The sequence below is a fragment of the Fusibacter sp. A1 genome (assembly GCF_004125825.1).
Taxonomy (GTDB): Bacteria; Bacillota; Clostridia; order Peptostreptococcales; family Acidaminobacteraceae; genus QQWI01.
Genome location: NZ_QQWI01000007.1, coordinates 57,672 through 254,105, shown reverse-complemented (window position 1 = coordinate 254,105; position 196,434 = coordinate 57,672). Strand labels below are relative to the sequence as shown.

Genomic DNA, 196,434 nt, shown 5'->3' with positions numbered 1-196,434 from the left:
GCCGGTAGCCAAATTCTCAATTGTTCTATTACAGATAATCTGCTTAGAAAAGCAGGTTATTTATTCTTCTCAGATTACTTGAAAACTGTAAAGGCGTAAACTTAGGAACCGCCGTATACCGGACGGTACGTACGGTGGTGTGAGAGGTCGGGGAAATTATTTAATTTCCCCTCCTACTCTATTGTATGTTTCTTGCGCTTTCTGTATGAAGAGTCTTGCGAAGAAGTTTAAAAGGGTCCAGTTCTGCAACGAGCATTCCGGTGACCACCATACATGCGCCTAGCAACCCTTTTAGGCTGAGCAACTCGCCAACCATGAAGTAGGCGAAAATAGCTGCGAATACAGGCTCACCCGTATAGATAAGCGCTGTATGTGTGGCGCTTGTGTACTGCTGTGCCACAGATTGTACTATGAAGGCTCCCGCAGTGCATAGTACTGCAAGTACGGCCAAGTTGGTCCATACGCCGAGTTGAGTCGGAATAATCGGAGCTTCGAAGAGAAATGTGGCGATGGTACTTAAAAATCCGACGATGCCTATTTGAATGATTCCCAGTAAGATGGAATCTACTTTACTTGTAAGGTGCCCTACAGTAATGATATGCATGGCAAATGCGAATGTGCATATAAAAGTAAGCATGTCACCGATACCGAGCGCGAGTTTTCCGTTGAGCGTCAGAAGGGATAGTCCCAGCAGTGCCAATACCGTACCCAGAATCGCATTCGGTGGAATCTTGTTTTTAAAGAGCAGTGCACTGATGAGGGGCACCAGAATGACAGAAAAGCCAGTAATGAAGGCTGAATTTGAAACAGAGGTATAGTTAAGACCGACTGTCTGAAAAGCGTAACCCGTAAAAAGAATAGCGCCAACCAGTACTCCTGACAGTAGGGTTTGCTTGTTAAGCGACTTGAATCGTTTATAGAAAACAAGTGCGGCAAGCACAAATGCAAGTGAAAATCGAAGTGCTAAAAAGTTAAATGCACTTAGGTCACCAAGGGCATTTTTGGTGAGGATAAATGACGAGCCCCAACCGACGGTGACCAGTAATAGTGCTATATCCGCTTTGATTTGATTTGACATAATTCACCTCGTTATTTAGTGTCACGAAAAGTATAATCTTTATTATGTCACTAGTCAATGGAGAGAGCCTATATTTTGTCAGTACAGTCTATGAAGAATATGAACAATTTGATACATTGTTAGAAATGTAACATACATCCTTGACACGAGAGTGATTTGCATTTACAATAAGGTGAAATGATTGATATCAGTTCTCAACAAATAAAATATCTCAAGGAGTAGTTTGAAATGAAAAAAATTGTATTGATTATATCTGTAGTTATGATGTTCGCGCTTGTAATGACCGGATGCGCACAGCCTGTTGAAGAAACAGAAGTAAAAGAAGTTGAAGTAAAAGATGCTGCCGCATCAACTGTAGTGAATTTGTACACTGACAGACATTATGACACCGACCAGGCACTTTTTGACCTCTTTACTGAAAAATCGGGAATCACCGTCAATGTGGTTAAAGCAGGCAGCGATGAGCTTATCGAAAGACTGACTCGTGAAGGCGCCGACACAGAAGCTGACGTGTTGATGACTGCGGATGCTGGTCGTCTTCACCGTGCAAAAGCACTTGACCTTTTACAGCCTGTTACAAGTGAAGTGTTGGAAGCGAATGTTCCTGCAAACTTAAAGGACGCTGAGAATTTCTGGACTGCACTTACAATAAGAGCTAGAGTGCTTGTCTATTCACTTGACAGAGTTTCACCATCTGAACTTTCAACGTATGAAGATCTGGGATCGGAAAAATGGAATGGTAAAGTTTTAGTAAGATCATCGTCCAATATTTATAATCAATCTTTGCTTGCTTCACTCATCGCTGTGGAAGGCGAGGAAAAGGCTGAGCAAGTGGTTACTGTAATTCTGAACAATATGGCACGTACTCCACAGGGGAACGATAGGGACCAAGCCAAGGCCGTTGTTGCAGGCGAAGGTGATGTTGCAATCATGAATACTTATTATATTGGTAAAATGATTAATTCAGAAGACCCTGCTGAAGTTGAAGTGGCGAGCAAGGTCGGAGTGTTCTTTCCAGACCAGGAAACCAATGGAACGCACATCAACATAAGTGGTGCTGGTATTACAAAGTATGCCAAGCATTCGGATGCAGCTCTTCTACTGATCGAGTTTCTTTCATCTGATGAGGCGCAGGAGTCTTTTGCTCAAGCAAACTACGAATACCCTGTCAATCCAAATGTAGAAGCGTCTGATCTGCTTAAGTCATGGGGTGACTTTAAAGCTCAAGATATCAACTTAAGTCTTTTGGGTGAGTACAACAATAAGGCTGTTGAGATTTTCAATAGGATTGGATGGGAATAATAACTTGTTTAGAGCCGTCGATATCATCTTCGGCTCTGTTTTTTAAAATGGAGTGGACTGGATGCTTAAAAGGTTATTTCAGCAACATAAGATGGGGCCGTCGTTCGGAGTGACTCTTGGAGTTGTCCTGATGATCTGTGGGCCGATAAGTTTTTTACTGATCAGAGTCTTCAGTGAGAAAAGTGAATATTGGGACCATGTGGCAACCTATCTACTACCTAAGTATATGCAAAATACAGGGATTATTGCGCTAGGTGTTGCGGTCGCAGCAGCATGTATCGGAGTATTTACTGCTTATTTTATGACTTTTTTTGATTTTCCGTTAAAACGGATATTTAGGTGGTTGGTTCTCCTGCCTCTTGCGATTCCTCCATATATTGGTGCTGTCGTCTATTTCGGCATGCTTAGCTATACTGGAGTTGTTCAACAGTTTCTTCGAGGTCCGCTGGGACTGGAAGGTCCTTTCAAAAGTTTGAATATCATGAATATTGGTGGAGTCATCTTCATCTTTTCGATTTTTCTGTATCCCTATGTCTATGCGATCACCTATACTTTTATGCAGCGACAGGCAAATCAGTTTATCGAAAGTGCGAGAACCCTTGGCTATAGCATGAAGGAAATCTTCTTCAAATTACTGATCCCTTTAATGAGAGTACCTCTGATCAGCAGTGTGACACTGGTAGTACTAGAAGTCTTAAGCGATTATGGTGTGGTTAATTACTACGGCGTTCCAACCTTTAGCACTGCAATCTTCAAAACCTGGTTTTCAATGGGCGATGTCACCACAGCGATAAGGCTTGCGCTACTGCTCATAAGTATTGTATTGACTGTGTTGACGACAGAACGGTTGCTTGTAAGACGCAAGCGGTTCGGGCTTGCGCAAGCCAAAAGGACACCGATTAAAGTCAGGGCACTCAAGGGATGGCGCGCCATTGGTGTTACAAGTGGATTTGCAGTGATCACCTCGCTCGGATTCATCATTCCTACCTTGCAGTTGATACAGTGGGCACTTATGGCACTGGATAGTGTCCAGCTAAGGGGGCTATCTAAAATCCTCTTGCACACGATTTCTCTGGCCGCATGTGTCGCAGCTGTAGTTGTTGTGGTTGGGCTTGTTATCGCGCACAATACAAGAAAACGACAACGTACCTTCGACCATGTGATGGCCAAGCTTACGATATCGGGATATGCGCTTCCGGGGGCAGTCATCGCCATTGGGGTGACGATGAGTTTTATCGCCCTGGATAGATTTATCAGTGGCTTTGGTATCTATGAAGTATTAGGTTTTGGGACCAAAACGCTAGTAATCAGTTCATCTATTGTGATGCTGGGCTTTGCTCTGATCATGAGGTTTATGGCAATAGGTTACAACAATATCGAATCGGGCATGACCCAACTTGGCGATGGTTATTATTACGCGGCGAGACTCATGGGGTTAAAGTCTTATCAGGCTGTGCTACAGGTGGATGTGCCTATGCTAAAAACGGCGCTGCTCTCCTCATTTGCGCTAGTCTTTGTAGATGTGCTAAAGGAGCTGCCGCTCACACTTGTGTTACGACCCTTTAATTTTACAACGCTTGCGACCCGCGTTTATGAGTATGCCAATGACGAGATGATTCATGAGGCTTCAGTCGCTTCACTGCTGATTATCGGTATCAGTATGATGTCGGTATGGTTGTTGTATCGCATGCTCAACAAGGAGGATTAGGATGTATTTGACGATAAGGGAGTTGGGCTTTTCTTACCCCAAGGCGAAAGAAAATGTGATCAAGGCTTTGGATCTTGATGTGAATGAAGGTGAGATCGTTGCGCTTTTAGGCGAAAGCGGAAGTGGTAAAAGTACGTTATTAAGACTCATCGCAGGACTTGACCATCCACAAAAAGGCAGCATTCATTTAGATGGAACTGTACTATATAGTAAGAGTACCATCGCCCCATGCGAAACACGGGGAATAGGAATGGTCTTTCAGGACTACGCGCTTTTTCCGCACATAACCGTTGCTAAGAATATCGCCTTTGGAATGAAACAAGCCAGGGCTTCGCACAAAAAACAGAAGGTGGATCAGCTGCTTGAAATGATTCATATGACAGCGTTTAAAAATCGTTATCCCCATGAATTGAGCGGTGGCCAGCAGCAACGTGTAGCACTTTCGAGAGCGCTTGCCATCAGTCCGCGATTACTGCTCCTTGATGAACCTTTCAGTAATTTGGATGCGCATTTAAAAGATGACTTAAGAAGAGAAATGGCAAAGCTTTTAAAGCAAAGCCAGATCACGACGGTCTTTGTCACACATGATCCCGCTGACTGCGATGCGATAGCCGACAGAGTGATCAAGATCGATCAGGGCAAAATCGTTGAAAACTATGTGGTTAATAAAGATAACTGATAAAATCATGTACTAGATAGGAGCAGGTCGCTGACATGCTCTTTTTGTTTGTTTAAATGCTGTGTTTTCTATATAATGAAAACATAAGACAACTGATGTTAGGATAAGAAGATGTTTTGCACTTTAAGGAGAGATACGATGAAAATCAGGATGAAAACGATGTCGATCGATGGAAAACAGCTTAGTGTGAAACTATCACATAAGACGATCGTGGATGTTGCCAGAGACAATGGCATCGGTATACCGGCACCATGCTATCTACAAGGGCGGGTTAATGGATGCTGCAACGGATGTGTCGTGGAAATCGATGGTGAAGAAAAATACGCATGTACTATTCGTCCAAGAGAGGGCATGGAAATCAAAGTGAATACGCCTGAACTGATACGATTAAGGAAGGAAAGGTTGCTGACCTATAAAAAAGCGATCGAATCCGGTGAAAAACTTGAATGTAATTGCGGAGATGGCTGCGGTGACGACGATTGCGGCTGTGGAGACGGCTGCTGCTAGTTTTGTGAATGTAAAAGAGATGGAATTGTCTATGCTTACAGACAATTCTATCTCTTTATTTTTTACTATTAGAACACATGTTATGGTTTTCGGTTTAGTGCTTTCATCTGGTTACTGTGATACTTACGCTGCATGAGAGCGATTTCTTTTTCTCTTCTTCTCTTTGTGAGATAGCCGGTTTCTGACTGCAACATCAAATAGTTATGATAACGGTCGGGGTCCAAGGTGCCGTCTTCTATGCTGCTGTTGATGGCACAGCCGGGCTCGGTATTATGTGTACAGTTTCTGAACTTGCACCTTGTCATCAGCTCTTCGATGTCTGAAAACTGATGGGACAGGGCGTCTTCGTCGATCCATAGCTGGAGTTCTCGCATGCCTGGGGTGTCAATCAAGATACCGCCGTTTTCAAGCAAGACGAGTTCGCGCCAAGTGGTAGTATGTCTTCCTTTGCTGTCTACTTCTCTAACGCTTTTAGTCAGTAGACGGTCGTAACCCAACAGCTGATTGATGATGGTCGATTTGCCTACGCCGGATGAGCCGAATAGCCCGACGGTCCTTCCTATGGATAAGTACTGGTTGAGCAGGTCGAGATTCGTATTTTCAAGCGCGCTGATGGCGTGTATGTCTGCACCTAGGGCTACCGATTCTATTTTCTTGACAAATGACTCCGCATCATCGATAAGGTCGATCTTGTTGAGCAGTATGACAGGTGTTGCACCGCTATTGTAAGTGAGAAGCAAATATCTTTCGAGCCTGTGAAGGTTGAAGTCGTTGTCACAAGCGAGAACGATGAAAACCGTGTCGATATTTGCAGCGATCACCTGTTCTTCTGTCGCACCACCGAGGACGGTCTTCTGATTGTTTACTTCGCGTACTGTCCGACCGCCTGATATGGGCGCTTTGCGGGTGAAACAGCTTTTTCTGTTTAACACGTGATAGATGATGCTGTGGGTGTTTTCGCAAGTGGGTTTCATTGCCACCCAGTCACCTACGCTGGGATATTCCTTGAGGCAGGTGATATGATACCTGAGCTTGCCGCAAATTTCTGCTGCGATCTCTCCGTCTGTATACGCTAAAAGGTAATGTCCCTTTTCTTCACGGATTACGCGCGCAGGCAGGTAGTCCTTGTCGCTGAACTTATCGAATTCGAGTTTAAAGAAACTGTTCCATCCAAGTGTTGTTATATCCATCGGTATTACCTCCTTGACTTTCTATATCAATACTACCCCAAATCACGACTGATATTTAGTAACAAAGAGTTATAGAAAAACTTGGTGATTCATACGACATGTATGTTGAGAATTTTGGCATAAAAAAACCAGTGGGCGATTGACCCACTGGTTCATTTGGTTATAGATAAGGTTTGAAACATTCCGGTATTTCACCGTTGTAGCTTAAGCTGATTTCGAATCTGACTTCATGTTTTTCTGAAAGTAGTTTGATTTTTTCCAACCAGACGCAAATCTCTTCTGGAGTCATGATGTAGATGTTGAGTATGCCATCTAGATAAATAGATTCGATATCGTAGTTACTGCTCATCAGACCGTATAAGAAGGCGATGAATTCAGTAGAAGAGTTGACGGGATAATCAGAAATATTGATGTATCTGATTTCATGATTTATTTCAAGAATACTTTCGTTGGATTCGTCAATAAAGAGTATATTGCCTTTTGCAGTAGTAATCGCTGAATTGGCATGTTCGATCATTTCTTTTGTTTTACCGATACCTGTTTGTCCAATGAGTAATTTAATCATATAGTCTCCCTTTTAGGTTAGTATGGTTTAGTTACCTCGTACCTTATTGTAACCCGATATAGGGATCATTTCCACTTGTTTTCAGAAAATAAAGTCAACTATTCATTAGTTTTTTAGTTGACATCATCATGGCAGGTAAGATGAGGTTTAATTGCCGGCGAGTTGGCTATAAATCAAGTATGGATAGGAGTGCTGGTATGGTTCAGCACATCCCCATAGAAGAATCCTATTTGAAAGAGGCTTCGTTATGAATAAGGGAAATGTACTTAAAAGTACGATCGCATTGCTTGTTTTAAGCATGCTCATTTTAGGGGGAATAGTCCTGAATAGGCAAGGGGTCTTCTTATCTGGTATGCTTCAAGACCAACCGGACTTTAGCGGTAGGTTAGAGGAAGCTTCAGATTTGAAGGCTGATGAGGTGCTTGAAGAGGTGAGCAAACGGATCGATCTTTTGGTCTATGGGGATGAATTGACTGAGCCCATCTACTACGATATAAGAAACTCACTTAGGTGGATTGAGGACTTAATCGTGCTTGAAGACATCTCTGAAGAGATAGTGGATGAATACAGACGGCTGATGGTTGAGAGGCTACCTAGTTATCTAAAAAAGGAAATGGAAATTCATAAGGGGACGCTAGGCGAAGCATTTAGACTGAATTCGCCTAGGTTTTATCTTTTAAGGATGTTAACAGAAAACGAATTGAGCAGTAATGTCATGACAGGTATGCTAATTGACTATTTTGTCGGTGAATTTGCCTTGTCACGGTCAAAAGCTGATTTCGATCGGATCTATTCGTATGTTGAGGACGAATTTGTCAATTTTAAGCCGATGCTTGGCAGTATGAATGTACTCAATAAGATTCTTTATGAAAAACCGAGTGGCGACTATCAGGTAGTGGACAAACGACTGACAACTTATGGAGATGGCAATGCCTTTTTATTGTCCACTGATGAGATGCGTCAGCTTGATGAAGAGTATCTCGCTCGCTACCTGAGCGAGGATAATCGGGTTGAAAGTGCTGTGATAAGTGAGGATGAAGTATACTATTTGCTTGAGGCGAACCGATACTTCTACCTTGATATGGACTGGGAGGTCGCGATTATTTTTGATAGCTTGGATTACAGCAGATTTGTGTCCTCGCAGCTAATCGAAGATGAAGATTATGAAATGATACCGCTAAAAAATGCTCAAAGCTATATCGATGCCGCAGCTGAGGTGCTAAGTAGCTATCAGGGCATCATAGAACCCCTGATTTTTTGCAGGAAGTATGAGACGCCAAACGGCTATCACATGACAAGGACACTTGCTGAACTTTTAGAGTGGAACATCAGTGGGGAAACGGATCCCTATGGTTTTAAAATCATTGTCGTGGATGAGATACGTTCTGACGAGTATGGATTTAGTCTAAGGGCGTTTGCGAGGGATGCGAGTTATATTGTAATTGAAGACCGCGAACTGAGTACTTTTCAAAGCGCCTTGCACCATGAGATGATGCATGTCATCGATGACTATTACAGCGATGTTCTTTATAGCGCATCAGGACTGCTAAAATTAAAAGATATGGAGTACCTGAGGGACCAGTATGCCAGTGATGAAGCCTTTGAAAGACAAAGGGCTCAGGGAAATTACTACAGTGGATTTACTGAGGATTTTATCAAACTTGGAGTCATTACAAAGTACAGCCTTGTTGCAAATACGGAAGATTTGGCGGAGCTTTGGGAGTTTTCGATTATGAAAAATGACAAGGTGAAACCGTTTTACAAATCGGAAGCACTGCTGCACTACAAGATCAGTTTGATTTTAAATTACATCAATTCCATCTATGAACTGAATCATTTCAATAGAAAAATCGAATTTGATGACTTGACTGGGTTTAAAAATTGAGTCGGGGATGCTGCGAAACACGGATTTTAGTGTATAATCAAGTCTATACGACGATGCAGGATAGGTGTTTATGATGAACCGTGATGAACTGATAAGAAAACTGAGACAGCTTAAAAAGCAGGAAGTTGCTATTCGGTTCTGCCACAGGCCGATGCGTGAAGGGGATCATTTGATTTGGAGCGAGTTTTTTTCTACAAATGAACATGCTTCCGATGTCGCATATCCTTTGCCTGTGCTCTTAACGATGGATCATCTGATGCGCAAGGAAGTGTTCGACTGTCTTTTCTTTGCGATCTATCACCAGTATTACAAGGAAAATGGTCTACCGCTTACGGATCTGTTTGAGCGTGAGAGTCTCGAAGCCTTGGGATTGTCATCTGCTGCGACTGCGGAGGATGTGAAAAAACGATTTAAGGAACTTGCCAAGTTGCACCATCCGGACAAAGGTGGCGAATCAACGGTCTTTATTGAGATTCTGGAAGCATATGAGAAATTAAAAAGAAATTTCACATCATGAATTAAGTCGATAGTTAGCATAATTAAATTAGATTAAGAAAAGGGTGCTGGATGAAAAACAATAAAAATCAGAATAAGAAATCAAAACCTCAAGAAGAGTCAAATGAAGAACCGGAAATGAAAAAGTTAGAAATAAAAGCGTACGATTCTTCAAAAAAAGCGCATGAGGGTCAACTTAGGGATGAGGGAACTCCTTACTTCGAGCATGTGGAGAGAGTTGCAAAACAAGTTCTGGAAAACTGTGACTCACAAGCCTATATCACAGCGCTTTTACATGATGTGCTAGAAGATACCGATTATACCTATGACAACCTGAAAAAGGAGTATTCAGAAGAGATCGCAAAGGATGTGCTCCTGCTTACTAAAAAAGAAGGGGAGTCCTTTGAAGACTATATGAAAAAGCTGGTCGTCAAATACGCGCCATTCTATATCAAGCTTGTAGACCGTCTGGACAATATCAAGTCGCTCCCTGCTTGCGGTTCTGATGAAAAGATAAGCAAGTATCTTAAGGAAACAGAAAATGAGTTCCTGCCTATTGCAAAGAGTTCTCGATATAGCAAGCTGGACGAGTTCGATGTCTTAATCAAGGAAATAGAAGCTGGATGCAAAGCTTTAAAATAGTAACCCAAAACAAAATAGAAACCGCATATGCGGTTTCTATTTTGTTTTTTATTTTGCTTTTACAGAGACAATGGATTCGCTGTGTTGATGGACTTCATCCTTTGCTATCGCAAGCATCAATTTGATTCGGTTCTTTTGATTCACATCGGAAGCGCCAGGATCGTAATCGATAGGAACGATATTGCTGAATGGATGACGTTTTTTTATCGCGTTCACGACACCTTTACCCGAGATATGGTTGGGTAGGCATCCGAAGGGCTGAGTACAGATGATATTTGGGGCTCCGATATGGATGAGTTCGAACATTTCAGCGGTTAAAAGCCAGCCTTCACCCATTCGGTTTCCGTAGCCTATGATGTCTTTTACAAATCCTTTTAGTTCCTTGTAGCTTGTCGCCTGCCTGAAGTGATGCTTTTTAAGCTGGATGTTTATTTTGCTTCGGTAGTTTTCAACAATGGAGATTGCGAACTCAACAAGCCTCTTTTTTATTTTTTTACCACCGTAGAGGTCTACTTCGAGACCGCGGTAATCCAATTTGAATAATACAAAATCAAGTAGAGGCGGAATGACGACTTCAACATTCTCGCTCCTTAAAAAATCTTCTAGGTTGTTGTTGCCTAGCGAGGAGTATTTGACATAGATCTCTCCTACGATACCCACTTTGATCAGAGAAGACTCATTTCGTGGTATCGTCGAAAAATCAGCGATCAGTTCTTTTAAGTTGTTCAGCACTTTTTTAAACGTATAGATACGCTCGGTCTTGAAGGTCTGTACAATCCGCTCTGTCCAATCTGATGCCATGCGGTCGACTGATCCCGTGTTGATTTCGTAGGGTTTGATTTCGTTGTAAAGCTGCTGCAGGATGTCGCCATAAAACACGCTCCACAAGGCTTTGATCCAAAAGCGAAGCGGCAACATGAAGCCTGGGTTGCTTTCGATTTTTGAGGGGCTTAACGAAACTACCGGAATATAACCGTAACCGGATTTTTCGAGCGCGCTGCGAAGGAGATGGATATAATTGCTCGCCCTGCATCCGCCACCGGTCTGTGTCATGATGACAGCAATTTTTTTAGGGTCGTGGTCCCCGTTTATAATCGCGTCCAGCAGCTGCCCGATCACAAGTATTGCTGGATAGCATGTGTCATTATGCACGTACTTGACCCCGAGCTGCTTGATCTGGTCATTGAAATTGGATAGCAGGGTGGCTTTGTATCCCTCCTGATGAAGCGCTTCGACTAAAAACTCAAAATGAAAAGGTGCCATCTGAGGCACTAGGATGGTATATTCGTTTTTCATTTCTTCTGTAAATAGCAATCGACCTTGTTCGTTGTAGATTAGTTCTGCCATTTTGATTACCTTTCCATCGTTGCAAGCAGTGAGCGAAGTCTGATTTTAATTGCGCCCAAATTGCTCATTTCATCGATTTTGATTTGTGTATATACTTTGCCTGAAGATTCCAGTATTTTTTTTGTTTCGTCCACGGTGATGGCATCAAGCCCGCATCCGAATGAAACCAGTTGCACGAGTGACAGATTGATACCCTCTGATTCACTCACAAATTTCGCAGCGTCATATAACCTTGTGTGGTAGGTCCACTGGTTGAGTACGGTGGGATCTTTGTGGTTTTTCAGATGGGATATGCTGTCTTCAGTTAGTGTTACGACACCCATCATGCTTAACAGCTGAGATAGACCATGGTTGACCTCTGGATCGATATGATAGGGTCTTCCCGCTAAAACGATGGCTTTTTTTCCTGACTGCCTGGCGTGGTCGAGCGTCTCAGAACCTCGATCGATTATTTTACCCTTGAATTCGAAATAGGCTTTCATTCCAAGCTGATATGCCTTTTCGACCTCGCGCCTGCTTCCGCTGTAGTTCATCTTTTTCAAGGTGGCGGACATTTGCCTTACAAAGCTCTTCTTATCATGTAACCCGATATAATCGGTGATATAGGTAGAGCGACAAATCGAATCGACGTTGTTGGCGATTACTTCAGGATAGTAAGCGACCACAGGGCAGTTGTAGTGGTTTTTAGGGTGTTCTTTTTCTTTGAAATTATAGGTCATGCACGGATAATAGATGTAATCGGTCTTCTGTTTTAAAAGTGTTTCCATATGCCCATGGATCAGCTTGCCTGGATAACACACCGTGTCGCTGGGGATCGTATATTGTCCCATCTCGTAAACAGCCTTTGTGGACGGCTCGGAAGCCACCACGCCGTAACCGAGTGTATGGAAGAACGTCGACCAGAAGGGAAGGTTCTCGTACATGTTGAGCACAAGGGGTATGCCGATGGTTTCACGATGGCCATTTCTTTTACGGTAGGTCTGTATAAGATTCAATTTATAGTCGAACATATTGAAGGTATCGCCGACCTCTGTGATGCCTATCCCGCGCTCGCACCGGTGGCCGTGGACTTCTTTGTCTCCGTTGTTGAAGGTGCTGATGGAGAGCAAGCAGTTGTTCTCGCACTTGTTGCAGTGGACGGTAGTCGATTTGAACGACAAGGCTTCGATTTCTATTCTGGACTTGATTGACGAAGGTCGTTTGCTTGCTTTTAGCGCTAAAAGTGCGATGCCGAAAGCACCCATCAATCCGGATATTTTTGGTCGGACTACATTTGTGCCAGTCTCCAACTCAAATGCCCTTAGTACTGAATCGTTGTAAAAGGTACCCCCTTGAACAACGATATTTTCACCGAGTTTCTCCCTTTGATCGAGCCTGATGACCTTGTAAAGGGCGTTCTTAATCACACTCATGGAAAGTCCGGCGGATAAGTCCTCGATGCTTGCGCCTTCCTTTTGAGCCTGTTTGACATTGGAGTTCATAAATATGGTGCATCTTGTGCCAAGGTCGACAGGTGATGTACCGTAAAGTCCTCTTTGCGCGAAAGAGCTTACATCATAGCCAAGTCCGTTTGCAAAGGTGGAGATGAAAGAGCCACATCCGCTTGAGCAGGCTTCGTTCAGTAAAATGGATTCGATAACGCCGTTTCTGATTTTAAAGGATTTCATGTCTTGTCCACCGATATCGAGAACAAAATCCACATCCTTATTGAAAAACTTGGCTGCTTCGTAATGCGCGAGTGTTTCCACTTCGCCAAGATCGATATTGAAAGCCTTTTTTATAAGCGATTCGCCATACCCTGTAACGCCAGAACTTATGACCCTGCATCGGTCGCCCATCATTGAATAGACTTCGAGTAGGGCGGATTTAATAAGTGTGATTACCTTACCTTCGTTGTAGATGTACTTTTGGTATAACAAGGTACCTTCCGGTGAAATAACCACTAACTTGGTGGTGGTGGAGCCGGCGTCTATTCCGATGACGACATCGCCTGTAAAATCACTCAGCGAAGCATAGGTAAGTGAATCCTCAGAATGCCTCTTGTTAAAGGCTATCCGTTCCTCTTCTGTTTCAAAGAGTGCGTTCAGGCGATTGTTTTGCCCTGTACGATGACCTTTGGATTCGATTTTTTCTATGATCGACCTTACATCGAATGCCCAATCCGGCTTAATAAGCATTGCGGCACCGATGGCTACATAAAACTCTGAATCTGCAGGAAGCACGCCGTTTTTTAAGTTTAATGTCGCGATAAAGCGTTCACGTAACTCGCTCAAAAATGTAAGCGGTCCGCCTAAAAAGCAAATGTTACCTGCGATAACCCGTCCCTGAGCAAGGCCTGCTATGGTTTGATTGACGACAGCTTGAAAGATGCTTGCAGCAAGATCCTCTAGGGCGATGCCTTGATTGAGTAGGGCTTGTAGGTCTGTTTTAGCAAAAACCCCGCAGCGTGACGCGATAGGGTATATTTTTGTGTGTTTTTTTGCCAGTTCATTTAGTTCTGTGGCATTCAAATTAAGCAGTTGAGCCATCTGATCGATAAACGCCCCTGTTCCTCCGGCGCATGCGCCGTTCATCCTCTGTTCGACGGAATCGCCTAAGAAAATGATTTTCTGATCTTCTCCACCTAGTTCGATGACGACATCGGTTTCAGGATTTCTTGCAAGAACCACTTTGGTACCTGCGATCACTTCTTGAACAAATGGGATGGACAGTGCTTCTGATAATCCTAAACCTGCCGATCCTGTGACGGAGAGCGTCACATCTTGTGTATGACCTTTTGAGAGATAATCTTTGATGAGATAGATGACCGTTTCATCTACTTGGGACTTATGCCGTATGTAATTCTTATAAATCACTTTGTCTTCAAAGTCGAGAGCTACAAGCTTTATGGTTGTGCTTCCGATGTCTATACCAATTTTCATGTTATACCTCACTTTTTTACCCAATAACACAAAGATATTCCCAATTTCATAACTTGTCAATAACTGCTATTTAAATTATTGACAAAATATTATGTCAATGGTTTTCAAGGCATGCTCCTCTGCTTTTAAGAAGAAGCGAAATCGGCTAATTAAAGGCATAAGGAAAGCATTTAAGTGATTTTTAGCTTATAATAGGATTAAGGCAGAAGGGACATGGAAAGGGGATCGACGATGACAGATAAAAAGCTGATAAGATGTGACTGGGCGGGTACCGATCCGCTCTACTGTGAGTATCACGACAAGGAATGGGGAGTTCCCTTATACGATGATCAGAAGCTTTTTGAGATGTTGTGCCTTGAAGGTGCCCAGGCAGGACTTTCTTGGATAACCATTTTGAGAAGACGCGAAGGGTATAGATCCATTTTTGACGGGTTCGACCATAAGCTTTGTGCACGCTATACCGATGAGCAGCTAGATGATAAACTGCAGGATCCACGAATTATCAGAAATCGCTTAAAGGTCTATTCAGTGAGAAATAACGCGATCGCATTTGAGAAGGTGATAGATGAGTTTGGAACTTTCAGCGAATACTTATGGAGCTTTGTAGGCGGATCGCCGATACTGAATACCTTCGTATCGATCGATGAAGTTCCTGCAACCACGGCGTTAAGCGATGCGCTTAGCAAAGACCTTAAACGGCGTGGATTCAAATTTATGGGATCGACGATATGTTATGCCTATATGCAAGCGGTAGGGATTGTAAACGACCATCTGCTGGGGTGTATCGCAAGATAGGATGAACAGCACTATTTTATTGTTGATGGCATTTTCTGACTGGAAGTCTTATTAAGTCGGGAGGTGCTTTTTATTTTTTGAAAAGAAGCAATCCAATTTGTCGTCCGTACAAAGACGGGTGTCTTTGAAATGAGGAAACGTTTTCTTTTGCAAATTCTGAAAACTGTGTTGACAGGATAATCTGTTAGGCCTATACTCAGAACAATACAAAATTTAAAAAGTGTTGACGGAGAAAAAAATAAGTTGATTTGGCCCTAGAGAATCAGTGGTTGGTGAAAACTGATGCGGTTGACTTATAGATAACTCACTCCAGAACTGCGCATTGAAATCACAGTAGATGTTGCCGGCTGCTCCCGTTATCGAAGCTAAGATTTCATCAAGAGATCTGAAGAGGCGATTTTATCGCGAATTAGGGTGGTACCGTGAAAGTTAATCTTTTGCCCCTATAAATGCTAGTAGTGTTTATAGGCGCAAAGGATTTTTTTATTGCCAAAATTAAAACTAAAAAAGGAGAATGACCATGAGAAACCAACAGGTAAACACAATGTCAAATCAAACGAACGAGAGTGCAAGAACCATTGAAAGACAACCGGAAAAGCTAAGAGAAACACTAAAAGAACTGGAGTACGAATATATGCATGGTCATAAATGTAATTTTATGGGCGAAGCATTCGAAGACGAAAATATCAGATTTGAGGAATAACATTTTCTAATTAGACTAGAGGCAAAAGGAGTGTAGGTAATGATAGTACTAAAAGTACACGCTACAAGCGGACTTTCGGCGATAGTAAGAATAGTAAACACTCTTAAGCGTAAGCAGTTCAAAGTGCATCAGCTGATTATGGAGGAATGTTCATCGGATGAGTACAAGCTGCTGATTACGATGAATGAAAATGAAGGTAGGGTAAAAAAGGCGATTCAACATGTGAGAAAACTAGAAGACGTATATAACATTGAATCTTTGGGAGGGGTATGTTATGAAAAAAATGTATTATGATGCGGATGTGGCTGAAGGTCTGTTAGTAGGAAAAAAAGTAGCGGTCATTGGATATGGATCGCAGGGGCATGCCCATTCACTCAATTTGAAAGAAAGCGGAGTAGACGTTGTTGTCGGTCTTTATGAAGGAAGTGCATCCTTTGAGAAGGCAAGGGCTGACGGTCTAAAGGCTGAGCTTGTCTCTGATGCGGTCAAAGATGCTGATATCGTCATGATTCTAGTACCGGACACAAAGCAGAGTCATGTCTATAACAGTCATATCAAACCCAACCTAAAAAAGGATGCAGCACTTGCTTTTGCGCACGGATTCAATATCCAGTACCATCAGATCGAAGCTCCTAAAGGAAACGACGTGTTCATGGTCGCACCTAAGAGTCCTGGTCACCTTGTGAGAAGGCAGTATCAGGAAGGTCGAGGTGTTCCGGCACTGATCGCTGTGCATCAGGATGCGTCTGGTAGGGCCAAGGATATGGCCCTCGCGTATGCGCAGGGGATCGGATCGACTAGAGCAGGTGTAATTGAGACAACGTTTAAAGAAGAAACCGAAACGGACCTATTTGGTGAACAGGCGGTCTTATGCGGTGGTGTGACTGAACTTGTAAAAGCGGGGTTCGACACGCTGACTGGTGCGGGGTATCAGCCCGAAGTAGCATATTTTGAATGTTTACATGAGTTAAAGCTGATTGTAGATCTGTTTTATGAAGGTGGATTTGAAGCGATGAGAAGCAGTGTTAGCGATACTGCCGAATATGGCGATTACATGATCGGTAAGCGCATCATCACCGAGGATACACGCGAAGAAATGAAAAAGGTACTCAAGGAAATTCAGGAAGGAACATTTGCAAGAAACTGGCTGATGGAGAACAAACTGAATCGCCCGATGTTCAACACAATCAGACATCAAGAGACAACTCATCCGATCATCAGTGTCGGAAAAGAGTTAAGAGGTATGATGTCTTGGATTAAAAAAGATTAGGAAAAGACTTTTAAGGGAGGGCATATGACTAAAATCGGATCAAAAGTGGTACTGGATTGTTTAGTTGAAAATGGTGTAAGTGATGTATTCGGCTATCCAGGTGGAGCGATTATGCCCTTGTACGACGAACTATTCACAGATGGCAGGATCACCCATTACAGAACCGCGCACGAGCAGGGAGCTGTACATGCGGCTGACGGGTACGCAAGGTCTACAGGAAAACTCGGTGTGGTATTTGTCACATCGGGTCCTGGTGCGACAAACACCATCACAGGGCTTGCGACTGCGAACCTTGATTCGGTGCCCATGCTCATCATTACAGGCCAGGTTCCTAGAGCGCTTCTTGGTAGAGATTCTTTTCAAGAAGTGGACATAGTCGGAATCAGTGAAGCAGTCACAAAGGCAAGTTTTTTAGTAGAAGATGCTGAAAAACTTGCCTTTACCTTAACAAGGGCAATTGAAATTGCCATTAGCGGCAGACCGGGACCCGTTCTTGTAGATATTCCAAAGGATATCTTTACAGAAAAAATAAGCGGCAAGCAGCAGTTTAAGGTAGCAAAACGAAAGATCGATCCTCCAGCTCTTGAAAACCTAGAGGAGTTACTCGCCCTAATAACAAAGGCAAAGAGGCCGCTTATCTATACCGGTGGTGGAGTGAAACAGGCCGGGGTGTCGGATAAGATTAAAATGCTTTCAGAAAAATTGAACATACCTGTGGTGAATACGCTGATGGGCCTCGGTACGATCGATAGGGAACACGACCACTCGCTGGGTATGGTAGGAATGCATGGAACGGTAGTGGCCAATAAGGCTGTAATGTTAAGCGACCTGCTGATTGTAGTGGGTGTGAGGTTTAGTGACCGGTCCATCGGTAAACTGGGTTCGTTCGCACCACAGGCGACGATACTTCATCTTGATATTGACGAAACCGAATTTGATAAGAATGTGGAACATGTGCTTAGTGTCTTGGGGGATGTGAATATCACGCTAGACCATCTCATCACCCATTCGACACCAATAAAGCACGGCGAATGGTTTGAAGAACTAAGAGCGCTTCAGTCGGAATCTGAATCGGCAATTGACAAGGATGACCATCCAAAGCAGCTGATTAAAATGATCAGCCAACTGGTGCCTGAAGATACGATCGTTGTTACGGATGTGGGTCAACATCAGATGTGGACCGCACAGGCATATTCCTTTAAACAGGATAAGGGCTTTTTAACTTCTGGAGGTCTTGGAACGATGGGATATGGTCTAGGTGCTGCGATTGGTGCCAAGGTAGGCAACCCCGAAAAACCCGTGCTGCTGATCACAGGCGATGGATCTTTTGGTATGAACCATCAGGAACTGATGACCGTAAGACGCTACGGTCTTTCCATCATGATCGTCCTGATGAACAATGAGGCGCTTGGCATGGTAAGGCAGTGGCAGAAACTCTTTTATGACAAACGGTACACGCAAACCTGCAACGAGTCGCCTGTAGATTATCAAATTCTGGCGAGCGCCTACGGGATCAGATCAGGTGCCATTAAAAGTGTAGAAGACCTAAAACTCATCGAAGGTAGATTCAAGAAGACAAATGAAGCGATGTTTATCGAGTGCAAAATCAACAGGGAGCATGATGTGTATCCGATTGTCCCGCCCGGTAAAGCGATTGACGAGTATATGGATGTGAATAGGTAAGCGGTCAAGTTTGACTGAGTAAGGGGGAAATCATGAACGGACGTGTCATTATCTTTGATACAACATTAAGGGACGGCGAGCAGTCGCCTGGCAACACGATGGATCTGAACGAGAAGGTATTGATGGCAAAACAGTTGGAATCCCTTGGTGTTGATGTGATCGAAGCGGGATTTCCCGCTGCGTCTGAGGGGGATTTCAATGCAGTCGAAACCATTGCGAAGACCTTGAAGAAAACAATTGTGTGCGGTCTTTGCAGAGCTCTTGAGTCGGATATATCGAGGACTTGGGAAGCTGTGAAACATGCTGAAAAGCCACGTATCCATACGTTTATAGCGACTTCTGAGATACATATGAGAGACAAGCTGAAAATGACCAAAGAAGAGGTGAAGCACAGGGCTGTTGCGATGGTCAGGTATGCGAAAAGCCTATGCGAGGATATTGAGTTTTCGGCAGAAGACGCATCCAGATCCGATCTGTCCTTTTTAGCAGAGGTGATTGAAGGCGTCATCGGCGCTGGTGCGACAACGGTCAATATACCCGATACGGTGGGGTATTCGACTCCTGGTGAGATCGCTAAGATATTCACCTATCTGAAAAAACATGTCAAAAGCATCGATCAAGCCGTCTTGAGCACGCACTGTCACAATGATCTGGGAATGGCTGTTTCGAATACACTTTCTGCTATCGAAAATGGGGCGAGACAAATAGAATGTACCATCAATGGAATCGGAGAACGAGCCGGGAACGCAGCGCTTGAAGAAGTGGTGATGGCGCTTGAAACAAGAAGGGATCTATTGGGACTGGACACGTCGATTGTGACTCAGATGCTTTTAAAGACCAGCAAACTCTTAAGTAGTATCACCGGCAATCCTGTCGCTACGAATAAGGCGATTGTAGGAAAAAACGCTTTTGCTCATGAGTCTGGAATCCATCAGCACGGCATGCTCTCAAACAGCGAGACCTATGAGATCATGACGCCTGAATCGGTGGGACACAGGTCGAATCAGCTGGTCCTTGGAAAACACTCCGGAAAACACAGTTTTGTAAAGTTTATCAAAGAACTTGGCTATGAGCTGTCTGATGAAAAAATCACTGAAGCTTTTACTACATTCAAGTCGCTTGCCGACAGGAAAAAAGACATCGATCAGCGGGACATTTTGGCAATCATTACCGATGAAGCAGTAAAGGAAAAACAGTTGTACAAGTTAAAATCCTTCTCCATTCATACAGGAACGCATAACGGTTCGATGGCGACGATAAGGCTAGAAGGCGACAGCGGAGATTATGAAGAAGCGGCAATCGGTGACGGACCAATAGACGCCTCTTATAACGCGATCAAAAAGATTGTGGATATAGACGCGACCTTGATTTCTTATCAGATAAAAGCTGTGACAGAAGGGATGGACGCCCAAGGGGAATCCACTGTTGAGCTTAAATTCGATAATAAATGCTACCGCGGGCATGGTCTTAGTACCGATGTGATCAAGTCGAGCATAGAAGCTTATATCCATGCGATAAACCGCATCGTTGTCAGGCAGGTGTAGTATGAAAATTAAAATATTCGACTCGACCTTAAGGGATGGCGCACAGGGCGAAGGAATCAGTTTTTCTGTGGAGGATAAGTTAAGGATCGTGTCGCTCCTTGATGAGCTGAAAGTCGATTATATCGAGTCAGGGAATCCCGGATCTAACGAGAAGGACAGGGTCTTCTTTGACATTATGAAGGAAAGGCCGCTAAAATACGCTAAACTGTGCGCTTTTGGCAGTACCAGAAGAAAAGATATCCCTGTTGAAACCGATGAAAATGTCAAAGCCCTTTTAGATGCGCAGACTGAGGTGGTTGCGATTTTCGGTAAGTCCTGGAACCTTCATGTCACCGATATCTTAAAGACCTCACTTAAAGAAAATTTGAGCATGATTTTTGATACCGTGGCCTATTTCAAGGCCAAGGGTAAAGAGGTCATCTTTGATGCGGAGCATTTCTTTGATGGATATAAAGCGGATCCCTACTATGCCCTTAACTGCATTAAAGCCGCCGAAAAGGCAGGTGCGGATACCATCGTGCTCTGTGATACGAACGGTGGAACCTTTCCTGACGAAGTCGCAAGCATATGCGACCAGGTCAAGAAGACGATTAAGACTTCCATAGGAATACATGCGCACAATGATATAGGAATGGCTGTAGCGAACAGTGTGTTTGCAGTATCGCATGGCGTCGACCATATCCAGGGCACGCTCACAGGCATCGGTGAACGATGCGGTAATGCGAATCTTTCGAGCATCATACCGGCACTTCAGGTGAAGCGGAGCTTTGAATGCATACCGGCCGATTCACTGGAACTGCTGACATCGATCACAAGACAGGTGGCGGATACGTCCAATATGGAGCTTCAAGGTAATCTGCCTTTTGTGGGCACTTCGGCATTTTCACATAAGGGAGGCATGCATATCGATGGCGTGTCCAAACTTCCTGAGAGTTTTGAACATATCGATCCAGAGATTGTAGGAAACGAAAGACGATTTCTGATGAGCGAGATTTCGGGTAAGAGCGCCATCCTATCCATGATTGCGAAAATCGATCCGAGTGTTGAGCGCAGTTCGGCCAAAGCCAATGAAATTCTCGAAAAGTTGAAGTCATTGGAATATGCCGGATATCAGTACGAGGGCGCAGAAAGCTCCTTTGAACTTGTGATCAGGAAGCTGCTTGGCAAGTATGATCCAAAGTTTAGAATCGAGTACTTCAAGACCATAGCAGAGAGCGCCAAGACCGCTCTCAATTCAACCGGCATGATCAAGATACATGTAGACGGTAAGGAGTCGTTCTCGGCTGCCGAAGGCAACGGTCCTGTGCATGCGCTCGACATTGCCCTAAGAAAAGCAATCGGTGATTTTTACCCAAACTTCAACAGGGTCTATCTGAAGGATTACAAAGTCAGGGTGCTTGACAATCAAAGTTCTACAGCGGCCAAGGTGCGCGTTCTGATCGAATCGAGCAATGGTAAGGAAAGCTGGCATACAGTCGGCGTATCGACAGATATTGTTGAAGCGAGCCTGATGGCGCTTGTCGATTCGATTGAATACATTTTACACAAGGAGGAAGCACATGGGAATGACCATGACTCAAAAAATATTAGCTAAGGCGGCGGGCCTTGACACGGTGAAAGAGGGACAACTCATCTGGGCTGATCTTAGTCTGGTGCTCGGCAATGATGTGACGACCCCAGTAGCGATCGAGGAATTTGAAAAAATCGGTGAACCGTCGGTTTTTCATAAGGATAAGATCGCTCTTGTTCCGGACCACTTCACACCCAATAAAGACATAAAGGCCGCTGAAAACTGCAAGCGCATGAGGACGTTCGCATATGATCAGGGCGTGACAAACTACTTTGAAATCGGCGAGATGGGGATTGAACATGCGCTTTTACCTGAAAAGGGACTTGTTGTTCCCGGTGAGGTGATCATCGGTGCCGATTCGCATACATGCACCTATGGAGCGCTAGGGGCGTTTTCGACAGGGATAGGAAGTACCGACATGGCTGCTGGAATGGCGACAGGCAAGTGCTGGTTCAAAGTGCCGGCTGCAATCCGTGTCCATCTGAAAGGAAAGTTAAATCGATTTGTGAGCGGCAAGGACATTGTTCTACATCTCATTCGGATGATCGGTGTGGACGGCGCGCTTTATCAGTCGCTTGAGTTTACAGGAGAGGGCATTGCCGATTTGTCGATGGACGACCGTTTCACAATCGCAAACATGGCGATCGAGGCAGGAGCTAAGAACGGAATCTTCCCTGTCGACGCCACCACGCTTGATTACGTGCATGAGCATTCGAATAAGGCTTATGAATGTTTTGAGGCGGATGAGGATGCGGTTTACGAAAAAGAGTTGATGATCGATCTATCAGCGCTTGAGCCCATTGTCGCTTTCCCTCACTTGCCGGAAAACGGAAAGGTTTTTAGTGAGTTTGATATGATTTCGATCGATCAGGTTGTCATCGGCTCATGCACCAACGGCAGGATCGGAGATTTAAGAGCGGCTGCTGAAATCCTAAAAGACAGAAAAGTCAAGAAGGGAGTACGCGTGATTGTTTTCCCTGCGACTCAAAAAATATACCTGCAAGCGATGAAGGAAGGCTTGCTGGAGACATTCATACAAGCAGGAGCGATTGTAAGCACACCGACTTGCGGACCTTGCCTTGGAGGTCATATGGGGATTCTTGCCAAAGGAGAACGGGCGCTTGCTACGACAAATAGAAATTTTGTGGGTCGCATGGGTCATCCTGAATCCGAAGTGTATCTTGCCAGCCCGGCAGTCGCTGCGGCAAGTGCTGTAAGTGGCGTCATTACTGATCCTAGAAAACTGATGGGGGTGATCTGATGGGACGCGTTTTTAAGTACGGAAACAATGTGGATACGGATGTGATCATACCTGCGAGGTATCTGAACACAACAGACCCTAAGGAGCTCGCGAGACACTGCATGGAAGATATTGATAAGTCCTTTATCAAGAAGGTGAATCGTGGGGATATCATGCTGGCTCAAAACAACTTCGGTTGTGGATCGTCTAGGGAGCATGCTCCGATCGCCATTAAGGAATCGGGCATCGTATGTGTGATCGCCAACAATTTCGCTAGAATCTTCTACAGGAACGCCATCAATATCGGCTTACCGATTTTGGAGTGCCAGGAGGCCGTTGAGCGCACTGAAGATGGTGACGAACTGACCGTGGATTTTGCAACCGGGGTCATCACAAACCACACAAAGAGTGAGCATTATGCGACACAACCTTTTCCTAAGTTCATGCAGGAAATCATCATTAAAGGCGGCCTGGTCCCATTTATCAGCAGCGAAAGGTAGGTATGGAATGAAGAAGACTTTTTCAGTGATAAAAGGTGATGGAATCGGACCTGAGATTGTGGACAGCGCTATTGAGGTTCTCAATGCTGTAGCGGGCATTTTCGGGCATGAGTTCGAGTACAGTTATTTACTTGCAGGAGGTGCGGCGATCAATAAGTACGGACACCCGCTTCCTGAGGAGACGATCGAGACATGCAAAAAGACCGACGCGGTTTTACTTGGAGCGGTCGGCGGTCCGCAGTGGGAGCATCTTCCTGGAGACCTAAGACCCGAAAAAGGACTTTTGATGTTGAGAAAGGCCTTGGGACTTTACGGCAACTTAAGACCAGCAAAAGTTTTTGACGCGCTGAAGGACGCGAGTCCGCTAAAACCCGAAATCATCGGCGACAATTTTGACATGCTGGTGGTGAGAGAGCTGACAGGTGGCATTTACTTTGGTGAAAGGGGCAGGGACGGAGATAGCGCCTATGATACAGAACGCTATAGCAAGTACGAAGTGCAAAGAATCGCGAGGATCGCTTTTGAAACCGCTAGAAAACGTAAGGGCAAGGTGACCAATGTCGATAAGATGAACGTGCTTGAGAGCTCGAGACTGTGGAGGGAGACCGTGCTTGAAGTAGCTGCTGACTATCCTGAGATCACCCTTGACCATCAGCTGGTGGATAATGCGGCCATGCAGCTTGTAAGAAATCCGAGTCAGTTCGATGTGCTGTTGACATCGAACATGTTCGGTGACATTCTTTCTGATGAAGCGAGTATGATCACTGGCTCTATTGGAATGCTACCTTCGGCAAGTATAGGAATAGGCACTCTTGGATTATACGAACCGATCCATGGGTCCGCTCCTGATATCGCAGGAACCGGTACTGCAAATCCTTTAGCGACCATCTTATCGGCGGCGATGATGCTTAGGCACTCGTGCGACATGCATAAAGAGGCATCGAGCATTGAGCGTGCGATTGAGGATACGCTCAACTGTGGGTACAGAACATCTGACATCGCAGCCAATAAGGAATTTATAGGGCTTCATGAGATGACACAGCAGATTATCAGTCGATTGAAAATAGGTTGAAGTAAACTAAACTTAGCCAAATTTAGCAAAAGAAACGCTAATCAATCAGCGTTTCTTTTGCTTTTTATTGAGTCGTAGGAGGTCACCCATTCATCAACTGTGATTTTTTCGACCAGTTCACCAATCAGATCATATGGAATATCATCCATTCTTTTTAGGCGTATGCAACTCTTCCCCATATCTAGCTTGTACTTGCAGCGCTTAGCGTATTCGGTAACAAACCAATCATGGAGCTGCTGATCGGCATAGATGCCCATATGATAGATGGCTATATAGTTTTTTTGCGATCCCAAGTTGATAAAGGGTAAGGGTAATGTAGGGTCGGTGTGATACCCCTTTGGATAGATGCTGTGAGGCACCACATAACCGATCATGTTATAGCTTAAAGTCTCTTTAAATCCTTCGGGAAGATGTTCCAATATGACGGTTCGAAGATTTTCCAGTACGACGCGTCGATCTTCTGGCAGTTGTGAAAGATACTCTTTTATGTTTGATGCGTGAATGTTCATGGGATACTCCTTTCCATGATTTATTGATATCCTTTCTCATTCAAGTCAATCAGGAATCAATAAAAAAACCTTCAAGTATTTTTACTCGAAGGTTTTTTGCTTAAATCAGGTATGCGTTCTCACCATGAAGCGATTCGTCAAGACCGGTTTCCTGATCGTGCGCGTCGACTCTGACTGGCGTGAACTTATTGATGACATGTAGCAAGGCGTATGAGATGAAGAAGGCATACGCGCTTGCAAAGATGACTGCGCCGATTTCCACTAAGAAGAAGTGTGTTCCTCCGTAGAATAAACCGTTTGCGCCAGATGAGTTGACTGCCTGGTTTGCAAATAGTGCAAGCATGACTACTCCGATAATGCCTCCGACGCCGTGCACGCCCCAAACATCTAGTGCGTCATCCCATTGTAGTTTGTTCTTAAGCTTTACTGCCAAGTAACAGACAAGACCAGCCACGATACCGATTAGTGCTGCTACTTGAGGTGTAACAAAGCCTGCTGCGGGAGTGATTGTGGCAAGACCTGCTACAGCACCTGTAAGCAAGCCTACAAATTTCGGCTTTTTAGTCTCGGTCCATTCGATGATCAGCCATACGATTGCTGCAAACGATGCTGCAATATCCGTATTTAAGAATGCGACTGCTGTGACGCTATCGACTCTTAATTCACTACCTGCGTTAAATCCGTACCATCCAAACCAAAGTAGCGCGGTACCGATTGCGATAAGCGGGATACTATGTGGTTCGTGTGACTTGACAGTCCTTTTGCCTACAAAGAAAACAGAGGCAAGTGCAGCCATACCAGCAGTAGCGTGAACGACGATACCGCCAGCGAAGTCAAGAACACCCCACTGAGCTAAAATTCCACCGCCCCAGACCATATGTGTGAAAGGGAAGTAGACGAGGAACAACCAGGCTATCTGGAATACAAGATAAGCACCGAATTTCACACGCTCGGCAAACGCACCTGTGATCAGTGCCGGCGTGATTACTGCGAACATCATTTGATATGCTACAAATACAAGTAAGGGAATATTGTTTGTTGGGGATAAGGCATCGGTCATCGAAATTCCTTTTAGGAACATCATGTCGAAGTTGCCGATGACGCCACCTACATCGCCACTAAAGCATAGTGAATATCCGACAGTGAACCAAATGATTGTAGTGATACCAAGTGAAACAAAACTTTGCATCATGATTGCCAAGACGCTTTTTCTACCAACTAGTCCACCATAGAAAAATGCAAGTCCTGGTGTCATCAGCATAACTAAACTAGTTGATAAGAGCATAAATGCGGTACTGCCTGTGTCGAAACCCATAAGGTCTCCTCCTTTTGATTAGTATTTAACGTAGAATTACACAGTAGGTTATTGCAATTGACATGCCAATAATGCTCTTGCCTTAAACAATAAAGGAAAACGTTCTCATTGCTTGTTTATTAATTGTCAAATTGATAATGAAGGTAATCCTCTTGTGAGGATAGAATAAATAAAGTGAGACACAAATGCCCTATTGCGACATTTGTGTCTCACTTTATTCTTGATTAAGTTCATATTTGTTTAGTTTTCGATGTAGTGAGCGCCTGCTGATGCCTAAAAGACTTGCTGCTTTTGTGATATTGCCGTTTGTCTGATTGAGCGCGTTTTTAATGGTATGCTCTTCAATTGAATCTTTAGCATCGAGTAGGATGGTCGGCTGTACAGGCGTGGTTGATTGAGTGATCTTATCCGGTAGGTCCGTAATGCCAATTACTTGCCCTTCGCTGATGACGACTAGTCTCTCGATGATGTTTTCTAGCTCTCGGACATTTCCAGGCCAGTTGTAGCTTTTAAGTAGTTCCATCGCCTTAGGTTGAATACTTTTTATGGGTGTTCCATAGAAATTTGAAATATGGACTAAAAAGGTTTGAACCAGTGTTTCAAAATCATCCTGTCGTTCACGTAGCGATGGCATATGAAGTGGGATGACGTTTAATCTGTAATAGAGGTCTTCTCTAAATGAACCTTCTTTCACCATGACTTCTAAATCCTTATTGGTCGCTGTGATGATTCTGACATCCAGCGCGATTGTTTCAGTGCCGCCTAAGCGTTCAAATTCTTTTTGCTGAATGATTCTTAAAAGCTTAAGCTGAATGAGTGGAGAGATATCACCGATCTCATCCAAAAAGATAGTACCTGTGTTGGCAAGCTCAAAGCGACCTAGTTTTCTCGCAAAAGCTCCTGTAAAGGCACCTTTTTCATAACCGAACAACTCACTCTCTAAAAGCGTTTCAGGGAAAGCGGAACAATTTACCTTAATGAAGGGTTTATCATATCGATTTGAGGAGGCGTGTATGGCATTTGCCACAAGTTCCTTGCCGACACCTGTTTCGCCGTTGATATAGACAGTAGCCATACTTGCCGCAACTTTTTTTATCAGACCGATTACTTCTTTCATAGGCTCGCTATGTGAGACCAGAATGTTGGGGATGTCTTCGGAGTAGATCATACTCGGTGAGGAGGCTTCGAGCAGAAGCTTTGCCTTATAGACTGCCGCTGTGAGTTCGTTAATGTCAAAGGGCTTTCTGATATAGTCAAATGCGCCCATTCTGATAGCACCGATAGCCGTCTCAACAGTCGCAAAGGCGGTCATCAGAATCACAACAATATCCTTATCGACCTGTTTAATCTTCTTAAGAAGCTCAATGCCTGATATTCCAGGCAGGCGCAGATCTGTGATGACAATATCAAAGGAGGTGTCTTCAAGAAGCTGTAGGGCGTCTTCGGCATCCTTTGAAGATTCGACATGATAGTCTTCGTTTTTTAGGACTTTAACCACCAGGTCACGTAAGTGGAGTTCGTCTTCTACCACTAAAATTCTTATCTTGCTCATGATATCTCCTTCTTTTGTTGTATTGGTAATCGGATGGTTGCTACTGTACCACGATCAATCCTGCTCTGGATATCGAATTCCCCATGATGGTTTTCAATGATTCTTGCTGAGATGGATAACCCCAGCCCCGATCCGGAATTTCTGGTTGTGAAAAAAGGAGTGAATACTTTTTCAAGGTTGTCAGGTGAAATCCCTTCTCCGGTGTCGGAAAGTCTGATGATGACACGCTGCGACTTAAAGTCAAGGCTTGTACTGAAGTTAAGCTGGCCCCCGGAAGGCATAGATTGCACACTATTTATAATAAGGTTGATCAAGACCTGCTTGAGCTGCTCATGATCGATTTCGATCGTAGTTTGCTCACCAAAATCGGTGTTGACAGCGATATTTCTTGATTCAAAATCAAAGCCGATCAGATGGATGGTGTCTTCGATCAGTTTATTGATGGAATACTTTGAAAAAGTGGGCTTATGTGGTTCTGAAAAGTTGATGAAGCGTTCGATAATCCTGTCTAGACGGTCTGATTCGGACATGATGATTTCGATTTCAGAGTAAAAGGGATTCTCTTTATCCATTTGCATCAGCACAAACTGTGCGTACCCTTTGATAGAAGCCAATGGGTTCCTGATTTCATGTGCGACACCTGCGGTCAACTCACCGAGTTCCGATAATTTTTTCGCTTTTTCGATGTTCTTCTCAAATTTCATTTTTTCATCGTATAGCTCGATGATGACGGTGAGTCCGATGAGTGTATCGTGCAAGTCAGTCTGTCTCATGGTACTGATAACAACAGGAATCAGTTGATGGTTGGCCTTTTCGAGATAGACGATCTGATCATTGATGGAGTAGTCGCTTTTTACGGCTTCTTGCAAAATGGATTTGAAGTTTTGATGAATCAGCGAATCGGTTTTTGATAGCAGGTTGCCGATCAGAAGATCCGCTTTGATACCCAAAATCTCAGAGGCGATTGCATTTACAGAGAGTACTTCACCTTTGTTGTCGAGTGTGATTATTCCCCGTGGAAGCTGTTCGACTAGGGAGGACATGCTGTTCTTGATGCCCTCTATAAATGCGACTTCACCAGACTTTTCAAGTACCTTTTGAAGCATGAAATTCATTTCTTCAAAGAGAATGTCAAAGGAATGGGTCAGATGTTTGATCTCATCACTGGATTTGATGTAGTTTGTATACTTTTTATTGTCGGTTAGCAACATATTCAGTTTGACCTGCAAAGACCTGATGGGTGCTGTGATGCGCCTGGAAACGATAAAGGATAATAGCGATAAGCCTAACAGGGAGATGACGACAACCAATAGGAAGTAAATTTCTATATCGTCGATGATCTTGTTGGCTTCACTTGCTGGCAGATGCAGGACCAAGTACCAGGTGTCAGCTTGCGTATCGTACTTTTTCAGTTCGGCGGTATAGGTGAGTGACTCGCCAGTTATGTCACCGCCTGTCATACGGACTTTGTTTTGACTCGATGAGATCAGCTGGGCATAGCCCTTGTCTCCGAATCGTACATTGGACACAATGTCAGAAATTGAGGTGTCGTTCATCTGTGCGATGACCGATCCGACATGATTGTTATTCGTGTCATAGAGCGGGGCGCTGAAAAACATGACATGCTGATCTGAATCCGCTAGGGAGATCAGATCGGATATGTAGGGCTTTTCTAGGCTGGAATCGGGTACGAGTGAGGAATATGCGGCCGTATCGATTGAATCACCGACTGTAACGAGCACCTTACCAGAAGTATCGAGAGCGAATATGCCGTCATAGGTCTTGTATGCCTTCACCACACTTTTAATGTAATCCTCGGTGGTTGTCGGATCGATACCTGACATTGTAATCAATTTTGAATCGGCGATTACCTGGATGTCTGCTGTTCTTTCAAAGATGAAGCGATCGATTTTGTTGGTAGTTTCCTCTGCGAGGGTGCGCATTTCGGAATTTTTTGAGACGAGTACGGTAGTCGCTATATTCCTGTGGAATACATAACCAAGTGTCACAGAAAGCAATAATGACGTTGTAATGAAAAACAAGACGATCTTAACTTGTAATGAGTAATGGCTTAATTTTTTTATCATAAGAACCCCCAATTGGCACTAATATTATAACATGTTAGCCGTAATACGTCTTAGTGGGAGCGACATTATCGGTCATTTACATGCGTTTGAGCCATGAAAAAAGCTTTTTCAGGTATGAGTGTCTACTCCTGAAAAAGCTTTGTCTGTTTAGAAGGGAATCTCTACATCAAGCAGATCTTTGATTGCCTGCATATCCTTTTCGAGCGCCTCATTGATAGGAACACCGCTGACGTCCCTTTCTACAAATGCAAGGTATTCCTGTTCTCCCGCCGTGTAGATACGGTCATGACCAGGAGCTACCTTAGAAGCCCTCAAGGCTCTTAGTATCTCTCCAGTCGTTTTTTTGAAATCGTCGAGTTCTGTGAAGGCGTTCACATCGATTGCGATAAAGAAATGCCCTAAACGGTAGGGTACCTTTTTACCATTATCATGACCGGATAGGGCTTTCAGGAAAGCTCCACCTTGCAGTGCTGCAGATAGGATTTCGACTACGGTCGAGTAGCCATATCCTTTGTGACCGCCAAGTTCGTCTCCTATACCGCCAAGAGGGGCAAGGGCCGCTCCGCCTGTCACCAGATCAAGTAGTACCTGATCAGTATCGGTGCGTGGCTCACCGTCTTCACCGATCACCCAACCTTTTGGTAAGTCTTTTCCAAGTCGCTGATACACTTCTATCTTACCGCGCTGTGTGATTGAGGTCGCGCAGTCGAGTACAAAGGGAAACGCCTCGTCTGTAGGGATACCGAAGGTAAGCGGATTGGTTCCGAGCATGTTTTCGATACCGAAGGTGGGAGCGATGGATGGGCGGGCGTTGGTGCCTGTGATTCCTATGAGCCCCTCGTCTGTCGCCATGGTGGCATAATAACCTGCAATTCCATAATGATTTGAGTTTCTGACAGCCACCATGCCCATTCCATATTTTTTTGCCTTGTCGATCGCCATCTTCATGGCCTTTTTAGACACGACTTGTCCCATACCGTTGTTGCCGTCGAGTACCGCGGTTGTCGGACCATCTCTTATGATGTCGATCTCAGTCAAGGGATTGATGATTCCCCCCATGATTCGGTCGATATAGATCGGTTTTAGTCTTCCTATACCGTGCGAGTCGATTCCGCGCATGTCAGATGCGATCAGCACATCGGCGCAAAGAGTGGCGTCTTCATCGCTTAGTCCAACGGCTATAAAGACATCCTTCATATAGGTATGTAATTTTTCAAAACTGATTTTTCTCATGGCTTCTCCTTGTTTTAAAAATTTCGTTTATCGTATAGTCAATTTATAACCTTTATTAGACAAACTAATCGGTGTTACGGAAATTACAGTCAAATCATTCGATCTACCATTTGCAATTCGACGATTATTTGACATAATAATAGTAGACTAAAAAGTAAAACACCTAGTTGAGATTGGCAGATGGAGTGTAGAAGATGAAACTATTGAAGGAATTACAAAAAGAGCGGGTTATGGATGATGCAAAAGAACTTTGGATGGATTACCGTAAGGAGCTTACTGAGTTCATTGTTAATAATACGGATAGGGATACGACGATCGCTATTTTTGGAGCAGGGTATTGCAACGATATCGACCTGACGATTTTTAGTAGCCATTTTTCTGGCATCGAGCTAGTGGATTTTGATTATCATGCGATGCAAGAAGCAATGAAATCCTATGAGCTAGATGGCAGGAACAAGGTAAAGACCAAGAAGGTCGATTTTTTAGGAATTGATGTGGATGAATACGATGAACTTGCAAAGTTCATGATCAAGCAGGTTGTATTACCTCAAAATCCTAATATGACATCTGTTGTTCATCGGCTGGAGAAGTACGTTGATAAAATCAGAAAGCACCGAATGAGTTTTAGTAAGAACACGACTTATGATTATGTGATGGTTGTCGGTGTACATAGCCATTTGATCTCATTTATCGAGCAGATTATCGAGCAGGCATGTATCCAGAAGGGAATACCGGTTGACGGAACCGTTCGACAAAAAATTACGGAGCTGAACAATGTGATGGCGGTCAAGTTAAACGAGAAAGCGTTCGATCTTGCCGACAAGGGTATCTTTGTAGGGGTGGAGACTGCGGTCAATCAATCGGATTCTCTTGTGCAGGGTGCGTATCAGGCGCATAACCATATTGTCAAAGCGATAAATGATGGAAGATTTGCGAATTTTGGACATGTCGATCTGACGTTCACTTATAGTGCAGAACTTGTTTACAAGATGTCGATCATAAAAATAGTAGAGGCGATAGGTTAAGCCACTGGAGGAAGTATGAGAAAATTTAGCAGTCAGTCGAAGGCAATCAAAATTGTAAAAAGCCTACTTTTCGGTATCATTTTGATTTTGATTTTGGCGATAGGCGGATTTTATATCTACACACTTGATTATTACAGAGCGAGTGAGGATGTTAACGAGCTGATGCAAGAAGCAGAGAATAGGATAGAAGTGCTCAAGAACACAACCGTCATTTATCCAAGTAAGGATAATGACGCACATACCGGTATCATATTCTACCCAGGTGGAAAGGTAGAAGCAGTCGCATATCTGCCACTACTTAAGCAGCTTTCTGATCAGGGTTACACATGTGTCTTGGTGAAGATGCCGATGAATCTTGCGGTATTTGATGTAAACGCGGCTGACAAGATTTATGGCGATTTTCCGCAAATGGAAAGATGGTACCTTGCAGGGCACTCATTAGGTGGGGCGATGGCAAGTAGCTATATGGAAGACAATAGCGAGAAGGTGGATGGCTTGATTCTTTTGGGTGCCTATCCCCTGAATGAAAAAGAGGAAAATGTGCTCGTGGTCTATGGTAGTGAAGACATCATGCTCGATCTTGCAAAGCTTGAAACGACTGAAAAGGTCGTTGAAATTGTCGGTGGAAACCATGCTTACTTCGGAAACTACGGCGAGCAGGAAGGTGATGGTACAGCTGTGATTTCACGAAGTGAACAACAGGCCATTGCAGTCAAGGAAATTGCTGAGTTTATCAAATAATCATTCCATCAGGATTCGCTGACATAATTCCTAAAAAGTATGTCAATTACCCCAATTGTACTTAAACGAGTATCTGTATATAATGGCTAAGTACGTTTGAGACAATCTGGAGGAAAATGATGTATCAGCTAATCGCACTTGACATGGATGGAACTTTACTAAATGAAGATAAGAACATTTCTAAAATGACATTGGACGCTATTGAAGCGTTAAAGGCTATAGGGAAGAAAGTAGTGCTTGCAACCGGGAGACCGCTGCATGGAATCAAGCGTTATATTGATGAACTGGACTTGTTGGATGAACATGACTATGTGGTGACTTATAACGGAGCCCTTGTTCAAAGTACAAAAGGGGATCATGTACTGCTTGATGTACCACTTGACCTTGATGCATTCAAAGAACTATTCGCATTAAGTCAGGAACTTGGTGTCCATATACACGCCCTGACAGAGAATAGTGTGATCACACCAAAGAACAATGCCTATACTGAAATCGAGTCACAGATCAATCAAATTCCCATTATCGAAATGCCAGTGGGGGAAGTGTCTGAAAACACACTGATCGTGAAAGTCATGTTTGTAGATAAACCTGAGATTCTCGAAGATGCCATCTCAAGACTGCCACAATGGGTGAAAGACAAGTACACGGTAGTAAGAAGTGCTCCTTTCTTTTTGGAGTTTTTAGATCCGAGAGTAAATAAAGGTGCCGGTGTGCATGCGATCGCCACCAAGCTTGGATTGAAACAAAGCCAAGTCATTTGCGTCGGAGACCAAGGGAATGATCTTGCGATGATTGAATATGCACAATTGGGCGTAGCTATGAAAAATGCAACAGATGACCTTAAAGCAGCAGCTGATTATGTGACGTTGTCCAATGAAGAGGATGGTGTAGCGCATGTGATTAGGAAATTTATGTTATAACCCTAAAAACGAACGCCAAATCCATAAGGATTTGGCGTTTTTTTACTGAAAAAAATAAGCGTTACTCTTCGATTTGAAAACCACCGAGATGGTTTTTGTTGACCTCATCAAGATAGTCTTCACTGTCCCACATGTCTGTAAGCACTTGCACACCACCGAGGTGGCCTAGGTTTACAAGTTTGATCAATTCTGATCCAGGTAAGTCCAAGTTAAGGGCGCTCAAAGGGGGGCGTGATGGCTCGATATCGATCATTTGACCTTTACTTAGTGCCCCACCCCATAAGTCATCAGGTACCATAAGACCACCAAGGTGCGAAGCGTTCAGGTTATTAAAGATGACAAAATCAGGAATAGCTAGTGGAACTGATTCTTCTTCGATACTTGTTAATTCTTCAAGATCCATATCATCTGGTACTTGAATACCACCTATTGCAAAACATGATAGGGTAAGTATCGGCAATAACAGTAGAGCGATAATAAAATTGATGTGTTTCATAAGAATACCTCCATCTCTTTAGCCACTTTCTGACATCAGATCAATAGAGAGTAGTCCACTTGTAATTCTTACTGTAATTATGATGGTTCAAATAAAACAATGTGCTAGATAATTTAAAAGCGTCAATTATGATTAGTGGAACTGCACAATAAAGAATGGCCGCTTTATCAACTCATTTATACCCCTAGCTTTTGTTGATTAATCACATATGAAGAGGTCTTCATGGATGTTAAGAAATAGGTACATCTCTCGGTTTTTCTTTACATAAATGAAAAAAACAGCTCACTTTCACTACTCTGAAGTGGGCTGTTTTCATAGAAGTTTCACTTAGATCCATTCCTCAACAAGGCTAGCGAACCCTTTGTGGAATGCATGCCCCATATTTTCGACAATTTCCAAACGGCAATCGATGTTGGCTTCTGTAAGGGCGCTGTGCAATGCTTTTGCATGAGGCAGACAGTCATTGTCCAAATCACCGCAGACGATGAGCACTTTTGATAGTTTGAGCGGTTCAAACAGTGGTTCGAAGCCTTTAGTGTAAAAACTAGGAAGCCAAGGTCCAACTAATACAAGTCTGTCTGCATGTACTTGTTTTTCGGCAACGGCACGCGCGATTGCATTGCACCCTGCGGAGAATCCACCTAGGGTTCTTTTGGAATAGGCATCCCAGTCCATTGCATTGATAGCGCTGTGAATTTGATCTGGAGCAGAACCTTCGTTCTCCCAGCGGTACAATAAAAAAGAATCGATGTCTGAGGATTGCAAGTACTCTACTTGCAGTGAATCCGAAGCCAGAGCATCCCATTGTTTTTTTGCATGACTTATGTTTTGTTGATTGCCATGCATCGCTAGTAGGATATTGTCGGCCTTTTTCTCTGACCAAGTTGCAACAGGCTTTGAATTGACAAGTGCATCCTTGTATTTTAGTTCATTTAAATGTTTAAGGCGCTCGAACTCGGAGTCGCCTTGTAGGCTTGTCAGGTCGTCATCCTCAAAAACCACCGGACGATACCAGTTTCCTTTTTCCTCGATGGTGCTGCGGAGGATATCAAGGGCGAGCTCCTTTTTACCTGCTAGTGCTGCTAGGCAGTATCTGAAGTTATCTATTTGCCCTCGAATCAGCCCTTTTGTTTTGGTTTGATTTTCTTCTATATACTCTTGAGCGTCTTTGATACGGTCAGCGTCCATCAGAAAAATCGCATGGTCGAGTACTTGATCTTCATCTAATAGGTTGAAGACGAAGCAACTTACAGACTCGAGAGTCTCGAACCCTGATTTTTGATACATCGATAAGGCTTGCTCGTTCTCGGCATTTACGACGAGCATGCAATCATTAAGGTCGTTTTGCTGACCGAGTTCGATTCCTGCTTTTAGCAGTTCTCTGCCTATGCCTTTGCCTTGATGTTCAGGCAGAAGGGCGATTGGAGCTACAAAGCTATATTCGCCAGTATCATCGGATTCGTGTATCATTCTTAAGACCCCGACAGGTGAATCCTTGTACCACAAGAGCTGCATACCTTCTTTGAGCAGCCATTTATCATTAAATAGCTTGTGGACAATTTCTTTGTTAATAGGCGTTTGAGAGCCTTTCAGATTTTCAAAGGCTTTATTTCTTATAAATGCATATGCTTCTTCGTCTCTGTCTACGACTAGAGGCTTAAGTTCATATCCGACAGGAAAATTCGCAGTCACACGATCTTTGCCTTTACGAACCATCACATACGAAGTCCTATAATAGCTAAAGCCTAAATCCTTTACAATGTCTTGGACTCCAGACACTTTGTCCGGTAAGAACATTTCTAGACGGTCAATGTCAAATTCAACTGGAAGCGCTGCGCTAAGCAGGAGTTGATAGTGTTCTCGGATATCTTCGATGCAGTGAAAAATTCTGATACGTGCCTTTTGACCGGCTACATAGTAATCGTCATACATAATGGATAATACACCAATTAACTTGTCTTCATTATATAGCAAATAGGTAGGATCTTTTTCGTTTACTGTAAATTCCGCCATTTCCTCTTCGTCTAGAAAGGATTCATCATGCGCGTAACGATAGGTTTCACAGTAGCTTAAAAAATCACTTAGTTCATTTTGAGTCATTAATTTTATGGTCATAGAAAGCTCCTTTATCCTGTGATCTTCAACTGCTTTCAGTATATCAAAAGTTGTTTAAGTATAAACTATTAAAGTTTGACTATAACTAAAGATTGCGCTCTAATAGGTGAGCGATTACGATAAAAAGACCTCAAATCAAGTTGATCTAAGGTCAGGATTAGCTTATGATGATAGGCTAGTTTTTAAGGGAATAATCAATCGGTATTTTCCTGTTTTTTCATCATTCGGAATCGAATCGACGATGTTTATACTGAATTTCACGTAAGAGCCAAATCCCTTTTTATCGAGAATATCATCCATTCTTTTTATGATTTTTGAGATGACAATCTCCGAATCACCTGTGATGACCACATTCAATTGTAAGGTGTTTTGCTCCACTTGAACGACCTGCAGTTTTTCAAGGCCTATGACAAAGAATTCGATAAAAATAGTAGGATGCAGATAGTCCTTATTGCTGCTTGAATCTTCAAACCATAGTTGTTCCTCTTCACGCCCTGCTATTCTGCTGATTAAAGGAAAAGACCATCCACACGAACAGGTCTTGTCGCTTAAAACGACTTCATCGTGCATCTTGTACCTTATAAGCGGTTGCGTGTAGTTATATAGAGTTGTAACGACTAGGTGTCCGATTTCACCTGGCTTTGCAGGTTCGCCATTTTCTTTTATCACTTCATAGATATGCCAATCGTTAAAAAGATGGATTTCATCATGCAGGTCGCACTGCGAAGCCATTCCGATTGATTCTGTAGCTGCATAGAAATTGATCGGTTTAATGCCGAAGGCCTTATGGATGGTCTTCGCCATCTGATCGGTCAGCGTTTCTGCAGAGCATAAGATTCTTGACGGATAAATATTTAAGCGGCCTTCCAATTGCTCAAGTGCGAGAAGATATACACCAGAAGCATAGCCGCTTAGGCTTTCGGGCATGTACTTATTGAGTTTCTCAACTGATTCTTTTATAGGTCTGCCGATATCCACTGGAAGAAAATCAAATAAAAGCTTTGGCGCATCTTTGGTCAAACTGATTCCCGCATAGTGACCGTCAATTAGTCCGATATAGGCGAGTTTGGTCTTTTTAAAAAGATGGAATTTGTTTTTTGACACGCGATTGATCACGATCGCTTTTAGCAGGGACCAGTCATTTGGACCATATACATAAATTCCAGGACTGCCTGATGAACCGGATGTGTGTATCACTTCGTAAATACCATCGTATTTGCTATCTGACATCTCAGGGTCACTTAAAAACTTTTCTAGATCATTCTTTTTAAGACCCTTGTCACAGACGAACCGATTAAAGTTCTTCATCATGAGCTCTTTATCGATGATAGGGAGATCGTGAATTTTAACAGACTCAATTTTGTCCACAGTGATTCCATGCTCTTCATAAAATGTTTTGTAAAACTCAGAGTGGTCCATCACATGCTTTAACAATTTAGCTAGCCGCCTTTGTTGAAGCTCATTCAATTGCTCATCGTTCAATTTTTCGGCTTTTTTTGCTTGTAGCATGTTTAGTAAGATGTTGATGACGGATAGTTGATACTTATCTTTAATACTCACAAAAATCAACTCCTTGTAAAACTTTTTTACAACGATTGCACAGTATATTAATACCCATCGGTAGTATTACTATTCAAGGAGGATATCCGTCTTAAGATCAATCTGCATCGCATAAATGATGTGTAATATTGTATTGGCTTTTAATCATGGACTTGATAAATCTTGATCTGGTAGGTGGTGCGATGATTATCGCACTGGTCAGGATGTCGTAGTATGAATCATCCCCAAGGTGATATAGTGCGATTGCTTTTCTGGTTAGTAGATCACATAAAAGGGTTGTAGTAAAAGCCAATTTCTTATCAAGTAATACTTCATCTACAACATGGATAACTTCGTCATGTTCATCCATTATGTGATAGGAGTAACTTAAATTCAAATATAATGATCCAAGAAAATTAATTTGACGCTTATTTAAGTATGGGTATTGCTTGGTTTTATATAGCAATTGCTGGATGATTCTAATCGCTTTTGTGTTTTGATTATTCCGTCGGTATTGAATCATAAGAGCGATTGCTGTAATAAGTTCTATCGTGTAAAAATATTGGTCAGATAACATCGTTTTTCGATTACTGCTTAAACCAATTAGAATATTTTCAAGAGTAATGATGTTTTTTGTAAGGTTTTTTGTTTCGCTTATTTCGACCAATGTGATTGAATTTAAAAAGTCGTTAAAGAATTTTTTTTCAGTTGGTGTTGTACTTTTATCACAAAGCATATTTTCGATGATTTTTTGAATCATCACTTTTAGTTCTTCATATTCCATATTGGTCATCTTGTTAATGATTTCATCAATCAAATCCTCAGAAAAGAAATCAAGAGGGATTCTTGTTTTGGTCAATAGTTCAATCAAGTCAACCTTATATAAGAAAGAAAGTTTATCCAAAGTGGATAGCTTAGGTTCCGGTTTTCCACATTCTATTCTTCTTAATGTTTCAATAGAAATACCAGTTACTTCTCTAACTTGCTCTCTTGTAAAACCGCAGTTTTTTCTAATTGATAATACTAAATCACCGTATTCTATGAAATTCATATTCATCAAACTCCTAACCGATTAGTTGTTTTGTGGGTTGATTTAATTGTATCCTATAGTTAGTTCTAAATCTATTACTAAATCGGGTAAAACAATCTTAGGAGGAATTTTTATGAAAAGAGCAGCAATCTTATTGGTTATTATTTCAGCAATCTGCATTTTTCCACAGATATTATCAAATGATAATACTCAAGGTCAATTTGCAGGTAAAGAGGATTTACCACCACATCTTTCTTACTCAACGGTTTGCAATAGTTAGGAATTGTGTTTTTTGATGTACTATATTAATTTGTAGTACAGTAATGTTGAGAAGGGTAAATTGTCATTAAGGGGAAATGAATTAAGTTTAGAAATCGATTAGGGGGAACATCAATGAAAAAACGTATTTTTATTTTTGCTTTAGCATTATGCCTTGTGGCATCTAGTTTTTCATTTGCTGGAGCAACTTCGAACGGTAATCAAGCGATTCCTGTTCTTATTAACGGTGAATTAACTGACGCTTCGAATGATGAAGCTGCAGTAATCGTTCAAAACTATTTGAACGGAAACAAGTCTGCTTACAAACTTAAAGAAAACCATGGTTTCAAGGTGAAGCACGTTGAAAAGCAAAATGGGAACACAATTGTTAGACTTCAACAAACAATTGACGGTATCCCAGTTGTTGGTTTTGAGCAAGTTGCAAACATCGACGAAAACGGAATCATGACATCTTTAGCAGGTCAATTACTTAAAGAGAAAAACGTAAGAGCCGGTAAAAAAGTCAACGCTAATAAAGCGGTAGATATCGCAATTAGCGATTTGACAGTTACACCTGTCTTTGAAAATAAACCTTCTGCAGAACTTGTTTATGTTGTTGACGAAAACGGCGCAGCTCTTGCGTACGAGATCGAACTTAGCTACATGGAACCTGAAGCTGGAAGATGGTTCTACTATGTAAGTGCCGACAAGGGTTCTGTAATTAATAAATACAACAAACTTGATACTGCAAAACCTGTTAAGCCTTCTTCAGGCATCACAGTGGACAGTAGCGGTATCGATGTGAATGGCGTACTAAGAACGTTTAAAGCGTTACAATCAAGCGGTTCTTATCTACTTGTAGACAGTACAAGAGGTAACGGTGTTTACACATATGACGCAGCGTACAGAACAAGAACTCCTGGTAGCTTATGGACAGATTATGATAACTACTTGGGTGCTGCTTATGACGCACCAGCTGTGAGCGCTCATGCTAACGCATCAGACGTATATGATTTTTACTTAAATGTATTCAACAGAAGAAGTTATGACAACAATAATGCTAAATTGATCTCCTCAGTCCACTATTCACGCAATTACAACAACGCGTTCTGGAACGGCAGTCAAATGGTGTACGGCGATGGCGATGGAAACGTGTTCTATCCACTGTCTGGCGCACTTGATGTTGTAGCCCATGAATTGACTCATGCAGTTACTGAATACACTTGTGACTTGATTTACCAAAATGAATCAGGCGCGATCAACGAAGCGTTATCAGATATTATGGGAACTGCAGTTGAGTTTTACTACAATGACGATCCTGATTACCTGATTGGCGAAGATATTTCTGGTCCTGGACTAGGCGCAGTAGCTCTTAGATCAATGGAAGACCCTACAATCATGGGAGATCCTGACCACTATTCTGTAAGATATATAGGAACACAAGATAACGGTGGCGTTCATATCAACAGCAGTATCATCAACAAAGCTGCATACTTGATGGCAGAAGGTGGCTCTCACTATAACGTGAGCGTTACTGGTATAAGCATCGAGAAGACTGCCGACATATTCTACAGATGTATGACAAACTACCTGACTCCATCTTCTAACTTTACTGCCCTAAAAGCGGCTGCCATTCAATCGGCAACTGACCTTTATGGTAGCTCAAGTGCAGAAGTAACAACGGTTATCGACGCATTCAACGCGGTTGGTATTCAATAGGATGAATTAAGTCTACCCTTAATGACTTTACAAAACCTGCTTCATTTTGAAGCAGGTTTTTATTATGTAGAATCCAAAGAGATGACATTTTTAATTTTGTTGATGGTATAATAGGTGTAATTGCGAATTGGGGAGAGTGATGAATTTGAAATTTAGGCGATTAAATCCGATAAAGCTACAGCTGAAATTAACGATTCTGATCATGTTCCTAATCGTTTTTTCAACTGGAATCAGTAGTTATTTTGTTAGTCGGTTTGAATTTGTCAGACTAGAAGAAAAAATTGAATCAGACCTTTATAATGTAGCTGGAATCATAGCGGATACACCTCTTATTCAAAAGAACCTGTATGAGAAAAACGAGCAAGCAATTCAACAATACGTTGAACATCAACTTGAGAGTTTGATTGATGTAGAAATCATCACCATAGCGGATATGGAAGGCATTAGATTTGGACATCCCAATAGCGATCGGCTTGGTGAGCGATTTGTGGGTGGAGATGAGCTAAAAGTAATCAGTGAAGGTGCAAAGTACACATCGGTTGCTACTGGAACGTTAGGACGTTCTGTGAGAGCATTTGCCCCTGTCTACTATCAAAATGAGCAGGTCGGTTTTGTTATGGCAGCACATCTGTTTGACGATGTTTTACTCGCCAGACGTAATGTGGAGCTAAATATAATCATTTATACGCTTATTGGCATAGTTTTTGGGAGTATGGGTGCTATAGTCATTGCGATTATCATAAAGGATAATCTATTGGGACTTGAACCCCATGAAATCGTGCAGTTGTATAGAGAAAAAAATGCGATGTTGAAATCGCTGCATGAAGGAATTCTTGCTATCGATGATAAGGGGCTTATTACGATGATGAATGATTCTGCGATAAAAATACTGGGAATTAAGGATACCGACGTTGTCGGCAAACATATCAACTTACTTTTTCCAACGTCCAAACTGCTTAGGGTGCTTGAAACAGGAGTCGCAGAATACGATAGAGGACAAAAGATTAATGGCGCCCATGTCATGACTAATCGCGTTCCGGTTTTAGAAGGGAACAGGATAGTCGGTGCAATCGGTACATTCAGGGATAGGACAGAAGTCGTCGCCATGGCAGAGGAGATAACCGGTGTTAAGCAAATCATTGAAGCGCTGCGCGCAAACACGCATGAGTTCATGAATAAACTTCATGTCATTATGGGTCTTTTGGAAATGGGGGATGATAGCAGCACAAAGGCTTATATCATAGACCTTAAAGAATCACATGATATGATTCATGAGATGGTTGTAGAGAAGATTGGAAACCCGATGATCAGCGCATTGCTTTTAGGCAAGCTCAATAGAGCGAAAGAAGAGAGTGTGAAGCTTTATTTGTCAGAGGACAGTTCCTTTAAGCAAGTAGATGACAGACTTGGTTCTCAGGTTGTCATTATTATCATCGGCAACTTGATTGAAAACGCCATTGAAGCGATTAAGCGTTCGAATCAGTCTAATGGAATGGTAGATGTGTATTTAAATGATCTTGGACCTGAGATCATTATCCAGGTCACTGACAATGGAGTTGGTATAGAAGCTAGTCAGATTAGCCGAATATTCAGGCGTGGATACTCGACAAAACCTGGTAGTAACGGTATTGGCCTTGATATCGTTAACGCGAATGTGATTCGATTGGGCGGTAAAATCGAAGTGGATTCTGAGGTTGGTGAAGGCAGTACATTTACGGTGACTTTTCCAGTAGAGGAGATTTAAATGATTAGGGTGCTTGTAGTTGAAGACGATCCGATGTTGGCAAAGATCCATATGAATTTTGTGGAGAACTTGAATGGATTTGAAGTAGTTGGAGTTGCAAACGACGGGGTAACAGCGCTTGAAATGCTTAAGACTAGTAATATCGACCTTGTTGTACTCGATATCTACATGCCAAAGATGGACGGTTTGAAACTTATTGATGAAATGCGTCGTGAATCCATTCAGTCGGATCTGATACTTGTGACTGCTTCAAAGGATGTGGAACAGGTGCAACAAGCACTGAAGTTCGGTGTCTTTGATTATCTTGTTAAACCATTTGAATTTGAGCGTTTGAAACGGTCTCTTATACAATATAAAAGCAGGGTGGATACCTTAAAATCTAATGAGGTGGTAGAACAGAGCTTAATCGACAAAATGTTATTACGAGATGAGAAACAGGTTGTATACGCATTACCGAAAGGGCTACACCAAAAAACACTAGATAGAATTAGAAAATCTGTAGAAAGATACACAGATAGGTTTGTGGATATCGAAACCATTTCAGAAGAGCTTGCGATGTCGAATGTGACGGTCAGGCGCTACCTTGAGTATATGGCGTCGGTGGATGAAGTTGAGATTGAAATGAATTATGGAACCAGAGGAAGACCTTCTTTTAAATACAAGTATAGAAAATAAGATGAGGCTTTGACATTTCTATGTCAGAGTTTTTTTTATTTTAAAAAGAGTTTGTAAATTTGCATAAACGGACATGAGCTTTTTGCTTAGCTATACTGACGGTGGTAGGGGCAATTTGTAAACGCTTTAGAAGGAGTGTGTAATGGATTATTCGAAGCTGGCATTGGAACTTCATGAAGAAAAAAGGGGGAAAATATCAATTAGTTCAAAAGTAGAGCTAAATGATAAGGATGATTTAAGTATCGCTTATACACCTGGTGTGGCAGAACCATGCAGGAAAATTGCTGAAAAAAAAGACGAGGTATATAAGTACACCTCAAAAGGGAATCTGGTGGCGATTGTATCGGATGGTACAGCGGTACTCGGTCTTGGTGATATTGGACCAGAAGCCGCGCTGCCTGTAATGGAAGGCAAGGCGGTACTGTTTAAGAAGTTTGCAGATGTAGACGCGTTCCCCATGTGCATTGAGACGAAAGATGTAGATGAGATTGTCGATCTTGTAAAGAAAATCGCGCCGACATTCGGTGGAATCAATCTTGAGGATATCTCGGCTCCGCGATGTATTGAAATTGAAGAACGGTTAAAGAAAGAACTTGATATTCCAGTATTCCATGACGACCAGCACGGTACAGCGATCGTAGTGGTTGCGGGTCTTGTCAATGCGCTTAAAGTGGTAAAAAAGGAATGGAAGGATGTCCGAGTGGTGATAAACGGACCTGGCGCTGCCGGATCGGCTATCACAAAAATGGTACTCAATATGGGTGCTAAGGATATTCTTGTGTGCGGTAAAGAAGGTATTCTACATAGGGGTGATGAAACCCACGACGTATTAAGAACAAGCTTGGCTGAGATGACCAACATACACAATGTAAAGGGTGACTTGGCTTTGGCCTTGTCGGGTGCTGATGTATTCATAGGCGTATCTGCTCCTGATGTTGTGACCAAGGAAATGATCACTAGCATGAATAGCGGTGCTGTTGTATTCGCAATGGCGAATCCTATACCAGAAATCATGCCAGATCTTGCAAAAGAGGCAGGTGCTGTAGTCGTTGGTTCCGGCAGATCCGATTTTGCAAATCAGGTGAACAATGTCTTGGCTTTTCCTGGAATATTCAGAGGTGCCCTAGATGTTCGCGCAAGCGATATCAACGAAGAAATGAAAATAGCAGCAGCGTTAGCAATAGCAGATATCATCTCAGAGGTGGAGTTGTCGTCAGAATATATCATACCAAATCCACTGGATCCAAGAGTTGTTGAACGGGTATCGAAGGCAGTAGCAAAAGCTGCACGAGAAACGGGAGTCGCAAGAATTTAGTTGATGTGAAACTAAGGGGGATAACAATGAGCGTTAATGGAGCAGCAGTTCGAGAAGTTTTGTTAGATGACCAGCAATTAGGAAAAACCCAGTTTAAGATTATGGGTATTTCGTTACCACTGTTCATCGTCGTTTCACTTGTGGTATTGAGTGCCACATTCATGGGAGTGCTACCTAAAGGAATGATCGGTGCTTTTCCGCTAATGATGATTATCGGGGCTATTTTGAACGAGGTCGGAAATCGTTTGCCGATTGTTAAGGACTATTTGGGTGGTGGACCGATTGTAGTCATCTTCGGTTCGGCAGCACTTGTAACTTATGGATTATTGCCTGAAGCATCAAGTGACATCATGTCGAATTTTATTAAAGGCGAAGGATTTTTAAGCTTTTACATTGCTGCGCTGATTACAGGCAGTATCCTTGGAATGGATAAAAAATTATTGATCCGCGCTGCGGTTAGGTACTTCCCAGTAATTTTAGGTGGTGTCGTTGCGGCACTCGGACTTGCTGGACTGGTAGGATCCTTAATGGGATATGGCGGAAAAGAAGCGATCTTATATGTTGCCTTACCGATTATGGGTGGCGGCATGGGCGCCGGTGCGGTACCTTTGTCTCAGATATTTGGAGACGCGCTTTCTGTTGATCCTGCCGAGATGCTATCCAAAATGGTTCCTGCGCTTGCGCTTGGTAATGCCATGGCGATTGTGATCGCAGGACTTTTGAATCGATTGGGCAAAAAGATGCCTAGCCTAAGCGGCGAGGGTAAACTGATGATCAATCAAGTAGCGGTCACAGAAGGTAAGCAAGTTGAAAGCGCCATTACGTATAAGTCTATGGGAACCGGCTTATTGCTCGCTACTACATTCTTTGTACTTGGAAACATTCTGGCAAAGTTTATTCCAATCCATTCTTATGCCCTTATGATTATAGCGGTTGCACTTGTAAAGATGTTTGGACTTATGCCTAAACAGTATGAGGAAAGTGCAGCGCAGTGGTTTAAATTTGTCATGGCAAACTTTACTCCAGCACTGCTTGTAGGCATAGGTGTCGCCTATACAGACTTGAATGCGGTGATCAATGCATTTTCATTCACCTACATCGTACTCGTTTTCTTTACGGTCTTAGGGTCGGTTATCGGATCTGGAATCGTGGGGAAATTTACTGGATTCTATCCGATAGAAGCAGCGATAACCGGTGGTCTTTGTATGGCCAATATGGGTGGAACAGGTGATGTCGCAGTTTTGTCGTCTGCCAACAGAATGGAACTGATGCCGTTTGCACAGATTTCGTCTAGAATCGGCGGGGCATTCATGTTGCTCCTTGCTACTGCTGTTTTAAATATGATCTTTTAACCTGATTTTTCGGCTATCTGCCTTCGGACAGATAGCTGTTTTTATTGGAATTCGACTCGATTTGTGATACAAATAGTAGGTATGATAGGTGTATGCCGTTAGACGATAATAAAAGATGATAAATGATAGATGATGGATGATGGGAAGTGATCGAATGGGTATGTGGTGTCCTAGTTGTTTGGGTAAGCTTATTGAGAACAGTGCTGAAAAGCGATATGAATGTTCGAATGGACATAGGTTTGATATTGCTAAGCAAGGGTATGTCAATTTGCTGATGAGTAATCAGAAGGGTAGTAAGGAACCTGGTGATGGCATTGAAATGATCAAGGCGAGAAACTCATTTTTGTCCAAGGACTTGTACTTTGAAGTAGCAGAAAAAACCAATGAAGTGATTGAAGAATGTGTGGTAGAGCCTAATGCAAATGGGGTGACCTCTATTTTGGATATTGGCTGTGGTGAAGGTTATTATCTTGACAAACTTATCAGGCATTTTGAGACGAAAAATATTACTGGTGAGTATTATGGAATGGATATTTCAAAACATGCTGTTAAGATCGCAAGCAAAAAGAACCATGCAGCGACTTGGCTTGTCGGCAACAATTTCTTCATACCATTTGAGAACGAATCACTGAATATTCTATTGTCGGTATTCAGTCCGATAAAAATGGAAGAATGCGAAAGAGTCTTGAAGGATCAGGGCTATTTTGTGAGATTGCTTCCAAATCCAGACCATTTGATTGAACTTAGAGAAATCATCTATGCCCAAATCGATGATAAGGAAAAGCCGAGTTATGAGATTGAAGGCGAGAAGCTAAAATTAGACAAAGAAGAAAACATCAACTATCAAATAAGTCTTGATCAAGAAGGCATTCAAGAACTCCTGTTGATGACGCCTCACTACTGGAAGACATCCAAAGTAACACAAGCGCGACTAGCTGAATATGAGTCATTAGACGTAACAGTTGCGATGAAGATATTGGTCTTTAAAAAGAACTGTTAAGTACGCTGAGCAACTGTAGCACCTCGTATTCGAGGTGCTTTTTTATTTGTAGTTAAAGGTCGTACAAAAGACAACGATTTCTTTATCTGAAAATTCAAAAAACATTTACTTTCGTGATTCAAATCTATATAATTAACTTGCCCATAAGATTCATTGATAGATTATAAAAAATATGAAGTTATGGGTGAAGTACACCATTGATGAAAGTGTATAGTCGTACAATGAGTGAGATTGAGCTAACAGACGAGAAGTAAACACTTAGGGGGAACAGTAATGAAAAAACGAATTTATCTTTTTATTCTAATCGTATGCCTTGTGGTATCAAGTTTTTCATTCGCAGGATCATCTTCGAATGGAAATCAAGCAATTCCTGTACTGATTAATGGAGAACTGACTGACGCATCAGATGATGAGGGCGCAGTTATTGTTCAAAAGTATTTAAACGAGCATAAGTCTTCGTTTAAACTTAAGGAAAATCATGGTTTTAGGGTGAAGCATGTTGAAAAGCAAAACGGAAACACAATCGTCAGACTTCAACAAACAATTGACGGTGTTCCTGTAGTTGGTTTTGAACAAGTTGCGAACATCGACGAAAACGGAATCATGACATCTTTAGCCGGTCAATTACTTAAAGAGAAAAACGTAAGAGCCGGTAAAAAAATCAACGCTAATAAAGCGGTAGATATCGCAATTGGCGATTTAACGGTTACACCTGTATTTGAAGATAAACCTTCTGCGAAACTTGTATATATCGTTGACGATAACGGCGCGACGCTTGCGTACGAGATCGAACTTAGCTACATGGAACCTGAAGCTGGAAGATGGTTCTACTATGTAAGTGCTGATAAGGGTACTGTGGTAAATAAATACAATAAACTGGATACTGCAAAACCTGTTAAGCCTGCTAAACCGACTTCTGGTATTGCAGTAGACAGTAGCGGTATCGATGTGAACGGCGTTTTAAGATCCTTCAAAGCCTTGCAATCAGGTAGCTTGTTCTTACTTCATGACAAAACAAGAGGTAACGGTATCTACACTTATGATGCGGCCAATAGAACAAGAACTCCTGGTAGTCTTTGGTCGGATTATGATAACTACTTAGGCGCGGCTTATGACGCACCAGCTGTGAGCGCTCATGCCAATGCATCTGACGTTTATGATTTTTACTTAAATGTATTTAACAGAAGAAGTTATGACAACAATAATGCAAAATTGATTTCATCGGTCCACTATTCACGTAATTACAACAATGCGTTCTGGAACGGAAGTCAAATGGTATACGGCGACGGCGATGGAAACGTGTTCTATCCTCTATCGGGCGCACTTGATGTTGTCGCTCATGAGTTGACTCATGCGGTTACTGAATACACTTGTGACTTGATTTACCAAAACGAGTCAGGCGCAATCAACGAAGCGCTTTCTGACATCATGGGAACTGCAGTTGAGTTTTACTACAATGACGATCCAGATTACCTGATTGGCGAAGATATTTCTGGTCCTGGACTAGGTGCTGTAGCTCTTAGATCAATGGCTGACCCAACAATCATGGGAGATCCTGATCACTATTCTGTTAGATATACAGGAAAACAAGATAACGGTGGCGTTCATATCAACAGCAGTATCATCAATAAAGCTGCATACTTGATGGCAGAAGGCGGTACTCACTATAACGTGAGAGTAACTGGCATAAGCATCGAAAAAACTGCAGATATATTCTACAGATGTATGACAAACTACCTAACTGCATCTTCAAACTTCAACGCCCTAAAAGCGGCTGCCATTCAATCGGCTACTGACCTTTATGGTGGTTCAAGTGCAGAAGTGACAACGGTTATCGACGCATTCAATGCGGTAGGTATTCAGTAAACCATTAGATTCATAGTTTTCGACTATACACGAATAGATCAATCAATAAAAGCCAGTCGGCATGTTCTTAAGGAACGATGCCGTACTGGCTTTTTTTTATAGTACTGCAATCAGGTGGGTTAGAGTGTAATATACACCATAGAGGATGCTGATGATACTGACTCCGACAGTGATTGTCTTGTTTATGGTCTCAGTACCGCTAGTCGCTACAAAAGGTAGAGAGATCATCGTGGTTGAAGCCATCATACCTATGATGGTACCAAAACCAAAAATCAGAATGAAATTTATGCCTTCTAAAGGAGTCTTCACTGTCGACATAGTCAATATGATTAAAGCTCCACTACCGGATAAGCCATGGATGACACCCATGAGGATGGACCTTAAATAGCCACTTTTAAGATCCTGGTGGCGATGGTTGCCGTGGGGACTTGTTAAGGCCTTAAAACCGAAGTAAATCAACATAAAACCCACTAACACCTCAAGAGAAGACGAGATAGATTCTGAAACCGTACCTTTTAGAAGGATGAAGGCGCTTCCGATAACGAATAGGACCGCGGTATGCCCAAGGCCCCAAAATAAACCTAGCTTCATCGCATTATCGATTTTTTTCGAATTAGTCACAATAGTGGATACGGCAATTACGTGATCGGGTTCAATTGAATGCTTGATACCGAGCAAAAGACTTAATAGTAGAACTTCAATGATAGGATTCATGAAACCTCCTCAAGTTGATTTGTCTTTTAATAAACCAAATAAGGATAGCACAGAAATGATTCGTTTACAATTAGGGGGGGCAGTAGCATTTCCTTAATGGTTATCAGCTCGAATATTTATTACTGAAGCAAGGATGCGATTTGATCCTGCAAGTCACGTAGCTTTGTAGGTCAAGGAAAATGGATCGATCAATTTACACATAGAAATGGAAAAGCTATAATGATACATAAAGAAGGCTTATGTGAATATCTTGAAAGACAACGCACAAAAAAGGAGAGCTTATGACAATCAACTACACCCTTGGACTGGATGATTATATTGCATTCAATCTGTACCATACCCAAAATTCACCCTTAATGAGAAGGGCGGTACTCTTTCAACGAGTCCTTCCGCCGATAGCTTTTATCATCTTTGGAACGATACTCGCCAATATCATGGATCTGCCACTAATGTTTTCTGTTTTTATCTATACAGGATTATCTGTCATCTGGATGCTTTACTTTCCAAAATATTTTCGCAAGTCCCTTATAAAAAGGGTGACGAAGTTATTGCTTGAAAAGAATAATATGGGATTGTTCGGCGATTATTCACTAACTGTCAACGAAGGTGGAATAACATCTAGTGGACCGAATCAGATGAACGAGGTAAAGTGGTCAGGGATTAAATCATTAGAAATCGCAAAAGAACATATCTATTTGTACAACAGCTCTGTCAGTGCCTATATCTTACCCAAAGTGGCTTTTACCGATGAAGCGGAGCAGCAAGGGTTTGTTGATATGATTGCCGAAAAAATCAGATAGAAAAGATAGATTGTTGGTATTTTGGCACTTAAAAGAAGTGAAATTGCATTTTTTAATTGAATTATGGTGCGAGGTATATTAAGATGGTATAGGACAGTCTTCACGGGATGTGAAGCTAAATGGAGAGATGTCCGAGCGGCTTAAGGAGCACGCCTGGAAAGCGTGTAAACTGAAAGGTTTCGCGGGTTCAAATCCCGCTCTCTCCGCCATTTTCTTATTATGCGAAATTAAATTATCTATAGACTGATTCAGGCACTCGCTTAAGCGAGTGCCTTTTTGCTTCCAGTCAGGTTTTGAAAAGTATTGATGAAAAGTCTTTTTTTACTATAAGTGTTCTTTAGCAAGCAGCGTACTTATCATTACCTGTTAAAACTGATACAATTTTCTAAAAGGACTTTTAAGTTGTTATGGAGGATACGATGAAACTGGAGTATAAAAAAGTAAGTCTGGACTATCTGATGGAATACTCACTTGTTCCGATACATATCGCAGTGACCGACTATTATCATATTGAGGATACTAAAAAGTTGAGTCTAGATGAGATGGAGCTTAGACCGGTGGAAAAACCGTATTTGAAGTATTTCGATACGAGAGAAGATAATCCATTTGCCCTAAGCGACAAGTTCGATCTTGCAAACTGGCAACTGATCGCCTGCTTTGACGGTGATAGAATCATTGGAGGAGCATTACTGGCTATGGATACGCAGGGTGTTAACATGTTAAAGGGTAGAAGTGATCTTGCGGTGATATGGGATTTGAGAGTCGACAGCAATTATCGAGGTATGGGAATCGGAAAAAGACTTGTTGACATTTGCGCTGCAGAAGCCAAGATGAAAAAATGCACAGAAATCAACATAGAATGCCAGAACACGAATGTTAGAGGCTGCAATTTTTATAATAAGGTGGCTAAACTTTACAGTATCAAGTTTGACGCCTACGATGATGAATATGCAGCGGAAGCCCAATTGATATGGCATATTGATTTGAATAGTTAGATGGAAGATGGCTCTTGATAGTAGTTCAAAACACCATTTTCAGTGAACTGAATAGGTAAAATAAAAATCATGTGCGAAGATGCACATGATTTTTTTATTAAAGAGCTAAATCTTAGCTGGTGAAAAACTGTAAAGCCTCTTCGGGTGAACCTTCGAATACTTCCTTACGTGACCATTTTGATTTTTGATAGTCATACATGGGATCATAATAGGTAGTGAGAAGATATTGGATCCAATGCTTATGTTCATCGAGGGTAGTGCTTTGGCAAGCGTGGTCGAACAACCCTAAGACATACTGCAGACGATCGCCGCCTAATTTACGCTTAATCTTCATCAGATTGTTTCTCATATCCGATTTCCAATTGATTTCGCCTGACTCAGCGAAGGTTTTAGTGTAATTGGCCAGTGCTTCTACAACATATTCCTGCCAAGTGATCTCAACTCTGGTTTCAATAGGCAATACTATTGAAACGATCTCTGCTGAAGACATGTATTCTAAAAAAGGAGCTGGAAGCATGTTCTTGCCGATGTTTCTACTTTCGAGTTCAAGAATAAGCTGCTTGTGTCCAAGATACTTTTGTGTGATCAGTTCATACGCCAAGGCATTTTCAAAAGCGATCTGACTAGGTTGCGGTGTGATAAACCCACCGAATGAAGACCCCCTGTGGTTCGCAAGGCCTTCTAGGTCAATCGCGTTAGCTAGTTGCTTTAAAAGAATCGTTTTACCGACACCGGTATTGCCACCTAATACAATTGGCTTCATCGGTATGTTTTCTGGTAAAGTCGCGTTTATCAAATGGTTTCTGAAAGCTTTATAACCGCCTTCAAGTCGTAGCGGTTTGTGAATTCCTGACTCATGTATCCAACCCTGTGTGATCTTAGAACGCATTCCACCTCTAAAGCACATGACGATACTGTCAGGGTGGTTGTTAAGCTCTTCGTTCCAAGCCATAATCCTATTTTGCTTGATATCTCCTGATACAAGCTTAAATCCCATGGCTATTGCGGCTTCTCTGCCAACTTGCTTATAGCAGGTGCCAATGACTTTTCTGTCCTGATCATCCATGATCGGAAGATTTACAGCACCGGGAAAACTTCCTTTTTCAAATTCAATTGGAGCTCTGACATCTATGATCGGTGTGCGGTCGATGACGATTTGGTCGAAATCATTTCGAGTGGGTAGATTCATATCCAATTTAAGCATTTAGATCACCGTAATCAAAGGTTTTTTCGGTTCTGTTGTTTTTCCGATAGAAGTTAGTTCCAGTCCGTGTTCTAAGGCAGCTTCTAAAAATTGGTCCAAAGCATCCTCTTTCACTATAGCCAGTAGTCCACCGGATGTTTGAGCATCACATAAGATATCTTTATAGTCTTCTGGCATTTCGGATAAATGATGACCGTAACTGACAAAATTCTTCTTCGTGCCTCCTGGGACACAACCCATCGCTTGATAGTATCGTGTATTCGGCAGTAAAGGAACTTTGTCGAATTCTACGGTCGCAGAAACCTTGCTTGCTTCACATATTTCTGATAGGTGTCCGAGCAGACCAAAACCGGTGACATCAGTAAGGGCAACGACACCTTCGATAGATGAGAATGCTTTTCCGACTGAGTTAAGCGTACACATCGCGTCGATCGCATGCTCGATATGGCCGTCTTCAATTTTTTTGCGTTTTTGAGCGGTCGTCAGAATGCCGATCCCGATAGGCTTGGTGATAAAAATATGGCAGTCAGGCTCAGCCTGATTGTTTCTTTTTAGCTGCTTGTTGTCGACAATACCTGTAACCGCCAAACCGAAAATCGGTTCTGGCGAGTCGATGGAATGACCGCCTGCAAGTGGAATGCCTGCTGCAAGGCACGTCGCTCTACCGCCATCGATGACCTGACTTGCGACTTCTGCGGGTAGTTTGTCTACGGGCCATCCAAAGATAGCGATCGCCATTAGTGGAGTACCACCCATTGCATAGATATCGCTTATCGCGTTTGTCGCAGCGATTCTACCGAAGGTATAGGGATCATCTACAATAGGCATAAAAAAGTCAGTTGTACTTAAAACAGATGTTCCGTTACCAAGATCAAAGGCAGCCGCGTCATCATTGGATCCGTTTCCAACCAGGAGTCTAGGAAAATCTGATGTATCGCGTGACGATTTTATGATGCTGTTGAGTACGGATAAGGGTAATTTACAGCCGCATCCGGCGCCGTGTGAGTATTCTGTAAGTTTTATTGGATTCATATAGACCTCTTTCTATTTTCTTGTTCTATCATACACCTTTTTTGTGTTAAGTTTAAGTGGTTCGTGTTAAATGATGGGATTGAAGGGTATCTATTAATTTTGTACAATTGAGACAAGGAGCTGTAGCAATCATAAGTCAATCCAATATAAATAACAGATTATCCATACTGGGAGTCAATATGATAAAAAAAACTTGGAATCAACTGATTGAAAAGGAAAAAGAGGATGTGATCCGCTATATCGAATCATGTCATGACAATGTATTCAATAGGTCGAGAGAAACTCAGATAAGAGCGATTGAAGGCATGACCTACGGTAGCGGCGATCAATACTTTGTTTTTTTTGAAGGCGACATGATTATCGGTACTGTCGGTGTCATTCTTAAAGAAGTCGCACCACAAGGTATCGCTTACATAAATGAACTGCGCGGAACACAAAGTACTGAACTCAGAAAACATTTGGTCGACTTTGCAAAAGACATGTGCATTAAGAGCGGTGCCAGAGAAGTGAAGGTAGGGTTACTTGAGAGACATGACGAATTTATCCCACAACTGGTTGAAGGCGGATTTAGCTATGTTCATAGTCTAGTGGAGTTAAATAAGTGCAATAGGGAACTCTATGAGGATGCCGTAGCTATTGACCTTTTAACTCTAGATCACGCAGAGGCTTTTGCGACCATCATGACCGAAGCCTTCAAGGATTCTCCAAACGGGGCTACTGTGACGGTAGAAGACGCTAAAAAGCAAGCTGAGGAAAATGATCTTTGTGGTGTCATTTCAGTTGATTCGACAGCGGTTGGTGCGTTTGAACTGACCCTAAAGGATGAAATCGGCTGGATCGACACCTTGGCGGTCGCTCCCACCAACCAAAACAAGGGCTATGGTAAATTGCTGTTTAGAAGTGTACAGAACTATCTGTGGGAGCACGGAGCAAAGGAACTGAAGATGTGTGTGTTCGATACAAACAAGATTGCTTTCGACCTTTACTTGAAGCATGGATTCACAAGAGGACAATTGCTATCTAAATGGTACTCGTTGCACCCTAAATAGGCAACTGGTAAATTAATCTGTTTAAGGAGGGTTTACATGAGAAAAATCATTCTTAACTTGGCAATTAGCCTCGACGGCTATATTGCCGATTTGAATGGCGGTTTTGATTGGATCAAGGGGGATGGGGATGTAAAGTGCAATACAGAAAAATCCTTTGATTTCTTAGCTTTCATGGACAATGTCGACACGGTCGTTATGGGGGCCAAAGCCTATGAAGACTGTGGAATAAGGGATGTCATGAATTATGAGTCAAAACGATTCATTGTCGCAACATCCAGAGTCTTGACTGGAGAGAAGCAAGTTGAATTTGTAAATGGAGACATTTGCGGTCATGTGCAGCTACTACAGGAACAGGCAGGAAAAGACATTTGGTTATTCGGTGGAGCGGGGCTTACAGACGCGTTCATAAAAAAGAATATCATCGACGAGTACATCATCGGAATCATTCCAATACTACTTGGAAGCGGACGAAGGCTGTTTCTTGATGATAATCCTACAATTGAGCTGCATTTGGATGAATGCACCGTTCAAGAAGGCATTACAATCCTTAAATACACGAGAAGAAATTAGGTTAGGCATATGAAAAAGACAAATCCATTCTAAGAAAGTTAGAATTGGATTTGTCTTTTTAGTTTTAATCATGCGTTTTTTCTCATGGACAAGTCATAAATGATGATAGAGGCTGCGACGCCGACATTAAGGGAATCACATACGCCATGCATGGGAATACTGATCTGAAAGGAAGATTGCCTGTCCCACTCGGTTGAAATGCCGTAACGCTCGTTGCCGACGATGACGGCAGGCTTACTAAATGTCGGAGCATGCCTAAAATCAACTTTTGCATCAGGAGTAGCAAGAACTGTGGTGAAGCCATGTGTCTTTAGCGCTTGTTCGCAAGCACCTACTGAATCGACAATAGTCCATGGAACATGGAAACAGCCCCCCATGCTGGACTTGATCACCATATGGTTGTTGATTTTGGCTTTTTCGTTGACGATAAGAACAGCATCTACTTTCGAAGCATCGCAGGTCCTGAATATGGTTCCGATATTACCGTGTGATTCGAGTCCGTCAAGGATAACGACTCGTTCCGATTCACTAAGTATCGTATCCAAGGAGCGACCAATCTTTGTAATGATCGCCAGTATCGCAGAGCCGTTATCTTTTTCGCTGATCTGGGTTGCGATCTTTTTAGAAATTAGAAATACATGTTCCGATTTATCTGCAAGCGACTTCACTAGATCCGCTTGTGACCTTGTGAGTAGGTCTTCGCATATAAACAGGCTGTCGACTAATGCATCTGAATGCATCAGTTTTTCTATCATCCAGGCCCCTTCTGCAATAAAGCTATTTGGATACTCTTTTGACCCTTTTTTAAGTTTTAGAAAGTGTTTGATTAGTGGATGTTTTACACCGATTTGCTTTTGCGTCATGTAACTGCTCCTTTCATCCGGTTACCGTAATTGAATGAGAGTTGCAAGTGCAAACACAAAGCATTTTGCGTCATGCAAGTTGAAATCGAACTGATTTCTATGCCAAGTGTCTACCTTGCATGACGCAAATCATTTACTGCCTGATGAATGTTCAAATTAATCACCTCGCTTTTACTAAAGAATAGCATAGTTTGATTCGAGCGATATGCCAGTGTTTGATTTAAATTGATAATTCCACTAGAGTTGATACGTCTATGAAAAGATGATTCTTAGGACCCATAAAAGAACGCCAAAATATGCATATATCCGATACCATAGGGTAATCATTAATCACAAAGATCTTTTAGGAGGCCAGTATGAAAGAACACAGTGAAAATATCTCGGCCGTGAAGTTCGCTCATAACGGAGAGTTGAACCTATTATCGAAGCATGACCTTCCAGTATTCATGTGCAATGAAAAGGGCATTATTCTCGAACACAATCTCGCTTTTGCACAGTTTATGGGTGGACATGAGGGCTCTTTAGTGAGAAGCTCTTTTTTCGATTTTTTGCTGATGCCTGATAAAAGAAAAGTTGAAGGTAGTTTTTTGGAGGTATATGCCAGTGAAAAGGAATCGGATACCTTATCAATTGGAATAATGTTCGACCATAAAAAGATTAATCGAGTTCGGTTGATATTAAGTGCGATAGTCAGTCAAAGTGGGGAGAACAACATCCTTGGTACCATCATCGAGATGTCAGAAATCAGCAAAATTGAAACCAAGTATGATGACTTGATGGATGAGTTTGATATGATTCAAGAAATAGGGAATATTGGAGGATGGACGTTTGACAGCGAAGCGGTCGACTTTTCATTCATGTCAAGACAATTACTGCAAATACTTGATTTTGACGCTAAGGACTCCAAACGACCATATCATTCCTTGTTAAGCATGGTGGATGATGATGATTGTGAAGCATTTAAAGGCATCTTTGTCGCCAGACAAAAGTTTGGTACGAATGAACATTTGTTCAAGATTCGAACTAGGCGGGGCATTAAAAGACATATCAGAAGCACCAGTAAAGTGACTAAGCTAAAAAAAGGGAAGATTATAGAAGTCAAAGGTGTTTTTCAAGATGTCACAAATCTAGTCAAAATGGAAAACTACCTTAGGAATATAGCTTATAATGACTTGATTACAAAGCTGCCAAACCTAAATTATCTTGAAAAACAGTTCAAACAGTATAGAGAGCAGTTGGACAGTTTTGAATCCTTGTATCTCATGATCGTGCATCCGCTTAAGCTTAAAGATGTCAATTCTTTTGCAGGATACGTGATAGGAAACGAAATTTTGAAGCAAATAGGCAATCGTATCGTGTCCATTATGCCTGAAAATGCAATTGTCGCAAAATCAAGAGGTAGTAAGTTTGCCATTTTGATTCATAGCGTTCAAGAAGCTTCAGGTATTGAATATCTAGCTGAAGAAGTGGTCAAACTTGGTCAAGACCCCTATGATGTAAGTGATCTCGAACTGTTTATTAAACAGGTGGTGGGAATAAGCAAGTGTGAAAATAAAGAGATGAAGTTTACAGAACTTTATGCTCAAGCAAATCTCGCTTTAAAGTATATCGATCCTGTAAATGGAGACTATAAGTCTTTCTTACCTAACTTAAGCATTGAGAACTTTAAGCATTTATCACTTGCCAACGATTTGAAAACTGCAATTTCAAAGCAGCAGATTTTCAGCTACTTTCAGCCTCAAATCAATATCCATAAAGGAGTTATCACAGGGGCGGAAGTGCTTTTAAGGTGGAATCATCCCGATTGGGGACTGGTCAATCCTGATGAGTTCATCAGCATCGCTGAAGAAACAGGCGTGATTATCCAACTTGGCGATTTTGTAATTCAAAAAACCTGTGAACAGCTTAGTAAGTGGAAGAACAGTAAACTTAAGGATCTTACGCTATCCATCAATGTATCAAGATTTCAGCTTGTGCATAAGAGTTTTCTAACGACACTAAAAGAAATCATCGCAAAGCATCAGATTGATACGCGTCTACTAAAAATCGAAATTACAGAGAGCTATCTATTCGGTGATGATCGTTTAGCAAGGGACACCCTGGTCCAACTGCAAAAAATGGGAATCAAAGTTGAAATCGACGGTTTTGGAACCGGCTACTCATCTCTGGCTCAGCTCAAGACGATGCCGTTTGATTCATTCAAAGTCGATAGAACCTTCGTGCGGGAGGTCACTCGTGATAAGTTTGTCGCAGTTATCGCAAATATGCTGATCAATCTTGCGGATGAAATGGATGTAGGAATTCTAGTGGAAGGCGTTGAAAAAAAAGAAGAAATCGCCTATTTTGTCAATCGGGGATGTTCAATTTTTCAAGGGTACTATTTTAGCAAGCCAGTCGCCCTTGATCAGTTTGAAGCATATTATCATACCTTTGAATTTACTAAAGACGAGGAAAAAGAAAAGTTAAAGTTCATCGAGAAGAACCAACGAAAATTCTATAGGATAAATTTACATGTGCCGCTTGCTGTTGAGTTGAAGCTCACAAAAATCGGAACGGAACTTGTGGATATCAATAGCAGACTGATCGCTGTCGATAACATCGGCCCAGGCGGCTTGAGATTCAACTGCGATATCGACTTTCCAGTAAGTAAGAAGATGCTAATGAACTTTTCAACCAGCATCCTAGATGAGGTATTTAGCGTCAATGGAACGATTGTTCGAAAAACAGAAAGCGATGATAGCAATTTTTCCTATGGAGTTGAGTTTGAACTCTCAGAAACTGAACAGCAACTTGTACTGAATCTGCTCAATAAATTGCAGCTTCATATAAAAACGCATCGATTTTCTCCTAATTATGACGTTTATCATTATATCTAAAAGCATATGCACCCAAAATATTCCTAACGGCACTTACTGGTCAGTGAGAAGAATTCAACGTAAAGTCCATCAAGAATACATCTTCTTCATATGTTAAGATAGAATATGTAATTGGCTACAGCAGTGTTTATTGGCAGTACTTATAGCAGAAACGATTAAGCAGCTGCACCATTCAAATTGGAGTGAAGATAATGATTAAAAGGGTGACAATCATTTATTTTACAGGAACAGGCAGTACCGAAAAAATCGCCTGTTCGATAAAAGAACATTTTGAACAGTCTGGGATAAGCGTACAATGTGACAAGCTGCATGCACAAGTCCCTTTAACAAAAGAACCTGATGGTTTTTTGATAGTTTTGTTTCCTGTTCATGCCTGTAGGGCGCCAAAGCCTGTTGAGGATCATATCGCATCATTTTCGTCTGTAAAAAACGGACATGGAGCGGTATTGTCGGTTTCAGGCGGCGGTGAGATATCGCCTAACACAGCTAGCAGAAACAAGGTGAAAAGCCTGTTGAGACGAAAAGGGTACGCTATAGATTACGAGGACATGTTCATCATGCCATCCAACTGGGCATATCCCACTCCGCCTCAAGTATCAAAATGGCTTCTGAATACTTATGAAAAGAAATGTGGGCAAACGGTAAATCGAATTCTGGCTGGTGAGAATAGACAGCTGAAAACACGTTGGATCGACCACCTACTAGCTGGATTTGGTAGACTTGAACATGTGGGCGCCAGCCGTTTTGCAGCGCGATTCAGAGTTGCTTCAAGTTGCAACCTATGTGGTTGGTGCGAAGCCAACTGTCCTGTCGGTAATATCAGCATGGCCTTTGAGAAGCTTCAGTTTGGGAATCACTGCATCATGTGCATGAACTGTCTCTATGGATGCCCACGAAAGGCCATCAAACCAAGTTCGATGAAGTGGTGTGTCCTTAAGGAAGGATACTCTCTAGATTATCCGTTAGAATCATTTGACGAGAAAGCCTATCGTGAAGTGGAACCCCTGCTAAAGGGTTACCTATTGTCAGGAGTCAAAACCTATCTAAAGCAACTGATATGATCTTATAAGATAAGGTTTGTCAGTTGTCAAGTTTGAGCTATCCGAAGCAATTTGATGAAGATATAAGCTAAAACCTATGTTTATGATGATGAACATAGGTTTTTTTATGTTTTCATCGTTGCAGGTTTAGTGTATGATTTTAAGTGTTGCATAATGTTAGCTAGCTAAATAAATGACGACTCTTTTTCTACACATAAGTTTCACACAATTGGCAGCTATGCTTGGGATGTTGAATGATTAGGGAAAAGAAGTAGGAGGTAATGATTCGAATGCGTAATACTGGCAAGATAAGATTGGCGGTTCAATTGCTAAGTGTAGTGCTAGCAATTTGGGGACTGCTTGAAAATATACAAGTGACTGTCGCACTTGTTTTCGTGACGACTGTTCTTGCAGGTCCTTTTTTTTGTGGGTGGATTTGTCCGATGGGAACTTTGCAAGACCTTATGGGAAGACTTAACAAGCGTAAAAAGTTAAAGATGCCAAGGTACGTTCATAAATATCTGATCTTCACAAGATATCTGCTGTGGGGCTTGATGTTCGGTCTCGGATTTGATCTGATGCATACGCTGCTGAAGATGGATGCAAGAGCTGACTTGAATGGTATATTAAGTGGAAAACAGATGAGTCTATCGGTTTATGTGATCATCGCTACCTATGCTGCGATCTCCTATTTTTTTGAACGTCCATTTTGCAATTACTTTTGCTTGCAAGGAGCGCAATATGGACTCATCGGAATTCTCAGACCTTTTCGGATTACAAGAAATAAACTGTTATGTGTCGATTGCAAACAGTGCGATAAAGTTTGTCCCATGAACAATGAATTGTCAAAAGTTGACTTTAGCAAGTCCCTTCACTGTATCAATTGCCTTCGTTGCGTAGAATCCTGCCCAAAGAAAGGGGCGTTGGCGTTTAAGTCGCCACCGATTAGTGCCAATCAGTTGATACTGTATTTAGTTGCTGTAGCGCTTTGTATTTCGGTTTATGTGGGAATGTTTTCGAATCACGCTATGAAAGAGGAACGTGTAACAAAAGAAGTGGTACTACCTTCAGTAGTGGAGTCATCATCAGAGGAATCCTTTATTGGGGATCCATCAGAAAATAATGAATATTCCTCTGGGTTGAAGGACGGCTTTTATACAGGAGAAGCCATCGGATTTAGAGGTCTGGTCGTAGTGGGTGTGACAATTGAGAACGGCAGCATAACAGGTGTCGAAGTCGTATCGCACCGAGAAGATAGAAGATGGTACATGAGGGCGATAGGCGTGATACCAAATGCGATTATCCAGGCTCAAAGCGCAGATGTCGATTCGGTTACGGGTGCGACCTATTCCTCCAATGCAATCATTAACGGTGCTAAAGAAGCGCTTGAAAAAGCGATGAAGGCAGACTGACAATCGACTTATGAAACTTCTTTTATCGGGAACACCTCTGCTTAGAGCAAGAGGTGTGTTTTCGTTATGAAATGAATCAAAAAAATAATACAATTGTTACTGCATAGTATTGGAAAAATGATAATTCAAGTGTTATAATTTGCTTTTAGCAATTACACCAATTACATGAGGAATATTAAGGTAGGAAGCAATTAATGTTAAAAGATAGAATAATCAGTGAGTTAGACAATAGATTTAAAGCAATAAGAATTTTTTTTGGAAAACTTAGTCGTAAACCGATGAAGCAGATGGTTGTTTTGTCAATAGCAGTCTACTTCATACTGGAAACACTCAGTAGCAGGTCTCCGCTCGAAGGTATGCTGTCTGTAGTTGATAATCCACTAATGAGTATTCAAAATACTCTGATCATCTTTTTGACGCTATCAGTTGCCAATTTCATATCCAGAAGAAATTTCATAGTCCTATTGATTTCAGTGTCGTGGATTCTGCTGGGCTTTAGCAATTTTTTGCTTTTAGGTTACAGAACGACTCCGCTTACAGCTGCCGATATCGGAATACTGAAGTCGGTTTTTGATATTATCAGTGTTTACATGAATCCAATTCAGGTAGGTCTTGTAGTTTTACTGGTGATAGCAGTCTTTATAAGTATGATTTATGCATTCTTTAAGATCGGTAAAACAAAGGTGCAGTTCAAGAACGCCATTATTGTATTTTGCTGCACTTTGGCGATGCTTTCTGCTGTAAATACATTGTCATTCAGAACAAACTCGCTTACCGACAATTTTACAAACATCGCTCAAGCCTTTCAGGACTACGGATTTGCGTATTGCTTTTCAATCAGCCTTATCGATAGGGGAATCGATGAACCTAAGACATATAGCCAAGAGGTAATAGAGGATGTGCTGGAAGATATCGAGTACCCGATTAAGTCTGAAGAGGATTATGTACATGAGGTGGTGCTCTTAAAGGACAATGAAATCAACCCCTTCCTTTACGTAATCGACTCTTCCGAGGATAAAAAGAATGACGGGAGGAAACCGAATATCGTCATGGTGCAGTTGGAATCTTTTTTTGATGTGAACCATCTGAAAGACTTTAGCTTTTCGGAGGATCCAACGCCGATTTTTAATCAACTCAAAAAGGACCATTCTTCGGGATTCTTAACCGTACCATCCATTGGAGCGGGTACGGCGAATACAGAATTTGAAGTACTCACAGGGATGAGTTTAAACTTTTTTGGAGCTGGAGAGTATCCTTATAAGACCATCCTCAAGGAGAAATCTGTTGAAAGCATCGCTTTCAATTTGGAAGAGCAGGGGTATCGCAGTCATGCGATTCACAACAATACTGGGACATTCTATTCAAGGCATTACGTGTATCCCAATTTAGGCTTTGATAGTTTTAGTTCAGTCGAATACATGCGAGATTATGAGCTCAACCCACTAGGATGGGTCAAGGACAAGGTGATCACACCTGAAATCATAAAAGCGCTAAAGGCTACTGAGGAGCAAGATTTTGTCTTTGCAGTTTCTGTGCAGCCTCATGGTAAATATCCTAGCGAAGTGGTGGATGAAAATCAGAGAATAACAGTCACCGCAGACCTTGAAGAAGACAAGCTTATCGGATATGAGTATTTTGTCAATCAGTTGCATGAAACGGACCAGTTTATCGGCGACTTGACTCAGCAGCTGATGAAATACCCTGAACCTGTGGTCTTGGTCTTATACGGCGACCATTTGCCGACAATGGGTATAGAAGATGAGGATTTGACCAACCTGAACAAGTTTCAGACAGAATATGTGATATGGAGTAATTTCGATATCAATAAGATGGATAAGAATCTGATGGCTTATCAGCTGAATGCTTATGTGATGGAACGACTTGGTTACGATAATGGTGTGCTTTCAAAGTTCCATCAGATGAATGCTACAGCTGAAGATTATATGGATACCTTCCTATTGTTGCAATATGACATGTTATATGGACAAATGAACGTTTATGGCGGATTTAGCCCCCATCATCGAAAATCGATGAAAATGGGTCTTGCTCCTATCGAGTTGACATCCATTTCTGTACGTGGGGAAACAGTCTTCATTCATGGAAATAATTTTACGAAAGCGAGTGCGGTTTTCATGGACGGTGAGATTCAAGAGACCTGGTATGTTGATAAAAACACACTGATTCTACCCTTTGAGATCACAGATGTCCACAGCAAGCTTTTTGTCGCTCAAGTCACACCAAAAGAATATAAGTTGAGCAAGTCTAAAGAAATTGAGATTATGGATTTGTTCGTCATTAGATGAACTATAAGATAGATTATCATAACCACCACTATAAAAGCGCCCAGATGAAGGGCGCTTTATAGTGGTGGTTTTCTTTTCTTATCTTCATACATTTTTTGATCGATTTTATCAATTGAGGAAATTTCCTCAATTGCATCGAAGAGGTCTAGTGACTTTGGATCTTCAATAAAATGAATCCCATTGCTAAAATGTACGCGGTAACAGGAGTCATTGTTTTGATTATGGAGGTCGGTGTCATGTGCCAAGCGGTCGATCATCTGCCATACTACTAGAGGATCATCTGATTCGACTAGTATTTCAAATCCATACTCAAATTGCCATTTTCAAATTTTAGCATTATAATAGCAATAAACTAAAACAAAGGTGGAATCAAAATGCTGAGCTATACAGACGAGTTTGTAGTAAGTCATGCTACCGATATAATAGGGAAACCAGTTGAAATCACTCCTGTCGGTCATCACCAAATAGGTAGAAACCTAGTGTATAAGGTGACGACTGGAGAAACAGTTTTTATACTTAAGTATTACTTCAAACCCAATAAATGCGCAAATGAGATTAGAACATCAAAACTCCTTGAAGAAGCCGGAATTGCATGCCCTAAAGTCCTCTGTTCAGGAATAACAAGTGACGGATTTGACTATGCCCTTATCGAGTTTGTTGATGGTGAGACGCTGCTATCGGTTCAAGACAAACTTTCACAAATAGAACTTAGCGAGATCTACAGGTCGATGGGGGAAACCCTTGCGAAAATTCACAACATCAGAACCTTTGACCACTTTAAAACGTGGGAAGTCACTGAGGAGAACAAGGAATGGGTTTTCAACTTCAAAAAGGCTGTTAGAAAAGATATCGATAGGTTCTTTAACCGATATGATGAGGATTCATGTGACGATTATCAAACCTTTAAAACGGGCTATGACCAGTTTATTAAAAACATCGATCTGTTCGATCAGGTCAAGACAGCGGTCTTATGCCACCATGATTTCAGTGCCAGAAACATGATGGTCAAAAAAGAGAACGGATTTTACCGGCTAAAAGCCGTTTTTGACTTTGAGCACAGTCAGCCGTCAGCGGATATATTGGATTTTATCGATACGAGTATCATGATAAAAGACTCAGTACCGCAGTACCTGGATGATTTTTCAACAGGCTACCTGAAAAACAGAAGTACAACATACGAAAACATGAATGAACTCGAAAGACTGGCATCTATCTATATTCCAATCGTCATATGCAGTTGGTCAAAAGAAAATGCACCGGACTTTTACGAATTCGGTTTAAACCTGCTTAAACAGAATATTTAGAATCAAAACGTGCCAGTCACCAAATGATTCATTCATTTGGTGACTGGCACGTTTTGATTAGTTGGCTATAAAAAAAGCATACAACCACTCGGTTGTATGCTTTTACATTATGATTTAAAGGGTCCTGGCAGTGGGTAGAACTGTCTGCCAAAAGCAGTATTAACGACCATTGCAGACGAAAGGTAGATGGCTACAACACCAGCAAGCAGCAGTCCCCATCCTGGAATAAAGGAGTACGTTTTAGGTAGGATGCCTAAATCCATCAAGGTGATGAAAGGTAGTGATACATCCAGTAAAAGCACGATGATTGTCAGTAGACGTGTGCTTTTGAAAAATGCTGGTGTCCATAAGATGATTGCTATTGTCAATACAAGCCAAGCCCAACCGTCGATGTGGGCGTCGAATGTGATTCCCTTATTGATCATGTTGAATTTCATGATCATTTCAAGACCACCGACAAGCATGAAGAACGCGCTAAAGAAGAGGAATGTGTTACCACCTGTCATGTTACCGGATTTTAAGTCAAGCAGACCTACGACGAACTGGACGACGAATCCGCCGATCAACCAGATTCCTAGTAGTGGAAGTGCGTCGTGAGTGACTTTACCTGTCAAAAGTGCGAAAAAGCAAAAACATGCAATCGCTAGTGCGATTAATCCTGCCGGAGTAGGGTTCGACCATTCCTTGATGTGCTGTGTGTTATCCATAATGACCTCGCTTATCAATTTTATTGTTACATACCTATAAGACCAACTGCTAAAGTTTAACACAGCAGGAGGAGCAATACAACGAATAAGATGTTAAGAAAATATCAATTAATTCAAAACGTGCCAGTCACCGAATGAACGCTTCATTTGGTGACTGGCACGTTTTGAACAATAGATTACTTGTGATTCTATTCCATCCAACCGTTAGATGGATGGAACAGCTGGTTGATTACTTCGAGATAGGCATGGATTGTGGTGCATTTCTTTATCTTTTTTAAGAACTTACCGGTTGGATCAAGGTGAACAGAGGTGTACATCCAGAATTCCTTCATTCTGTCGCATAGATGCTTGTCACCGGATATTATGGATTTATAATGAGAATAGACGGCATCATGGAAATCCTTCATGATACTAAACTTTTGACTAGTTGTGAGAGTGCCTCCCTTGATGTCTGAAGCTAAGAAGGGATCGATGAGCGCGCCTCTTCCTAGCATGAAATTATCGATGTCAGGAAATCTGCTATTGATTTTGTTGTAGTCGTCTACAGTGAAAATGTCGCCATTATAGGTCATTTCATGTTGGCAGGATTTATATAAGACTTCAAACGCATCCAGATCCACAGTACCTGTATACATCTGTCTGCCTGTTCTACCATGAATCATGACACCACACAAGGGATAGTCGTTGAGCACTTCAATCACTTTGATTCCTTCTTCTAAATCATCCATACCGAGACGCATTTTTACCGTCAGGTCGTAGGTGAGATCCTTACATACTTCATCAAGAAACTCTCTGATCATATCCGGGTGGGCTAAGATACCTGAACCCTTTTTCTTTTTTGTGACCATAGGATAAGGGCAACCGATATTCCAGTTGATTTCCTTGTAGCCCATCGCTGAGATCGTATTTGCAAAAAACTTGAAATTATCGGCATTGTTGCTAAGCAATTGAGGAACGACATCAAGGCCTTTGGTGTTGACTTGCGGGAGGATATCCTTAAAAAGCGAGGAATTCGACTTTCGCATATTGTTTGTATCGATAAAGGGTGAATAATACGTATCGATGCCACCGAAATATTCGGCATAGAGATTCCTATATAAAGCAATAGTCATTCCCTGAATCGGTGCTAAAAAAAGTTTCATAACTTCTCCATTCTGAATTAAAATAATATACATTATTCTAACACACATACCTTCGTTTTCTAAGCAACTTTTATCACAGGCTTGGTCAATCAAAATGTAAAAATCCCTGAACGCCAGCATAGGATGCTATACATGCGATCAGGGATTTATAGTGTTGAGAAGTATTAGTCGATCATACCGATAAAGTAGCGCAAAAAGCTTGTATCCTCAGTCAGTTCAGGATGAAAGGAGGTTGCTAGCATATTGCCTTGTCGGGCTGCTACCACATCACCGTTCACTTTGTGGAGCGTTTCCACGTCTTTTGATGTGGAGACGATAAATGGCGCTCTAATGAATACTAATGGCACAGGGTTGTCTGAAACGGAAGCAATAGGCTCGTTTGTAATAAAGCTGTCTAGTTGCCTGCCGTATGCGTTGCGTCTCACGGTCATTCCCATGGTGCCTAAATGACTTACTTCTGTTCCTTCGATAGTATCAGCCAGCAAGATCATTCCTGCACAGGTCCCCCAAACAGGCATGCCTGAGTGAATTCTTGATTGGAGCGGTTCTTTTAGCGAGAAGTCGTTGATGAGCTTGCCCATAACCGTACTTTCACCGCCGGGAAGAATCAGGGCATCCACAGCATTGAGCTGATCAGCGGTACGTACTTCGATACCTTTATGACCAAGCGAAACAATATGATGGATATGTTCTTTAAAAGCACCTTGAAGCGCTAAAACCCCGATGGTTTTCATCTTAGTAGCCTCTTTCCGCCATACGCTCATCTTTGCTGATTTCGTACACGTTGATACCGACCATCGGTTCTCCTAGGTTCTCTGAAACTTCAGCAACCATCGCAGGATTGTTGAAATGAGTTACCGCTTTGACGATTGCCGCAGCGCGCTTTCTAGGATCTCCTGATTTGAAGATTCCTGATCCGACGAATACGCCGTCGCAACCCAGTTGCATCATCATCGCCGCATCAGCGGGTGTAGCGACACCGCCTGCTGCGAAATTGACTACAGGCAGCTTGCCGTTTTCATGGATATATTCAACAAGGTGGATAGGAGCTTGCAGCTCTTTAGCGGCATTCATCAGCTCTTCTTTTGATAGCCCTTGAATTCTTCTGATTTCTGAGTTCATCATGCGCATATGTCTTACCGCTTCGATTACATCGCCTGTACCAGGCTCGCCTTTTGTGCGGATCATGGAAGCACCTTCACCGATGCGTCTTAGTGCTTCACCTAGGTTTTTAGCTCCGCATACGAAAGGTACTTTAAATGCTTTTTTGTCAATGTGCAGTGTAGGATCCGCAGGCGTCAAGACTTCACTCTCGTCGATATAATCCACTTGGATCGCTTCAAGGATTTGTGCCTCGACAAAATGACCGATTCTTACTTTGGCCATTACAGGTATGGAAACCGCTTCTTGAATGCGTTTGATCATTTGTGGGTCTGAGGCGCGAGCGACACCGCCGTCTTTTCTGATATCGGCAGGAACACGTTCCAAAGCCATTACCGCGCATGCACCTGCTTCTTGAGCGATGATTGCCTCTTCTGCATTTGTTACATCCATAATAACGCCGCCCTTAAGCATTTGAGCCAAGTTCTTATTTAGATCATATCGTGAGTTCATTGTTTTCTCCCATTCTCATCATTGTTTTGAATTGTATTGCCGTCGATAGGTACATTAAAACATTACGGCGTATCAAATTCAAGTGCATCGTAACAAAAGCCTTGCCCTCTTATTATTGTAACGGTACAATTTAAGAGGTGTAGAAGTAATTCATCAGATTTTAAAGTTGAAAGGAGCAGACACTTTGTATATACTGAGTGATATACTTGAAGAAAAATAGGCGGTTTTTAGAAAATGCAAGCAGGACTATTGGGGTTAATTTATGAAACTAAATCGAAAACTGCATGTCCCTTTATACATACAACTTAAGGACCAGATTCTTGCGGAGATAAAATCAGAAAAGTTTGAGATCGGAGATGTCATTCCCAGTGAACAGGAAATGATGAAATCCTATCAGGTTGGACGAGTGACTGTGCGTGAAGCGATCAACGAGCTTGTTAAAGAGGGACTTTTAGAAAAAAAACAGGGTAAGGGGACTTTTATTAGAAAAAAGGACACCAGTATCGGGTATGAACCCTTAATCAGCCTTTCCTATTTTTTGAATTTAAGATGCTGGGATCACCACAATGAGGTTTTGCGTAAAGAAATTGTTACTATGAACCAGGATCAAAAGGAAGCCTCGAAGATCGAGAGTTCAAAGATATTGATTTTAGACAGAAACCGGTTTATCGATACGCATCCACTCGGCCTTGAGGTATTCTATTTTCATGAAGCTTTCATAGCGTTGTCAAAAGATGCTGATCTAAATCTATCGATAGGAAAATTGCTACTGGAAACATTGAAACTGCCTGTTGAGAAAATGGTGCAAGAAGTCATCGTCGTCAAAGCAAGCGATAGGGAGGCAGCACTTTTAAAACTAGCGCCGGGTGGTGATTTGATGTATATGAAGCGATGGCTTTATATCAGAGGTTACGAAGGTGTTTTTCAGTATTATGAGTTTAAGGTTCCTGTAGGGGTTTCTGCGTTTCCGACTGAGTTCTTGTAAAAAAAGAATAAGATTGGCTATTTAGCTCATTTGTACGAGATGATCAGTTTCATGCGCGTATTGTATAGGTGAAAGCTGGATAGCTTTTTTTGTGTTTTCATTGGGATAGCCTATTGATTATCTCTATTGATATGATATATTTATATTAACTCGTCCGAACGACCGAATGTTATCGAGGTGATATAGTATGAACTCCATTAAGCGACTTGAACGTGAATTGCAAAAGCGATATAACAAAAGCATCAAATGCAGTCGGATTGGTGATTCCATAAGGGTTGAGGGAAACGTCATGACCCATGAGGAGGTTGTAGCTATAGGCTATCGCGCCGCAAAGACTTCTTTCAAACAAGTAGTCAATGATGTCACCCCTTTTTTTGACCTCAATTTACAGAAAATTCAGTCATCGAGTCCGGTCGATGGAGACGACGTGATACCTTCGTTAAATCAGCCACGTACATGCGATGTGCTTATCATCGGGGCTGGTATCATCGGAGCCTCTATTGCAAGAGAACTTTCAAAGTATGAACTTGATATTGTATTAGTGGATAAGGAATATGACGTTGCGGTGCATACTTCCTCTAGAAACGACGGAATGATACATCCTGGAATCGCATCGCCCATGGGAACACTTAAATTGCAAATGAACTTGCGGGGCAACCATTTGTATGAACAGGTATCAAAGGAGCTTGGAGTTCCTATCAGAAGGTGCGGCTCAAGCATTCTCTTTAGATCTAGGGTCAGTAAACTGCTTATTCCGTACTTTGTCTTAAAAGCAAAAATAATAAAAATGCCGGGTCTTTCGATCATGAGTAAGAGGAAGGTCTATGAAAAGGAACCCCATCTGGCACCAGGTATATCTTGGGGAGTCTTCTGCGCCAGTGCGGGTGTGACATCACCCTACAAGATGACGGTGGCTTATGCTGAAAATGCGGTGATCAACGGTGTCGAGCTTCGACTGAATACAGAAGTGAAAGCGATGTCTGTAGAGACTGATACAGGAAAGATACTAGAAGTGAAGACTGAAAACGGAGTCATAAGGCCTATGCTGACGGTCAATGCTGCCGGAGCCTATGCTGATATCATTGCGGAAATGGCAGATGACAGATATTACTCCATTCATCCGAGAAAAGGCGAAATTGTTTTGCTTGATAAGAAAAAGGCGGATCGGTTGACGGGTATCTTGGGTTTTGTAGGCGATCGGAGTGATAAGAATACAAAAGGAGGTGGCCTGGTCAAGACTTATGAGAACAATATTTTGATTGGTCCCAATGCCTTTGAAGTGTCCTCGCGAGAAGATTACAGTACCGATAGCGATACGATAGGGAGGATGCTGGCTACAAAGATTCCTCAAGTCACAGGGCTTGTAAAAGAAGATGTAATCACTTACTTTAGCGGAATTAGAGCAGCTACCTATAAAGAGGACTTTATCATTGAAGCGTCAAATAAAGTAGGCAATCTGATACATGTCGCAGGAATACAATCGCCGGGATTCGCCTCGGCACCTGCGATCGCTGAACGCGTCGAAATGCTTGTCGGTGACTACTTTAGCAAGCAAGCGGATGCGAACGCCAACTTTAGGAAAAAGGAGATTTGGAATCCAATCAGGCAGGCGATACCCGAAGTTTGCAGCATGCCATACGAAGAGAGAACTGCTCTGATACGATCAAATCCCGATTACGGTGAAATTGTATGCAGATGTGAGGAAATCAGCAGGGGCGAAATAATCGACGCGCTAAGTGGTCCGATTGAGATCGATAGCGTGGATGCGGTTAAAAGACGTGTTAGAGCCGGAATGGGAAGATGTCAAGGAGGATTTTGCCTACCGCTGGTGATGGAAATCATCCAGAGCGAAAAAGGAATTCCTTTGAATCAGATTACTAAAAAAGGAAAAAACTCGACAATTGCCGCACATAGCACAAAGGAGGTATAGCCCCTTGAAAAAAATAGTGGACTGCATGGTCATAGGCGGTGGTCCAGCAGGAATCGCCGCGGCACTTGAAATCGATAAAGCTGGTGGATCTGTGGTCTTGCTTGAAAGGGAAGGGAGGCTCGGAGGCATTTTAAAACAATGCATTCATGACGGCTTTGGTCTTGAGAAGTTTGAAAGACAGTTGAGCGGTCCCGAATACGCCCAAGTCTATCTGGACCGGTTGGACAAGAGCAGGATCGATGTGCATCTGAAAACGTTCGTTACCGGTTTAGAAAAAACAGATAGCGGATTTAAGGCGGTTATTGTCGACCGTCAGCACGGGATGAGTGAAATACGCTCAAAAACCGTTGTACTTGCCACAGGATGCCGAGAGAGAACCGGAAAGCAGATTTTCATAAACGGTGAGAGACCATCAGGCGTGTATACAGCGGGCACGGCACAGTACCTGGTCAATATCGACGGAGTGCTTCCTTGCGAGAGATGTGTGATACTGGGTAGCGGTGATATCGGTCTGATCATGGCCCGTAGGCTAACCCTTGAGGGAGCTCAAGTAGTCGGTGTTTTTGAAGCTAAAGCCGAGCCGTCAGGTCTTAAACGGAATATTCAGCAGTGTCTCAATGACTTTGACATCCCCCTCAACTTGTCCAAAACAGTGACCAGACTTGCTGGAAACAAACGCCTTACCGGAGTTTATGTAGCGGACCTAGACGAGCAGGGAAAGGTGGATTCTGAGACGGAGCAATTTATAGCATGTGATGGACTGATATTGTCTGTAGGGCTTATTCCTGAAAATGAGATTGCTGAGAAACTCGGTATCCAACTAGATGCGACAACCAAGGGGCCGATCGTTGACAAACAGATGATGACCTCTGTAGAAGGGGTGTTCTGTTGTGGCAACGCTCTTCATGTGTTCGACCTTGTGGATCACGTGTCAGACAGTGGAGAGATAGCCGGCAGTGCCGCGTTAAGTTATATTTTGCTGTCAAAGGACGAAAGCCAGGGGGGAAGAACATGAATGTTATTTGCGTGCTTTGTCCGAAAGGATGCCTTTTATCCGTTAATCTTTCGAACGAGATTCTAAGCGTGAGTGGTCATAGCTGTGTGAAAGGGTTGGACTTTGCAAAGGAGGAATACTATCATCCCGTCAGGATGCTGACAACGACGTTAAAAACAGATGCTCTGAATATTCCAAGAGTTCCTGTCAGAACGACAAGGAGCATACCCAAGGAGTCGATGATGGCTGTGATGGAATACCTTAAGACGGTGACGGTACATATTCCGGTGACTTGCGGGGATGTTATTTTGAAAGACGTTCTTGGATTGGGTGCCGACATCATTGCGACTCAAAGCCTGAAAGGGGATTGACATGGAAACGAATGTGATTTCTATCGACTGTGGAACTCAAAGTGTCAGAGCCCTTTTATTTGACGAATATGGTCGGATGATACATAAGACAAAACGGGAGTTTGAGCCCTATTTCAGTTCGAAACCTGGTTATGCCGAGCAGCATCCTGAAGTTTATTTTGAAACTATCTGTGCCTGTCTAAAAGAGATGAGCGATCAGCAGCCTGAAAAATCAGCTAAGGTGAAAGGCCTTTGTCTGACGTCACTTAGGGATACTGGTGTGTTTTTGAACCATAAGCTTGATGTGGTTAGACCGAGCATGCTCTGGCTTGACCAGCGCACCGCCGAGTGTAAAAAACCGCTCAATCTGAAAGATAGGACTATGCTAAGGGCCGTGGGTATGACAAGAGCGATAGAAACCACACGCAAGCTTTGCAAAGTGAACTGGTTGAAGGAGAATGAACCTGAGAACTGGGACAAGACCAAGCATTATGTGCTGTTGCCTGCTTATCTTCAGTACCGCCTGACCGGCAGACTCATCGATTCGATTGGCAATCAAATTGGACATGTGCCCTTCAACTATAAGACGCAGGACTGGCCGAAGAATGAAAACGACTACCGCTACGAGGTATTCGGAATAGAAAGGTCGAAACTTTATAAGTTCAACAAACCGGGTGAGCTGGTTGGAGAACTGCTTGAGTCTGTGGCGGCGATGACGGGACTGTCAAAGAACATAAAAGTCATCAGCGGGGCTTCTGATAAGGGTTGCGAGACGTTAGGCGTCGGCTGTGTTTCGCCAAAATCAGTAAGTCTGAGTTTTGGTACGACAGCGACAATTCAGACGACTTCGAAACGGTACTTTGAACCTCTGCTCTTCATGCCTGCGTATCCAGCTGCCATACCGGACTATTATAATCCAGAGGTGCAGGTCTTTAGAGGGTACTGGATGATCAGATGGTTTAAACAGGAATTTGCCAGTAGGGAGCAGCATGAAGCTCTTGAGATGGGAATCGCACCTGAAGAGCTTTTGAACAGATGTCTCCAGACTGTACCGGCAGGGTCTGACGGTCTGATCTTGCAGCCGTATTGGACACCGGGACTTAAACATCCAGATGCAAAGGGTTCGATTATCGGATTTAGCGATTGTCATACGCGTGCCCATCTCTACCGGGCCATCATCGAGGGGATCAACTATGGCTTGATGGATGGACTTAGAAAAATTCAGAAGAAGTCAAAGCAGAGTGTCAAAAGAATCATGGTGAGCGGTGGTGGTTCTCAGTGCGACGAAATTTGTCAGATTACCGCCAATATGTTCAATTTACCCGTTTACAAAGGGGAGACCTACGAAGCCGCAGGACTTGGCGCGGCGATCATCGCCTTTGTGGGGATTGGTGTCTATAAGGATTTTGAAACAGCGGTGAAGCACATGGTAAGGCACACCAAGGAGTTCACTCCCGAGAAGGCGAGCGCCATGCTCTATAAAAGAATTTACGAACGTATCTATGTGAACATCTTTTCGAGTCTAAATCACCTTTATGCAGACTTGAATCAAATACTTTCAGATGAGGGGGAAAAATATGAAGAAGAACAATGATTCATTTTATCCGCAGTGGTGCGAGGAAGCACCGCCAAGCGGGTCATATCGGTCGATACTCAAATGGGGGGATCCTGATGTCTTCAAGCATCCGAACCGAAGGCTCTACGAGCTTATGAAATCAACATTCGACATGACTGATGAGGACTTTAAAGCAAAGCAATTCGAAGGACTGGATGAAGTTAGTTTTGACAGACCCATCACTCTCACAGAGGCAGATATCAGAGCGCTTACTGAAATTGTCGGAGAAGAAAACATTAAACTTGATGATTATTCGAGGCTGCAGCTGGCCTACGGAAAAACGATGATCGACTTGATGCGACTTCGTCAGGGAATCGTTGAAAATATTCCGGATGCGGTCTTGCATCCGAGAAGTAAAGAGGATATACAAAGGATTGTATCCTACTGTGATGTTCATACTATTCCTGTTTATATCTATGGAGGCGGTTCGTCTGTGACCAGAGGGACAGAATGTATGAAAAGTGGTGTATCGCTTGATATGAGAGTGCATATGAAGCGTGTGGTACAATTTAATGAAAATAATCAGACCATCACTGTCGAAGCGGGAATGAGCGGTCCTGACCTAGAAAAGACGCTGAATGACGCCGTGCGGCTATTTGGTGCCAAACGGGCCTATACATGCGGACATTTTCCTCAATCCTTCGAATACTCCGTAGTCGGTGGCTGGGTGGTCACCCGCGGCGCTGGTCAAAATTCGACGTATTACGGCAACATCGCAGACATGGTCATCTGTCAGGAATATGTCACACCTAGAGGACAGATCAAAACAAAAGAATATCCAGCCATGGCGACCGGTCCCTCCATCGACCATATCATGATTGGCAGTGAGGGTGCATACGGCGTACTGGTGGAATGTACCCTGAAGGTATTCAGACATATGCCAGAAAATCAAAGACGCTTCAGTTATATTTTTAAGAACTGGGATGATGCGAGGGAAGCTGCAAGAGAAATCATGCAGGGGCAGTTTGGATTTCCGTCGGTATTCAGACTATCTGACCCTGAAGAAACAGATGTGATGCTAAAGCTCTACGGAGTGGAAGAAACTGCGATTGGCAAGTTCATGGAGCTAAAGGGGTATAAGCAGGGTGAGAGATGCTTGTTTCTGGGTTTCACAGATGGCGAGAAGGATTTTACGAAAAATGTGAAGCGTAAATTGCACAAAGTCTGTAAGACATATGGCGCGCAATATTTGACAGGCATTCCGACTAAAAACTGGGAGCACGGACGATTTAAAGATCCTTATATGAGAGAGGACCTTCAGGACTTCGGAATAATGACCGATACGCTCGAATGCTCGGTGACATGGGATACCATGGCTGATGTTCATCAAGGGGTCAGAGCCTACTGCAAGAGTAGGCCTAATACGATCTGCATGACGCATATGTCCCATGTCTATCCGCAAGGCGCCAACCTTTATTTTATCTTTATTGCAAAAATGAACGACATCGATACTTATCAGGAGTATCAGGCGGGAATACTTGACAACATTCAAAAATACGGTGCATCCATGAGCCATCATCACGGAATCGGTAAGATGACCGCGCCCTGGCTAGAGGACCAGATCGGTACTAACCAACTCGAAGTATTCAGAGCGATCAAGCGGCATTTGGATCCCAATAACATCATGAATCCAGGTGGAACTCTGGCTCTTGACCTAGAACCTGAAGCAAAAAGGATTACTAAATACTAACAAGGTTCTTGATTCAATAGGTTAAAATTTTGTGTAGAGCTTTGATGAGTTCAAGATAGATAATCGAATATGTTACATTTACTTTAAACTCCACAATCATGTGGAGTTTTTTACTATAATAGATTAGTAAAGTTTTACAATCTTTAACTTAATGAAACGATACAGTGTTTCTGCAAGAATGACATAGACGAGAATGGAGAAGATATGAATAAAGTTTGGATTATCAATCGATCGGCAATGGGTGAAGGAGATAGGGAACTGGGTGAGACCTTGATGCGGGCCTTTTTAAACAAGTTACGTGCTAGAGACGAGGTTCCAGCCGCGATGCTTTTTTATAATGAAGGTGTCAAACTGTTAACGACGGGTTCTTATGTTCTTGACGCGTTTGACGCGCTTGAACAAAAAGGAGTTCAACTGCTTGCTTGTGGAACATGCCTCAATTATTACGGCTTGAGTGATACGCTCAGGATCGGTCAGGTATCAAATATGGAAGAAATAGTGGACTACATGCATCGGGCGGATCAGGTGATCACGCTTTAACATAATTACGCAAGTTTGTTTATAAAATTTTATTACCAAGTGAAGATTATAAGTCTGTGTTATCCTTAGGATGCACAAGAACGTAATGGAAGTGTTCGAATTTTGTGGACGCTTCTTTTCATTTTTAAGGAGCAGACAGATGTTTAAAAAAGTTAGTAATGTATTTACCCAATATAGGGGACTGTCAAGATCGATCTATATCATCTTCATTGCAAGAACAATAACAAACATGGGTGCGTTCATCTGGCCGATGCTAACGTTTATCATGAGCGGTAAGATGGGGTTTAGCAATACCACAATCGGTATCATATCAGCGGCTACAGGGTTATTGTTTTTACCAGCGTCTATACTAGGTGGAAAATTAGCAGATAAGTTTGATAAGAAGAAGATTATCATCCTTTTTGATACACTCAGTACAATCGCCTTTATCTCATGCGCGTTTTTGGAGCCTGGCATTCCCATGCTTGCGCTCTTTACACTTGCGGGCTTGTTTGCAACGATGGAATGGCCGGCGTTTGATGCGCTGTTTATCGAAGCGTCTAAGCCAAATGAACGTGAAAAGGTCTTTTCACTGACCTATCTAGGCATGAACTTAGGACTAGTCTTCGGTGCCGCTATCGGCGGTTTCTTATATAAGGACCACCTGAGTCTCGCTTTCATAATTGATGGAATCACGACGTTTTCTTCAACGATATTGATCGTACTGTTTGTCAAAAGTGTAAAGGTGGAAAGCCTTGAAGCACATGAGGTGAACGAGTATGAAAATGAAGAAGAGCACCATGTCAGCACCTTCAAGGTCTTATGGGACAGGAAATCAGTCCTTGTGATGGTCTTGGTATTCTCCTTCGCTTCGTTTATCTATGAGCAGTGGTCGTTTTCGCTGCCGCTTTATATGGGGCATCTCTTCGGTGATGGAGCCGGGGCGAAGATGTATGGAATCATCATGTCGTTCAACGGATTTATTGTGATCGCATTCACACCGGTGCTTACCGCTGTCTTGTCAAAGCTTAAGGAGCTCCCTAAGGTGATGATCGGTATCGGACTGTATTCCTTAAGCTTTTTGATGATCTTGAACACCCCAGCCAGATATGTGTTTTTCATCATGATCTTCTTCTTTACGATCGGTGAGATAGTGAACACATTAGGTTCGAATCCCTTTATCAGCAGAAGGGTGCCGGCCTCTCATAGGGGAAGGGTATCGAGCTATTTGGGTATCGGCTACATGGTCGGTGGAATGGGTGGCAGGCTGGTTGCGGGAGTGATGAACGATCTTCTGGGCTACGACTTCACCTTCACGATTGTCGCTGGAGTGGGTATGGTATGTCTTGTCATCGTGCTTCTCAATTATCGGTTGGATAAGAAGAAGTTTCCTAAATTGTATGATAAATCATTAAATAGTGTGGAAGAAGAATCGAAGTCGGATTCATTGAACGTCTCAGAACATGCGATTTGAAACTAAAAGGAAAGAACACATCAAGCTAGTCTGATGTGTTCTTTTGGTTTTCATAAGATGTTATCCATCCAAATCACGCGTTCGATAGGTTACGGCGCCTAAGGTGATCAAAAGTATTGCAAGGATCATCAATAAGGCGCTGCTTGCAAGTGAATAGTCTTCGACAGGGATCTTAGGGACGTGGGCGAATGGTGAAAGTTTCACCATCCAGCCTGGAACCTGGAAGATGCCTTCAAAATAGACCGCTCCAAAGGAAAACCCTAGATAGACCCATGTCAACTTTATGACTCTCGGTAGCGTACCCAGTAAAAGAACTGAGAGTCCTATGAAAATCCAAACGGCTGGCAAGTAGGCGAGCGACCCTCTCATCATGGTTGAAAAACTTAGGGGTGAGGTGGAAACGCTCGACCCAACACTGTAAAGACCATAGGTTCCAAAGAAGGACATGATTAGCGATACGACAACTGCGAGTGTCACATAACTGAATAGTATTCTAAACCTTGAAACGGATCGGCCCAGCAGGTGTTCGATATGGTTGTGCTTTTCTTCGCTTCTGAGCTTCATGAGGATATGCGCGGTCGGTATGGTGCTAGCCATGGAGATGACGACGATCAGAAGTACGACAAATCGATCGACCATCGTACCGGTACCACCTACCGCTTTAATAAGATTTTGATAAAGTTCATTGCCTGTGAAGAAACTTTCGATATCGCCTAGAACAGACCCGTAAGAAGCGCCGAGCATCATCATGGCGACAGCCCACCAGAGTATGGTCATCCTTTCAGTGCGCCATGCTAGGCTGAATATTCCGCGAAGAAAGACTGATGCGGTTTTTCTTCCCGGTTTATCGGGAACAAAGGATGCTTCAAGGTCTCTAATGTCATTCAATCTGAACGCAAGATAGGCTAGGACCGCTGAGATCACCAAGATCACCAGTATCGGCCACCACTGGTTGGCGGTGTAAGGTTTTGTCCTAAGTATCAGTCCAAGCGGTACGGATAAAGATAGACCTTCACTGCTGACATCGCCATAAGCTCTTAGCATGTACATAAGACCCAAAAATCCAAAAGCATATCTTAGTGTGCTTCTTGAAGATTGGGTCAGTTGTGCGAATACACCTGTTGCAGTAGCAAAGAATAGACCGATTGTTCCTAGAGATGCTCCATAGAGCAAGGAACCGTTCAAATCCAAGAAGTCTGTTCCTGCAAAGGTAAGGGAAATCCCAATAAACAGTGCTAACATCAGATTGACTATCGAATAGACAAGTAAGGTAGAAGCAAGTATTGCGGATTTGCTGACAGGTAAAGCGCGAATCACTTCGTGACGTCCTTCTTCCTCGTCCTTTCTTGTATGGCGGGTCACAAGTAAAATGTTCATCGTCGCAACTGCCAGCATAGTTAAAAGTTGCATCTCAGCGCTATAGATGGCGCCTAAACTATGTTGACTTGCATCGCCGTAGTAGGGACCCAACATAGCTACAATTCCAGGGTTGTCAAGGGCTTCGGCTATCGCCGCAGTATCTGAATCGGAAGGATACAGTGTAGGAAAGAAGAGAGCGACATAAAGTGACATCAGGGTTAAAAGTGTTATCCAAATAATGATTCTTGTGCGATCTCTTCTGATGATGAACCTTGTCAATGTTCGTGTACCAGAACTGTTACTCATGCTTCTTTTTACCTCCGTTCGAATAGTGATGTATGAAGAGGTCTTCGAGCGTAGGAGGCATGCTTTCGAAGTTGAGGATACCGTACTCGTTGAATTGATTCATGATGGAGGCGATATGCCTTGCCTCAGTCTGAAACTTATAGAGGTTGTCCTTCACAGTCAAATCGTAGACACCCTCGAAACCTTCCACATTTGAAACAGGCGAAAGGGTTTCGATCACTACCTGATTCCTCATCAGATGCCTTAGTTCTTTAAGGGAGCCGGTTTCGATGAGGTGACCTTCTCTGATGATACTGACCCTATCACATAACTGTTCGACTTCTGAGAGGATATGACTTGACAGGAATACGGTTTTGCCAGCTGCTTTGAGTTCTTTGATGTAGGCTTGGAATACGCGTTCCATTAGCGGATCAAGACCTGATGTCGGTTCGTCTAGCAGATACAGGTCTGCATCAACTGATAGCGCAGAAACCAAGGCGACCTTTTGACGGTTGCCTTTTGAATAGGAGCGGCACTTTTTCGACGGATCGAGGTCGAACCGTTCTATCATCTCATCCCGTCTATTTTTGTTTTGTGAACCCCTTAACTTGGCAAATAAATCGATGACTTCTCCACCTGTCAGGTTGGACCAGAGAGAGACTTCTCCTGGTACGAATGCTATCTGTTTATGGATAGCTACAGCCTCTTTCCAGGCATCCTTACCAAACACATTGATCTTACCTTCATTTGGCTTTAGTATACCCAGTATGGACCTAATCGTGGTTGTTTTTCCTGCACCATTTGGTCCGATAAAACCAAAAACCTCGCCTTCATTTACTTGCAGACTGATCTGATTAAGTGCTGTTACCTTTCCAAACTTTTTCGTCAGATTGTCGACTTGAATGATACCCATTATAGACCTCCCAATCCGTTGTACCGCTATGTTGCGATACTAAGCGCTCTAGCATGTGAAAGACAGTTTGCTATTGATGAGATACCCCATAATCAGCAGATTAACTATTTACTTACAAAACAGGGTGGGACAACGGCTGATGATTTGTAAACCCTAATATATTAGTGATTCAAATGGATGTTTGTGATATATGATTATAGTGTATTTAAGGAAAAATATAGGATGTATATGACATGATTGATGGAGGATTCACATTGAATAACAATATGTTCTTAGGAGCTTACTTTGATATCACTGCATTTTTCGATACTTTTTTTTGTTCACTGAGTGGGAGTGAACATATTAAAGATGTCAATATCGCATTTTTTGACTCTAACTTTGAACGGATCAGTTATCAGTATGGAGAAAGCAAATTGATGCCTGATTTTATTGGAGACATAAAAAAAGTCAGGGACAAAGCGGAACTTGTGAAAACAGAATCATTTACAGATGTTTTTAGAATGCTGGATGTGAATGAAAATAGAGAGCCGCTAGAGAGAGTACTTCTTTTTGTAAAGAATCCCTTATATAAAGAGGCATTATATATCTGTTCTATACGGATTGAATATCTCTCAGACCAACCGGTTTTAGAAGAGCTCAATTACAATCATTTTGAACAGTTCTGCTATAATATGCAGTCTGTGATCTTGAATTATGACAAACTGTTTCTCATTGTTGATTCTTATTCGGAGATGCTTAGTGCAAAAGACCATCTGATGCCCTATCACTTAACCAATGTGGCCAACTGGTGTGTCAGAATTTCTGAAAAGATCGAACTGTCGACAATTGAAAGAAATGTTCTTTATATTTCCGCACTGCTTCATGATATAGGCAAATTGTTCGTGCCGGATTATGTTCTCAATAAGGTTGAACCACTGACACATGATGAGTATTACAGGATCAAGCGCCACCCGATAAAAAGCGAAGAACTTGTGAAAGGTTCCTTTTATGGAATGAGCCTATATAAGGATATACCCCTGATTGTTCGTTCACACCACGAACATTATGACGGGAAAGGGTATCCTGACGGACTTAAAGAAGAAGAAATTCCGTTCTTAAGTAGGATATTGACCATCGGTGACGGTATTGACGCGATGCTAAGCAAGCGGGTCTATAAAGAAGCGCTTGAAATGCACGATGTCATTAAAGAAATAAAGAAATGTTCTGGTACTCAATATGATCCACTGCTCGCAGAAGTGGCAGTAGAGGTATTGGAAGAGTTTTCTAACAGTAAAAAGTTTTTAGAGTTATCTAGAACAAAATTCATCTCAAATGCTTCCATCTGTTTTTACTACGAAAACTACTATCGACTTGTTTCGTTTAAAGGCAATTTGATACTTGATGAGGAAAACGGAACGTTGCAGATCCATGATCATGACCCTATCGTAGGAAAACTCGACATAAGCAAAATGTATCGCGCGACGATTAGTTTTTTTGAGAGTATGGAGTTCTATGAGTTGACTACCGATATCGAGCGATTTGGAGACCAAAAATTCTATTTGACCAACCTTAAAAATCTTCCAACGGATAAGTATTTCTCGCTCAATTGGTCAGGTAAAATCACGATGACTGATGAACAAAATAAGGCTAGCATTGTCGATGTCATAAAACTAGGAGGAAACTCAATTGTTTTTGAGGCTGAACGAGTACGACACTCAGAGCTGGACAGCTTATTTAATGGATGCCTAAATTTAAAACTTTCTCTTGATGAAAAATCTGACGAGAGGGACGTAAAGCTTAAAGCGAGAGTCCTTAAACATTATCAACTGAACAATAAGGAAATTTTTGTAGCAAAGTTCGTCGATGTCTGTTCATCGGATAGGGATTTGATACTCAGGATGCTCTTTAGAAAGCAAATGGAAAATGTGAATTCGATGAAACGTAGGACGTGATTTTCTTAAGCCAACAGGATTCGGCTCGCCAGTTTAACATTTTGAAGAACATAAAAAAATGCAGATTCAGATATGCGCTGAACCTGCATTTTTACTTAAATTAGACCTTCAATTCTATATTGCTCTAATAGACCGATCAAGAAGCTAAGTGTTCCGAAGTCCTTATCTACGTTGTTTTTCAACTGAGTAAGTCCTTTAATCAAAGATTCCTCACTGAAGTTTTCGAGTAAGATCATCACACTGATCGGATTGATATCACCTGTTTTAGTGTCCAATACACGAGCATATTTGATAAACTCGTTATTCATACTCGAACGAATCGCTCTTTCAAGTCGGTCACTGATTTCTAGTGCAGGTGGAGTCTTGTAAATTCTGAGACCAGGTGCGTTTTCATCAAAGTTTCTAGCATTTGTAAAATCAGTGTTAATGAAAATGACATTGTCGAATGAAGCTCTTTCGAAGTTTGTACCTGTAAGATTTGCAGAATCAAAGATCACATTTTTAAATTTTGCATCGACAAAGCGACTGTTTTTAAGATTAGTGGCAACAAATTCAGTTGCTGTGAACGTACATTCAAAAAAGTTACATGCTTTGAACTGAGCGCCTCTAAAACTAGCATGGCTAAAGTCTGAGCATGAGAAGTCGCTGTTATAGCAGTTGCTTCTTCTTAAGTCCTTATTCACAAAGTCTGATTTTTGCTTTTTTCGATTGCTGTAGTTTATTTGATCGTTTTCTCTTTTAGTCGTTGTAGTCATTCGTACCTCCGTAAGAAACATGGTTTGTTTCTGTTGATTTCTATTGATTAATTGTTATTTCAGTAAATAGTGCACGTGTCCCTTAGAATATCATGTAGTAGAGGGAATTGCAATGTTATTTGAAAGGCTAACTGTATCATACCGAATTGATTTATGCGTAAATCTTCTATATACTTGATTTGAACAATACATAGGGAGGACATTTAATGGATATTCAAAGATTTGAAGGAACGGGAAGAATGAGCAGGGCAGTCATTCACAATGGCACAATCTATTTATGTGGGCAGACATGTGGTGATGCGGTGGACGTAAAAGAACAAACTAAAATCTGTCTTGAAAAGGTGGAAGCGCTACTTAATAAATACGGGTCGGATAAGCGTCATATCCTATCGACGACGATTTACCTTAAAGACATCGCCTTATTCAGTCAAATGAATGAAGTTTGGGATGCTTGGGTAGAAGACGGCTTTGAACCTGCAAGAGCGTGTGTGGAAGCTAAAATGGCTAGAGAGGATATCTTAGTCGAATTATCTGTCATTGCGGCAGTGAAGTAAATCCAATTATTTAAACCCCAGATCAACCTTCTTATAAGCGATCTGGGGTTTATTGATTTTAGATAATTCCAAGTCTTTCTTTCGCGATTGGAAGCTGCTTGTAAAACACTGAATAAAAGTCACTCTCTTCAGTAACCTGTATACGATAGAACATGTCCAGCAAATAGTCGTTGACTTCTCTAAGCTCCTCATCCGTATGGATAAACTTGACTCTGAATCTAAGCGCTTTAATCAGGCGGTACCACTCAAGGATAAAGTCCTTGTTTTTTGAGTAATCGGCGATGCCGATCCACTTTTTCACTTTTACTTTAGCTAGCTTTGGCTTGGTACAAGCGCCAACTTGTAAAAAGAAGCTAAAATCGTCATTTTCATAGACTCTCCCTAAAGGGAAGAGACGGCATATATCTGGTCGATGCGCGTGCACAGTGCATCGATCTTCTTCATTTAAAAAGCTGCATCTTTCGGATTCGCCCTTCATTGCAAGGTGGGGCATTGTAAGTTTGTTTTCCTCTACCAAAGTCAGATGATCCACGAGCAGCTCGTCAAAGGTCTGGTTCAAATGAGCTCGTAGCGTATACACGTCAAAAGGATTCAACACCACAAAGTCCCCAACTCCATGGCAACAGGCGCTGCACCCATCGCAACCCTGGGCATCCGCCTTGACCATATCATTTAGTTCATATATCTTTCCGTCTGAAATGTTTTCAAGCGTGACATTCGATTTCATAATATACCTTTCTGATTTTAAATTTATCGATAACAGATGTGCTTATTTTAATCATAGAAGGGCATGTTGTCAATGTTCAATAAATCACTAGCAAGATCAATATAATATTGACCTTGCTTTTTTATTTTATAAAACTTTTAGATTTGCGTTAGTTCTGTTTTACATCTTGCGCGTATTATTAAACCATCGACAGGAATAAATAAGAACTAACAAAGGAGAATACAAAATGAAAAGAAAAACAATGATGATAACAACGGCACTTGCAGCAGTACTGGTTCTCGCTTTAGTGGCATATGCGGGAACACCGGCAAATGCGGGGTATGAGGCTTTTAAAGAATTAATGAAAACCCATTCTGAAAATGAAATGAATCAGGGAACGGTCAGTGGCAACCTAACGATTGTGGATAATGGTGAAACCCTAGTCAGCATCACAGGAAGCGCCATAGGAGATCACGATAGCGAAACCATGCAAGCGGACATACAACTTGTGACTGGTGAGTTAAACAAACAACTTTCCGTTTACGGTATGGATAACCTCATTTACATCTATGATGTTGAAAATAACGACATCTATGTCGGACAGGATGATCATACAAGAGAAAGCAGACGAGAAAAAAAGTTCGACAAAGACGACGGTGATTTTTCTGAAAACGGCGAAGCGTTACTTGACTACTTTGTAGGCGATATGGCAAATGATTTCACCTTGGTAAAGGATTCTGACGGATCGATGGATATCAGCTTTGAACTCACTAAATCAGAGATGCCTGCGATTATCAACCTGATGGCATCTGCAAAGTCGGATGACCAGTTCGAAAATCATGAATCATTTGAAAGTGATGTCGATCTAAGCGCATATCCTCTCTGGAACGAACTGAAAAACGCACATATTGAAAAAACAGAGCTTGTCGACCAGGTTGAAGTCGAATACATCAACATCACCTTCGACAGAGATACACAAAACGAACTTGTAGGTATCGCATTTGAAGTGACTGTTTCAGGTCTTGACGAAAACCAGAAAGCGCATGTCATGACAGTATCAGGAGCAGTGGCATTTGATAGCGCAAGTGATGTAATCATCACACCGATCACACTTGAAGGAAAAAACGTTTATGAACTTCCACAAGAGTTGATGAACGACGAGATGTAATTAAAAAGTGCGACCTGCAGTCGGGATCATTGGGGCTGCAGGTCGATTTGATACTAGAAAGGAGCTAAGATGGCTATTTTAAATGTACAAGGACTGACAAAAAAGTACACAGAGACGTCCGGCATAGTTGATTTTGACTTATCGGTCGATAAGGGTGATATTATTTTGCTGCTTGGTCCGAACGGTGCGGGAAAAACGACAACCTTTAAGAGCATATTGGGTTTAATTGAAGCATCCTCTATACAACTCGATTTACTTGGTTATTCTATGGAGACGGATCGGGTAAAAGCCTTACACCATATCGGAGCGATGGTCTCTAAGCCGGCATTTTATGACTACCTGACAGGTGAGCAAACGCTCGTGATGCTTAAAGGGATCTATAAGCATGTGACAAATGAGAGAATCAATCAGATTTTTAAGGATGTGGGACTTTCAGACGCTAAGGGAAAAAAAGTGGGAACCTACTCAAGTGGTATGAAGCAACGTTTAGATCTTGCGAGAGCGCTTGTACATTCGCCCAACCTGCTGCTTTTAGATGAACCCTTTAGCGGTATGGATATCGAAGCAAAACATGAACTGAAACATTATTTGAAGAAACTGCAAACCGAATACCAGATTGGACAAGTCATTTCTAGCCATATGGTCGGCGATTTGGAAAGCTTTGCAAATAAGGTGGTTATCCTTTATGAAGGGTTCACGCTATTTTCTGGCGACATGAAGGACGTTAAGGCATCAGGTTTAACTTTAGAAGAGTTCTATCTCAATAGGATTGATTTGTATAAACAGAAGGAGGTTCACCATGAATGTGCTTAGTATTGAACTTATGAAATTATATAAACGGAAAAGCACGAGGGTACTTCTGGGTGTGTACGCAGTGATGATGCTGCTTGTTTCTGTCATGTACTTGCTGGGTGAAACCAGATTTGGGCTAAGCATCTTCAACGAGGGACAGTTTATCACAGCATCTTTGGGGCTGATGATGGCATTTATTCTTCCCTTTATCACACTTATGGTGACGAGTACTTCTTTCGCACTCGATTTTAGCACAGGGACAATCAAAAACATGTTCTTACTGCCGGTAGAGAAGAAAGATGTGTTCATCGGAAAACTGCTTGCGATTCAAAGTCTAATCGGCGCGTTACTTGCCATTCAACTGGTATTCACTACCTTGTTAGGTCTTGTGCTTGATGGCGGATTTGCACTTGGAGTGTTTGGTAGCGGCTTAGTGGCTTATCTTGGTGCATTTATAGTGCTTGGGCTTGTCAGCCTGATCGCGGCGACTTTGTCACTACTAGTAAAATCTACGGGAATCACGGTTCTTATCAGCTATATCGGTTACATGGCTTTTGGCGTGATCACAATTTACTTGCCAAGGCTGCAGAGCATTTCATTACCTAAGTTGATCGGTAGCTACGAAGGACTTTTGACAAGCAACGGGGTCGCTCTATTGTTACCTATCGCTTCATACTATATACTGTTTAGTATAGTCGGAATGTTACTCTTTGATAAAAAGGAAGCGGTCGTATGTCAATACGAATAAAACTAATTTTAACCTATGCTATTCTAGTCATGATCAGCGTCTTTGTGCTGGTCTTTTCTGGTATTGCCATCGTGTCATCAGTGGTTCAGACAGTGGCTGAAACGGTCATTGAAGAAAATGATATTCACACCGTAGTCACTCAGACCATTGATCTTCTCGCGGAGCTCAAGCAGGCGCAAGACTATGAACCGCACAAGTTGACGGATCCAGATCAGATCAGGACGCTTAGTGAGCGAACGGACTTTTACAACGGTGGGCTTGTTGTACGTTACGGCGACCGGATGATGAACTACAGCGATCTTCCAAGGGACGAGCGCTTTTACAGTTATCTTGTGCCTACTCCAATCGGTGAGGAAAGTGATGTGAAAGGGCCAAGTGAGGAAGAACATTTTATAGATTTTGGTAGTGAAAAATATTTTTATATTGACTATACCTTCGAACTTGAAGGGGAGGATGTCGTCTACTTCTTTGTCATCGACATGACGAAAAGCACAAAACTTAGGTCCACCACAGGTAAAAAGATTCTTCAGATGATCTTGGTCATTTTACTGATTATCATCACACCGCTTTTATTCATTATTTCTAACGATATCATAAAGCCTATCAGAACACTCGAAGAGGGTGTAAGGCATATCAAAAACGGCAATCTGGACTTTAAGCTTAAGAGCAGCAACAACAATGAAATTGGCAGGGTGATCAGGTATTTTGACGTAATGAGGGCAGAACTGAAAAGTTCGATCGACAAACAAGTACGTTTTGAAGAAAACAGAAAGCATCTGATATCAAGTATCAGCCACGACCTTAAAACTCCGATCACCTCAATTAAAGGATATGTCGAAGGAATCAAAGACGGCGTCGCCAATACACCGGAAAAGACCGAAAAATATCTGGATGTCATCTATCAAAAGAGCAAAGACATGGACCAGTTGATCGACGATCTGTTCTTATTCTCTAAACTCGATTTAAACAAGCTTCCTTATGAAATGGAGGAAGTGCCGATGAAAGCCTATCTCGAAACGATCATCAATGAGATGAAGCTTGACTGGGAATCCGATGTGAGGACACTTGATCTGATGATCGATGAAAGACTTGATGATCAAAAGTTCACCATAGATCAGCAAAAAATGAAAAGGGTGATCGTCAACATCCTTCAAAACAGCATGAAATACATGGATAAGGAAAAAGAAGCCATTAAAGTCCATGTGAATGATAATGAAGAATATGTTCAACTCGTATTCGCGGACAACGGAATGGGTATCGATGAGGAGCATTTAGGTGAAATCTTTGAAAGGTTCTACAGAGTCGAAGAATCAAGAAACCTAGATGCTGGTGGAACAGGCCTCGGTCTAGCAATCGCAAAGCAAGTAGTTGAGCAGCATGGTGGTTTCATTACTGTAACCAGCGAGGCCGGTGTAGGAACAAAGATGATTGTCAATCTATTAAAGAGCAAAGAAAACTTGGTATTAGGGGAGAACATAGATGGGTAAGCGAGTTCTGATCATAGAAGATGATGTCGCCATTGCGGAACTTGAAAGGGATTACCTCGAAATTGAGGGATTCGCTGTGGATATTGCAGGAACTGGGGTCATGGGACTGGAGAAATTTGAAAAGTGCACGTATGATTTTATCGTGCTCGATTTGATGCTCCCTGGTGTCAATGGATTTGAGATTTGCAAAAAAATCAGGGAAAGCAGCAATATCCCTATTTTGATGGTATCTGCAAAACGAGAAGACATCGATAAAATAAGAGGACTTGGACTTGGAGCAAACGACTACATGACAAAACCCTTCAGCCCAAGCGAGTTGGTCGCTAGGGTCAAGGCGCATCTAAGCATGTACGAAAGACTGATCGGCGCTAAGGAAGTAAAGCAGGAGCTTTCGGTCAGAAACCTAAGGATTCAACCAAGTGCCAGAAGGGTCTATCTAGGTGAAAAAGAGATCACACTCACCACGACAGAATATGACCTGCTTTACTTCTTGATGACCAACCCGGATCAGGTGTTTTCAAAAGAAGTACTGTTAGACCGCATCTGGGGAATCGACTACTTTGGCGACGGAGCGACTGTCACAGTCCATATAGGAAAGCTACGCGACAAGATCGACAAGCCCAACAAAGGAAAATCCAGCCCCTTCATCGAAACGGTGTGGGGGGCGGGTTACAGGTTCAACATGTGACTTTTATATTACATTTACCTATAAATGCCATCAGTGATGGCATTTTTTATTATAATGAATGATGTTTCTTATTACAGGTTCTACCAAACAAAGTAAAATAATAAGCTGAATCGAGTGAAACCATCAAGCAATTGCAAGTAAAGGAGAATGATTCATGAATTACGAAAAATCATGTGGTGCAATTATTTTTCATCAGATGAATGATGCTAAAAATATTTTACTCATTAAAAACAGAGACGGCAAACATTGGGGATTCCCAAAAGGACATGTAGAAGCGTCAGAGACGGAACACGAAACAGCGATTCGCGAGGTTTTTGAAGAGGTCGGACTCTCCATCGAAATTAAAAGCGATTTTAGATACGGCTTTTCCTACCAAGTGAACGAAACCACCGAAAAGGAAGTTATCTATTTCTTAGCGGAATCGACTTCTGACAAGGTACAAGTCCAGTATGAGGAAGTCGAGGAGTTTAAGTGGTGTACTTTTGAACACGCAGCTAGGTTGATCACCTATGAGGACGATCTTAAGGTACTGATTCAATCGCAGAAATATATTTGAGTTAAAAAACCTAAATTAAAGCATAAGAGAAGCCGTCACCTTTAGTAATGTGACGGCATATTGCATGATAATTCACTTTTGACCTATAACCAGATAAAAATTATCTTTAATCGCGTATTCGGTGATCTTAGATAAACCTAATGTTTCAAAGAGTGTTATAAGCTCTTTGGCTGCGATACGCTTTTCATAGGGTGGACCAAAACTGGATTCTATCTTTTTAAAATCTAAAAATGCGATTCTACCACCTTTTTTCAACTTGTGAACCGCTTTTTTAGAAAAGTCTAGAATATCTTCTAGCTCATGGGCTACAGTAGCAGTGAAAAACAGGTCGAGTGAATCAGCATCAAGAGACTCGTTGAAATCGCCCAAGTGGGGAATTAGATTTATCTGAGTGCTTATTCTACGATTTAGCTCATCGATCATAATTGGGCTTATATCTATGGCGTGGACCCTTTCAACTATTTCTGAAAATGGAAAGGCAAAATATCCAACCCCGCATCCCACATCGGCAACTACCATTTGACTATTAAGTTGAAGTTGCTCGCAAACCAACTCAGGTGGCATTGATTCTCTTCGTGCTGGACTATCAAGTTTTTTAAATTGTTTGTGATCAAAAATATGCGACATAGGATCCTCTTTCTTATTTTTGTGTCAAATGGTAGCTGATACGATTTGAAACATTTAGTTTAGCAGTGGCAGTTGAAGCAATGGCCTAAATCGATTTTATACTGTTTTTTGATGATGTGGCATGTCTGTTTTCTCTTTTCACCTGATTCGTGCATAAGTACGGTTAAGAAAAGCGGCTTATATAGCGGATTGTCCAATTTGAAGAGCGCAACTGCTTTTCGCTTGTAAAGTTCATTGGTCAGATCCGTTGAAAACGTCATCAGTTTGTTTTGCAAAATGTCGTCTATGGCTGTAATTACTTTTTCGTGTTCATCAAGCATGTGGTAAGCATATGCAAGGTTTAGTACCATTGTACCGATAAAGTTAATTTGGCGGGCGGTATGTGTCGGGTAGCGTAACAGCTTTTCAATCAAAGGAGTTAACAGATCGATGGTTTTGTCGTTGTTTCCATAGTCTCTGTATACGACTGATAAGCCAATCGCTATGGCAACTTCTAGGTTGAACAAGTATTCATCTGTAAGTAACCCTGTTCGAGAACTGTTCATCGAGACTAGTAAACTCTCAAAGTTAGTGATTTTGTTTTTAGGGAATCTATCGCTGCTGATCGTGAGACTTTTTATACTTTCTAAGTATTGTACATAGTAACGATATGCTTCTGAGTTATTCTCGCTACTGTGGTATGCGAGAACTTCAACTATAGAAGTCAATTCTTGTTTAAGCGCTTCAAAATTATTTTCGCGAGTATGTTTATTCACTCTTTTGATCAGATCATCAGAAAAGAAGCTGGTTGATTTACGAGTTTTTTCTAGCATGCTGATTAAATCATATTTATAAAGTACAGATAGCCTTTCAAGAGTTGAAATTCGTGGCTCTTGAATTCCATTTTCAATTCTTCTTAGTGTTTCCATTGAGACACCGATTTTTTTTTGCACATCATTTTGGGTTAAGTAGCAGTTCTTTCTGATCTCTGTAACAAGTCTTCCGTATTCCTTAAAGTTAATATCCATAGTAACCCCACGATTATTAGTGATTTTTATAGCATAATTTATTTTACACTATAATTAGGTACTTGAACATTAAGGAGGTATAAAATGAAAAAAAGTATTTCAGTATTAGTTTTAATGACGATTATCAGCTTGTTTCTATTTTCATCATTAGGATCAATGAATACTATTGAACTTGCTGGTGAAAAGGATTTTCCACCTTATATTGGAGACAGTATAGAGATTTGAGCTTGATACATCTTACTAATAAAAGAATAGTTGAGATGTATACTGAAAATCAAATAGAATGTAACGACGTTAAGAGTAGGATATTATTGTGATGACAATAATATCCTACTCTTAGTTTATTAATAGGTTATTTTTAATAGCTTAAGAGATAGGTGCTAGTTTCTTTAAAATGCTACTTTAGGTGAACTTATGAATTCTGTCTTTGACCATGACTAGAAAACAGTAGTCTGTTTAAATACGATCTTTGATATCACGCTGCATCTCGCTAACCCTATCTTCATTTAAGCTATAGTTTGAGTAGGCGAGGGTAGCAAGTATAAAAACAATAAGACTTCCTATGGATAGTAAGGCTCCCATCAGAAAATTGGTGGAGTTCAACTGAACACTCAACTCACCATCAAATTTTATGATGTCGATAAAAAATCCAAGCAAGAAGATAGCAAGTGACTGAGAAATCTTATATCCGAAGTTGAGCATTCCATAGTAGAGGCCCTCATTTCGATGGGTGGTATGATACTCCTGCTTATCTACAATGTCTGCGACCATGGATAGTGGTAATGAAAACAGCCCGCTTGTTCCAAAACCGATGACAACAGCATAAATCAAAAGATACTGGTAATGCTCTGCTACCTGTGAGCGCATTACCACAAAGCCCAAAAGAAGAAGACAGGCTGCCATCGATATTTTTAGTCCGACGATGACGGTTCGTTTTTTATCCTTTTTTTTTGCCACAGCAATCCAATAAGGCTGACTTATGATACTTATAAAAAATTGGGTTCCAAACACGATGCCAATTTCATAGTTGTTCATTTCAAAAGTGTAAGTAAACGTATGTAGACCTACCACACTAATGATTGCGGAAGCCAAATTTGTGAGTAGATAACCTAAAAAAACATCTCTGAAATCTCGATCGCTTAAACTATACTTTGATTTGTCCCAAAATGATTTGAAACTCATAGATTCATCATCAGATTTTGAGGATGTTCCGCTATCGATATAACGTCGTGTACTAAGATAGGTCCATGCAGCTGTCAGTATCATGATGAGTGACGATGTGTATGCGATATTTCTGTATGCTAGTGGATTAAGCTGTCCTAGTGGAAAATCAGGGGTCGGTCTGAAAAAGAAGAACATGCATACGGCTGTTACTATCACAAATGCGCTCAAAAAATACATTGTCTTGATAGCTTGAATTTTTGAACGTTCATGGTAATCGCTGCTCATCTCAGCGCCTAAGGCATTGTAGGGGGTGATATAGATTGTAATAAATGTTTTTATTAATACAATACTCACCAAAAGTCCATAAAACTTTGCCAAGGTGGTACTGTTACTATTAATCTGCCACAGGTATAAGTTAGATACAGCAATGCCCAGCCCACCTATTATGATATACAGATGTCTTTTGCCGAATCGTGATTTCGTCTTGTCTGAAAGATAACCCATTACTGGATCACTCACTGCATCCCATACGACACTAATTGAAACGATAAATCCGACGAGGGATCCAGAAAGCAGTAAAAGTGCGGTCGCATAAAATACTAAATAAGATGTCATCATTTGTGTGATAAATCCATAACCAAAATAACCACTACCATAACCGATCATTTCGGAAAGGGTGGGGTTATTGTTTTTTTTACTGTTTTTTTGTGCGAAATTGTTTGATAGCATTCAATCACCTCTTTGTGTTGATACCCTTGTGTCTATTATGCAAGCAGAACTAAAATTTATTTAGCAAACTAATTTCTTGCTTAACTTTTGGGAATTTATACATATCTCTAGAAATGATTTGGTATAATACTAATAGTATCCAACTATATGTATACAATTGATAAAAGGAGGGCTTATGAAAGTCAGCAAACTCTTCAAATGGAGCTTTACGATCGCAGCATTGCTAGTTGGTCTTACGTATGTCAGTGGCGGGAGATTGGATAATGTCGTACTTTTACCTGATCAAGGAGCAAGTTGGTATTACTGGAAACTGCCTAGTCGTGATTTTGGTGTGATGATCTCCGCATGGGGATTCTATTTGACTCACCAACTGTTCATCTGGTGGGGGATATACAAAATGCAAACCGATAAGGAGTCACGTCCTAGAATGAACAAGGTCTTACTTATAGGAAATGGGGTTTTCATTTTACTTCATCTGATGCAGACCCATCTTTGGTATGATGGTCTGGCTCAAGACGTACCGGTCTTTACATCTCAGGGATCTGTCATAGGCATGCTCGTATTGATTCTTATTATGGAAATTCAAAGAAGAGGTATCTTATTTGGTAAACCGGTCACTGGTTTTCAGAGGATGAAATCATTTATTCTGAAATATCATGGCTATTACATAGCTTGGGCGATTACTTATACCTTTTGGTACCATCCTATGGTTAATACAAACGGTCACTTAGTAGGATTCTTCTATCTCTTTTTATTGTTTATCCAGAGTTCGATTGCTTACACTAAAATTCATACGAAGAGAAATTGGGTGTTTATTCTGGAAGTATTGGTACTTTTTCATGCTACAACAGTCGCAATCGGACAGGCGAATAACATGTGGCCGATGTTTGGCTTTGGTTTCGCCTTTATTGCTGTTTTTACACAGATTTATGGAGTTTTAAAAATAAAATGGCAAATACATGCGGTACAAGCATTATATATTTTTGGCGCGCTCATCGTCTTTGGAGGTGGGTTTGCTGAAAAGTCAATAGTCGACATTCATCAAATTACGTGGATTCCTGTAATTGAATATGCACTTGTTTTTTCGATCCTTATTGTAGGAGAAGTGCTGCTTGCTGTTGCAAAGAAAATGAAACTTAAAAAAGTCCTCATAATCAAACATGAATAAAAATGAGGAAAATACTTTTTATGTTGTAGAACAGTTCAAATAGGTTTCTCAATGATGAAGAATCATCTTCCTGTATACCTTAGCATCTGATCCTTCAAAAGACATGCGTGATATCAGTTACATGTATTATAAAGAATCCTATTTCGGATTCCCTCTCAGAAATCCTCACCCAAATAAGGATTGTCAGTATATCATTACATTTGAGCATGTAGCGGTATATTAAATGATTATCCATAAGACACAAAGCCCCTCATCGGTGATGAGGGGTTGTAGATGTAAAACCCGCCCGGAAAATCATTCTCAACATCAAGCTCAAGTTCTTTGATCCGTTCTATGTCATGCAAACCCAAATATTCAATCTCGTCGATGACAAGCTCGTTATTTAAAATATCAAATCCGATAAGCATTCCAATGGTCTCTTTGTAGCTTGGTTTAGATCTAATATAGCATTCGACAAGAGTCCTAGAAATCAAATCATTTTTGTAGGTGTCGAGTTTGTCTGAAATTAAAGTTAAGCTGTTCTGCATTTAATGCCTTTAAATGATCCATGTCCTGTCGGTAATCATCCAGTTTGGCCTGTAAGCTGGATGCGACGATGAAGACACTTATGATTATTGCTGCGGCGAATACCAAGATGACTAACATAGGTCTATAGCGTCTCCAACTGGCGTTGTATTTTATCCATGATCAGTGCGATATTTGAGCTCCATAGGGTATTTGTCGCATAGTATCTGCTCATTCCAAGGAGTGTCGAACCGTATCTATTGCTATAGAACCTTCCACCTGGTGTGAGGTAATCCTCTTTGATCTTCGCGACCACAGCGTGTATACCTTCGTCTAAGGTGTCATACGAAAGCGCCTTACTTGGATCGCTGTCAATGGCACCGTATCCGAAATAATTATTTTTTGATTTAGCAAAGGAATAAGTGCCCCATTTTGATTCCTCGGCAGCGTGGGCGAGGATATAGAGCGAATTAACACCAAGTTCGACTTCGGCCTTAACTGCGGGTCCAATGAGCGTTTCCATATCGGTGTTGGCGAAAACGGTCATATAGTCGTCCACAGTATACCCGGATGGAATTGTCAGATCTAAGTTCAGATAGGACTTATAACTCCCTGATCTGGAGAGCTTGATAGTCTCTATTGTGCTGCTGAATCTTTCTCTGACCGCCTCTTCTTCAATAGCGATTTTCAGCTGTTCGGTAGCCGAAAGTAGACGTTCTCTTTTTAGATTGAAAGCACGTGAGAGTTCTTTGATCTGTTCATAACTGATAGTAATAGGTTCAGGTCTTTGTAATACTTTAGCCTCGATTCTAGAACTTTGAGAGACCGTATGTATACCGTTTAACATTAACAAGACAAGGAACAGTTGAATGAATAGGATCAATTTGATTAGTTTAGGTATTGTTTTAGGTTTTATCAGATGCATAGAAATTACCACCTCTATCACAGCAATTCCAACCAGCTCAAGTTAATTCTTGAGTGTGTTCAATGTACTGTTTATTTGTTCGGATAGATGTTCAAGTGCCGTGTTGACCTCGACTTCCAGTTCAGCGACATACAGATGATATGTATTCAGCTGGTTGGTCTGTTCGGCGAGTTGAGACTGAAGATCAGCTATTTGGAGCTCTTTTTCTCTGATGGCGCTCTGGTAATCGTCGATAGCGGCTTCTTGCATGCGAACCGCTTTCATACTCATCAGTGCGAGTACGAAGATAAGTATCATCAGCACTGCGAGTGCGGCTATTTTACTCCAATCGAGCTTTATACTTTCGTCTTCTAAAAGAACGTGGATCGATGGGAGTTTTACCGATTTTCGGCGTGATTTGTATGTATAGTAGTGATGTTGATTAATCTTTAGTGTTTGCATAGGGATCCTCCTTGTTGAAAGTTCCTTTATCTTATACCATATTATTAATTGAATAAGCAGAGAATTTATGGGTTTAATGAGACATTTATGGATGTATGGGCGCAAACGGCTATAATCAAACAACTTCATGCAATTATTGCTGATTTGAAGTAGAATGATAGTGTAAGAAAGTAAACTGGGGAGATAAGAATGGATATTTTAAAGTTAAACGGCATATTAAAAGAAAATGAAAATCCCGAACTATTTGAAAACGGAAAGACGCAGGAAGCGTTTTGGGATAATGAGCATATATCGAAGATGATGTTGATGGCACATCTAAATCCAAACTGGGATGCTGCGAGTAGAAAGCCTGCGACAATTGATGCTACATGTAACTGGATCATATCGACGCTTAATCTGAAAAGCCGCCAAAGGCTACTTGATTTAGGTTGCGGTCCTGGTCTTTATAGTTCTCGATTCTGTGAACACGGCTTAATGGTGACTGGCATCGATTATTCAAAGAGGTCGCTTGCATATGCTAGGGAACAGGCAAAGAAAAACCGACACTCGATAGAATACATTGATATGAATTATCTGGAGATTGATTATGATAAATCTTTTGACACGGCAGTTCTTATTTATTGCGACTTTGGAGTATTATCCAGTAAGAGCAGAAAAGAACTCTTGCAAAGGATTCACCGGTCATTGAAGCCTGGAGGATATTTTGTATTTGATGTTTGGTCAACAAACTACAAGGAACTGACTGCGGAGTATAAGAACTGGTTTGTCCATGAGAAACAAGGGTTTTGGAAACCGTATCCGCATCTTGAACTGGTCACTAAAAGCTATGACAAGGACAGTGAAGTTTCACTTAAGCAGCATATCATTCTGCAGGAAGAAACACCGATTAATGTCTATAACTTGTGGGAACAGTGCTATAGCGTAGGTTCAATCACAAAGCTGCTCAAGGAAAACGGATTTGAGGTGCTAAAAACGGTAGCCGATCTGACTGGTTCCGAGTATCATATAGACTCAGATTTAATCGGAATCATCGCAAGAAAAATCTAAATAGCCATTATTTTAAAGTTCTCTATGTAGGTTTAAGAGTAAAACTCAGAACCCTATATAGGGGACTTTTGATTTTTTGATTTCATGAAAATAACCTTTTCCTAGTGCTATGATGTTAAACTATCAATCGTTTTCCTTATTTCTGGAAACGCTATCACAGAATTTTCTGAAAACTAAGTGGTAGAATGGTCTTCAACGATTAAGAGAGCCATTAGGCTGATTACACTTAATCAGATCTTGAGACTTAACACTTTGGAGGGAATGCTATGAATGGAAGTGAAATGCCTAAACGACAAGGGCTTTATGATCCGTGGTATGAAAAGGACAACTGTGGTGTCGGATTTGTTGCGAACATTGACGGCACGAAAAACCATGATGTTGTAAAGAAAGCGATTGAAGTATTGGTCAACCTGACCCATAGGGGGGCGTCAGGATCTGATGCGAACACAGGGGATGGTGCAGGAATCATGATACAGATACCGCATTCCTATCTTGTAAGAAAGTGCTACGACTTAGGAATAGATCTACCAGATGAGAATGAATATGCCGTGGGCATGTTTTTTTTACCTAAAGAACCTGCGCTTCGCTACCAGTGTGAAGGAATTGTTGAACGGATGGTCGAAGAGGAGGGCCATTCCGTTTTGGGATGGAGGGATGTGCCTACTGACAATCGTGTGATCGGAGAAATTGCCAGAGGAACAGAACCGACGATTAGGCAGGTATTTATTTCAAAATCAAATCACTGTGATAAAAAGACATTCGAATCGGACCTGTATATGATTTTAAAGCGATCTGAGAATACCGTGAAAACGTCTCTTGACAGAGGATGGGATTCCTTTTACATATGTAGCCTGTCAAGCAGAACTGTTGTCTATAAGGGTCTACTTTTGCCAGAGCAGATGAACGGTTATTTTATCGACCTTAATGACATCGAACTGAAGAGTGCGATGGCGCTTGTACATTCTAGGTTCAGCACCAATACTTTTCCAACTTGGGACCTTGCGCATCCATATCGGTATTTGGCCCATAACGGAGAAATCAACACCATTAGGGGAAATAGAAATTGGATGAACGCACGAGAGGGTGTTCTGAAATCACGGGTTTACAAAAATCGTATGGCTGAACTCTATCCAATCATTAAGCCGGGTGGCAGTGATTCGGCATCGCTTGACCAGGTGTTTCAGTTGTTAAAAGCGCACGATTATTCCAATACAAAGGCGTTGATGACGCTTATTCCAGAAGCTTGGGAAAACGACGAAACCATGCATCGGGACAAGCGCGCGTTTTACGAGTATAACGCATCGATGATCGAGCCTTGGGACGGACCAGCCGCTGTGTTTTTCTGTGATGGTGTTCAGATTGGAGCGACACTTGACAGAAACGGACTCCGTCCTGCAAAGTATGTGATTACAGCTCAAGGGCTAATCGTTTTGGCCTCAGAACTTGGTGTTTTAGAATTTGAACCGTCAGATGTCATAAAAAAGGGACGGCTCGAACCTGGAAAAATGCTGGTTGTGGACAGCGAACTGGGTGAAGTGTTGATTGACGATGCTGTAAAAAGGAAAGTGTATGAGGAACATGCATACTCTGAAATGACAAGTAAGTATGTGTTAAGGCTGAGTGATTTACCTGCCATTACAGAAAACTATAAGATAAGGCCCGAAGCACTTAAAGAAAAGCAGATGTCCTTCGGTTTTACTATGGAAGATGTTCAAAGCATCATCAAAGTCATGGTTGAGACAGGCAAGGAACCGATGGGAGCGATGGGGAACGATACCCCACTTGCTGTGCTTTCTCATCATAATCAATCTCTGTTCAATTATTTTAGACAACTGTTCGCACAAGTGACCAATCCACCGATTGATCCGATCCGTGAAAAAGTGGTGATGTCTCTTGGCAACTTTTTAGGATCGCAGAGTAGCATCTTAAGGGAGGAACAGGTTAACAAGTACATTAAAATCGAAAGTCCGATCTTATCCAACGAGCAGATGGGGCAGATTAGGGCACTGAAGGATGAGGAGTTCAAATCCACCAAGATACCCATTACCTTTAAAGCGGATAGTGGCGTAGAAGGGTTTAAGCATTCGCTGAAGCTGATTTGTGAAAGGGCTTCTAGAAGAGTGCAAGAAGGATATAACATCCTTATTTTAAGTGATAAGAAGGTTGACGGATACGAAGCCGCGATTCCAAGCCTGCTAGCCGTATCAGCGATACATCATCATCTGATTGAGGAAAAAACAAGGACAAAAGTAAGTATTGTGGTAGAAGCAGGAGATGCCAGAGAAACCACTCATATGGCACTTCTGATAGGATTTGGTGCAAGCGCAGTCAATCCTTATATGGCCATCGAAAGCGCATACCGGCTTATTGACAAGGGGCTTGTCCGTAACATGAACCGTGCGCAGGCGCTGGAGAACTACAAAAAAGCGCTTGAAAACGGACTACTTAAGATACTTTCTAAAATGGGAATCTGTACGATACAAAGTTATCATGGTGCTCAGATTTTCGAAGCGCTAGGACTTGGAGAAACTTTTGTGGATAGGTACTTCCCGGGTACACCCTCTCGAATTGGAGGGATTGGACTCGATGAGATTGCCGCAGAAACACTGGAGCGTCATTACAAAGCCTTCAACAGACTCAGAAAACCCTTCAGCCAGCTGGATATTGGCGGAGTACATGCCTATAAGAGGGGCGGGGAGTTTCATCTCTTTAATCCAGAAACCATTCACCTTCTTCAACAAGCGACAAGAACAGGCAGTTACGAGGTGTATAAGAACTATGCCTCTATGATAAACGATCAGAGCGAGAACCCTTGTACGATAAGAAGCCTATTTAACTTTAAAAGCGCTTCAAATCAAGGGGTGGAGTTAGAGGAAGTCGAACCTATCAGTGAAATTGTAAAGCGGTTCGTGACTGGTGCCATGTCCTTTGGTTCACTAAGTAAGGAAGCTCATGAGACGATCGCTATCGCCATGAATCGGATTGGTGGCAAAAGCAATAGCGGTGAGGGTGGTGAAGACAGCAGCCGTTACTTACCTGACAGTAGTGGCGACCTAAGAAGAAGCGCAATCAAGCAAGTGGCATCCGCAAGATTTGGCGTAACGACCAATTATATGGTGAATGCTGATGAGCTTCAAATAAAAGTGGCACAGGGGGCAAAACCAGGCGAAGGTGGTCACTTGCCAGGCAAGAAGGTGAATGAGGAAATTGCGAAAGTAAGAAACGCAACACCGGGGATAGATCTTATCTCACCGCCACCGCATCATGATATCTATTCGATTGAAGATTTAGCCCAGCTTATCTATGACTGTAAGATGACCAATCCGGATGCGAGAGTCAGTGTGAAACTGGTTTCGGAAGTCGGCATAGGAACAATCGCTGCTGGGGTCGCAAAAGCCCATGCGGATATGATCCTCATAAGTGGACATGACGGAGGAACCGGTGCATCCCCTTTATCATCGATTAAGTCTGCGGGAATTCCATGGGAAATTGGCCTTTCAGAAGTGCATCAGGTGTTGCTTCTAAACGATCTAAGGTCAAGGGTTAGACTGCAAACCGACGGTCAATTGAAAACAGGAAGAGATGTTGTTATCGCAACCCTTTTAGGTGCTGAAGAGTTCGGATTTGCAACGACTGCGCTTGTGATAATGGGGTGTACCATGTTAAGGCACTGCAATAAGAACAACTGCGATCTTGGTGTGGCGACACAGGACCCCGAACTTAGAAAGCACTTTAGCGGTAAGCCTGAATACCTGATCAACTTTATGACTTTCATTGCAACAGAAGTTCGCGAAATCATGTCGAGTCTTGGATTCAAGACCATGGATGAAATGGTAGGTCGAGTGGATCTTTTAGAAAGGAACAAAAACGTCAACCAGTCAAAAGTAAGACATCTTGACCTCTCTGGCGTGCTTCACCGCCCCGATATGCCAAAGCGCATCATACCGTATTGTGCCAAAGAACAGGAACATGGCCTTGAATCATGCTTTGATCACTTACTAATCAAATCTGCATCACAAACGTTTGAGCACGCGATAAAGACAAGTGCGCAGTTTGAGCTGAAAAACACGCATCGATCTGTTGGGGCGATGCTTAGCGGAAAGATTGTCAAGTGTTTTGGTGAGGGAGGACTTAACGACGATACGATCACCTTCAGATTTAAAGGGTCCGCAGGGCAAAGTTTTGGAGCGTTTGGTGCAAACGGATTGACCATGCTGCTTGAGGGCGAGGCTAACGATTATGTAGGCAAGGGATTGTCTGGAGCGACGTTAGCCATTAAGACTCCAAGTGATGCAGGCTTTGCCGCGCATGAAAACGACATTGCCGGCAATACGATCCTGTATGGTGCGACAAGTGGAAAACTATTTGTCAACGGTAAGGTTGGAGAGCGCTTTGCCGTTAGAAACAGTGGAGCGGTGGCAGTTGTTGAAGGTACGGGTAACCACTGCTGCGAATACATGACCGGAGGGACGGTCGTTGTGCTTGGCGAGACAGGAAAAAACTTTGCTGCAGGCATGAGTGGCGGACAGGCATTCGTGTATGATCCTGAGGATTCTTTGTCCGCGCACCTTGTAAAAGAGTCTGTCGAAGCTTATGACCTTGACACAGAAGGTGAAGCTTTAGTAAAAGAACTGATTGCAGAACATGTTTTGCTGACAGGAAGCCAACTTGGCAGTGAGCTTTTGATGGACTGGACAAAGGCCGTTAAGCGATTTAGATGGGTCTTGTCGCCGATATATAAAGGTATTTTAGAAAAGAACAAGCACCACTCGGATAATGACGAACTGGTATCGTAGGGGGGACGTATGGCTACAATTGAAGGATTTAAACATCACGCACGAAAGAGTTATACACTAAGACCGGTAGAGCTAAGGATCGCTGACCACCTGGATGTGTATCAGCCCCTGTCCGTAAAGGAAATAAGGATTCAGGCTTCAAGGTGCATGGACTGTGGTACCCAGTTTTGCAGCTGGGGATGCCCGCTTGGCAATCTGATCCCGTATTGGAACGAACATGCACAAAATGGAGACTGGGAAGAAGCCTACCGCATGCTCAGACTAACGAACAATTTTCCTGAGTTTACAGGAAAAATATGCCCGGCACTTTGCGAAACATCCTGTTCTTTGAGCATTCACCATGGTGCTGTCACCATCAGAGAAATAGAACATACCATCATTGAAACCGCTTTTAAGGAAGGTTGGGTAAAACCCAGGTATCCTAAGATGAGAACCGGAAAGCAGATTGCAATCATTGGATCAGGACCTGCAGGACTTACGGTCGCAGATGAACTGAATGCTGTGGGACATGAGGTGACCGTCTATGAAAGAAGCACAGAAGTCGGTGGCCTGCTGCGATTTGGAATACCCAATTTCAAACTTGAAAAATATGTGATAGATAGGCGTATTGAACTTATGAAAGAAGCAGGTGTCAAGTTCGTTACCGGTGTTGAAGTGGGTACAGACATGTCTGTCTTGAAGCTTGAAGAAGAAATGGATGCGCTAGTGCTTACCGGCGGCTCGACTATTCCTAGGGATCTTCAGGTGAAGGGTCGTGAACTTAAGGGCATTCATTATGCGGTGGATTATCTGAGTCAGTATACGATGAGCGTCCACGGATTGGAGATTGAAGGAGAAGTTATCAGCGCAAAGGACAAAACGGTTCTTGTGATTGGTGGCGGTGACACAGGTTCAGACTGTATCGGAACCGCTGTGAGACAAGGCGCAAAAGCCGTGTACCAGTATGAAATCATGCCAAAGCCTCCAGAAAAAGCGGATGTGTTGATGACCTGGCCCACTGCGGCAAATACGCTGAAAACGACTTCGTCACATGAGGAGGGCGCACAAAGGTTTTGGAGTACGAAAACCCACGAGTTTATAGGATCAGAGGGTAAGCTAAGGGGCGTTGTGGCAAGTTCTGAAGATGGTAGTGAGTATGAAATAGCAGTTGACCTGGTGTTTTTAGCCATGGGATTTTTACACCCTGCACGAGAGGGGATGATCGAAGCCTTAAGTCTTGAACTGGACCAAAGAGGAAATGTCGCCACAGATAAAAAACATATGACAAGTAGGAAAGGGATTTTTAGCGCAGGTGACATGCGTAGCGGTCAGTCGCTAGTTGTCAGGGCGATCCACGAAGGAAGAATCGTAGCAAGAGACATTGATGAGTATCTAATGGGTGATAGCCTTCTTAGAGGCTGATATTTCTGTATAAATTAATTTTTATCACTTGATAATCACTGAGAGGTTGACACAGGGTTTTCTAAATTGTATTATTGTATACAATTATACAATGCGTGACAAGGAGGGCTCTATGAAGAGGAACATCACACACAAAATATTGGATAAGCACCTTTTGCAAGGTGAGCTTTTGGTGGGAAACAGCATTAAAGTAGCTGTCAATCAGACATTGACTCAGGATTCCACAGGAACGATGGTCTACCTCCAGCTAGAAGCGCTGGAAGTGGAGTCGATCAAGACGGACCTGTCAGTGGCGTACATCGACCACAATATGCTGCAGACCGGGTTTGAGAATGCGGACGACCACGCTTTCATAAGGTCTGTCGCAAGTAAATACGGAATCGTCTATTCAAAACCTGGAAACGGAATATGTCATCAGCTTCACTTGGAACGCTTCGCCGTACCAGGAAGCATTCTGATAGGATCGGACAGCCATACTCCGACGTGCGGCGGACTAGGTGCACTTGCAATTGGCGCGGGCGGACTCGACATTGCAATTGGAATGGCTTGCGGTTACTACTACCTGACGGTTCCAAAGGTGATCAAGGTTCACCTTAAAGGTCAGCTAAGACCATGGTCGAGCGCGAAAGATGTGATTCTTCATGTGCTCAAGACCCTAACTGTAAAAGGTGGAGTAGGAGCTGTGCTCGAGTATGCAGGTGAGGGTGTTAAAACCTTGAGTGTTACTGAACGTGCGACAATTACGAATATGGGAGCCGAGCTTGGGGCGACGACATCAATCTTTCCAAGTGATGAAAACACCCTAGATTTTTTAACTCGTCAGGGAAGGGCGGCGGACTATTATCCCCTAACAGCAGATGAAAACGCCACATACGATGAAGAACTTATCATCGATCTGGATATGGTGGAGCCATCTGCAGCGCTGCCTCATAGTCCGGACAATATAAAATGTGTGAAAGAAATTGAGGGTAGAAAAGTCGATCAAGTGGCTATCGGAAGCTGTACCAACTCGTCCTATACTGATCTGATGAAAGTAGCTGAGATGTTAAAAGGCAAAAGAGTCAGTCCTTCTGTGGGTCTTGTGATCAGCCCTGGTAGCAGCAGTGTGCTAGGCATGCTTGCAAAGAACGGTGCGCTCGCATCGATGATCAGTGCTGGCGCGAGACTACTCGAAGCTGGATGCGGTCCATGTATAGGAATGGGCCAGGCACCAAAATCGGGTGCGGTGTCCTTAAGAACCTTTAATAGAAATTTTAAAGGTCGATGCGGCACGGACAGCGCCGATGTGTATCTTGTGAGTCCTGAAACGGCAGTAGCATCTGCGATTAGCGGAGTGATCACAGACCCTAGAACACTCACTGATTATCCTGCTTTTTTTGAACCAGAAAAGTACGATCTTGTTGAAAACTACTGGATAAGCAGTCCTGCAAGTCCTAAAGCTATGATTGAACGGGGGCCTAATATCAAGGAGTTCCCTGTTGGAAAGATGCTTAGGGACAAGGTTTCTGGTACTACTTTGCTTAAGACGCACGATAACGTGACGACGGATGATATCATGCCTTCTGGAGCAGCGCTACTACCTTTTAGGTCTAACATACCCGAGTTGTCAAGGCACGGCTTCAAAACTCTGGTTTCTGATTTTAGGGATAGGGCGTTGAAGTACGGAGGCGGAATAGTTATAGGCGGCAGTAATTACGGTCAGGGATCGAGTAGGGAACATGCGGCACTAATCCCTTTGTATTTAGGTGTGAGCGCTGTAATTGCAAAATCCTTTGCAAGGATTCATAAAATGAACCTGATCAATGCGGGAATCCTGCCTTTGGTGTTTGAAAATATGAGCGACTACGATCTGATCGCTGAGTTTGATGAACTAATGGTGGATGACTGCCACAGCGGACTTGAACAGGGAAGACTTAAGATTTTGAATGTCAGTACTGGTAAGGTGATTCATGTCTTGTTTGAAGGATCACCTAGAGAGGTGGAACTTTTAAAGGCGGGTGGCGCCCTAAACTATGTAAAGGCTCAAATGCGGGAGGAACAGCATGCATAAGGTAGTATTGATCCCAGGTGACGGTATCGGACCGGAAGTCAGCGCTGCTGCCAAAAGGATCATTGATGCGACAGGAGTACAAATAGAATGGATCCTAAAAGAAGCAGGTGAACATGTGCTTTTGGAGACAGGAGAACTGATTCCTGAATCTGTAATAGATGCGATTAAAGAATATCGTGTTGCTCTAAAAGGACCGATCACTACTCCTATCGGTAGGGGATTTAAAAGCGTCAATGTCACGCTCAGGCAACAGTTTGATCTATATGCGAATATTAGACCTGTGATGAGTTATGGTGACCTTACTAAATTTTTGGGTGTGGATCTTGTGATTTTTAGGGAGAATACAGAAGATCTTTATATCGGAAAAGAAGTGGTGATCAGTGGGGGCGAAGTACATGCAATTAAGATTATCACGAAAAAGGCAAGTCTACGTATTGCTAAAAAGGCATTTGACTATGCGCTGAAGCACAAGAGAAGAAAAGTGACCGCTGTGCACAAGGCTAACATCATGAAACTGTCTGACGGACTCTTTTTAGAGTGCTGCCGAGAGGTAGCAGAGCAGTACCCGATGATCGGTTACGAAGAGATGATTGTCGACAATATGTGCATGCAGCTTGTGATGTATCCTCAAAAGTACGATGTGCTGGTGACGGAAAACCTTTATGGGGACATTTTATCAGATCTTGCATCGGGTCTGGTTGGAGGGCTCGGACTTGTACCGGGAGCGAATATCGGCGAAGACCTTGCCATTTTTGAGGCTGTGCACGGAAGCGCACCAGATATTGCAGGCCTTTCGATCGCAAATCCTATTGCAATGACCCTTAGTGGCGCCATGATGCTCGATTACCTTGGTGAACCTAAAAGAGCGGATGCCATCCGAAGCGCGGTCGAAAAAACGCTTAAGGATAAGTCGCTTCTTACACCTGATTTGGGAGGTCAAGGCAGTTTAAAGAGCATCACAGATGGAATTATCAAAAACATGATTTTAGACTGACAAGATACGGGAGGGGTAGCCATGCATGAGAGAGAAACTAAGACACTGCTTGCAAAATTGAGTGAACGATCAGAGAGAAACAGTCGAATTCTACCCGAATTTTATGAGCAGTATCCTGTGCATAGGGGACTCAGAAACAAGAATGGCACAGGAGTGCTTGTCGGTCTGACAGATGTGGGCGCTGTGCATGGATATGATCTGATTGAAGGCGTTAAGGTTCCTGATGTCGGTAGGCTTTATTACAGAGGAGTCAGTCTGGAAACGCTCGTGAAGGGTTTCCAGGCAGATAGGCGAAGGGGATTTGAAGAAACTGTCTATCTTCTTTTGTTTGGTGAACTACCAAATAGGAAGGAGCTTGATGAGTTTGCTCAGCTCCTGGATGAATGCAGGCATTTGCCAAACGATTTCACAGAAAACATGATCCTCAAGATTCCAAGTAAGGACATTATGAATAAACTTCAACGTAGTGTGCTGGTGCTCTATTCGCACGATGAGAATCCGGATGACACGGCGATCAGCAACGTACTTTGGCAAAGTATTCAACTGATTGCAAGGTTTCCAACGATTATATCTTATGGATATCAGGCAAAAAGCCATTATTTCGACCATACCAGCCTATTCATCCACCCGCCGCAAAGGGGGATTGGAACCGCTGAGAACATCCTTTACATGATCAGGCGTGACAACCAGTACACAAAAATGGAAGCGGAGACACTCGATTTATGCCTGGTCATCCATGCCGAACACGGCGGTGGTAACAATTCGGCATTTGCGACGCATGTGGTTTCGTCAAGCGGTACAGACACCTATTCGGCGATTGTCGCAGCCATCGGATCTTTGAAAGGACCAAAACACGGTGGCGCCAACAATCAGGTGCGCGCTATGATTGACGACATTGTGGAAAACTGCAGCGACTGGACAAATAGGACTGCGCTGAAAAATTACTTGAGAAGAATGCTAAAGAAAGAGGTCTTCAATCGTGAAGGACTCATTTACGGTATGGGACATGCCGTTTACACCTATTCAGACCCACGAGCAGTGCTTTTAAAAGAAAAGGCTTATGAGCTGGCTGTAGAAAAAAACGCGCTGGATAAGTATGGACTCTATGCTGACATTGAATCGCTTACAATGGAGCTGTTTAAAGAGTTAAAGGGAGTTCACTGTGTGATCTGTGCTAATGTGGACTTGTATTCAGGATTCGTCTACGAAATGCTTGATATCCCTCAAGAGCTATATACACCACTCTTTGCCACAGCAAGAATCGCAGGATGGTGCGCTCATAGAATCGAGCAGATCGTTAGTGACAATAAGATCATGCGGCCAGCTTATATCAGCGTCAGCGATGAAGTAGTGTACAAAACACTAACTGAAAGGGAGTGTTGAGTTGATTCATTCCTCCTCTTGCAGGTTCCTCGTAGAAAAAAATGATGTTGTTAGTTAAAATGTAATTTAATTACATGTGATTTTATTCTATAATGGATGTATGCATACATTTGAAGGAGGAAGGGATAGTGAAGAACAGATACTTAAGAACTGAGGTTCCGGAGGAAATGACATGGGATCTTACAGCGCTTTTCAGTTCTAGTGAAGAATGGCATCAGGCGTTACATGAACTGGATGTCACTACAAGTGAGCTGGTAGCGCTAAAGGGAAAACTTGCAGGTGACAGTAGTCTATTTTTTGAGGTGATTAAGAAGTACGAGCAGTTGATAGTTGATTTGTTTAAGCTAGGCGCTTATGCAAGTCTGAACCAATCGGTTGACGGGAAAAACGTCAACAATCAGGAACTGGCGATGTTATACTCTCAAGCAAATACAAAGACTCAGAGCCAACTTACATTTATTCGTTCAGAAATTATGGAGCTATCTGAGGAGTCGTATAGAAAAGCCTTTGTCGATGAACCGAGACTCTTGATGTATCATTCTTATTTAGAGGATATTTACAACGAGAAGCCCTACAAGCTCTCTGCTGAAACTGAAAAGGTGCTTTCGTCGATTGGAGAGCTTACATCGTCACCCTATAAGACCTATTCAGTCAGTAAAGCAGCGGATATGGTTTTCGATGATTTTCTAGATAGTAGTGGAAATGTACTGCAAAATTCATTTGCGCTGTTTGAGGGAAAGTATGAGTATGATGAAGATGCTGCGATTCGCACCAATGCTTACGCTTCGTTCACAAAAACATTGGAAAGATACCAGAATACGTATGCGTCGCTTTATAGCGCTGAGGTTAAAAAACAAGTTGCGCTCAGTCGCCTGCGAGGTTATGACAGTGTCACAGAAATGCTTCTTAAACCACAAAATGTGACGGTTGCGATGTATGAGAGACAAATTGAGGTGATCTACAATCAACTGGCCCCTCATATGAGAAAGTACGCCCGCCTTTTAAAAGAAGAACTAAAACTCGACACACTTCATTTTTATGATTTAAAGGCCCCGATAGACACATCGTACAATCCACCAGCGACATTTGAGCAAGCTAAAAGGACTGTAATTGATTCTCTTGAAGTCATGGGCAAGGATTATGTGGATGTGATTGAAAAAGCCTTCGATGAAAGATGGATCGACTACGCCGATAATGTAGGAAAGGCGACAGGTGCGTTTTGCTCCTCGCCTTATGCGGCCCATCCTTACATTCTGATGACTTTTCAGGACAATATGAGGGATGCGTTTACCTTGACCCATGAACTTGGACATGCAGGGCATTTCTATCTTGCGAACAAGCATCAAAGCTTCTTTAATACACGACCGTCCACCTTTACTGTTGAAGCGCCTTCGACGATGAATGAAATGTTGCTGGGTAGGTTCATGATGAATCAGACGGACGATCCAAAGTTGAAGAAGTGGGTGATTCTACAATTTTTAGGTACCTACTATCATAACTTTGTAACACATCTTCTTGAAGCGGCTTTCCAACAGAAGGTATACGCACTCGCCGAGGCGGGCAAACCGCTCACTGCAAAGCTACTTTGCAATACAAAGCTTGATGTTTTAAAGACCTTTTGGGGTGAAACCGTAACAATCGATGAAGCGGCGGGCTTGACCTGGATGAGACAGGCTCATTACTATATGGGACTTTATCCATACACCTATTCAGCTGGTCTTACCGCATCTACAGCGGCCTGTGAAGCGATTTTCATAGAGGGTCAAGCCGCTGTAGACAGGTGGCTCAACATGCTTAAGGCTGGCGGCACGTTAAAACCGCTCGACCTTCTAGCTGTCGCGGGTCTTGATATGAAAACGTCCGAACCGATAGAAAAGGCAGTCGCATATGTAGGCAGTCTGATTGATTCGCTTATTGAGCTCTGTAGATAGGTCACACCGTATAAAAAGCACTTCTAAAGCTCACAGTGGTTGAAAATACCGCTGTGAGCTTTTTAAATTTAAGGATAATTTAAGGTGCATTCCTACTTGTGATTCATTATACTTATGCATGGGAGGATAACTTGATGATTATAAAAACGTTGGTTTCAGGATTAATAGGAATAGCGATTACCGCTTTTTCAATTTGGATTTTCAATAAGTTCCATTTTATCATCGCCTCAGGTATGGTCGGGCTTATTTCCTTTACAGCTGGAACAGGCATGTTTAAAAGGGATGATAGTGTAGATAGGGTCATGGTGATGACCTTGAGCTCCTATGCTTTATGGTGGTTGATCGCGAGTTACACCTTGTTGAATGTCGATGTTCATATGACATGGAACAGCATCATGATTGTGATCATGACGACCGTCGGTTTCCATGTTCCTATCGTAGCTGCGCAACTGATAAAAAGGAAGGTAGATGAATTTACAAGTTACATAGAAATACTTTCTGTGATGTTTATTTCAACCTATGGTGTATTGATGAGCATGGCTTTGTTCATATCGGGAAGGATAGCATATAGACCTGAAAAGTTCGATTTGCATTCGATCAACTTTGTTCCCTTTAGGACAATTGTCGGCTATGAATCATCGATCCATCTACTTGGAAATATCATTCTATTCATCCCAATCGGGCTTGTGCTGTCCACTCTAATAAAAAACGGACGAATCAGACGGATTGCTGCAGTTCTTATCCCGGTATTCATTGAAGTGGCCCAGTTTTTTACAAGAACAGGAGTTGCGGATGTTGACGATCTTATTCTTAACAGTTTTGGTATAGCGATAGGCTCCTTGCTTGTCTGCTTAGTACGCAGACGATTAGAAGCAACCAGTTCTTCTTTACTGTGATTTCACTAAAATATATTCCATGTCCCTCTTATCAATATTGAAGATCTCCTTCTTGTTCACAAAACCTGCTTTTTCGAAAGCTCTGATAGCCGGCGTATTGTCCAAAGAGCAGGCTGCGAATAGGACGTGTCCCGTTAAGTCCTGATTGCTGATAAAGGCTTCGATCACTGCTTCGGCCTTACCTTTATGAAAGTATCCTTCACGGGCGATGATAAGCTCTATACCAATCGCATTTTCTAAGTCCACCTCTGCCTGGTAGTTTGGAAAATCGTCTAGGCGATAATGCTTTGCAGTGCCGATAGGCACTTCGTCTTCATGAACGATAAAACACTTTTTTGGAATTTCAGCGCTTAGGTATAGGCCGTATTCGTCGTCGATGCCTTCCATGTTGATTTTTTTTCTGGTGTGAAAATCGATGACATGGGTTTCATTTAAAAAATTGTAAAGCAGATAATAGTCTGCTGTTGTCAGTGCTGTAAATTTGTACATAGCTTCCTCCTAGGTGTGATAGAATCATTATAAACTATTAAGTTGATATAATGTATCCTTTTATCGTGTGTTGTGTTACAATGTTAAGATTGACTAGGTTATTGATTGAGGAGAGAACATGCAAAATATTAAAATGGTAGTTGCTTACGATGGTAGAAAATATATCGGATTCGCAAAAAAGAAGAATAATCCAGAAAAGAGCATTCAATATAAGATTGAATCGATATTGCAAAAGCTTTATGAAGAAGAGATAGAAGTGATAAGTTCGATTAACACTGATGCGGGTGTCCATGCAAAGGGGCAGGTCGTAAACTTTAACGTGACGACGAATCACATGAGCGAACCTGAGTTGTTCGAGTATTTTGAAAAGTATCTTCCAGACGATATCATCGTGTTATCGCTTAGCATCGTGGATGACAGGTTCCACAGCAGATACAATGTAGAGTCGTTGACTTACGAGTACAGATTATGGAAGTGCGACGCACCTTATCGTCCTTTGTTTGAAAGAAAATATGTCAACGTTCAGGAACAGAAGCTGAATGTAAGCAAAATGAAGATCGCTGCAGAAAAGTTTGTCGGTCAACACGATTTTATGGCATTCACGGCCAATAAGAAGGCTAAGAACTCTGTAAAGGAAATATTCGCACTTGATGTGAGCGAAACCAAGAACGAAGTTGTGATCAGCATCACAGCAGACGGGTTTTTAGTGAACATGGAAAGAATCATCGTTGGAACATTGGTGCAAATCGGAATCGGTCAGCTACCTGTCAATACTGTGGACAGGGCGTTTGAAACAAGTGCTACAAAATTTGTAGGGCACAAGGCGATGGCTGACGCATTGACCCTCGTAAGAGTGAATTATTAGATAAATGGAACCTCAACAATTGTTTGTTGAGGTTTTTTTATGTTCATCTTGTGTTATACTTTAAAAAAGATTTTGACACTGGGGGGCTTATGAAAAAGAAATTTTTAAGTGTGACATTCGTGTTGATTGTGACCTGGTTGTTCTTTGCCAATCAGTTTATCCGTTCGAACTATCATATGAATATCTTTCAGTACTTCAATAACGACCATCAGTTGACGGAGTCGGACCGTCAATTTTTAAAAGATCACGGACCCATCGTTTACGCATCCGACAACAATTCTCCACCGCTTAGATACTACGACAAGGAAGCTGGCCAGTACAGAGGCGTAGTGATTGATTATGTAAAGGCACTCGCCATAGAGCTTGAGACAGAAATCGAAATGAGACCGATGATCTGGGATGACGCACTTGAAGCCTTAAAAAGAGGGGAGACAGACATTTGTGACATGTATTCTTCGGATGCGCGCGCTGAAATCTATCTGTTCTCTGATCCGGTGTATTATCAACGTGGAGTGATTTTGATTTCGAACGATAATGATAGCGTATTAAATGCCGCCGATCTAAATGGGCTCACTGTTGCTGTTCAAAAAGGCGACTATGTGGTTGACTTTCTTAATAGGGAGACAGAGTTCGTAAATCTTATTTATACGGTGGATTATGAAGAAAGTGTCCGATTGGTCAAAGAAGGAAAAGTGGATGCGATGGCAGGTGATGAGCCGGTTATCAGTTATTTTACCAATATACTTGAGATGAACGAAGACTTTAGAATCGTAGATGAGCCGCTTTATGAATTGCCTTCAGTCTTAAGCCTCTATAAAAGCGATAAGCGGCTGCAGTCGATCATCAACAAGGGCATCTACGCTTTAACTCAAAAGGGAACAGTCAACAAAATTCAGCAAAAGTGGTTTGGAATCTCAACACCGATTTCAAGCAGCAATCAGACGGATAGGTTGACACTTGCAATTCTTAGCGCAGGTCTTGTCACAATTGTGATTGTCATGCTTGTTGTCTTGTGGAATTTTGAATTAAAACGATTTGTGGACGAACGAACCCGCGAGCTCGCAATCAATAAAGATAATTTACAGACCATCATCGATGGGCTCAGCCACATGATTGTGGTGGTCGCTCCAGACTTTAAGATATGGTCGGGAAATAAACGGTTCTATTCTATGTTTGAGATACACGATTTAAACACGGATCACTATTTGGATCGGATCTTACCTGGATTCAGCGATGAATTTAAGGACAAGTTCTCTTCCAATTCCACTTCGTTTGAACATATGATGCAGGGACAGACCTACCAGGTGACACCCTATACCATTGAGTACGCAGAATTTCAGGGAAACGCCACTCTCTTGATGTTTGAAGATGTAACAGACAAAAAGATTCATGAGTCAAGGCTTTTACAAGACAATAAGATGGCGGCTATCGGTCAGCTTGCAACGGGTGTTGCGCACGAAATTAGAAATCCTCTTGGTCTGATCAGGAACTACGCCTTTCTGTTAAGAAGAAACAAGGATGACAAGGACCTGCTGAGAAAGTCCCTTAGCGTGATTGAGGAGTCTGTAGACAAGGCTTCGGCGATTATTGACAACCTACTCAATTTTTCGAGGCTGTCAAACGATGAGTTGAGCCAGGTCAAGATCGATAAACTGATTCGGGATATCATCAATCTCAACGATAAGCTGATGAACAGACAGCAGATCGTTTGCAGACTCAAACTTGAACCGACGGCGATCAGTACTCAAGAGGAGTCGCTTAAGGCGATTTTATTGAACATCATCAACAATGCGATCGATGCCATACCCAAAAAAGGGCAGATTACCATATGGCTAAAGCGCATGGATGAAACCGTTCAGATTCACATAATCGATAACGGAGAAGGAATGTCAGAAGAAACCAAAGAAAAGCTCTTTGAGCCTTTTTATACAACTAAGAATGTTGGTGAGGGTACCGGGTTAGGTCTTTACATTGTCTATAGCGAACTTGCAAAGATCAATGGTACGATCAATGTGATCACCAAGCCAGGAGTAGGTACGACATTTAAAATCAACTTGAAGATTGGGGAACAGGTCGATGAGTGAACATATATTTAAGATTTTGATTGTGGATGATGAACAACATTATTGTGATGTGCTTTCTTTGATACTCAAGGGAGAAGGACATCATGTAAGTTATACCACCAAAGCCACAGATGCGCTCGATATGCTGGAAAAAGAGTTTTTTGATCTGGTGCTGAGTGACTTTTTCATGCAGGATATGAATGGTTTCGATCTTTTAAAAGAAATTAAAAAAGACCATTCCGATACAGAAGTAATCATCATTACAGGTTACGGAAGCATAAAGAATGCTGTGGAGGCGATGAAGAAAGGTGCGTTTTCCTACTATATCAAATCACACGATCCTGAGGAGCTGATCTTCGAAGTTGAAAAGGTAAAGAGGATCTCAGAACTTAAAATGAAAATAAGTCAGCCGGCGGTCACGGGCCAATATTTGATGCAGTCGAAGAATCCAAAAATGAAAAAGGCGATTGACCTGATCGACAAGGTCGCTGTGAGCAACGCCAATATTCTATTGCTCGGGGAGTCGGGCGTCGGAAAGGAAGCCTTTGCCGCTTATATCCATGAAAAATCGACTAGAAAAGGGAACAACTTCGTGCCGGTCAACTGCCATGCCTATTCGATGACGCTTCTTGAGTCCGAACTGTTCGGACACGAGAAAGGTGCCTATACGGGTGCTACTGAAACACGAATAGGGAAGTTTGAATCCGCAGATGGAGGAACACTCTTTTTAGATGAAATTGGAGATGCCACTGCAGATATGCAGCTTAAGATGCTGAGGGTACTGGACACAAAACGTATTGAAAGAATCGGTTCGAACCAGTTGATCGATGTGAATTTCAGACTGGTATGCGCGACGAATAGAAAATTAGATGAAATGATTGCAGCAGGTGAGTTCAGGGAGGACTTCTTTTATAGGATCAGCACCTTCACGATTGAAATCCCCCCGCTCAGGGAAAGAAAAGAAGACATCATCCAAATGGTTCATTTTTTCGTTTCAAAACTGTCCAATGATATGAAAAAGCCTGTGAATGGTATCGATGATGAACTGTTGGTATTTTTGAAAAATTACGATTTCCCTGGGAATATCCGTGAGCTGAAAAATATGATCGAAAGACTTATCGTGTTATCTGGTGACGGCATACTTAGAAAAGAAGATTTGTTCTTGTCGACACCCAAAAAGGTAAATCAGACATTCCAAAGTCTTAAGGAGTTCAGAAAAAACCAGGAGAAAAGTTATATTCATTCTGTCTTAAAAGCGAATAATCAACATTTGACGAAATCAGCAGAGATACTTGGGATTACAAGAAGACAATTATTTAATAAAATTCAGGAACTTGAAATCGAAATCGAGAAGTAAATTTCACATACGTGAAATTTATTTCTCGATTTTATTTCTTTTTCGACATGATATTGTTGCAATTCGGTAAAATATAAGTTGGCACGGTCCTTGCAATACTATATGGTGAACATTAACTTATTAAGGGGGAATTATTTATGAGTTTCAATGGTATTGTTGATTTTTTAAATGGCATCATATGGTCTAGCTGGTTGATTTGGCTCTGCCTAGGCACAGGTATCTTCTTTTCAATTATTATGAAGTTTCCACAAGTACGTCTTATCAAGGATATGGTCACACAACTATTCAGCGGTGGAGATTCAGAGTCCGGCGTATCGTCATTCCAAAGTTTTGCAATGGCACTTGGTGGCCGTGTTGGTACAGGTAACATCGCTGGTGTTGCTTCTGCAATTGGATTCGGTGGTCCTGGTGCGGTATTCTGGATGTGGGCTATCGCATTCTTAGGAGCGGGTTCTGCTTATATCGAGTCGGCTCTGGCTCAAGTCTATAAGGAAAAGATGGATGGAGAATACAGAGGCGGACCTTCTTACTACATTGAAAAAGGTTTAGGACAAAGATGGTATGCGGTATTGTTCGCACTTTCTGCAATCGTCGCATGTGGTTTCTTCCTACCTGGTATTCAGGCAAACAGTATCGCTGTTGCGATGAATACGGCCTTTAATATTCCTGTAGCGATTACTGGCGCTATCGTCGCCGCGCTTCTTGGTCTTATCATCTTTGGCGGCGTTAAGAGAATCGGTAAAGCAGCTGAAGTCATCGTTCCATTTATGGCAATCGCCTATATTATCGTCGCAGTAATCATTATTGTTCTTAACTTTGATAAAATCCCAGGCGTGTTCAGTCTGATCTGGACACATGCGTGGTCTGCTAAAGCTGCGACTGGCGCGGTAATCGGGCAGGCGATCATGTGGGGCGTCAAGCGCGGTATCTACTCAAATGAAGCAGGTCAGGGTACAGGTCCTATGGCGGCTGCGGCTGCAGAAGTATCTCACCCAGCAAAGCAAGGTCTAGTACAAGCTTTCTCGGTTTATGTAGATACGCTGTTTGTTTGTTCAGCTACAGCATTCATGATACTGATCACAGGTATGTACAACATCTATGATACAGCGGGTAACATCCTTGTTGAAAACATAGCTGGAGTAGAACCTGGTCCGGCGTTTACTCAAATGGCGCTTGATTCCTTCATTCCTGGATTCGGTAGTTCCTTTATCGCAATCGCACTTTTCTTCTTTGCATTTACAACACTTATGGCTTACTACTACTATGCCGAATCGAATGTGGCGTATATAGCAAGAAACTTTAAAAATCATAAGCTTGTCTTTAACCTTACACGTGTCGCACTTCTTGTCATGACATTCGTAGGATCTATCAACTCTGCAGGAGCGGTTTGGGCACTTGGCGATATCGGCGTTGGCCTGATGGCATGGCTCAATATTGTCGCTATACTCTTATTGACAAAAGTTGGTGTTGCAACGCTTAAAGATTATGAAAGCCAGAAGAAGTTAGGTCTTGATCCTGTATTTAATCCTGAAGCGCTAGGCATTAAGAATGCTGACTTCTGGATGGATAAGCTATCAAAACCATCAAAAACTAAAATTGAAAAAACTAGTTAACTTTTGAATAGTAATTAACCCACCCACAAAAAAAACCGTAATGTGTCCCTATACACATTACGGTTTTTTGCTGTTTATATGCGCAGCAGTCTTTAGCTCACATGTTTGGTATAAATAATGTATAATGGTAGTGAGGTGAAGTGATGTCCAGATTTGAATTAGAAACAAAGTATGCTACCATCAGTCAAGCGGAAGACGAGATTGAAAAATTGATCGAAAAGTCGAAAAAGAATAGACTCGCTCTAAATCTGCTTACAGGAAAGATTTATGATAACGGTGATTTCAAACTTTCGAGTAAAGCTAGAGGTGCCGCACTTTCTGAGTTTGTAGGAAGTTTGGAACTCAGAAAAGACTGTATCTACCTAGTGGGAACTATCCAACCAAAACCGAGTAGAATGAAACTTTTATATACGCTTATCGGATTTAACGCGATTTTTGGCGTGATATTGATTTCCTCAGGCAACCCTATTTTTGTGGTGGCGGGTATCTTATTTTTATCGCTCCCATGGATCAACGTTTCGATCGCACGAAAGGGAAAGTACTTAAAAGCATCATTAAAACTGATTTTTAAATAAGCAAAAAAAACAGACCGAAACCGGTCTGTTTTGCTTTATATGTCAAATTCCAAATTGTCTACAATCGGTGATAGCTGATAATTGTTTAAAGTGAAGTTGATAAAGAAAATCTCGCTTTCGTCGCCGTTTTTAACGAATACGACATAGTGAAATCCGAAATCGTCCTTGCTGATATCACTTCCGTACCCGTTAAGTGCGAAAGTGATCTCGCCCTGAGTCGGGAAATCTAGGATAGTGCGTCCACCATGGTTCAGGTCGACAACCGTCTTATCTACAATGGCGTATCTCTCTGCCAACATGTTCGACACGGTCTGTTCATCACCAGAAGTAAAGGCCTTCATAAAACTTTCAGCCCCGTATCTGAGTCTTTCAAGCTCGTGTTCGTCTGAAAGGTCAACAATGTGTTTGGATCGTTGCTCGGAAAGTTCAGATTGAAGTCGATTGATTTGATTTTGAATACTAACGAGTTGATCCGTATCAAGCTTTGTCAGCAATTTTGATAAATCCTTTGTGTCCTCGCTGAGGATTTCAAGAACCGCGAGTGCCGACTGAGATTCGTTGATTTGTGTCTTTAGTATCGCCAGTTCATTAGCCTGCTTGTCAATTTGGAGCTGAAGCTGAAGAGTCGAATAGTATAAAATCAATAGGAAAGCGATGAGACTTGTAGCATAAATAATTTTTTGTTTTTTAGTCATAGGAACCTCCTGTTTGAATTATACCATCTGGATCTTCAAATAACCACTTTCTAACAATAGCTGAAAGTGTTACTCTATTAATAGACAATAGGGTAGTCGCTTAAACCAGTCAAAGAGGTGCAGGATGTTAAAAAAGTTAAAAAAACTTGAAACCATAGATAGTGAGACCAAACACTGGATCAGAAAGAGTATCATAAGACGCAACTTAACGATATTCGTACTGATTATTTTTATGCTTGGCTATTTCGGAATCGCTTATAGAAATTACATGACGACCTATGAACTGTACGACGTGATGAGCTATTTTATCGATTGGAACGTGTTGGAGGCTAGAATCGATGAGGTGATTGACGAGGATCTTTACGTTGAAGAATACGACTGGGCTCCTTTTGAGGGGACTGACGACCTGAGTACCTATGACCGGTTTCATCTTTATGCGACACAGTTGATTCTCAATGATGTCAATTCGCATCTTGACGGCATGATGCAATATTACAACTATATCGAAAGCAATGCCGCAGTGGAGAAGTATGACGACTATCTCGCCAATACAGAGACTTTTTACGCATCGACGATAGGAAGCGATTTTTATTTAGGTGTTTATAGCTTTGAAGAGAGGCATACGGATGATATTTTGGATTATGCAGGTCCTATCAACGTTGCAAACAGGCTGTTTATCGATTTACGAGACAATCCAGGCGGCTATATGGTGTACGCCTTTGAGATGATCGACTTGTTCCTTGAGAAGGATATTCCGATTCTTTCGGATGTGCAATATGGTATTGACGGCAACGAGGACGTCTATGAGGAAGTGACCTTGACTGAAGCCAAGCTTAAACCCAAGGAGATTGTGATTCTTGTAGATGAGTATACAGCATCTTCTGCTGAAATAGTGACTTATGCCTTAAACGCCCATCTTGACAATGTGACCATAGTTGGCCAGAATACCTATGGCAAAGGGATCTCGACACTAACGTTTGACAACTACTATGGCGCGAATATCACTGTACTGAGCTCTTACTTCAATATGTATAACCGCGACGGATCGAAGACTTCTTATCAGAACGAGGGGATTCCAGCTGAGATAGAGTATGTTTGGAAAAGTGAGGAGTACGATGAGAATTATAAGAAACTGATTGCAGACATGAATCGACTGATCGATGGAAATTAGCATGGGTTGCAAGTGCCAATGGGTGCTTGCAACTTTTTTTATTGTCATCAGATAAGTTTCCAATTTATGTATGATGCAAGTTGCAGACAACTATTTACCTGATTAGAGTTCGCTCATAATAGGCTTCGTGTTACAATGTTAAGAGATTCGACGAGAAGAGGTTAAAATGAAAATACATGATTTATTAAAAAGGTATTATGGCTACGATTCGTTCAGAGACAATCAAGAGACCATTATCAATACGATATCGACAGGAAAAGACGCTTTGGTCATCATGCCGACAGGCGGGGGGAAATCGGTCTGTTATCAGATTCCCGCTCTAGTTTTCAGCGGACTCACAGTCGTGATTTCTCCGCTGATCGCTCTGATGAAAGATCAGGTGGAGGCGCTAAACCAAAATGGAATAGCCGCGACATTTTTAAACAGCTCACTAACAGCGGGCGAAACCAGAGATAGGGTTCATGGTATCTCACAAGGTAAGTATAAGTTGGTTTATGTGGCTCCAGAGGGCTTGATGACAGGTGCCTTTCTTGAAGCTTCTAGAGAGGTCGTGATCGATTTTGTCGCTGTGGATGAGGCGCACTGTATCAGTCAATGGGGGCACGATTTTAGACCGAGTTACAGGTCGATACCGACTTGGATAAGCAGGCTTCCCAAGCGTCCGGTAGTGGCTGCCTTTACTGCTACGGCCACGCAAGCTGTCAAAGAGGATATCAGCACACTTTTAGAACTTTATCATCCAAGGTCCTATGTGTCAGGCGTTGACCGTGAAAATCTTATTTACAGGGTTGTAAAACCCCACAGTAAATTTGACTACTTATCCAAGTGGCTTAAGGATATACCCAAAGAACATACAGGGATCATCTACTGTGCGACAAGAAAATCAGTAGAGCAAGTCGCCGGTAAGCTAGTGAAAGAGGGAATTGCCGCTGGGTTTTACCACGGTGGGCTAGACCCTGTGACTAGAAACCGCGTTCAAGATGAGTTCATGCTCGATCAAAAGCGGATCATCGTGGCGACCAATGCATTTGGTATGGGCGTTGATAAGCCGGATGTCCGATTTGTCATTCACTACAACATGCCTAAAAACATGGAAGCCTATTATCAGGAAGCCGGTCGTGCCGGTCGTGACGGTGAAGAGAGCGATTGTATCCTGATGTATGACTCATCGGATATCGTCAAGCAGAAGATGCTTATCACTCAAAACAGCACCGACCGTGAACGTCTGACGATACAGATGACCAACCTTCAGACACTTATCGATTATTGCAACACAAACAACTGCCTAAGGGGAGAAATTCAGCATTATTTCGGCGAAACGATAGAAACAATCCACTGCAACAGTTGCAGCAACTGCTTGGATGAATCTGAAGAAATAGACTGTACAGAGTCGGCCCAAAAGATACTGTCTTGCATCTATAGAATGGGGCAACGCTTTGGAATCAACCTGGTTGTCGAAGTGTTAAGAGGTGCGAAAACCCAAAAGGTGAAGACATTCAAGTTTGATGAGCTTTCCACTTACGGTCTTCTCAAACACGAGTCTATCCCAGTAGTAAAAGAACTCATCATGTTCTTGATCGCCAAAGGACATATACTGATGAGCACCGACGAGTTTCCGGTGCTGAAGCTCAGCGGTAGTGCGCGAGACGTGTTAAAGGGCAGTGAAAAGATTGTAATGAAGCAGACAAGACTTGATATCAAAGAGAAGAAGACCTCTAAGAAGAGAGCATCAACCCATGCGGGTCACCCAGAACTCTATGACATACTTGTCTCTCAACGAGCGGAGATCGCACAGGCAAAGGGAGTTCCTCTTTATGTCGTGTTCGCCAATGCGGTTTTAAGCGATCTTGCGAGTTACCTGCCTACGACCAAAGAAGAATTTTTAAAAATCAAGGGAATCGGAGAAAAGAAATACGACACGTACGGTGAAACCTTCATGTCCCTTATCAGAGATTATGTAAGCGAAAAAAAGATAAACCCCGATGAGGTGCTTGTGGAAGAAATTGAAGTGGTTTCTTTAGACGAGAGTCCCAATAAGGGGCTCTCTCATGATGAAAAGTACGATTTGACGCTACGCTATTATCAGAGTGGATTATCGATAGAGGAGATTGCTGCAAAATGGGGATACCAGGCGACGACCATTGTCGGTCACCTGGAAAAACTAGAAGAGAAGGGTCACCGAATCGAGTGGGACGACCTAGTGGACGAGACTGTCGAAATCGAGGTGCTTAAAGCGATCGACGGTGTAGGTCTTGCGGCATTAAAACCAATTAAGGACGCGCTACCCGATAAAATAAGTTATACTGATATTAGAACGGTTATCGCAAAAAATAAATTGAAATAAGGAGCGACACATGTCATCTAAGATTTTCAAAAAAAAGGGTACAAAAGGATTCATCATCGGAGTTGGTGCTTATCTGGTCTTGTCGATGATCTTCGACTATTTGAAGATGGACAAAACCGTGGGAATCATCATAGGTGCGGTAGGTGCGCTTTTGATCATGGCTGTTTACAATAAGTTCTATAAGAAATAATCAAAAAAAACAAAGCTGATTAGGCTTTGTTTTTTTTGTCTTAGTCTAGTTTTTTAGTGAATTTGATAGCCGTTACGGTAATCAGGATAGTGATGATCAGAATCATGGCAATCGTGGATGACCATAAATAGCTGATATCGACACCTTTTACGATGATGCCTCTAAGAATCACTAAAAAGTGTGTGATAGGAAAAGTCGCACTGAGCCACTGGATGATTTTAGGCATGGACTCCCTTGGAAACATGAACCCTGAGAGCAGCACACTCGGAAGTAAGAAGGCCATAGTGCCTTGGATAGCCTGCGCCTGGTTCCTTGCGACGGTTGAAATAAGCATACCCATTGCTAGGGCACCTACTAAAAAGATGAATCCAAGGAGCGCGAGTTCTGTGAAGTTTCCTGCAACGGAGATACCGAAGATCATTTTACTGAGTATCATCACGATGATAAAGTCATAACATCCTATGACGATATAGGGGATGAGCTTTCCGAGAATCAGTTCAAGGGAAGTGATCGGCGTCATGATCAGCTGTTCGATGGTGCCGAGTTCCTTTTCGCGAACCATCGCAAGGGCTGTGAGTATGATTGTGATGTTTTGCAGGATCAGACCCACGACGCCTGGAATGTTGAATTTTGCACTCTCAAGCGTCGGGTTATATAAGACCATGGGTGATGCGGCGACGCCACTTGAAGATACCGACATGGGTTTTAGCTTTAAATTATAGTGGTTGGAGATCATCACCGCATAATTGACGGCCGTTCGGGCGATTGTAGGATCGGATCCATCCACTAGAATCTGAATTTCAGATGCTTCATTTCTGTTCAGTTTTTTTGAGAAATCAGGGGGGATAATAAGTCCAACCTTGACACTTCCACTTTTAATCAGATTTTCTACAAGCACAACCGAACTCACTCTGCTGTAATCGTTAAAGTAGTCCGATTGAGTATAGCTTTCTACAAGAGCTCTGCTTAACTCTGTATTCGCACCGTCATAAATGGTCAAATCGACATTGTTGACATCGCTGTTTACTGCAAAGCCGAAAATCATCAGCATGACGACAGGCATTAAGAGTGAAATGAACAGACTGGGTTTATCCCTTCTGATATGTATGAATTCTTTTTTTGTGACCGTGAGAATACGGTATAGTTTAAAGTTCTTCACGATGGTCACCTCTGATTTTTCTCTTCATATCCCCATAAGACATGATCTTTTTATGATCAGACTTTTGTAGCTCGTGAGCGATGAAAATATCTTCTAGGTTGCTTAGTCCGGTCTTTTCGTAATGTCCCTTTGGCGTATCCACTGAAATGATATTTCCATTATAGATAAAACCTATCCGGTCGCAGATTTCTGCTTCGTCCATGTAATGGGTAGTAACAAAAACAGTGACACCTTGCGCAGACAAATGGACGATGGTTTCCCAGAATGCTCGTCTTGATACCGGATCGACGCCGGCTGTCGGTTCGTCAAGGACCAAAAGAATCGGGTCATGTATCAAGGCGCATGAAAGTGCCAAACGCTGTTTTTGTCCTCCTGATAAAGTTCGTGCAAGTGCTTGTTCTTTTCCTTCAAGCGCCGCCATCTTGATAAGGGGAATGGAACGCAAGAGGATCTCTTTCTTTTTCATTCCGAAAATCCTGCCGTAAAACTCCATATTCTCAAGAACGGTCAAGTCACCATATAGACTGAACTGCTGTGACATGTAACCAATTCTACTTTTAATCTGTTCAGTATCTTTTAGCAAGTTGAAACCGAATATTTCGCCACCGCCCTCGGTGGGTGTAATCACACCGCAAAGCATTCTAATTGTAGTGGATTTTCCCGAGCCGTTTGGTCCTAGAAGTCCAAAGATTTCACCCTTGTTGATGTGAAAGGAGATACCATTGACTGCAGTGAAATTTCCAAAGTTCTTCTTAAGGTTTTTTATGGTAATTACGGCTTCACTCATTTTTGTCACCGTTTAGTATGGATAGGTCGACTTCCAATAACATTCCTGGCTTAATCCACTTTGCTCTTTCAAGTGTCAGTACCACTTTAAAGACCAAACGCTCGCGATCATCGATTGTGACCGTGTTGAGCGGGGTAAACATGGCTTCGTTTGCAATAGTTGTGATGACCGCTTCGGTGCTGTCGGTGCTATCCGAACCTGCAAGACGGGTAAGATACCGGTCGCCGATAGTCAACTTTTGAAGATCCTTTTCTTTTACATAAATGTTCAGTGAAATCATATCTGGATCAAAGCAGGTGATAATCGGCATTCCAGGAGTCACAAATTCTCCAATCTCATAATTGATCGTTTCAATCGTGCCAGCCTGGAGCGCTGTGATACTTAGGTCATTTGACAGGTTGACCAACCGGTCGACTGCGAGTTGGGCATTCTTACTGGTAAGTTGTGCCATGGTCAGATCTTCGTTATTGATTCCACTTGTTGCAACCATCAGTGTTTGGTTTGCCGAGTCTCTCTCAATTTCGAGTAGGGCTACTTTGGTCTGTACGCTGTCGATTTCTTCTAACATGTTGCTTTGCTTGAGCTTAAGCGATTCGAAATTACTTTCAGCGGATTTCAGTGCCAATCGCGTTTGGTCCAAGACCGCTTTGCTGACGGCACCCTGTTCGTAAAGCTCTTTGGTATTGTCAAAGGTTTGCTGCCTGTCAAGGAGTACTTCGCCCGCCAAATCCTGACTGACGCGCAGGTCCTTGAGAGAGGCGTAAAGACTGGCCTTTGAGTTCTCGAGGATTTTTTTGTTTTCATCAAGTGATTCTATTTTATTGGTAATGATCGTCAACTCTTCGTCCCTGATCGGACCTGTCGCTTTTTTCAACTGCGACTGTGCGATTAGCGCCTGGTTTTTCGCAAGTTCGATCTGGTAATCTAGATCCGTGTTGATAAGCGATGCGACGTGCTGACCGACAATAATGCTTTCGTTAGGACTTGCTAGAATCTCTTTGATCAATCCTGAGGTGGATGCGTTGATATGAAACGTATTTCCTTGAGCCTCGCCGTAGTATAGGCTTTGCTGTTCAGGGCGGTTCAGAAGAGTGGACAGTGTGAAGTAACCGAATAAAAGAATGACTAGTATTACAGGTGTGATTTTCTTATTCATTGATTATACCTCTCATAAACAGCTCGAATATCTGAGAAAACTCTTTTTCAAAGTCTATGTCCTCACTCAAAAAATTCATGTCGATAAGCATGAAGTTGGACATGCCGATAAAGGACCGGAAGATCAGGCGACTATCGAGAGTGTTTTTGATAAATTCCTTTGCCTTAAGGTGGTCGATCATCAGACAGACCCTGTCGATTATCGAATTAAGCAGGTCCTTCATATGAAGCAAGGTTTCTTCGTCAAGCTCGCTTAACTCAAAAATAAGAATTTTGAAATACCCGACATTGTTGTTGATCTGCGTGACCTTCTCAAAAAGTAGAGACTTGATATCCGCTATCGTTTTAGGGTGGGTGCTGCTGATCAGTTCATCCAGATACATGTTCATGATCAGTGGAAGCTTAATGTTGATGATATCCGTCACTACACATTTTAGCAGGTTTTGTTTGTTCTTGAACTGCTTGAACAACAGTGCCTCTGACACTCCTGCATGATTTGCGATGGATTTTGTGCTGGTGTTCTTATAGCTTTGTAGTGCGAACAAGTAGGTCGCGGCATCTAGTATTCTCTTATTTGAGTCATCCTGCATATGGATGACTCTTAGTTTTTCATAGGTAGCAGTTGACATAGCGACTCCTTTACAGTTGGTGAGTGAACACTCACTCATACTTAAATTCTACTACTTCACATAGATTAGTCAAGCGTAAAATACTAAATAAATGATCATATTCAAGTTTTGCGTAATGATAATCGATATCAACGACGCAGCTTTAGGAGTATACTTATACCATAGACAAGCAAAAGGGAGGGAACAATCATGTTAGGTGAACAAGTTTTAATCAGTACGGTATTTATCGCAGGTCTGTTGTCCTTTTTCGCACCATGCACCTTTCCACTGATACCGGTATATATTGGTTTGCTGACCGATGAGAATAGGGAATATAAGAGGCTCAGGATCGGTAGATATGAAATCAATTTAGGGGCGATTGTAAAGACGATGACTTTTGTACTTGGACTGTCGACAACCTTTGTCATACTTGGATTCGGTGCAGGCGCACTCGGCCGGTTGATCAATAACGACTGGATTCTGGTTGTAGGTGGATTATTGGTTATCTTACTCGGAATACACCAGATGGAACTGATCAAGCTCCCTGGGCTTTCAAAGTACAGGGTACTTCGTATGAAAAACAAGAAGACCAAGGCACTAGGGACTTATTTGATGGGTGTGACATTCAGTTTGGGATGGACACCGTGTGTAGGACCGGTACTTGGAGCTGTGCTACTCACTTCTGCAAGTGCAGGACAAGCATACTACGGCGGTTTTCTAATGTTGATCTACGCATTTGGTCTGATGATTCCTTTTCTTGTAATGGCGACACTGTCGAGTTTGGTTCTTACTCAGTTCGCACGACTTGAGAAACACCTGTTGACTGTAAAGCGAATCGGTGGCGGACTGATCATTCTTATGGGAATTCTATTGATGACGAACAAATTGACAGCAATCAGTATTTTCTTTGAAAGACTGTTTAATTGATGAAAGGAGTTTACGATGAATAAAAAAGTGGTGTTTGGGTTAGTAATAGTACTAGTGGTTGCAGTAGCAGGATACTTCGCATGGAGAAGTGGTCCTGAGGTGATGGATGACGGTGTACCTGTGATGGATGCAGGTGAACCGATGATGGATGAAGAAGAACCGATGACGGATGAAGAAGAACCGATGACGGATGAAGGAGAGCAGATGATGGATGAAGATAAAGATGCGGTAATGATGAATGATGGTGAGGCTGCGCCGGCTTTCAGCTTGATGTCCTTAAAGGGTGAACAGGTATCACTGGAAGCCCTTAAGGGTGAAAAGGTGTATGTAAAATACTGGGCTTCGTGGTGTTCGATTTGCCTAGCGGGCATGGAAGAACTTGATGAGCTCGTCGCAGAAGCCGCTGATTTTAAAGTGTACACGATAGTGGCTCCAGATATCAACGGTGAGCAAAGCAAAGAGGATTTCATCAAATGGTTCAGTTCACTGGGCTACGAGAATATCGAAGTTTTATTCGATGAGACCGGTAATACACAAAAGGCATACGGAATAAGAGCTTTTCCGACTTCTGCGTATATTGGTTCTGATGGAGTACTCGTAAAAGTGGCTCCGGGCCATGTATCCAATGAAATGGTCAAGTCTTTCTTTGAATCAATCAATTAGAATTACTGCAAACATGAGGGCAATAAAAAGGAGTGACAATGATGAGGAAAATGACAATGATGTCGTTACTGCTGGTTGTCATACTACTTGTAAGTGCATGTACTAGCACAATAAATACGGTTAAGGAGATTGATATGGGTATTAATACTAAAGCAAATAACATTAAAAAGTCCGGTTTACCTGACAATCCCAATGTTAATGTCGATTATGATGTCACAAGGCTCCAAGAGATCTATCTGGCTGGAGGGTGCTTCTGGGGGCTAGAGGCTTATATGGCCCGTATTTATGGAGTTTATGATGTGACAAGCGGTTATGCCAACGGCAATACTGAAAATCCAAGTTATGAAGATCTGATCTACAGAAATTCGGGTCACGCGGAAACGGTACGCGTGCAATATGATCCGGATAAAGTAGACCTGGATACCTTGCTTACGTATTACTTTAAGGTAATCGACCCGGTCAGCCTAAACAAGCAGGGGAACGATAAGGGTGTGCAGTATCGTACGGGGATCTATTACACGAGCGGCGGAGATCTTGAAGTGATCAACCGAAAGATGGCAACGGTTCAGGCTGCATATGATAAAAAACTTGCTGTGGAAGTGGAACCTCTCGATCAATACTATTTGGCTGAAGAGTACCATCAAGACTATTTAGAGAAGAATCCGAACGGGTATTGTCATATAGACCTGTTTACAGTCGAAGAGGTTGTAATCAACGAAAGCTGGTACCCTAAACCAAGCGATGAGGCGTTGAAAGAAAAACTGACTGATTTTCAATATAGGGTAACCCAGCTCAATCAAACCGAAAGAGCTTTCTCGAACGAATATTGGGATACCTTTGAACCAGGAATTTATGTGGATGTGGCTACTGGAGAACCTGTATTTTCTTCAAATGACAAATACGATTCATCATGTGGTTGGCCGAGTTTTACAAAACCAATTGTTCCTGAAGTGGTCAAGTATGTTGAGGATAAAAGCTTCAACATGTCAAGGACAGAAGTTAGAAGCAGATCGGGAGACAGTCATCTTGGACATGTTTTTGAAGACGGACCAAAGGATAAGGGCGGATTGAGGTATTGCATCAATAGCGCTTCGATTGAATTTATAGCCCTTGAAGAGATGACATCAAAAGGGTATGGTTATCTTATACACACAATCGAAAAATAATAGCAGGCAGGTAGAGCATATGTATACACTTTTGATCATAGATGACGAACCATTGATGAGGCGAGGGATAAAATCCCTCGTCGATTTAAGTGGGCTGGGTATTAAGGAGATCGTAGAGGCCAGTAATGGTGAAGAGGCTTTAAAAATCTGTGGGACGGTCGTTCCTGATATCGTGTTGCTTGATATCAACATGCCTAAAATGGACGGTCTGACCTTTGCAAAACGGTTGAAGGAATTGAATAAAACGGTTAAAATCTGCATGATTACAGGATACGATTATTTTGATTACGCCATTGAAGCTTTGCGAGCGGGTGTTGAAGAATATATTTTGAAGCCGGTTACAAAAAAAGATATCGATGAGATTCTTAGAAAACTGATTCAGTCGATTGAAAAGGAATCGGTTCATAAGGAATTGAAGAGTCTTGATATTTCTGCAATGCCATCTGCAGGCATAGTCGAAAGTACGGTTGAAATGCAGTTGAAAAAACTTGTAGAAGAACATATTTTTGAAAGCGGGTTCAGCTTGTCAAGCCTTGCTGACGAGGTAGGATTCAGTTCGGGATATCTGAGCGGAGTCTTCAAAGATTCCTTTGGTCTCGCTTTTCAAGATTATGTGGCAAAAATACGAATTGAAAAGGCCAAACTATTACTCCTGACAACCGAGATGAAAAACTACGAGATCTCACAAGCGGTCGGATATGAAGATGTCAATTACTTTGCCACTCGGTTTAAAAAAATTGTGGGAAGCACTCCCAAGCAGTACCGAAATCAAGTGAGGGGTCGCGATGTTCAAGTTTAAGTCAAAACGGATGAACCAGATGAATGTAAGGATTTCGATCTATTTAGGTGTGACGACTGTGATTGCCGTCACGCTACTTAGCGCGCTTTTTTACATGAGTGCGTCATCCATTGTTTTGAACGATGCGCTTAAACAGACCTCAGAGGCCGTTGAACAGAGCGGCAAGTATATTGAGGGTTACCTTGACAAGGTGAAGAGCTTATCTGATTTAATCGCAATGCATCCCGACACGATCGACAGTCTGAAGAACGAAAGTGATGAGTCCAAAAATGCTTTGAAGGCGCTCCTTGATGTTGCCAGTGATAGTGATGACAGGATAGTCTCCATCGCCCTTATCGGGAAAGACGGCGGTATGGTCTATGCGGGCGCACAAATGCTGATGGAGACGTCTTCTGACATGATGGATGAATCATGGTATATGGAGGCTAAGAACAGTCATCAGATGCCTGCCTTAAATTCTGCAAGAAGAACTGAGTTTACAATGGATAAGAATACTTGGGTCGTGTCTGTAAGTAGAGAAATAGTGGATGAGGACAACCGTCATCTAGGCGTGCTCCTTATCGACATCGATTATAACTTTATTGAAGATTATCTGGTGAGTCTGCCGCTAGGGGATACAGGATATGCCTTCATTGTTTCAGCAAACGGTCAAGTGGTATATCATCCCGATGTGAGTTATTTCGCAGATGCTAAAAAGGCCCAGTCGCTAATATCGATATGTGAACTCGGACCTGGGCATCAGAGTGAAATCGGACTCATTACCTTTAAGACGGAGATCGGACATTCGGATTGGATCATGGTCGGACTTTCTTCACTGGACAATGTGGCTTTTTTAAGAAGGCAGCTGGTGGAATCCATGATTCTCGTAGGGCTTATCGTAATGGTTTTAGGCATGATAGGTGGGGCATTGATGGCAAAGCGTATGACTTCTCCAATTGAGAAGCTTGAAAATGCCATGAAAACGATAGATGGTAAGTGGAGGCATGTGAGTATTCCAGCCGCTGGGTCATCTGAAGTTGTCGAGCTTACCATGCAATACAACAACATGCTTGATAAGATCAAGTCCCTGCTACAGGAACTGACCGACAAGCAAGAAATGATCAGAAAATACGAGCTTCAGGCCCTTCAGAGTCAAATCAATCCACATTTCTTATATAATACGCTGGATACGATTATCTGGCTTGCGGAGTTCGGTGAGACGGACAAGGTGGTGTTAGTGACAAAATCACTCGCAGAGCTACTACGACTATCGTTAAAACAGGATGAGGGACTCATCACCTTAAAAGAAGAACTGGACCATGTCAGTCATTATCTGACGATTCAGGAAGAAAGATATGCTGAAGAACTGGATTATGAGATAATTTGCTCAATGGATGCATCGCTTTATATGGTTCCAAAACTGATATTGCAGCCCATTGTTGAAAATGCGATTTATCATGGAATAAGAGAAGGTGGGGCGCACGGGCATATAAGCATCGAAATAAATCAAAGTGAAGAGAACTTGTGGATTGACATTGCCGATAACGGTAAAGGGTTTGATCCTGCGAAGCCCATGAATGAAGATAGAGTAAGGTTGGGCGGCGTTGGACTTAGCAATGTCGATCAAAGGTTGAAACTGGTCTACGGTGAAGACTTCGGTCTCAAAATAGACTCTAAGATCGGTGTCGGAACGACGGTGACTTTTACAATACCGAAAAGATAGAAAAAACCAGTTCGTTTTGAACTGGCTTTTTCTTATGCTCTATAACTGGACATTCCGCCCTTTACATTGATAACTTTATAACCTGATTTTGTCAACATTGACGCTGCCGACATGCTTCTTGCACCGGATGCGCAGATCACTACTACGGGTTGATCCGTTTTGATCTCGTGCTTTCTGCTGTTAAGGCTGGCAAGGGGGATGTTTTTGAATCCCTTGATTTTGCTTGCAGAAAACTCGGATGGCGTCCTCACATCGATAAACTGATGATTCTTTTCTTTTAATAGGTCTTTTAGTGTTTCAGATGAAATCTGATCAACGTCGCTTTTGTTGTTTTTTGTAAGGAAATAAAGAACAACTACTGCAACAAATAGTATAAGAATATAATTCATGATGCCTCCTTAGAATGCCATGTAACCGCCTGATAGGTTAAGTACGTTTTCGTGTCCGGCCATCTCAAGCATTCTTGTAGCCATTAAGCTACGGCTTCCTGAGTGACACATTACTACTGTCGGTTTTGAAAAATCAATCGATGACATGTTGTTCATCAGAGTGTCCAGTGGAATATTTTTGAATCCTGCGATGTTTCCGCCGTGGTACTCGCCTGGGGATCTGACATCGATCAACGTTACCTCATGATTGTTTTCTTTGATGAATGACGCCAACTCTGATGGTCTGATATGTTTCATTAAAAAAGTCTCCTTAAAATTTAATTACCCCCTACCTACGGGGGTCCTGTTGTGATAATATTATCATGTACTTTTGGAATAAGCAAGGGCAAATCTATGAATAAAGCGAAATATTTTCAGAGATAAATAGAACTAATTGAACATAGCTTGGTTTGGTGTTGTATAATTAGGTATAAATGTAAATCGGGAGGTGCGTATGGATTTTAAGATAGCCAGGGATGAAGATGCATACAAAATATATGATTTTTGCAAAGAGATGATAAGAACGGACGCAAGAATGAGTTTTACCGATGGAACAAGTCTGTCGGTTATTGAGAACTGGTTGCTGGACGAAGCAGTGACCCTCTATATCGCCGTAGAGGACGATATGGTCGCAGCGATGTTTAGGGCCAAAAGGGGAAGTGGCAACAAGTCGCATTCGGCATATATAGCCTGTGCCGTTCATCCGACCTTCAGGAGGCGTGAGCTCGCATCGAAGCTGACCCTGTTCGGTCTTGAAGATCAGAAGAGAAAAGGTGTGGTTATCGCAAGAACCTATATCTATTCTTGGAACAAACCTTCGATAAAAACTATTGAAAAGTGTGGGTTCGAGCTAGCAGGAAGAGTGTCGATGCATGAATATGAGAAAACTTTAAACGCCTATATCGATGATTTGATCTACCATAAAGTACTCTAGAAAAAGAGCAGTCAAGGTTATGGTAACACAAGCATCAAAGGAAGCGGACGAAAAGATGTATCTACAAAAATCGAAACGAATTTGCGGCAGACGTAAAGACGACCGATAATGAACGGGCAACTTTTGACATAGTCAAAATTGCCCGTTTTTTGTCCAGTTATGTCAAGAGAGACATTTCCACCATTCTTTGGGTATATGGCCAATAGAATGGAGGAATGGAGAGTGAAAAATATAAAAATCGGATTAAAAGTTGCGATTGGTATAGGTTCGATGCTATTGATCATCACGGTTGTGATGGGTTACGCGTTCATCCTTTTAGAAGGCATCAGCACAGTCGCGACAGAACAGGCGAATGAGTATTTGGTAGAAGTTGAAATCGCTAAAAAGATCGAGACGGAAGTTTCAGACATGCTTTACCATATCAGCGTTTTTGGCGAGAATTTCAACTTGACACAAGATTACGAGGCGGCACTCACCGGCTTAGGAAAAATCGAATCATTGCTTGATGACGGTAAAGATCTGGTGGACAAGTACCCTGATCTTGACGTGCTGAAATCGGAACTAGCGGAGTTTGAAGTAGTGGCTGCCGAGGTGAAAGCTTTGATTTTTGAGACCAAAGCGCTTAGCGATGACTATGATGTGAAAATTAGCACGCTCAATGTGGCGGCAACTGATTACATGGAGCAGGCTAAAAGTTACTTAAGCGACCAAAATGCGAAGTTCACAAAAGAAATCAATGAGGAATTCTCTCAAAAAAGGTTGGAAAGCAGACTCGACAAGATCATGTCCATCAATAATGTCATTGATAGCGGCAATGAAACAAGAATTGCGAACTTCAAGGCGTTGTCTGGGAAGAATACAGCGCTTATCTCCGATGCGTTTTCCAATTTTGACGTCATTGGTAAAGAAATCGATGATCTGATTCTGGTGTCGACAGATCAAATCAATGTCATTCAGCTGCAAAATATACGGTTAGCGGCTGACAACTACCAGAAGGCGATGGAGGACATGCTTAAAATCATGAGTGAGGCATCAAGTCTTTCGCTTGATAGGATAACAGCGACAGCGACCTTGCAGCAGCAGGCTACGAATATCGCAGATAAAGGACTGGAGCGGTCGAAAACGGTCGCTGACTTAAGCGTCGAGACAATCGACAATACGAGAGCAGTCATGTTGGCAGGGTTTATCACCGCGGTTGCTGTAGGTACGCTTATCAACTTCATAATCATCAAAAAACTTGTGAAGGATATCGGAACGATCACTGCAGCGGCCAAACAGTTGGCTGTAGGTGACATAGAGATTTATCTGGACGCGAACCCAGGTAAAGACGAGATTGGATCACTTTCTCATGCGTTTGGAAAGATCACCAAATCGGTTGTCGAGCAGACCGAAGCGATGAAGTCGCTCGCAAAAGGTGATGCTAGCGTATCGATCAATCCACGTAGCGAGAAAGACGTGCTAAATATGAGCCTGAAGAATGCCGTTACGACTATTCTTGAAATCCAGTCGGAAACAAATCGAGTGATAAAGGCGGTTCGATTAGGACAATTGAATCTTGACCATACGCTGGATTTTGAAGGGTTTTGGGGAGAGTTGTACGAAGGTGTTCATGGCATCGTTTCCGTACTAAAGGCACCGATTGATGTGACAAACAAATATTTGCAGGCAATCAGTAACGGTGTCATCTTGCCGGAACTTACAGAAACATATCATGGCGAGTTCAATACGACAAAGGAGAGCATCAATAGGATGATCGTCGCTGTCAACAACCTTGTACATGATACAAACGACTTGATTGATCATGCGATAGATGGCGAGTTGTCCTACCGGATCTCAAGCGACAGTCACATGGGCGACTTCAAGAAAATAGTCATAGGCGTCAATCAAACACTCTCTGCTGTGATCGAACCTGTGAAGGAAGCGCAGGTTGTCTTGAAGGCTCTTTCAAACGGTGAGTTGGATGCAAGGATCAGGGGCGACTACAAAGGTGACCATGCGCAGATAAAAGATGCGGTCAACGCGTCGATGGATACGATTGAAATGATCGTCTCAGAGATCAACAAGTACCTAAAGAATATCGCTGATGGAAACTTGAATATGTACATGGGAACGGAACTTGATGGAGATTTCACTCAGATTAGAGATGCGATCAATTATATCCTTGATTCCTTCAACCATCTCTTGCAAGAAATGAATCAGGCGTCGGACCAAGTATCTTCTGCTGCCGATCAGGTTAGCGGTAGCGCTCAGTATCTGTCGCAAGGTGCAACAGAACAAGCAAGTGCTGTGGAAGAAATCAGCTCATTTATTGATGTCATAGCCAATCAATCCGTTGAAAACGCACATCAAGCCAACGAGGCAGATGAAATCGGAAAAACGGTGATAGCAGATGCGCAGAACAGCAATGCTCAGATGGTAGAAATGGTTGATGCGATGGATGCGATAAACTTAGCGAGTGATAATATTTCGAAGATAATCAAGGTGATTGATGAAATTGCTTTTCAGACCAATATACTTGCTCTTAATGCAGCCGTCGAAGCGGCGAGGGCGGGCGAACACGGAAAAGGTTTTGCGGTCGTAGCGGCTGAAGTCAGGGACTTAGCGGCGCGCAGTGCAAAAGCGGCTAAAGAAATCACAACTCTGATTGAGAAGTCCCAAAAGACCGTCGAGCTTGGTACGATTAAGGCTGGCGATACCGCAAGCGCTCTTGATAAGATTATAAAGGGCGTATATGAGTCGCAGAAGATTATCTCTTCGATTACGGTCTTGAGCAATCAACAGGTGCAAGGACTTCAAGAGATCAGTCAGGGTGTGAATCAGATATCGGATGTGACGCAAACCAATTCGGCGACTGCGGAAGAATCTGCATCATCCAGCGAAGAGTTAAGCTCGCAGGCTGAAATGCTCAAAGCGATGATCAGTCGTTTTAACCTAAGGAATCATATGGACTCTGGAAAGGCTGCAAAAGATGTATTCAATCAATATGCCAAGAAGAACAAGCTCTCCGCAACCTCGCGAAAAGACCGCGTCGAATACATTGAACTTGATGACGATTTTGGAAAGTATTCCTAGGAGTGGTACAGAAAAAGCCTGATGATCGCTCATCAGGCTTTGTTTTTTCATCTTTGAGTGATCAGCAGACGCCGGTGATCGTCGGGCTGCTCGATTGCATCAAATCATAAAAGTTATCTCCCGCTCTTACGAGGGGTTTGTTAGGGTCGAATTTATTTAAGAAAACAATTTCTCCGGTTTCGCCGTTGGAAAGTATGACTTTAAGTCCAACGTATAACTTTTGCAGGTTCCTTATTAGCGTGGTAGATGCTGTCGGATCAAGGAGATCCAGACTTTCTGTGAAAATCTCTTCGCATGCGGCTACTGGCGATATGGCTTCCTTGTAGCATTTTTTTGAAATGGAGGCGTCATAGACATCTGCAACAGCCACGATGTTGGCAATCGGGTGAATTGAGGGACCTGTCAAGCCCTGAGGATAACCCGAACCATTTCTGCGTTCGTGGTGATGCATGATCGCCAGTCTGACATCATCGTTCATTTCTGCCAAGCCGTTTAGTAATTCAAGTCCGTCAAGAACATGGTTCTTCGCCGTATCGAACTCGTCAGTAGAAAGCGGAAAAGGCTTAAGTAAAATGGATTTGTTAACTGTTATTTTACCAACGTCATGAAACAATCCGGCGTAGATCGCATCTTTGATCGACTTGGCAGGTTTGTCCTGCCAGTACGCGATCATGCCTGAGAGCAATCCCACGTGCACACTATGTTCGTAACTGTAGTTGTCTATGCATTTTAAGCTCAGTAATAAGGCAAGTGCGTGGTCATCGATCATGATGGACTGTACAATATCCATTACTGGTGACTTGATTTTGCTGAATACATTTTTTCCAAGTAAACGATAGGTTGTGAAAGTTTCTGAAATCGCTGTGAGTATTTCTTGTCTGTCCTCTTCGGAAAGGGTAGTGTTTTCATCACTGGAAGAATCATCGACATAAACAAAATCAACACTCATTCTTACTAGAAGTTCTTTCATTTTATCTGTGATTATGTCACCCTTGGATGCGATCAGCATGTCGAAACCGCCATAAATGTCTTCTCCAAGGATCATACCGTGTTTTAAATCTTGAATGCCTACTAATCTCATGTTTCACCTCATTTTCACACATTTAATTAACTTTAACATAAAACGAAGTGTTTGAATAGTTGGATTATTTGACAGTAGGACTGTGTTTTAAATCATAGGACCGAATTTCAGTTAGTTTTGCAACTTGACTTGTCAGAATATTCGAAATTTGAGACAATGTAATTGATGGTATAGAAACATGATTGATGATCTTTAAAAGAGGTGGATATGAAAATCATTAAAAACATAGCCCAGTGCCGCGAATGTAAGGCTATAATTCAAAGTCATAACCATAGAGATAACTATACGTACTGCGAATGTAAACGAATTGCTGTCAAAGGTGGAAACTCATCGATTCTGAGACTCGGTCACCACAGGGACATCATAGAAATGAGCCATAAGGAGTACTGATATTGACAAAAGCTTCTGTTATCATGTAAAATGTTGAAAAGAGTTGCGTTGAAAAAGATAAGTAGACGGTTCGATATTTTTTAGAGAGCGTGTTGGTTGGTGAAAAACACGAAAATACGGATGGTTGAATACGACTTTGGAGCAAGTCTGTGAAAGCAGACCGGTTAGTTGCGTTATAGACTTTGAGGCACATTTGTGTAAACTAAGGTGGTACCACGGCTTTTCGTCCTTGCGATTTGCCGTGTTTTATTTTTTGGAGGTGTTTAGATGACAGGATTAGATGTTTTAAAGGCAAGAGGTTTTATTGGTCAGATGACTCATGAGGCTGAAATCACAGAGCTTCTTGAAAAGGAAAAAGTGACGTTTTACATTGGTTTCGACCCGACTGCCGACAGTTTGACGGCAGGTCATTTTATGACGATTATGGCTATGTCGCATATGCAAAGAGCAGGGCACAGACCAATTGTCCTTATCGGTGGCGGAACTACGATGGTAGGTGATCCGACAGATAAGACGGATATGAGAAAGATGCTTACAAAAGAACAGATCGATGCAAACGCTGAAATTTTCAAGACTCAACTTTCAAAGTTTATCGATTTTAGCGACGATAAGGCAATTATGATCAATAATGACGAATGGCTGCTGAACCTTAATTATGTAGAGTTCTTAAGAGAAATAGGCGCACATTTCTCTGTAAACCGTATGCTTACGGCAGACTGCTACAAGACAAGAATGGAAAAAGGTTTGACGTTCTTAGAATTCAACTATATGATCATGCAGTCGTATGACTTTTTAGTCTTAAACGAGAAGTTCGGATGTAACCTGCAAATGGGCGGTAACGATCAGTGGTCTAACATCTTAGGCGGTGTCGACCTCATCAGAAGAAAACGTCAACAGCCTGCGTTTGGTGTTACTTTCAATCTTCTTACCACATCAGAAGGCAAAAAAATGGGCAAGACGGAAAAAGGAGCTGTATGGCTCGATCCTGAAAAAACATCGCCATTTGAGTTCTTCCAGTACTTCAGAAATGTCAGTGACGCCGACGTGATTAAAACAATGAAGCTCCTGACCTACCTCCCACTTGAAGAAATCAGTGTGATGGAATCATGGGAAGGCGCTGAGCTTAATAAGGCAAAAGAGATCCTTGCTTTTGAAGTGACAAAAATAGTGCATGGACAAGAGGCTGCACTTGCTGCGCTAGATGCTGCAAAAGCACTATTTGCAGGTGCTAAGGACAGCGATAACATTCCATCCAGTGATGTGGAAAGATCGGCTGTCTTAAATGGATATTCCATCGCTGACGCCTTTGTCGGTGCAGGACTTGTAGGTTCAAAATCAGAAGTGAGAAGGTTGGTGCAGCAAAACGGTCTGTCGCTTAATGAGAAAAAGGTGACTGATTTCACCTATGTGCTGACAGAAGCAGATTTTGTAGAGGGCAAGGCGCTCCTGCAAAAGGGTAAGAAGATATTCCACCAATTGATCATCAAGTAGGATAAAAGGGCTGCAGTCAACTGCAGCCCTTATTTGAAGCACTCGTAAGGAATAGGGGTTAATTATGTTGAATTGGCTGAAAAAACATTATATACCGTTGATGATTGGAATAGCGATTATCGATTCGATTGCCACTCAGCTTTACTTGGAGCTTTTTTTGGGTGGCTTTAGAGTTTCGTTATCGGTAATACTGCTCCCGATTTTCCTATACTACAATCCAAAGGTGAATCCGATCGTACAGGCATTTTATATCATGACAATCGGTCTTGTCATGAGGAGCTTGTTCGGGCTATCATTATATGGTTCGCTTCTCGACGCCTTTATGATGGAGTATCCTACCTTTATTTTCGATTTGTCCTATGGAACCATCTACTACTACTTTTATACCAAATCAGAGAATGCGAACCTTTCAAGATGGTTCACTGTAATTCTTTTAAACGACTTCGCATCCAACGTACTTGAACTGTTATTTAGAACGAAAATCAACTCACTGGGTGTTTTCGGTGACATACCCATACTGCTTGTGATCGCCTGTGTGAGAGCAGTGAGCGCTATCACTATCGTATTGATCTTCAAATATTATACTTCGCTTTTAAAAAGGGACGAGCACGACTTGAGGTACAAGCATCTTGTCATGCTCACTGCCAATCTCAACAGCGAGACCTATCTGATGAAGCGCAACATGAGGCATATAGAATCTGTGATGAATGAAGCTTATTCCTTGTATGAGACTACGCAGAGCAGGAATAACGACATATCGAATCAAGCGCTCGAAATAGCCAAAGAAGTCCATGAAATCAAGAAGAATTACATTCAGGTGATTGATGGACTTGAGTCGGTGACCGGGAACGCACAGGAATTTGAAGTGATGAAACTTAAAGACCTATATAATATCCTTGAACATCACGGAAAACTGACCGCAGAACATTATAAGAACGTGGTGTTGAGTGTAAGGTGTAAGTCCAATTTCTATGTTAGAGAACATTATCTTGTGATGACGATTTTAAGAAACCTGCTTAATAACGCGATGGAGGCTGTTTCTGAAAATTCCTTCGGTATTGTCGAACTAGATGAATTTATTCATGATGAGTATTGTGTTATGATAGTAAAGGATAACGGCTCTGGAATACGCGAACGAAATCTCGATCATATCTTCGAACCCGGATTCTCCACCAAGTTTAATGCGATTACCGGAGATATCAGTAGAGGAGTCGGCCTAACGCTTGTTTGGGATATTGTCACAGATAAGTTTAAGGGTACGATCGAAGTCGAGTCAAAGGTTGGCTTAGGCACGTCGTTTGTGATCAAAATTCCTAGAAATCAAATTGAGGTAAATTCACATGAAATTTTTTATCGTTGATGATCATATTCAAATTGTAAGGATTGTTGAAAACATCATAGAGGATGCGGCGCTCGGTGAAGTGCTTGGTTTTGCGACGAGTGGTGTAGAGGCAGTCGATGAGATTCTACTTTTAAAACCCGATATCGTGGTGGTGGATTTTCTGATGCCCGGTATGGATGGTGCAAGGCTTGTGGAAACCATAAAATCAAAATTGGATAGTGTCAAGTTCATCATGCTGTCTCAAGTGTCCACAAAGGAAATGGTTCAAAAGTCATATGAGGCAGGAATCGAGTTTTTCATCGCAAAGCCGATCAATCAAATGGAGGTCACCAGAGTCATCAAGAATGTGATGGAGCAGATCGAGCTCTCTAGAAAGTTCGATATGATGAAGTCGTTTTTCAATGACAATGCCAGCCAGAATATTGAAACGCCATATAAAAAGATTCAAGACAATCAGATCGCAAAGCTAAAGATCATCTTTTCTAAGATTGGAATCATGGGTGAAGCTGGTGGGGATGATATTTTGAAGTTGTGCGAATACGTCATCGAAAATCCAGAGCTTCAAAGAGGACTTCGCATCAATGATATTTGCCAGTCCTTGTCCAAGCAACCAAAGGCCATGGAGCAAAGAATTCGTAGGGCGATCAATCGTGGTCTTGTCAATCTTGCAAATCTGGGTATAGAAGATTATATGAACGATACGTTCATGAGATTTTCGTCAACGCTTTATGATTTTGAAAGCGTCAAGGCTGAAATGGATTTCATCAGAGGCAACAGAAGCGGTGGAGGAAAAATCAGCGTTAAGAAGTTTATTGAGAACCTTTTACTGCATACAGAATAAAAAAAATACATAAAAATTAATTTTTAAAGCGCGAAAGCGCTTATTTTTATTGACACGGAAAGGGATTTATGCAAAACTATGCATATCGATACAGGTGGTAAACATAAGCATCGGCACCGAAACGGTACGGATGCGGCGAGTTGGATAATGCTTAAAGGCGTATGTGCATATTCATGCAATATATGACGAGAAAGTAAGAGGTGTTACAACGCGTTAAAATTTATATGTATTTTTATGAATTTTTTTGTAAGTCGCCTGTATACTAAGGATAACGTTTTCACATTGCGTGAGAACAGGATAAATAGGGAGGGGTTTCTATATGAAGCAAAAGAAAACGGCAACGCTGGGCATAGCACTTATTCCAGTAATTTTCTTAGTCGCGTTTTTAGCGTATGCCATGATGGTCAACAATGTTTGGGAGTCTGGTTGGATTGATGTACATATTCCACTACTTTCATCAGCAATGCTTGCAGTTGTAGTCGCAGTATTCGGACTTAACTACAAATGGGAAGAAATTGAAGAAGGTATCGTAGATATCATCAAGGCATCGATGGGTGCGATCCTAATTCTTATGATTATCGGTGTTGTAATCGGAACATGGTTGCAATCAGGTGTAGTTCCAGCGATGATCTATTGGGGACTACAAGTAATGAATCCAGCTATCTTCTTAGTTGCTACATTACTTATCACTTCATTCGTATCACTAGCAACTGGTTCTTCATGGACAACAGCTGCTACAGTCGGTATCGCTCTTATGGGTGTTGGTCAGGGTCTTGGTATCCCAACTGAGGTTATCGGTGGTGCTATCATCTCTGGCGCTTACTTCGGCGACAAGATGTCTCCACTTTCTGATACGACTAACCTAGCTCCTGGTATCGCAGGCGCTAACCTGTTCGACCATATCAGACACATGATTTACACTACTGGTCCGTCGTATGTTATCGCACTTATCTTCTTCGGAGTACTTGGTATCAAATACTCTCAAGGCGTTATCGATCAAGCGGCAGTAGACGGTATCACAACTGCACTTTCTAGCAGCTTCAACTTGAATCCGCTATTATTACTTGCACCAATCCTTGTAATCGGTATGGTTATCCTTAAGATTCCTGCGATTCCTGGCTTATTCTCAGGTGGTGTGATCGGTGCGATCTTTGCCTTCATCTTCCAAAAAGCTGACTTTAACAGTGTTATCGACTCTATGCACTACGGTTTTGGTATCGAAACTGGCAATGCTATCGTTGATGACCTTGTAAGCGGCGGCGGACTTGACGGTATGATGTGGACTGTATCTCTTATCCTTTGTGCCATGATGTTTGGTGGCGTAATGGAGAAAACAGGTATGCTTCGCGCAATCGCTCAAGCAATGCTTAAATTTGCTAAATCAACAGGTAGTCTTATTACAACTACAATCGTTACTTCTCTTATCATGAACGTCATTGCTGGTGACCAATACCTTGCAATCGTAATTCCTGGTAGAATGTACAAAGAAGAATACGACAAGCGTGGTTTGCATCCTAAGAACCTTTCAAGAACACTTGAAGACTGTGCTACACTTACATCTCCACTTGTCCCTTGGAACTCATGTGGTGCTTACATGATCGGAACACTTGGTTTAACTCCTTGGACTTACGTGCCATATACGATTCTTAACTGGGTTAACCCACTTATTGCAATCCTTTGGGGTTACACTGGATTCTCTATCGAGTATGTTGATTCTAAAGAAGAGACAAAAGCGGTATAGAAACGCCTATCAATAACAAATAAATTAAGCGGTATCAAGAGAAGTTAACTTTTCTTGATACCGCTTTTTTATTAAAAACGCCTGACAGCTTAGTTTGCTGCAGGCGTTTTCGTGTATCACACTGTGTCTTTAAAACTATCCGGATCTTTTTTGAAATAGACACGCTCGGACGAATCCTTGATTTTTCTGATCGCTGCAAGCATGTCGCTGACTTCACTTGCGAGGGACTCAAGATCTTCTTTTCTGATATTGTAATAAAGATATAAGTCTTCGAAGATACGGACAGTCTTTGCGATATCGGAGTCGATTTCAATGAATTTGTTGAAGTTTGAAGAATGCATGGCATTTTTGAACTGTTCGATATCGATTTTTATCAAGTCGATAATCTCTTCTTCAGATGCGAATTCTCCAATCGCCATGGCATAAGGTTTGACACGCTCAAAAAAATAAGTGTTGTCAGGGCGGATGTTGTAAATATATGCGATTTTTGTATCGTTGAACCTGAATTTCACGAAGGTCATGACACCTTGCAGGTCTAAAACTTTTGCTCCCATACTATTTAGTTCTTGTTTACACATATCATGGCGGATTAAACGCGAAGACATGATTGCCATGTGCCGTCCTCCTTTTATGGTGTTACACCCATCTAAATTACATTCCTGTTTATAAGGTACAATAAAGAGACGACGATATCAAGTGAATAAGCTTAAAAAGCCGTATATAAGTAGGTAAAGTCATGTTACAATTAATAAGGATTGACGATTAATAGAATAAGAGGTTCAATATGATTCAAATGATAGAGATCAATGCAAAGTTTGTCCACAACAACCTTGCACTGAGATATTTTAGGGAGATCGCATCAAATTACCATCTTCCTGTATTACATCAAAGTTTCACAATCAATCAGTCGGCAAACTTAATCTTAAGTGCGATTAGAGAAATGGATAGCCAAGTCTATCTGTTTTCTTGCTATATCTGGAATATCGACCTGGTTCTAAAATTGTCCAAAGCGATCAAGATGCTTGATAGCGCTGCTAAAATCATTCTTGGCGGGCCAGAAGTAAGCTTTCACGATGAGGACTGGCTGAAAAAACATGATTATATCGATGTCATTTTAAAAAATGAAGGCGAGACATGGTTTACAAAAATCGGTCAGCTTTATGAGTCCGACCCGAAGATGCTTCTTGCTTACCTCAGCCTGTTAAAGGGAATCGTAGCAGAACCAGCGCTCATGGATATAAGTGGACTAGGGGTTCCCTACACGGATTCGGAGCTTGAAACATTCAAGATTGCATATTATGAAAGCTCAAGAGGCTGTCCCTACACCTGCAGTTACTGCATGTCCGCACGAGGATCTAAACTGAGGTATAAGTCGATTGAACAGGTGAAGCTGGATTTAGCGAGGTTCTTTAGGGCGAATACCCCTGTGATCAAATTTGTGGACCGGACCTTTAACGCGCCGGTCGACCGAGCGATTGCGATCATGGACTACATCAAGGAAATCGACAATGGTGTGACCACCTGCCATTTCGAGCTGAGCCCCACACTTTTAAACGATAAGCTGATAAGTAAAATTGCGACACTACGTAAAAACCTGGTTCAGTTTGAAATCGGTATCCAATCGACCAATGAACGGACCATCAAAGCCATACAAAGAAACATGCCCATCAGCTCGCTTGCAATGGTCGAGAAACTCTGTGCTTTAGACAACTGCCATACGCATCTGGATCTGATCGCCGGTCTGCCTTACGAGGGTGTGGAGGAGTTTGAAAAAAGTTTTAACGATGTGTTGGCGCTTGGTCCTGACCATCTGCAGCTTGGAATGCTTAAAATCCTGCACGGTTCGCTGATTAAAGAGCAGCTTAAGGAACACGGGTATGTGTACGATGAGCATCCTCCTTATGAGTTTTACCAAAATCGTTATTTGAGTTTTTTGCAAAAGCAGGATCTGGTGGCCTGTGAAGAAGGTGTCGAATCCTATCATAATGCGGAGCTGTTTACAAATACTCTGGCTCATCTTTATAAAAGCATCGACTCACCTTACCGGTTTTATCAACAAATTGGTGCGGTGCTGATACATAATCAGCTACATAGTTTTCCCGATGGATTTGATAATCGGCTGATTTTGCTGCGTGACATGATCGTCGAGCATACGTCTTCGACGGTGGAGATGGTGGAAGGTTTATTGGCGTTTGACCTTTTGAACGTGAATCAGAAACTACCGAAGAGCCTATCCCACATGCGGGTGGAAACCCATGGCAAATGGCATGATGTGATAAGGAATCATCCTGAGATGATCCCAACCTCACTCAAAGAGCAGTCTGCTAAGCAGTTGATCAAGCTTATGACGGTCTTTAAGTCCAACTATCATATTTTTGAAAAAAGAATGACTGACGATGAGCTCTATTATGTGAAGTTCAAAAATGACGAAGCAATCAGACTATTGGATACGGCAAATGTAAAAGAGTTGAAGGAGTTCTACTAATGAAAATACTACTTGATCTGTTTGATACGAACTATACTGCGTTTAAAAAGACAAACAAACTTATCGGCGAACACCATCTGCTCATGTATGTGGGTCTGATCTACGGACCGCTCGTGTTTGCAACCTCTTACCTGGGTTCGATGCTGCCTTTGTTCGGTCTGATTGTGACGCTCTTGGGTTATGCGCTGGTGCTTTCCAATTATTTTTATCTGATTGACAGAGCGACTTCGGGCTATAAGACTGAGTGGGATGATGTCAAGAACGGATTTACGGTCTATATGCGAAAAATATTCGGAATCATGTTCATCTTTTGGGTGGCCAATCTTTTAATACAGCTTCTGGTGGTTCCGCTGGTGTCTGGATTTATAGGCTTTGCGCTTAGCCTTTTATTTATGATCGCTTGCTTTGTGGTGTTCAATGCGCTACCAGAAGTGACTTATAAGAAGCATCACAGTGAAATGGACAGCGTGAAGTACTCAATGAGTTTTGTTAAGGTCAACCTGCTCGAATGGTATGTGCCGAATATTCTGCTTTTTGCTGCGAATTATTTCATCTATCAGGGACTGATGATTGGCTTTAGCAAGGTTTTTGTAAATTTACCAAGCGCAGTAGCACAATCCTTATCCATTGTCGTCTTAATCGTAGTATTGCAGTTTACATTGGGGTATACGATGATATATAGAGGTCTATTGTTCTCACGACTTGATTCGACGACTAGACAAAAACGTATGTTCCAAAGAGGAAAGTAATGAGGTAGATATGAAACGTGTGATGATTCACCACAACTATAAGCCCGAAAGTTTGGGGGCTAAAAAGAACTTGATCAGATTATTGAAGCAAAAGCATTTTATCATAGTCGACCATCGTCCGGAGCTTATCATCGTCATCGGTGGTGACGGAACCATGCTAAGCGCTGTCAGGACGCACCGGGAACTGCATGTGCCATTTATTGGGATCAACACAGGCAGTCTTGGCTTTTTACCGACAGTGGGGCCTACAGAGCTGGAAGGATTAGTGAACTCGCTAATTAAAAAGGACTATCAGATTCAAAATTACCCGCTGCTAAAGGTGACATGTGCTACGGTCAACGGCAACACTGTGGTGAACTACGCTTTCAATGAGATACTGATCAAGCACCTTGAACCGCGACTCATGGAAGTGAAGCTTTTTATCAATAACAAGCCCTTCAACTATTTCACCGGAGACGGGTTCATCATCTCAACTCCCATAGGGGCGACCGGATACGCCATTTGGGCGGGAGGGGTCGCAACACATTCAGAGCTGCCTGTTTATCAGGTGACACCGCTCAACCCCAATGACAATTCCATCAATCGGCCGCTTAAGACCAGCATGGTCGTACCGATGGATACCGTTTTTGATTTTAAAGTGGTTAAAGCCAAAAGCAGAGAGGTTATCGTAGCATGTGATGGTGCGAAGGTGTCCAACGACTACATATCCGAACTGAATGTCTGTGTAGCCGATGACAGCATCAAAATATTACGTCTAAGCGAATTTGATTATTACGAGTTTTATCGAAGCAAGATCATAGATAAGAACATCAGTAGGTCTTTGGACGATTAAGTGGAATTAAGTCATGAAAAATTATGGAGAAATAGAATGAGTGTAAAACAACTGATTGAAGAAAAAAAAGAACAGATTTATTTTATAGAGCTTAATAAGGATTTAAACCTTAAGAATGCTGTAATTCCAAAAGGTCTTGACCTACCTGTCGACCAAGACGCCCTTACAGGTGTCGTCACCTTGGGAGAAGAGGGATTCGACTTCAGAAAAATCTTAAGGGATGTATGCCTTGTCATCGGTCTTGATCCGCAGTTCACCCATCGTAAAACCTATATCGAGCTGGTTAAGGGTATGGTGGAGAATCCTTTCAGCTACTGCATGCACTTAGGGATAGAAGCCAGCAACAACCGTGAATGGATAGAAGCCATCTCGTTTTTTAAAGCCGCTGTGGTTTTCGATGAAGAGCATATCGACAGTTACTACAACATAGGCAAAGCATATTACGCGCTTTACCATGCCAATAGTGAACTTAAGGACACGCTTGTGCTTGCCAGAAATGCATTTCAAAGAGCGCTTAAAATTGAAGATAAGCCAGAAATTCTTTACTATCTCGCATTTATCGCCCACCATCAGGAAAAGTTCATCGAGAGTGAGGCGTTTGCCAAAAAGGCGCTTGCCGGCAATTTGGATGAAGCTTATGCTCAAGATCTGATCAGTAAGATGCCTATCATCGAGGATAAGGCGCTTTATGAAAAAGGATTCAGACTGATCGTCGAGGAAAGGTTCCAAGAGGGTTTAGAAGCGCTGCTCTCCATTAGCGAGCACAGTGAGGACGATTGGAGAATAAACTTCTTCTTAGGCCTTGCCTATAGGGGGCTTCAAATGCTTCCAGAAGCGATCATGCATCTTAACAAGGCAAGGGACCTGAATCCGATAGAAGATAGGATCTATAACGAGCTTGGAATTGTCGGGATGCTGATGGGTGAGTTTCATGATGCGAAGCTCTATCTGATGGACGGACTAAAGCATAAACCGCTCAATTACGAAATTCTTTGTAATTTGGCTATCCTTCATATCGAGACTCAGGAACTGGAGCTTGCCAAGAAGTTTATCGATGAAGCATATGATATCAATAATGAGGATGCGATAGTCATTCAAACCAAGCAGTATATCGATAAGCTGCTTACACAGGGTGGAGAATCAAATGACAGTCAGTGAAATTAAAAAGATAATGGCAGATGCCGACCCTGCACAATGGGCCATGCTTGTCGATAAATACATGTGCGACGAAAGGGCTTCGGTTCAGAAGATGGCTCAAGGTCTTCAAAAGAAAATCGATCTCCATGAACGAAGGGTCGAAAAACTCAATAGAATGACAGCCTTCGATCGTGAAATGTTTGCTTTTGAAGGGGCAGTGGCAGGTGTCGACGAGGCAGGTAGAGGTCCGCTTGCAGGACCAGTTGTCGCGGCCGCCTGTGTGATTGAGTGGCATATCGACCTGCTCGGAGTGGACGATTCTAAAAAACTCTCCGAAGAGGAAAGAGAAAGACTCTTTGAGCTTATCAAAACGCATGCCGTCTCTTATGGTGTTGGTATCGTGGATGCTGCGACAATCGATGAAATCAACATATTAGAAGCGACAAAAGTCGCCATGTATCAGTCGATTCACCAGTTGGGAGATTCCTATCAGGCTGTGATAACCGACCATGTCAAATTGGATGCCATTACAGAGCCGCTCGCACCGGTTGTGAAAGGTGATGAAAAGAGTCTGGCAGTCGCCGCCGCATCGATTCTAGCGAAGGTGACAAGGGACAGGATGATGAAGGATTATGACCTTCAATACCCTGGGTATGATTTTAGCGTACACAAAGGATATGGCACGAAGATGCACTATAGAGCGCTAGAAGCCTTAGGTCCCTCTCCGATACATAGAATGACATTCCTAAGGAATATGGAGTGGTAATATGCGTATTCAACCAGGACTTTTAATCGAATTGAAAAAACTGCTTTCGGATTCTCAGACGACATCCGACAAGGGAGCGGTAGCTGCGCTTAAATCGGGCGAGAAGGTGACGGCCGTTATCTTAAGTGTGCTCGATGAATGGGTAAGCCTTGATATAAAAGGTCAGGTGGTCCACGCCAAACACGTTGGAAGCGAGGTGCTCGTCGAAAACGAAACGGTCACCTTAGAAGTGGTCGAAACGGATGGCAAAAGAGTGGAGGTCAAAGTACTTGGTCAACAACAGCAGCCGGACGGAAAGGCTGAGCTTGAATTTCTTTTAAAAGAACAGCTCTCAAAATTAGGGGCTGCGACCACGCCGAGGAACATGATCATCCTAAAGGCGATGCATGAACAAAACGTGGTTATCGAAAAGCAGAGTTTTCAGACGCTTCAGCAGAACCTGTACTACCTGCAGCAAGGCGCTGAAAAATTAGGCGAGCAAGGTGTTAAGCCGAATGTCGACTGGCAACTGGCCCCTAAGGAATTCTTAGAAGTGTTGTCAAAAGCGGCTTCTGAAGTAATGACATCCTCTGTCAAGGTCTCTGACGGGCAAACCAGTCAGTTGAAAGCTGAAGGGCTTGTCCAGGCGGTTGAAAGCGATAAAACACAAGTAACTTCTGTCGTTAAGGGGGCTGATGCAGCGACTGCTCCTATTAAGCAAGAAACACAAGTCACTATGCCCTCTCAGCAGCCATTGGATGCTTCGAAGGTTCCTCTTGATGTTCAGTCTAGGCAGAACAGCCAGTCAGACCAGGTCGATATTCAAATCAGAAACATGATATCAAGTGAATCCGGGGCTGGTCAGCCTGTTAAGAGTTCTGAGCATATGGTATTAAAGCATTTTAAGGAAAATTTGACCGAGGCATTAAAAACCACTGTCAATTCAACTGAAAAAGCGGCACAGACGATCGCATTCATGACCAAACACGATGTACCGATGACGGTGCTAAACACAGTAGTGGTCAATCGATTTTTGACAGGTAAGTTAGGCGTTTTTTCGGGGATTGAGAATGTATTTGAAGGTTCAAAAGAGGCATTGCCTGAGGAGTTAAATGAACGGCTGGCAAAACTGATTCAAAAGCCGCTGAACTGGAACGACTTACCGGATAAACTGGATGGGAAGCTGCTCAAAGAACTGTTGGAAGAAGTGGATACACTGCAAAAGTCGCTTCAACAAAGTGTGATCAAGAGCCAGACGGGTGAAAAGAACGAGCAGCTTGAACTGATTAAACAGACACAGAACCTTTTAAGCGAAAGCAGTATGAACTGGCACGCGCTTTATCTTCCGGTTCAGGTTCAAAGACAACTGGAAGATGTCGAGGTCTACATCAAAGGGGATTCAAAGAAAAAAGGTGCGCTTAATCCCGACGACGGGTTGATCTATATCGCGCTCCATACAAAGAACATGTCTCTTGTCAGAGTCAAAATTCATCTGCAGCCAGACTTCATCAAGCTTGATTTCATCGCAGAAGACGCTGAAGCGCTCCTATTCATGAAGGACTATGTCAATGAACTGGCAAAGCGGTTGGGTCCTCTAACAAAGAAAGAAATTCTAATCGATTTTTCTGCGAAATTCGACGAGCCTAATTTAGCCGAGCTTGAAAAAGTCGATGTGATTGGAGCATCGTCTTTTGATGTTCGGATATGATGACAAGGAGGTGTTTCGGTGGATAAGAAGGAACGGGTTGCAGCAGCCTTAGGATACAATCGGGACAGCGACCAGGCGCCAAAGCTTTTAGCTAAAGGCAGGGGGCATATCGCCGACAAGATCATTGAGATAGGACAGGAGAACGATACACCTGTTTATCAGGATGAACGATTGTCAAAACAGCTGCAACACCTTGAAGTCGGGCAGATGATTCCCGAGGACCTATATAACGTGGTTGCAGAGGTGCTTGTGTTTATCAGTAAGATGGATGCGAGGTTTAAAAAATGAGCCGAAAAATCGGAACGGAAAAAGAAGAGGAAGCCTTGCTATTTCTTCAAACTATGGGGTATAAAGTACTTGAACGTAATTTTCAAACGAAGTTCGGCGAAGTGGATCTCATCTGTATCGACGAGGACTGTCTGGTATTCGTTGAAGTGAAGTATCGTGAGAAAAGCGATTTTGGAAGAGCGTATGAATATGTGACCCCGGCAAAAATCAAAAAGATAAAAAAAGCCGCATGGGCTTATATAAAAAAACATGCATGCCATCTGCCTGATTCGTATAGGTTGGATGTGATAGCAATTGACGGCGATGAGGTATCGTATTTTAGAAATGTACCGACAGAATAGTAAAAGGGGATAGTATGTATACGTATGATCTTAAAGGGAAAGTGGTAGCAGGAGTAAGCTGCGGAGTATTTGTTGCATTTGCAGTACTGGTAACAGGAAATATCTATAAGATAGGACTGGCGCTTGTGGCACTTTTGTTATTGAAGGATTTCATCAGCGTGATGACAACCGAGTATAAGGTTGATGAGAAGGGTTTATGGAAAAAGGATATTTTTTCCAATCAATTGGTTTGCGACTGGCACAGTTTGGAATTTATGACCATTACGAAAAAGAACAAGGAATGGGTTGCCCTTGTCAGTGAAAAAGAAATGAGTTACCTGAAAAAGCATATTGAAGGAAAACGCGAACTGCTATTGGAGATAATCTCTTTTGCCAGAAAAAACAAGGATTTTGCTGTTCACGATGAGATTAACCATAGATACCAGCTGAAACTAAAGCTAAACGATGAAGGAAAACTGATGAAGTAGCTCTGAGTCTGAAGGAGGCTTTATGTGCAATATTCTTGTCTATGATACGACATTCTATATTAGAAACCGAATAAAGGAATTGGTCGCTAAAATGGATTGCACTACTGTAGAAGTGACGACCACGCAGCAGCTCCTTGCAAGTCTTAGCGCTCCTGAGACTGTGGATCTTATCATTATGGACATAATGATTCCCGGTGAAGACGGATTCGCACTTGTCAAATCGATTTCTGACATGCTTCATGGTATTCCTATTGTGATCTTAACATCTGAAAACAAACGGGCATCGTTTGTCAAAGGGATTCAAATGGGTGCTGCGGACTATATCCTAAAACCCTTTGAGGATGATTTTTTAAGTAGCAGAATCAAGGAACACGTTACAAAATCTAAAAATAGGATGACTGAGACACGTGAAGCAGATAAGAATATCGATCTACATCAGTATCTTACCCGTGAACTGATAGTTGCAAAAAAAGCCAATTATCAAGTGTCTTTATTGTTCTCCATCTTTCATAAAAACACCAAAGAAACGAGTTCATCCAACGAGAGGGAGTATCAGCGGATATCGGAATACTTGCTACCGCGACTGGAAGATGCGACTTTTGAACAGGACTTGTTTGTAGCATATGGCAGCCAGAGTTTTATCGGTGTGCTTCCGATGTGTAGTGAAGAAAACAGATCGCTTGTGGATGAGAAGTTCATAAGAGTGTTTTCGAATCTTAAGCTGACCAATAAGGCACTCGCCAATTATCGGTTATACAATGTATTCGTCACATTCCCATTTGACGGAGAAACCAAAGACGAGATTTTTTCTAAACTACTGACTAAAACAAAGTATTTTATGGATAACGAAAAAATTGAAATCGTGGATATCTGATAGAATAGTTTTCCCATGACTCCTTAAGCAATGAGTAGGCAGTGTCCTGCTCTTTGCTTAAGGAGTTTTTTCGTGGAATCGAATGTATGTTTGTGGTATTATAAAGATAGTTGAAGGAAAATGACAATAGTAGAGGTGTTTATGTATAGATATATTAAAGGCGAAGTCGTAGAAAAGGGATTGGACCATATCGTGCTCGATGTAGGCGGTATCGGCTATTACCTGTCGGCGACAACCACTTCGATAACGCATGTCAAGCTAGGTGAGGTTTCAAAGCTATACACAAAGCTGATGATCAAAGAGGACGAGCATTCCTTATGCGGATTCACAGATGAAAACGAGCTTATCTTCTTTGAACATCTGATCAGTGTGAGCGGCATAGGTAAAAGAGTCGCTATGGGAATGCTGTCGAATGAATCGTATGCGAGAATCATGGAATGGATTATCACTGCAAATGAAAAGATGCTTACCGGTCTGCCAGGGCTCGGTAAAAAGACATCGCAACGAGTGATCGTCGAGCTGAGAGATAAGCTCAAAAAGACATACGGTGCGGATTTGAAGTCCGCAGGAAGTTTCAGCGAAGGTGTGATGGTATCCTCATCTGAAGATGTCATGCTTGCTCTTTTAGGGCTAGGATTCAAAAAAGATGAAATCAACAGCATGTTAAGTGGCGTTGATCTAGCGACATTGAGCGTGGAAGACGCGATCAAGTATGCGCTGACACATAACAGAAATTAGAGGCATTTATGGAATTCAAGCGTATAGTGACTCCCGATTTATCCATTCAAGATCAAGAAGCCGAGGTGACACTCAGACCTCAGCTCCTATCGGATTACATCGGTCAGGAAAAAACAAAAGAGAAACTGAATATATTCATCGATGCTGCAAAGATGCGAGACGAGTCCTTGGACCACGTGCTCTTATACGGACCTCCAGGTCTGGGTAAAACCACTCTTTCTACGATTATAGCCAACGAGATGGGTGTCAATGTGAAGATCACTTCGGGGCCTGCGATTGAACGTCCGGGTGACCTTGCCGCAATTCTATCTAATCTTCAACCGAATGATGTACTGTTTATCGATGAGATACATCGACTTAATCGAGTGATTGAAGAGGTGCTTTATCCTGCGATGGAGGACTTTTGCCTTGACATCATCATAGGAAAGGGCCCCGCGGCAAGAAGTGTACGGATTGATCTTCCTAGGTTCACCTTAATCGGTGCTACCACTAGGGCTGGGCAGCTTACGTCTCCCTTAAGAGACAGATTTGGTGTGATCTGCAAGTTAGAATTATACGAAGATGAGGAACTGGCAAAAATCGTCAAGCGGTCTTCAGACATACTAGGAGTCCATATTGATGAAGATGCAAGTTATGAGATAGCAAGAAGAAGCAGGGGAACACCTAGGATTGTGAACAGACTGCTGAAAAGGGTTAGAGACTACAGCATGGTCAAGGGCGACGGCATCATCGATATGGACATCTCAAAGGCTGCGCTCAACATGCTCGAGATCGATCCCTTGGGGCTTGATTTTGTCGACCGAAAGTTATTGCATGCGATTGTCGAGAAATTCGACGGGGGTCCTGTGGGAGTCGACACACTTGCCGCAAGTACCGGTGAGGAACGTGAGACCATTGAAGATGTCTATGAACCGTATCTGATGCAGATCGGATTTATCGCACGTACACCAAGAGGTCGTGTGATGCTCAGAAGGGGTTACGAACATATTGGATTGTCATGGAAGGAACAGAATCAGCTCGCCCTGGACATACTGGAGGAATAAGCGATGAAACGAAGTATGATATTCATATTACTTATTGTCATCGTCCTGTCAGGAGTGGCATACGGAGCGAGCGACGAAGATTACATTAAGGTCGGACTGATTCAGAAAAAGGAGACTTACTCCTCCTTCAGTCTTGTTTTTGAAGGCGCGCACTTTATCAAGACAAGCGTAGGAGCTTCGGAGACCCTGATGTCTATGGATGCAGGTGCTAGTTATACAGTCAAGCTGGATACCGGTGTGATCGGACTGTATCAGAATGAGCTGCACATCATCGATTTGAAGTCTGATGAATCGGTAGTATTACCGACTGTCGATGGAGACTTAAGCATAAACGGAGTGCGCTATCGTGGTGGAGTCAGTGTGCACCTTAACTCGGATAAGACATTGACGATTATCAATCAAGTGAAGCGGAGCAGTTATCTATTTGGTGTTCTACCAAAAGAAATGTCGCCCAGTTGGCCTTTAGAGGCCTTAAAGGCCCAGGCTGTGGCTGCGAGAACCTATGTTGAGACACAGCAGGGAAGGCATGCGGCAGGCGGATATGATGTATGCGACACTGTTCATTGTCAAGTGTACGGTGGATATTCGGTAGAAGGAAACCTTTCCAACGAAGCTGTTGTGGCGACAAAAGATCAGATTATCACCTATAACAATAAACCGATCACCGCCTTCTATCATTCCAACAGCGGCGGTTACACAGAAAATAGCGAAAACGTATATATGTCAGCGCTTCCTTATATCAAAGCCGTATATGATCCTTATTCCATAGGCCAGCCCAATGATTTTTGGGTTGCAAGCTTCACAGAATCGGAAATTGCGAGCGTTCTATCAAAATCGGGTCTGAACGTCGGTAAAATTACAGGTATCACCTCACGCGGCACAGCCACATCGGGTAGGACCACTCTTTTAGAAATTGCTGGAACTACGGATACGGTACTGCTTGAAAAAGAAAAGGCGAGACAGATTTTTGGATATACCACCATCAAATCGATGTTGTTTAATGTTTCAAAAGGTGATAAGATAACAGTGCTGTCTTCAGAGGGCATGCATTCCAAAAGCCTTGACGGCATGGTGGTGATGGCTGCTTCTTTAGAACGTAAAACAATAAACGAGAAAGCTTCGGTTTACAACGGAAGCACATTTGAAACCATAGCGACAGGCGGTAAGGATTATAGTTTTATTGGAAAAGGCTATGGTCACGGACTGGGTATGAGTCAGTGGGGAGCGAAGGCAATGGCCGAAAACGGGCTCCTTTATGAAGATATCCTGCACCATTACTATACGGATGTTGTTATATTTAAGTAAGTAGAAAGGTGATACTGTGAAAACCAGTGATTTTTATTTTGATTTACCTGATGAGCAAATAGCGCAAACGCCACTTGAAAATCGCAGTTCATCTAAACTGATGGTCTTAAATAGAAAAAACCATACGATAGAGCATAAGGTTTTTAAAGATATTCTAGATCACTTAAACAAGGGTGATTGTCTGGTACTTAATAATACAAGGGTTCTACCAGCAAGGTTATTCGGTCAAAAGGATACAGGTGCGACAGTCGAGTTCTTACTTTTGACAAGAACAGGAACCGATGAGTGGGAATGTCTTGTTAAGCCGGGTCGAAAAGCCAAAGTAGGAGCAAAGTTCGTCTTTGGTGATGATCGCCTAAGAGGTGAGATCATAGGACTCGGAGAAGAGGGCACTAGAATCATCAAGTTTGAATACGAAGGAGTATTCGAGGCTGTGTTAGATGAACTCGGCACGATGCCGCTTCCACCTTACATTACAGAAAAGCTAGAGGACAGCGAAAGATATCAGACTGTTTACAATAAGCATTCAGGATCTGCCGCCGCACCGACAGCCGGACTGCATTTCACCGACGAATTGATGAAGGCGATTGAAGAAAAGGGCGTCAAACTAGCATATGTGACGCTTCATGTCGGTCTTGGAACGTTCAGACCTGTTAAGGTGGACGATGTCAATGACCATCAGATGCATGCCGAATGGTATGAACTTGATGAGCCAAACGCTCAAATCATAAAAGAAGCGAAAATGACAGGAAATAGAATCGTAGCTGTTGGAACGACAAGTACAAGAACACTCGAGACTATCGGTTCGAATCATGGAGAAGTTGCTCCTTGTAGCGGATGGACTGATATTTTTATCTATCCCGGCTATGAATTTAAAATTGTCGATGCGCTGATCACAAATTTTCATTTGCCTGAATCAACGCTATTGATGCTTATAAGTGCGCTTTATGACAAAGAAGAAATCATGAAAGCATATCAGGTTGCTGTAGCTATGAACTACCGATTCTTTAGTTTCGGCGATGCGATGTTTATTGAGTAAGGAGAGAAAATGGCTGTTAAATATGAATTGATTAAAACCTGTAAGCAATCCGGTGCAAGGCTGGGTAGGCTTACCACTCCGCATGGAGTGATTGATACACCGATTTTTATGCCTGTTGGTACAAAAGCGACCGTGAAGGCGATGACACCGGAAGAAGTAGAGGGCTTAGGCGCTCAGATCATACTAAGCAATACCTATCATCTATACATGAGACCTGGACACGACCTTATCAAAGAGGCAGGCGGACTACATAAGTTTATGAACTGGAATAAGCCGATCTTGACAGACAGTGGCGGATTTCAGGTGTTCAGTCTGGGAAGTTTAAGAAAAATAAAGGAAGAGGGCGTGGAGTTCAGATCCCATATTGACGGGTCGAAGCACTTTATCTCACCTGAAAAGGCTGTCGAGATTCAAACTGCGCTCGGATCGGATATCATGATGGCTTTTGACGAATGCGCACCGTATCCTGCAGAACACGATTATGTTAAAAAGTCACTTGAACGTACTACAAGATGGGCCAAGCGTTGCAAGGACGCCCATACCAATACTGAGAACCAGGCATTGTTCGGTATTGTTCAAGGTGGTATGTATAAGGACCTACGTGAGCAAAGTGTTAGGGAGCTTGTAGCGCTTGACTTCCCGGGCTATGCTATTGGCGGTCTGAGCGTTGGAGAACCAAAAGACCTGATGTATGAAGTGCTCGACTATACAGCACCGCTCTTACCGGAAGACAAAGCTAGGTATCTGATGGGTGTAGGTAGTCCTGACGCTTTATTTGAAGGCGCGATCAGAGGGATTGACATGTTCGACTGCGTGCTTCCTACACGAACTGCGAGAATGGGTACTGCGATGACCTCTGTCGGTCCTGTATCGATCAAGCAGGCCAAGTACCAGAGAGATTTCACAACGCTTGATGCGGAGTGTGAGTGCTATACTTGTAAGAACTATACGAAAGCGTATTTGAGACATCTTTACAAAGAAAATGAGATATTAAGTGCGAGACTATTCACGATCCACAACCTACATTTCTTAATCAACTTAATGAGCGAGATCAGACAAGCCATCATGGATGACCGTCTACTTGATTTTAAAAATGAGTTTTTCAAAAAATATGGTTACGAATCGTAGTATTTATTGAGTTTTTTTAGTAGAATAGTATAGGAAAACTAAAATTTTAAGGGGGCTTACATGGGCTACACGACAATATTACTTTATCTAGCAATGATTGGTGGACTTTGGTATTTTATGATCAGACCACAAAAGAAGAGACAGAACGAACTTAAGACAATGAGAGACGCACTTGCAGTGGGTGACGAAGTTGTTACAATCGGCGGTATCGTAGGTAAGATCGCAGTAGTGAAAGAAGATGACCTTCATTTGACAGTAGGACACAATTCTGAAATTATTGTTGTTAAAAAATGGGCGATTGGTACGACTAACAAATAGCCTGTAGCCGCAATAAGCGGTTTACATATACTAAGGGAGGAAACGACATGAAACATATTCAAACATTAACATCTGGGAACTTAAAAGAAGACTTAAGCAAAATCGGATGTGGCGAATGTCAGACTTCATGCCAGTCTGCATGTAAAACGTCATGTACTGTTGCTAACCAAGAATGTGAAAGATAACAAAGCAGCTAACGCTGCTTTTTCTTTGTTTCATAGATTAGCGAATTCGACCCCCTTGGTAAGACACATAAGTTAGGAGAAAATTATGATTCATCAATTTAAGAAAAATGGATGGTTTTTTGTGCTGGATGTAAACAGCGGCGCTGTTCATAGTGTTGATGAGCTCGTTTACGATTTGTTGCCTGGATATGGCAAACATTCTAAAGAAGACATCATTAAAGAATTTAGCGGTAAATACGAGACAAGTCTTATTGAAGACGCGCTCGGCGAAATAGATACACTAAAAAGCGAAAACATGCTGTTTACTGAAAACACGTATGTGTCTTCAGAAAAGTTCCTGCACCGTGAGCCGGTTGTGAAAGCCTTATGCCTGCATGTCGCGCACGACTGCAATATCAGATGTGAATACTGCTTTGCAGCCCAAGGGAATTTTGAGGGTGAAAGACTTTTAATGCCACTTGAGATCGGTAAGAACGCACTTAAGTTCTTGGTGGAAAGATCTGGTAGCAGACGTCAGCTAGAAGTCGATTTGTTCGGCGGAGAACCGCTCATGAACTGGGAAGTATGCAAGCAGCTTGTCACTTATGGTCGTGAACTTGAAAAAGAATATAATAAAGTCATCCGTTTCACGTTAACGACGAACGGTACGCTTTTAGACGATGAGAAAATCGAATACATCAACGAGAACTTCCATAATGTCGTGCTTAGCATCGATGGTAAAAAGGAAACGAACGACAAGATGCGCCCGACCGTCAACGGTAAGGGAACCTATGATATCATCGTTCCAAAGTTTAAAAAGCTGATTGATGGAAGAGGCGGAAAGTCATATTACGTAAGAGGGACGTTTACGCGTCATAATTTGGAATTCGATAAAGATGTGATCCATCTTGCTGATCTTGGATTCACAGAGACTTCTGTGGAACCTGTAGTAGGCGACCCGAATGATCCGTTTACAATCAGAGAGCAGGATCTAGTGCAGGTGTTTGAGTCCTATGACCGTTTAGCGGAAGATATGGTCAGTAAGCTTGGTACAGAGAATGCATTCAGATTCTTCCACTTCACAATCGACTTCAGTCAAGGTCCTTGTCTGATCAAAAGGGTTTCAGGCTGCGGTGCCGGGTCAGAGTACTTGGCGATTACACCTGAGGGCGATATCTACCCTTGTCATCAGTTTGTTGGAAATGAAGATTTCAAGCTGGGCAATATCACAGAAAAAAGTTTTGATAACTCAATGACGAGCGACTTCCACGAGGCTCATGTTGAGAACAAAGAAGCTTGTAAGGCATGTTGGGCAAAATACTACTGTAGTGGTGGTTGCCATGCCAATGCCTATAATTTTAATGATTCATTATTCAAGCCTTATGAAATAGGTTGTGAAATGGAAAAGAAAAGAATAGAGAATGCGATTTATTTGCAGGCAGAGACAGTTACAAGGGGGTCTAAGCAGTGATAACGAACTACTTGGCGCATCGACCGATCGTACCACCATCTGCGTTTGTCGCTACAAGCGCGAGCGTTGTCGGTAAGGTGACCTTAGGGGATGATGTGAATGTATGGTACGGTGTGGTGATACGCGGGGATGTCAACGATATCAGCATAGGCAGTAGAACCAATGTACAGGATAATGTTGTTATCCATGTAGCCGACAAATATCCGTGTGTGATTGGTGAGGGAGTCACCATTGGACATGGGGCGATCGTACATGCTTGTACGATCGAAGACAATGTCCTAGTCGGAATGGGTGCGATAGTATTGGATGGCGCTCATGTAGAGAAAAATGTCATCATTGGAGCGGGAACGCTTATCCCACCAGGTAAGAGAATACCTGCTGGCAGTCTAGTTGTAGGATCGCCAGGTAAGGTAGTCAGAGAACTTACAGAAGAAGAGATCACATCGCTTGAGCATTCGGCGGAAAAATACGTAGCATTGTCCAAATCATACAAGACGAACGAGTAGGTGACTTATGACTTTTAAACAAAGAGCGGTACTTATACTAATTTTGTTATCCATGGTGGTAATGACCACATGGGTGGCATTTGGTTTCAACCTAGGCTCAATGCAGGTGGAACCTCTGGTATCACAATTAAAGCTTGGCCTTGATATTGAAGGCGGCGTGGTAGTGGTTTATGAAGTAGTTACTGAGGAGACAGGCGATGACCTTAAAGTTCTGATGGAACAGACCAAACTGGTTCTATCACAAAGAATCAACGCCCTGGGCCTGACAGAACCGAATATCTATATCGAAGGCCTGGACAGAATAAGAATTGAGCTTCCTGGAGTTGCGAATGCGCAAGAAGCATTAAAACTAATCGGAACGACTGCACAACTTCAGTTCGCACAAGTTAAAAACGGCGTCGGTGTAAAGGCCGGTGAACTATATGACCCTGAAAAGATGGATTTGATCTTTAACGGTGAATATGTAAAAAATGCAAAATTATCAGCGGACCAGTATAACAATCCGGCTGTAAGCCTTAGCCTTAACAGTGAGGGTGCGGACATGTTTAGAGTCGCAACTTCTGAATCGATTGGTTTTACCAATGGTTTACCTGACAGAAGCAACGGACAGATCGCGATCATCCTTGATGGCAAGATCATATCCGCACCATCAGTAGGTGTGGTTATAGCGGATGGTAACGCTCAAATTACAGGGAACTTCACAGCACAAGAAGCGCAAGAACTTGCACTACTTATCAGAGGTGGAGCGCTTCCAGCAGAGCTTGAGGAGCTTCAGACATCAGCAATCGGACCTACACTTGGTCGTGATGCGCTTGATTCAAGTTTAAAAGCCGCAGCGGTTGGTTTTACTTTGGTCATTTTGTTTATGGTCGGTTATTATAGGTTACCGGGGCTAGTTGCAAGCTTTTCGCTTGTACTATATGGTGCGATCATCATGATGCTTATGGTTTCGCTACATGCGACATTGACACTACCTGGTGTTGCGGGTATCGTATTATCCTTAGGTATGGCTGTAGATGCGAATGTCATTATCTTTGAGAGAATCAAAGAAGAGCTAAAAGAAGGAAAGACCCTTAAGGCATCACTTGGGCATGGTTTCTCTAAAGCGCTCAGAACGATTACGGATTCGAACATTACAACTCTTATTGCCGCAGTAGTATTGTTTAATTTTGGTGAGGGTGCGATAAAAGGATTTGCTGTAACGCTTATGCTTGGTATTGTTACGAGTATGTTCACAGCAATCATCATCACGAAAACTATTCTTCATCAGTTTTCTCATTCAAAATTCTTAACAAACACTAAATTATACGGCGCATAAAGGGGAGCAAATGATGAAATTTACTAAGCATTATAAAATCTTCTTCAGCGTATCAGGGCTGATCATTGTTCTTGGTCTTGTAATGGCACTAATTGCAGGATTCAATCTAGGCATTGACTTTAGTGGCGGTACGATGATTCAAGTGGAGTTCAACCAGTCGATTGATCTTGACGAGGTTAAGGATTCTATCAAAGAGTTCAATCTTAGCCCGGATGTCATCGCAATAGGTACAGAAAGCAACGAGGCGATGATCAAGACGTCGGTTTCGCTTAATAATGATCAACGAATGGAAGTCTTTTCAAAATTGAAGTCAGAATTTGATATCACAGACGATACACCCCGTGAATCAAAACAGTTCGGTCCGTCCATCGGTGACGAAATAAAAAAACGCGCAGTCTATGCGATTATTCTAGCAAGTGTCGGTATGCTTTTATACATTACCTTTAGATTCGAGTGGAAGTTTGGCGTCGCTGCGATCATCGCACTGATTCACGACGTCCTTATTCTTCTTTCCATTTACGCGATATTCAGAGTGCCTGTAAATTCAGCCTTTATCGCTGCAGTACTCACCGTGGTGGGTTACTCTATCAATGATACGATCGTTGTATTCGATAGGATCAGAGATAACGTGAAGTATGCGAAGACGACAAACTACTTTAGAATTGCTGACGATAGTTTGAATCAAACGGTAGTCCGTTCGATCAACACATCGTTGACAACCTTATTGGTTATCGGCGCACTTTACTTCTTAGGCGTAGAATCGATCAAGGAGCTTGCATTCCCTTTACTTGCCGGTGTAGCCGCAGGAACGTATTCGTCAATCTTTATCGCTAGCCCTGTATGGGTACTACTAAAGAACCTAACAAAAAAACGAGCAAAAGCTTAGGAGGAAGTCATGCAAAAATCATTTGTAGTCACATTAATTTTCGCGGTTTTTATTGCAATCTTTGCAGTCATGAACTCAGCTATGGTTAGCATCAATTTGTTTTTTGCAAGCTTTCAACTTTCGCAAGCCGTCGTTATTCTCATTTCTGCAGCAATCGGTGCGATATGCATGTACGGACTAAGTTTCGTACAGGTATTTTCACTAAAAAAACAGGTGAAAGTTTTAAATAAGAAACTTGAAACCGCAGAAAAATTCAGTGTTATAGAAAAATCAGCTGATGAAGTGCCTGTTGATTCGTCTTTGAACGTCGATGCGACGAACAAGTCGGTTGAGGGTAAGTTGGCTGAACAGTCAAAGGAATCATAAATGAAACCTAAACGTTGGATAATCAGCGCTGCAGGTGAATCGGCAATCTATGAGGACCAACGACCAATAGCCTCTGTTCTAAGGAACAGGGGCTTTAAAACCCCATCGGATATTGATGAGTTTATGTCACCTACCTTGGATAAGATGCATGATCCTTTTTTACTACCCGACATGAGGAAAATTGTCGAAAGGGTAAAGGAGGCTGTTTCAAGTGGAGAACGTATCGTCATCTATGGGGATTATGATGTCGACGGGATAACCAGCACATCGATTCTGATGCGAGCGCTAACTGTGTTAAATGCGAATGTGGGCTATTACATTCCAAAGAGACTATCTGAGGGTTACGGACTAAACAGTGATGCTATTCTTGAACTTGCTAGGCAGAATACGAATGTGATCATAACAGTCGATTGCGGTATAACATCCGTCGAACAGGCAGCGCTAGCTAAGGAAAATCATGTGGATCTGATCATTACAGATCACCATGAGTGTCAGGAGACGCTTCCTGATGCTTTTGCGCTTTGTAATCCTAAGCTCCCGACAAGCGAGTATCCATTTGACATGCTGGCTGGCGCGGGCATCGCTTTAAAACTTGCGCAGGCGATTTTGGGTGAACGGTTTATAGAAGTTGAGAATGAACTGTTTTCACTTTCGGCGATTGGAACGATCGCAGATCTTGCGCCCTTAAACGGTGAGAACAGAATCATCGCAAAATTCGGTTTGCAGGCAATCAGACAGGCGAACCTTGAAGGTGTACATGCCCTGATAGAAGTATCGGGTATCAAGAATAAACCGGTCACTGCAGGTCACGTGGGATTCATGATCGGTCCTAGGATCAATGCTGTCGGTAGACTTGAAGATGCTGCAGAAGGTGTTGATCTCTTACTCACTGAGGATGCCGCTAGAGCGCGTGTGACTGCCAAAAGGTTAGATGAGCTAAACCAGGAGAGACAAGAGACCGAACGAAAGATTGTAAAAGAGGCACTTGATAAGATCGCATCCGAGTCCATTCATTCGTCAAGCGGCATTATCGTTGTTTGGGGAAAGGGATGGCATGAAGGTGTCGTCGGCATTGTCGCATCAAGGCTTACAGAGAAGTTTTACAGGCCGTCTATCGTACTGGTTGAAAAAGAGGACGGATATAAAGGTAGTGCCCGAAGTATCGAGGGATATTCGATATTCGATGCGCTACTTAGTCAAAAACAGTGGCTGTCAAAGTTCGGCGGTCATGAGCAGGCTGCAGGACTTTCGCTTATGCGTGAGAACCTACCGGCCCTCCTGGAAGGACTAAAGACCTTTAACCAGAAGCATCTGACGGCAGACTTGCTCGTTCAAAAGCTTAAGCTTGACAAGCGGCTTCATTCTAGAGAAATCAATCATGATCTACTTAGCGACCTGGATCTGCTTGAACCATACGGGCTAGGTAATCCAAGACCGGTGTTCAGGTATGACCACTTGAAGGTCGAAAACGCAAAAATGATTGGTAAGGACGCATCTCATCTAAAATTGGCGATCAATGAGAATTATCGACTACTTGAGGCTCTGCAGTTTAAATATGGAGACCGCTTGGTCCCTAAACGGAATTCAAGAGTGGATCTTGCCTTTCAGCTCGAATTGAACAGCTTTAACGGAGTTGAATCGATTCAGCTTTTGTTGAAAGACATCAGGCAATATGAACCCGAAGTGAGCCTATTCAATAAAACATGGTATGTGCTTTACCTGATGATCCTGTTCGATAGAATGAAAAGCCAAGCATCTCATGGTTTTATCGACGACTTCGAGGGTATGAAGTGGATAGCACGAGATTCTGATGTCGTTGAAGGGTTTGTCGCAAATAAATCAAAGCTCAATGTGCATAGTTATGAGGGACTGCTGGAACTTGCATACGCCTATCATGACCTTGGGTTGGATCTGTTTGAAGCACTCAAGCTAACTACGTGTGCGATTGATCTAATGCCTCTTGAAGCTCAGTTCGGCAGTGTCAATTTTGATGTTCCGGTACTAAATAGTCCGAATGAGGTTGCTGAAACGCTGAGTCGATCGCTTGACCACTTTGTCATCGCTAGCAAGGTGGATGATCTTTATTTTGACAGGGCTCATTTTGCTGCGCTTTATCAGAGGATAAAGATTGACAGGGTGGTGGATCTGAAGACGCTTCTAATTTCGTCACAGACCGCGATTCTGGATCTGATCGCCATCCACTTTTTTGAAGAAGCTGGATTTATCACTTTATCAGGTGGCCAGATCAGTATCAATACGGACAAACATAATAAAGTTACTTTTGAACATTCGATGATGAATGAAAAGTTAATACAAATGAAGAACAGTTTTATAAAAGTTCACCAAGCGCTGAGTGCGAGAAGTGACTTATAGGAGGATAATCATGGATTTAAAATCGAAAATCAGAGAAGTACAGGACTTTCCGAAGCCTGGCATAGGGTTTAAGGATATCACAACAATTCTTCAAGATGGAGAAGTGTATCATTATGCGATCGATCAGTTCATAAAATCACTGGAAGGCGTTGACTACGATGTGATTATCGGACCTGAAGCACGTGGGTTTTTAGTTGGAGCTCCTCTTGCATACGCGCTTAAGAAGTCGTTTGTTCCAGTCAGAAAACCAGGGAAACTACCTTATGAGACAGCTGAATACACTTACGAGCTCGAATATGGTACAGATACGCTTCAAATGCATATTGATGCTGTGAAGCCTGGTCAAAAGGTCGTGATCGTCGACGATCTACTTGCAACTGGTGGTACTGTAAACGCTGTTGCCAAGCTCGTTGAGCAAATGGGTGGCGAAGTCGTTAAAATGGTATTCTTAATTGATTTGACATTCCTAAACGGCAGAGAGTTGTTGAAAGACTACGACATCGACGCAATCGTTGAATATTAATTTGTAAATAGTAACACTTCGGTGTTGCTATTTTTTTTTAAGCATTAAAAAAAGTTAAGAAAGTTTATGCATATGTTCCTGTTAATCGCGTGACAAGAGCATTAATTTTCATTATAATAAATGTATGAATCATGCGAAAACGTTTGCATTTGTGCTTACGACAACATAAGGGGGAGACTATGTCTTTATTTAGAAAAGAGCTAGAAACGCTTAAGAAGTATGTTCCAGGCAAGCCGATTGAAGAAGTTAAAAAGGAATATGGATTGACTGATATTGTGAAATTAGCTTCTAATGAAAATCCACTTGGACCTTCTCCAAAAGCAATTGAAGCAATAAAAAATGAGGCGGCCAACATCCACATCTATCCAGATGGCTCAGCGGCTGAGCTACGCGGGAAAATGGCAAAAAAACTTAACATCTCTGCCGACCAGATCATGTTTGGCAACGGTGGTGAGGAAATTATAAAAATGCTCGCATACGCGCTTGTCGGTTCAGAGGACGAAGTCATTTTCGCATGGCCTTCATTCTCGCTTTATGACATCGCTACAAGTCAGATGGGCGGAAAAGCTGTCAGAATCGGTATGAAAGAAGACTTCAAGCATGACTTCAAGGCTTTCATCGAGGCAGTGAATGATAAGACTAAAATGATTTACGTCTGCAATCCGAACAACCCGACAGGTAACATCATGACTGTTGATGAAGTCAACTACCTGATTGACAATATTCCAGAAGACGTGATCTTGGTGCTTGACGAGGCATACTACGAGTTTGCCAGAGTCAATCCAAACTATCCGAACGGTCTTGATATCCTTGCTAAAAGACCGAATACGATCTTGATCCGTACCTTCTCCAAAGTAGCCGGTTTAGCGGGAATCCGTGTCGGCTATATGATCTCGTCCGAGGCGATCATTTCTGAAATGACAAAAGTAAAGAATGTGTTCAACTTAAATAGAATCGCTCAAGTTGCCGGTATGGCCGCACTTGATGATGATGACCATATCAACAAGACTGTTGAGCTGAACTACATCTCCCTTGGAATGATGGAGGAGTTCTTTGACAGTAAAAACCTCGTTTATACAGAGTCCAACGCGAATTTCGTATGGGTGAACGTGGGTCATGATTCAAGAGTCATCAATGAAGAACTTTTAAAAAGAGGTGTGATCATCCGTCCTGGATTCTTGTGGGGTAGCGATAACTACATCCGTGTTTCGACAGGAACCATCGAGCATACCCAAAGATTTATTGACGCGCTCGAAGATGTACTCGATAATTTGGCGTAGACAGATTGATAATTTTTTAAGTTAAGGCGGTCGCATCACCATCGGTGGTTCGACCGTTTTTTTTGCAGTTCATTATATCATTTAAGCGATTTATCTATAGAATGGTATCTTAAACAGTTCAATCAGGACTGAATTTCACAAATTCAAAGTGAAGTCATCTCCTAAAACGCCTGTTAAACTAGTAATGAAAATGTGAAATGGAGATAATCATGATAAAATTCGATCAAAGCAAAGCAAATGAACAAGAAGTACTTATCACAAACGGTTTAGGTGGATACAGCCTATTGAGTACGTCTGGAATCAATTTTAGAAAGTACCACAGTCTTTATACGGTGAGCCTAAAAGCACCGGTTGCCAGAACCCATATTCTTAGTAAACTACTGATGACCCTGTCAATCGGTGGCAAGAGCCATCAGTTGAATGCCGATTTAAAAGAGGCTTCTGATAGCAAATACAGCTATGCCACTTCGGTGACAAACACGGGTGCGGTTATTGAGAAATATGAGGTTGAGGGAGTATGCGTTACTCGTAGGAGAGCCTTTGACTATTTAACGAGTCGTATGGGCATCTGCTATGAGATTGTTTCTGATGTGGATGCAAAGCTGACGATTTCGCCGCTATTCAATATACGCGACCATCACGACGCAGTGCCTGTGACGATGGAGGATTACAGCTACGACTATGTTTTGGAGTCGAAGGCTTTGATTTGTAAAACGGCACTCTCGGGTGCGGTGCTTGTCAGTGAACTTGAGTTTACACCGAATGTAAGGCTGTCTGAAACGTCCTACTACAAGACAGAGACAAGAAGAGGATATCCTGACCTTGAAAACCATTACTGCCCTGGCGATTACAGTTATGCGATAAGTAAAGGAACTCAGGAGTTTTCAATGACGATTGATTTGGAAATGCATGAAGTAGGCCACGCCAAAGAAATCATAGCAAAAGAAGAAAAGCGTATAACTGATTTTGAGCGAAATGTGAACTTGAAAGACAAGCGGTTTGAACCACTTGTTTTGGCTAGCGACCAGTTTATCGTGGAAAGATCGACGACTGGTACAAAAACGGTCATCGCAGGATATCCTTGGTTTACCGATTGGGGAAGAGATACCATGATCGCCCTACCGGGACTCACACTCGAAACCGGAAGATACGCTGAAGCGCTGGAGCTTATCGAGACCTTCATAGCCTATCAAAAGCAGGGGGTTATTCCCAATAACTTCCCAGATGATGATGAAGAGCCTATGTATAACACTGCTGATGCGACACTTTGGCTATATCAGGCTATTTTTGCCTATTATCAAAAGACAAAAGACGATGCGTCTATCAAACGATTGTTCCCTAAGCTTGAAGAGATGTTCTCTTACTTGCTTGCTGGAACGATCAATGACATCTATGTCGATGAAGATGGACTCATGAGCACAGGTAACGAAAAGACACAGCTCACTTGGATGGATGTCAAGGTAAATGGATGGGTAGTGACACCACGACATGGAAAAGCCGTTGAGATCAACGCACTATTTTATAACGCCCTTTGCGTGATGGATGCCTTCTCAAAGATTGTCGATGCCGATAGGGACTATGCGAAGTTGGCATCCAAAGTGAAGTTGAAATTCAATGAACTCTTTTGGAATGAAAAGGAAAACCGTCTGTATGATCTGATCATCGACGGTGTAAGGCATGACATCATTCGGCCGAATATGCTGTTTGCAATCAGTCTACCCTTCACCGCACTCAACAGGGATAAATGGGAAGCTGTCGTAAACACCGCACAGGACCACTTGCTGTTCGATTACGGACTTAGAAGTGTGAGCCCTGAAGATAAGGATTATCATGGAAAGTACGAAGGTGACCTTTTAAGCAGGGACGGCGCCTATCATAGAGGTGCGGGCTGGGGATGGCTGATCGGCCCTTACTTGGAGGCTCACTATAAGACTTTCAACGACAAGGACTACATCAAGGAAAGATTGGACCTTCTACTTCCTCATTTAAATCAAGCTGCGATCGGAAGCATCTCAGAGAATTTTGAAGGAGATGCACCAAACGCTCCTAGAGGATGCTGCGCGCAGGCATGGTCTGTGGCAGAAGTGCTTAGGATTGTAAGGATGATGGAGTAGGGGAAAATGCCGGTTGGTGATTGGTGATTTTGATTGAAGAGTTGTAGGGATAATATGCAAAGAGGTGCGATCTTAATGGATCGCACCTCTTTTATGTTGCTAATCTTCCACTTTGTATACTGCGATGCCTAGTTCGGGCATTTGGATCTGCCATGTGCCTGAGCTGATTATGGCTGCTGGTGTGTCTTGCAGTAAGGCTTGTGATGTGTTGTGGTCATAGTCGAAGGTGATTGTCTTTTCTTTCTTTTCGGTGTTGAGTACGACTAGCATTGTTCCATCTGGACCTTTGCTCGTGTAAACAAGGTGTTTGACGTCATAGTCGATGACGGTCAATTCGCCCATGTACTTGCTGCGAAGCTCAACGAGCTGTTTTGTAAATGCAAGCATTTGAGATCCCTCGACCTCATCCCATGCCATCATCCTTCTGTTATCAGGATCCGCACCGCCTTCCATCGCGATTTCGGTGCCGTAGTAGAGTACTGGAATGGCTGGGTAGCTATACATCAAGGTCATAGCCTGTTTTAGATAGGCTTCGCCGTTTTCTTTGCTGACAGATACAAATCTTGGATTGTCATGATTATCGATAAAGATACCGTTCAAATCCGGACGCTCAAAGTTGGTGTCCTTTTGGATTGCGTTGATTAGTGTCCTCACATCGCTGAGCGGAGAAAAAGCAGCGGTGATACCTGCATATAGCGAATAGTTGGTGTTTCCGTCGATGCCTTCCTTATGGTACAACTCGATATATCTGGCGTTATCGCTCCAGACTTCGCCAAGTAGGAAAAAGTCGGGATAGTCCTCTTTGATACCTGCTGAGAAGGCTCTCCAAAAGTCTTTTGGGACGTGCCTCACGGTATCCAGTCTAAATCCGTCGATGCCGGTTTCGCTGATCCACCATTTTGCATTCTCGATAAAATAACTTTCAACTTCAGGATTGGACTGGTCTAAATCAGGAAGTCCCGCAAGCCATCCGTTTTCGATAAGAACAGGATCCGACCAGTTGGTGATATCTTTATGTTCATGAAACCAGCTAGCCTTTTGCGGATCGTTAATCCAAGGAGAATCATAACCCGTATGATTGACAATGTAGTCAAGAATGACTTTAATATCACGATTATGAGCTTCATCGACTAGTCTTTTGAAGTCGTCCATTGATCCGAGGTGAGGGTCGACACTATAAAAGTCATGTATCCAGTAGCCATGATAACCATCCTGACCGTTTGTCATTACCGGAGTCAACCAGATGGCAGTCGCTCCAAGTGAGGCGATGTAATCCAGTTTTTCTGTAATGCCTTGAAGATCTCCACCTTGAAACTTAGTTGGACTTGTGGGGTCGGTATCTTCCAGGTTGCTGGATGCGCTAGCATCGTAAAATCTATCGGTCATGACAAAATAGATGATGTCATTTTTACTAAATATCCCTCCATCATTATCCACCGGAAGTTGTTCCGGTATCTGTACCGACTCACTGTCGTCCTCCTTACTTTCGTCTTGCAGGGTTGCCTTACCATTGTCTGATATTGGATCAAACTCTGGATTTACAACAGGTTGGATGGTACAACCGACTAAAATTAGACTACTCAAAGCAATTGCTATTAGTTTTTTCATGTTCCACTCCTTTGTCATTTTACTTAAGTATAAACTACATAAATAACAAGTGCAATCGGTTGCACTGATATTAATTTGACAAATCCAAAAGGTGTAACCGCTTATATCACACACATGGTATCGTTTCCGCAAAAAAAGTGATTAGAAATGTTGATAGGGGATATATATAAGCTGGAAACGTTTTCGGTTGCGCAATATGGTGAAACACGTGCCATGTTTAGTGCTCCAAGCTAACAATCAAAATTTATTAAGAAGAAAATCAAAATTAGAATCATGTATTTGCAATTGGTGTATACGATTATGTTATCAAATCGTAAAATTACCTGTTGACATGTGTTTTGATGCTTACTATAATGAGATTGTGCAAACGGTTGCATTGAGTTGCAACTAAAAACTAAACGAACTATTTTAAGGGGAGGACTTTTCAAATGAAAAGAGTTTTAAGTCTTGTACTGGCACTTATGCTTGTACTATCATTAGCAGCTTGTAAGCCTGCTGAAGTAGCACCAACTGAAACACCTGCTGAAACACCAGCTGAGACTCAAGCTGAAACACCTGCTGAAACACCTGCAGACGACGCATTGATGCCTGAAGAAGGCGCTGAGCTTCTTGTATGGGAATCACAAGGTGCAGAACTTGAATTTATGCAAGAAATGGCTGCAGCTTTCGAAGCTGAATACGGCGTAAAAGTAACTGTAGAAAACGTTGAACACACAGACGCTGGTGGCCGTATGGCTCAAGATGGTCCTGCTGGTGTTGGTGCGGACGTGTTCGCAGCTCCACATGACCACACTGGTAACCTTGTTGCATCTGGTCTTGTTGTTCCAAACATGTTTGCAGATGAAATGAAAGAGCAAATGATCGACGCAGCTATCATCGCATCTTCATTTGACGGCGAAGTTTTCGGTTTCCCAAGAGCGATCGAAACTTATGCAATGTTCTACAACAAAGATATCTTCCCAACTCCTCCTGCTACATATGAAGAGTTAATCGCTTTCGGTAAAGAGTACACTGATGTAAACGCTAACCAATATGCATTCTACATGGATGTTGACAACGCTTACTTCGTACAATCATTCCTAGCTGGCGGCGGCGGTTACGTATTTGGTAACGGTGGTTCGGATGCTACTGATGTAGGTCTTGATTCAGAAGGCGCTATCTTCGGTATCAACGAAATGATGAAACTTAAAGAAATCCTTCCAATTCCATCTGGCGATGCTGATTACGGTCCAATGATGGGTCTATTTAACGAAGGTAAAGTCGGCGCAGTGATCACTGGCCCATGGGAAATCGCTGCTCTTAGAGATTCATCTCTTAACTGGGGTATCGCTCAACTTCCTAAACTTTCAAACGGCAACGATTCAGCTCCTTTCTCAGGCGTAAGAAACCTTTATGTTTCTGCTTACTCTGAGTACCCTGTAGCTGCTCAAATGTTTGCTAAATTCTATACTTCAAATGAAAACTTAATGGCGCGTTTCGCTAAGACTGGTCAAATCCCAACGTTTAAAGGCGCTGCTGAAATGCCAGAAATCATGGCTGACGAAGCTGTAGCTGCTATCGCTAACCAAGCTGCATACTCTATCCCAATGCCTTCAATCCCTGAAATTCAATTGTTCTGGGGTCCAATGGGCGCTGCATACGGTATCATCTGGAACGAAGAAGTTACAGTTGAAGAAGGTCTAAAAAATGCTGCTGAGCAAGTTAGATCTGATATCGCTAACCAATAATATTCAGTTTTAAAGAATAGACAATTAATGAGGGAATCCATTCGGATTCCCTCGATAATTGATAGGGCAATTAATTTAGGGTACATGTAAAGGGTGATGACATGAATAACATCAAAAAAGCGGGTATCCTCTCAACACTTTTCATGGGGCTAGGCCAGTTTTATAATAAAGAATGGTTTAAAGGTATTATCTATGCGCTTATCGAGGTAATCTTCATAGTAAACGCTTTAAACGGTTCGCTTTATATGACGTTTTGGGGACTAATCACGCTAGGTGAAACAAAAGGTGTTAAGGGCGATCATTCAATCAATTTACTAATTAACAGTTTAATGGCAATAATCGTTTTAGGTTTATTTGTATTAGTTTACTTTATCAACATCAAAGATGCGAAAGAAGCAAGAAAGCGCATCGAAGCAGGGGAAAAAGCAGAGTCGATCAAAGGTACACTCGTGAGACTCAACACTACCTATTTCCCACATGTAATGATGGCACCAGGCGCACTACTTATTTTATTCTTTACTTTTCTTCCGATCCTATTCACTACCCTGATCGCATTCACAAACTTTGCGGCACCTTATCACTTGCCACCAGGCAATTTGGTAGACTGGGTGGGTTTTGAAAACTTTGTAAAACTGGTGACACTACCAGGATGGAAAGAGACATTCTTTGGCGTGTTCGGCTGGACACTTGTTTGGACGGTAGCTACGACTGTACTCAACTACTTCGGTGGTTTAGGACTGGCGCTGCTTACAAACTCAAAAGATATTAAATTCAAAAAACTATGGCGTACATTATTCATCGTTCCATATGCCATACCAGCGTTTATTTCACTCCTTACTTTCAGGTTGATCCTTAGTGGACCTGGTCCGCTAAATTCGACGCTATTGCAGTTTGGATGGATCAGTGAGAAAATTCCGTTCCTGACAGATCCGACACTTGCTAAAATTGTGGTTATCGTCGTTTACATGTGGGCGGGTTCGCCTTATTGGATGGCGCTAATGTCAGGTATTTTAACAAACATAGATGCATCACTTTATGAAGCATCCGATATCGATGGCGCTTCAAAGTGGCAACAGTTCACAAAGATCACAGTACCGATGGTGTTGTTCCAAACAGCTCCGCTACTGATTATGACTTTTGCCCATAACTTTAACAACTTTGGCATGATCTATCTCTTAAACAGCGGTAATCCTGCCAATCCGGTATACAAGCAGGCTGGATCGACCGATATCCTGATTTCTTGGATCTACAAGATGACCCTTGAAAAACAATGGTACGGTATGGCCGCCGCGGTTACGATTGTGATATTCCTTATTGTAGCGACATTTGCTGTGATTGGATTTACACAAACCAAGTCGTTTAAAGAGGAGGACATGATATAATGGATAATTTACAATTTAAGAAACTCCTAAAAAAAGCGATTATGTATGCGTTGCTTTTGATGGTCACATTCATTTTTATCGTTCCTTCAATTTGGATCGTGGGTTCATCTTTTAATCAGGGTACAAACATTTTCAGTACGACGCTGATACCTAAGAATCCAACATTGTTCCATTATAAAGAACTTTTATTCAATACCGATTATCCATTATGGTTCGGTAATACGCTAAAAATTGCCACGCTCAACATGCTTTTATCATTAGTTTTGACAATCTCGACAGCGATGGCGTTTTCGAGATTCAAATTTAAGGGAAAGAAGATCACGATGATGACGATCCTGATTCTTCAGATGTTCCCATCCATGCTTGCGATGATGGCTCTTTATGTAATACTGAATAGATTCGGTTTACTCAACACTCACCTGGGACTAGTCATCGTATACGCTACAGGACAGATCCCGTTTAACACATGGCTTGTAAAAGGCTATTTGGATGCTATTCCTAAAAGTCTTGATGAGGCAGCACGAATAGATGGTGCGAGCAACATCACAATTGTAACAAAGGTGGTACTTCCGCTAGCAAAACCGATCTTAGTATTTGTCGCACTTCAAAACTTTATCGGACCTTGGTTTGACTTTGTACTGCCTCAGGTAATACTTAGAAGCCAAGATAAATGGACGCTCGCACTTGGTCTGTTTAGATGGGTAGCGGATAGGGCGCAGAACAACTTCACGATGTTTGCCGCAGGTGCCGTACTGGTAACCATACCGATCACCATACTTTGGGCAATATTCCAGAAACACATTGTTGAAGGATTAGCAGCTGGAGCAAGTAAAGGTTAAATAAATTTTCACGAATCTTCCATTCTCTGCTATACTAGTTGTGAATATAAATGAGGAGTGAACTTATGCCAGTTACAATAAGAGATGTAGCAAAACTTGCGAACGTATCACCATCAACGGTGTCACGGGTGATTGCAGATCACCCTAAAATATCAAATCAAACAAAAACAATTGTATTACACGCAATGAAAGAGTTGAACTATAAACCCAACGCCATTGCCCGAAGCCTTGCGAATAGAAAAACAAGCACACTGGGGATCATCATCCCGAACTCAGATGAGAACCTATTCAGCAATCCGTTTTTCATACAGGTTATGAGAGGAATCAGCATCTACTCTCAGAAGCACGGTTATAGAATCGTGTACACCTATAGCAGCAAGGAAGAGGAAGAAGTGAAATTCATTAAGGAGTACATCGAGTCAAACCTTGTGGATGGAATCATCTTGATGACAACCGTAAAAAATGACCAATGTACAAAATTCTTAAGAGAGGCTGATTTTCCATTTGTCGTGATTGGACGCCCTGAGCATACCGAAAAGACGCTCTGGGTGGATAACGACAACTTTCAGGCCGCTTATAATATGGTGAATTTACTGATTGGCAAAGGGTATACTAAAATCGGATTTATCGGTGGTAGTTTATCGTATAACTTTTCAAGCGATCGTTACGATGGTTTTTTGAGAGCGCTCAATGTGCGAGGCATAGATGTGAACCCTGATTGGGTTGTTCACAGTAGTGCTTTCGATGTTGTAAGCGGTTATGAGGCATGTGCCAAAATGTTTGAGCATGATGGTCCAGAAGCGATTGTTACAATTGATGATCTTCTTGGCTATGGTGCGATGAAGTGGCTTGATGAAATGGGTAAAAACGAGGTGAAGGTTACTGGGTTCAATAACATTCAAATGAGTGTCTATCAGGAATCCAACATGACATCCGTTGATATCCACCCTGACGAACTGGGGTATCAGGCAACCAAACTTTTAATCAGCAAATTGGCAGGTAGTGCTGTTCATAACCATTGCATCGTCGATACTGACATTATTGAAAGAAATCTTTAGCAAACTCAAAGAGACCGATTCGGTCTCTTTTTATTTAACTTTGGAGGTTAAGGTGCAGACGATTAAGAAATTTAGATTCGGTACTCCGATTCCAACCTACGCGGTGACTCAACCGGTTGATACCTCAAAAGAAAACCCTTCTTTTGTAACTATTCATGAGAATCACGCCATAATCACTATGAATTTATCTGAAAGAACTTCGGTTTATGGCTTAGGTCAACAGTTAGGTGGTATAAATAAACGAGGTAGAAAATATGAGTCTTACTGTACGGATGATCCTCATCATACAGAAGACAAGACGACGCTCTACGGTTCCCATAACTTCTTTTTAGTTTTAGATGATCAGGCAAATGGATTTTACCTTGATTTTGCAGGCAGAGTCGCCTATGACATAGGCTACACAGACGAATCTCTGCTAACAATCAAAGTGTTCGGTACCGATTTTGATCTTTATCAGTTTAAGCCTGATACCCCCGAAGCTGTTGTGACTGAATTTAGAAAGATCATCGGGAAACCCTATATGCCACCAAAGTGGGCGTTTGGATATTTTCAGTCTAGATGGGGATACAGTAGTGAAAAGGACCTGCTTGAAGTAAAGGATGCCTTTTCTAAAAACGACTTGCCCCTTGAAGGAATTTATGTCGATATCGACTATATGGAAAGGTTCAAAGACTTTTCTGTCAACAAGGAGACCTATCCTGATTTTAAGGGATTGGTCAATACATTTAAAAAAGACAACCAATACCTTGTACCTATCATCGATGCCGGTGTGAAAATTGAAAAAGGCTATGATGTGTATGAACAAGGTCTAAAGGGTGATCATTTTGTCAAAGGAGATGACGGCAAACCCTATACGGCAGCAGTTTGGCCGGGTCACGTTCATTTTCCAGATTTTTTGAGGCCTGAAACAAGAGAATGGTTCGGCGACTTGTACAAGTATCTGATCAATCAAGGGATTGTAGGCATATGGAATGACATGAACGAACCTGCAATTTTTTACGATGATAAGAAACTGGGCCAGGCGATAAAAAAAGCCAAGGACAGCGAGGGTAAGAACCTTGACATCCATACCTACTTTGAGCTTGGTGATGTGTTCAGAAACCTGAGTAACCATCAGGACTACTATGACACGATGATCCACAGCTATGAAGGAAAAGAATACAGCAATGACGAGGTACATAATCTTTACGGTTATTTCATGACTCAGTCCGCTTTTGAAGGATTTGAGAAGCATTTACCAGGCATCAGACCGCTGATCCTGTCAAGGGCCTCGCATATAGGCATGCACAGGTATGGTGGCATCTGGACAGGTGACAACGCATCATGGTGGTCGCATTTGGAGACCAATGTAAAGCAAATGTCCTCACTCAGCATGGTAGGGTTTTTATACAGTGGCGCTGATACCGGCGGATTTGGAGCCAACACCAGTGCTCAGCTGCTTTCGAGATGGCTGCAGTTTAGCGTGTTTACGCCTCTTTTAAGAAACCACTCCGCCATAGGAACAAGAAACCAGGAACCATACCAGTTTAGCGAGGAAGCCACATCGATCAATAGAGAGTTGATCAAGGTGAGATACCGTCTTCTTCCCTTTATCTATTCGGAATACCTTAAAGCGGTAACAGACGATAAGATGCTCTTTAAGCCCTTGACCTTTGCGTATGATGATGAAAGGGTAGGGGATATCGAAGATCAGATCATGCTTGGTGATCACGTGATGCTGGTTCCTGTAGTGAAGCACAATCAAAGAGGAAGAATGGTCTATCTGCCAGAAGATATGATGCTTGTGAGTATGGACTCAAAAGACATTGAACTTAAGGTTTATGAAAAAGGAGACCATTATCTCAGCTATGACCTTGATAAAGTGATGTTCTTCCTTAAAAAGGATGCCATGATTCCTATCATAGAATCTGTGAACAACACAAAAGAAACAGAAGATAAAGACATCACCTGGATCGGTTATGCCACTAAAAAGGCTAGCTACCGCTTAATGGATGACGATGGTGTCCATAAGACACAAACTGCTAAAACGCTTATAGACCGTGTGGTGACTATCGATTTGGCCGGTAAGACTTTAGGTGATACGTTCATTTTGCTCGGTGAAAACAGCAGATTGGATATAAGAGATAAAGACAAATAGGAGGATATTTATGAAAGAAAGAGCAAGTGGCATCTTGATGCACATTTCGTCACTTCCATCACCATATGGAATCGGTGATTTTGGACAGACAGCATATGATTTTGTGGACTTTCTAAAAAAAGCAAAACAAAAGGTGTGGCAAATACTTCCTATTGGAATCACAGGCTATGGCGATTCGCCTTACCAGTCATTTTCGGCATATGCGGGCAATCCGTATTTTATAGATCTTGACGCACTCGTAGAACAGGGTTTTTTACGAAAAGATGAGATTCTAAAGGCGAACCTCGGTAATAACTCTGAATCGATAGAGTATGATAAGTTATACTTTCATAAGATGCCGCTCCTTAAAATAGCTTATGACAGGGCAAAAGGAAAAATACAAGGTGAGTTGGATGCCTTTTACAAAGAGCAAATCGACTGGTTGGAATCTTTTGCGCTATACATGTCGATCAAGGCCCATCACAATAACGGTTCGTGGTTGGAATGGCCTAAGGAATACGATTCGATCAACAACACGCAGGTAAAACTGTTTGCTAAAGAATATAAGGATGAGATTTTCTTCTGGGTGTTCACGCAGTACCTTGTGTACGGTCAGTGGAAGGCGCTTAAGAGCTATGCCAACGAGCATGGTATTTCGATCGTGGGAGACCTGCCGATCTACGTATCGGAAGACAGCGCCGACGTATGGGCGAATCCTAGACTATTCAAACTTGACGAAAAGTTCAATCCGATCACTGTGGCGGGGTGCCCGCCAGACGCATTCGCGGCAACCGGTCAATTATGGGGAAATCCGATATACGACTGGGAATACATGGACACGCATGGCTACAAGTGGTGGATCGAGAGAATCGAGCATAGTTTTGAATTATTCGACATCGTAAGAATCGACCACTTCAGAGGCTTCCAAGATTTTTGGGAGATTCCATATGGAGATGAAACCGCGGAAAACGGGGCATGGACAAAAGGTCCAAGTAAAAAGCTGTTCGACGCCATTAGAAATGCGCTTGGTCAAGTGAACATCATCGCAGAAGACCTTGGATTCATGACCGATGAAGTGACCGAGCTGAGAGAATACACGAACTTCCCGGGGATGAAAGTACTGCAGTTCGCTTTTGACTCTAGAGAAGAGAGTGACTACCTACCTCATAACTATGATAAGAACTGCATCGCATACACCGGCACCCATGACAACGATACGGTAAACGGATGGCTTGAGGCTGTGGACGGCGAAGACAAGGAGTTTGCGATCAAATACTGCAAGCTTGATGAGACAGAAGGCTACAACTGGGGTCTTATCAGGACTGCGTGGGCGTCAACTGCGTACCTTTCTGTAGCACAGATGCAAGACTTCTTAGGACTAGGGTCAGAAGCTAGAATGAACATTCCATCAACACTTGGCGGTAACTGGGTATGGAGAGTAAGACCCGAAATGCTAAGCGATGAACTCGCCGAAAAAATTGCGGATATCACACTTCTATACAGACGATAGGAGCATCACGTGGACAAGCTGATCAATAAAACAAATGGAAAGGTTTTGGGGTCGATCATCAAGATGAACCGATTGCGCCAAAACATGTCTCAAAAGGCTTTGTCAGAAGGAATATGTGTCAATTCGTACTTAAGTAGAATCGAAAATGCTGAAATACTGCCATCAGAAGAGGTCATAGGTGACCTCTTTTCGGCACTTGCAATCGACTACCGAGACGATGAGGTCTTTATCAATAAGGCGTATGAAGATTTCAACGCTTTTTTGGACGGATTGATGTTCAACGAGTTCGATCAGTCCAATAAGATGTTTTTAGAGATTGAAACAAACGAGGAGGCCTATGTCAACTCACCTGTCATCATCGACTATTACATTATCAAGCTTGCCTATTACTGTACGCAAAGCAGAGAAGTGTTCAACGAGACCAAATCGCTTTTAAAATCGGTTAAGGAACTGATGACACCCTCTCAAAAGTTCAAGTATTATCTGTATACGGGCATAGATACCCTAAAGGTGGCTGCGGATATCGAAAAAGCGAAAGTGCAGTTCGAAAAGGCGGCGCAGTTCGGTTCGAACGGCCATTTGTACAACTGGCTCGGCTATGCACAGCTCGCCTCTAAACGGCCGATACAAGCGATGGACCACTTGAAAAAAGCGCTTGAATGCTATGTGTCTGATGGTAACATCACAAGTATCATCGGCGCATACGAAATGATCGGGCTCATCTACTATACGGTCAGCGACTATCAGTCGGGTATCGAATCGTATAAAAAGGCGCTAAGGTATGCGAAATCGACCAATAGGGACTACCATGTCATCAATATCAGCAATCAGATCGCTTGGGGGCTGATGAGAACATCAAGATACGATCAAGCGCTGGAAACGCTTGTTGACGACCGCTACAACAGCGACATCACCGTCAATGCGAGTGTGACAAAGTTTTTAATCGGTTATTATCTTAAAAGTCCGGTCATGCTTGACGCCTTAAAACAGGAGTTCAACTACAGAAACAAATCGATGCATAGGATGATCTATTCGGTGCTGCTTTACGACGAGTACTTTGACGACAAGGGAACATGGCTCATCGGTGAGGATGAACTCAAGTCGCTGTACGAATTTGCAGCCGCGACCCACTTTGAGCTTGAAAAAGCCTTTAGGGAAATCGCGATCGACTACTATAAATCGCATAGAAAATACAAGGAAGCGCTGATGCTGACAGAAGGACATATGGAGTTGTGAAAATAACTCCATTTTTTTCTATTCAAAGGATGTAAGCGTTTGCCTTTTAGCAATACGGTACACTAGCTCCTGAACCCGATTAGGGTTACAATTTAGAAAAAGGAGAATGACAGATGAACGTACATGGAATACATCACGAAGCAAAAACAAAATATGCTTATGCATTTGACGAAAAGACGCTACATATCAAATTAAGAACCGTTAAATCCGACATCGACGAGGTGCACGTCATTTGGGGCGATCCCTTCGACTGGGGTCCTAACCCGAACAACGACAATATCTGGGAATGGAACTCATCGGATGCCGAAGAACTTAAAATGACGATTGAGTATAGCGACAACGATTTTGACTATTGGTTCTTGCAGGTTAAGCCTGAATGGAAAAGAGTGAAATACGGCTTTGTACTGATCAAAGGTGAGCACGAAGTGTTGTACGGTTCGCGCGGCTTTTTCAACCTTGATGAAATGCCCAAAAAGAGATACAACATCTCTGACTACTTCAACTTTCCCTATATCAACGAAGAAGACCTGTTTAAGGCGCCCAAGTGGGTCAAGGATACGGTCTGGTATCAGATTTTTCCTGAGCGCTTTGCAAACGGGGATAAAAGCATTGACTTGAAGGGCACTTTAAAATGGGGCAGCAAAGACCCTGTCAACAACGAAATGTTGTTTGGTGGAGACCTGCAGGGCATCGTGGACCATCTTGATTACATCAAGGATCTTGGGATCACTGGCGTTTACTTCACGCCGATCTTTGAAGCGTCTGCGACACATAAGTACGATACGATCGACTACTTTAAGATCGACCCGGCGTTTGGGTCTAACGACCTCTTTAAGACGCTTGTAAAAGAGGCGCATAAGCGCGGAATCAAGATCATGCTAGATGCCGTGTTCAACCACTGCGGATTCAAACACCCTTACTTTCAGGATGTAGCTGAAAAAGGTTCCAAATCAAAATACTTTGACTGGTTCCACATCTTAAGAGAGCCTGTCATCAACTTTGAAATGAAGCACGGGTTCCCTAAACCACATGCTCACGAAGTGACAGGAAAATTAAACTACGAAACATTTGCGTTCACACCCAACATGCCTAAGTGGCGTACTGGTAATCCTGACTGCGAAGCCTATCTGCTGGATGTGGCGCGCTACTGGATCGAAGAATACGACATCGACGGCTGGAGGCTTGATGTCTCTAACGAAGTCAGCCATGACTTCTGGCGCAAGTTTAGAAGAATGACTAAAAAAATCAAACCCGATCTGTTTATTCTTGGCGAAAACTGGGATGATTCCAATCCGTGGCTGCAGGGCGACCAGTTCGACGGCGTGATGAACTACGAGTTCACGTTCCCTGTATGGCACCTATTAGGGCACGAAAAGCACGTGGATTACAACTATTCGCCGCAAAAGTTTAGAAACGCAATCTCAAAACTACTTGTCACGTATCCTAAGCATGTCGCACCAAATATGTTTAACCTTGTGGACAGCCACGACACATCACGTATCCTATCGACCTGTGAAGGGGATGTGGACAAAACAAAACTCGCCTTTGTGCTGCTGCTTACATTTGGCGGATCACCAAGCGTGTACTACGGAAGCGAACAAGGCCTTACAGGCTTTGGCGACCAGAACAGACAGTGCATGATCTGGGATACTGAAAAGCAGGATAAAACCATGCACGCCTTTATCAAGCAGCTGATAGCGATCAGACACAGTGAGAAGACGACTAGAGAAATCGACATCCACTTTATCACAGAAGGTGACTTTAAAGACCTAGTGGCGTATGAAAAGCGAACAGAAGATGAGACCTTGCTCGTCATTATGAACACAAACGACTACGAAAAAGAAGTAAAGGTACCCCTGGAGCTGCAAAGGCACTATAAAGACCTGATGACATCAGAAGCTATCGAACTGACAGAAACCCTTAGCCTAAAAGCCAAAGGATTCAGACTGTTGAAAGCCAAACTATAAAACCGATAAAAGGGGGCTATGTTGCCCCTTTTTTGTCATGAACGAATCAAAGGAGCAAAAAATGAAAAAACATCTCCTCGTATTGCTATTTATCCTTACACTGTCGCTTACCGCATGTAGCCTAAAACCGCAACCGACGTCAGTAAATGAGGTCGTAGAACCCACAAGCGAACAGGTCGTAGCACCTGCAAAAAAACAGACGGTTCCAGTGGTTATCCGAAAAAACGGCAATGAAGTGTCCTTTGCAAAAGACGGCGTCTTCGTCTTTATCAGCTGGCTGACAGACGATGCCTTTCAAATCAGCTTCAGACCGGGTGGCGCCTATTCCACTCAAACCGAAGTCGTCGGCAGAAGCTCCTTTGACAGGGTCGACTACGAGCTGGTTGAAGAAGAAAACATCGTAACGATGACATCATCAAAACTAAAGGTTGTGATCGATTACAATGCAATGACAGTGGCCTATTATAATGCACAAGGTGAACTTCTACTTGAACAGCTTGCCTACGACGCGGCGAATATCGGTGAGTTCACCTTCAACCACACCAACGAATCAGGATTCTACGGACTGGACAGCTACGGAGCCAATGAGACATCTGAAAGGGCCATGTTTGTAGAAGACGGCGGCAGAGTGCTAGCAGGCCAGCAAGGCGATGCTGGAGCACCGTTTATCTGGTCAAAAAAATTCGGACTCTTGTTCGACAGCACCAGCGGTGACTTTAAAATCGATGATACCACCATAAACTTTGACAAGCACAACAAGGTGGACAGCACTTACTATGTCATCGTCGGAAACCCTATCGAAATCATGACAAGGCTCTACAGTATTACGGGCACTGCACCCATGTTTCCTAAATGGGCCATGGGCTTTACAAATTCCGAATGGGGAATGGACCAGAAAGAACTGACAGACATTATCACCACCTACCGTGAAAAAGAGCTGCCGATCGACAACTACACACTCGACTTCGACTGGAAGGCATGGGGTGAGGACAACTACGGCGAATTCAGATGGAACGACCAGAAGTTCCCTGACGGGTCAAGTGGAGCATTCGCAAAAGAGATGGAATCCCTTGGACTGCACCTGACAGGAATCTTCAAGCCAAGAATCCTTACGGAGACCATCCAGGGTGAATACGCGAGAAAACAAGGTTATTTCTATCCTAATCAAAAGGATTACAGAGAATACTTCAGTGGCGAGTACGCCAACGACATCGACTTTTCAAACGACACTGCTGGCGCATGGTACTTTAACAACGTCAAGCAGGCCATCGACACAGGCATCGCAGGCTACTGGAACGACGAAGCCGACGAGCTTGGTGACAACATACAGCACCTTAACATGCAAAAGGCCTTATACCTAGGACAGCGCGGTTACAACGACGTACGCGTATGGTCCATCAACCGAAACTTCTTTTTAGGAGCCCAGCGCTACGCCTATGGACTTTGGTCGGGTGACATCTACTCGGGCTTTGAGGCGATGGCAAAGCAGCGTGAAACCATGCTCACCGCCATCAACCTAGGGCAAGCGAAATGGGGAATGGACACCGGCGGATTCAACGGCCCGGATCCTACACCCGAAAACTACACAAGATGGGTGCAGATGAGCGCGTTCACACCGATCTTTAGAGTGCACTCCACAGAAAACCGCCAGCGGCAGCCGTGGGTGTTCGGTGAAACAGCCGAAGCACGCTCAAGAGAAGTCATGAACATACGTTACCAGCTCACACCTTACGTATACAGCTACGAAAGAAGAGCATACGACACTGGGCTAGGGCTAGTCACACCGATATTCTACCACCAACCGGATAACAGCGAGTTTGACAACTACATCGGCGGCTGGTATTTTGGGGACCATCTGGTCTACTACCCGGTAGTAGAAGAAGGGGCAAGCACCTTAGAAGTCACATTGCCAAATGGCGACTGGTACCATTACCAGACTGGTGAGAAGTTCGAAGGCGGCAAACACACCCTGACTGCCGACAATAAGGATTGGAGCGATGTGAACCTCTTTATCAAAGAAGGGGCCATATTGCCAAAACAGCCTATCATGCAGTACATGGACGAGTATGTGGTAAACGACCTGTCTGTAGAAGTGTTCCCGTCAGATAAGCAAACAAGCTTTACCGTTTACGACGACGACGGAAAAACCTACGCCTACGAAAACAGAGGCTACTTCAAACAAACCGTCACACAGCAAAAAGACGGTGACAGCATAACAATCATACTTGGTCAAGCAGAAGGCGAGTACCAGACCAACTATAAAACCTACACCTTCACCGTATTAGGTGAAGCCAAGCAAGTGACAGCAGATGGAAAAGCCGTTGACTTTAAAATCACCCAAACCCCCTACGGCACCGCAAGCACCTTCAAAATCGATGCCGCAACCCCAGCAACCATCACAATCAAAAGCAAGTAAACCAAAGACAAAGTCCAAAAGGACTTTGTCTTTTTACATCTAACACACACCTTCGTAGAGGCGCGGCCTCGTGTCCGCCCGCACCTAAACAAATCCACCCCCACGTAGAGGCGCGGCCTCGTGTCCGCCCGCACCTAAACAAATCCACCCCCACGTAGAGGCGCGGCCTCGTGTCCGCCCGCACCTAAACAAATCCACCCCCACGTAGGGGCGCGGCCTTGTGTCCGCCCGCTCCCAAACAAAAACCAAAAGGCAAGAGAGATACCTATTCCATAAAACCACACTAAGAAAAGCAATTATTGCAACACTTCCAGCACCTTTTTACGCATCATTTGATATTGACTACACAACTCGACCTGAACATGCACCCTTAAGGCGCTCCGCTTCAAATGCAAGAAAAGCAGGTTAGGAGGGATAAGTTCACCACAATCCTTCCTACCGATGCATCCTCATCAATCCACCACAATCCCACGTAGGGGCGCGGCCTTGTGTCCGCCCGCTCCCAAACAAAAAACCAAAAGGCAATAGAAACACTTATTCAAAAAAACTTTGCACAGTTTTAGAAGGAAAGCCTAAACCCTAAATTTAAGGCACAGTTAAGGTACAATCCGCTTTTCATTTGTTAAAATAAAGAAGTGCTTCAACTAGTTGAGTATCGATTGGACCAAAAGTAGTTGCTTAAGTAGTGATGAAGCACTATAGATATGATTGCTATGCAGCGCAAGGGCTCCTTAGTCAATGTTACGTGAAATGATTGAATTAGTGTTCCTAGAAGACTGATTCTGAGTATAGCTATAAGAACCGGCAATCCATTATGTGAAGGAGCGTGTGAAATGGTGCTAAGGAAAAGAGCGACAAAAGTTCTAAAAAGTTTACTAGTAGTCCTATTAATTCTCTCTTTATCGGGTTGTGCTTTACTCGATCTAGATGGGTCAAAAGCGAGACGAGAAGAAGCCAACAAGATGTCGAGTGAACGCATTGGTGAGATCAACAATGAGTTTGAAAGGCTATTTGAACAGAAATATGGTGAGGACTTTGAGCAACATGGAATCGCACAAATGGATGTGAATGAAATCATCTTTTGGTTCAAGTCGGTAGACACAGGCTTATTGTTTCAATCAACATACTTTGGCGATTATTACAAGGAGCCATTTACTGATGAAATGACGGGTAGGTTCCGAGATAATTACTGGCTGGGCAAGATTTCTTACGAAACAACACAGAGTTATATGCCACAAATTGATAGTATTTTTAGTGGCATTTTCGGAGAAATAGAAATCTATCCTTACTTCAACAACACCACTGAAAAGAAAGTCAAGCAGTTTCAAGCTTGGGTAGAGGACTGGGACACTGACCTTAGCGATTATTATGACCCCGACTACTTGATGACGGAATTAGAAAAAGCCCCAGATATAAGTCTGCTGGCTGTCTACTTCAAGACAGTTACAAAGGAAAACGTGGATGAACTTTATGGGGAGGTCTATAACATGGTGATGGAACTCAAGGCAACGGGTGTCAAAAAAATGAATATCCAATTTGAAATATACGATGAGAAGTATCTAACTGATGGAACCGTGGATTTGGAGAATTTTGATAAGGACAAAATATATCAGGAATCAGGCAAACAACGAATTGCGTTAAATACTCGAAACTTGATTTTAGACGAAGTTAAATCATTGAATGATTTGAAGAATGTTTTGTATGTTGTAGAACGAAATGGCGAAAATACGGATGTTTGGTTAGGAGGACAAAATGGCAACTAACATGGAACACTTAATGTTAACGGCATTAAGTTACAGTGATTTGAGAGAAAAGAATTTGATTAATGGGCAACTTCAAGATTACCACTATGAGTAACTAGCGATGGCACTAGATTCTTTTGATCCTGAAATGAAATACCGGTAACAACTCCTCGCACGGTCGCATCCTCTTGTCCCCGCCATAACCCCACGTAGGGGCGCGGCCTTGTGTCCGCCCTCTCTCAAATCCAACCGTTTCAAGAGCAATGCATATCCATAAAACCACACTAAGAAGTAATTTATGCAATACTTCAAGCCCCTATCAAAGCATTATCTAATCCCAACCAATACGATCCACTCGTACATGAACCTTTAAGGCGCTACGCTTCAAAAGCAAGAAAAAATAAAGAAAAGCAAAGAAAATCAGGCAAATCCGAAAAATAGTCACAACAACACCTCGCACCCATGCACCCAAATACCTTTCCCACACCCCACGTAGGGGCGCGGCCTTGTGTCCGCCCGCTCTCAAACAACATCTCTTCAACCATAAATTTAAGACACATTTACGACAAGCCCCATTCCACAATAAATCCAGTTTTAATAGCTATTGACCAATGAACAGTAGAGGGATATACTATAAGCAACTACTGTTCAATAATCAGTACAACAAGGAGATATTTATGAAAAAAAGAACCTATTTGTTTAAGCTGAGAAGTAAACTGTTATGGAGTCATTCAAGAAAAGACATTAATAGTATTCTATTTGATTACAATGAGTATTTCACTGTGGGTCTTTCGAATGGCAAGACGGAGGAGGAGCTAATCAAGGATTTAGGTTCGCCTTTGGATGTCGTTAATGCATTATCTGACGAACGGGATGTCTGGGCACCTTTCAAACTGATCATTAGAGTGCTAATTGGTTTTATGATCACTTTTTATACCTACGCCTACGTTACTGAAGTATCGTCTGTAGCGAATGGAGTAGGGCTGCATTTGCTTTTTACTATGATAAGCCCGATTGGTCTTTGGTTGTTGTTAGGTGGCGATTTAGGTTACCAGCAGTTGAGAAATGATAAAACGAAGTGGTATGAAAATATCGACAAAGTCTTGAGACGTGTACTGCTGTTGCAGATTATCCTATCGATCGTAATTGTTCTACAATTATCTTGGGTTGCAGAGTATACGGTTGCCTATAATAAACTGCCCTTTGGTATTGCCAATCACTATGCAAGATGGTTTTTAGAACCGAGTTTTCATTTAGGTACACTCGTTGGTGTCTTCACTTTGTTTAAGATCGGTTCAGATTATCGACGAAAATTTAAAAATACGCTTCCGCTGATTTTTCTTTCGGTTGGTCTTATCTATTCGATTCGCTTATTCATATATAGTGTGGGTTCTGATTTTGGTACTGATGGGTATAGCATGGTGAAAATGATATTTGCAAGCTTTATGCCGGCTTTGTTGGGTCTAGTGCTAACGTTAGCTTCCTATATGCTGTTTTCAAGTTTTAGTGATAGAGGTGAGTAAATGAATGCACAAATTAAAAAAGGGATTCTTGAAATGTGTATTTTACAGATACTTATTAAAGAAGAGCTGTACGGTTACGATATTATGAAAAAAATGAATGAGCATTTCCCAGAAGTGAATGAAAGTACATTTTATTCGATTTTGAGAAGGCTGAATAAGGATGGCGCGACAGAAACTTATTTAGGCGAAGTATCAAATGGTCCCAAAAGAAAGTATTACAAAGTGACAGATTATGGGCGTTCAAAACTTAATGAGGATGTAAGGAGCTGGAAACAGATTAATGTCATCATGACTGACTTGGGCATTGATTTGCTGTAAGCAGACCGGCTGTATAAGGGAATGTGATATATCCACCCTCTCAACAGTCCAATCCAATCAAGATAAATTAATATCCCCAAAACCACACTAAGAAGCAATCTTTCAATTCATCTACCTCTCTTTTCCTTGTAGCTTCAACTTATGATCACCATGATTTAAGTGATAAGACAAATTGACGTACGTAAAAAAGTACGTTATAATTAACTTAGGAGGTGTTTCTATGATCACTTTGAGTGTAACAAATTTCAGGAAAAACATTTATAACATATTGAGCCAAGCAATAAAGTTCAATGAGCCTATCAATATTAATACCAAAGAAGGAAATGCTGTAATTTTGAGTGAAGAAGACTATAATGGACTAATCGAGACGCTTAATTTATCTAACATACCTAATCTCAAAGAAAGCATTATTGAAGGTTTGAATACGCCTATTGATGAATGCGTCAGTGAAGAAGAGGTAGAATGGTAAGATGTATACTGTTGTGTTTACGAAAAAGGCTATAAAAGATGTCAATAAGCTAAAAGCTGCAAACCTATCTGAGAAAGCTAAGAAGTTAGTAGAACTACTAAAAGAAAATCCATATGCGATACCGCCATCTTATGAAAAGTTGGTTGGAGACTTAAGTGGTGCTTATTCAAGGCGAATCAATATTCAACATCGATTAATTTATAGTATAGATGAAGGCTCCAAAACAGTTAAAATAATTAGAATGTGGACACATTATGAGTAGAACATACGAGGTTATGTTCTATTTTTATTTCTAGTAGGATACTATTTGCCATTTTAGCAATTAGATACGATTCTAATATAAGTAAGTGATGTAAGTCTTATCTATAAAACCACACTAAGAAGTGATTATTGCAACACTTGGATTTTCTATAAAGTAATCATTTGATACTAACCGGATTAGTTATTCTGAACATGTATCTTTAAGGCGCTACGCTTAAAATACAAGGAATAACTAGATATACGAGAAATGTTTGCCTTGCATTTGGAGCGAAGCGCCTTAGAATAACAGGAATAGCAGGTGAGATCAAAGGAATGGTAAAAAGTGAATAATTAAGTAGAGTGTTGCAGATCAAAAACCTTAGTGTGGTTTTAAAATAGCACCTCTCTCCATCCAAAACCCATTCGGGACTATAGTCACAAGTTGTCATAATTCGCTTGAAAATTAGTTCGGTAGCCTATATACTATGGTTAATTGAAAAAGGCAAACTGGTCGAAAGGTCAGGACGCAAAGCTAAAGGGCCTTCCTCATTAAGAGATGGCAGCCAGTTACCGATAAAGTGGAATTTTAATCTCTTACGGTATACTCGTGAGAGATTTTTTTTACCTTTTATTGGACTAACGATAGGACATGGAGGGAATGGTATGATGAATTTAAAAAAGAGCATGATGACACTTGTAGTTGTAATGCTTAGTGCGGTGACGGTGTTTGCATTTGCAGACGGTGTTGAAGAAGTCAAGGTACCGGTCGACGGTACGGTTGTAGAAGCTGCCGATGAGGTAGTTACTGAAGAACAGGCTGCATTAGAAGCTGAAGCAGCGGCGGCAGCAGAAAAAGAAGCAGCTATAGCAGCACTTGAAACTAAGATTGAAGAGTTTGAAGGTTATCTGCAAGAAGCGGTTGCAAAACTTAATGATGAAACAATAGTACTATCTGATGAAGATAAAACGCTTTTAGAAGGCGAGATTACAGCACTAACTGCTGAAATCGACGCATTTTACCTAGAGCTTGAAGAGTTGACTGCTGAAGAAGTGCCTGCTGATGAGAATCAACTTGCGATTGATGCGATCAACCTACAGCTTGAGGAACTTAACGCTCAAATCGAAGCCAACAAAGCATTGCTTGCAAACGAAGACACGACTTTAAGCGTAGAAGAAATCGCGGCACTTGAAACACTGATTGCTGAAGCGAATGCCACTATCGAAGGCTTAAACGAAGAGCTAGGCCAATTGGTTGAAGCAACTGAAGAAGAAGGCGACAATCCTAACGCTGAAAGATTTGCAAGTGCTGAAAAATACGGCATCACTGCTGGTAAAATGAACTTGCTTGAAAAACTTATCGCAGTATTTGCAGGAGAGTTTGACCTAGAAGAGGGTTCGACATTATCCGTTAAAGAAATTCAAAAGGCGATTAAAGAAAACAAGGCGTTGATCGTTGAAGACGCTGACGAATCTGAAGAAGCGATTGTTGAAGACGCATCTATCGTTGAAGATGAAGATGATGAGCCAAAAGTCAAAGAAAAAGAAAAAGAATCAAAATCAAAAGGCAACAACTCAAAAAGCAAAAAGAAATAGTTGTTTGAAGGCCATCAGAAATGATGGCCTTTTTAAATAAATCAGCATTTAAAAAATAGTAGACGATCAAAATAACTGTGACAAAATGCGAATATCACACTAATTACGAACACGTAATTGTTTATACTGCTTTCTTGCGTTATAATAGTAGGATAATCTAAATAGATAAGCCATTGATTGCATTTACATCGAGGAGAATCAAGGCGTACAACGGTTGAGTAGGTGATGTTTTGACACAAGAGCTTTTTATAGAAAAATTAGAAGCACTTCATTTGAACGGTGTTGATATAGAAGCGATGAAAAATGCGTATGCTTTTGGCGAGCAGGCTCATGCGGGTCAGTTTCGCAAATCGGGTGAACCCTACTTTATTCACCCTGCAGAAGTTACGCTTATTCTGGCTGAACTCGAAATGGATCAGGATACTCTCATTTCGGGTCTTTTGCATGATGTTATCGAGGATACGGACTACACGTTCGATCAGATTGCAGAACGGTTTGGCACAACGGTCGCTCAGCTTGTAGACGGTGTCACGAAGCTTGGTAAGATTCATTATGAGACGAAAGAGGAGTTTGAGGCTGAGAACCTTAGAAAGATGTTTTTGGCGATGGCTGAAGATATTAGGGTTATTCTGATCAAGCTTGCCGACAGGCTCCATAATATCCGTACGTTAAAGTTTATGACCGACGACAAGAAGCGCGAGAAGGCTAGGGAGACGCTTGAAATATACGCTCCGATAGCCCATCGACTTGGTATCTTTAAGATCAAATGGGAACTAGAAGACCTTAGTCTGCTTTATATCGACCCAGAGGGTTATTATGACCTTGTGGCCAAGGTGAACAAAAAGCGTTCTGAACGCGAAGCCTATATCACTGATGTGATCGATTCCCTTAAACGTGAACTAGGCGAAGTGGACATCAGAGCCGAGATTTACGGAAGACCTAAGAACTTTTACTCAATCTATAAGAAGATGGTCTACCAGCATAAGAACTTTAATGAGATATTCGATATCACAGCAGTACGTGTCATTGTTGACAGCGTGAAAGACTGCTACGGCGTACTAGGGATTGTGCACACGCTTTGGAAACCCATACCCGGTAGATTTAAAGACTATATCGCAATGCCTAAGCAAAACATGTATCAGTCGCTGCATACGACAGTGATCAGCGGCATTGGTGATCCTTTTGAAATTCAGATCAGGACTGCCGAGATGCATCGGATTGCCGAGTACGGTATCGCAGCCCACTGGAAGTACAAAGAGGGCGATGAGAACAGCGTTACTAATATCGACGATAAACTTGCGTGGCTTCGTCAGATGATGGAAGTGCAAAAGGATATCGAATCTCCTGAAGAATTTATGGATACGCTTAAGTTTGATCTGTTCTCGAATCAGGTTTACGTGTTTACCCCTCAGGGGAAAGTCGTGGAGCTGCCTACAGGTTCGACACCGGTTGATTTTGCCTATAAGATTCACTCGGCTGTCGGTAACCGCTGTATTGGCGCCAAAGTGGATGGTAGAATCGTACCGCTCAACTTTGTGCTTGAAAACGGAAAGATCGTTGAAATCATAACAAGTAAGACCGCTTCGGGACCGAGCCGTGACTGGCTTAAATTTGTAAAGAGCTCTGAAGCTAAAAATAAGATAAAACACTGGTTTAAAAAAGAACGTCGTGAAGAAAACGTCGAAAAGGGCAAGGAAATGCTCGAGCGTGAAATCAGACGAAACGGATTCCAGTTTAAAGACTTTTTAAAAAGTGAATGGCAAGAGATTATCCTTAAACGCTTGACTGTGAAGTCGCTTGAAGACCTCTATGCGTCTGTGGGTTACGGTGGAATTTTAACTGGTCAGGTAATCCCTAAGTTAAGAGAGCTTTACCGCGAAGAAGAAAAGAAAAAGCGTGAGAACCAAAGCGTAAGCCTTGAAGAACACGACTTTAAAAAAGTGAATAAGAAAGAACCTAAAGGCAACCAAGGGATTATCGTTGAAGGTATCGAAAATACGATTGTCAGATTCGCCAAATGCTGCAGCCCTGTTCCTGGTGACAGGATCATCGGGTATATAACAAGAGGCAGGGGAGTTACAGTGCATCAGATGGACTGTTCCAACCTAGAGACAAACGAAGAGGCAAGAAACAGATACATCGAAGTGTCTTGGGCTAAGGATGAAGTGGTCTCCTACAATTCGGAGGTTCAGATTGTCGCTCCTGACAGAAAAGGACTATTATCTGAAATCACGATGCTAATGGCAGAAACACGCGTAACCGTCAACGGCGTCAACGCAAGAAGAACCAAAGACGGCATCGCCCTAATCAACCTAAACCTAGAAATCCAAAACACCGAACAGTTAACGAAAATCATCAACAAATTCAAATCAATGCCAGAGGTTATAGATGTAAAGAGGGTCACTGGTTAGCGCAAATGTATCCCAATTTGCGCCGCCCCACCGGCCAGTATACCTAAAATTTTCATTTAGAAATATTTAATTTTAGGTATTGCGAAGAGGTGCTCGCGCAAATTTTTCTCATTTGCGCCGCCCCACCGGCCAACATACCCCAAATTTTCATTTGAAAATAACTAATTTGGGGTATTGTGAAGAGGTGCTTAATCCCTCAAAACTAAAACTAAAACCAAAACCAAAACAAACAAAATCCAAGGAGCCTCCCACCATGAGAGCAGTTGTACAACGAGTAACATCCTCATCCGTAACCGTGGATAACAAGGTGACCGGAGCGATAAAAAAAGGATTGATGGTTCTTTTGGGTGTGCATGAAGAAGACACCAATAAGGATCTTGACTATATGGCTGAAAAGCTTGTTAATCTACGAATCTTTGAAGATGAAGAAGACGTGATGAACCTGTCACTGCTAGACATCGGCGGCGAGGCGCTTATCGTATCGCAGTTCACCCTGATGGGGGATGTGCGAAAAGGTAGACGTCCTAGTTATTCAAAAGCTGCTAAGCCTGATGATGCAAACAGCATGTATGAGGCCTTTGTCGAAAAAATCAGAAGTTATGGCATTAAGGTTGGAACAGGTGTGTTCCAGGCGGATATGCTTGTCGATATCAAAAATGATGGCCCGGTAACTATCCTACTGGACAGCCATAAGAACTTTTAGGAGAAAAAATGAGAGTTAAAACGTTAGCTGTAGGTCTACTAGAGGCCAATGCGCATATCTTATGGGACCCAACATCAAAAGAAGCGGTTGTTGTGGACTGCGGTGGAGATGCCGACCGCATTGAAGCTTTTTTAGCAACTAAGGAATTAAAGGCGAAATACATCGTGCTGACACATGGACACGTGGACCATATCGCAGGTGCTTCGGATTTAAAACGTCTGACTGGCGCGCAGATTGTCATTCATGAGCAGGACGCAGAAATGACAGAAGACCCACATAAGAATGCTTCAAGGCAGTTTCCTATACCGCCGGTTTCATTTAAGGCGGACGTGCTTGTAAAAGATGCGGATATACTTATGTTAGGTGAAGCTGAGCTTAAGATTGTACACACGCCTGGCCATACAAAAGGTGGTATCTGCATTGTTGCCGGCGAGTATATCGCAACAGGCGACACGCTCTTTAAAGGCAGTATCGGAAGAACGGACCTGTACGGAGGCGATATGAACGCACTGAGAAAATCGCTTGTCAAACTGGCAGACCTTCCGCACCGTTTGATTGTCTTATCGGGACATGGCGGACAGTCCACCATTAGAGATGAAGTACGAAGCAATCCTTATATGAGATAAATCAAAAGCGCTGTATGGCGCTTTTAACGTGTAGAGTTGGAGTGATAAAATTGAGAATTTCTATAGTAGGTCATCATTATGAGTATGATTTTCGTAATATCGCAAATATCTTTTTAGAACAGGAAGCCTGTACAATCGCCCATGATCTGGAGCCGTCTGATAAGGGGCATCAGATTGTAAGTAAGCTTGAGGACAAAGACGTTAGAACCTTGACGACTGGTCTTTATACTGATGGACAACTTGTAAAAGAGTGGGTTAGTTTTGTCGACCCTAAGCTTGACACGATCATGTTCAAAAAGCGTACTAAACGCACACTCGTCAGGCAGTTATATGAAGCACTCAGCATGTGCCATGATGCTTTGTCAAAATGGGGAGTGCTTGTTGGTGTAAGACCGACAAAGCTTTGCCATGAATTAATGGACCAAGGTCATGATGATGATGAGATCAGAAAAATTCTTGATGAGGACTACTTCTTATCTGAGGAAAAGGTAAACCTTCTGCTTGAAATCTGTCATTTGGAGCGTCCCTATATCTATCCAATAAAAGAAGATAGGTTCTCGATTTATCTGAGTATTCCATTTTGCCCGACTCGGTGTCTGTATTGTTCTTTTCCTTCTTATGCGGTTGCAGGTAGAGAAAAGGAGATCGAGGCGTATACTGAAAAGCTGATCTACGAAATCACAGAGACAGCCAAGTCGCTGGATGTCACTAAAGTTGACACGATCTACTTTGGTGGCGGCACTCCTGCCGTTTTAAGTTCTGAGCAGATTAAAAGGATAGTGAAGGCGATCAATGACAATTATGACGTGTCTTCACTAAGAGAGTTCACTTTTGAAGCCGGACGACCTGATGCGATTGACGAACCTTTACTTGAAACCCTCAAAGAACTTGGTGTGGACAGGGTTTGTGTAAATCCTCAGACCATGGACGACAGAACTCTTGAGATCATCGGCAGAAAGCATAATGTCGAGCAGACGGTCAGAGCGATGGCAATGGTAAAAAAATATAATTTTGATGCGGTGAACATGGACCTGATCGTGGGGCTCCCGGAAGAGACGCTAAGCGATGCGAAGCTGTCTATCGATTCTGTGCTTAAGTTAAAGCCTGAAAATATCACAGTCCATACGCTTGCTATCAAACGTTCTTCTAGACTGAATAGGGAACGTGACGATTATGAGCTGCCCAACGAGCATTTGGTTGAGGACATGCTCAGTACGATTGACGAGGAAGTACGCGCGCAAGGTTATGTGCCTTATTACATGTACCGTCAAAAGTATATGCTCGGCAATCTTGAGAACGTGGGTTATACCTTAAAGGATAAGGCGTCGATCTACAATATGATGATTATGGAAGAAAAACAGACGATTCTGGCATTTGGAGCAGGGGCTTCGAGCAAGTTCTTTTACCCAAGCGAAGACCGCTTTGAAAGAGTCCATAACGTGAAGAGTTTGGAAGACTACCTGAGCAGAGTCGACGAGATGGTAAAACGTAAAGTCGAAGTGATGAAGTCTTAGCGATAAGTGTTGACTCATGGCTTTTAGCCATGTAAAATAACCATATATACAGGGCATGGGAAAGAGTAATACCAAGATGAAGCACAGCGATTTCGGGGTGGTGGGAGCCGGGAGTGATTGAAGGTATGAAAGACATCTCAATTATTATGCCAAATCAATCAAAGTGGACCAAATGGTCAACTAGGGTGGCACCGCGGGTTTGACTCGTCCCTATTG

Annotated in this window: 171 protein-coding genes, 1 tRNA gene, 1 riboswitch and 2 other annotated features; of the genes, 129 read left to right on the top strand and 43 right to left on the bottom strand. The window is 42.4% G+C overall.

The window, feature by feature from the left end:
* Positions 1–178: 178 nt before the first annotated feature.
* Positions 179–1,078, bottom strand: coding sequence for a DMT family transporter (locus tag DWB64_RS12150; protein WP_129488515.1), 900 nt, complete (start codon positions 1,076–1,078; stop codon positions 179–181).
* 228 nt (positions 1,079–1,306) lie between these two features.
* Here DWB64_RS12150 and DWB64_RS12145 point away from each other — a divergent pair, with 228 nt between their 5' ends.
* The 4 genes from DWB64_RS12145 to DWB64_RS12130 all read left to right on the top strand — a co-directional run bounded on the left by DWB64_RS12145 (position 1,307) and on the right by DWB64_RS12130 (position 5,274).
* Positions 1,307–2,380, top strand: coding sequence for a Fe(3+) ABC transporter substrate-binding protein (locus DWB64_RS12145; protein ID WP_129488514.1), 1,074 nt, complete (start codon positions 1,307–1,309; stop codon positions 2,378–2,380).
* Positions 2,381–2,441: 61 nt separating this feature from the next.
* Complete coding sequence (locus DWB64_RS12140) at positions 2,442–4,088, top strand: iron ABC transporter permease (protein WP_129488513.1); 1,647 nt, start codon at positions 2,442–2,444, stop codon at positions 4,086–4,088.
* A gap of 1 nt (position 4,089) precedes the next feature.
* Positions 4,090–4,767: an ABC transporter ATP-binding protein gene (locus DWB64_RS12135; RefSeq protein ID WP_129488512.1), complete on the top strand. Its 678-nt coding sequence runs from the start codon at positions 4,090–4,092 to the stop codon at positions 4,765–4,767.
* A gap of 138 nt (positions 4,768–4,905) precedes the next feature.
* Positions 4,906–5,274: a 2Fe-2S iron-sulfur cluster-binding protein gene (locus tag DWB64_RS12130; protein ID WP_164980387.1), complete on the top strand. Its 369-nt coding sequence runs from the start codon at positions 4,906–4,908 to the stop codon at positions 5,272–5,274.
* Positions 5,275–5,354: 80 nt separating this feature from the next.
* On the opposite strand, the gene rsgA is transcribed toward DWB64_RS12130, so the two are convergent.
* Both rsgA and DWB64_RS12120 read right to left on the bottom strand, forming a co-directional pair.
* A complete protein-coding gene (rsgA, locus tag DWB64_RS12125) occupies positions 5,355–6,464 on the bottom strand; it encodes a ribosome small subunit-dependent GTPase A (RefSeq protein ID WP_129488510.1) in 1,110 nt (369 codons plus the stop codon).
* Positions 6,465–6,624: 160 nt separating this feature from the next.
* The gene (locus DWB64_RS12120; RefSeq protein ID WP_129488509.1) at positions 6,625–7,029 is read right to left on the bottom strand and encodes a twitching motility protein PilT; all 405 of its coding nucleotides are present in this window, start codon (positions 7,027–7,029) and stop codon (positions 6,625–6,627) included.
* Positions 7,030–7,276: 247 nt separating this feature from the next.
* Here DWB64_RS12120 and DWB64_RS12115 point away from each other — a divergent pair, with 247 nt between their 5' ends.
* From DWB64_RS12115 to DWB64_RS12105, 3 genes are all read left to right on the top strand, one after another.
* The gene (locus tag DWB64_RS12115; protein WP_129488508.1) at positions 7,277–8,914 is read left to right on the top strand and encodes a hypothetical protein; all 1,638 of its coding nucleotides are present in this window, start codon (positions 7,277–7,279) and stop codon (positions 8,912–8,914) included.
* A gap of 70 nt (positions 8,915–8,984) precedes the next feature.
* Complete coding sequence (locus DWB64_RS12110; RefSeq protein WP_129488507.1) at positions 8,985–9,431, top strand: J domain-containing protein; 447 nt, start codon at positions 8,985–8,987, stop codon at positions 9,429–9,431.
* A gap of 50 nt (positions 9,432–9,481) precedes the next feature.
* The gene (locus tag DWB64_RS12105; RefSeq protein WP_129488506.1) at positions 9,482–10,051 is read left to right on the top strand and encodes an HD domain-containing protein; all 570 of its coding nucleotides are present in this window, start codon (positions 9,482–9,484) and stop codon (positions 10,049–10,051) included.
* Positions 10,052–10,099: 48 nt separating this feature from the next.
* Here the strand turns inward: DWB64_RS12105 and DWB64_RS19540 are convergent, their stop codons facing one another.
* Entirely contained in the window at positions 10,100–11,398 is a 1,299-nt protein-coding gene (locus tag DWB64_RS19540; RefSeq protein WP_129488505.1) for a 2-hydroxyacyl-CoA dehydratase, read from the bottom strand.
* A 5-nt stretch (positions 11,399–11,403) separates the two neighbouring features.
* On the bottom strand, positions 11,404–14,319 hold the full coding sequence (locus tag DWB64_RS12095) for an acyl-CoA dehydratase activase-related protein (protein ID WP_129488504.1): 2,916 nt from the start codon (positions 14,317–14,319) through the stop codon (positions 11,404–11,406).
* A gap of 231 nt (positions 14,320–14,550) precedes the next feature.
* Between DWB64_RS12095 and DWB64_RS12090 the strand changes: the two genes are divergently transcribed.
* The 10 genes from DWB64_RS12090 (at position 14,551) to leuB (ending at position 24,696) form a co-directional block, all read left to right on the top strand.
* Entirely contained in the window at positions 14,551–15,114 is a 564-nt protein-coding gene (locus DWB64_RS12090) for a DNA-3-methyladenine glycosylase I (RefSeq protein ID WP_129488503.1), read from the top strand.
* Between the two features lie 214 nt (positions 15,115–15,328).
* Positions 15,329–15,562: a binding site (T-box leader), on the top strand.
* Between the two features lie 72 nt (positions 15,563–15,634).
* Positions 15,635–15,817, top strand: coding sequence for a hypothetical protein (locus DWB64_RS12085; protein ID WP_129488502.1), 183 nt, complete (start codon positions 15,635–15,637; stop codon positions 15,815–15,817).
* A 39-nt stretch (positions 15,818–15,856) separates the two neighbouring features.
* Positions 15,857–16,111, top strand: coding sequence for a hypothetical protein (locus tag DWB64_RS12080; RefSeq protein WP_129488501.1), 255 nt, complete (start codon positions 15,857–15,859; stop codon positions 16,109–16,111).
* Positions 16,092–17,087 (top strand): ketol-acid reductoisomerase, encoded by a 996-nt coding sequence (gene ilvC / locus DWB64_RS12075; protein WP_129488500.1) that lies wholly within the window; start codon positions 16,092–16,094, stop codon positions 17,085–17,087. The genes DWB64_RS12080 and ilvC overlap by 20 nt, the downstream gene beginning before the upstream one ends.
* Positions 17,088–17,111: 24 nt before the next feature.
* Positions 17,112–18,770 (top strand): biosynthetic-type acetolactate synthase large subunit, encoded by a 1,659-nt coding sequence (gene ilvB / locus DWB64_RS12070; protein WP_129488499.1) that lies wholly within the window; start codon positions 17,112–17,114, stop codon positions 18,768–18,770.
* Positions 18,771–18,802: 32 nt separating this feature from the next.
* Positions 18,803–20,314: a 2-isopropylmalate synthase gene (locus tag DWB64_RS12065; RefSeq protein WP_129488498.1), complete on the top strand. Its 1,512-nt coding sequence runs from the start codon at positions 18,803–18,805 to the stop codon at positions 20,312–20,314.
* Between the two features lies 1 nt (position 20,315).
* Complete coding sequence (cimA, locus tag DWB64_RS12060) at positions 20,316–21,908, top strand: citramalate synthase (RefSeq protein ID WP_129488497.1); 1,593 nt, start codon at positions 20,316–20,318, stop codon at positions 21,906–21,908.
* A complete protein-coding gene (gene leuC, locus DWB64_RS12055) occupies positions 21,874–23,145 on the top strand; it encodes a 3-isopropylmalate dehydratase large subunit (RefSeq protein ID WP_129488496.1) in 1,272 nt (423 codons plus the stop codon). The genes cimA and leuC overlap by 35 nt, the downstream gene beginning before the upstream one ends.
* Positions 23,145–23,624 (top strand): 3-isopropylmalate dehydratase small subunit, encoded by a 480-nt coding sequence (gene leuD / locus DWB64_RS12050; protein ID WP_129488495.1) that lies wholly within the window; start codon positions 23,145–23,147, stop codon positions 23,622–23,624. Before leuC ends, leuD begins: the two co-directional genes overlap by 1 nt.
* A 7-nt stretch (positions 23,625–23,631) precedes the next feature.
* Positions 23,632–24,696, top strand: coding sequence for a 3-isopropylmalate dehydrogenase (gene leuB, locus DWB64_RS12045; protein ID WP_129488494.1), 1,065 nt, complete (start codon positions 23,632–23,634; stop codon positions 24,694–24,696).
* Between the two features lie 41 nt (positions 24,697–24,737).
* Here the strand turns inward: leuB and DWB64_RS12040 are convergent, their stop codons facing one another.
* From DWB64_RS12040 to DWB64_RS12020, 5 genes are all read right to left on the bottom strand, one after another.
* Positions 24,738–25,205, bottom strand: a complete 468-nt coding sequence (locus tag DWB64_RS12040) for a DUF1801 domain-containing protein (RefSeq protein ID WP_129488493.1) — start codon at positions 25,203–25,205, stop codon at positions 24,738–24,740.
* A gap of 100 nt (positions 25,206–25,305) precedes the next feature.
* On the bottom strand, positions 25,306–26,520 hold the full coding sequence (locus DWB64_RS12035; protein ID WP_129488492.1) for an ammonium transporter: 1,215 nt from the start codon (positions 26,518–26,520) through the stop codon (positions 25,306–25,308).
* A gap of 214 nt (positions 26,521–26,734) precedes the next feature.
* Positions 26,735–28,072 (bottom strand): sigma-54 dependent transcriptional regulator, encoded by a 1,338-nt coding sequence (locus tag DWB64_RS12030; RefSeq protein ID WP_129488491.1) that lies wholly within the window; start codon positions 28,070–28,072, stop codon positions 26,735–26,737.
* Positions 28,069–30,159 carry a PAS domain-containing sensor histidine kinase gene (locus DWB64_RS12025; RefSeq protein WP_129488490.1) on the bottom strand — a complete coding sequence of 697 codons (2,091 nt, stop codon included), beginning with the start codon at positions 30,157–30,159 and terminating at the stop codon, positions 28,069–28,071. The genes DWB64_RS12030 and DWB64_RS12025 overlap by 4 nt, the downstream gene beginning before the upstream one ends.
* A 147-nt stretch (positions 30,160–30,306) precedes the next feature.
* Complete coding sequence (locus DWB64_RS12020; protein ID WP_129488489.1) at positions 30,307–31,392, bottom strand: Ldh family oxidoreductase; 1,086 nt, start codon at positions 31,390–31,392, stop codon at positions 30,307–30,309.
* 194 nt (positions 31,393–31,586) lie between these two features.
* Between DWB64_RS12020 and DWB64_RS12015 the strand changes: the two genes are divergently transcribed.
* The 3 genes from DWB64_RS12015 (at position 31,587) to yidA (ending at position 34,078) form a co-directional block, all read left to right on the top strand.
* Complete coding sequence (locus DWB64_RS12015) at positions 31,587–32,417, top strand: hypothetical protein (protein ID WP_129488488.1); 831 nt, start codon at positions 31,587–31,589, stop codon at positions 32,415–32,417.
* A gap of 15 nt (positions 32,418–32,432) precedes the next feature.
* The gene (locus DWB64_RS12010; protein WP_129488487.1) at positions 32,433–33,158 is read left to right on the top strand and encodes an alpha/beta hydrolase; all 726 of its coding nucleotides are present in this window, start codon (positions 32,433–32,435) and stop codon (positions 33,156–33,158) included.
* Positions 33,159–33,277: 119 nt separating this feature from the next.
* Complete coding sequence (gene yidA / locus DWB64_RS12005; protein ID WP_129488486.1) at positions 33,278–34,078, top strand: sugar-phosphatase; 801 nt, start codon at positions 33,278–33,280, stop codon at positions 34,076–34,078.
* 61 nt (positions 34,079–34,139) lie between these two features.
* Here yidA and DWB64_RS12000 read toward each other — a convergent pair whose 3' ends face one another.
* The 4 genes from DWB64_RS12000 to DWB64_RS11985 all read right to left on the bottom strand — a co-directional run bounded on the left by DWB64_RS12000 (position 34,140) and on the right by DWB64_RS11985 (position 39,279).
* Positions 34,140–34,574 (bottom strand): hypothetical protein, encoded by a 435-nt coding sequence (locus DWB64_RS12000; protein ID WP_129488485.1) that lies wholly within the window; start codon positions 34,572–34,574, stop codon positions 34,140–34,142.
* Positions 34,575–34,901: 327 nt separating this feature from the next.
* A complete protein-coding gene (locus tag DWB64_RS11995) occupies positions 34,902–36,689 on the bottom strand; it encodes a GNAT family N-acetyltransferase (protein WP_129488484.1) in 1,788 nt (595 codons plus the stop codon).
* A 162-nt stretch (positions 36,690–36,851) separates the two neighbouring features.
* Positions 36,852–38,249: a phenylacetate--CoA ligase family protein gene (locus DWB64_RS11990; RefSeq protein ID WP_129488483.1), complete on the bottom strand. Its 1,398-nt coding sequence runs from the start codon at positions 38,247–38,249 to the stop codon at positions 36,852–36,854.
* A 97-nt stretch (positions 38,250–38,346) separates the two neighbouring features.
* Positions 38,347–39,279 carry a helix-turn-helix domain-containing protein gene (locus DWB64_RS11985; RefSeq protein ID WP_164980386.1) on the bottom strand — a complete coding sequence of 311 codons (933 nt, stop codon included), beginning with the start codon at positions 39,277–39,279 and terminating at the stop codon, positions 38,347–38,349.
* 112 nt (positions 39,280–39,391) lie between these two features.
* Here DWB64_RS11985 and DWB64_RS19280 point away from each other — a divergent pair, with 112 nt between their 5' ends.
* The 8 genes from DWB64_RS19280 (at position 39,392) to DWB64_RS11950 (ending at position 49,187) form a co-directional block, all read left to right on the top strand.
* Complete coding sequence (locus tag DWB64_RS19280; RefSeq protein WP_164980385.1) at positions 39,392–39,538, top strand: hypothetical protein; 147 nt, start codon at positions 39,392–39,394, stop codon at positions 39,536–39,538.
* A gap of 113 nt (positions 39,539–39,651) precedes the next feature.
* Positions 39,652–41,235: a M4 family metallopeptidase gene (locus DWB64_RS11980; protein WP_129488481.1), complete on the top strand. Its 1,584-nt coding sequence runs from the start codon at positions 39,652–39,654 to the stop codon at positions 41,233–41,235.
* 139 nt (positions 41,236–41,374) lie between these two features.
* Positions 41,375–42,979 carry a sensor histidine kinase gene (locus tag DWB64_RS11975; protein ID WP_129488480.1) on the top strand — a complete coding sequence of 535 codons (1,605 nt, stop codon included), beginning with the start codon at positions 41,375–41,377 and terminating at the stop codon, positions 42,977–42,979.
* Positions 42,980–43,654 carry a response regulator gene (locus DWB64_RS11970; RefSeq protein ID WP_129488479.1) on the top strand — a complete coding sequence of 225 codons (675 nt, stop codon included), beginning with the start codon at positions 42,980–42,982 and terminating at the stop codon, positions 43,652–43,654.
* A 142-nt stretch (positions 43,655–43,796) separates the two neighbouring features.
* Positions 43,797–44,969: an NADP-dependent malic enzyme gene (locus DWB64_RS11965; RefSeq protein WP_129488478.1), complete on the top strand. Its 1,173-nt coding sequence runs from the start codon at positions 43,797–43,799 to the stop codon at positions 44,967–44,969.
* A gap of 26 nt (positions 44,970–44,995) precedes the next feature.
* Positions 44,996–46,321 (top strand): 2-hydroxycarboxylate transporter family protein, encoded by a 1,326-nt coding sequence (locus DWB64_RS11960; protein WP_129488477.1) that lies wholly within the window; start codon positions 44,996–44,998, stop codon positions 46,319–46,321.
* Between the two features lie 136 nt (positions 46,322–46,457).
* Positions 46,458–47,321 (top strand): putative RNA methyltransferase, encoded by an 864-nt coding sequence (locus tag DWB64_RS11955; RefSeq protein WP_129488476.1) that lies wholly within the window; start codon positions 46,458–46,460, stop codon positions 47,319–47,321.
* A gap of 273 nt (positions 47,322–47,594) precedes the next feature.
* Positions 47,595–49,187, top strand: a complete 1,593-nt coding sequence (locus DWB64_RS11950) for a M4 family metallopeptidase (protein WP_129488475.1) — start codon at positions 47,595–47,597, stop codon at positions 49,185–49,187.
* Between the two features lie 96 nt (positions 49,188–49,283).
* Here the strand turns inward: DWB64_RS11950 and DWB64_RS11945 are convergent, their stop codons facing one another.
* Positions 49,284–49,901: a hypothetical protein gene (locus DWB64_RS11945; protein ID WP_206736675.1), complete on the bottom strand. Its 618-nt coding sequence runs from the start codon at positions 49,899–49,901 to the stop codon at positions 49,284–49,286.
* A 281-nt stretch (positions 49,902–50,182) separates the two neighbouring features.
* On the opposite strand from DWB64_RS11945, the gene DWB64_RS11940 reads away from it, so the two are divergent.
* The 3 genes from DWB64_RS11940 (at position 50,183) to DWB64_RS11930 (ending at position 51,696) form a co-directional block, all read left to right on the top strand.
* Entirely contained in the window at positions 50,183–50,701 is a 519-nt protein-coding gene (locus DWB64_RS11940) for a YcxB family protein (RefSeq protein ID WP_129488474.1), read from the top strand.
* Between the two features lie 121 nt (positions 50,702–50,822).
* Positions 50,823–50,910: transfer RNA gene (locus DWB64_RS11935), tRNA-Ser, on the top strand.
* A gap of 210 nt (positions 50,911–51,120) precedes the next feature.
* Positions 51,121–51,696, top strand: coding sequence for a GNAT family N-acetyltransferase (locus DWB64_RS11930; protein WP_164980384.1), 576 nt, complete (start codon positions 51,121–51,123; stop codon positions 51,694–51,696).
* 112 nt (positions 51,697–51,808) lie between these two features.
* Here DWB64_RS11930 and mnmH read toward each other — a convergent pair whose 3' ends face one another.
* Positions 51,809–52,900, bottom strand: a complete 1,092-nt coding sequence (gene mnmH / locus DWB64_RS11925) for a tRNA 2-selenouridine(34) synthase MnmH (RefSeq protein WP_129488472.1) — start codon at positions 52,898–52,900, stop codon at positions 51,809–51,811.
* Positions 52,901–53,932, bottom strand: coding sequence for a selenide, water dikinase SelD (gene selD, locus DWB64_RS11920; RefSeq protein ID WP_129488471.1), 1,032 nt, complete (start codon positions 53,930–53,932; stop codon positions 52,901–52,903).
* A gap of 179 nt (positions 53,933–54,111) precedes the next feature.
* Between selD and DWB64_RS11915 the strand changes: the two genes are divergently transcribed.
* Both DWB64_RS11915 and DWB64_RS11910 read left to right on the top strand, forming a co-directional pair.
* On the top strand, positions 54,112–54,981 hold the full coding sequence (locus DWB64_RS11915; RefSeq protein WP_129488470.1) for a GNAT family N-acetyltransferase: 870 nt from the start codon (positions 54,112–54,114) through the stop codon (positions 54,979–54,981).
* Positions 54,982–55,017: 36 nt separating this feature from the next.
* Positions 55,018–55,551, top strand: coding sequence for a dihydrofolate reductase family protein (locus DWB64_RS11910; protein WP_129488469.1), 534 nt, complete (start codon positions 55,018–55,020; stop codon positions 55,549–55,551).
* 68 nt (positions 55,552–55,619) lie between these two features.
* On the opposite strand, the gene DWB64_RS11905 is transcribed toward DWB64_RS11910, so the two are convergent.
* Positions 55,620–56,414 carry an RNA methyltransferase gene (locus DWB64_RS11905; RefSeq protein WP_129488468.1) on the bottom strand — a complete coding sequence of 265 codons (795 nt, stop codon included), beginning with the start codon at positions 56,412–56,414 and terminating at the stop codon, positions 55,620–55,622.
* A gap of 356 nt (positions 56,415–56,770) precedes the next feature.
* On the opposite strand from DWB64_RS11905, the gene DWB64_RS11900 reads away from it, so the two are divergent.
* The 5 genes from DWB64_RS11900 to DWB64_RS11880 all read left to right on the top strand — a co-directional run bounded on the left by DWB64_RS11900 (position 56,771) and on the right by DWB64_RS11880 (position 65,349).
* Positions 56,771–59,290 carry an EAL domain-containing protein gene (locus DWB64_RS11900; protein ID WP_129488467.1) on the top strand — a complete coding sequence of 840 codons (2,520 nt, stop codon included), beginning with the start codon at positions 56,771–56,773 and terminating at the stop codon, positions 59,288–59,290.
* A 191-nt stretch (positions 59,291–59,481) separates the two neighbouring features.
* A complete protein-coding gene (locus DWB64_RS11895; protein ID WP_129488466.1) occupies positions 59,482–60,351 on the top strand; it encodes an EFR1 family ferrodoxin in 870 nt (289 codons plus the stop codon).
* Between the two features lie 269 nt (positions 60,352–60,620).
* Complete coding sequence (locus tag DWB64_RS11890; protein WP_164980383.1) at positions 60,621–61,742, top strand: 4Fe-4S binding protein; 1,122 nt, start codon at positions 60,621–60,623, stop codon at positions 61,740–61,742.
* Positions 61,743–61,936: 194 nt separating this feature from the next.
* Complete coding sequence (locus DWB64_RS11885; protein WP_129488464.1) at positions 61,937–64,045, top strand: LTA synthase family protein; 2,109 nt, start codon at positions 61,937–61,939, stop codon at positions 64,043–64,045.
* 374 nt (positions 64,046–64,419) lie between these two features.
* Positions 64,420–65,349 carry an aminoglycoside phosphotransferase family protein gene (locus DWB64_RS11880; protein ID WP_129488463.1) on the top strand — a complete coding sequence of 310 codons (930 nt, stop codon included), beginning with the start codon at positions 64,420–64,422 and terminating at the stop codon, positions 65,347–65,349.
* 107 nt (positions 65,350–65,456) lie between these two features.
* Here the strand turns inward: DWB64_RS11880 and DWB64_RS11875 are convergent, their stop codons facing one another.
* The 4 genes from DWB64_RS11875 to pdxS all read right to left on the bottom strand — a co-directional run bounded on the left by DWB64_RS11875 (position 65,457) and on the right by pdxS (position 68,812).
* A complete protein-coding gene (locus DWB64_RS11875; protein ID WP_129488462.1) occupies positions 65,457–66,056 on the bottom strand; it encodes an acetate uptake transporter family protein in 600 nt (199 codons plus the stop codon).
* Between the two features lie 188 nt (positions 66,057–66,244).
* On the bottom strand, positions 66,245–67,198 hold the full coding sequence (locus DWB64_RS11870; protein ID WP_129488461.1) for a tRNA-dihydrouridine synthase: 954 nt from the start codon (positions 67,196–67,198) through the stop codon (positions 66,245–66,247).
* Between the two features lie 164 nt (positions 67,199–67,362).
* A complete protein-coding gene (gene pdxT, locus DWB64_RS11865) occupies positions 67,363–67,932 on the bottom strand; it encodes a pyridoxal 5'-phosphate synthase glutaminase subunit PdxT (protein ID WP_129488460.1) in 570 nt (189 codons plus the stop codon).
* Between the two features lies 1 nt (position 67,933).
* On the bottom strand, positions 67,934–68,812 hold the full coding sequence (gene pdxS, locus DWB64_RS11860; protein WP_129488459.1) for a pyridoxal 5'-phosphate synthase lyase subunit PdxS: 879 nt from the start codon (positions 68,810–68,812) through the stop codon (positions 67,934–67,936).
* A gap of 262 nt (positions 68,813–69,074) precedes the next feature.
* Between pdxS and DWB64_RS11855 the strand changes: the two genes are divergently transcribed.
* The 8 genes from DWB64_RS11855 to DWB64_RS11820 all read left to right on the top strand — a co-directional run bounded on the left by DWB64_RS11855 (position 69,075) and on the right by DWB64_RS11820 (position 78,369).
* Entirely contained in the window at positions 69,075–69,797 is a 723-nt protein-coding gene (locus tag DWB64_RS11855) for a GntR family transcriptional regulator (protein WP_129488458.1), read from the top strand.
* 187 nt (positions 69,798–69,984) lie between these two features.
* Complete coding sequence (locus tag DWB64_RS11850; protein ID WP_129488457.1) at positions 69,985–71,727, top strand: NAD(P)/FAD-dependent oxidoreductase; 1,743 nt, start codon at positions 69,985–69,987, stop codon at positions 71,725–71,727.
* Between the two features lie 4 nt (positions 71,728–71,731).
* Positions 71,732–72,742 carry an NAD(P)/FAD-dependent oxidoreductase gene (locus DWB64_RS11845; protein ID WP_243118978.1) on the top strand — a complete coding sequence of 337 codons (1,011 nt, stop codon included), beginning with the start codon at positions 71,732–71,734 and terminating at the stop codon, positions 72,740–72,742.
* Positions 72,739–73,092 carry a DUF1667 domain-containing protein gene (locus DWB64_RS11840; RefSeq protein ID WP_129488456.1) on the top strand — a complete coding sequence of 118 codons (354 nt, stop codon included), beginning with the start codon at positions 72,739–72,741 and terminating at the stop codon, positions 73,090–73,092. Before DWB64_RS11845 ends, DWB64_RS11840 begins: the two co-directional genes overlap by 4 nt.
* A gap of 1 nt (position 73,093) precedes the next feature.
* On the top strand, positions 73,094–74,665 hold the full coding sequence (locus tag DWB64_RS11835) for an FGGY-family carbohydrate kinase (protein WP_129488455.1): 1,572 nt from the start codon (positions 73,094–73,096) through the stop codon (positions 74,663–74,665).
* Positions 74,649–76,376 carry an FAD-binding oxidoreductase gene (locus DWB64_RS11830; protein ID WP_206736674.1) on the top strand — a complete coding sequence of 576 codons (1,728 nt, stop codon included), beginning with the start codon at positions 74,649–74,651 and terminating at the stop codon, positions 76,374–76,376. The genes DWB64_RS11835 and DWB64_RS11830 overlap by 17 nt, the downstream gene beginning before the upstream one ends.
* Before the next feature lie 159 nt (positions 76,377–76,535).
* The gene (gene yedF, locus DWB64_RS11825; protein WP_348983821.1) at positions 76,536–76,916 is read left to right on the top strand and encodes a sulfurtransferase-like selenium metabolism protein YedF; all 381 of its coding nucleotides are present in this window, start codon (positions 76,536–76,538) and stop codon (positions 76,914–76,916) included.
* Positions 76,917–77,055: 139 nt separating this feature from the next.
* Positions 77,056–78,369 carry an MFS transporter gene (locus DWB64_RS11820; RefSeq protein WP_164980382.1) on the top strand — a complete coding sequence of 438 codons (1,314 nt, stop codon included), beginning with the start codon at positions 77,056–77,058 and terminating at the stop codon, positions 78,367–78,369.
* Positions 78,370–78,429: 60 nt separating this feature from the next.
* On the opposite strand, the gene DWB64_RS11815 is transcribed toward DWB64_RS11820, so the two are convergent.
* Both DWB64_RS11815 and DWB64_RS11810 read right to left on the bottom strand, forming a co-directional pair.
* Positions 78,430–80,034: an ABC transporter permease gene (locus DWB64_RS11815; protein WP_129488451.1), complete on the bottom strand. Its 1,605-nt coding sequence runs from the start codon at positions 80,032–80,034 to the stop codon at positions 78,430–78,432.
* Positions 80,027–80,929 (bottom strand): ABC transporter ATP-binding protein, encoded by a 903-nt coding sequence (locus DWB64_RS11810; RefSeq protein ID WP_305775278.1) that lies wholly within the window; start codon positions 80,927–80,929, stop codon positions 80,027–80,029. The genes DWB64_RS11815 and DWB64_RS11810 overlap by 8 nt, the downstream gene beginning before the upstream one ends.
* Before the next feature lie 251 nt (positions 80,930–81,180).
* On the opposite strand from DWB64_RS11810, the gene DWB64_RS11805 reads away from it, so the two are divergent.
* Positions 81,181–82,857 (top strand): HD-GYP domain-containing protein, encoded by a 1,677-nt coding sequence (locus tag DWB64_RS11805; protein ID WP_164980381.1) that lies wholly within the window; start codon positions 81,181–81,183, stop codon positions 82,855–82,857.
* Between the two features lie 95 nt (positions 82,858–82,952).
* Here the strand turns inward: DWB64_RS11805 and DWB64_RS11800 are convergent, their stop codons facing one another.
* Positions 82,953–83,612 (bottom strand): pentapeptide repeat-containing protein, encoded by a 660-nt coding sequence (locus DWB64_RS11800; RefSeq protein WP_129488448.1) that lies wholly within the window; start codon positions 83,610–83,612, stop codon positions 82,953–82,955.
* A 206-nt stretch (positions 83,613–83,818) separates the two neighbouring features.
* Here DWB64_RS11800 and DWB64_RS11795 point away from each other — a divergent pair, with 206 nt between their 5' ends.
* Positions 83,819–84,166 (top strand): RidA family protein, encoded by a 348-nt coding sequence (locus tag DWB64_RS11795; RefSeq protein ID WP_129488447.1) that lies wholly within the window; start codon positions 83,819–83,821, stop codon positions 84,164–84,166.
* A gap of 58 nt (positions 84,167–84,224) precedes the next feature.
* Here DWB64_RS11795 and DWB64_RS11790 read toward each other — a convergent pair whose 3' ends face one another.
* Positions 84,225–84,893, bottom strand: coding sequence for a YkgJ family cysteine cluster protein (locus DWB64_RS11790; RefSeq protein WP_129488446.1), 669 nt, complete (start codon positions 84,891–84,893; stop codon positions 84,225–84,227).
* 226 nt (positions 84,894–85,119) lie between these two features.
* Here DWB64_RS11790 and DWB64_RS11785 point away from each other — a divergent pair, with 226 nt between their 5' ends.
* From DWB64_RS11785 to DWB64_RS11760, 6 genes are all read left to right on the top strand, one after another.
* Positions 85,120–86,040: a hypothetical protein gene (locus DWB64_RS11785; protein WP_129488445.1), complete on the top strand. Its 921-nt coding sequence runs from the start codon at positions 85,120–85,122 to the stop codon at positions 86,038–86,040.
* Between the two features lie 69 nt (positions 86,041–86,109).
* The gene (locus tag DWB64_RS11780; protein ID WP_129488444.1) at positions 86,110–86,853 is read left to right on the top strand and encodes an ABC transporter ATP-binding protein; all 744 of its coding nucleotides are present in this window, start codon (positions 86,110–86,112) and stop codon (positions 86,851–86,853) included.
* Positions 86,840–87,580, top strand: a complete 741-nt coding sequence (locus tag DWB64_RS11775; RefSeq protein WP_129488443.1) for an ABC transporter permease — start codon at positions 86,840–86,842, stop codon at positions 87,578–87,580. The genes DWB64_RS11780 and DWB64_RS11775 overlap by 14 nt, the downstream gene beginning before the upstream one ends.
* Entirely contained in the window at positions 87,565–89,067 is a 1,503-nt protein-coding gene (locus DWB64_RS11770; protein ID WP_129488442.1) for a HAMP domain-containing sensor histidine kinase, read from the top strand. The genes DWB64_RS11775 and DWB64_RS11770 overlap by 16 nt, the downstream gene beginning before the upstream one ends.
* A complete protein-coding gene (locus tag DWB64_RS11765; protein WP_129488441.1) occupies positions 89,060–89,755 on the top strand; it encodes a response regulator transcription factor in 696 nt (231 codons plus the stop codon). Before DWB64_RS11770 ends, DWB64_RS11765 begins: the two co-directional genes overlap by 8 nt.
* 154 nt (positions 89,756–89,909) lie before the next feature.
* Positions 89,910–90,311, top strand: a complete 402-nt coding sequence (locus DWB64_RS11760; protein ID WP_129488440.1) for a bis(5'-nucleosyl)-tetraphosphatase — start codon at positions 89,910–89,912, stop codon at positions 90,309–90,311.
* Between the two features lie 72 nt (positions 90,312–90,383).
* On the opposite strand, the gene DWB64_RS11755 is transcribed toward DWB64_RS11760, so the two are convergent.
* The gene (locus DWB64_RS11755; RefSeq protein WP_129488439.1) at positions 90,384–90,938 is read right to left on the bottom strand and encodes a class I SAM-dependent methyltransferase; all 555 of its coding nucleotides are present in this window, start codon (positions 90,936–90,938) and stop codon (positions 90,384–90,386) included.
* Between the two features lie 59 nt (positions 90,939–90,997).
* On the bottom strand, positions 90,998–91,945 hold the full coding sequence (locus DWB64_RS11750; protein ID WP_129488438.1) for a helix-turn-helix domain-containing protein: 948 nt from the start codon (positions 91,943–91,945) through the stop codon (positions 90,998–91,000).
* 84 nt (positions 91,946–92,029) lie between these two features.
* Between DWB64_RS11750 and DWB64_RS19275 the strand changes: the two genes are divergently transcribed.
* A complete protein-coding gene (locus tag DWB64_RS19275) occupies positions 92,030–92,170 on the top strand; it encodes a hypothetical protein (protein WP_164980380.1) in 141 nt (46 codons plus the stop codon).
* A gap of 231 nt (positions 92,171–92,401) precedes the next feature.
* Here the strand turns inward: DWB64_RS19275 and DWB64_RS11745 are convergent, their stop codons facing one another.
* Entirely contained in the window at positions 92,402–93,838 is a 1,437-nt protein-coding gene (locus DWB64_RS11745) for an MFS transporter (RefSeq protein WP_129488437.1), read from the bottom strand.
* 175 nt (positions 93,839–94,013) lie between these two features.
* Between DWB64_RS11745 and DWB64_RS11740 the strand changes: the two genes are divergently transcribed.
* A complete protein-coding gene (locus DWB64_RS11740) occupies positions 94,014–95,006 on the top strand; it encodes a hypothetical protein (RefSeq protein WP_129488436.1) in 993 nt (330 codons plus the stop codon).
* A gap of 227 nt (positions 95,007–95,233) precedes the next feature.
* On the opposite strand, the gene DWB64_RS11735 is transcribed toward DWB64_RS11740, so the two are convergent.
* The 3 genes from DWB64_RS11735 to DWB64_RS11725 all read right to left on the bottom strand — a co-directional run bounded on the left by DWB64_RS11735 (position 95,234) and on the right by DWB64_RS11725 (position 96,876).
* Entirely contained in the window at positions 95,234–95,533 is a 300-nt protein-coding gene (locus DWB64_RS11735) for a hypothetical protein (protein WP_129488435.1), read from the bottom strand.
* 122 nt (positions 95,534–95,655) lie between these two features.
* Positions 95,656–96,435: a glucosaminidase domain-containing protein gene (locus DWB64_RS11730; protein ID WP_129488434.1), complete on the bottom strand. Its 780-nt coding sequence runs from the start codon at positions 96,433–96,435 to the stop codon at positions 95,656–95,658.
* Between the two features lie 42 nt (positions 96,436–96,477).
* On the bottom strand, positions 96,478–96,876 hold the full coding sequence (locus DWB64_RS11725; RefSeq protein ID WP_129488433.1) for a hypothetical protein: 399 nt from the start codon (positions 96,874–96,876) through the stop codon (positions 96,478–96,480).
* Between the two features lie 189 nt (positions 96,877–97,065).
* Here DWB64_RS11725 and DWB64_RS11720 point away from each other — a divergent pair, with 189 nt between their 5' ends.
* The 8 genes from DWB64_RS11720 (at position 97,066) to DWB64_RS11685 (ending at position 111,374) form a co-directional block, all read left to right on the top strand.
* Positions 97,066–97,923, top strand: coding sequence for a class I SAM-dependent methyltransferase (locus DWB64_RS11720; RefSeq protein WP_129488432.1), 858 nt, complete (start codon positions 97,066–97,068; stop codon positions 97,921–97,923).
* A gap of 266 nt (positions 97,924–98,189) precedes the next feature.
* Entirely contained in the window at positions 98,190–102,719 is a 4,530-nt protein-coding gene (gene gltB, locus DWB64_RS11715; RefSeq protein WP_129488431.1) for a glutamate synthase large subunit, read from the top strand.
* 9 nt (positions 102,720–102,728) lie between these two features.
* Positions 102,729–104,120 carry a glutamate synthase subunit beta gene (locus DWB64_RS11710; RefSeq protein ID WP_129488430.1) on the top strand — a complete coding sequence of 464 codons (1,392 nt, stop codon included), beginning with the start codon at positions 102,729–102,731 and terminating at the stop codon, positions 104,118–104,120.
* A gap of 112 nt (positions 104,121–104,232) precedes the next feature.
* Positions 104,233–106,170, top strand: a complete 1,938-nt coding sequence (locus DWB64_RS11705) for an aconitate hydratase (protein ID WP_129488429.1) — start codon at positions 104,233–104,235, stop codon at positions 106,168–106,170.
* On the top strand, positions 106,163–107,164 hold the full coding sequence (locus tag DWB64_RS11700; RefSeq protein WP_129488428.1) for an isocitrate/isopropylmalate dehydrogenase family protein: 1,002 nt from the start codon (positions 106,163–106,165) through the stop codon (positions 107,162–107,164). The genes DWB64_RS11705 and DWB64_RS11700 overlap by 8 nt, the downstream gene beginning before the upstream one ends.
* Positions 107,165–107,185: 21 nt before the next feature.
* Positions 107,186–108,547, top strand: a complete 1,362-nt coding sequence (locus DWB64_RS11695) for a citrate/2-methylcitrate synthase (RefSeq protein ID WP_129488427.1) — start codon at positions 107,186–107,188, stop codon at positions 108,545–108,547.
* A gap of 128 nt (positions 108,548–108,675) precedes the next feature.
* The gene (gene pepF / locus DWB64_RS11690) at positions 108,676–110,478 is read left to right on the top strand and encodes an oligoendopeptidase F (protein WP_206736673.1); all 1,803 of its coding nucleotides are present in this window, start codon (positions 108,676–108,678) and stop codon (positions 110,476–110,478) included.
* Positions 110,479–110,612: 134 nt separating this feature from the next.
* Positions 110,613–111,374 carry a VanZ family protein gene (locus DWB64_RS11685; protein WP_129488425.1) on the top strand — a complete coding sequence of 254 codons (762 nt, stop codon included), beginning with the start codon at positions 110,613–110,615 and terminating at the stop codon, positions 111,372–111,374.
* Here DWB64_RS11685 and DWB64_RS11680 read toward each other — a convergent pair.
* The gene (locus DWB64_RS11680) at positions 111,366–111,863 is read right to left on the bottom strand and encodes a GNAT family N-acetyltransferase (protein WP_129488424.1); all 498 of its coding nucleotides are present in this window, start codon (positions 111,861–111,863) and stop codon (positions 111,366–111,368) included. The genes DWB64_RS11685 and DWB64_RS11680 overlap by 9 nt on opposite strands.
* Before the next feature lie 118 nt (positions 111,864–111,981).
* On the opposite strand from DWB64_RS11680, the gene truA reads away from it, so the two are divergent.
* The 5 genes from truA (at position 111,982) to DWB64_RS11655 (ending at position 118,336) form a co-directional block, all read left to right on the top strand.
* The gene (gene truA / locus DWB64_RS11675; protein ID WP_129488423.1) at positions 111,982–112,728 is read left to right on the top strand and encodes a tRNA pseudouridine(38-40) synthase TruA; all 747 of its coding nucleotides are present in this window, start codon (positions 111,982–111,984) and stop codon (positions 112,726–112,728) included.
* 89 nt (positions 112,729–112,817) lie between these two features.
* A complete protein-coding gene (locus DWB64_RS11670; protein ID WP_129488422.1) occupies positions 112,818–114,812 on the top strand; it encodes a transporter substrate-binding domain-containing protein in 1,995 nt (664 codons plus the stop codon).
* Entirely contained in the window at positions 114,805–116,148 is a 1,344-nt protein-coding gene (locus DWB64_RS11665; RefSeq protein ID WP_129488421.1) for a sigma-54 dependent transcriptional regulator, read from the top strand. Before DWB64_RS11670 ends, DWB64_RS11665 begins: the two co-directional genes overlap by 8 nt.
* 137 nt (positions 116,149–116,285) lie before the next feature.
* Entirely contained in the window at positions 116,286–117,761 is a 1,476-nt protein-coding gene (locus DWB64_RS11660) for a sodium:alanine symporter family protein (RefSeq protein ID WP_129488420.1), read from the top strand.
* 143 nt (positions 117,762–117,904) lie between these two features.
* The gene (locus DWB64_RS11655; RefSeq protein WP_129488419.1) at positions 117,905–118,336 is read left to right on the top strand and encodes a hypothetical protein; all 432 of its coding nucleotides are present in this window, start codon (positions 117,905–117,907) and stop codon (positions 118,334–118,336) included.
* Between the two features lie 35 nt (positions 118,337–118,371).
* On the opposite strand, the gene DWB64_RS11650 is transcribed toward DWB64_RS11655, so the two are convergent.
* Positions 118,372–119,031: a hypothetical protein gene (locus tag DWB64_RS11650; protein ID WP_129488418.1), complete on the bottom strand. Its 660-nt coding sequence runs from the start codon at positions 119,029–119,031 to the stop codon at positions 118,372–118,374.
* Between the two features lie 124 nt (positions 119,032–119,155).
* Here DWB64_RS11650 and DWB64_RS11645 point away from each other — a divergent pair, with 124 nt between their 5' ends.
* From DWB64_RS11645 to DWB64_RS11635, 3 genes are all read left to right on the top strand, one after another.
* On the top strand, positions 119,156–120,202 hold the full coding sequence (locus tag DWB64_RS11645; protein WP_129488417.1) for a S41 family peptidase: 1,047 nt from the start codon (positions 119,156–119,158) through the stop codon (positions 120,200–120,202).
* A gap of 166 nt (positions 120,203–120,368) precedes the next feature.
* Positions 120,369–122,546 carry a DNA helicase RecQ gene (recQ, locus tag DWB64_RS11640; RefSeq protein WP_129488416.1) on the top strand — a complete coding sequence of 726 codons (2,178 nt, stop codon included), beginning with the start codon at positions 120,369–120,371 and terminating at the stop codon, positions 122,544–122,546.
* Between the two features lie 10 nt (positions 122,547–122,556).
* Positions 122,557–122,736: a hypothetical protein gene (locus DWB64_RS11635; RefSeq protein ID WP_129488415.1), complete on the top strand. Its 180-nt coding sequence runs from the start codon at positions 122,557–122,559 to the stop codon at positions 122,734–122,736.
* Positions 122,737–122,776: 40 nt separating this feature from the next.
* On the opposite strand, the gene DWB64_RS11630 is transcribed toward DWB64_RS11635, so the two are convergent.
* The 4 genes from DWB64_RS11630 to DWB64_RS11615 are packed head-to-tail and all read right to left on the bottom strand — an operon-like array spanning position 122,777 to position 126,466.
* Positions 122,777–123,895: an ABC transporter permease gene (locus DWB64_RS11630; protein ID WP_129488414.1), complete on the bottom strand. Its 1,119-nt coding sequence runs from the start codon at positions 123,893–123,895 to the stop codon at positions 122,777–122,779.
* Positions 123,882–124,682: an ABC transporter ATP-binding protein gene (locus DWB64_RS11625; RefSeq protein WP_129488413.1), complete on the bottom strand. Its 801-nt coding sequence runs from the start codon at positions 124,680–124,682 to the stop codon at positions 123,882–123,884. The genes DWB64_RS11630 and DWB64_RS11625 overlap by 14 nt, the downstream gene beginning before the upstream one ends.
* A complete protein-coding gene (locus tag DWB64_RS11620; RefSeq protein WP_129488412.1) occupies positions 124,675–125,838 on the bottom strand; it encodes an HlyD family secretion protein in 1,164 nt (387 codons plus the stop codon). Before DWB64_RS11620 ends, DWB64_RS11625 begins: the two co-directional genes overlap by 8 nt.
* Entirely contained in the window at positions 125,831–126,466 is a 636-nt protein-coding gene (locus tag DWB64_RS11615; protein ID WP_164980379.1) for a TetR/AcrR family transcriptional regulator, read from the bottom strand. The genes DWB64_RS11620 and DWB64_RS11615 overlap by 8 nt, the downstream gene beginning before the upstream one ends.
* A gap of 189 nt (positions 126,467–126,655) precedes the next feature.
* Between DWB64_RS11615 and DWB64_RS11610 the strand changes: the two genes are divergently transcribed.
* The 5 genes from DWB64_RS11610 (at position 126,656) to DWB64_RS11590 (ending at position 131,702) form a co-directional block, all read left to right on the top strand.
* Entirely contained in the window at positions 126,656–127,372 is a 717-nt protein-coding gene (locus DWB64_RS11610; RefSeq protein WP_129488410.1) for a cytochrome c biogenesis CcdA family protein, read from the top strand.
* A 15-nt stretch (positions 127,373–127,387) separates the two neighbouring features.
* Positions 127,388–128,035 (top strand): redoxin family protein, encoded by a 648-nt coding sequence (locus DWB64_RS11605; protein ID WP_206736672.1) that lies wholly within the window; start codon positions 127,388–127,390, stop codon positions 128,033–128,035.
* A gap of 134 nt (positions 128,036–128,169) precedes the next feature.
* Positions 128,170–129,201 (top strand): peptide-methionine (R)-S-oxide reductase MsrB, encoded by a 1,032-nt coding sequence (msrB, locus tag DWB64_RS11600; protein WP_243118977.1) that lies wholly within the window; start codon positions 128,170–128,172, stop codon positions 129,199–129,201.
* Positions 129,202–129,220: 19 nt separating this feature from the next.
* Positions 129,221–130,000 (top strand): response regulator, encoded by a 780-nt coding sequence (locus tag DWB64_RS11595; RefSeq protein WP_129488408.1) that lies wholly within the window; start codon positions 129,221–129,223, stop codon positions 129,998–130,000.
* Positions 129,987–131,702 carry a sensor histidine kinase gene (locus DWB64_RS11590; RefSeq protein WP_129488407.1) on the top strand — a complete coding sequence of 572 codons (1,716 nt, stop codon included), beginning with the start codon at positions 129,987–129,989 and terminating at the stop codon, positions 131,700–131,702. The genes DWB64_RS11595 and DWB64_RS11590 overlap by 14 nt, the downstream gene beginning before the upstream one ends.
* A gap of 32 nt (positions 131,703–131,734) precedes the next feature.
* Here DWB64_RS11590 and DWB64_RS11585 read toward each other — a convergent pair whose 3' ends face one another.
* Positions 131,735–132,091 (bottom strand): rhodanese-like domain-containing protein, encoded by a 357-nt coding sequence (locus DWB64_RS11585; protein ID WP_129488406.1) that lies wholly within the window; start codon positions 132,089–132,091, stop codon positions 131,735–131,737.
* Between the two features lie 9 nt (positions 132,092–132,100).
* Positions 132,101–132,388, bottom strand: a complete 288-nt coding sequence (locus tag DWB64_RS11580) for a rhodanese-like domain-containing protein (protein ID WP_129488405.1) — start codon at positions 132,386–132,388, stop codon at positions 132,101–132,103.
* 196 nt (positions 132,389–132,584) lie between these two features.
* Between DWB64_RS11580 and DWB64_RS11575 the strand changes: the two genes are divergently transcribed.
* Together DWB64_RS11575 and DWB64_RS11570 are read left to right on the top strand one after the other, a co-directional pair.
* The gene (locus DWB64_RS11575; protein ID WP_129488404.1) at positions 132,585–133,064 is read left to right on the top strand and encodes a GNAT family N-acetyltransferase; all 480 of its coding nucleotides are present in this window, start codon (positions 132,585–132,587) and stop codon (positions 133,062–133,064) included.
* Between the two features lie 222 nt (positions 133,065–133,286).
* On the top strand, positions 133,287–136,136 hold the full coding sequence (locus DWB64_RS11570; protein ID WP_164980378.1) for a methyl-accepting chemotaxis protein: 2,850 nt from the start codon (positions 133,287–133,289) through the stop codon (positions 136,134–136,136).
* A gap of 61 nt (positions 136,137–136,197) precedes the next feature.
* Here the strand turns inward: DWB64_RS11570 and DWB64_RS11565 are convergent, their stop codons facing one another.
* Positions 136,198–137,217 carry an HD-GYP domain-containing protein gene (locus DWB64_RS11565; protein ID WP_129488402.1) on the bottom strand — a complete coding sequence of 340 codons (1,020 nt, stop codon included), beginning with the start codon at positions 137,215–137,217 and terminating at the stop codon, positions 136,198–136,200.
* Positions 137,218–137,424: 207 nt separating this feature from the next.
* On the opposite strand from DWB64_RS11565, the gene DWB64_RS11560 reads away from it, so the two are divergent.
* The 5 genes from DWB64_RS11560 to nhaC all read left to right on the top strand — a co-directional run bounded on the left by DWB64_RS11560 (position 137,425) and on the right by nhaC (position 143,022).
* Positions 137,425–137,607, top strand: a complete 183-nt coding sequence (locus DWB64_RS11560) for a hypothetical protein (RefSeq protein WP_129488401.1) — start codon at positions 137,425–137,427, stop codon at positions 137,605–137,607.
* A gap of 39 nt (positions 137,608–137,646) precedes the next feature.
* Positions 137,647–137,841, top strand: a binding site (T-box leader).
* A 33-nt stretch (positions 137,842–137,874) separates the two neighbouring features.
* Positions 137,875–139,098, top strand: a complete 1,224-nt coding sequence (gene tyrS, locus DWB64_RS11555) for a tyrosine--tRNA ligase (RefSeq protein WP_129488400.1) — start codon at positions 137,875–137,877, stop codon at positions 139,096–139,098.
* 64 nt (positions 139,099–139,162) lie between these two features.
* On the top strand, positions 139,163–140,458 hold the full coding sequence (locus DWB64_RS11550; RefSeq protein ID WP_129488399.1) for a sensor histidine kinase: 1,296 nt from the start codon (positions 139,163–139,165) through the stop codon (positions 140,456–140,458).
* Entirely contained in the window at positions 140,439–141,281 is an 843-nt protein-coding gene (locus tag DWB64_RS11545; RefSeq protein WP_129488398.1) for a response regulator, read from the top strand. Before DWB64_RS11550 ends, DWB64_RS11545 begins: the two co-directional genes overlap by 20 nt.
* Before the next feature lie 319 nt (positions 141,282–141,600).
* Positions 141,601–143,022, top strand: coding sequence for a Na+/H+ antiporter NhaC (gene nhaC / locus DWB64_RS11540; protein WP_129488397.1), 1,422 nt, complete (start codon positions 141,601–141,603; stop codon positions 143,020–143,022).
* A gap of 116 nt (positions 143,023–143,138) precedes the next feature.
* On the opposite strand, the gene DWB64_RS11535 is transcribed toward nhaC, so the two are convergent.
* On the bottom strand, positions 143,139–143,636 hold the full coding sequence (locus tag DWB64_RS11535) for a hypothetical protein (protein ID WP_129488396.1): 498 nt from the start codon (positions 143,634–143,636) through the stop codon (positions 143,139–143,141).
* 170 nt (positions 143,637–143,806) lie between these two features.
* On the opposite strand from DWB64_RS11535, the gene DWB64_RS11530 reads away from it, so the two are divergent.
* The 26 genes from DWB64_RS11530 (at position 143,807) to DWB64_RS11410 (ending at position 169,220) form a co-directional block, all read left to right on the top strand.
* Positions 143,807–145,507, top strand: a complete 1,701-nt coding sequence (locus tag DWB64_RS11530) for a B12-binding domain-containing radical SAM protein (protein ID WP_129488395.1) — start codon at positions 143,807–143,809, stop codon at positions 145,505–145,507.
* Entirely contained in the window at positions 145,507–146,256 is a 750-nt protein-coding gene (locus DWB64_RS11525; RefSeq protein WP_129488394.1) for a hypothetical protein, read from the top strand. The genes DWB64_RS11530 and DWB64_RS11525 overlap by 1 nt, the downstream gene beginning before the upstream one ends.
* A gap of 10 nt (positions 146,257–146,266) precedes the next feature.
* On the top strand, positions 146,267–147,088 hold the full coding sequence (locus DWB64_RS11520; RefSeq protein ID WP_129488393.1) for an NAD(+)/NADH kinase: 822 nt from the start codon (positions 146,267–146,269) through the stop codon (positions 147,086–147,088).
* Between the two features lie 36 nt (positions 147,089–147,124).
* On the top strand, positions 147,125–148,246 hold the full coding sequence (locus DWB64_RS11515) for a hypothetical protein (RefSeq protein ID WP_129488392.1): 1,122 nt from the start codon (positions 147,125–147,127) through the stop codon (positions 148,244–148,246).
* Positions 148,233–148,991 carry a ribonuclease HII gene (locus DWB64_RS11510; RefSeq protein WP_129488391.1) on the top strand — a complete coding sequence of 253 codons (759 nt, stop codon included), beginning with the start codon at positions 148,233–148,235 and terminating at the stop codon, positions 148,989–148,991. Before DWB64_RS11515 ends, DWB64_RS11510 begins: the two co-directional genes overlap by 14 nt.
* Before the next feature lies 1 nt (position 148,992).
* The gene (locus DWB64_RS11505; protein ID WP_129488390.1) at positions 148,993–150,678 is read left to right on the top strand and encodes a hypothetical protein; all 1,686 of its coding nucleotides are present in this window, start codon (positions 148,993–148,995) and stop codon (positions 150,676–150,678) included.
* 18 nt (positions 150,679–150,696) lie between these two features.
* Positions 150,697–150,966, top strand: coding sequence for an EscU/YscU/HrcU family type III secretion system export apparatus switch protein (locus tag DWB64_RS11500; protein WP_129488389.1), 270 nt, complete (start codon positions 150,697–150,699; stop codon positions 150,964–150,966).
* Positions 150,963–151,307: a YraN family protein gene (locus DWB64_RS11495; protein WP_129488388.1), complete on the top strand. Its 345-nt coding sequence runs from the start codon at positions 150,963–150,965 to the stop codon at positions 151,305–151,307. Before DWB64_RS11500 ends, DWB64_RS11495 begins: the two co-directional genes overlap by 4 nt.
* A 14-nt stretch (positions 151,308–151,321) precedes the next feature.
* The gene (locus DWB64_RS11490) at positions 151,322–151,774 is read left to right on the top strand and encodes a hypothetical protein (RefSeq protein WP_129488387.1); all 453 of its coding nucleotides are present in this window, start codon (positions 151,322–151,324) and stop codon (positions 151,772–151,774) included.
* 22 nt (positions 151,775–151,796) lie between these two features.
* Positions 151,797–152,648, top strand: coding sequence for a response regulator transcription factor (locus DWB64_RS11485; protein ID WP_129488386.1), 852 nt, complete (start codon positions 151,797–151,799; stop codon positions 152,646–152,648).
* Positions 152,649–152,789: 141 nt separating this feature from the next.
* Positions 152,790–153,386: a Holliday junction branch migration protein RuvA gene (ruvA, locus tag DWB64_RS11480; protein WP_164980377.1), complete on the top strand. Its 597-nt coding sequence runs from the start codon at positions 152,790–152,792 to the stop codon at positions 153,384–153,386.
* A gap of 8 nt (positions 153,387–153,394) precedes the next feature.
* A complete protein-coding gene (ruvB, locus tag DWB64_RS11475) occupies positions 153,395–154,429 on the top strand; it encodes a Holliday junction branch migration DNA helicase RuvB (RefSeq protein WP_129488384.1) in 1,035 nt (344 codons plus the stop codon).
* Between the two features lie 3 nt (positions 154,430–154,432).
* Positions 154,433–155,734, top strand: a complete 1,302-nt coding sequence (locus DWB64_RS11470; protein WP_129488383.1) for a SpoIID/LytB domain-containing protein — start codon at positions 154,433–154,435, stop codon at positions 155,732–155,734.
* 16 nt (positions 155,735–155,750) lie between these two features.
* Complete coding sequence (queA, locus tag DWB64_RS11465; protein ID WP_129488382.1) at positions 155,751–156,773, top strand: tRNA preQ1(34) S-adenosylmethionine ribosyltransferase-isomerase QueA; 1,023 nt, start codon at positions 155,751–155,753, stop codon at positions 156,771–156,773.
* Between the two features lie 9 nt (positions 156,774–156,782).
* Positions 156,783–157,901: a tRNA guanosine(34) transglycosylase Tgt gene (gene tgt, locus DWB64_RS11460; RefSeq protein ID WP_129488381.1), complete on the top strand. Its 1,119-nt coding sequence runs from the start codon at positions 156,783–156,785 to the stop codon at positions 157,899–157,901.
* Positions 157,902–157,961: 60 nt separating this feature from the next.
* Complete coding sequence (yajC, locus tag DWB64_RS11455; protein WP_129488380.1) at positions 157,962–158,219, top strand: preprotein translocase subunit YajC; 258 nt, start codon at positions 157,962–157,964, stop codon at positions 158,217–158,219.
* Between the two features lie 47 nt (positions 158,220–158,266).
* Positions 158,267–158,404, top strand: a complete 138-nt coding sequence (scfA, locus tag DWB64_RS11450; protein WP_129488379.1) for a six-cysteine ranthipeptide SCIFF — start codon at positions 158,267–158,269, stop codon at positions 158,402–158,404.
* 85 nt (positions 158,405–158,489) lie between these two features.
* Positions 158,490–159,854, top strand: coding sequence for a thioether cross-link-forming SCIFF peptide maturase (gene scfB, locus DWB64_RS11445; protein WP_129488378.1), 1,365 nt, complete (start codon positions 158,490–158,492; stop codon positions 159,852–159,854).
* On the top strand, positions 159,851–160,360 hold the full coding sequence (locus DWB64_RS11440) for a gamma carbonic anhydrase family protein (RefSeq protein ID WP_129488377.1): 510 nt from the start codon (positions 159,851–159,853) through the stop codon (positions 160,358–160,360). The genes scfB and DWB64_RS11440 overlap by 4 nt, the downstream gene beginning before the upstream one ends.
* 7 nt (positions 160,361–160,367) lie before the next feature.
* Positions 160,368–161,678 carry a protein translocase subunit SecD gene (gene secD / locus DWB64_RS19465; protein WP_243118976.1) on the top strand — a complete coding sequence of 437 codons (1,311 nt, stop codon included), beginning with the start codon at positions 160,368–160,370 and terminating at the stop codon, positions 161,676–161,678.
* A gap of 10 nt (positions 161,679–161,688) precedes the next feature.
* Entirely contained in the window at positions 161,689–162,564 is an 876-nt protein-coding gene (gene secF / locus DWB64_RS19460; protein WP_243118975.1) for a protein translocase subunit SecF, read from the top strand.
* Between the two features lie 9 nt (positions 162,565–162,573).
* The gene (locus tag DWB64_RS11430; RefSeq protein ID WP_129488376.1) at positions 162,574–162,930 is read left to right on the top strand and encodes a lipopolysaccharide assembly LapA domain-containing protein; all 357 of its coding nucleotides are present in this window, start codon (positions 162,574–162,576) and stop codon (positions 162,928–162,930) included.
* A complete protein-coding gene (recJ, locus tag DWB64_RS11425) occupies positions 162,931–165,303 on the top strand; it encodes a single-stranded-DNA-specific exonuclease RecJ (RefSeq protein ID WP_129488375.1) in 2,373 nt (790 codons plus the stop codon).
* A gap of 10 nt (positions 165,304–165,313) precedes the next feature.
* The gene (locus DWB64_RS11420; protein ID WP_129488374.1) at positions 165,314–165,826 is read left to right on the top strand and encodes an adenine phosphoribosyltransferase; all 513 of its coding nucleotides are present in this window, start codon (positions 165,314–165,316) and stop codon (positions 165,824–165,826) included.
* Between the two features lie 179 nt (positions 165,827–166,005).
* Complete coding sequence (hisC, locus tag DWB64_RS11415; RefSeq protein ID WP_129488373.1) at positions 166,006–167,106, top strand: histidinol-phosphate transaminase; 1,101 nt, start codon at positions 166,006–166,008, stop codon at positions 167,104–167,106.
* A gap of 209 nt (positions 167,107–167,315) precedes the next feature.
* A complete protein-coding gene (locus DWB64_RS11410; protein WP_164980376.1) occupies positions 167,316–169,220 on the top strand; it encodes an amylo-alpha-1,6-glucosidase in 1,905 nt (634 codons plus the stop codon).
* A gap of 99 nt (positions 169,221–169,319) precedes the next feature.
* Here the strand turns inward: DWB64_RS11410 and DWB64_RS11405 are convergent, their stop codons facing one another.
* Entirely contained in the window at positions 169,320–170,828 is a 1,509-nt protein-coding gene (locus tag DWB64_RS11405; RefSeq protein ID WP_164980375.1) for an alpha-amylase family glycosyl hydrolase, read from the bottom strand.
* A gap of 428 nt (positions 170,829–171,256) precedes the next feature.
* Between DWB64_RS11405 and DWB64_RS11400 the strand changes: the two genes are divergently transcribed.
* The 19 genes from DWB64_RS11400 to hemZ all read left to right on the top strand — a co-directional run bounded on the left by DWB64_RS11400 (position 171,257) and on the right by hemZ (position 196,218).
* Positions 171,257–172,555: a maltose ABC transporter substrate-binding protein gene (locus DWB64_RS11400; RefSeq protein WP_129488370.1), complete on the top strand. Its 1,299-nt coding sequence runs from the start codon at positions 171,257–171,259 to the stop codon at positions 172,553–172,555.
* A gap of 101 nt (positions 172,556–172,656) precedes the next feature.
* Entirely contained in the window at positions 172,657–173,937 is a 1,281-nt protein-coding gene (locus tag DWB64_RS11395; RefSeq protein ID WP_129488369.1) for a sugar ABC transporter permease, read from the top strand.
* Complete coding sequence (locus tag DWB64_RS11390) at positions 173,937–174,776, top strand: sugar ABC transporter permease (RefSeq protein WP_129488368.1); 840 nt, start codon at positions 173,937–173,939, stop codon at positions 174,774–174,776. Before DWB64_RS11395 ends, DWB64_RS11390 begins: the two co-directional genes overlap by 1 nt.
* A 65-nt stretch (positions 174,777–174,841) precedes the next feature.
* Positions 174,842–175,834, top strand: coding sequence for a LacI family DNA-binding transcriptional regulator (locus DWB64_RS11385; protein WP_129488367.1), 993 nt, complete (start codon positions 174,842–174,844; stop codon positions 175,832–175,834).
* 52 nt (positions 175,835–175,886) lie between these two features.
* Positions 175,887–177,971 (top strand): TIM-barrel domain-containing protein, encoded by a 2,085-nt coding sequence (locus DWB64_RS11380; protein ID WP_129488366.1) that lies wholly within the window; start codon positions 175,887–175,889, stop codon positions 177,969–177,971.
* 10 nt (positions 177,972–177,981) lie between these two features.
* Positions 177,982–179,460, top strand: a complete 1,479-nt coding sequence (gene malQ / locus DWB64_RS11375) for a 4-alpha-glucanotransferase (RefSeq protein WP_129488365.1) — start codon at positions 177,982–177,984, stop codon at positions 179,458–179,460.
* Between the two features lie 9 nt (positions 179,461–179,469).
* Complete coding sequence (locus tag DWB64_RS11370; protein ID WP_129488364.1) at positions 179,470–180,696, top strand: helix-turn-helix transcriptional regulator; 1,227 nt, start codon at positions 179,470–179,472, stop codon at positions 180,694–180,696.
* A gap of 113 nt (positions 180,697–180,809) precedes the next feature.
* Positions 180,810–182,663, top strand: coding sequence for a glycoside hydrolase family 13 protein (locus DWB64_RS11365; protein WP_129488363.1), 1,854 nt, complete (start codon positions 180,810–180,812; stop codon positions 182,661–182,663).
* A 61-nt stretch (positions 182,664–182,724) separates the two neighbouring features.
* The gene (locus DWB64_RS11360) at positions 182,725–185,079 is read left to right on the top strand and encodes a TIM-barrel domain-containing protein (protein ID WP_164980374.1); all 2,355 of its coding nucleotides are present in this window, start codon (positions 182,725–182,727) and stop codon (positions 185,077–185,079) included.
* 833 nt (positions 185,080–185,912) lie between these two features.
* Complete coding sequence (locus DWB64_RS11355) at positions 185,913–186,842, top strand: hypothetical protein (RefSeq protein ID WP_129488361.1); 930 nt, start codon at positions 185,913–185,915, stop codon at positions 186,840–186,842.
* Between the two features lie 656 nt (positions 186,843–187,498).
* Positions 187,499–188,344 (top strand): HAAS domain-containing protein, encoded by an 846-nt coding sequence (locus DWB64_RS11350; RefSeq protein ID WP_164980373.1) that lies wholly within the window; start codon positions 187,499–187,501, stop codon positions 188,342–188,344.
* Positions 188,345–188,662 carry a PadR family transcriptional regulator gene (locus DWB64_RS11345; RefSeq protein ID WP_129488359.1) on the top strand — a complete coding sequence of 106 codons (318 nt, stop codon included), beginning with the start codon at positions 188,345–188,347 and terminating at the stop codon, positions 188,660–188,662. It begins immediately after the preceding gene.
* 220 nt (positions 188,663–188,882) lie between these two features.
* Complete coding sequence (locus DWB64_RS11340; RefSeq protein WP_129488358.1) at positions 188,883–189,131, top strand: type II toxin-antitoxin system Phd/YefM family antitoxin; 249 nt, start codon at positions 188,883–188,885, stop codon at positions 189,129–189,131.
* Between the two features lies 1 nt (position 189,132).
* Positions 189,133–189,393 (top strand): Txe/YoeB family addiction module toxin, encoded by a 261-nt coding sequence (locus DWB64_RS11335; protein WP_129488357.1) that lies wholly within the window; start codon positions 189,133–189,135, stop codon positions 189,391–189,393.
* A gap of 469 nt (positions 189,394–189,862) precedes the next feature.
* A riboswitch (cyclic di-GMP riboswitch) is annotated at positions 189,863–189,946 on the top strand.
* Between the two features lie 88 nt (positions 189,947–190,034).
* A complete protein-coding gene (locus DWB64_RS11330; RefSeq protein ID WP_129488356.1) occupies positions 190,035–190,964 on the top strand; it encodes a hypothetical protein in 930 nt (309 codons plus the stop codon).
* Positions 190,965–191,260: 296 nt separating this feature from the next.
* Positions 191,261–193,375: a bifunctional (p)ppGpp synthetase/guanosine-3',5'-bis(diphosphate) 3'-pyrophosphohydrolase gene (locus DWB64_RS11325; RefSeq protein ID WP_129488518.1), complete on the top strand. Its 2,115-nt coding sequence runs from the start codon at positions 191,261–191,263 to the stop codon at positions 193,373–193,375.
* Positions 193,376–193,628: 253 nt separating this feature from the next.
* Complete coding sequence (gene dtd / locus DWB64_RS11320) at positions 193,629–194,078, top strand: D-aminoacyl-tRNA deacylase (protein ID WP_129488355.1); 450 nt, start codon at positions 193,629–193,631, stop codon at positions 194,076–194,078.
* An 8-nt stretch (positions 194,079–194,086) separates the two neighbouring features.
* Complete coding sequence (locus DWB64_RS11315; RefSeq protein ID WP_129488354.1) at positions 194,087–194,704, top strand: MBL fold metallo-hydrolase; 618 nt, start codon at positions 194,087–194,089, stop codon at positions 194,702–194,704.
* 50 nt (positions 194,705–194,754) lie between these two features.
* Entirely contained in the window at positions 194,755–196,218 is a 1,464-nt protein-coding gene (gene hemZ / locus DWB64_RS11310; protein ID WP_164980372.1) for a coproporphyrinogen dehydrogenase HemZ, read from the top strand.
* Positions 196,219–196,434: the final 216 nt, after the last annotated feature.

What these genes read in the sequence shown, in the direction of transcription:
- DWB64_RS11365 (WP_129488363.1), top strand. Translation starts at nt 180,810, where the DNA reads ATGAACGTACATGGAATACATCACGAAGCAAAAACAAAATATGCTTAT.
- DWB64_RS11740 (WP_129488436.1), top strand. Translation starts at nt 94,014, where the DNA reads ATGAAAGTCAGCAAACTCTTCAAATGGAGCTTTACGATCGCAGCATTG.
- DWB64_RS11645 (WP_129488417.1), top strand. Translation starts at nt 119,156, where the DNA reads ATGTTAAAAAAGTTAAAAAAACTTGAAACCATAGATAGTGAGACCAAA.
- DWB64_RS11895 (WP_129488466.1), top strand. Translation starts at nt 59,482, where the DNA reads ATGATTAAAAGGGTGACAATCATTTATTTTACAGGAACAGGCAGTACC.
- DWB64_RS11735 (WP_129488435.1), bottom strand. Translation starts at nt 95,533, where the DNA reads ATGCAGAACAGCTTAACTTTAATTTCAGACAAACTCGACACCTACAAA.
- DWB64_RS11680 (WP_129488424.1), bottom strand. Translation starts at nt 111,863, where the DNA reads ATGTACAAATTTACAGCACTGACAACAGCAGACTATTATCTGCTTTAC.
- pdxS (WP_129488459.1), bottom strand. Translation starts at nt 68,812, where the DNA reads ATGAACTCACGATATGATCTAAATAAGAACTTGGCTCAAATGCTTAAG.
- DWB64_RS11620 (WP_129488412.1), bottom strand. Translation starts at nt 125,838, where the DNA reads ATGAATAAGAAAATCACACCTGTAATACTAGTCATTCTTTTATTCGGT.
- DWB64_RS11495 (WP_129488388.1), top strand. Translation starts at nt 150,963, where the DNA reads ATGAGCCGAAAAATCGGAACGGAAAAAGAAGAGGAAGCCTTGCTATTT.
- yidA (WP_129488486.1), top strand. Translation starts at nt 33,278, where the DNA reads ATGTATCAGCTAATCGCACTTGACATGGATGGAACTTTACTAAATGAA.
- DWB64_RS11525 (WP_129488394.1), top strand. Translation starts at nt 145,507, where the DNA reads ATGAAAATACTACTTGATCTGTTTGATACGAACTATACTGCGTTTAAA.
- DWB64_RS11890 (WP_164980383.1), top strand. Translation starts at nt 60,621, where the DNA reads ATGCGTAATACTGGCAAGATAAGATTGGCGGTTCAATTGCTAAGTGTA.
- tyrS (WP_129488400.1), top strand. Translation starts at nt 137,875, where the DNA reads ATGACAGGATTAGATGTTTTAAAGGCAAGAGGTTTTATTGGTCAGATG.
- DWB64_RS11995 (WP_129488484.1), bottom strand. Translation starts at nt 36,689, where the DNA reads ATGACCATAAAATTAATGACTCAAAATGAACTAAGTGATTTTTTAAGC.
- DWB64_RS11705 (WP_129488429.1), top strand. Translation starts at nt 104,233, where the DNA reads ATGAAGAGGAACATCACACACAAAATATTGGATAAGCACCTTTTGCAA.
- DWB64_RS11330 (WP_129488356.1), top strand. Translation starts at nt 190,035, where the DNA reads ATGATGAATTTAAAAAAGAGCATGATGACACTTGTAGTTGTAATGCTT.
- DWB64_RS11760 (WP_129488440.1), top strand. Translation starts at nt 89,910, where the DNA reads ATGAATTACGAAAAATCATGTGGTGCAATTATTTTTCATCAGATGAAT.
- DWB64_RS11960 (WP_129488477.1), top strand. Translation starts at nt 44,996, where the DNA reads ATGAGCGTTAATGGAGCAGCAGTTCGAGAAGTTTTGTTAGATGACCAG.
- DWB64_RS19540 (WP_129488505.1), bottom strand. Translation starts at nt 11,398, where the DNA reads ATGGCAGAACTAATCTACAACGAACAAGGTCGATTGCTATTTACAGAA.
- DWB64_RS11710 (WP_129488430.1), top strand. Translation starts at nt 102,729, where the DNA reads ATGGCTACAATTGAAGGATTTAAACATCACGCACGAAAGAGTTATACA.
- DWB64_RS11340 (WP_129488358.1), top strand. Translation starts at nt 188,883, where the DNA reads ATGATCACTTTGAGTGTAACAAATTTCAGGAAAAACATTTATAACATA.
- DWB64_RS19275 (WP_164980380.1), top strand. Translation starts at nt 92,030, where the DNA reads ATGAAAAAAAGTATTTCAGTATTAGTTTTAATGACGATTATCAGCTTG.
- DWB64_RS12145 (WP_129488514.1), top strand. Translation starts at nt 1,307, where the DNA reads ATGAAAAAAATTGTATTGATTATATCTGTAGTTATGATGTTCGCGCTT.
- DWB64_RS11900 (WP_129488467.1), top strand. Translation starts at nt 56,771, where the DNA reads ATGAAAGAACACAGTGAAAATATCTCGGCCGTGAAGTTCGCTCATAAC.
- DWB64_RS11965 (WP_129488478.1), top strand. Translation starts at nt 43,797, where the DNA reads ATGGATTATTCGAAGCTGGCATTGGAACTTCATGAAGAAAAAAGGGGG.
- DWB64_RS11820 (WP_164980382.1), top strand. Translation starts at nt 77,056, where the DNA reads ATGTTTAAAAAAGTTAGTAATGTATTTACCCAATATAGGGGACTGTCA.
- DWB64_RS11430 (WP_129488376.1), top strand. Translation starts at nt 162,574, where the DNA reads ATGCAAAAATCATTTGTAGTCACATTAATTTTCGCGGTTTTTATTGCA.
- DWB64_RS11470 (WP_129488383.1), top strand. Translation starts at nt 154,433, where the DNA reads ATGAAACGAAGTATGATATTCATATTACTTATTGTCATCGTCCTGTCA.
- DWB64_RS11595 (WP_129488408.1), top strand. Translation starts at nt 129,221, where the DNA reads ATGTATACACTTTTGATCATAGATGACGAACCATTGATGAGGCGAGGG.
- DWB64_RS12110 (WP_129488507.1), top strand. Translation starts at nt 8,985, where the DNA reads ATGATGAACCGTGATGAACTGATAAGAAAACTGAGACAGCTTAAAAAG.
- DWB64_RS11420 (WP_129488374.1), top strand. Translation starts at nt 165,314, where the DNA reads ATGGATTTAAAATCGAAAATCAGAGAAGTACAGGACTTTCCGAAGCCT.
- DWB64_RS11485 (WP_129488386.1), top strand. Translation starts at nt 151,797, where the DNA reads ATGTGCAATATTCTTGTCTATGATACGACATTCTATATTAGAAACCGA.
- DWB64_RS11770 (WP_129488442.1), top strand. Translation starts at nt 87,565, where the DNA reads ATGTCAATACGAATAAAACTAATTTTAACCTATGCTATTCTAGTCATG.
- DWB64_RS12010 (WP_129488487.1), top strand. Translation starts at nt 32,433, where the DNA reads ATGAGAAAATTTAGCAGTCAGTCGAAGGCAATCAAAATTGTAAAAAGC.
- rsgA (WP_129488510.1), bottom strand. Translation starts at nt 6,464, where the DNA reads ATGGATATAACAACACTTGGATGGAACAGTTTCTTTAAACTCGAATTC.
- DWB64_RS11385 (WP_129488367.1), top strand. Translation starts at nt 174,842, where the DNA reads ATGCCAGTTACAATAAGAGATGTAGCAAAACTTGCGAACGTATCACCA.
- DWB64_RS11325 (WP_129488518.1), top strand. Translation starts at nt 191,261, where the DNA reads ATGAAAAATGCGTATGCTTTTGGCGAGCAGGCTCATGCGGGTCAGTTT.
- DWB64_RS11905 (WP_129488468.1), bottom strand. Translation starts at nt 56,414, where the DNA reads ATGACGCAAAAGCAAATCGGTGTAAAACATCCACTAATCAAACACTTT.
- DWB64_RS12040 (WP_129488493.1), bottom strand. Translation starts at nt 25,205, where the DNA reads ATGAACATTCACGCATCAAACATAAAAGAGTATCTTTCACAACTGCCA.
- DWB64_RS11955 (WP_129488476.1), top strand. Translation starts at nt 46,458, where the DNA reads ATGATGGGAAGTGATCGAATGGGTATGTGGTGTCCTAGTTGTTTGGGT.
- DWB64_RS11635 (WP_129488415.1), top strand. Translation starts at nt 122,557, where the DNA reads ATGTCATCTAAGATTTTCAAAAAAAAGGGTACAAAAGGATTCATCATC.
- DWB64_RS11670 (WP_129488422.1), top strand. Translation starts at nt 112,818, where the DNA reads ATGAAAAAGAAATTTTTAAGTGTGACATTCGTGTTGATTGTGACCTGG.
- DWB64_RS11745 (WP_129488437.1), bottom strand. Translation starts at nt 93,838, where the DNA reads ATGCTATCAAACAATTTCGCACAAAAAAACAGTAAAAAAAACAATAAC.
- DWB64_RS11520 (WP_129488393.1), top strand. Translation starts at nt 146,267, where the DNA reads ATGAAACGTGTGATGATTCACCACAACTATAAGCCCGAAAGTTTGGGG.
- recQ (WP_129488416.1), top strand. Translation starts at nt 120,369, where the DNA reads ATGAAAATACATGATTTATTAAAAAGGTATTATGGCTACGATTCGTTC.
- DWB64_RS11315 (WP_129488354.1), top strand. Translation starts at nt 194,087, where the DNA reads ATGAGAGTTAAAACGTTAGCTGTAGGTCTACTAGAGGCCAATGCGCAT.
- ruvA (WP_164980377.1), top strand. Translation starts at nt 152,790, where the DNA reads ATGTATAGATATATTAAAGGCGAAGTCGTAGAAAAGGGATTGGACCAT.
- DWB64_RS11750 (WP_129488438.1), bottom strand. Translation starts at nt 91,945, where the DNA reads ATGGATATTAACTTTAAGGAATACGGAAGACTTGTTACAGAGATCAGA.
- msrB (WP_243118977.1), top strand. Translation starts at nt 128,170, where the DNA reads ATGGGTATTAATACTAAAGCAAATAACATTAAAAAGTCCGGTTTACCT.
- DWB64_RS11765 (WP_129488441.1), top strand. Translation starts at nt 89,060, where the DNA reads ATGGGTAAGCGAGTTCTGATCATAGAAGATGATGTCGCCATTGCGGAA.
- DWB64_RS12000 (WP_129488485.1), bottom strand. Translation starts at nt 34,574, where the DNA reads ATGAAACACATCAATTTTATTATCGCTCTACTGTTATTGCCGATACTT.
- DWB64_RS12080 (WP_129488501.1), top strand. Translation starts at nt 15,857, where the DNA reads ATGATAGTACTAAAAGTACACGCTACAAGCGGACTTTCGGCGATAGTA.
- DWB64_RS11855 (WP_129488458.1), top strand. Translation starts at nt 69,075, where the DNA reads ATGAAACTAAATCGAAAACTGCATGTCCCTTTATACATACAACTTAAG.
- DWB64_RS12090 (WP_129488503.1), top strand. Translation starts at nt 14,551, where the DNA reads ATGACAGATAAAAAGCTGATAAGATGTGACTGGGCGGGTACCGATCCG.
- ilvB (WP_129488499.1), top strand. Translation starts at nt 17,112, where the DNA reads ATGACTAAAATCGGATCAAAAGTGGTACTGGATTGTTTAGTTGAAAAT.
- DWB64_RS12015 (WP_129488488.1), top strand. Translation starts at nt 31,587, where the DNA reads ATGAAACTATTGAAGGAATTACAAAAAGAGCGGGTTATGGATGATGCA.
- DWB64_RS11755 (WP_129488439.1), bottom strand. Translation starts at nt 90,938, where the DNA reads ATGTCGCATATTTTTGATCACAAACAATTTAAAAAACTTGATAGTCCA.
- malQ (WP_129488365.1), top strand. Translation starts at nt 177,982, where the DNA reads ATGAAAGAAAGAGCAAGTGGCATCTTGATGCACATTTCGTCACTTCCA.
- DWB64_RS11885 (WP_129488464.1), top strand. Translation starts at nt 61,937, where the DNA reads ATGTTAAAAGATAGAATAATCAGTGAGTTAGACAATAGATTTAAAGCA.
- DWB64_RS11780 (WP_129488444.1), top strand. Translation starts at nt 86,110, where the DNA reads ATGGCTATTTTAAATGTACAAGGACTGACAAAAAAGTACACAGAGACG.
- DWB64_RS11650 (WP_129488418.1), bottom strand. Translation starts at nt 119,031, where the DNA reads ATGACTAAAAAACAAAAAATTATTTATGCTACAAGTCTCATCGCTTTC.
- DWB64_RS11950 (WP_129488475.1), top strand. Translation starts at nt 47,595, where the DNA reads ATGAAAAAACGAATTTATCTTTTTATTCTAATCGTATGCCTTGTGGTA.
- DWB64_RS12115 (WP_129488508.1), top strand. Translation starts at nt 7,277, where the DNA reads ATGAATAAGGGAAATGTACTTAAAAGTACGATCGCATTGCTTGTTTTA.
- DWB64_RS11405 (WP_164980375.1), bottom strand. Translation starts at nt 170,828, where the DNA reads ATGAAAAAACTAATAGCAATTGCTTTGAGTAGTCTAATTTTAGTCGGT.
- DWB64_RS12020 (WP_129488489.1), bottom strand. Translation starts at nt 31,392, where the DNA reads ATGAGAAAAATCAGTTTTGAAAAATTACATACCTATATGAAGGATGTC.
- DWB64_RS11360 (WP_164980374.1), top strand. Translation starts at nt 182,725, where the DNA reads ATGAAAAAACATCTCCTCGTATTGCTATTTATCCTTACACTGTCGCTT.
- DWB64_RS11565 (WP_129488402.1), bottom strand. Translation starts at nt 137,217, where the DNA reads ATGAGATTAGTAGGCATTCAAGATTTAAAACACGGTATGATCCTTGGA.
- truA (WP_129488423.1), top strand. Translation starts at nt 111,982, where the DNA reads ATGCAAAATATTAAAATGGTAGTTGCTTACGATGGTAGAAAATATATC.
- DWB64_RS11800 (WP_129488448.1), bottom strand. Translation starts at nt 83,612, where the DNA reads ATGACTACAACGACTAAAAGAGAAAACGATCAAATAAACTACAGCAAT.
- DWB64_RS11560 (WP_129488401.1), top strand. Translation starts at nt 137,425, where the DNA reads ATGAAAATCATTAAAAACATAGCCCAGTGCCGCGAATGTAAGGCTATA.
- DWB64_RS11410 (WP_164980376.1), top strand. Translation starts at nt 167,316, where the DNA reads ATGATAAAATTCGATCAAAGCAAAGCAAATGAACAAGAAGTACTTATC.
- selD (WP_129488471.1), bottom strand. Translation starts at nt 53,932, where the DNA reads ATGAATCCAATAAAACTTACAGAATACTCACACGGCGCCGGATGCGGC.
- cimA (WP_129488497.1), top strand. Translation starts at nt 20,316, where the DNA reads ATGAAAATTAAAATATTCGACTCGACCTTAAGGGATGGCGCACAGGGC.
- DWB64_RS12150 (WP_129488515.1), bottom strand. Translation starts at nt 1,078, where the DNA reads ATGTCAAATCAAATCAAAGCGGATATAGCACTATTACTGGTCACCGTC.
- DWB64_RS11785 (WP_129488445.1), top strand. Translation starts at nt 85,120, where the DNA reads ATGAAAAGAAAAACAATGATGATAACAACGGCACTTGCAGCAGTACTG.
- DWB64_RS11575 (WP_129488404.1), top strand. Translation starts at nt 132,585, where the DNA reads ATGGATTTTAAGATAGCCAGGGATGAAGATGCATACAAAATATATGAT.
- DWB64_RS11610 (WP_129488410.1), top strand. Translation starts at nt 126,656, where the DNA reads ATGTTAGGTGAACAAGTTTTAATCAGTACGGTATTTATCGCAGGTCTG.
- hisC (WP_129488373.1), top strand. Translation starts at nt 166,006, where the DNA reads ATGTCTTTATTTAGAAAAGAGCTAGAAACGCTTAAGAAGTATGTTCCA.
- DWB64_RS11685 (WP_129488425.1), top strand. Translation starts at nt 110,613, where the DNA reads ATGATTATAAAAACGTTGGTTTCAGGATTAATAGGAATAGCGATTACC.
- DWB64_RS12120 (WP_129488509.1), bottom strand. Translation starts at nt 7,029, where the DNA reads ATGATTAAATTACTCATTGGACAAACAGGTATCGGTAAAACAAAAGAA.
- DWB64_RS11915 (WP_129488470.1), top strand. Translation starts at nt 54,112, where the DNA reads ATGATAAAAAAAACTTGGAATCAACTGATTGAAAAGGAAAAAGAGGAT.
- DWB64_RS12035 (WP_129488492.1), bottom strand. Translation starts at nt 26,520, where the DNA reads ATGGGTTTCGACACAGGCAGTACCGCATTTATGCTCTTATCAACTAGT.
- DWB64_RS11665 (WP_129488421.1), top strand. Translation starts at nt 114,805, where the DNA reads ATGAGTGAACATATATTTAAGATTTTGATTGTGGATGATGAACAACAT.
- DWB64_RS11535 (WP_129488396.1), bottom strand. Translation starts at nt 143,636, where the DNA reads ATGGCAATCATGTCTTCGCGTTTAATCCGCCATGATATGTGTAAACAA.
- scfA (WP_129488379.1), top strand. Translation starts at nt 158,267, where the DNA reads ATGAAACATATTCAAACATTAACATCTGGGAACTTAAAAGAAGACTTA.
- DWB64_RS11335 (WP_129488357.1), top strand. Translation starts at nt 189,133, where the DNA reads ATGTATACTGTTGTGTTTACGAAAAAGGCTATAAAAGATGTCAATAAG.
- DWB64_RS11875 (WP_129488462.1), bottom strand. Translation starts at nt 66,056, where the DNA reads ATGGATAACACACAGCACATCAAGGAATGGTCGAACCCTACTCCGGCA.
- DWB64_RS19280 (WP_164980385.1), top strand. Translation starts at nt 39,392, where the DNA reads ATGAAAAGAGCAGCAATCTTATTGGTTATTATTTCAGCAATCTGCATT.
- DWB64_RS11655 (WP_129488419.1), top strand. Translation starts at nt 117,905, where the DNA reads ATGTCCAGATTTGAATTAGAAACAAAGTATGCTACCATCAGTCAAGCG.
- DWB64_RS11395 (WP_129488369.1), top strand. Translation starts at nt 172,657, where the DNA reads ATGAATAACATCAAAAAAGCGGGTATCCTCTCAACACTTTTCATGGGG.
- DWB64_RS11550 (WP_129488399.1), top strand. Translation starts at nt 139,163, where the DNA reads ATGTTGAATTGGCTGAAAAAACATTATATACCGTTGATGATTGGAATA.
- DWB64_RS11730 (WP_129488434.1), bottom strand. Translation starts at nt 96,435, where the DNA reads ATGCATCTGATAAAACCTAAAACAATACCTAAACTAATCAAATTGATC.
- secF (WP_243118975.1), top strand. Translation starts at nt 161,689, where the DNA reads ATGATGAAATTTACTAAGCATTATAAAATCTTCTTCAGCGTATCAGGG.
- leuB (WP_129488494.1), top strand. Translation starts at nt 23,632, where the DNA reads ATGAAGAAGACTTTTTCAGTGATAAAAGGTGATGGAATCGGACCTGAG.
- yajC (WP_129488380.1), top strand. Translation starts at nt 157,962, where the DNA reads ATGGGCTACACGACAATATTACTTTATCTAGCAATGATTGGTGGACTT.
- DWB64_RS11815 (WP_129488451.1), bottom strand. Translation starts at nt 80,034, where the DNA reads ATGAGTAACAGTTCTGGTACACGAACATTGACAAGGTTCATCATCAGA.
- DWB64_RS12025 (WP_129488490.1), bottom strand. Translation starts at nt 30,159, where the DNA reads ATGATAAAAAAATTAAGCCATTACTCATTACAAGTTAAGATCGTCTTG.
- DWB64_RS11840 (WP_129488456.1), top strand. Translation starts at nt 72,739, where the DNA reads ATGAATGTTATTTGCGTGCTTTGTCCGAAAGGATGCCTTTTATCCGTT.
- leuD (WP_129488495.1), top strand. Translation starts at nt 23,145, where the DNA reads ATGGGACGCGTTTTTAAGTACGGAAACAATGTGGATACGGATGTGATC.
- DWB64_RS11580 (WP_129488405.1), bottom strand. Translation starts at nt 132,388, where the DNA reads ATGAAACATATCAGACCATCAGAGTTGGCGTCATTCATCAAAGAAAAC.
- ilvC (WP_129488500.1), top strand. Translation starts at nt 16,092, where the DNA reads ATGAAAAAAATGTATTATGATGCGGATGTGGCTGAAGGTCTGTTAGTA.
- DWB64_RS11605 (WP_206736672.1), top strand. Translation starts at nt 127,388, where the DNA reads ATGAATAAAAAAGTGGTGTTTGGGTTAGTAATAGTACTAGTGGTTGCA.
- DWB64_RS11850 (WP_129488457.1), top strand. Translation starts at nt 69,985, where the DNA reads ATGAACTCCATTAAGCGACTTGAACGTGAATTGCAAAAGCGATATAAC.
- DWB64_RS11345 (WP_129488359.1), top strand. Translation starts at nt 188,345, where the DNA reads ATGAATGCACAAATTAAAAAAGGGATTCTTGAAATGTGTATTTTACAG.
- DWB64_RS12140 (WP_129488513.1), top strand. Translation starts at nt 2,442, where the DNA reads ATGCTTAAAAGGTTATTTCAGCAACATAAGATGGGGCCGTCGTTCGGA.
- DWB64_RS11870 (WP_129488461.1), bottom strand. Translation starts at nt 67,198, where the DNA reads ATGAAACTTTTTTTAGCACCGATTCAGGGAATGACTATTGCTTTATAT.
- tgt (WP_129488381.1), top strand. Translation starts at nt 156,783, where the DNA reads ATGGCTGTTAAATATGAATTGATTAAAACCTGTAAGCAATCCGGTGCA.
- DWB64_RS11790 (WP_129488446.1), bottom strand. Translation starts at nt 84,893, where the DNA reads ATGAAATCGAATGTCACGCTTGAAAACATTTCAGACGGAAAGATATAT.
- DWB64_RS11625 (WP_129488413.1), bottom strand. Translation starts at nt 124,682, where the DNA reads ATGAGTGAAGCCGTAATTACCATAAAAAACCTTAAGAAGAACTTTGGA.
- DWB64_RS11945 (WP_206736675.1), bottom strand. Translation starts at nt 49,901, where the DNA reads ATGAATCCTATCATTGAAGTTCTACTATTAAGTCTTTTGCTCGGTATC.
- DWB64_RS12105 (WP_129488506.1), top strand. Translation starts at nt 9,482, where the DNA reads ATGAAAAACAATAAAAATCAGAATAAGAAATCAAAACCTCAAGAAGAG.
- DWB64_RS11490 (WP_129488387.1), top strand. Translation starts at nt 151,322, where the DNA reads ATGTATACGTATGATCTTAAAGGGAAAGTGGTAGCAGGAGTAAGCTGC.
- DWB64_RS11880 (WP_129488463.1), top strand. Translation starts at nt 64,420, where the DNA reads ATGCTGAGCTATACAGACGAGTTTGTAGTAAGTCATGCTACCGATATA.
- DWB64_RS11980 (WP_129488481.1), top strand. Translation starts at nt 39,652, where the DNA reads ATGAAAAAACGTATTTTTATTTTTGCTTTAGCATTATGCCTTGTGGCA.
- DWB64_RS11350 (WP_164980373.1), top strand. Translation starts at nt 187,499, where the DNA reads ATGAAAAAAAGAACCTATTTGTTTAAGCTGAGAAGTAAACTGTTATGG.
- DWB64_RS11590 (WP_129488407.1), top strand. Translation starts at nt 129,987, where the DNA reads ATGTTCAAGTTTAAGTCAAAACGGATGAACCAGATGAATGTAAGGATT.
- DWB64_RS11835 (WP_129488455.1), top strand. Translation starts at nt 73,094, where the DNA reads ATGGAAACGAATGTGATTTCTATCGACTGTGGAACTCAAAGTGTCAGA.
- DWB64_RS11615 (WP_164980379.1), bottom strand. Translation starts at nt 126,466, where the DNA reads ATGTCAACTGCTACCTATGAAAAACTAAGAGTCATCCATATGCAGGAT.
- DWB64_RS11700 (WP_129488428.1), top strand. Translation starts at nt 106,163, where the DNA reads ATGCATAAGGTAGTATTGATCCCAGGTGACGGTATCGGACCGGAAGTC.
- DWB64_RS11775 (WP_129488443.1), top strand. Translation starts at nt 86,840, where the DNA reads ATGAATGTGCTTAGTATTGAACTTATGAAATTATATAAACGGAAAAGC.
- DWB64_RS11720 (WP_129488432.1), top strand. Translation starts at nt 97,066, where the DNA reads ATGGATATTTTAAAGTTAAACGGCATATTAAAAGAAAATGAAAATCCC.
- DWB64_RS11530 (WP_129488395.1), top strand. Translation starts at nt 143,807, where the DNA reads ATGATTCAAATGATAGAGATCAATGCAAAGTTTGTCCACAACAACCTT.
- pdxT (WP_129488460.1), bottom strand. Translation starts at nt 67,932, where the DNA reads ATGAAAACCATCGGGGTTTTAGCGCTTCAAGGTGCTTTTAAAGAACAT.
- DWB64_RS11930 (WP_164980384.1), top strand. Translation starts at nt 51,121, where the DNA reads ATGAAACTGGAGTATAAAAAAGTAAGTCTGGACTATCTGATGGAATAC.
- DWB64_RS11660 (WP_129488420.1), top strand. Translation starts at nt 116,286, where the DNA reads ATGAGTTTCAATGGTATTGTTGATTTTTTAAATGGCATCATATGGTCT.
- DWB64_RS11970 (WP_129488479.1), top strand. Translation starts at nt 42,980, where the DNA reads ATGATTAGGGTGCTTGTAGTTGAAGACGATCCGATGTTGGCAAAGATC.
- DWB64_RS12130 (WP_164980387.1), top strand. Translation starts at nt 4,906, where the DNA reads ATGAAAATCAGGATGAAAACGATGTCGATCGATGGAAAACAGCTTAGT.
- DWB64_RS12030 (WP_129488491.1), bottom strand. Translation starts at nt 28,072, where the DNA reads ATGAGCAAGATAAGAATTTTAGTGGTAGAAGACGAACTCCACTTACGT.
- DWB64_RS11585 (WP_129488406.1), bottom strand. Translation starts at nt 132,091, where the DNA reads ATGAATTATATTCTTATACTATTTGTTGCAGTAGTTGTTCTTTATTTC.
- DWB64_RS11355 (WP_129488361.1), top strand. Translation starts at nt 185,913, where the DNA reads ATGGTGCTAAGGAAAAGAGCGACAAAAGTTCTAAAAAGTTTACTAGTA.
- DWB64_RS11510 (WP_129488391.1), top strand. Translation starts at nt 148,233, where the DNA reads ATGACAGTCAGTGAAATTAAAAAGATAATGGCAGATGCCGACCCTGCA.
- mnmH (WP_129488472.1), bottom strand. Translation starts at nt 52,900, where the DNA reads ATGCTTAAATTGGATATGAATCTACCCACTCGAAATGATTTCGACCAA.
- leuC (WP_129488496.1), top strand. Translation starts at nt 21,874, where the DNA reads ATGGGAATGACCATGACTCAAAAAATATTAGCTAAGGCGGCGGGCCTT.
- DWB64_RS12065 (WP_129488498.1), top strand. Translation starts at nt 18,803, where the DNA reads ATGAACGGACGTGTCATTATCTTTGATACAACATTAAGGGACGGCGAG.
- dtd (WP_129488355.1), top strand. Translation starts at nt 193,629, where the DNA reads ATGAGAGCAGTTGTACAACGAGTAACATCCTCATCCGTAACCGTGGAT.
- secD (WP_243118976.1), top strand. Translation starts at nt 160,368, where the DNA reads ATGACTTTTAAACAAAGAGCGGTACTTATACTAATTTTGTTATCCATG.
- DWB64_RS11830 (WP_206736674.1), top strand. Translation starts at nt 74,649, where the DNA reads ATGAAGAAGAACAATGATTCATTTTATCCGCAGTGGTGCGAGGAAGCA.
- DWB64_RS11725 (WP_129488433.1), bottom strand. Translation starts at nt 96,876, where the DNA reads ATGCAAACACTAAAGATTAATCAACATCACTACTATACATACAAATCA.
- DWB64_RS12085 (WP_129488502.1), top strand. Translation starts at nt 15,635, where the DNA reads ATGAGAAACCAACAGGTAAACACAATGTCAAATCAAACGAACGAGAGT.
- DWB64_RS12095 (WP_129488504.1), bottom strand. Translation starts at nt 14,319, where the DNA reads ATGAAAATTGGTATAGACATCGGAAGCACAACCATAAAGCTTGTAGCT.
- DWB64_RS11975 (WP_129488480.1), top strand. Translation starts at nt 41,375, where the DNA reads ATGAATTTGAAATTTAGGCGATTAAATCCGATAAAGCTACAGCTGAAA.
- DWB64_RS11940 (WP_129488474.1), top strand. Translation starts at nt 50,183, where the DNA reads ATGACAATCAACTACACCCTTGGACTGGATGATTATATTGCATTCAAT.
- scfB (WP_129488378.1), top strand. Translation starts at nt 158,490, where the DNA reads ATGATTCATCAATTTAAGAAAAATGGATGGTTTTTTGTGCTGGATGTA.
- recJ (WP_129488375.1), top strand. Translation starts at nt 162,931, where the DNA reads ATGAAACCTAAACGTTGGATAATCAGCGCTGCAGGTGAATCGGCAATC.
- DWB64_RS11985 (WP_164980386.1), bottom strand. Translation starts at nt 39,279, where the DNA reads ATGAATTTCATAGAATACGGTGATTTAGTATTATCAATTAGAAAAAAC.
- DWB64_RS11400 (WP_129488370.1), top strand. Translation starts at nt 171,257, where the DNA reads ATGAAAAGAGTTTTAAGTCTTGTACTGGCACTTATGCTTGTACTATCA.
- DWB64_RS11515 (WP_129488392.1), top strand. Translation starts at nt 147,125, where the DNA reads ATGAGTGTAAAACAACTGATTGAAGAAAAAAAAGAACAGATTTATTTT.
- DWB64_RS12135 (WP_129488512.1), top strand. Translation starts at nt 4,090, where the DNA reads ATGTATTTGACGATAAGGGAGTTGGGCTTTTCTTACCCCAAGGCGAAA.
- DWB64_RS11695 (WP_129488427.1), top strand. Translation starts at nt 107,186, where the DNA reads ATGCATGAGAGAGAAACTAAGACACTGCTTGCAAAATTGAGTGAACGA.
- DWB64_RS11390 (WP_129488368.1), top strand. Translation starts at nt 173,937, where the DNA reads ATGGATAATTTACAATTTAAGAAACTCCTAAAAAAAGCGATTATGTAT.
- DWB64_RS11795 (WP_129488447.1), top strand. Translation starts at nt 83,819, where the DNA reads ATGGATATTCAAAGATTTGAAGGAACGGGAAGAATGAGCAGGGCAGTC.
- nhaC (WP_129488397.1), top strand. Translation starts at nt 141,601, where the DNA reads ATGAAGCAAAAGAAAACGGCAACGCTGGGCATAGCACTTATTCCAGTA.
- ruvB (WP_129488384.1), top strand. Translation starts at nt 153,395, where the DNA reads ATGGAATTCAAGCGTATAGTGACTCCCGATTTATCCATTCAAGATCAA.
- gltB (WP_129488431.1), top strand. Translation starts at nt 98,190, where the DNA reads ATGAATGGAAGTGAAATGCCTAAACGACAAGGGCTTTATGATCCGTGG.
- DWB64_RS11910 (WP_129488469.1), top strand. Translation starts at nt 55,018, where the DNA reads ATGAGAAAAATCATTCTTAACTTGGCAATTAGCCTCGACGGCTATATT.
- DWB64_RS11505 (WP_129488390.1), top strand. Translation starts at nt 148,993, where the DNA reads ATGCGTATTCAACCAGGACTTTTAATCGAATTGAAAAAACTGCTTTCG.
- DWB64_RS11545 (WP_129488398.1), top strand. Translation starts at nt 140,439, where the DNA reads ATGAAATTTTTTATCGTTGATGATCATATTCAAATTGTAAGGATTGTT.